The following is a 214,359-nucleotide window of genomic DNA, read 5'->3' as shown; positions in this document are numbered from 1 at the left end:
CCCATTTATCATGCTTCATTTGCTGGCCAACCTCACCACTTCACCGGTACCGCCGGTGATATGCCCTGCCCAACGCTCCATTAGGGAGCGCCGTTGTTCAAGGAAATCCGTCCTTCGATAAGCTCGTTCGACCGATCCGCCGACGACATGGCCAAGGGCGGTCTCAGCAATCTCGCGGGGCGTGTCGGTTGTCTCGGCGCACCAGTCTCGGAAACTGGAGCGGAACCCATGCGGGCGGGCTTCCATTCCTCGGCGCTCCATCAGTCGCGACATTGTGGCATCGCTGATGACGCCCTTGCGTATGCTGGGAAATAGAAAGCCATCGCGGGCGAAGGGCTTGGCTTGCTCGATGATCGCTTGCGCCTCGCTCGACAGTGGAACAGAGAAATCCGGCGTCCGGTCCCGGCGTCCTTTTTGGATCTCTCCTGGTATGGTCCACACGTCTCCGTCAATCTGGTCGAGTTGGAGGAAGCGGAGCGGCTTGGAGCGGACCGCTGTCAGGATCAGCAGACGAAGCGCCAGATGGGTGATCGTTCCATCTCCGAGGCTGTCGTAGAATGCGGGCATTTCCTGCCAGGGCACCGCCGCCACATGTTTGATCTTGTGCTTTTGGCGCCCCAACAGCGCCTTCGCCTTGTCCGTGACCTGCAAGTCCACGTCGAGACCAAGCGCGGCAGCATGCTTTAGGCAGATCCCGAGTCGATCCATGGCTTTTTGGGCTGTCGAAGCCTTTTTGTGCCATATGGGGCGAAGGGTGTCTCGGATATCCTGTTGGTCAATCTGCGAGACCGGAACGCCACCAAGCTTGGGAAGCACATGGAGTTCCAACGGTGTGAACCAGCGCCCGGCCTTCCCATCGTCCTTTAACTCGGCCTTGCGGCTCTCGAAGGCGTCGGTTGCGATATCGCGGAGAAGATACATGTTCCGCTCTGCCTCTCGGGCAAGGCGCTGGCGTTCTTTGACCGGGTCCTTGCCCTGCCGAACGACAGCGCGCCATCGCTCGGCCTCGATGCGAGCTTCCTTGAGCGTACTGCCTATATCCGTCGGGTTGATTTTTGCGCCACCAAGTCCCATCTCCCGGCGCCGTCCGTGGACATGAACCCGAAGGAACCATTGAGCGCCGCCATCTTCGCGCTTGTGAAGCCACAGTCCGCCGCCATCGGAGTATTTGCCCGGCGGAACTGCTTTCATCTTCGATGCGGTAAGCTTGTTCAATGCCCTCATCATACCCACCATTTTATCCACCCACAACATATAGTATATGATGGTGTTCCGTGGAACCCCACAGGGTAGAACAAAAGTAGTAGATAGCAAGTTTTGTTCAGAAATCGATATTCCGTGGTGCATCAAGATATAGGAATTCAATGCCCTCTGGCAGCACCATGACATCCCTTCTATAGATTTGATTGCATGACCTTTGACGGGGAAGCGATGCTTCAACCAGTGAACTGGAGTGGTACGTGATCGGCATGAAAATTGGCGGGTCCGATCATGCTCGGAAATCTGCACTCCACGTCTTTGGTCGCTGGCTTTTTCGGATCGCGGCAACAGGGTGCCTGCCATCACCGGCGCGGGGTCTCGACGGCTCTCCCGTCGATCCCGTCTCACATCGCCGGCAAGGATTTGTCAGGGTCACTTGAGCGTCGCGCTTTGCTGCGATGGAACTCGCGGAAACGACCGTGGAGGTTGGCGAAGGCGCGACTGGCTTTGCGCCGAGTGACGAGGTCTTGGCCTTGCGTGCTGGTCTTGCTGGCCTGGAGAGGGCACTCGCCTCTTGCTCGGCACGGTTCACATGCAAGTTCATTGATCTGTGACAAGGTGGCGCGGAGGGATCTGGGCTAGCGTCGAGACCTGTCTGATATCTCGAGGAGGATTGAGCATTGCGTGTTGGAGAGCTTTTCAAGATCGAACCGGATGAATGGGGGCTGCGGGGCGACCAGATCCTGTGGCGGGAACTGGCCGAGACACTGGCTGATACACCGATGCCCGCAGATCTTCCTCATCTTGAACGCCTGCTCGAGGATGCCTTCTGGGAAGCGACGGGGCAGAGCCTCGCTTTCAGCACAGAGTTCACCGTCCCTCGCTTCGCCGAGGAAGGAAAGACCCGTGGCGGGATTTCGGGTGCGATCTGGCGCTACCGTCTTTTCCCGATGATCATCCGCAAATACGTGGAGATCGCGGCCGACGCGGCGGCCTGAGAGCGGCCTGAGCGACAGATGGCGGCCCTTCGGCGGACGATGCGTAAAGAATAGCCAGGTCCGCTCTCCGGATGGTCTACTTGAGCCCGAGAGCGGGCACTGGAGCTGTCAGTGGCAGACGTGACCGCTCGCAGAGATTGATGGCACTGCCGACATGGAGCCCCCGTTCAAACAACGGCACTCCCAAGAAAAAAGCCGGAGCGGTCACACCGCTCCGGCTTTTTGTCTTTTTCGAAACCACGGCGCGGATCAGAAGCGCATCGACTTGGTTTCCAGGAAGCGCTGATGCCAGGAGAGCGCTTCGCCGGGCATGGCCGGGGTGTGAAGGCCGAGCGCGTTTTTCTTGGCGCGATCGTAATAGTCCTGCAACATCGGGCGATAGCTCGGGTGGGCGCAATTGGCCATGATCGTCTCGGCGCGCTGCTTCGGCGGCATGCCGCGAAGGTCCGCGAGGCCTTGCTCGGTCACGATGACCATCACGTCCTGGGTGATGTGATCGACATGGCAGACCTGCGGCACGATCGTCGAGATATCGCCGCCCTTGGCGATCGAGGGCGAGACAAAGCAGGACAGGTAGGCGTTGCGGGTGAAGTCACCCGAACCGCCGATGCCGTTCATGATCCGCGAGGACATGACATGGGTCGAGTTGATATTGCCGAAGATGTCGGCCTCGATCATGCCGTTCATCGAGATCGTGCCAAGACGGCGGATAACCTCGGGGTGGTTCGAGATCTCCTGCGGGCGCAGGATGATCTTGTCACGGTAGAAGTCCAGGTTCTCACGGAAGCGGATCGCGGCCTGGTCGGACATGCCGAAGGCGGTCGAAGAGGCGCAGAGCATCTTGCCGTCGTCGATCAGGTCCATCATGCCGTCCTGAATGACCTCGGTATAGGCCATCAGGTCATGGAATTCAGTGTCGCGCAGACCGGCGAGCACTGCGTTGGCAACGTTGCCCACGCCCGATTGCAGCGGCAGCAGCTTGTTGGTCAGGCGTCCCTTCTTCACTTCCCACTTGAGGAATTCCATCAGGTGCCCGGCGATGGTCTTGGAGACATCGTCAAGCGGCGGGAAGGGGGCGTTCTTGTCCGGCAGTTCGGTTTCGATGACACCGACGACCTTGTGCGGGTCGCAGCGCAGCGTCTTCTGGCCGATGCGGTCATCGGCATGGGTCATCGGGATTGGCACACGGTTCGGCGGCAGGGCGGTGCCGTAATAGATGTCGTGCATCCCCTCCATGCGTTCGTCATGCCATTTGTTGACCTCGAGGATCACCTTGTCGGCGCGGTCGATCCAGGTCTTGTTGTTGCCGATCGAGGTCGCCGGGATCAGCGAGCCGTCTTCCTTGATGCCGGTGATCTCGATCACGGCAACGTCGAGATTGCCGAAGAAGCCTTCCCAGACCATCGGGGCAACGTGGGAGAGGTGGAGATCGAAGTAATCCATCTCGCCGCGGTTGATCTTTTCGCGCTCGATCGGATCGGAGTTGTAGGGCAGGCGGTACTTGATGGCGTCCGCCTTAGCCAGCGCGCCGTCGAGTTCCGGGCCGGTCGAGGCGCCGGTCCACAGCCCGATCTTGAACGGGTCGCCCGCTTCATGGGCGTCGTGGATCTGGGCGGCCAGTGCCGTCGGCAGCGCCTTGGGATAGCCCGAGCCGGTGAAACCGCTCATGCCGACGGTGTCTCCCGACTTGATCAGGGAGGCGGCGTCTTCGGCGCTCATCACCTTCGAGCGAATTTGGGAGTTCTTGATGCGATCGGTCGCGGCCACGATTGGTCTCTCCTTTACCTGAGCCCACTCCAGCCATCTTATCAGCCCGCAATCGGTGACGAAACGCGCAAAAACGCGCTGTTTCAGCGGTGTTTCGAGTCGGCTGGAGCCGAACTTGACGCCGACGGAATGACCTAAAGCGCGGCCTCGATCAACGCGACCAGTTGGCCCTTGAGGGTGAAAAGGCTTGCAACCGGTTGCTTGGGGCGCAGCTATTTGAAAAATATACGAAATACCCGCATTGCAACTGGTGCAGGCCTGTGAGGCCGCGTGGCGTATCCCGGTATCCCGATCACCCCTTGCTCTCGGCGAGGTCGTGTGGCGTCAGGAAATGCAGTACCCGACCGCTTCCCGAGGCGAGCTTTGACCATTTGCCGATATCGAACTCCGCGACCAGCAACGCGCCGGTGGGATAATCGGCAAAACGCGGGTGGTCCGGTGCCACCGCGACCAACGAATGCGCGAGCTGGGCCGTGCCAGGATTATGCCCGATCACCATCAGCGTCTCCGCCTCGGCAGTGCGGATCGTTTCGAGCATCCGGGCGGCGCTGGCGTGATACAGATCTTCCAGAAGCTCCGGGCTGCTGTCGATATGCAGCCTCTCGAAGGTCTCGCGGGTCCTGCGCGCGGTCGAGCAGAGGACATGATCCGGCAGCCACTCCGTCTGACGCAGCCATTTCCCGAGCGCCTTGGCGCTGCGCTGGCCGCGCTTGTTGAGAGGGCGTTCAAAATCGCCCAGGTCCGGGTTGACCCAGCTGGACTTGGCATGGCGGAGAAGAATAAGGCGTTTCATCGCTTTCCGTGAAATGCGCGCATGTGAAATGCCGATTGCGCCGGATTGCGTCCCGAACGCTGGCTGGCAGGACAGGCGCGGCGCGCCGCGCATCCCGTCCCCATGCAATCGGAGCCGGCGGGCGTGTCAAGATGATTGTGGCAGGCCGTGACGGCATACTGCCCGGTTTCGAAGGCGCCAACAGGACAAGTTGAAAGGCATGGCCGGGTCTCGCAGCCATTGCACGGTGAGGGGACGGGATCCGGGAAATCCAGCGCGAGGGGCAGCGCGAGTGCACCACGCAGCGAGCACATCAACCCATCGCGCGGATGCACCAGCAGCGAGATCGGCGACACGAAGAAGGTGCCGCTTTGCAGGGCCCAGGCGTAGAATGGCGGGTAGGGCGGGCCGTCGGAGGGGAAGATCGCGGTTCCACCGAAAGTTCCCGCGACCGCGCCGAACACGCGTTTGGACCAGCGGTCCAGCGGATCCGGTTGGTTGTCGGCATATTCACGACTGGCGGTGAAATGCGGCCAAAAGCGCGGGTTGTCCGGCCCGACCAGCAGCAGGGAGCGGGTTGCGGGCGGGTGCGGCGGCGTTGGCGCAAGGCCGCCAAGCATGACCAGCCGCTCCGACGCCAGCGCCGCCTCTATTTCGGCAAGCCCGGTCACCCTCTAGTCGGCGCGGATCATCGAACCTGCGCCATGGTCGGTGAACAGCTCCAGCAGGCAGGCATTCGGCGCTCGCCCGTCGAGAATGACGACGGCGCGCACGCCCTCGCGGATGGCGGTGACGGCAGTTTCGGTCTTGGGGATCATGCCGCCGGCAATCACGCCGCTTTCGGTCAGTTCGGCAACGCTGTCGACGGTGAGCGCGGTGATCACCTCGCCTTCGGCATCCTTGACGCCTTCGACATCGGTCAGCAACAGCAGCCGGTCCGCCTTGAGTGCGCCCGCAATGGCGCCGGCGGCGGTATCGCCATTGACGTTGAAGGTCTCGCCCTCGCGGCCGGCACCGAGCGGGGCGACGACGGGGATGATCTGATGGGCATGCATCTGGTGAATCAGGTCGGGCGTGACCTCGACGGGCTGGCCGACCAGGCCGAGTGCGGGGTCGACCGGGTCGCAGACCATCATGTTTGCATCTTTGCCGGAGATGCCCACGGCGCGGCCACCCTGCTGGTTGATCGCGGCAACGATGCGCTTGCCGACGAGGCCGGAGAGGACCATTTCAACGACTTCCATCGTCGCGGCATCCGTCACGCGCTTGCCATTGACGAATTCGCTCTCGATGTCGAGTTTGTCCAGCAAGGCGTTGATCATCGGACCGCCGCCATGGACGATGACCGGATGCACGCCGACCTGGTTCATCAACACGATGTCGCGGGCGAAGCTGGCCATCTGCTCTTCGTCGCCCATCGCGTGGCCGCCGAACTTGATGACCACCGTGGCGCCGGTGTAGCGCTGTAGGTAGGGGAGGGCTTCGGACAGGGTCCGGGCGGTGGCGATCCAGTCGCGATTCATCGTTTGCTTCTTCATTGATCCGGCTCAGGGTGTTCCTGATCCCTGCTGTTACGCGCGGGAAAGCGCGCTGCCAAGGGTCATTGTCCGTTTCCGCCGGCCCGCCCGATGCGGGCAGCCGGACTATTGTGCGGGTTCGGGCAACCTGTCCGGGAAAGGCAGGTCTGCCGCGGCGGCACAGGACCGGATCCGCTCCAGCACCTCGTCGGGCAGGGCGACCCCGGCATCCATGCCTTCTTCGCGCCTCCGCGCCGCGCGATCGCCGGGGATGCGTACGGGGCCTCGGCCGGGGATCGGCTGGCTGGTGCGGCAGGCGCCGTTGACATGATCGACCTGCGCGAGGAAGGCGTCGCGCCCGCCGAATGCCTCCGGGTCGAGCACCTGCAGGAAGACATTGGCACCCCAACGATCCGGCGCCTCGACCCGACCGTGGCCGGCCAACGCCTGTGTCAGCATCTCGACCATCAGCCCCATAGCGAAGCCCTTGTGGCCGTGATCCATGCCGCCGACCGGAAGGATCGAGCCCTTCGGCTCGGCATTGACCACGTTCGGGTCGGTCGTGGCGGTGCCATCGCTGCCGAGCATCCAGGCATGTTCGAATTTGGTGCCGCTGTTGATATGTTCCCGGACCTTCGAGACCGTGGTGATCGAGGCGCAGGTATCGATCAGGACCGGGTGTGTGCTGGACGGATAGCCGATTGCCCAGGGGTTCGGTGTCAGGAGCGGTTCGACGCCGCCAAAGGGCGCGACCCAGCGGCCGGAGGGGTCGGAGGTGGCGATATAGCAGACGAAGCCCTTCAGCGCGGCGATTCGGGTAAGCGTGGAGAGGCAGCCGATATGGTGGCTGCGCCGGATCGCCATCGCGGCCATTCCGGCCTCGGACGCCCGCGCCATGCAGGATTCGATGGCTTGTTGCATCACCCAATGGCCGGGCAGGTAATTTCCGTCCCAGACCTGCGCGATCTTGCCTTCGCTGATCACGTCATGGCTGCCCGAACAGGTCATGCGACCGTTTGCCAGCTCCGGCAGGTAGTAGGAGAGCATCGAGATGCCATGCGTCGTGACCCCGATCTCGTCGGTCTGGGTCAGAAGTTCGGAGACGGTCTCGGCCTTGTCCGGCTCAAGACCGCCCTGCGTCAGCAGCGCGAAGGCAAGCTCGCGGAGCGCGGTGCGGTCGAAATGTTCCATCGCGCCAAGCTATCGCTCCGGTCCGACCAAAGGTCAATGTGTCCCGGTCAGACGTCTGCCAGTGCCGCGATCGTGCTGCGCAGCGTTGCGATCCCGTCGCCCTTCTCCGAGGAGGTCACGATCAACTCGGGATAGGCCGCCGGGTGGGGTTGCAGGCTGGCGCGGACCTGTTCGAGCACTTTGTCGCGCTCGACGGACTTGACCTTGTCAGCCTTGGTCAGAACGGCTTGGAACGGAACGGCGGCCTTGTCGAGCAGCGTCAGGATCTCCTTGTCCACCGCCTTGATGCCGTGACGCGCGTCGATCAGGACGAAGGCCCGGCGCAGCGTCGGGCGGCCGGAGAGGTAGGATTTGAGCAGCCTCTGCCATTTCTCGACCACGGCGACCGGCGCCTTGGCGAAGCCATAGCCGGGCAGGTCCACGAGGTAATGGCTTTCGGCGAGCGCAAAGAAGTTGATCTCCTGGGTCCGGCCGGGCGTGTTGGAGGCGCGGGCGAGGGCCTTGTGGCCGGTCAGCGCGTTGATGAGCGTCGACTTGCCGACATTGGAGCGTCCGGCGAAACAGATCTCGAGACGGTCCGCCGGTGGCAGGCCCGACATGGCGACCACACCTTTGACGAAGTCGCATTGGCCGGCGAACAGTTTGCGCCCCCGTTCAAGAGAGGCTTCGTCGGGCGCTTCGGCAATCGGAAAGGGAAGGGTGGTCATTTGACTCGCTCCAGGGCGGCAAGGTCGGCCTTGCGGATGGTATCAACATTCGTCTGGATCTTGTCCACTGGCCAGTCCCACCAGGCGATTTCCAAGAGGCGGGCGATAGTTTCCGCCTCGAAACGTTGGCGGACGGGCCGCGCGGGGTTTCCGGCGACAATCGTGTAGGGCGCGACATCCTGGCTGACGACGGCCCGGGCGGCGATGATCGCGCCGGCGCCGATGGTGACGCCGGGCAGGATCCAGGCTTCGGCACCGATCCAGACATCGGGTCCGATCGTCGTGTCGCCGCGGGATTGCGACCGGTATCGCTCGAGATCCAGCTCGCCGCGCCAGGCGGGCATGGCGTCGAACGGATAGGTCGAGAAGCCGAGCATGTCGTGATTGGCGCCGTTCATGACGATCTTCGCTCCGGTCGCGATGGCGGTGAAGGCGCCGATCTCAAGGCAATCGCCGAGGAAAGCGTGGTGATGCAGCAGGTTTCGAAGGAAGAAGTCCTCCGCCCCGTTCGGATCGTCGTAATAGGCGAAGGGGCCGATAGAGACGTTCTCAAGGCCCTTTGCGAGAGGGCGCAGGTGCACAACCCGGGGATGGTCGGGCATTGGATACAGGAGATCGGGATCGGGCAGCATCAGGTCAGCTCCACCGGGTCGCCTTTTCCGACGTCTCCGCCCTCGATGACACTGGCATAGACACCGAAATCCCGGTGCCCATAGGCCGCCTCCAGCACACCGAGCGTGTCGGCATCCGGTTGGCCGGTCTCCGGGTTCACCTTGGTTGCGTTGCAGCGGGTGATCGGCTCTTCGATGCGCAACCGAGCTGTGCCGATCCGGATCTCACGGCCGATCCAGTCGAACTCTTCCCAGGGAGCGAAGCCTTCGATCCAGAGATTGCCACGAAACCGGTGGATCGAGAGATCCTTGCCGAGACGCTGGCCGAAGGCGCGGCGGGTGTTGTGGCTGAGAATGGCAACGAAGGGATCGGGGACGTCGGTCATCGCCTGTCCGGGGCTGCGGACGAGTTTCGCAGCGGCGGGCCGGTTCCCGGGCCAGAGCGGGGCAAGCCAGTTGATCAGGGCGGCCGAGGCCCCGGGGGCGTCCGGCGTGATCTTGATTTCAGGGCGCTTTGGATGTGTCAGTCGGATGCGGTCTTCCCCGTCCAACAGCTCAGCGCAAATGGCCATCAGCTCCGGCCCGGCAACGCCACGCACGAAATTCCGCTTCGCGTACCAGCCCGTCGGTGTCGTGCCGAATTCGGCGGCCTCATGGGCAACGGCCCAGTGGCGGTCGAAAGGCAGAACGGCCCCGGCGGTGAGCACCGCCGAGGCCAGTTCTTCCCACCCGATCGACTTTATCGGATGGCGGATGATGTCGGTCAGATGGCCCGTCATTCAGCGTCCGATTTTTTGCGCTTGAAGCTCTTGAGGATGTTGCCGAACACATCCGGTTTGTAGCCGTGGCTGCGCATGATCAGGTATTGCTGCGTGAAGGTGATCACGTTGTTGGTGATCCAGTAGAGCACCAGCCCGCTGGCGAAGCTGCCGAGCATGAACATGAAAATCCACGGCATCCAGGCGAAGATCATCTGCTGCGTCGGGTCGGTGGGCGCCGGGTTCAGCTTCTGCTGCATCCACATCGAAATGCCGAGCAGGATCGGCATGATGCCCAGCGAGAGGATCTGCAGGAAGCCGAGATCCGGAACCGCGTAGGGCAGCAGGCCGAAGAAGTTGAAGATCGAGGACGGGTCAGGCGCGGAGAGGTCCTGAATATAGCCGAACCAGGGCGCGTGACGCAGCTCGATGGTGACGAAGATCACCTTGTAGAGCGAGAAGAAGATCGGAATCTGCATAAGGATCGGCAAACAGCCCGAAGCGGGGTTCACCTTTTCCTTTTTGTAGAGCTCCATCATGTCCTTCTGGAGCTTCTGGCGGTCATCGCCGGCCCGCTCCTTGAGCTTTTCCATTTCCGGCTGAAGTTCCTTCATCTTCGCCATCGACGAATAGGACTTGTAGGCCAGCGGGAAGAGCAGCGCCTTGATCAGCAGCGTCAGGCCGATGATCGACCAGCCCATATTGCCGATTACGCCGTGGAGCCAATGCAGTACCGCGAAGATCGGCTTGGTGAGAAAGAAGAACCAACCCCAGTCGATGGAATCGAGGAAACCCTCGATTCCGCCTTCGTTTTGATAAGCGCGGATCGCTTCCCATTCCTTCGCGCCGGCGAAGAGTTGGGACGTCTGCGTGATTGTCTGGCCTGGCGCGATGTCGACCGTCGGGAAGATGGTCTGCGTCTGGTAAATCTGCGATCCCGCCTGATAGAGCATGACCTGCTTGTGGGTCTGGCCCGGCTCCGGGATCAACGTCGTCATCCAGTATTTGTCGGTGAAGCCGACCCAGCCATTCTGGATACCCTCCACGGTCTCGGCTTGCACGCCGAGGGTGGGGTCAACCTCAAGATCATCAAACTCCTTGTATTCCTTCTCGGTCAGGGAGTTGTCTGCCATGGCGACAACACCTTCGTGAAGGATGAAGAAGCGGGTCAACTCCGGCAGGCCGTGACGAGCGATAATTCCATAGGGCGCGGCGCGGAGCGATACCTCTGTCGGGTTCTCGACCGATTGCGAGATCGAGAACATGTATTCGGTATCGACCGACATGGTGCGACGGAAGATCAGTCCGGAGGGGCTGTCCCAACGCAGAGTGACCGGCGTTTCAGGGGTCAGCGTCTCGCCGGACTCGATGGCCCAGAGCGTGTCCGTTCCAGGAACGTCGCCGACTTCAAGCCCGCCACCGGGGGCCCAGCCAAAGAGCGCGTAGTAGGACATCGGGTTCCCGACCTGCTCCAGGAGGCGCACGTTGGGCGAGCTATCGTCCAGCGTCTCGCGGTAATCGGTCAGCAGCAGGTCGTCGATGCGACCACCCGCGAGCGAAACGCTGCCGGAAAGGCGAGGAGTTTCGATGTTCAGACGCGGGGCGTCGGCGGCCTCGGCTGGCTCGGATGCAGTCGTGGTTGTTTGAGCAGCCACATCGGCAGTTTGCGGAACGGCTGCGATCGTATTGCCCGCAGAGTCCGTAGCCTCAGTGCTAATCGTAGCTTCCGGGACCGGTGCCACGGTTTCCTCAGGGGGAAACAGCAAAAACCAAACGAGGATTACGAGAAAGCTGAGTGCCGTGGCGAGAATGAGGTTCTTGTTCTGGTCGTCCATCAGGGGATCACCGACGTCCTTCCTGTCATCAGGGTTCGCGCAGGTTCAAGCCGCCACGAACAAAAACGTCAAGCAGAATTCCGGCTGACAGGCGATTGTCGGCCCTGCAGTGGCAACAATTCGGCCAATGACCTCATGTTTAAAGTGTCGGTCTGCCGATCTGCGGCGGGTTGCCGACCCGGCTGGTGTGCTTGTCCATCCAGGCCATGGTTTCCTCGAAAGGCAGGGGGGGCGCAATTCCGAAGCCTTGCACGCTGCCGCAGCCAAGCTGTGCCAACATGGCGTGTTCACCATGGGTTTCGATACCTTCGGCGAGGGTCTGCAGATCCAGTTGCTCGGCCATTGCCAGGATCGCCGCAACCATCTGTTGTTGGTCCCTGTCCAGATCCACTCGCGAGACGTAGGACTGGTCGATCTTGATCCGGTTGACCCCGAAGCGGCGGATATTCGTGATCGAAGCATGGCCGGTTCCGAAATCGTCGAGGTCAACATCGCATCCAAGGCTGGCGAGGGCGCTGATATTGGCGGTGACCGTGTCATTGCTTGAATCGGCGACAACAGTTTCCAGAACTTCGACGGTCAGGCGGTCCGGGGTCAAATCGAAGCGGTCCAGTTCCCAGCGAACCTTGTCGACAAGCCGTGGGTTTCGCAGTTCCGCCGCCGAGAAGTTCAAGCCGATTCGCGGCACACGATATCCGGACTTGTCCCAGAGACGGAGCGCCGAGAGACTGTGGAACAGCATCACCTCGCCGAGCCTCTCCAGCATTCCGGCATTCTCGACCGCTTCCATGAAGTCGCAGGGTGGCAGCACGCCCCGGTCGGGATGATCCCAGCGGACAAGCGCTTCGAAACCGGAGACGAGACCGGTATCTGTCGAGATCTGTGGCTGGAACCAGGGACGAATCTGACCCTCGTCGAACGCTTCCTTGATTTCGTCCGACAAGTTCTGTCGCGTTTCGATCGCGTCCCCCATTTCGGCTGAAAAGGAGCGCACAGCCCCCCGGCCGGAACGGCGGGCTTCGTCCATGGCGATCTCGGCGGCCTCGAGCATCGCCTCGGCATCCCGTCGCGGTGCGCGTCGAGCGAGGCAGAAACCGATCGACGCCGTGACATAAACGGTACCGGCATTGAGGCTGATCGGCTCCGAGATCGCCGCCTGCAACCGCTCGGATACGCGCAGGCCGACTTCCATATTGGCCTGGCGGATCGGGCCGAGCACCACGGCATAGCGGTGCTCCACCAGCCGAGCCGCGTGGTCTCCGGGACGGATTGCGCCGAGAATCCGATCCGCCGTCAGGCGCAGGATATCTTCGGTGCCGGAGCTTCCAAGTGCTTCTGCAACTTCGGAAAAATCATCGAGCTGGATAACCAGCGAAATGGTTGACTGGCCCTTGCCCTCGTAGTGATCGAGAAAGCCTGTGAGCGTTTCCATCAGGTGTTCGCGATTGGCGAGGCCGGTGAGGCTGTCCATCCGTTCCTTGTTGCGGTCCCCTTCCAGCAACCCGCCGAGCAAGAGCACCACCGGGAACGTCACGGCCGTGATCATCAGCAGGCCCTCACCGCCGAACCAATATCCCCCGAGCATCAGCGCGGGCAGGAACGCAAGCGTCTGCGGACGGATGAACGCGTGGCTCAGGCGGCGCTTGAACTGGCGAAATCGGGTGGCAGGCCGGGCCATGACTGGAATCCTCGATAGAGCGCAGGGCGCCATTCGGGGAAACGCTACGGGATCGGCCTCAGCAGGTTCTTAACGCGGCAGAAGCAAATTGCGCTCAATTTTCATCATTTCCCTTCGTGCCCAGTGCCAGGCCCGTGAAATCGAAGAGCTCGGGATCGAGAAGATGCGAGGGGCGCGCGTTCATCAGGGCCCGGAACATCTTGTTGCGGCGGCCCGGGTGATTGGCCTCCCAGCCATCGAGGATCTTCTTGACCTGCTGGCGTTGCAGCCCGTCCTGGCTTCCGCAGAGGTCGCAGGGGATGATCGGGTATCCCATCGCCGCGGCGAAGCGTGCGCAATCGGCCTCGGCGACATGGGCGAGGGGACGAAAGAGGAAGAGATCACCATCTTCGTTGACCAGTTTCGGTGGCATGGTCGATAGGCGACTGCCATGAAAGAGGTTCATGAAGAAGGTTTCGAGGATGTCGTCACGGTGATGGCCGAGAACGACGGCGGAGCAGCCCTCCTCCCGGGCGATCCGGTACAGATTGCCCCGTCTGAGCCGCGAGCAGAGGGAGCAGAAAGTGCGGCCCTGGGGGACCTTGTCCATCACGATGGAGTAGGTGTCCTGGTACTCGATCCGATGCGGTACGCCCATCTGTTCGAGGAATTCCGGCAGGACGGTTGCCGGGAAGCCGGGCTGGCCCTGGTCGAGATTGCAGGCCAGGATCTCAACAGGCAGCAGGCCGCGCCATTGCAACTCGTGGAGCGCGGCGAGGAGCGTGTAGCTGTCCTTGCCGCCGGAGAGGCAGACCAGCCAGCGGGCGCCGCGTTCTACCATGCCGTATTGCTCAACCGCCTCGCGAACATTGCGGACAATGCGTTTGCGCAGCTTCTTGAACTCCGTAGTGGAGGGCGCGCCATGGAAGAGCGGGTGGATATCGTCGGAATCATCGAGCATGGGTGCTCCTATGGCAGATTGCTTGGCTGTGGCAAGGCTTCGGAGCGGGGGCGCGCGAGATTCGAGGCCGTGGCGGGGCGATGACCGATTCATCTGGATTGAAGGGCACGGAAGCAGGGCGAAGCCGCCGCGCCAGCCCACGGTCAGGCTCTGACACGGCCGCCGTTGCGGACACAGCGTGCGAGCGCATTGTCCGTTAGAACGAGGAGCCGTCGAGCGTTTTGCGGATCATCGGGGCCGCTCATGTTCCGGATCGGTTCCGGGAACCGGATCATACCCACATGATCCCCAGGGATTGCAACGTCCGATCCGCTTCAACGCCATCCAGCCACCACGAATGGCGCCATGCTCTGCCAGAGCTTCAAGGGCGTAGGCGGAACAGGTCGGCTGGTAGCGGCAATTGAAGCCGACCCAGGGGCTGAAGACGAGACGATAGAGACGGATGGGCAGGGACAGCAGGAGCGCGCCGGGCTTCATGAGCGTGTCTGCCTTGGCGCGTGGGCACGCTCGACTGCGTCGAACAGCTCCCTCTTGAGTTGTTCGAACGGGCGGGAGGCGGTCACTTCGGCTCTGCCGATCAGAACGTAGTCCCAGCCCGGCCGCCCTGCCTCGGGCAGCACGGTTCGGGCAATTTCGCGCAAGCGGCGCTTGGCCCGGTTGCGGGCAACCGCGTTTCCGACCTTTTTTGAACAGGTAAAGCCGACCCGAACGAGCGTCGGATCGGCCTCAATCTCGCGGCGCTCGCGCGCCTGAAGCAGAAATCCCGGCGTCCCGGCCCGCCCCGCACGAGCGGCGGCCAGGAAATCGGACCGCTTGGTCAGGGTGGCCAGAATCGGCTGCACCCCGGCTGCCTTATGCGCTGAGCGACTTCCGACCGCGGGAGCGGCGGGCGTTCAGGATCTTGCGGCCGGCTTTGGTCGCCATGCGCGCACGGAAGCCGTGGCGACGCTTGCGGACCAGATTGGAAGGCTGATAGGTGCGTTTCATCGCTCCGTCTCCGTATTTGTTGTTTTGCAGCCCAAATCCGGCAACGGATTCGAAGGCTCTGATATCTCGAAGCTCGCCGCTTAAGGGAGAATTCCGGGCAAGTCAATTCGCCCGAGGCCGATTCCTGCAACATCGCAGGCTTTGCCCTGCCGAATTGTTTCAGACACCGTCATATAAGGGCGATCCGATCACGAAAAGGCCAGTCTGCCTTCAAGCGCCCGTGAGGCACCTGTCGTTTCGCGCCCAGACCCCGCATCTTGGTCTCGACCCGTGATGACAAGGCCCGATAATGATGAGTGACATGACCCGCCCCTCTCCCTCCTCTCCCGGCAAGGCCCGGCTGCTCCCGCTTGCCGTGATCGGTGTCGCGGCGCTGGCCGGAGCGGTGCTGCTGCGCGACGTGCTGAGTTTCGAATCGCTCGCGGCGAATCGTGAAGCATTGCTTGCCTTCCGTGACAGCCACTACCTTGTCACGCTGTTGGCGTTCCTGGCCGCCTATATTGCCATCGTCGCCTTCAGCCTGCCCGGTGCGACCGTCGCCACGCTGACGGGGGGCTTCCTCTTTGGCACCTTCCCGGGCGTTGTCTTCAATGTCACGGCCGCCACGCTTGGCGCCATCGTCATCTTCCTCGCGGCCCGATGGGGCCTCGGCGAGCGCCTCGCCGCGCGGATGGATGCCTCGGACGGGCAGGTTCGCCGCATCAAGCAGGGGATCGATGCCAATCAATGGGAGATGCTCTTCCTGATCCGCCTCGTGCCTGTCGTCCCCTTCTTCGTCGCCAACCTCGTCCCCGCGCTGGTCGGCGTACCGCTCACCCGTTTCGCGATTTCTACCTTTCTCGGCATCATTCCCGGCGCTCTGGTCTACACCTCTGTCGGTGCGGGGCTGGGCGAGGTGCTGGCGCGTGGGGAGAGCCCGGATCTCGGCGTGATTTTCGAGCCGCATATATTGTGGCCGCTGCTGGGGCTCGCCGCGCTGGCCGCGTTGCCAATGCTGCTGCGGGCGATCCGCGGTCGCAAGGAGGGCTGAGCGATGGATCGGATCGAGACGGATCTCTGCATAATCGGTGCCGGTTCCGGCGGGCTATCGCTGGCCGCCGGCGCGGTGCAGATGGGCGCGCGCGTCGTGCTGATCGAGGGCGGCGAGATGGGGGGAGACTGCCTGAACTATGGCTGCGTTCCCTCCAAGGCGCTTATTTCGGCTGGAAAGCGGGCGCAGGCAATGCGCAGCGGCCACAGGTTTGGTGTCGCGCCGGTTGACCCGCAAGTCGACTTCGAGGCTGCGATAGACCATGTACGCAGCGCTATCGAGACCATCGCGCCGCATGACAGCCAGGAGCGTTTCGAAGGGCTTGGCGTTCACGTCATTCGCGACTGGGCGCGTTTCACCGGACCGGACGAGGTTGTCGCCGGCGATACCCGCATCCGGGCGCGGCGTTTCGTGGTTGCCACTGGCTCGCGTCCCTTCGTGCCCCCCATCGCGGGGCTCGACGAGGTGCCCTTCCTGACCAACGAGACCCTGTTCGAGCAACGCACCCGCCCGGACCATCTGTTGATCCTCGGAGCCGGGCCGATCGGGCTGGAAATGGCGCAGGCGCATCACCGGCTTGGCTGCGAGGTGACGGTCCTCGAGGCGATGAGCGCGCTCGGGACGGAAGATCCGGAGATGGCGGCCGTCGTTCTGGCGCGGCTGCGCGAGGAAGGGATCGAGATCCGCGAGAATTGCGCCGCCGAGGCCGTGCAGGCTGTTGACGGCGGGATCGTGCTGGAGACTGCCTCGGGCCGGATCTCGGGCTCACATCTGCTCGTGGCGACCGGGCGCAGCCCGAACCTGGAGCGTCTGGACCTGGAGAGTGCCGGGGTGGAGTACACCCGTAGGGGCGTCACCGTCGATGACGCGCTACGCAGTTCGAACCGCCGGATCTATGCCATTGGCGACGCGGCGGCGGGGCAGATGAATTTCACCCATGTCGCGGGCTATCATGCCGGCGTTCTGGCGCGCTCCCTGCTCTTCGGTCTGCCGGCCAAGGCTCAGGACGCGCATATTCCGCGCGCGATCTATACGGATCCGGAACTGGCGCAGGTCGGCCTGACCGAAGCGCAGGCGCAGGCGCGGTACGGGGCACGGCTGGAGGTCGTCCGCTTTGCCTATGCCGAGAGCGACCGCGCCATTGCCGAAGGCGCGACCGAGGGCCTGATCAAGGTGATGATCCATCGCGGCCGCCCCGTCGGGGTCTCGATCGCGGGCGCCCAGGCCGGCGAGATGATCGCGCCCTGGGCGTTGATGATCGCCAATGGGCTGAAGATGAAGGCCATGGCGAACACTGTCCTGCCCTATCCGACATTGGCGGAAATCGGCAAACGCGCGGCTGGGGCCTATTTCTCGCCGCAGCTCTTTGGTAGTGAAACAGTCAAGAGACTGGTTCGCTTCGTCCAGCGCCGCATTCCGTAAGGCTTTGATCCGCCATGTTCCGCAACTCTCTTTCCGGCCGGTTCCTGCTGTTGACGGTGGCCTTCGTCATGTTGGCGGAGATCATGATTTTCGTGCCGTCCATCGCCCGGTTCCGGGAGGATTTCCTGCTCTCGCGGCTGGAGCGGGCGCAGATCGCCTCACTGGCGCTTCTTGCGGCCGAGGATATGCTCGATGACGAGCTTGAGGCGGAATTGCTGGAAAACGCCGGTGTGCTCAACGTCGTGCTGCGGCGTGACGAGATGCGCCAACTCATCCTTTCCTCGCCGATACCGGCGCCGATCGACGCAACGTTCGATCTGCGCGACGCCTCTGCCTGGGAGCTGATAAAGGACGCGCTGGCCTGTCTGGTGGACCCTGAGCCGCAGGTGATCCGGGTCATCGGCAATCCGGTTCGCGAGGCGGGGCTGTTGATCGAGGTCACGATGACCTCCGGCAAGCTGCGCATGGAAATGATGGATTACGGGCTGCGCATCCTGCTGCTGTCTGCGGTGATCTCGGTGGTGACGGCGCTGCTGCTCTTCCTGAGTGTGCGCAGCTTCCTTGTCGCGCCGATCAAGCATCTGGTCGCGGTGATGAAAAGCTACGCCGCCGCGCCTGAGGATGCGCGCCGCATCATCGCGCCGGAGGCCAGCGTGCTGGAACTGCGGGAGGCCGAGGAGGCGCTGCAATCAATGCAGACGGACCTCACCGGTGCGCTTCGGCAGAAGGAGCGGCTGGCCCAGCTTGGCGGCGCGGTAGCCAAGATCAGCCATGACCTGCGCAATATCCTGACGACGGCCCAGCTCTTCGCCGACCGGATGGAGACAAGCCAGGACCCGGCCGTGCAGCGCGCGGCGCCGAAACTGGTCAACTCGATCTCCCGCGCGGTCAACCTGTGCGAATCCACGCTCGCCTTCGGCAAGGCGGAGGAACCCGCACCTCGGCTGGAGCTGATCCACCCCGCCTGCGTTGTAACCGACGTGATCGAGAGCGAGCGGCTGGCGGTGGGCGATGCGGAGATCAGTTTTGCCGAGGATGTGCCTGCGGGCATGATCCTGCGCGCCGATCCCGAACAGCTTTACCGGGTCATCTCCAACCTCGTGCGCAACGCTCGCCAGGCCATCCTGGCATCCGGCAAGTCGGGCGAGATCTGCGTGGCCGCCGATGAGGGCGATGCCGGCTGGACCGTTACCGTCACCGATACCGGCCCGGGCCTGCCGCCAAAGGCGCAGGAATATCTGTTCCAGCCGTTTCAGGGCGGGACGCGCAAAGGCGGTTCGGGGCTCGGCCTTGCGATTTCAGCCGATCTCGTGCGCGGCCATGGCGGCAGCCTGGAGCTTCTGCGGACCGGGCCTGAAGGCACGGCCTTCGCGATCTTCCTACCCCGGAGTGTCGCCGATGGTGGTGCCGAACCGGAGTGATTTTTCTGCCTGCGCGCCGGGACAGGAATTGCCTGCTCTTTCGAAGTTTTTTGGCTTTTTCCTCTTGCACCCCTCGCGACCCGCGTTTATCAGGACGCTCCACGCGCTGGTAGCTCAGTTGGATAGAGTACTTGACTACGAATCAAGGGGTCGGGGGTTCGAATCCTCCCCAGCGCGCCACTTCATAGAATTATCCAGCTGAAATAGAGCAGAGTTTCTCTTTGTGATTTCTGCCACTCTCCTATTCGTCCCCCCTCACGTCTCCAGAACACCCCGGAACTCGGCTCCGGTTTGGCGCAGTCTAAGAAGTCAGACCGCAATGAGCAGTTGAGCCGGCTATCGCTGCACGAATGGCCTGCCGCTCTTCCTCGATTGCCCCCGATGCCGTGATTTGCCCACGCGCTGAAACCAGTAGCCGGCATCCCAATTGTCCATCCCCATTTCTATGGGACATTTCTGATTAGAGTTTCGGGAACTGGGGTTCGCATTCCGAGTGCCTGACGCGGGCGGGTGGAAGTGTCTTGTTCGAACCTATTCGGGATCCGTCTGCGGCATGCACCGGAATGCGTCAGGTCCGGAAATGCAGGTTGTCAAATACACCTGCCCGACGGAACGCCCCCCCTCGCATCGGTATGCGAAGGGGGGCGTTCGTGTTGCATCAACCGTCGAGATCACACGAAATCGATGGTCTCCGGCAGTTCGGGCGCTTCGAAGTCGAGGATGTCCGCCACGATCTCGGCTGCACCGTCAACGAGACCGCCCACTCCGGGCAGGCTCGATCCGGCATCCTTGAGGTTGAGCATCCAATCCTGGAAGGCTGCCGCGAAGGCGATATCGGTGTCGCTTTCCAGGGCTGTATCGCCGAGATAGGCTCCGAAGTCGACCTTGCCGCTGTCCGGATCGTCGGTCTTGAACTCGAAGCTGTCGACGGCGTCGAGACCCGTCTGCCCGGCACGATCCGCCCAGGTGGCCGTGAAGAGACCGTCTTCGAAGGCCTGGCCAAGGTCGATTTCCTGGACGCCATCTTCGCCGACAATGCGCAGGGTTTCGACCCGTGTGTCGTCGTCTTGCATGTTCTTGATCCGGACTTCGCCGCCATCGCCTTCGATCACGAGGTCCTTGCCGCCTTCGACGAAGAAGCGCAGGTCGCTGCCGTCGAGCGCGCCGGCCTCGCGCAGTTCCAGGACGTCGTTCTCGCCGCCGCCACCGCCGGAAATCGCGTCGAGCTTGTCGCTGGCGAATTCCAGGAAGTCGCCAAGTTCGCGGGCGGCGTCGAGACCTGCCTCGTCCACATCCATCGCGCCCGTCGAGCCGAAGGTGAAGAGGTAGGTGTCATTGCCCTGACCGCCGACCACGTCGCCGCCTGCATCGGAGACCGACAGGAAATCATCGCCGGTGCCGCCGAAGAACTGGGTGCTGTCATAGTCGAGCAGAGAACTGATGGTGGCATGGACATCCGCGACGGCGTCCTTGGCGTCATCGACCAGATCGCCAATCGCGTCGGTGATCTTTTGCAGCGGGTTCAAGGCGTCGAGCGTCTCCTTCAGGCTCTCGACTTTGCTCGTGATGCCGTTCAGCGCAGTGCCGAGACCGGTGTCGAAGGGGTTTTCGACGGTCCCTGCATCCGTCCCGAGGTCCGGCGCAAGCATCGACCATGCGAGATCCACGAAGGTTCCGCTATCCATCAGCCAGTCCACGCCGTCCTGCCCGAAGGAGAAATTGGCCTTGTCGCCGGTGGTCAGCATCAGGTCGCCGCCGGTGCCGCCAAAGGCGAAGTTGTAGGAGCCGCCGCCGATGAAGATGTCGCTATCCGCGCCACCCATCTGGAAGCCAAGGTCGCCGCCGGTGGAGAAGACATCTGCTCCGTCGCCGCCGAATTGGAGGTTGAGCGAGGGGGCGTTGTCCAGGAGCTTTTCCGTCAGGGATTGCTTCTTGCTCTCGGCATCCGTTTCCGCGTCGGAGCTGGTCTCCACCGCGGAGGTTTCCTCGGTCTCTGTCGTCTCTTCGGTGTCGTCCTTCTGCGAGTCCTCGAATTTCTCTTTCAGATGGTCCCAGAGAGCGCCCAGCGGGTTGGCTTCGCCGTCACCGCCGCGGCTGAGCATGAAGTCGCTGCCGTCATTGCCGATCTGGACCTGGATGCCGGCATCCTCGCCGCGCTCCAGCGCAACCATGACATCGGTGTCGCCGCCGCCCTCCTGCACGTTGATGCGCCCGAGACCCACCATCAGGTCGGTGCCTTCGCCGCCGAACTGTACGGTTGCCGTGCCGCCGCCAAGCATCAGATCCGCGCCGTCACCGCCAACCTGCAGGTTGCCTTTGCCGGCCCCGACGATGATGTCGGTTTCAGAGCCGCCGATCTGGATATTGGCTTCGCCGCCCGCCAGCATCACGTTGAGACCGTCGGGTCCGCTCGAATTCGCATATTCGGCCAGCTTGTCCGCCGCGGCGTCCAGATCGAACTCGCCTAGGCTCACATCTTTCGGAAGGGTGGACCAGATCTCGCCGCCGAATTGCAGGTTGCCCTTGCCGGCGCCGATCAGCCAGTCGCTGCCGGTGCCGCCGATCTGGATATTGGCGACGCCGCCTCCGACCAGGATGTCCGCGCCATTGCCTCCGTACTGTATATTCGCGCCGCCCGCGCCAACCGCGAGGTCGTCGCCGTCGCCACCGAACTGCACATTGGTGCTGCCAAGGGCAAAGAGCTTGTCTTCTCCCGCGCCACCGACCTGGATGTTGGTGTTCCCCGCCGCCAGCAGCATGTCATCGCCGGCATCGCCGAATTGAAGATTGAGATTGCCGACACCGACCATGGCATCATTGCCGTTGCCGCCGGACTGCCAGTTGGCGTTGCTGACGGCGACCATCGTGTCGTTCCCGTCCTGTCCGCTCTGCGTCGTGGCGACGACGGCCGAGGCGACCATCTTGTCGTTGCCGGTGCCGCCGAACATGACGTTGACGCCGCCTGCGCTGATCATCGTGTCGTCGCCGGCATCGCCGAAGACGGTATTGACCCCGCCCACGGCCTTCATGATGTCGTTGCCGTCATCGCCATGCAGCACATTCACGCCGCCGATCCCGGTGATCGTGTCATTGCCGGTGCCGCCATGGGCCTTGTTGACCGCGCCGATCGCTTCGATGCTGTCGTCGCCGCTGTCGCCATACATCTCGTTATAGGCGCCGATGCCCTTCATCGTGTCGTTGCCGGTGCCGCCATGCATCTTGTTCCAGAGCCCGCGCCCTTCCATGTGGTCGTTGCCCGAGCCGCCATACATGAGGTTCTTCGCGCCGTAGCCATAGAGCGCGTCGTTGTAGGAACCGCCGTCCATCTTGTTATAGCCGCCATAACCGTAGAGCTTGTCATAGCCGGAGCCGCCATACATGTTGTTGACCGCGCCGTAGCCGTAGAGCTTGTCTTCGTTATTGCCGCCATGCATGTCGTTCTTGGCGCCGTAGCCGTAGAGCCGGTCGTTATGGTCACCGCCATGAAGATAGTTATAGGCGCCGGTGCCCTTCAGGTAATCATGTCCGCTGCCGCCATAGAGCTTGTTGGTTGCGCCTGAGCCGTAGATGCTGTCATTGCCCGAGCCGCCGCTGAGATAGTTGTAGACACCGTAGCCATAGAGCTTGTCGCTGCCGGAGCCGCCGTAAAGGTAGTTGCTGCCACCCCAGCCTTTGACGATGTCGCTGCCGGAACCGCCTTCGAGCTTGTTCCAGCCGCCATAACCATAGACGAGATCGTTGCCGGAGCCGCCCTTCAGGTGGTTCTTGGCGGCATAGCCGTACATCTTGTCATTGCCGCTGCCGGCATCCTTGTAGACGCTGATTCCATAGAGTTTGTAGGTTTTGTGCGGGGATGTGTAAGAGGTGCTGCCCATGAGAGAATTCCTTTCAGATCAAATTTGGGGAGTTGTAGATCAGGCTGCGGTCGCCGAGCTGGAGGCCCAGTTGCCGTGCGCGTCTTGCCCGGGAAACTGGACGATCTTTGTCAGCCGGCCATCGCTGCTGCGGCGAGCGGCTCGAAACGCCACGCCGGGGAAGATCGTGCGGGTAAGATCGCGCGCCATCTTGAAGCCGTTGCCAAAGGGGGCGACGAAATCCATGACCACGGGGAGCCGCCCGCAATTCCAGGCCTCCGGCGACAGCGGCTGATCTCCATCCACGACGGCCTGCTCGGTTTCGGCATCCAGGTAGGCCCAGGTGGCCATGCCGACGGGCAATCCGCCGGAGCGCCAGATCCGCAACTGACCGAGCGCCAGGGGTGGCAGGATCAGCTGGCTGAAGGCTTCCAGGCTGCGCCCGCCATAAAGGTCGGACTGCGCCATGAGCGCCAAAGCTTCGCCCAAAACTGTGAACTCGGGCGACGGCGTTGCCGTTTGAGTTTTCGGATCAATCATCTCGGGGTCTCCTTCCGGTGAGGCCTTTTCAAAGCGAAAGTTGGTGGCGGGAGCGCCCGGAAGTCCTTTCGTTTCAGGATCTTTCCTTTGGGGGCTGTGGCTTCCGCCGGGGAATGATTTCGCCCTTCCATCCTGCCGCGGACGACCTCGAACATGTGTGATGGTCTGCCGGTCAGGCGGCCCGATCTGATTTGCAGATCGCCAGCCCGCGCCGCGGGCCGTTGGCGTATTCTCCTCCCGACTGTCACCGGAGGAGTCAGAGCCTGCCCATGCCCGCAAAATCTCGCCCAAGGCTTGCAATATCCAACCCTGCGCCTCTAACCTTCCTCGGGACGCAGCGTCCGGATGTTCAGCTGAAGACTGTCAGGAGGTCTTCCTTGGCCGAAGAGCTTGAAAAGACCGATCAACTGCCCTCGCCACAGTTGGTGAACACGCTCCAGGCCGTTTTGCTCGCCGAGGCGCGGTTCCTGTCCTGTCTGCGCGAGAGAACCGCTGAGAAATGCAGGATCCGGGAAGATGTCGAAGCGATCCAGCGGGAACTCAATCATGAGAATGTCGCCCATGTCGCGCGGTTCTTCTTTCTTCTGAAGGCGCTGGATTGCTCGACCCCGGAAACCATCGAGGCACTGATAGAAGCGCATAATCGAAAGGTCAGGAGCCTGATCGAGAACGAGGATTTTCGGGTTCGGACCCGCAGGGAGCTGGAGAAATCCGTTTTCAAGGACGCCCAGCAATATGTCTGCGTCAAGACGGTCAAGGAAAAGGGCCGCGCCGTCTTTGCAAAGACGGAGGTCGCAGCCCTCCTGTTCGATCACATGAGCCGCGACAGCGCCGTGAAAACTTTGGACCTGCTCATTCGGGCCGGTCTGCTCATCGAAGAGGATTCCGACCCGCTCTCCGGAACCAACCGGAAGCTCATCAAGACGGATGGTGTTCTTGAGGATGCCGTGGTGCATTACCTGTCCGAGATTGGAAAAACGGCCCCAAACAGAAGCGAGATTTCACAATGAAGTTCATTCTCCCAATATCCTTGGCTTTCTGCCTTCTGCACGCCCCGGCCTATGCCCTTGGCCCCGACATCTTCGGGTTGGAAGACAAGGAGCAGGCCTGCCTCTTCGTCGCCGAGGCGGAGGAACTCGCGGAACTCGAAGAAAGCGAGCGTTTTCCCTGCGGCCCGAGAACAAGGAGCACGCGGACCTTCGATGGCATCGATTTGCTCAGGGATGCGTATCGGGCCGATCCGGAGGCCACACTCGATCTCATCGAACGGATCCTGAAGGCTGGAAAGACCAACTGACTTGCAGAGCAGGTCGCTACTGGCCCGGCTTCGACAGGCCATCGACGAGGGGTTGCGACGCTACCGAACAGGATCGGCCCGAATTGCCGTGTGGATGAACCGTATCGTTCCAGAGATTGCAACCATGCCTACGGAGTTTCCGTGCGGACTGGCCATCGGGAACGGCTCTGATGCACAAGGCGGTTGCAATGGTTTGCCTCTCGCTTCTGCGGCCCACTCCTCCCTGTTCCGAGAGAGGCTTGACGATCCAGGTATTTCGCCTTCGCGAGCCCTGCCGCAGGCCGAATACCTCAGCCCTGCTGTGACGGATGTAGTGACGAACTCGAATGCGTCGGACAGCACCGCACACGCCCTGTTTCATGGATATCTGGGAAATGAAAAGGCGCTGCGTGTCAATCATGACACGCAGCGCCGCCCCCAAAGAAGAGCCTTTGTCTATTCGTAACTGCTGAAATAAAGGGGGCAAATTCGTTGGTTCCATCCACAGCCCGCGGTGGCGCGGAGTGTCCGGGGAGGAGAGGAGACTGTCACCGCCGGGGCTGTTTCAGGAAATCGCCAAAGGTGGTCGTGTCGATGTCGGCCTGGCACAATCCGGTGTCACGCATCACGGCGACGTCCATCGATTTGAAACGGCGCATGTCCTGATAGGCACGCAGATAGGTCGCCGGATTGGGAAGCGCAGAAAACACTGCACGAAGGGTCGCTTCAAACGTCGGCACTCCGACGGTATGGGCGGGAATACTCTTGCGCATCATCTCGGCGTTTCCTTCTGTTGCATGACCGGCCAGCACCGGCCATGCAACGAGATTGCCATGGTCCGCCAAGGTATTCTGTGAAGAGGATCACAGAGCGTAAAGAAAGACTAAACTTCTTCGGAATCCCTCGTTTCCATGAGGCCGGAACGGTCGAGGACGCGAATGCGCCCGCGCGACAGTTCCACCAATCCGGCGCGGCGCCAGTCGCTCAGGATCCGGGAAACGAGTTCGCGCGTCACCCCGACATAGTCGGCCAGTTGTGCCTGTGACATGGCGATCTCGCTATCGCTTCGGGAAAGGTGAAGGGTCTTGGCGGCAAGCCGGGATTCCGGCGGCAGGAAGACCTGGTCCTCGAGTTGCCGGCTCATCCATCGCATGCGCCGTCCGGCCAGTTGAAGCAAGGCGCTGGCGAGCTTCGGATTTCGGGTCATCCCTTCCAGCAGAGCGGCCTGCCGGGCGAAGCGGAGGCGGCTCGACACCAGTGCCTTGATGCGCGCTGTTCGGCGGCCGGGATCGAAGAACGCGATCTCGCCGAAAACGCTTCCCGGTTGCAGGCGATTCAGGGAGAGCTTCCGTCCCGAAGCAGCCAGAACGCTGACCTCCAACTCACCCGTGTCGAGCACGAAAAGCCTGTCGTCGAAATCGTCCTGTTCGAACAATGTCTCGCCGGCTGATAGCCGCAGCTCTTCAAGATTTTCCGCCAGGAGTGAGAGGAGCGTGTCCGTCTCACCCAGATCCACGTCGTAATGCGATTCCGTCATGCCGGGAGGCTATGAGACAGCGCACCGTTCCCAAAAGGAAAAACTTTCGTTTTGCACTGCCAGATTGCAAGCTTGGCGCAAAAGCCGAGGATCCCGCGTGTCGCTCTTCCGAAAACAGATTTCAGGACCGCGTCCCGAACAGGCGCCAAGCGGAGAACGCCGCCAGCTCACAGTGCTGTTCTATGACATCGTCGGATCGACATTGCTCGCCGAAGCCGAGGACCCCGAGGCGCTGCGGGCAAAGCTCGAACGGGTCCACGAGATGGTCCGTGCTGTCTTGCCCGATCATGGCGGATCGCTGGAACAGGTCATGGGCGATGGCGGCATGGCCTATTTCGGATTTCCCATTGTCCATGAGGATGCGGCGCTCTCGGCCGTTCAGGCGGGGCTGGCGCTGCTCGATGCAAGGCACTCGATTCCCGATGCGCCGGGGATTCGGGTTGGTATAGCGACAAGCATCGTTGTGTTGTCCGAGAGGACGGAGGCAGGGCGTATCGGTGCTGTCGGAACGGCGCCGAACCTTGCGGCCCGGCTTGAGGCGGCCGCCGAGCCGAACGAAATTCTTGTTTCGCCGGCAACCCATGCGCTGACCGGGCGCGGCATCGACTACGAGCCGGTGGACGGGCTGGCCCTCAAGGGGTTCCCGGAGATCCGCCGTGCCTGGCGGGCCGTGGCGCAACGCCCGGCAGAGTCGCGGTTCCGGCGGGATCGTCATGCCGAAACCCGCCTCTCCGGGCGCTCCGCGGAGACGACAGAGTTGCAGGTCGCCTGGGAGCGCGCGCAGCAGGGCGTCGGGGCGGCTTTCCTGATCGAAGGAGAACCCGGGATCGGCAAGTCGCGGGTCCTTTCCGAGGTTGTCGCCAATGTTGATGATGGCCGGGTGATCCTGCTGCAATGCCAGCCGCGAACTCGAAACGAGGCGCTTTTCGCGATCATCCAGATGTATGACCGTGCCTTCGACGATGGGCAGGACAGGGAACTGTCGCAAGCGGCGATCGCCGCGGCCGAGACGCTGGGCGCGCTGGAGGATGATCTGACGCTCTCGCCCGACGCGCGGCGCAATGCAATCGTCTCCGCTGTTGCGGACAGCTTTCTGGGGCTGGCAGGTGGCGCGGGGTTGCTGCTGCTGGCCGAAGACCTGCACTGGGCCGATGAGGTCACCCTGGCCGTGCTCGAACGGATTGCGGTGCAGGCCGGCAAGCACGCTGTCCTGATTGTCGGCACGTCGCGCTCGGACGGGATGCTGGACGACATCCGTGGTCAGTTCAGGCCCTTGCCGCTCAGCCCCATGGTCCCCTCGGAAGCGCGCGGGCTGATTGACTCCACCGCCACGCAAACGCTGTCTCAGGCCACGCAGGACTGGATCGTCGAGAAGGCGGATGGAAATCCGCTTTTCATCGTGGAACTGACCGCCCATGCCTGCGATCACGGCGGGGAAGGGGCGGCCGGAGCGTTCAGCGGCGCTGATATCGGCAGCTTGCGGGACCTGCTCGCAACGCGTCTGGAGCGGGTGGGCCAGGCCAAGCGCACGGCTCAGATCGCAAGCGTTCTGGGCCGGGAATACCCCTATCACCTGCTCGCCCGGCTCGCGCCGCCGCAGGCCGGACGAGATCTCGATGCCGACCTTCAACAGCTGGTTGATCAGGGTTTGAAGACGCCGACGGGCTACGGAAACGGCTTCAGTTTCCGTCACGCTCTGATCCGGGATGTCGCCTATGACAGCCAACTTCGCTCCGTCCGACGTGCGCTGCACGGGCAGATCGTCGATATCGTGGACGCGGATCCGAGCCTGTCCGAAGACGTCCCCGATGTGCTGCTGGCGGAGCATTGCCTTGCCGCCGATCGGATTGAGCGCGGGTTGTCGCTGTTGCTGGATGTGGCGGAGGACGCCATCCGCAGATCGGCGCTGCGCGGCCCGCGTGCGCTGCTCGAACGTGTGCTGAAACTGTCGGAGAGTCTCGACGCCGGACCTGCACGGGACCGCTTGCAGCTTCGCGCCTATGCCTTGCTCGGTCCGCTGATCACGCTCCTCGAGGGGCACCGGGCCGCGGTGCCGCTCTACGAACAGGGGCAGACGCTCTATTTCGCCTTGCCGGAGGCCGATCGCGCCCCGTTCTTCCCGGTGCTCTGGGGCTGGTGGTTCACGGCCGATGATCTTGCCGAGCAAACACGGCGCTCGGAAATTCTGATCCGCGATGTCACGCCCGAGGCGGATGCTGAATCGCGCCTGCAGGCCCTGCATTGTGCCTGGGCAACGCTGTTTGACGGTGGCGCCCATTCCCGATGCCTGTCGGCAATCTCGGACGGGCTCGATCTCTACGATCCGCAGGAAGCGGTGCGGTCCCGGCATCTCTATGGCCATGACGCCCGTGTCTGCGGTCTGGGCGAACGCGCGCTGTGCTGCTGGATGACCGGACGGTTGGAGGAGAGCGCCGAGGCCATTCGGGCCTGCGAGACCTGGGCGGAGGAGACAGCGCATCTCTCGAGCCAGTTGCACGCGCTCGACATCGCCACGCAGGTCGCCTTTTTCAACAAGGACCTCGCTGCGATCGAGCGAATCCTGGGACGCATCGCCCTGATCTCGGGGGCCGAGGCCGCACCGGTGATTACTGCCAAGCGACGGATTTTTGGCGGCTGGATGGCCGCTCGGGCAGGGGACAGGCACCAGGTCGGGCCGGTCACGGACGCGCTTGGTGCCCTGCGGGAGTTCGGGGTGCTGGAGGACACGCCCTTTTACGCCGATATCGCAGCGGAAGTGGCTGCGGCCAGCGGCCAGACCGCGGCAGCGCTCGGGCGGCTGGAGGAGGAGATTCAGACCGCCCGCAGCACCGGGTTGACCTATTGGCTGCCGGAGATGCTGCGCCGCAAGGCGTTGCTCATCGGCGGTGCCGCTGCGCAAGCGGTACTGGATGAGGGGGGCGAGATCGCGCAACAGCAGGATGCCCGCATGCTCTGCCTGCGCAATCTGTCCACCCGCATTGACCTCGGCCTGGCCGTGCCGCCCGAGACCGCGCGCAGGGTCGTCGAGGAAATGGAGCAGGCCACCCAACATGCCTTGCTGAAAAAGGTGCGCAATGCGCTGGAGCGCTGAGCCGCCACCGGCGGAGTTCCTGTCCGCGGCGATTGATGCGGCGCCCGAGCGCTCTCTCGATGCTGGCGCGTTCTGGCAGCGATTGCGGCCCCGGCTCCGGGATTTCGGCATCAGCCGTGTCGCGGATATCACCGGTCTCGACCATGTCGGCTTTCCGGTCGCGCAGGCCGTGCGTCCCGAGGCCCGCTCGAATGCGGTGACGCAGGGAAAGGCGTCGAGCCTTGAGGGAGCCGCGGTCGGCGCGGTTCTGGAATGCCTTGAAATGGCGGCGGGGGAAGATGTGGCGCGCCTTCCTGTGGCAGGTCCGTGCGATCGCATCGACTGGTCCGTGCTCGCGCCTACCGGATACTGGCCAGACGCAGGGAGTGCTTTCGTCGCGGCCTGGGATATAGGACGGGATGCGCCGGGCGCCGTTCCGCAGGATCTCCTGTCGACCGACTTTTCCCGAGGGGCGGAAGCCGAGGCCGCACCGATCCTGCGCCAGTCCATTGGCCTTGGCGCCGGAACGAACTTCGCTGCGGCCATGATGCACGGGCTTCTCGAATGTATCGAAGCGGATGCCCGCGTCCGGGCGGAGGCGGGAGGCAGGTGGAGGCGGGTCGCGCCGGATCGCGGTGATGCCCGGTTTGGCGCGCTGCTGACCCGGTTGGAAGAGCGCGGGATGCGCGTCCTGTTTCACGACATGTCGCGCAGGGACGATGTTGTTTCGGTCGCTGCGTCGGTCATGGAGCCGCCAGGCGCTAGCGCCCTTCCGTTGCCTGCTGCAGGGTATGGCTGCCGCCCGTCCGTGTCCGCCGCCATGGACGCGGCGCTGTCGGAGGCCGTGCAGGCGCGGCTTGCGGTGATCTCTGGCGCACGGGAGGACATCACGCAACGCGCCTATCGCCACAACGTGCCGGCCGAATTGCTCGATGCGGAATGGGCGCGCCACGCGCCGGGACCCGCGCTTGCCGCCGCATCTCCCAAAGCGCCCAATCCGACACTGCGCAGCCTGGCAGCGGGGCGTGGTCCGGTTCTCGCCGTGCCGCTGCGTTGGGACGCGGGGATTCCACTGGCCATCGTGCGTGTCATCGCGCCGGATCTCCTTGCCGATCCCCTCCGGGGCGCCGTGGCATGAGTTTGAGCCCTGCATGTCCCGTCGTCTTTCTCGGGCCGAGCCTGTCGCGCGCGGATGCCGGTCAGATCCTGCGGGCCGATTTTCGTCCCCCGGCCGGTCAGGGCGACATTTTCCGCGCCTGTTCTGCGCGCCCCCCGGCGATCGGTCTGATCGACGGGATATTCCGCGACGCCCCCACCGTTCGCCACCGCGAGATCCTCTGGGCGATGTCGCGGGGCATTCCGGTCTTCGGAGCGGCGAGCATGGGGGCGCTGCGGGCCGCGGAACTCGCTCCGCAGGGGATGATCGGCGTCGGACTCATCTATCGGTGGTATCGGCGCTTCCCCTTGCTGGCCGATGATGCCGTGGCGGTGACCCACGCGCCGGCGGCGCTCGGATCCAAGCCGCTTTCCGATGCCCTTGTCGATATCCGCCGAAGTCTGTCCACCGCAGCGAGACGCGGCCTGTGCAGCGGGGAGACCGCCATGGCCGAGACGCTTCGGATCGCCCGCCAACCCTTCCCGCAACGCAAGTTGCCAGAAGACTTCGTCGCCTCGCGGGTGGATCAGAAATCCAGGGATGCGCGCGCGCTCCTGCAGCTTCTGGCGCGTCACCAGGCCAGCGATGCGTGGCCCCGGGTCGCATGCGAGCCCCCACCGCTCGTGCATGCCTGGCTCGACGACCTTCAGGATAGCAACCTGAGGTTGCCCGACGGGCCGTAAAACAATTTCCGCCTGCAGAGTGTTAACACCTTCACAGAAGCGTTCTTGTCGATATGGTTGATGTCATTGACGAAAGGTAACTTTACCTGGCCTCGGGGGGAAACATGGTGGAGACCAGCGAACCATCCGGTGGCACGCGCTTTCTGCTTTATCCGCAAGCGCCCCATACGCCGGGTTATGACAAGCCGGAACTGGTGTGGATTTCCGATCCGCAAGGTTCGATTCTGGCCGGCCCCGCCAATGACCGGATGTATGTGGTCGCCCCCAACGCCCCCAAGGCTCCTTACCAATACCCCTATCTGCCGCCCTATTCGGGGCCGGCCGCGCCCCGGGTAGACCCGTCGCCTGACGGGCATTTCGATCATGTCGATCCATCGGATCCCGCCTTTCCGGGCGTTCATGTCTTTGGCTGCGTGGCGCGGGTTCTCGATATCTGGGAAAGCTATCTCGGGCACAGGCTGTCCTGGCATTTCACCGACACCTACGAGCGGCTGGAGATCATCCCGCTGATCGACTGGGACAATGCGCAATCCGGATATGGCATGCTGGAATTCGGTTTCGAGCGAAACCCCGATGGCAGCCGCCACCCCTATGCGCTCAATTTCGACGTCATCGCGCATGAGATCGGCCATTCGATCCTGTTTTTCGAGATCGGCCTGCCGCCGACCGACATTCCGCCCGGCCCGGACCTTCATGCCTATCACGAAGTGGTCGCCGATTTCTGCTCGCTCACGGGGATGCTGCATTTCGACACCGCGATGGACCGGCTTCTCCGGCGCGGCTCCGGCAACCTGCTGGCGATGAACGAGCTCAACCGGGTGGCCGAACTGGCCGATGAGCGCCAGATCCGGATCGCCGGCAATGCCCGCAAGATGTCCGACGTTGGACAGGAGGTGCATGACAGGTCCCGCCCCTTCACCGGCGGTATCTTTGACACCATCGTGCAGACCTATCACGACATTGCCGTCAGCGAGGGGCTCGTGGATCTTCCGCCCGGGTCTATCCCGGATGCCCGCGGCATGGGGGCCGATCTCGAAGAGCGTTACGCCCGCGCCTTCCGCGCCGATTACGAACACAAGCATTTCCAGCTCAAGGCGGCGCTCGCCGAGGCGCGCGATCACGTGGCGCGGGCGATGGCCCGATCCTGGGCACGGCTCGACAATGAGAGCCTGACATATGCGAACGCCGCCTACGCGCTCTGCGAGGCGCTTCAGGAGGCGGGCGAGGGCGGCATTGCCGATACGTTGCTTGAGAGTCTCGCCTGGCGCGAGATCCTGACGTCCTACGATATTCACGCGCTCGGCCGCGACCGGTCACGCGCGGCCATCTGGTTCTAAGCGAAAGGGAAACGCACATGGACGTTAATGAATTTTTGCCGCTCATTCCGGACGGTCTCTATGATCCATCGGAAGTCATTCTCATCGGGTCGCATCTGACGCCGGCTCCGGAGGAAAAGCCGGACCTGAGCGCGGATTCCAGTCCCGATGCCATGAGCAAGATGAAGACCTACCTCGAGGCGCTCATGGTTGGCGAGATGCAGTTGCATTCGGATCTCCTGCAAAAGCTCAGGCTGGTCGCCCTACGCGACGAAACCCAGTTTGCATCCGGCGAGAAGCCCGAAGCGAACTGTCCGACCGTCGCCCTGATCTATGCCTACGGATACGAGGGTCATAGCTATCGCCTGACCAAGCCACGGATCATGATCGTCAAGGGCGAAGGCAAGCCTTATCAGGAGGTTGGGTCCTCGGGTGCGGCGGGCGACATGATCGGAAAGCTCTATGTGTGGCACATGTCGAAGCACCAGCAGACGGTCTCCGTCGAGGTCGAGACGGGCGATCTCAAATCCCTCGTGCTCGACGCAAACCAGCCCGGAAACCGCTCTGTGCAGTCCTATTCGGCGCATATGCAGATGGCGCATCGGGGCGGCAAACTGAGCTGATGCGGTGTGACCGGGAGGGCGGTTCTCCTTTTGCCTGACCCGAGAACGGGTCAGGCCCGCAGGATCTGGATCAGCCGTGAATTGGCGCTGACCGGACCAGTCTGATCAGGCTCCCCAGCGGCTTGCGTGACCCTGAAGAAGAGCAACGCATTGCGCGTTCATTGATCGCATATGCAATAGAATTCCCGTTTGTGGCGGGCGTGCGTGAAGCCGAGCCGATTTCGGATATCTGCAACGCCGTTGACGTGCCGCATATCTTTCTCGACTTGCCAGGGCAAAAAGCGCCATCTGTCGCTTCCGATAACTTCGGCGGCGCTCTTGAGTTGATGAGCGCTCTTCTTGCAGGGGGGGGCAAATGTTGACGGTCCCACGCCGCGTGAACGCGCCTACTTTATCGGCGGCGACATGTTCCACGACGCGACAACAAAGCGTATCGGCGCCTTTCGCCATGCGTTGACATTGTCCGGGCATCCTTGCAAGCCGGATCAGATCATTGCCTGTGGCTATACGCCGGACGTAGGTTACCGGGCCATACAGACAGTGCTGAAGGGGGCCGGGGGGGTCCCCTCCCTGATTTTCATCAATTCGCAAACGATCCTCGTGGGCATCATGGAGCATTTGGTCCAGTTTCCCGATGCCGCATTCGCGAATAGCGTCATTGGGTGTTGGGATTATCACCCACTTGCGGCAGCCCTGAAATTTCCGATGCACATGGTTCGACAGAACACACAGGGAATGATCGCGGAAGATTTTGGTTTAATTGACAAAAAGAAGATGGATCCGCAGGTCATCAAGATCAAAACCGAGTTGCTGCGCCCGCGCGAAATCCTTCACAATGTGACCGGCGATCTGGGGTAGCCCGTGCCGGAACCTTGCGCTGTATCGGCCGAAATTCTTGTGGGGCGCGAAGCCGGCCGGCCATCGCCAAGGGCTCCTTCCGTTTGTCTCAGCGAGCAAATGAAGCAATCACACCCTTTTTGATCCTGTCGCCCACAGAGCAATCTCCAGTTTCGGGCGGCCGATTTCCCGCGAACGCGAGCCTTCAGGCCTGTTAACCAGCCCGCCCGCGAGGCGCGACTACCCCGCCGGGAAGGTGACCTGGCTTGGCAGGTTAAAGTGCTGGCGCGCTTCTTCAGGGGAGCCAAACAGACCCACTCCCCAAAATGCCACCATGGCAGCGCCCAACACTGTGACTTCGGGTTCGTCAAGGGTCCGCACCGGGATGCCCAACGCATTGGCTTTCAATTGAGTCCAGAACTGGTTGCGTGTCCCGCCGCCAACCAGGGTCAGTTCCTCGGCATGAAAGTTGCCGGCCGTTTCGAGCGTCGCCAGCCCGGTTTTCAGCCTGCGCACCAAACCTGTGAGTGCGGCGCGATAGATCGTGCCGCGATCCACGTCCAGCGACAGGCCGTTCATCGCTCCCTTCTTGATCAGCAAATCCGGATCAAGAAAGAGACCGTGGCAATCCTCCGGCGCCGCCTCTGCCTCTGCGATCATCGCTTCGTAGCGCGCCGCTCCCTTGAGTTCGGAAAACATCACGCGCCCGACCCATTCGATCACCTCTGAAGCGATTTACTGGTAGCCCGGGTTGAACTTGCCTCGGTGGATGCTCCATTCGCAGGTAAAGGCGTCTGCGAGATTTGCGGTGTCGGGCAGCGTGATCCCGTTGGTCTGCGCCATCAGAATCTCCCAGGTGCCGGACGACAGAACCGGCCCGGCCTCGGTGGCGCCTGCGCCAAAAACCGCAAACTGGGTGTCCCCACCAATGTCGCATCCAGCGCAAAGTGCCCGGTCAGGCGGTGGGCGATCAGCGAAGAGACAAACACGAAGCGCCGGGCTCTGTCGATCAGTTCCGGGTGGTTCTCACGAAACCAGATGAACTTGTTCAGCGAATTGAAGGAAAAATGCCCCACGCCGCTGATCTGAACCACCCTGTCGGGGTCGATGAAGCGCCCCATATGGGCCATCGACTCGAGGGTGCGCGTGCATTTCCGCGAGATCACCGGATAGATGGGCCGGCCCGCGCAACGACCACGCGCTTTGAGTTGACCGCGATCGCCCGCTGGTTGGTGCTGCCGCAATCGAGCACCACCGCCAGATCCCCGCGTCCCGCTTCGGAGTCACATCATTTCCGGCCGTCCTGCTTCCCTCCCTTGCCGGCGACATCGTCGCGCAACTTGCCTGTCTTTCCGGTCTCGGTGATGACGCAGTCGATCCGCCGGGGGGGGTGGGTCAGCGCAAAGGCGGTGCGGTCGAACTTGCTGGTGTCGCACAGCAAAACGTTCGACTTCGCGGATCGCGCCATCGCGATTTTCACGCCGGCATTCAGTTCGCTGTTGTCCCAGGCCCCGCCGTCTTCACTGTAAGCGGCGCAGGAGCAAAAGCAGATATCGGCGTGGAACTCCTGCACCTGGTTCTGGGTCAACACGCCGAGGAACGCGCCGTATTTCTCGTAATACTCGCCACCGACGCCAATCACCCGAATGTTCGGTTTCCTCACCAGGTCAAAGACGATGCGCACCGAGTTGGTGATTACCGTGAGGGGGATATCGGGGAGCGCCTCCGCGAGGTACCAGGCCGACGAAGAGTGGTCGAGCATCAGCACGGTGTCCGGGCGGATCATGGCGACCGCCTGACGGGCGATGGCGCGCTTGGAGTCTGTCTCTTCGAGCTTGCGGCGACCGAAGGAAAGCGACCCGTGATTGTTCTCGATGATGGAGGCAGCGCCGCCATGCGTGCGTCGCAAGTAGCCGTCCTCCTCAAGCGTGCGCAGGTCGCGACGGATCGTCTCTACGGCGACGCCGAATTGCTCGGAAAGGTCGGCTACAGACAGTTCGCCAACATGATCGACCCTGTTGACGATATCGCGCATGCGTCCGACGAGCACCTGCGCGCTCCCTGACTCATTCGGTCTATTTTTCACTTTTTCGGTCATATACGGTCATTTCTTGATGGTTCCGGGCGCATCGATGGATCGCGCTAGAACTCATTTTCGCTCTCACGTGACGGTCTTTCGTAGGGAGGCTGTATCATTTCCTAATGTTTGGCAAGATCGGGCAAATTGCCACCTCAGAGGAATCCACCCGTCGCCTGTCTTGCCACAGCAGTGTCCTTGATCTATATCGGGCATAAACGGGCATGATAGACCCGGCGCTTCTAGCCGTTGCCGTATGTGCCCATAGATTCCTGAACATGGAGACAGACAATGAGCGACACCGCATTGCGCCAAAGCGTGATCCAGGCCTGCAACGACATGAACGCGCATGGTCTGAACCAGGGCACCTCGGGAAATATCAGCGTGCGTCAGCCTGGCGGCATGCTGATCACCCCATCCGGGGTTGCCTATGATCAGATGCAGCCCGAGGATCTGGTCTTCGTCAGTGACGAAGGCGAATATGCGAGCGATGCAGTGCCCTCGAGCGAGTGGCGCTTCCACCTCGCCAGCCTCCGCGCGCGGCCCGAAGCTGGTGCCGTGGTGCACAACCACGCGATGTATTCGGCCATCGTCTCGATCCTGAACAAGTCCATTCCGGCCGTTCACTACATGATCGCCACCGCCGGCGGCACCGATATTCCGGTAGTGCCCTACGCTACCTACGGGACGCAGGAATTGTCAGACTACGTCGAAGCTGGCCTGAAAGACCGCAAGGCAATCCTGCTCCAGCACCATGGCATGATCACCACTGGCACGACCCTGGCGCAGGCAATGTGGCTTGCCGTCGAGGTGGAGGCCTTGGCGAAGATGTATGCGACCCTATTGCAGATCACCGACACGCCGCCGGTCCTGCCCAATATCAAGGTCGAAGAGGTGCTGAGAAAGATTGAAAGCTACGGGTTGCGCGAGAAAAACTGAAGCTCCCACGGAAGTCGCTACAGTAATTTCGGTATTGCCAGGGGTGTTGTTGCACAAAGGTCGTGTAGGATTCGCGGCGGGAATCCAATATGATAGCCGGCGGGTATAAGCTTACTCGACAAGACGATCTGCAATACGACGACCTGGCATGGCTACAATCGAGCGCTGAGGCAGCGGAGATCTTGGACCATCTGGTTCGATCCGGCGATGGTGTGGGAGGCTGCGCCCTCCGGCAAACGTCGTCGCCAGCAGACTGACAGCGCTGCTTCCATCCAGGCGTGCCTCGTGATCAAAGTCCTGTTTGGCATGGCGCCGCGACAAACGACCGGGGTCACTGCGCGCCTGTTGAAACGCGCAGGGCTTGACTGGTCCGTTCCTGATTTCAGCACGCTGAGTCGCCGTCAGAAAATCCTTGCTGTGAACACTCCCTATCGGGGGGGGCTCAGGGGGCGCTACACCTCTTGATTGAGAGCACAGGGATCAAGGTGGAAGGCGAAGGAGGGTGGTGCACGCGCAAGCATGGAGGCCGTTAGCTGCGTGTTTGGCGTAAGGTCCACGTTGGAATTGACGAGGAAACTCTGGAAGTCCGGGCCGATGAAGTCACCACCAGCAACGTTGGCCCTCTCATGGTTTGCAAGGCAAGCCACTTCCAGGCAGTGGATGTGCCGATTTCACAATGTCATCCACTGCCCGGCGGTGCATGTTTGCATGCATGAGGAGGCCCGACCGTGATGCCGCAGCAATCATTTCACCCCGCCGAAACGCCAAGCCGAGGAAGTCAACAACCGCTGGAGCCAGGGCCAGAAATGAAGCGCTGCGAGGCTCGGCGTATCTCGGCAGAGCGCTCTGGAGGCGTTGGAGTGAGTATCCCCGACGAAGTCGTGTTGAAGCGAAAATGCATTGTATGAAGATCCTCGGTCGGTTTCAGATTTGCGCAACAACACCCCAGCGCGACAGCAATTCCGTGTTTTCACGCAAGCTGGAGGCACATGATGCCAAGCCGCCGTGCTGTTTTCTGCATTTCGGGATGTGAGGGGGAGTCAGTACGCTCCCGCGAGAGATGGCCCCGGTTTTCTGGTCCGTTATCCTCCGATGACGCTATAGAATGGGGCCATGTCCGGTCGCGGAGTGCGTACAGTCTAGCGCCGTGATCGCCAAAGACGTCAAAACACTGCCGGCAGCACACGCAGGTGCTGGCTCGGCCTGCGCGAAAAGATAGGTCAGATGACGAACGCCATCACTGAACCAGGACGTGAGACGCCGGTCCTGTTGGAGACAGAGGTTCTTGTCGTGGGCAGCGGTCCAGCCGGCCTGACCGCTGCAATTGCCTCCGCACGGACAGGGGCAAGGACAGTCCTGCTCGAAAGATACGGCTGTTTCGGTGGTGTGCTGACGCAGGTCGGCGTGGAAAGCTTCGCCTGGTATCGGCACGAGGGCACGGTGGATTGCGAGGGGATCGGCCGGGAATACGAGCGTCGCGCCAAGGCGCTGGGCTTTACCCGGCCCGAGCCGCAATCCAGATCCGAGGTGATCGATACCGAGGGGTTCAAATACGTCGCCGACCGAATGATCGTTGAGGCTGGCGTCACGCCGCTGCTGCATTCCCTCGTCGTGGACGTGATCAAGGAGGGCGATGCCCTCAGGGGCGTGATTGTCGAGGGCAAATCCGGCCGGCGCGCCGTACTTGCCCGTCGCATTGTCGATTGTACCGGCGATGCCGATGTCGTCCACAAGGCGGGCGCCCCCTATACCAAGCGCGAGAAGAAGGACCTGATGGGCGTGACGGTCATGTTCACCTGCGCCGGGATCGACGTGGCGCGGTTCAACCGCTTCGTGGAGACCGAACTCAAGCCAACCTATGCCGATTGGGGCAAGAACTGGGATGTCATCACCGACGAGAAGGAAGATGACATGTTCAGCCCCTACATGGAGGAGGTCTTCACCCGCGCCCATGCGGACGGCATCATTCCGGGCAATGCACAATCCATCGCCGGCACTTGGTCGAGCTTCACGGATGCCGGCGAGGCGCTCCAGCTCAACATGGTCTATGCCTTCGGCTTTGACAGTACGAATGTGCGCGACATCACGCGCGCGGAGATCGAGGGGCGCCAGCAGGCGATCTGGGCCATCGACGCGCTGCGCCATTATGTGCCCGGTTTCGAAAACGCGCGCCTGCGGACCTTCGGGATGACGCTTGGTACGCGCGAGTCCCGCCTGATCCAGGGCAAGGTCCGGGTCTCGAAGGAACACGTCCTCAACCAGGGCCGTTGCGCCGATTCCATCGGTATCTTTCCCGAATTCATTGACGGCAGCGGCTACCTGATCCTGCCGACCACCGGGCGCTACTACCAGATCCCCTATGGCTGCCAGCTGCCGCAGCGGGTCGAGAATCTCATCGTCGCCGGGCGCTGCATCTCGGCCGACGTGATCGCGCATACGACGATGCGCAACATGATGTGTTGCGCGGTGACGGGGCAGGGGGCGGGGACGGCGGCTGCGCTGGCGGCAAAGGCCGATGTGGGCTTTGACGCGCTCGACATCGCCTCCCTGCAGGCGACCCTGACGGCGCAGGGCGTGCGCATCGACTGAGCCGGGCGGGTGTTCGGCACCAGCCGTTGCGACCCGCTCAACGTGGCGGGCGCATCAGTTTCCGGACGACCTCTTCGAGGAAGATGAAGAGCACGGTCCTGTTCTTCTCGAAGGGTTGCAACTCGGAGCATTGAACCTGGTCGGTCAGGCAGAAGACCTTGCCGTATCTCTCGATCAGGTCGGGATTGTATTCCTCGACGATGAGGGCCATCTCGCCGCCCTTTTCCACGGTGTCGTGATAGACGTCGTCGAAGGGTTTGAAACTGCCCGTAACGGTCAGGACAAGCAGCAGGGTGTTCTCGTCGGTCATGGACGTGGCCAGCAACTCGTCGGCCACGGCCACGACCATCTTCCCGGTGCAGGTCTTGAGCCTGTATTCGAAATACTCGGCGCAATGGAAGGACGGGCCATAGCCGAGCAACATCAGCTTGTCGTGCGTGCCGATCAGCTCGACCAATGCGTCGACCTTGCTGTTGTCGAAACCCTCGATGAAATGGGCAAGCCGCGCCAGCTCGGATGTCTGCACCACCTCGGGCGCCACCCGGTCATAGAGAAAATCGAGATACTGGCGATAGGAATTGAAGCCGAGTTTCTTGCTGAACTTGGAGATCTTGGAGGGCGAACAGCTGCAGAGCCGCGCCGCTTCGGCGATAGGGATCGCCTCGACGCCTTCGCTTTCCGCTTTGAGAGTTGCGTGGATCTTTCGCTCCAGAGGATTCAGGGCGTCGAAATCTATCCGGATCATCTGCAGGCTCCTCCTCCCGGGGTCGATCCAGATATTGTGGTCTTGTGTCGAGAAATGCAAATGAAATGGAAATCTTTCCAAGTCAAATGTTCAAAAATTTCCGAAAATGCGGAAAGTGATGCCAATAAATGGAAAGTAATCGCTCAAATCTTGACAGAATCATCGATTTACGGCATATGTTTTCCCGAAAGAATGGAAAGTTTTCCATATCTTGCCGGAGGATTTATCTTGGACGCGCACGCAGTCTTGGAACAGCTGGGGGAGATCGTCTCTCCAGATCAGATCAACACCAACGAGGCAGATCTCTACGAGGCGTCTGCCGACCGCTACAAGAAATTCGCCAAGACCCGCAAGGCGCTGGATGTCCCGGCGCCGATCGGGATCGTCTATCCCGCCAACGCGGAAGAGGTCAGCGCGATCCTGCAGTTCTGCAATGAGAACGGGATCAATGTTATCCCCCGTGCGGGCATGACGGCGACGGAAGGCGGGCTTGAGAACTGGAAAGACATCACGCTCGTTGTCGACACGCTCAAACTCGACAAGATTATCAAGATCGACCCCTATAACAGCCAGGCAACGGTCGAGGCCGGCGTGCCTTTGCAGGTGCTCGAAGACGAGCTGCGCAAGATCGGCTACACGACAGGCCACTCGCCGCAATCCAAGCCGGTTGCCAAGTTTGGCGGCCTCGTCGCGACGCGCAGCATCGGCCAGTTCTCGACGCTCTATGGCGGCATCGAGGACATGGTGGTCGGGCTGGAATGTGTTTTCCCCGATGGCCACATCTCGCGGGTGAAGAACGTCTCGCGCCGAGCCGGTGGCCCGGATATCCGCCACATCGTGATCGGCAATGAGGGCGCGCTCTGCTACATCACCGAAGTAACCGTGAAGATCTTCAAATACTTCCCGGAAAACAACAAGTTCTACGGCTATCTCGTGAAGGACGTGGAAAGCGGGTTGAAGGTGCTGCGCGAGGTCATGGTCAATGGCTTCCGGCCCTCCGTCGCGCGGGTCTATTCCGAGGAGGATGCGGCCCAGCATTTCTATCACTTCCATGACGGCAAATGCGTGTTGCTCTTCATGGCCGAGGGGCCAAAGGGCATTGCGGATGCCACCGGGGAGGCGATCGAAGAGGCCGTCAAGACGCATCAGGACGGAATCCTGAGCCAGGTCGACAGCCAGTTCATCAGCGACTGGTTCGACAATCTCAACTGGTCGCAGCAGGACATCGACGACGAGTTCGAAGAGATGCGGACCAGCGATTCCCATGCCGGCTACACGACAGAGATCTCGGCCGACTGGGAGACCATCCCGAAGATCTATGATGCCGTCATGGCGCGGGTGAAGGCCGAGTTCGAGCGGGCCGAGGACCTGACCATGTTGGGGGGGCACTCGTCCCACAGCTATCTCAACGGCACCAATATGTACTTCGTCTACAACTACAAGATCCACTGCGCGCCGGAAGACGAGCTGCTCGTCTATCACCACCCGATCCAGAAGATCATCGTCGAAGAGACGCTGAAACATGGCGGCTCCATGTGCCATCACCACGGTATCGGCAAGTTCCGCAGCGAGTGGACGAAAGATGAGCACGGCACCGCCTTCTACATGCTCGAAAAGCTCAAGGACGCCTTCGATCCGAACGGCATCATGAACCACGGAACCATCTTCCCGGCGGATGAGATCCGCAAATACATCTACCAGGAAGACTAGGCGTCCCGGACGCTCCGGTCGGTCCGAAACGACGGCCCGACCGGAGACGCTCCCTGCCCATCCGGGTGCCCGAAGCGATGGAGGAAAAGCTTCGGACGCCCTTGATACCCCCCCACCAAATGGTCCGGCAGACAATGTCGGGAACCCGGTTTGCCGGCTGGTCCATGCATGCATACGAGTCAGGAGGAGACCTATGTCTAAAGGGAACTATCGGCGTTACTTTCAGTTCTTCCTTGTGGTGATCGCCGCCGGGGCAATTTACCCGGTGATCTATCTGAGGACGAACTACCAGGAGACGATCCTGGAAGTGTTCAACCTTGAGTTGACCAGCCTGAACAATTTCTATTCCGTCCTGGGCCTGGCCTATATCATCGGCTACCTGCCCAGCGGCTTGCTCAGCGACAAGCTCCCCGCCAAATGGCTGATCGGCATCTCGCTTCTGGGCGTGTCGCTCTGCGGCTTCTGGTTCGGCACGGTGCCTGGGGAATCCTCGGTCCGGACGATCTTCTTCCTGTGGGGTTTCTTCTCTGTCTTCACCTTCTGGAGTTCGCATCTGAAGCTGGTGAAGATGCTCTCGCGGGCCTCCGAGGAGGGACGCTTCTTCGGCATTCTCGACGGTGGACGCGGCGTGGTTGAAGCGCTGATGGGCACGATCGGTCTTGCGATCTTCGCTTCGATCCTTGGCTCGAGCGTCGAAATCGCCGACAAGCACGATGCGCTGGTTGCCGTCATCAACCTCTATTCCGCCATCGTCGGCGCCGCCGCGATCCTGATCATACTCTTCGTCGAGAACGACAAGCAGCTGGCCGAACATGCCGAGGAAGGCACCCAGGCGGATGAGGCAACCAAGTTCCGCTTCTCCGATCTCGGCAAGCTCCTGAAGAACAAGTATGTCTACCTGATGGGCAGCATCATCTTCATGGGCTACGCCGTGTTCTGGACCGTCTACTATCTCGGCGGCTTCCTGCAGACCAATATCGGCATGGATGCGGTCACGGTCGGCACGGTTACGGCCATCGTGCTGTGGATGCGCCCGGTGGGCGGCTTCATCGGCGGCTTCCTGGCGGACCGCTATGGGCGGCCCTACACGATCTGTGGCGCCACGCTGGGGGCGGCTGCCTTCCTGGTGTTGATCGCGATCCTGCCCATCACCATGTCGCCGATGTTGTTCTCTGTCTTGATCATCGTCCTTGGCGGCTTTCTCTACGCCATCCGCGGCACCTACTGGTCGCTGCTGGGCTCGGCGGGCATCGACGCCGTGATGATGGGATCGGCCATCGGCTTGATCTCCCTGGTCGGTTACCTGCCGGATATCATCCTGCCGCAGCTCAACTCCTACCTGTGGACCACCTATGGCGATACTGGCGGCTACACGGCCTATTTCCTGGTCAGCGCCATGCTCGGTGTTGTCGGTGCGATCCTCGCACTGGTGTTCAACTGGCTGCACAGTGCCGAGAAGGCGCAATCCGCAGCTGCCGCACAGGTGATCGCGGAATAGGCTGATGAAGCTGGTCTGCATCACTAAACCCGTCCCGGATGGTGTCAGCTCCGATCAGGAGCCCCAAGTCCCCATCCGGGACACACCGGCGGCGCGGTTGCATCCCGACGATGCCAGCGCCATCGGCTTCGCTCTCGAGATCAAGAGACACCGCCCGGAGACACAGGTCGATGTGCTCATCCTGACGGAAAAGCCGGCGACCGCGCTGGCGGAAGATATTGCACGGGTTGGCGCGAACCGCGTCATCCTCATCAAAAACACACTCTATCAAGGAAGCGACAGTTTGACCGAAGCAAGGATCATAGCCAGGGCGCTTGAAGCCCGCGCGTATGACTGCATCCTCGCGGGCAGCCAGACCGTTGAGGGCGGCGCAGCCTGTCTGCCGCCGCAGCTCGCCGAATTGCTGGAGATCAATCACCTGCCCTTCATCCGCAGCGTCGAGGAGGCGGCCTTCTCCGCCACCGGTGCTGTCGTCGAGACCGAGGACGGGGCGTTCGTGCGCCGCTACGCGGTCGATTTTCCGGCCATTCTCGGCCTCTCGGAGCGCAGCGGCTACCGTCTGCCTTATCCGCGCCTGAAGGAACAAAGGCGGGATGTCTCGGAGAGGATCGTCGCACTGGACAACCGGGACCTGAAATTCGCGCCGGAGGAGGTCGGGGCCGCAGCGGCGTCGAGCCGGACCGTGACGCTTCATGCGGCAAACAGGCAAGATCGCGCGCCCGAGATCGTCGATGCCGATGCGATGGGCGTCGAGCGGGTCCATGGCTTTTTGAAGCAAAGAGGGATTCTCTGAGATGCGCCGGGTTCTCGTCATTGCGGAACAGGCAGAGGCCCGGGTGACCCCGGACCTGCTGGAAGCGGCGCGCTGCTTCGCCGGTGACGCACCCTGCGAAAGCTTCGCGCTGGTCGCTAGCGGAGACGCCGCGGCTCTGTCCGGCTGGCTCGATACGGTCGTTTCGGTCCCGGCGCCGGGCACGGGCGTTGAGGCGATCCCGGCCCTTGTGCGGAGCGTTGCGGCGCTGCATCGGGAATTTGGCTTCGCCTGCATCCTAATGCCGGGTAGCCAGTGGGGCAGCATGCTCGCCCCCCGGCTGGCGGCACGGATTGAGGCCGCACTCATTCCCGAGGTGCGGGAGATCACGCGCTCCGAGCAGAGCGTCCGGTTCCTGCGGCGTGTCTCGCGAAACGGAGATCTGGCCGTTATCGAGACCGTCGAGGGCGCCCCGGCCGTGGTGACACTCCAGCCGCGCGTTTTCAGCTCTTCCGGAAAACCCGACAGGACAACCCGCTTCCTCGACCGTGAAGGGCAGGGCGCCGGTAACTCCGGCATCCGCCTTCTCCGGAAAACCGAAAACACCGAGCAGGATATTCGCGACGCCGACGTCCTGGTCTCCGCCGGGGCTGGTGTTGGTCGCAGGATCGACGAATTGAAGCCCCTCGCCGATGCGCTTGGCGGGCAGGTCTCTGCCAGCCGTTCGCTCGTCAACCAGGGGATCGCGCCGCGCCGGATTCAGGTCGGGCAATCCGGCAAGACGGTCGCGCCGCGCCTCTACATGGCCATGGGCATCCATGGCGCCAGCCAGCATGTCGCCGCCCTCGCGGGCGCCGAAACCATCATCTGTGTCAACACGAATGCGAAAGCCCCCCTCTGCAGCCTTGCAGATATGGTTGTGGTGGGAGACGCTGTCGCATTTGCCCAGGATTTGCTTCGTAAGATCAAGGAGGAGCAGGAAAATGCAACCGACTGACTTCAGTTTGGACTTCTTCTCGCTGAAGGGGAAGAACGCGATCGTCACTGGCGGGAATGGTGGCCTTGGGCAGGCTTTCTCGACAGGGCTTGCCAAGGCGGGGGCCAATGTCCTGGTGCCGAGCCTCTTGGATGATGACGGCACGACGCGCCAGATGGTCGAGTCCTGCGGCGCGGCCTACAAGTTCGTAGAGGCCGATATCACCGAAGAGGGCGTCTGCAAGCAGGTTGTCGATGAATGCCTGTCGACCTGGGGCAGTGTGGACATCCTGATCAACTGCGCCGGCATCTCGATCAACGAGAAGGACGTCAGGAAATACTGCCGCGCGCAGTGGGACAAGATGATCTCGGTGAACCTGACCGCTGCCTTCGAGATGATCCACGAGGTCTGTCCGCATATGATCGAGCAGAAGAGCGGCAAGATCATCAATATCGGCTCGCTCTATTCCTTCCTCGGTGGGCAGTGGTCGCCGGCTTATGCCTCGACCAAGCACGGGATTGTCGGCCTGACCAAGGCGATGTGTGACGAGCTTGCGCAGTTCAACATCCAGGTGAACGCCATCGCGCCGGGCTATTACGCGACCCCGCTGACCGAGATGACCCGCAAGGACGAGAAGCGCAACGCGGAGATCCTGTCGCATATTCCGGCCAATCGCTGGGGCGATACGGCGGATCTCATGGGGGCGACGGTGTTCCTGGCCAGCCCGGCGTCGGATTACGTGAATGGCACGGTCCTGACGGTCGATGGCGGTTACTTGATGCGCTGATCGGGAGGAGAGAGGCAGCAAAATGAGTACGGAACGAAAATACATCCTCGCGATCGATGGCGGCACGCAGAGCACCAAGGTCGCCCTGTTCGATCTCGAAGGGCATCAGATCTGTTCGCACACGGTCAAGCTGCGCCCGATGGATCTCTATGGCGACAACCGGGCCGAGCATCCCGATGACGATCTCTGGGACAGCCTGCAGCTGGCCTGCCAGACAGCACTCGGGGAGTTCGAGGGCGACCGGGCGGATATCGTCGGGGTCGGGCTGGGCTCGATCCGCTGTTGCCGCACCCTGATCCGGGAAGACGGGACCCTCGCCGCGCCGGTGCAGAACTGGATGGATCTCCGCCTCTCGCGCCCCTATGAGCACGAGGATGATACCGTCCGCTGGGTGACCACCACGACCGGCTATCTCACCCATCGGCTGACCGGACAGACAAGGGACACGCGGGCCAATTATGTCGGCCCCTGGCCCATCGATCCGGTCACGCTGGACTGGCACGAGGATGCGGAGACATTCGCCTCCTTTACCACCCCGCGGGAGATGCTCTTCGATCTCGTCGATCCCTGCACGATCCTGGGGCAGGTCACGGCCTCCGCCAGTGCGGCGACGGGCATTCCCGAGGGGGTTCCCGTTGTCTCGACAGCGAATGACAAGGCCGTCGAGGGGCTGGGCGCGGGAATTCTCAATGACGGCGCCGTGCTGGTGTCTCTGGGGACCTATATCGCCTCGATGATGGTCGGGGAGGAGAACAGCTTCGACACGCAGTCCTACTTCAGCAATCCCGGCGCCGTGCCCGGTCAGTTCCTCTATGAGAGTGGCGGCATCCGGCGCGGCATGTCCACCGTGACCTGGGTCATGGACCTGATGGGCGGCGATGTTGTCGCGCAAGCGGAAGAGCGCGGCCTGTCGCGCGAAGCCTGGCTGAACCAGCGCGCGGCAAAGGAGGTCGCTCCCGGTTGCGACGGGTTGATCACCATCCTGAACTGGCTGGCCAGTCCCAACAGCCCGCATGAACGCGGCATGATGATCGGCTTCAACGGCGTCCATACCGGCATCCACATGTTCCGATCGACGCTCGAAGGCATCGCCATGACCATGAGGAACCATGTGCAGGCGATGTGCGACGAACGCGAGATCGAGCCGAGCAAGATCGTCGTCAGTGGCGGTGGCTCCAATGGCGAGCTGTTCATGCAGATCTTCGCCGATGTCTTCGGCGTGCCGGCCCATCGCAACGAGGTGAACGGTTCGGCCAGCATGGGCGCGGCCATCTGCACGGCCCTTGCGCTGGGCTTCTACAAGGACCCGGTCGAGGCCATCGAAGCCATGGTCCGGCCGAGGGACATGTTCGCGCCCATTCCCGAAAACGTGGCCCTCTACGGCGAGATCAACGAGAAGGTCTACAAGCGCGCCGTGCCCCAGACCGACGCGATCCTGAAGGCGTCCTACCAGCTCTTCCACGGCTAGGGCATGTCGCGCAGCGGAACCGGACTTCTTCCGCAGCAACAGGCCCGGGTCTCCCGGAGCCTGTTGCCTGTTCCCGGCGAGTACGATCCCGCCTGAACCCGAAAAGCCCTCGCTCACTACGTTGGTCCATGTCCGAAAAGCTGGTAGAATTTACTTGTTCATTCGGTCGTTCTGATCGCGGCGCGGGACGCGCATCCCGAGGCCGATCCGTGCCGTCTTGTCATACTTACGGGAAAGGCGCATTCCTCGGTTTCGAGGAGGATTGGACATGCTGGAAACCATACCCTTTGACCGGGGCGGCTGGCTGAACCCGCCGGCACGGAGCCAGATCGCGCCGGACCGGTTGATGATCGAGACACAAGCTCAGACCGACTTCTGGCGCGAGACCCATTACGGATTCACCCATTCGAACGGCCACGCGTGTCTGTTCGACATGCCGGAGCGGTTTGCGGCCGAGGTCACGTTCACGGGGCGGTTCACGTCGAAATACGAACAGGCCGGGCTGCTGCTTTGGGAAAGCGAGACCCGCTGGATCAAGGCAGGAATCGAGAATGCGGATGGGCGGGCCAATCTCGCGGTTGTGGTGACCGATGGCCGGTCGGACTGGTCGATGGCGCCGGCCGATGGGGCCGTGAGCGACTGGACAATCCGGATGACGGCCACCGATGCCGCGGTGATCGTGCATGCGCGCGGTCTGGGCAATTGGCAGATCCTTCGGGTCGCAAATTTCGTCTCCCGGGGCGCGCGGGTCGGACCGATGGCCTGTTCGCCCCTTGGCGAGGGGCTGCAAGTCGAGTTTGCCGATTTCCGCGCTGGTCCGGTCCCGGAAGAGCCGCTCTACATATCGGGCTGACCGGAGGGACGCGGCTCAGATATCTGCCGCGCCGCTCCGGCGTCGCGCCGTGGTGTAGGCGCGGTCAAGTTCGGGGTTCAGTTCCATGCCAAGGCCGGGGCCGGGCGGAACGGTGATCTTTCCGTTCGAGACCGGGGGCAGGGCGGTGACGAGGTCGCGATACCAGGTCTTGTAGAAGGCGCGCACGCTCTCCTGGAGAAGTGCGTTCGGGGCGTTGAGCGACAGATGTGTGCCGGCGCAAAGCACGACCGGACCGGTGCAGTCATGCGGCGTCACCGGCAGATGCCAGGTCTCTGCCATCGCTGCGATCTTGCGCCCCTCGCTGAGGCCGCCGCACCAGGCCAGATCGACCATGACAACACCCGCCGCGCCGGTTTCCAGCAGGTCGCGGTAGGCCCAACGGCTGCCAAGCGTCTCGCTGGCACAGATCGGCGCCCGGCTGACCTCGGCATAGCGTTTCAGGCTGCCGAGGCTGTCCATGCGGATCGGGTCTTCGTGCCAGAAGGTGTTGAATTGCGACAGTTCGCGCGCGATCTGCTGCGCCGGAAGGAGCTGCCACATGGAGTGGAACTCCACCATGATGTCCATCGCGTCGCCCACCGAACTGCGGATCTTCTCGAAGGGCTCCAGCGCCCGCGCCATGTCGGCGGCGGAGATATATTGCCCGCGCGACGCCTCTGCCGCCATGTCGAAGGGCCAGATCTTCATCGCGGTGATGCCCTCCTCCATCAAGGAGAGCGCCAGCTCGTCGGCGCGATGGAGAAAGCCGTTCAGATCGTCATATTCACCTGCCGCGCCGAGCCCGTAATTCCCGGAGGTCTGGCCCCCGGCCTTCTTGATGTATTCGACCCCGGCGCAGGTATTGTAGGTCCGGATCTCGCGGCGGGAGAAGCCGCCGAGAAGCTGGGCGATGGGCTGTCCGGTTGCCTTGCCGAAAATGTCCCAGAGGGCGATGTCGAAGGCGGAGTTGCCACGCATCTCGACGCCGGAGGAGCGGAAGCCAAGATAGCCCACGAGTTCCGAGGCCAGCAGGTCGATTTCCAGCGGATCGCGCCCGATCACCTTCGGCGCCAGGTCGTCATGCAGATAGGCTTCGACGGCTGTGGCTGAGAAGAAAGTCTCGCCCAGCCCCACCAGCCCCTCGTCTGTCTCCACCTGCAGCCAGAGCAGGTTGGGACGTTCGGCGATGCGGATGGTTTCAATTGCCGTGATCTTCATGTTTGGCCTCAAGGGGTTGTGCGGCCCGTGATGGGGCACGCGTGGGGGGCGATGGTCGCGCGAGCGTTCTGCGTGAAGGCGGGACGTGGGGGCTCGGTGTCCGAGGAAGGTATGCGACGCGACAGCCGTTTCGACCTCGCGGGGGTCTGAAAGGCCCGCTCCCGAACAGTTTTTTCGGACTTTTCTCCACGTGCGCATCCCTTGCGGTCGCCTTGCAACCGACCGTCTCGTCACCCCACTAGCTCTCTTGATCCGACCGGGTCAATCGGACGAAACCTCGCGATTTGACCGAACCGGGTCTCGGGCGGGGCTTGGTGAGAGACAAAAATGTTCCGACGCTGTGCAAAATTGTTTCTATGCCATCTCTGTGACTTATCGCAGTCTCGACCTGCCCCGGGTCGTTTCCGAAAACCGTCAGGGGGATTTCGGTGAATTGGGAACGACCCCGGTGGCAATCGAAGTTTCTCAGGGGGGATGCCAGGGCGGTTTGCGAACAACCGGCGTGGAGTGAACAATGTTTGAAGCCGAGGCGCTGGGTGCGCGGATTTGTGATGAGCTATGCGATCTCGATGCGTCCGAGAAGCGAGAGGCCGTGCGCGCGATCTCCGGGATGCTCATGGAATTTGTCGCGGTGAATGCGGTCCAGCAGCGCAACGCGGAGGAGGCTCGGGAGTTCTTTCGCTTGGCTGACGAGATCGACCGACGCTTCAAGGCCCTCTCCGGCGATCTGGGACCGCCGGCGTCCGGCGGCGCGCTCAAAGTGATCGAGGGTGGGAAACGCTAGCTGTTGGCAGGCTCAGCCGGTCGCCCGCAACGACCGCAAAGGCACCGGTTGGTATCGGGAAAGATCTGCGTGATCCAGGATTTGAGCGCCCGAATGGCCGGATCCGACTTGCGCCGCTCATGAAACAGGAACCAGAGCTCGCGAAGCACGACAGGTATGTCGCGTTCTCCTTCCAGCGGTGTCAGGGTGGGAAAGTGGTCCGCGATGCAGGTCGGCAGGATGCAGGCCAGCCCGCTTTCGGCAGAAGCCGCAGCGACGGCGGGATAGCTGTCAAGCCGATAGTGCGGGGGGTGACCGAAATGGGTTGTCGCCATCCGCATCTCCGGCAAATCGTCCAGCTCTCCCGGCAGTCCGATCCAGTGATCGGGACTGTGACCGTGCGGGGCGAACAGACTCACCGGGCTGGTCGCGATCTTCTGTCGAATGAGCCCGATCTGCTCCGGTTTGCCGAGACGCAGGGCGGCATCGAGCCTGCCACGTTCGACGGCGACATCCTGTTCGCTGGCGTCGATGGTGAGCGGGCTGTCTGGATGGACCTCATGCCAGCGGCGGATATGCGATGCGAGGAAAAACATGTTGATATAGGAGATCGTACTGATCTCGAGCGGTTCGAAGGTGAGGGCTGGACCTGTATTGGTCTTGAGCGCGATCTCGAGATCGGCCCCGAAGCCGGCGGCGAGGCGGGCGATCTGGCGACCGAGATCGGTGGCCTCCCAGCGGTTCTCCCGCAGGACGAAGACCGGTGCGCCGAGCTCGGTTTCAAGCGCCTCGATATGCCGCCCGACCGTCATGCTGGAAAGCCCGGTTTCTTCCGCCGCAGCCCGGTACGAGCCGGTCTTAAAGACGGCGAGTGCCGTGCGCAGGTGATCCCATCGCCTGATGTCCATAGCGCTCATCTTTCTTTTCCATCCGACGGGTCTTGAGGCCGAATCCAGCTGTCGCGGAGCGGGGCATTGCCTGCCGAGACCACCCAGACATGCACCACGGCGCCGCAAAATCACAATCCCTTTCACCAAAATCGCAGCATCTTCGCCCAGAACGCATCATTTTGTCCGTTTTTCAAAGGCGATAGGGCGGCGGAGATACTTTGCTGAGCGCGGGGCTGGCTTTGCCCGATCCGCGCGCCTTACGGAGCGCCGACGGAATTCCGTCGGCGAAACCCTGTGCATAATCACACATCACCCGGCGATTCCTGCAGTCTTTGAAGCACTCGAACACACCCCACATCTCTCTCATCCAAGGCGGGACAGCCCGCCGACAGAGATTAAACGAGCACTTCGAAAGGACCGCATCATGAACCACTTTGCTCTCGCCACCTCCGCCCTCCTGACCCTCGCCATCGCCGCTCCCGCGCTTGCCAGTGACCAGCTGGCCAACACGCTCGGCGTTGAAGGCCAGGGCTTCTCGACCTCCGAGCTGACCCAACTCAAGGCCGCCTATGACGATGGTGACGCCGCCCGCATCAACTTCCTGCTCGAAAGCGGTGGCGCTGCTGCGACCGTCTCGACCAAGGGCGCCTCCGCAAGCTCCGACCAGCTGGCCAAGAGCCTCGGCGTCGACGCCTCCGACTACAGCCGCGCCGAACTGGTGGCGCTGAAGGGGGCGATGGATGAAGATGACGCGACCCGGATCAACGCGATCACCTCGCAGGCGGCCGCCAATAGCGGCGACACCCCGGAATACCGGATCCAGCTCGGCAAATCCGTCGGTCTGGACGCCATGAGCAACAGCCGTGCCGATCTGGTCCACGCGCACGAAAGCTGAGACCGGTTTCCCTGCAACGAGCAAGACGCTCCACGCAGGGCATCCCCATGGCGAACGCGGCCCGGTGCACATGTACCGGGCCGTTTTCTCTTTCGAATAGGGAAGGGTCAGATGTCTTCGGGTTGAAAACCGGCTTCGATGTCGAGCTCGGTTTCATCATGCAGTCCGTGGGTCGTCTTGTCCCAGTAGAAAGGCTTCATCATGATCTCGTGGAACGCCTTGTAGGAGGCGATGGCGGCCAACGGGAAATAGGCGTGCAGCGTCGGAACCCAGGGCATCAGGAAACGCCGCTGCTGGTCGCGAACGGCGAAGAGACCTATGGTGATGCTGATCGCCTCCGAAGAGATGAAGAGCCCCATCAGCGGCCAATAGAGCTGAGGCGGGATCACGCCGGTCAAGGGATGCGGCAGTCCGACGGCTAGCAACCAGAAAGACCACAGGACCGGCGCCAACAGGAATTGTGACAACGTTCCGAGGAACAAGACCTGGAAGCCGGCGAATTGCCAGGCGCCGAGGTCGCGCCAGAGCTGCATCGGGTTGCGCATATGGACGCCCCAGGTCATCGCGTACCCCTTGAGCCAACGCGAGCGCTGCTTGATCCATGGGATGACCCGACAATTGGCCTCTTCGCGCGTCGTCGTGTCCACCATCTCGGTGCGGTAACCCAACCGCACGAGGCGCATGCCAAGATCAGCATCCTCGGTCACATTATGCGCGTCCCAACCCCCGAGCCGTTCCAGCGCCGCGCGACGGAAATAGAGCGTTGTGCCACCCAGCGGCAGCGCCAGTTTCATCTTCTGTAGGCCGGGTAGGATCACCCCGAACCAGCTTGCATATTCGATGGTGAAGCAACGGCTAAGCCAGTTCGTCCTGGCGTTGTAGTAATCGAGCTTGCCCTGAAGGCAGGCCACCTCTGGTCCGCGTTCGTGAAAGCGGCGTACCACCTTGTGGATCTGGTCGGCATCGGGGGCGTCTTCGGCATCCCAGACGCCGATATACTGCCCCTTGCAGAAATCGAGCGAGTAGTTGAGCGCGCGGGGCTTGGTCTGCACGCCGCCGGCCGGCACGACAACAACCCGCATCCAGCGCGGGAGTTCGGTGCGTTCGAGCACCTCCTGTGTCTGCGAATCCGTCTCCTCGACAACAAGCAGGATGTCGAGCAGTTCCTTCGGATAAGCGAGCCGTTCCAGCCGCTTGATCAGCTTGTCGGCGACATGCTCCTCCTTGAAAAGCGGGACCATGACCGACACGGTTGGCAGCCGGGCTATCGTCGGTCCGGTCTGGCGCATGGTGTGGAACATCTCTCGCCGGGTCGCGTAGTAGTCTCGGGCGGAATAGGCCAACGCTGCGGCCTTCAACGCCAATGTGACCGCCAGTGTCACGATCGCCCAGATCGCCAGCAGCGAGAAGGTTGTGACAGGTGCCAGTATTGCCGCTGTCAGGCAAACCAACGCCATCACCGCAACGATCCTTGCCGCCAGCAGGCCATTCCAGCCGCGACAGGACAGCCGGTAGGGCACCCGTTGCTCGGCGCGGTCGGCCAGGAGTGGATTGCGCAGCTGCGTGATGGTCTTGTGCAACTCGGCCTCTGTTGTCAGCGCCATGCTCACATTGCCGAAGAGCTCTTCCAGCGTGTCGCGATAAATGGCGAACCGTTCCGGCCGCGTCGTCGCCACAACGGTTGTCGAGCCGCGTCGTCTCCACGGGATCAGCCCGTCCTTCAGGCAACGGGTCGCGCCATAGGCATCGACAAGGGCGACATCAGGGGGCGTCTGCGCGAAATCCACCACCTCCGTGCGCCACTGATCGCAGAGCACCTTCAGGAGCGCCGTCTCGGAGACCATGCCGTTGGACAGCAGGATGTCGCCCAGCCGTGCGTCCTGTCGCGCCTGGAGTGCCAGTGCCTTGACGAGGTCGCCCGGCGCAACAGCGCCGCTATGAATCAGCCGCTGCCCGACGAGGTTTTTCGCCGGTGCACCGCCCTCGACCACACGCGTGTCGGTCCGCACTGTGCGAAAGCGCGGATGCTCGGAAAGCGGAACCGGTCGGGCCAGTTGGGATATGCGTGTCGGTGCGGTCATCCTGCGAGTCGCTGAACCAAAGGAACTGCGGTGACTCTGCGTGTTCCGTAGTTAACGGAGCATTAACCACACGGGTCGGTGGGCTTACCTATTGTCAGGCTGTGGCAGTTCGCGCCTGCATTGCGGCGGCAAACCGTTCGAACAGGTAGAAACTGTCCTGCGGACCCGGGCTTGCCTCGGGGTGATACTGAACCGAGAAGACCGGCCGATCAGCCATGCGAATCCCGCAATTGGAGCCGTCGAAGAGCGAGACATGCGTCTCCAGAACGCCTTCGGGCAAAGTCTGGCCATCGACGGTGAAACCGTGATTCATCGAGGTGATTTCGACCTTGCCAGTCTCGAGATCCTTGACCGGGTGGTTGGCGCCGTGGTGGCCGTGATTCATCTTGATCGTGTTTGCGCCAAGGGCCAGCGCCAGCATCTGGTGGCCAAGGCAAATCCCGAAGACCGGAAGCTCCGTCGTCGCGAGAACTTCCTTGATCATCGGCACGGCATAGCTACCGGTCGCGGCCGGGTCGCCCGGACCGTTGGACAGGAAGACGCCGTCGGGCGAATGCGCGAGCACCTCTTCCGCCGTGGCCGTTGCCGGCAGCACAGTCACGTCGCAGCCGACCGAGGCAAGGCAGCGCAGGATGTTCCGCTTGGCGCCAAAATCCAGTGCCACGACTTTGAACCTCGGATTTTCCTGTCGTGTGTAGCCCTCGGGCCAGGCCCACCGCTTCTCATCCCAGCGATAGCTCTGCGCGCAGGTCACGTCCTTGGCGAGGTCCAGCCCGACCAGCCCGGGGAAGCCGCGCGCGGCCTCGACCAGGGCCTCGATGTCGAAATTGCCTTCCGGGTCATGCGCCAACGCAACATGCGGCGCGCCTTGCTGGCGGATTGCACGGGTCAGACGCCGCGTGTCGATGCCGCCGATACCGATCCGGCCACGGCGCGCCAGCCAGGGCTTGAGATTTTCCGCCGCACGCCAGTTGGAGGGCTCCGTCGGGTCCCATTTGACGACCATGCCGGCTGCGACCGGATCCGCGGTCTCATCGTCATCGGCATTGACGCCGACATTGCCGACATGGGGGAAGGTGAAGGTCACGATCTGGCCCGCATAGGAGGGGTCGGTCATGATCTCCTGGTAACCGGTCATCGCGGTGTTGAAGCAGAGTTCCGCCTCGGTCTGCCCCTCGGCTCCGAACCCATGGCCGTAAAACAGCGTTCCGTCGGCAAGGGCGAGGCAAGCGGTGGGCTTGGACAGTGGCATCGGTCAACTCCTGCGGGCAAATCGGCGGCAACCTATGGGGCGGGCGCAGGGCCGTCAAGAGAATGGGCACCCGCCAGTTTCGCCTTGACGGGATTTCTGCAAGTTTCGGCGGCTGCGCTTGCGACGTTGGGGTGAAATCGCTATCACCCCCGTCCGAGAGCGTGACAGCGGGAGAGTATCCGACATGACTCAGTTGAGAAACCGGGTGAGCGCCGGTCTGAAAGACGCGATGCGCAACAAGCAGGCGGCCAGGTTGTCGACCCTGCGGCTGATCACGGCTGCGATCAAGGACCGTGACATCGCTACCCGCGCCGAGGGCGTGACCGAGGGCGCAAGCGATGCAGAGGTGCTTCAAATTCTTGGCAAGATGGTCAAGCAGCGCCAGGAAAGTGCGCGCGCCTACGAGGAAGGCGGGCGGCTGGAGCTCGCCGAAAAAGAGCGCGCGGAGATTCTCGTGCTCGAGGAATTCCTGCCGAGGCAGTTGGGCGAGGCGGAAGTCGAGGCAGCGATTGCCACCGCCATCGAAGAGGCCGGTGCCGAGAGTATTCGCGACATGGGAAAAGTCATGGGCGCGCTGAAGTCGAAATATACCGGGCAGATGGATTTTGGAGCCGTCGGGCCGCAGGTCAAGGCCCGTCTGGGCTGATGGGGTCGGCCGATATCCGTGTTCGGGACAGCGAAACCCGGGATCTGCCGGCGATCCAGGCCATCTACGAATACGAGGTACTGCACGGGCTGGCGACCTTTGAGGAAGTGCCGCCCGACGCGGCCGAACTGGGTGCGCGTCGGCAGGCGATTCTCGACATCGGCTTGCCCTATCTCGTCGCCGAGCTGGACGGGCAGGTTCTCGGCTATGCTTATGCGGGCATCTATCGGACCCGCCCGGCCTATCGCAATACAATCGAAGATTCGGTCTATGTGTCCGAAGCGGCGCGCGGGCGCGGCATCGGACGGGCGCTTCTTGAGGCGTTGATTGCCCGATGTGAGACCGGCTGGCGTCGCCAGATGGTCGCGGTGATCGGCAATTCGGCCAATCGCGGCTCGGTTGAACTGCATCGCAGGCTTGGCTTCGAGGAAATCGGCACGCTCAAGGCTGTCGGTTTCAAGCACGGGCAATGGGTGGACACCGTCTATATGCAGCGCCCCCTTGGCCTTGGCAGCGAGACGCCGCAAAGCCCGTCAGGCGATGGCTGAACGGCCTAGCTCGAATAGACCACCAGTTCCGGCAGCGCCGTCAGCGGTGCTTCAAGCACCCGCATTGCCGGCAGGCTGACCCGTGTGCCCGAGCCCGGCGAGCCGCCCGACGGACGCAGCTCGACCTTGACCGAGGTGCCTGCCCCGGGGAATTCCAGCCGCCCTGTCGTGACCTGGTCGACCAGCCCGGTCTCTGCCCAGAATCCCGGATCCGCGGGGTCGCCCAGCGAGGCGACAGTGGTGCCCAGTCGCACCTCGGCGATATCCGCCGGTGCGCTGGCCGCGGCCCTGCGTTCGGCCGAACTGGTCGTGTCGAATTGCTCGACCGTCGTGGCATTCGTTGCCGGAACCACCGTTCCCGCGCCTGTCTCGGTCGGCGCCGTGGCCGAGAGCGGGCCATTGCCCGACTGCGTTCGCGTCATCTCGCTGCATCCGGCAACCGCCAGCACGAGCAGCACGATCAAGATCCGTGGCGTCATGACCGCCTCTCCCGCTTCCCTTTTTTACGCCATCAGCCTGCCGCCCACACGCCGCCCATGCAACCGCCTTTCGGCCACTTGCGCCACATCCCGCCGCAGCGTAGCCTCTTCGCCATGGAAGCGCCCCTGATCGACCCGTTTCAACGCCCCGTGAACTATCTCCGGGTTTCGGTAACCGACCGCTGCGATTTTCGCTGCAGTTATTGCATGTCCGAAGACATGACGTTTCTTCCGAAACGACAGCTTCTGACTCTGGAGGAACTGGACACAGTCTCCTCCGCCTTCATAGGCCTCGGTGTGCGCAAGCTGCGCGTGACCGGGGGGGAGCCGCTGGTTCGGCGCGGGATCATGACCTATTTCGAGGCCATGGCCCGGCATCTTGAGAGCGGCGCGTTGCAGGAACTGACCCTGACGACAAATGGCTCGCAGCTGCACCGGTTCGCACCTGATCTGGCCGCGCTCGGCATGCGTCGAGTCAATATCTCGCTCGACACGCTCAACGAGACGAAGTTCGCCGAAATCACCCGTTGGGGCCGTTTGCCGAATGTGATCCGCGGGATCGATGCGGCGCAGGCGGCCGGGCTGCGGGTCAAGATCAACGCTGTGGCGCTCAAGGGGTTCAACGAGGATGAGCTGTTCGACATGGTCGAATGGTGCGCGTCCCGCGACATGGACCTGACCTTCATCGAGGTCATGCCGATGGGCGATATGGGCGAAGAGGATCGGCTGTCGCAATACTGGCCGCTCAAGGAGCTGCGGGCGCGGCTTGCCGAGCGCTACAGCCTGATCGATCTCGCCGAAAGCACAGGGGGGCCGGCGCGCTATGTCCGGCTGGACGAGACCGGGCAGAAGGTCGGGTTCATCACCCCGCTGACCCACAATTTCTGTGAAAGCTGCAACCGCGTGCGGCTGACCTGCACCGGCGAGCTCTACATGTGCCTCGGCCAGGAAGACCGCGCCGATCTGCGCCCTTCCTTGCGGGAACCCACGGCGCCGCCGTTGGAGGACGCTATCCGCGCCGCCATTGCGCGCAAGCCCAAGGGGCATGATTTCGACTATTCCCGGCAGGAAATCGGCGGACAGATGCCGCGCCACATGAGCCATACCGGGGGCTAGGGCGCCGAGCAAAGCCCGGTGAGGCGCCCGGAGTTTTGATACATGTCATTGACCCAACTCCGAGTTCATCGTCCCCTGTGAACTCAGCCAATGCACAGATCGCGGGAGGGACAGGGCGTCCACGTAATCCGAAAGGAGGCCCGACATGACGACGATCAAGCAGATTCTTGAACAAAAGGGGTATGCGGTGGAATCCGTGGGCCCCGAAGATATGGTGCTGGATGCCTTACGGCTCATGGACGAGGCGGATATCGGCGCGGTGATGGTGATGTCCGGAGAGGCGATCGAAGGAATCTTCACCGAGCGCCAATATGCCAGGAAGGTATTCCTTGTTGGGAGAGCGTCGCCGACCACGCCTGTCGGGGATGTCATGGAGCCGAATGTCATCTGTGTGGCTTCGGATCAGACGGTGAAAGCCTGCATGGCGCTGATGACAGAGAAACGAATCCGCCATCTTCCGGTCGTTGATGACGGCCGGCTGGTTGGCCTGGTTTCCATCGGAGACCTGATGAAGAGCATGATCGACGAGCATCAGTTCAACATCGACCAGCTTGTGCAATATGTTCGCGGGTAGGGCGTTCTCGCGCCCGCCTTGCACGGTGCTTTACGGGGGGCGCTTTCCGGGACCTGGCGGTCAGGCCATCGGAAACTCCGCCTCGATCTGGGACAGGATGCCGGCATCCGTGACCGGGAATCGTTTCACGTAGCGGGTCTTGAACCCGACGCGGCCGCGACGCGTGCCGAAATTTTCACCGTGATTGACCACGTAAAGAACCGCCTCCTGATTCAGGGGGGTCAGTGGCCGGCCCGCAAGCGATGCGAGATAGGGGAACATGCGGTGTTCGTGGCTGGTGATCGCGGCAAGATATTCGCCGTCCTGCTGGTCGTGGCTGAAGTCAAAGCGGAAGGCGGCGCAGGAGCCGCACATCTTCCAGAACGCCTTTCGGCCCGGCGCCAGCAGGGTTTGCGGCGCGCAGAGGCCGACCTCACGGCTTTGTGCGTCCATCACCCAGCCACGCGTGACCAGATAGCCGCCGCGCGCCTTGCGATGGATCATCTCGGCCACGGCGCCGGGGGCGAGCATGTCATCGGCGTCGAAGGGCATGGCGTAGCCGGAGCCCAGGGCGAGTGCGGGCAGAGCCCGGCACAGCTGATCCAGCTTGGCCCATTTGTCATTTCCTTCGAAGGGCTTGGTGAAGGGAAGGAAACGGATCTGGTCGTCGAACTCGATGCTGTCGGGCCGGTCCTGACCGCAGATCACGGCGTGCCAGCGACCAGAGCTCTGTGCGCGCCAGCTTGCGACAGTATCGGCCAGCCGGGCCTCGACATCGTTCCAGTTGCCGACATGATGACGGCCGACCAGCGGGGTGAGAAAGACCACGGAAGGGTCCTGAACAGGGCCCGGGCGGGCATGGGCGCGGCGCTCCAGTGCGGCCTCCTCGGACCACTGGGTTGCCAGTTTCTCATAGGTCCAGCGCGGACCGAGCGTCACCGCCGCGAGCCGGTTGAGCAGCCGGCGCGGTTTCGGTGTGGCGGGAACTTGTGCCATGTCGAGATTACCCCCTGGAAGGCAGGTATCGCGCCAGTTCGTGGTAAAGGTCAACGCGCTCATCGTCGCTGAGGAAGGCGCCGATCTCGACCTCCCGGCCAGCGCCCCGCAGCGTCACGTAATTCGCGATGGGGCCGCCCTTTTCATGGAGCTTGATTTCGACCCAATGCGGGTTGGCCTCCCAGTCCTGCGTCGGGCTGTGGCGGGAATGGCGTTCGAGCCGGACGCGGTCCTCCCAGATGCGAAGCTCCTCGAGAATCTCGCCATCGCGATAACTCTTCTGGATCGCCCAGTAGAGCAAGCCCAGCGTGCCCATCAGAAAGGGGAGCAGGCCCCAGAGCACGGGCGAACCGATGGCAGGATAGAGCGGGAGAAGCAGCAGCAGGAAGGTGCCAGCGATAAATCCGACGAAGCCGCGCTTGGGCAGCGAGCGGTGTGGCCACAGGTGGAGTTCGCGCTCCGGCGCTGCCGGGGTGGTGGGGTCGGGTGGGATCCATTCGTAGGGCAAGGGGACCTCCGCTGATCGCTCAAGTCATTCGGATGACTGCTATGCGCCTGAACTGGCGAGCTTCGGGCAATTGGAAAGGAAAAGGGCCCCGGCGTTTCCGCCAGGGCCCTCGATCTCATCCGAGCGGGATCAGTGGGCCAGCGTCAATGCGCAGCACCCTTGTCCCATTCTTCCTGCTTCGGAAGCGTCTCGAACGTATGCTCCGGCGGCGGGCAGGGCAGGGTCCATTCCAGCGTGTCCGCATGCTCGTTCCAATAGTTCGCCTCGGTGATCTTCTCGCCTTTCCGCAGCGTGACATAGACGATGTAGAAGAAGAGCAGGAAGGAGGCGAAGCCCAGCAGCGCACCGATCGACGACAGGTAGTTCCAGGTGGCGAAGGCCTCCGGATAGTCGATATAGCGGCGCGGCATGCCCTGACGGCCGAGGAAGTGCTGCGGGAAGAAGGTCAGGTTCACGCTGATGAAGAACAGCCAGAAATGGACCTTGCCGAGGAACTCGGGATACTGACGCCCCGACATCTTGCCGATGTAAAAATAGACCCCGGCAAAGATGGTGAACGCCGCGCCCATCGACATGGTGTAGTGGAAGTGAGCGACCACGTAGTAGGTGTCGTGATAGGCGCGGTCGATGCCGGCCTGAGAGAGCACGACGCCCGTCACACCACCGATGGTGAAGAGCAGCAGGAACCCGATGGCGAAGAGCATGGGCGTCTTGAACTCGAGCGAGCCGCCCCACATCGTCGCGATCCAACTGAATATCTTGATGCCTGTTGGCACCGCGATCACCATTGTGGCGAGCATGAAGTAGCTCTGTTGGCTGAGCGACATGCCGACCGTGTACATGTGGTGCGCCCAGACGACGAAGCCCAGAACACCAATCGCCACCATCGCGTAGACCATCGGCAGGTAGCCGAAGATGGGCTTGCGCGAGAAGGTCGCGATGACGTGGCTGGCGATGCCGAAGCCCGGCACGATCACGATGTAGACTTCGGGGTGTCCGAAGAACCACAGGATGTGCTGGTAGAGAATCGGGTCGCCGCCACCGGCGGGATCGAAGAAGGTTGTGCCGAAATTGCGGTCTGTCAGCAGCATGGTGATGGCGCCGGCCAGAACGGGCAAGCTCAGAAGAATCAGCCAGGCGGTGACGAAGATCGACCAGGCGAAGAGCGGCACCTTGTGCAGCGTCATGCCCGGGGCGCGCATGTTCAGGAAGGTGGTGATCATGTTGATCGCACCAAGAATCGAACTCGCGCCCGAGACGTGGACAGCGAAGATCGCCAGATCCATCGAGAAGCCGCCTTCACGCACCGAAAGCGGCGGGTAAAGCACCCATCCGACGCCGGAACCGAGCTGGCCGTTGCCACCGGGGCTGAGCACCGAGCAGACGGCGAGGCAGCAGCCTGCGAAATACAGCCAGAAGCTCAGGTTGTTGAGCCGCGGGAAGGCCATGTCCGGCGCGCCGATCTGCAACGGCATGAAATAGTTGCCAAACCCGCCGAAAAGCGCGGGAATGACGACGAAGAACATCATCAGGATCCCGTGGGCGGTGATCAGCACGTTCCAGATATGACCGTTTGGCGTACAGCCTTCCGTCGAGCTGGCAAAGAGCCGAAAGCCTTCCATGCACATGTGTTGCACGCCCGGCGTCATCAGCTCGATACGCATCAGCACGGTAAAGAAGACGGCAATGAAGCCGACGGCGGCCGAGACGATCAGGTAAAGAATCCCGATGTCTTTATGGTTGGTGGACATGAACCAGCGGGTGAAAAATCCCCGCTCGTCATCATGGTCATGCCCATGAATGGCAGCATCGGCCATGCATTTCCTCCGGTATTTGTCCTGTTTATTGCGGCATACCTCTCCCAAAGAGCATGCCTGCGCGTCCTCGGCACACCCTAGGGGGATAGGATGGGAGCGGCAACATTCAAGTTGCTCGATGCGAAACATTATTACGGATGCGGGATTTGGCCCGCCGGAGGGTGCTGCCTCGCGCATTCGGTGCCGGAAATTGCCCGGTTCAGCGGGGTGACTGGCGCAGAAATGGGGTGGCTTGCACATGAAGGCCCGGTTCGAGGCGGCCCCGCAACAGGTTGGTGGGCGATCTCATGGGCGAAAGCCCGGCGTCACGCCTCGCCCTTGCGCGCCAGCCAGTCGCGCCAGAGATCCGGACGGCGTTCCTGCGTCAGGGCTTCGGCCTGTGCGCGCCGCCATTCGGCGATCTTCGCGTGGTGACCGGACAGGAGCACTTCCGGCACCGCCCGCCCGCGCCACGCATTCGGCCGGGTGAACTGGGGATGTTCCAATAGCCCGTCCGAGAAGCTTTCTTCCTCGGTTGACGCCTGATTTCCCAGAACGCCGGGCAGCAGCCGCACCGTCGCGTCGATCATCGCCTGGGCGGCAATCTCGCCACCGGTCAGGACGAAATCGCCCAGTGACACCTCTTCAATCTCATAGGCATCAAGCACCCGTTGATCGACCCCTTCGAAACGGCCGCAGAGCAGCGTTATCCCGTCTGCGGCGGCCCAGCTGCGTGCCGTCGCCTGATCAAACCGCTTCCCGCGCGGCGAGAGATAGACCAGCGGCCAGCGTTTCCGATCGCGCGGTGTGTCGCGCAACCCTTCGTCCAGCGCCCTCGAGACAACGTCGGGGCGCAGCACCATCCCGGCACCGCCGCCCGTCGGCGTGTCGTCGACATTGCGGTGCCGGCCCGCGCCGAAAGTCCGCAGGTCGATGGTCTCCAGCGACCACAGCCCCTCTTGCAACGCCTTCCCGGTCAGGCTTTCGCCCAGTACGCCCGGAAATGCGCCGGGGAACAAAGTCACGATCCGCGCTTTCCAGGCCTGCGCCAGCGTCGGGCTCTCGCCCATCAGGTCGCGCGGAACGAGGCTGGCACGGATAGAGAGCCTGCCGTGGGATTTCGGACCTTCACTCATGCTCATCTTCCTGTCTGATATCCTCGATCTGCTGCGCCAGCGCGACCAGCTCCTCGGCCAGGTCCGGCTGCTCTCCCTCGATTTGTTCGGAGATGTCGAGAAGTCGTTGAAGCGCAGGCAATTCCGTCTCGCGCGACGGGTCGTCCCTCAGAAGGTCTCTGGCCGCCAACAGGTACTGCGCCAGCGTGATCACATCCGCGGCTTCCACGATCTGCTCGAAGACAGCCGCCATCCGCTTCGTTCCACGTTCTGCCCGGGCGAACCCGGTTTCGCTGGCCAGCAGCAAACCCGCGCGGCGATCTCGTCGGGTGCGTGTCCGTGCGGCCCGGTCGAGCAGGGCATCAAGCAGGATATGCGGGCGCAGCTCGGCTTCCAGCGGCGTCAGGATGCGGCGGATGTCATCCTCCGAGGCGACTTCGGCGGGCAGCGCGTCGAGCGCGCCAAAGGCCTGCGCCAGCGCCGCCGCCTCCGCTTCGGTCGGGTGAAGCAGCGGCAGGTCTGGCGTCTCCTCGAGGAAGACTTCCGCCTCCTCGGCGAAGTCATTGAGCTTTTTCAGGGCTGTCTCGGCAATAGCTTCGATCTCGGCCTCTTTCTTCGGCACCCAGAGGATGCGCCCGAGTGCGATCCCGCCAAGCCCGAGCCCGAGCCAGCCGGCCAGCGGCGCGGTGGCCTCGATGCCGAGCAGGGCGCGCAGCAGGTGCCCGAGGCCGAGACAGGCCGATGCAAGTGCGAAATGGATCATCAGCGTCGGCAGGATCATGGCCGGTCCGTCGCGGAACGGCTCTGACTTCATCACCATGACCCAGAGAAAGAACAGCCCCGCGAAGGCGAGCGCCGCGATATAAGGCGCCCCGGTCAGCCCCGCGCCGATCGGGGCGGCGTAGAACAGCGCCCCGGCAATCGCGAGGCCGCCGAATTTCATTCGAAGAGCCCCTCGGGCGGGTCCGCCACAATGCGGCCCGAGGCGATATCCACCGTTGGGACTGCCTCGCGGGTGAAGGGCAGAAGCACGGTTGTCTTAAGCCCTGGCCCGTGGATCTCCAGCATGTCGCCAGCGCCGAACTCCTGCACCGCGCGGACAGAGCCCAGCAGCGTGCCGCCGGTGTCGCGCACTTCCAGCCCGATCAGGTCGGCATGGTAGAACTCGTCTTCCGGGAGCTCCGGCATCCGCGCGCGCTCGGCCATCAGGCGGACACCCTTGAGCGCGTCCGCCTGTTCCTTTGTCGAAATCCCGGTGAGCCGGACGGCGAGGCCGTTCGTCACCGGGCGGGTGATCTTCACCGCGAAGGCGCGACTGCCGTCCTCGCTGAAAAGGTCCCCGTAGGAAGCGATATCCTCAGGGATGGCGCAGAAGCTCTTCAGCCGAACCTCTCCCTTGACGCCGAACGCACCGGCGATGGCGCCGACACAGACCCGATCATCCATTTTCCATCACTCCCAGGCAGAGCCCACGGGCACCGATCCGGCCGCCATTGTCCCGGCAACGCTCTTCGAGAACGAGGCGATGCGCCTCAATCCCGACATACACGCCCAGACCAAACAAGGTGGCCCAGATGATCAGCCGGATCATGCCCGATTGCCTGCCGCCGATTACTCGGCAGCGGCCTCTTCTTCAGCCGGGGCAGCAGCCTCGGCAGCGGCGGCTTCAGCAGCCTCGGCGGCCTTGGCGGCCTTTTCCTCGGTGCGTTCGACGGCCTTTTTGCCCGGCTTTGCTTTGTTGGGGTTGTTGCGCTCGGTCTTCTCGCGGATACCGGCGGCTTCGAGCATGCGCACGATGCGGTCGGTCGGCTGGGCACCCTGGTCGAGCCAGTACTGCACGCGTTCCATGTTCATCTTGACGCGGTCTTCGCTGTCCTTGGGTAGGAGCGGGTTATAGGTGCCCAGCTTTTCGATGAAGCGGCCATCGCGCGGCATGCGGCTGTCGGCGGCGACGATCGAGTAAAAGGGGCGCTTCTTGGAGCCGCCACGGGCGAGACGGATTTTCATGGCCATTGTTGTGTTCTCCTTTGAATGGCTGTGATTGGGCCGGTGTTCCGGCCGTCATTCCTGGTGTTTCTTGTGGTGTCGGATGACTTCCTGAATGGTGAAGTTCAGGAAAGCCTTGGCAAAATCGGGGTCCAGGTCGGCCCGTTTCGCCAGATCTTCGAGCCGTTCGATCTGCGCGGCTTCGCGCGTGGGATCGGACGGTGGAAGGTTGTGTTCGGCCTTGACCCGCCCCACGGCTTGGGTGTGGGCGAAGCGCTCGGCCAGCGTGTAGACGAGGATCGCATCGAGCCGGTCGATGCTGTCGCGATGCCCCTTGAGGAGCGCCGCAGCCTTTGCAACCGCATCAGTCAATTGCGTATCCTTTCGGCTTGAAGAGCGGGTCGTAATAGGAGCGGATCTCCAGGTCGATCCCGTCCTTGAGTTGGCCGTCGCGCAGCCGCTCCGGGGTCGGGTGGCGATAGACGACATCATGGCCATCGACCGACGCCGCTTCCTTGTCCTTCACCGCGCCAAGCCGTTCGGCGAGGCGGATGGAGTCCAGATCCTTGGGGTCGAGATAGGACACGGCCGTGTCCCAGCCGTCCTGCTCGTAGAAATACTTGCGCGCCAGATGCGCGGCTTCCAGCGCGTAGCCATGGCCGGACGCTTCTGGCCAGATGAACCAGGCGATTTCGCGCTCGGGCCATTTCGGTGGGAACCAGCCGCCGGCCATGCCAAGCGTCTCGTCGGTCTCGCGCAGGTGGATCATCCACATGCCGAAGCCGCGGATCTCCCAATGGCCGATCTCTGCAGCGTAGAGCATCCAGATCTCGTAGGCATTGAGCGGACCGCCCATGAAACGCGACCGGTAGGACGAGAAGGTCGAGCGGAAATTGGGGTAATCCCCGGGCTCGGGGCCCCGCAGGATGAGGCGCTCACTTGTGAGCACCGGAATATCTCTATGTCCCATCAGGCGCCTCCCTTCGCGTGACGATAGACGTGAATCTCATCCGGATCGTCGCCCGGCGGCACAGCGGCGGCGGGGTCGATCACGGCGCCGAGGCGGCGGGCCACGGCGGCGGAGCGGTGATTGTCGGGGTCGATATAGGAGACGGCGGTCTCCCAGCCGAGCTCGCCAAAGACCCAGGCGTGGATGCGGGTCATGGCCTCGGTGATATAGCCCTTGGCCTCGTCTTCGTCGCGCCAGATCGACCAGGCCAGCTCCGGCTCCGGCCAGTGCATCGGCATCCACGGGCCGCAATGGCCGATGGTCACGCCATCGGATTTGCGCTCCATGAAGAGCATGCCGAAACCGCGCAGCACCCATTGGCCGGCGGAATGGCCGAAGACGCGGGAAAGATCCTTGGCGTCGGTGATCGGGCCACCGATGAAATTGGCACGCGGCGAGGCGAGGAAATCGCAGAGCGGCTGGAAATCCTCCAATGTCTGCGACCGCAGGATAAGACGGTCGGTCTCGAAGCGCGGCAAGGTGAGCGTTGTCATGCGGGCACCTCGCCGGGCGAGAGGTGGCGCCAGACCTGCATCAGGCCAAAGATCGGATGGTCGAAATCGCCGTCATGGCGCGCGCCGATCCGTTGCGCGAGCGCGAGAGACCGGGTGTTCTCCGGCGCAACCATGCTGATCACCGTGGTCCAGCCGAGCGTTTCATAAGCATAGGCGCGCGCGGCCGTCGCGGCTTCAAGCGCAACACCGCGCCCCTCGGCAGCGGCAAAGACGGTCCAGGCGATCTCCGGTTCGGGCCAGTCATCGGGGTGGTATAGCCCGACGATGCCCAGCGCGTCATCCGCCGTCCGGTCCGCCACGATCCAACGTCCGAAGCCGCGGATCTGCCAATGTCCGCCAATGGCCAGGAAGCTGCGGAACGAGCTTGGCCGGTCCGATGGCCCTCCGATCGCCGCCGATCGCTCGGAGGCGTAGAAGTCGGCATAGGCATCGAAATCCCGCATCTCGGGTGCGCGCAGGCGCAGCCGGTCTGTCTCGACCGTGGGGATGGTGAAACTACTCATGCATAAGCCTCCGGAGACCCGTCGCCATCGGGCGAGGGGTGGCGGAAGACAAGGCTGTGTTCGAAGGGGCGCGGGGCCGTGTCGTCGCGCACCGCGCCAAGCCGTTCGGCTACGGCGATATAGAGATCATTGTCCGGCGCACAGTAGCTCACGAGCGTTTCCATGCCGGCGCTCTCATAGGCGAACTGACGCAAGGCCTCTGCCGCTTCGGTCGCGTAGCCCTGACCCTGGTTGCCATCATAGAGGAACCAGTTCAGTTCCGGCTCCGGCAAGTGCAGCCCGGAAGTTATGGCGACCTGTCCAACCGTGCGGCCGCGCCGCTCGATCATCAGCCCGCCATAGCCGAAGAGCGACCATTGAGCGATGTCATTGGTGAACCAGGCCCAGGCCTTCTCGCGCGAGATCGGCCCGTGCAGTTGCCGCACCCGGTCGGAGCTGCGATAGGCGGCATAGGGTTCGAAATCCTCGATCCGCGGCGGGCGCAGGGTCAGGCGCGGGGTGTGCAGCGTCGGCGCGGCCGGCTTGCGCGGGCGGGCGATCTTGCGGCGCACGGGGGCGTGAACGCCGTCGCCGTTGAGCTCCTCGGGGGAGGGGTGACGCCACGCGTCATGCCCGTCCAGCGACGCAGGGGCGTGGACATTGGGGTCGACCCGGGCCCCGAGCGCACGCGCCATACGCACGGCATAGGTGTTCTCGGAATGAATATAGGTGACGGCGGTTGTCCAGCCGAGGGTGCCATAGGCATGGGTGCGGGCCGCGCTAACGGCTTCATACCCGTAGCCATTTCCCACCGCGTCCCGGGACCATAGCTGGCCGGTCAGTTCCGGTTCGGGGTAGCTGTCGGGCCAGTGCGGGCCGACGAGGCCAAGCGCGCCGGGCTCGCCCTGTTGCTCGACAACGAAGCGGCCATAGCCAGCCTTTTCCCAATGGCCAAGGATCCGCTGGAAGCGCTGTCGCGCACCGGGGGCCTGCATGACCGGGCCATGCGTGGCCCGCCAGTCGGAGGCGTAATAGGCGATATAGGCGGCGGCGTCCTCGGGCGTCGGACGGCGCAGTGTCAGCCGGTCGGTGGTCAGGCGTTCGATCATGCCGCCCTCCCCGGATGCGGGTGGCGATAGACGAGATCGCCCGGATCGGGTCGCGGCGCCTCATCGTCACGCGTCGCGCCGAGCCGTTCGGCAAGGGCAATGGAGCGCGCATTGGGCGGGTCGACATAGCTGACCAGCGTCGTCAGCCCGCGCGGGCCGAAAGCCCAGTCACGCGCCGCGGCAGCGGCCTCGAACGCATAGCCCTCGCGCAGATGCGCCGTATAGAGCATCCAGCCGATCTCGATCTCGGGGTAGAAATCCGGCTTGTTCACGGCAACCTGCCCGAGCACGGCGCCATCGGTGCGCCGCTCGATGGTCCAGCCGCCGAGATTCATCAGCGGCCAGGCGCCACTATCAGCCGCGAACCAGAGCCAGGCGGTCTTCCGTGTGGTGGGTCCGCCCATATAGACGGAGCGCTCGGAGGCGAGCATCTCGGCGAAAGGCTCGAAATCCTCGGGGCGCTGGGCGCGGAGCATCAGTCGTTCTGTCACGAGCAGAGGCGCATCGGTCATAGCGCGCTCCTTACGCCCGGCTGTTTTAACCGGATCATGCTGCGCGTCTCCAGTTGGAGCTGCGCACCGGATGACAGAAGCTCATCGCGTCCGTCTCCGTGAAGGGGTCGGCAATTGCCCCGGTCGCCCGCAGCAGCGCGGCCGAGCGGCGATCGTCCAGCGCCACATGGCTGACGATCTCGTTCCAGCCGATCACGTTCGCACAAAACCGGCGCGCGCACCGCAACGCCTCGGGCGCCAGCGTGTCGGCATCCGCCGTATCGAAAAAGAGGAAGCCAAGCTCCGGTTGTTCCCAGCCTGTCGCCTTCCACGGACCCGCCAGCCCAATGGGCGCGTCGCAGCCCTTCGGCACGACGGCAAAGAGGCCCAAGCCACAGAGATCCCAGTGGCAGACGATGGCAACCGTCTGTTCCAGGGCCCGCGCCCCCGAGAGCGGCGCCGTCGCGATATGCGCTTCGCCCGCCTTCAGCCGTGCGAAGACCGCGCCGATATCCGACCGGGTCGGACGACGCAGGAACAGGCGCTCTGTTTCGAGGACGGGGGTGCGCATGGGATTACTTCTTCTTGCCGAAGCCGGAGAGGCCGGGGGGCAGGCCCATGCCGCCGCCCAGCCCGGGCATGCCGCCCATGCCGCCGGGCATCTTGCCGAGCGCCTTGGCGGCCTTCGCCATATCGGCCTCGGAGACGCCTTCGAGCTGCTTGGCCATATCCGCCTCGCCGCCCTTGCCTCCGAACAGGCCGCCCATGGCTTGTTTGAGCAGGCCCTTCTTGCCCATCTTCTTCATCATGTCGGCCATCTGCCGGTGCTGTTTCAGCAGCTTGTTCAGCTCGCTGACCTCCAGACCCGCACCGCGCGCGATCCGCTTCTTGCGGCTGGCCTGCAGGATCTGCGGCGCGGCGCGCTCCTTCTTGGTCATCGAATGGATCAGCGCGATCTGGCGGCGCAGGATGCTGTCGTCGAAGCCGGCCTCGGCGACCTGGTTCTTCATCTTGGCCATGCCGGGCATCATGCCCATCACGCCTTCCACGCCGCCCATCTTGAGCATCTGCTCGAGCTGGGAGCGCAGGTCGTTCATGTTGAACTGGCCCTTCTGGAAGCGCTTCATCATGCGCTCGGCCTGTTCGATCTCCAGCGTTTCCTGCGCCTTTTCGACGAGGGAGACGATGTCGCCCATGCCGAGGATCCGGCCGGCGATCCGCTCGGGGTGGAACTCTTCGAGCGCGTCCATCTTCTCGCCGAGACCGACGAACTTGATCGGCTGGCCCGTCACGTAGCGCATCGAAAGGGCGGCACCGCCGCGCCCGTCGCCATCCATTCGCGTCAGCACGACGCCGGAGATGCCGATCCGCTCGTCGAAATTCTCCGCCGTGTGCACGGCATCCTGACCGGTCAGACCGTCCACCACCAGCAGCGTCTCGCGCGGGGTCGTCACGTCGCGCACGGCCTCGACCTCGGCCATCAGCTGGTCGTCGATGGAAAGGCGGCCCGCGGTGTCGAGCATGTAGACGTCATAGCCGCCGAGCGTCGCCTGCTGCTTGGCGCGCGTGGCGATCTCGACCGGGGTCTGGCCCTTGATGATCGGCAGCGTATCGACGCCGACCTGCCTGCCGAGGATCTGAAGTTGCTCCATGGCGGCGGGACGGTTGACGTCCAGCGAGGCCATCAGCACGCGCTTGCCGTTCTTCTCGGTCAGGCGCTTGGCGAGCTTTGCGGTGGTGGTGGTCTTGCCCGAGCCCTGCAGGCCGACCATCAGGATCGGCGCGGGCGGGTTGTCGACCTTCAGCTCGCCGGGTTCTTCATTGTTGCCGGACAGGAAGTGGACCAGCTCGTCATGGACGATCTTGACCACCTGCTGACCCGGTGTGACCGACCTGGTCACGGACTGGCCGGTGGCCTTTCCCTGGATCGACTTGATGAATTGCCGCGCCACGGGCAGCGAGACATCCGCCTCCAGAAGCGCAACGCGGACCTCGCGCAACGCGGTCTTGACGTCATCTTCGGAGAGCGCGCCCTGCTTGGTCAGCCGGTCGAAGACTCCACCGAGGCGTTCTGACAGATTTTCAAACATGCCTCGGCCCTCCTTCGGCCATTTTTACTGCACGTGGCTCCCATGTAGGTAGCCGGTTCCGAAACGACAAACGCACCAGTGGGCGCAACGCGCTGACTGGTGGCGATCCCCCAAGAAAGAGGGACCGGAAGTATGCACTCCCGGGTATCGAGGCGGTCACTATGCCCAACAGCGCGTGGAGTCAAGGAAACCATGGCCAAGCCGCGGATCTGCTTCCCCGATCCGCCAAGCCGGATGGTCTCCGTGCCGATGCCACGACCGGTCAGGCGCCGGCTTGCGGCAGCGAGTGGCGACACTGACCGCCTTGCCGCAACCGGATTGAGAGCCATCGGCGGCTTGCGTGCTGCAACGGGACGCGACCGCATTGATATGGCCGCGCACTTCCCTCCCTCGCGCCGAAAGCGTAGGCTCCCGCCATGCAGCCCACCCTCGACATCGTCTTCGCCGCCCTTTCCGATCCGACACGCCGGCAGATTCTGACGATGCTGCTTGAGGATGACATGGCGGTCACGGACGTGGCCGAGCCCTTTGAAATGTCGCTTGCGGCGATCTCGAAGCACCTGACCATCCTGACCCGCGCCGGTCTCATAAGCCAGGAGAAGCGAGGGCGGGTCAAATGGTGCAAGCTGGAACCGGACGCTCTGCGCGACGCATCGATCTGGATGCAGTGCTTTGGTCAGTTCGAGGCGGTCAATCTCGACGCCTTCGAACGCTTCCTCGAACAGGAACTCTCCGGGGCGGGCGAGGGTTGACGCCGCGCGCGATAATCGACCTTCGGAAGTGACGGCTATTCCGTCGGCGGAAAGGCCGGCGGCGGAGCGGGAAGGAGAAGCGGACGGATCGCGTCTTCGCTGCGGTAATAGCGCTCATGCATGTCGGCGGGGTTCCAGATTGCGCCGCGCGGACTGGACAGCCGCAGCGGCGGCGGAAAGGCGCGCTTTTGCCCCTTGGGAACGGGAACGATACTCGCGACGAGGTCATGCTGAAACACGATGTCGATCCAACTGTTGAGGCGGGTCTCGCTTGTGTAGAACTTGGCGATCTCTGCGCGAACGATCGGTTCCTGGATCGACAGCGCGCCGATCCCGGTGCCCCATGTGAAGAAGGTGGTCCGACGCAGGGCCGAGCCGTATTCGGCGAGCGCGTCCATGGCGACGGGACCGCCAAGTGAATGGGCGACGACGAAGATCTCGTCAAACCCGGCGTCTGGATCCGAGACCTCGTTCAGGACATCCTTCACCCGGCTGCGGGTCTTTGCCCGAAGGCCGCTATCCCCGAGTTTCGTGGGGTCGTCCCGCAGATAGGCCCGCGTATAGGCTGCAAAGTCGGCAAAGGCATTCAGCTTGCCCAGGCCGATCAGCATCACAAGGATCACATAGGGCGCGAAACTGCTCAGGCAGGACAGGCTTGTCGCCGCCATCGCGCGGAATCCCTCGGCATGTGATCCAAGGACGGCGTCGATTTCGGCCGAATTTGTCAGGTTGCTGTTCGCGAAGGCCTCGAGCAGCACGATCAACACACTCAAATACCACAGGAACAGCAGGAAACCCGCGCCTGCGAGCGCGCAGGCCGACAGCCTTGAGATGCCTTTTCCCTTCAGGATGGACAGCAGCAGACCGCCCGGCCAGAGCCAGTAAAACAGCAGCCATGTCGCCCGCCAGAACCGCCGCAGGGGTGCCTCGTTGCTCCAATCCGGCACGAGATCGTTCCAGTAGGCCTCCATGACATGCAGTTCGACTTCGCGTGCGTCCGCGAGGTCCCGAGCCGTCAACACGGTCACTTCGGACTCCTCAGCCACCGCCGCATCGCCGGCATGGCGGACTTCAAACCCCTCGCTGTAATCCTGTATCGCGCCGACAAGTTGATCCCGTGCAGCTCTCTGTTCCATCTTGCGATACCCCGGAACCAGGATAATTGCCCGTTTGACCATCGCGACCTCCCAAGATCTGAGCGTTGGTCATGAGAGTTCAGGCGCACATCCGGCCCCTGGCCAATGACCAACAGATACAGGACGAATATGCCGGCGCCGATGGCGGTTATGCGTTCACCTTGAGCATCGCCCGGGCGGTCTTGGCGGCGGAGCGGTAATGCGAGGCACCGGCGGCTTCGGCCCAGCGGCCCGTGGTCCAGTCATTGCGTGCGCCCTTCATCGGTCCGCCATAGAGTTCCGCCTCGTCGCGGACCTGCAGAAAAGCCAGAAGCTGTGCATGATATTCCGCCAGAAGCGCCCGCGCTTCCAGCCAGCCGAGCCCACGCTGCCGCGAACGGATCACGGCGGAATACGCCGGCAACTGGTTCCACTTGTAGCCGGGCGCTGGAAAATGCACCTCGCGGCCCGACTGCCCATCCACGTACCAGCCCAGAAACAAGCTGATCCAATGGGCCCTGTGTCCGACAATATCCTTTATGGAGATCCCGCTCTCATCGGCAACCAGAGCCTGGGCCGCATCGATCTCGTCCAGCTGTCGCGTCAGCCTTTCAAATTCCCGCATGGTGACAGCGATGAGATCGGTTTTGCAGGTGGCTGCCGGCATGTTCGTCCTCCTGGGATCAGCCTGCGCCTCCTGCCGTAAAGTCACCTTGATACGGATCAAGCCGATACGGTTTGGTCGGTTGTTTTATCCGTCCGACCAGCTCTTTGCCTTTTCCTTGAGGAACTGAACCATGGTCTGCACCTTCGCGGTCCGGTGCAGGTCGATATGGGTCACGATCCAGAGGTGGCTGCGCCATTCCGGTTTTGGCTCCATCACCTGAACCAGATCGGGATGTCGCTGCGCGTCCTGTACCAGCAGGAAGCCGATCCCGGCGCCGGCGAGGATGCCGTCGGTCACCGCGCGGGCCTGCGAGGCGCGATAGGTGATCTGCTCGGCCGGAATAGTCTCGAACATCCAGCGGTAGAACGGCGCGCGTGTGTTCAGGTCGTCGGTATTGACGAAGCGGTGTCCGTCCCACGCGCCTTCGGTGAGCAGGCCGTGGCGTTCGACGTAATCGCGCGTGGCGTAGAGGCCGATCGGCTCCTGCGCCAGCGTCTGGACGATATTGTCCGGCTGGTCTGGCTTGCTGCCGGCCCGGATGGCGACATGCGCCTCGCCATATTCGAGCTTGAAGAGGCGCTGGTCGGTCAGGAAACGCACCCGGATCTCGGGATGTTCCTCCATGAACTCGACAAGGAGCGGCGTCAGCCGTTGCGACAGGGCCGGGATCGACGTCACAATCAATTCGCCGGATACATCGGCGCCGCGCCCGCGGATCCGCCCGACCAGCTGGGTGAACTGATCCTCTGTTGCCGCCGCGACCTGCAAGAGGTCCATCCCGGCCTCCGTGGGCGTGTAGCCACGCGCATGGCGTTGGAAAAGCTTGGTGCCGAGCCGCGCTTCCAACGCGTCGACATGCCGGATCACCGTCGCATGATGCACCCCGAGAGCTTCTGCTGCCCCCGATACGGTCCCCAGCTTGGCGACGTGAAAGGACGTCCGAATTTCGTCCCAGGTATCCACTGTCATGACACTTGAACCTGCTTCTCGCGATTGTGTTGTGCGTAGATGAACAGATTGATGCAATTTTCGAAAGCTGTTTTTTCGCGCCGCCGCTCCCATCTGAAAATCATCCAAGAGGCTCCGGACCGCTCCTCCCTCGGGACGGCGCCGCAGCCCAAGAAAGGCACCACCATGACCAGAACCGCAGTTTTTGCCGGGCTCGTCGCTGTCATCGCGATGCCCGCCTTTGCAAGCCAGGAGCAACTGGCGCGAAATGCCGGTGTCGAACCCGGTCTCTATTCGAATGCCCAGCTGACGCAGTTGGTTTCCCTGCAGCGTGAAGATGGAAACCGGCAGCTGATTTCCCGCATTCTCGCGAATCCACAAGGCGCGCCGCTGGTTTCGCGGCTATCGACCTCCACTCACGGGCCTGACGACAACTAGGCCGGTGGAGCTCCCCCCGGGAGCGGGCGTGCAGGGTTGACCTGCGCGCCCTTTTTTTCTGACACGGTCAGTACGACCCACGCGTACCACCTCATCTTGCCTGGGCCTGGCCGGTCCTGAACGTGTGGCACAGATGATGCTGCGCCATCTTCCTTAGGCGGTGCCTGCATAGGCCTCCGGGCTATGTCCTCAAAATCACGGCAAAGACCCGCTTCGTCCGCAAACCGGACTGTCATGACCGCGCCAGGTCAAATCACCATTGGCGGCTTTTTGCAAAATTGCACATTAGATGGTTATTTTGAGCAGTTGATTGCAGAAAGGAACATGTCCAAGTTTCTTGCAACAGAAATCGCACCCAAGGAACACACCCATGACCGCCCAGACACTCCTTCGTATTGACAGCTCAGCCCGCCTCGAAAACTCCATCAGCCGGGAACTCGTCGACGAGATCGTCCATAAATTCGCCAACGCAACGGTGATCGCCCGTGATCTGGCGCGCGATCCGCTGCCGCAAATCGACGACGGCTTCGTGACCGTAACGAAGGGAGCCACGTCCGATGACCTCACGCAGGGTCAGCGGGACATGCTGGCCCTGTCCGACAGGCTGATCGATGAACTCAAGGCCGCCGACACCATCGTCATTGGCCTGCCGGTCTACAATTTCGGAATACCGTCGGCTCTCAAGGCATGGGTCGATCTCGTCGCTCGGGCCGGCGTCACCTTCAACTACACGGAAGAAGGCCCGAAAGGTGCGCTGAGCGGCAAACGGGTCATCATCGCCATGGCGTCGGGCGGTACGGAGGCCGGATCGCCCATTGATTATGCGACGCCGTATCTGCGTCACGTCCTGGGCTTCCTGGGCATGACGGAGGTCGAACTGGTCCGTGCCGACCGCCTTGCCTTCGATGCCGAAGCCACGGTTGCCTCGGCCCGGGCACAAGTTGCGGCGCTGGCGGCCTGAGGCACTTTGAGACATGGGGCGACGGCGTTGCTTTCCGATCGCCTTCGCCCCGATTTCCTTCCCTGAACGGCCCATGTAACAGGCCCGCATGCAACCGAATGACTCGTTCAGGGGGCTGACGTTCAATCTTGGCCAGGATTCTCTTTTTTCTCCGAAATCCGTGTGATCGATGGGCGACTCCTGGCGGAACGCCGGTTAGTCTGTGACTCGTTTCACCCGCTGCCCGGTCCGGCCATGAAGATCACCCGCCAGACACATAGCCAACTCGTCCTTGATTACAGGCCCTGGCCTCTGACCATCGGTCTTGCGCTGTTCATCCTGTTCTTCGCCGGGGCCGGGATCACGATGCTGATGCGGGGCGATCCGTTCGGGCTGGTCTACATTTTCGGCGGCGGCGGAATCGGGCTGCTCTGCATGCTTGTCTTCGTCGAACGCCTGCAGCTCATCCTCAACCGCCAGTCCGGCAATGTCCGGATGCGCCGCCGGACATTGCGTGGCTACCACGAAGACGTGCAACCGTTGCGCTCGCTGCTTGGCGCTCGTGTCGAGCTGTCTCAAAGCCGTGGGCGGGAGCCCTCAAGCCGGTTGGTCCTCGTCTTCGACTCGCCGACCGGACCCATGGCGCGCCCTTTGGCTGGGGTCTCTGTAACCGGCAGTGGCGTCGGACCGGCGGCACAGGCGGTTAATGACTGGCTTGGAATTGCACCGGAGGATGTGCCTGCCCCGCGCCGGTGATCTGCTGCGGGTGTCAGCGGCCTATGACGGACCTGCCCGCCTTCGCGGCAGGCCGACCACAGGAGAGCGTCCGAAAGCTCGCCAAGGCGTGGGATCAGGCCGCGGGCCAGAGACGGCGCATCGCCGCGAGACGCCGGAACGGGTGCTGCAATGCGGAGCGCAGCAAAAGCTCTGTGGATGAAACGGCCTCGGCGATGCGGGTGTAATGCGCCTGCCGTTTGGACGAATTGCCGGACCGCAGGAGTTGGGATTCTGTCTCCCGGACGATGGCGCGGGATGATTTCGAGACCGTCGCGCGGCTGCCTGACGTGACCGGCCGATAGGTCTTTCGGGCGACCTTGAGCGGCGGCGTTGCCGGGTCGAGATTGGCGGTCACCAGCGCGTCGAGCTTCTTGCCGGCCTGCCCGAGGATCTTCCTGGCGTCACGATAATCCGGCTTGCTGCCATTCAGTCGGGACGCGGTACGGAAGGTCTGGGCAAGGCAATCCGGGCGGTAGACCCAGGTCAGTTCGGAGCAAACCCGCGCGCCTTCGCGGATCCGCTTTTCCATGGCGGCGGTGGCGCTGTTGGTAAAGGCGAGGATGTATGCGCCGTCAGGTGGAGGCGGAGCGGGCCCGGCCAGAGCTAGGCCGGTGGCGCAGAGCAGGGCTGGAAGGGGGACGGAGAGGCACGCGCCCTTGGTGGCGATCGAACGGAGTGTCTTCGGGGTCGGCATGGCAAGACTCCCTTTGTAACATGGAGAGTCTGCAGGCCTCCGGGTGATCTGTCCACGTGGTATGGTGACCTGTCGGACCGCGCGGCGGTGCCGGTGCGGCGACTTGTGGATTGATGCCGAAACAGGCGCGCCGACGGGCTGCGTGGAGCGGGGCGGTCAGTGCACTTCTGGGGGCGTTGCGACGGTTCAAACGACTGGGCCCGAATGGAATGTCAACCGGATGGTTGAATTTGCCGATGCGGGCTTGTTGGGCGCTAACGGGCTGGCAGCGTTTCAGGAGAATTGTAAAAACATATCAAAATCAATGAGTTGTTTGGCAATGCAATTGCAGCATAGCTGATTGACTCAGAGCGCCCCGCCGGACTAGCTTGCAGCGAACTGTTGGAGGGTGGCCCCCAGTGGCGGAGAAAAGCGAGCGCGAGCAGCTCAGGCAGCTCGAAAAGAAGATCGCACGCGCCAAGGGCGAGGAAACGGACACCTCTGCAACGGGAGACCTCTCTCAGGCCAATGTGGCCTGGCAGATGGTGACGGAGCTTGTGGCCGGTATCGTAATCGGTCTTGGCGTCGGCCTTGGGTTGGATGTTCTGCTCGGAACGAAGCCCTTCATGCTGGTGCTGTTCATATTGCTGGGCTTTGTGGCCGGTGTGCGCGTGATGATGCGAACCGCCGCGGATGTTCAGGAGAAGCAGGTGGCCCAAGCCGCCGCGCAAGGTAAGCAAGCGGCGAAAGCCGCCGATGAAAAGAGGGACTGAGACGTTGGCAGACGAAGCACACGGCGGCGGTATCCAGATTCACCCGATGGACCAGTTCAAGGTCGAACCGCTCTTCGGCGGCGACCATATCGGCATGCTCACGCCCACGAACGTGACGCTCTGGCTCGCACTCGCGGTCGGCGCTGTTGTCCTGCTGCTCGTCGTCGGCACCCGTGGCCGCGCCATCATCCCCAGCCGCGCCCAGTCGGTCGCCGAGCTGGCCTATGGCTTTGTCTACAAGATGGTCGAGGATGTGGCCGGCAAGGATGCCGTTCGCTTCTTCCCCTATATCATGACGCTCTTCATGTTCATCGTGACCGCGAACTTCCTCGGCCTGCTGCCGATGTCCTTCGCCACCACCTCGCATATCGCTGTTACGGCGATCCTCGCCATGGCGGTGTTCCTGACGGTGACCGTGCTCGGCTTCGTTCTCAATGGCACCAAGTTCCTCGGCCTGTTCTGGGTCAGCTCGGCGCCGATGGCGCTGCGCCCGATCCTCGCGGTGATCGAGATCATCTCGTATTTCGTTCGCCCGGTGAGCCACTCCATTCGTCTTGCCGGAAACATCATGGCCGGTCACGCGGTGATCAAGGTGTTCGCGGGCTTCGCCGCCGTCGCCACCATCGCGCCCTTCTCGATCCTCGCCATCACGGCGGTCTATGGCCTCGAGGTCCTCGTGGCCTTCATCCAGGCCTATGTCTTCACAATTCTGACCTGCGTCTATCTCAAGGACGCGCTGCACCCGTCCCATTAAAGACGGCGCAAAGGTCCCGAATACCAAAAACATCAACTTCCAATCGCAAGGAGAAATCATCATGGAAGGCGATCTCGCACATATCGGCGCTGGCCTGGCTGCAATCGGTTCTGGCGCTGCTGCTATCGGTGTTGGCCACGTTGCTGGCAACTTCCTCGCCGGCGCTCTGCGCAACCCCACTGCGGCTGCCAGCCAGACCGCAACTCTCTTCATCGGTATCGCATTCGCCGAAGCCCTGGGCATCTTCTCGTTCCTGGTCGCGCTTCTGCTGATGTTCGCCGTCTAAGAGAACTTCTGAGATCCTTGCCGCCAGGGGGGCGGGCCGATCCGCTCGGCCCCCTTGGTGAACTTCCAGATCCAGGAGGACAGCATGGCAGGCGACAGCCACGCAACCACAGCTACGGAACACGCGACCGATGCCGCGCACGGGGCCGCTGACGCTGCACATGCAGCCGAGGGCGCCGGTATGCCGCAGCTCGACTTCGCGACCTTTCCGAACCAGATTTTCTGGCTGATCATCGCGATCTTGGCGATTTACTACATCCTGACCAAGATCGCGCTGCCCCGCATCGCCGGCGTTCTCGCCGAGCGGAAGGGTACGATCACCAACGATATTGCCGCGGCCGAAGAGCTCAAGCTCAAGGCGGTCGAGGCTGAGAAGGCCTATGAGAAGGCCCTGGCCGAGGCGCGCGCCGAAGCGCAGAAGATCGCGGGCGAGACCCGTGCCGCGATCAAGGCCGAGCTGGACGTGGCGACCGCGAAGGCGGATGCCGATATCGCGGCGAAGGCCGCCGAGTCGGCAGCCCATATCGCCGAGATCCGCGACAGCGCGATCATAGCGGTCGATGCCGTGGCCAAGGAAACCGCGTCCGAGATCGTGTCCGCGCTGGGCCGTCCGGTCGATGCGGGGGCCGTGGCTGCCGCGGTCGAAGCCCAGATCAAGGGAGACGCATGATGCGCAAGCTCATCCTGTCCGCCGCCCTGTCGGGCGCTGCCGCACCGGCCTTTGCCGCTTCGGGGCCCTTCTTCTCGCTCGGCAATACGGACTTCGTGGTCCTGATTGCCTTCATCGTCTTCATCGGTGTTCTGGTCTACTTCAAGGTGCCGGGCATGCTCGGCAAGATGCTGGATGACCGGGCCGATACGATCCGCAAGGATCTGGACGAGGCCCGCGCCCTGCGTGAGGAAGCCCAGACGGTTCTGGCCTCCTTCGAGCGCAAGCAGCGGGAAGTCTCCGAGCAGGCAGACCTGATCGTGCAGCAGGCCAAGGCCGATGGTGAAGAGGCTGCCAAACAGGCCAAGATCGACCTCGAGAAGTCGATTGCGCGTCGTCTGCAGGCTGCCGAAGACCAGATCGCCTCTGCCGAGGCGGGCGCGGTCAAGGAAGTCAGGGACACCGCAGTCAACGTGGCCGTTGCCGCCGCCGCAAAGGTCGTGGCCAAGGGCCTGAAGAAGGCCGATGCCGCGGCGCTGATCGACGACAGCATCAAGGTCGTGGACGCCAAGCTCCACTGATCCTGGACATCAGACAAACGGACAAGGGCCGGCATTGCGCCGGCCCTTGTCCGTTTTACAGGTCCCGCTTTCAGCCGTCCTCAGACCGCCCAATCGGCGATGACGTGGTAGGAGCCGCGTTCCGGCGGTCCTTCAAGGTGGTCGGCAAACGCGCCCCAGAGCTTGGTGACCTTGTTCGCAGTCTCGGCATCCATGGTTTCGACCGTCGACAGCGCGACGACATGCCCACTGCCATCATCATTCATTACGTTGATGAACCGCACCATTCCCGGCAATGCCAGGATATCGGCTTGCAAGCCGTGCATGATCTCGGTGGCCGCTGCGCGCGAGCCGGGCTTCATCTTGTAATGTGTCACTCTGGCAAACATGTCTGTCCTCCCTGAAATGATCCGCCCGTTGGCGGTTGGGTGGTTTACCCAAGGAAAAGATAGCATGGATGGGATGAATCGCCGAATGCGCTGGCCGGGACCCCGACAGGATCGCGCGTCAGCTGTCCCTGGTGTGCTGCAGCCGCTGGCGCGCGATAGCCTCGTTATGCTCGGCGCGGCGCAGATCGAGCATCGCTGTCTCGACATAGTCGAGATGCGCCTCGACCGCCATCCGTGCGCCTTCGGGATCGCGGGCGCGGATGGCGTCATGAATGGCGCGGTGTTGCCCCAGCAGGTCGGACCGCGTGACACGTTGGCGGAACATTTCCTGACGGTTGTAGAAGACCCCTTCGCGCAGGAGTTGGTAGGTGGCCCGCATCATGTGCAGCATGACGATGTTATGGCTGGCCTCGACGATGGCGAGGTGAAAATCGGCATCGAGCCGCGCCTCTTCCGCGCCTGAGCGGTTCTCATGCGCTTTCTCCATCTGCGCCATGATCTCGGATATCACCGCGAGATCCGTCTCCGAGCCCAGCCGTGCCGCGCGTTCGGCGGCCAATCCTTCCATGTCGCGGCGAAAGGCGAGATAGTCGAAGACGGCTTCGTCATGGCGCGAGAACAGGTCGATCAATGGCTGCGAAAAGGCGGCCGCCGTGATCTCGGAGACAAAGATGCCCGCGCCAGCCTTGCGCTGGATCAGCCCGCGCGCTTCGAGTTCCGACAAGGCTTCGCGCAGCGAGGGGCGCGATACGCCCAGCCGTTCGGACAGGTCGCGCTCGGAGGGCAGGCGCTCCGAGGGGTGGAGAATGCCCCGCAGGATCAGCGTCTCGATCTGATCGACAACGGCGCTGCTGAGCTTTTCGGAATGGATGGGTGTGAAGGGCATCTGGGAACCGGCTGAATTGGTCAGGTCAGATGACCACTTTTCGCGCCACTTCGCAAGTGCGGGGGGGACGGGCGCGCCTCGACCAGAGGCGCGCCTGAACGGGATCAGACTTCGGTCGACCGGATGAGGATATCGACACGCCGGTTCTGCGCCCGGCCTTCCTCGGTCAGATTGGAGGTAATGGGGCTGTCCTCGCCCCGACCGGTGGCGGCAAGCCGTGTGGCGGCGACGCCGTTATTGACCAACACGCCGCTGACGGCCTGCGCGCGGCGGACCGAGAGGTCGCGGTTGTAGTCGGCATCCCCGGTATTGTCGGTATGGCCGACGATTTCGGCCTGGCTGTTCGGGAACTGGTTCAGGTTATTGGCCAGTGCGGCGAGATCGCCTTGCAGGGTCGGGCTGAGATCCGTGCTGTCCACGGCGAACAGGATGTCCTGCGGCATGGTCACCCGCAGCAGGTCGCCGTCCTGGGTAATCGAGATATTGTCGTTGGAGATCGAGGCGCGCAGCGCTTCGGCCTGAGCGTCCATCCGATTGCCGATCAGCGCACCGGTCCCGGCGCCGACAGCCGCGCCGATCAGCGCACCCTTGGCCGTGCCGCCACTTGCCCCAAGCCCGGCGACAGTGCCAAGCGCGGCGCCGACAAAGGCGGTGTCGCGGGTGTAGTTTGCGTCTGGATTGAGTTGGGCGGGGTCGGTGCAGGCGGCAAGCAGCAGCGCGCTGCCGGCCAGGGCGGTCAGGGGAAATCGGAATGTCATGCTCTGTGCCTCTTGGAGGGTCTTGTTCTGGCTTTGTAATACGCCGTTTTCTACGTCGAGGAACCCCTCGAAATGCGGTTTGGCGAGGTTTTGCCAAGCGTGCGCGCTTCAATCGGCCTCCACTCGGGCCGATTCCCAGGCCAGCAGCGCGCGTTTGACCGGCAGGCCCCAGTGATAGCCGCCAAGCCCGCCGGATTTGCGGATCGCGCGGTGACAGGGGATCAGCCAGCTGACCGGGTTGCGTCCAACGGCGGTGCCGACCGCCCGAACCGCGCGCGGGTTGCCGATGGCATTGGCGATCTCGGAATAGGTCGTGACATGTCCGGTCGGGATCTGTAGCAGCGCTTCCCAGACCTTGATCTGGAAGGGGGCGCCGATGAGATAGAGCCGCGCCTCGCCATCGGTTTCACCAAGCGCTGCCTGCACCCAGGGGCGCATCGCCATCGGATCCTCGGTGAAACGGGCCTTGGGCCAACGGGCCAGCATATCGGCCATCGCCGCCTCCGCCCCGGTCTCGGCGGCAAAGGCGATGCCGCAGATCCCCTTGTCGGTCGCCATGAAAAGCGCCGGCCCGAAGGGACTCTCGAACCAGCCCCAGAAGATCTCCAGCCCGGCCCCCTCGCGCGCATAATCGCCCGGGGTCATCGCCTCCCAGCGGAGGAACATGTCATGCAGTCGGCTCGACCCGGACAGGCCCACGGCATCAGCGGCCTCCAACGTGGTGAAATTCTCCCGGAGGAGCACTTTCGCCTGTTCCAATGTGAGGTATTGCTGGTAGCGCTTGGGCGATACCCCGACCCATTGGCTGAAGAGACGCTGGAAATGTGCGGGGCTCATGTTCATCCGCGCCGCCAGCCCTTCAAGCGACAGCAGTTCTCCAGCCTCTGTCGCGGCATCGATCTCGTCCAGCGCGCGGCGCATGACCTGAAAGTGATAGGAAGATTGGGGAGCGTTCATCTGGGACCTGTCGAGCTGCGTTGCGTCCAGACTAGGCCGGAGCCGTCGCCATCGCGACCCGTTTCCTGCGCCTTTGCGGAGTGGAGGGGCTGGTGCCATGCGAGGAACCGCCGCCCGAATATGAAACTAGAATACATATACCTGCAAAAGTTCAGCTTAATATGTTTAAAATAAATAGTTTTTTGTTGAGGGGAAGGTGTCATGCAGACATGCCTTCCCCGCGGCGCGGTCCCTTGGATGCGAAGCTGCAAATAAGACCAGGCAGACATACAGGCAGTGACATGATCAAGACGCCTCGCGCGCTTGCGCTCGTGCTATGCGCGTTCTCCGGGCCCGCTCTTGCCGGCGGCCTCATCCAGACGTTCCCCGAAGAACCGTTCGTGGAGGGGACGACGCCGGGACCGGTCGGGTTTGCCGGGGCCTATGCCGGGATATCGTTGGGATACGCTTCCGGCAATGACGAAGTTGGCGTTTCCGGTCCGACGATTTCTGGAAAGGACAAGATTGGAGATTTCGATTCCGATGGCACCAGCTTCGGCGTCCAGTTCGGCTATCGCTGGGATCTCGCGTCGATGTTGCTCGGGGTCGAGGCCGCAGCGACGGGCGGCACCATCTCCGCCGATTTCGACAATTCCGACGGGAATGGCGAAACAAGCGTGGATTACGCGCTCTCCCTGCGTGCCTCCGCCGGAACCGAAATTGCCCGCGAAACCCTTGTCTACGGCTTCGCCGGGGCGTCCTATGCCCAGTTCGACTATGACGTTGCCCGCGACGCCGGCGGCGACATCTCCGAAGAGTTCAGCCGTATCGGATATCTCGGCGGGATCGGTCTTGAGCGTGCGATCGGTGAACGTTGGTTGGTGCGGGGTGAGTATCAATACACCAACTACGGCAGCGAAGACCTGACTGACAGCAGCGGCTATGCCACCAAGGCGACGCCGGACTACCACTCTTTCACCGTCGGCCTGAACTATCGCTTCGGGCAGTGAATCGACATCTTCCAGTACTAGGTTTTCAATACAAAGGCACGCCTTGCTGCATCGCTGGCGCGGGCAGTTGCGCTCAAACCCCAATCCTGGGGCCGAGACAGGAGAGCGGCTCGTCGGTCTCGCCCGCATCGTAGAGCTCCGTCTCACCCTCGCGATCCTCGAACAGGGCCCGAAGCCCGTCGCCGCGTGCGAAGAAGCTCCAGCATTGAGGCCCGTGCCCGCCCTCGTAGACGAAGCAGATAAGCTCTTCCTGCGGATACCAGCGCCCTTTCTTGCACTCGCCGTCGAGGAAGGTCCATGTGACCTCCCGGTTCTCTTCGTAGCGCTCGGCGCCATAAGGCCGGCCCTCGGAGTAGAAATGCAGTGTGCGCCCGAGGGTCAGTGCGTCGAATGCCTCCGCTGAAAGCGGGGTATCGGCGAGGGCCTGGGCAGGGAGGGCGAGCAGGGCGAGAGCAAAGAGGCGTTGCATGGTGCGACCATGCCAGATCCCGGCGCGACGCTCCAGCGCCGTGACGGAACGGGTGACAGGGCGGGCGGTAAATTGTTAGCGAGGGCCATGTCTGCGCTGCCCCAGATCCTTGCCGTCCTTGCGGCGCTTGCCTCGGTCGCCTACCTGCTCCGCTTTTGCCATCGGGCGAGCAGTGGCATGAAAACACGCGTCAAGACAGCCTCGACCGCCCTGCTTGCGCTCGCAGCCCTTGCCGCCGGTGCGCCCGTCTGGCTCACGCTTGCCCTCGGGCTCGGCGCGCTTGGCGACCTGATGCTCTCGCGCGACGGAGAGCGCGCCTTTCTTGCCGGCCTGATCGCCTTCGCCGCCGCGCATCTCGCCTATCTCGGCCTCTTTGTTACCAACGGGCAGGCCGCTGCGGCCAATCTGTCGGGCCAGACCTTGCCCATCCTCCTCTTGCTGGGTTTCGGCGCGACCATGGCGCGCCTGCTCTGGCCCGCCACCGGCGCGCTGCGTGGACCGGTCATGGGGTATGTCGCCATAATCCTTGCCATGGGTCTCGGAGCTCTCGCCCTGCCGCCGGGCGCCTCGGCCCTGCCGCTGATTGCAGCGTTCTGTTTCATCGCCTCGGATGCCATCCTCGCCGCCGAGCTGTTTCTCCTGCCGGAGGGGCATCCCGCCCGCCGCGCCACGCCATTTGCCATCTGGCTGCTCTATTGGTCGGCACAGGCGCTGTTTCTCGTGGCCTTCCTTCCTTGATCCGCACGCGATGCGGCAATCCCGGTCTTCCAAATGCACAAGCTTGTGATTAGGTGGGAGCAACTCCTAGCGGAAAGACCACATGGCATTCTTCAAGAAACTCAAGGACCGGCTGTTCAAATCCTCCTCGAAGCTCGATGAGGGGCTGGAGGCGATCGTGCAGGATGGTGGCGAGGAAGAGCGCGTCGAGGCCGCGCCCGAAGCCCTCTCCCAGCCGGAGACGGCTCCTGCGCCCGTACCGAGCCCAGTACCGGACCACGTCCCGAGTCCTGAACCGAGCCGCGATCCGGAACCGGATGCGACGCCCGCCCCCGTCTCGGTCCCTGCGGCCGCCGCCACGCCCGTCCGAGATCCGGTGCCGGAAGCCGCGCCGTCGCGCCCGGGCCTGATCGGACGGCTCATGGGGCGCAGCGAGTCCGGACCGGTGGTCCGCCGCGCGCTGGATGACGATATGCTTGAACAGCTCGAAGAGCTGCTCATCGCCTCCGATATGGGGGTCGACACCGCGTTGCGTGTCACCGCCAACATGGCCGAGGGGCGGTTTGGCAAGAAGCTGTCTTCGGCGGAGATCAAGGCGCTGCTGGCCTCCGAGGTCGCGCGGATCATGGAACCGGTCGCCCGGCCGATGCCGCTCTATCCGAAGAAGCCGCAGGTGGTGCTGGTGGTCGGCGTGAACGGTTCCGGCAAGACCACGACCATCGGCAAGCTCGCCAGCCAGTTTCGCGCAGCCGGCAAGAACGTTGTGATCGCCGCGGGCGACACGTTCCGCGCCGCCGCCGTCGAGCAGCTTCAGGTCTGGGGCGAACGCGCCGGTGTGCCGGTTCTGACCGCGCCGGAGGGGTCGGATCCCGCCAGCCTTGCCTATGACGCGATGGAGCAGGCGCAGCGCGACGGCGCGGATCTCCTTATGATCGACACGGCCGGCCGATTGCAGAACCGCGCCGACCTGATGGAAGAGCTGGCCAAGATCGTCCGCGTGATCCGCAAGAAGGACCCGGACGCGCCGCATAACACGCTGCTGGTTCTGGACGCGACCACGGGCCAGAATGCGTTGAGCCAGGTCGAGACCTTCCAGAAGCTCTCCGATGTCTCCGGTCTCGTGATGACAAAGCTCGATGGTACGGCGCGGGGCGGTGTGCTCGTGGCGCTGGCCGACAAGTTCGGCCTGCCGATCCACGCCATCGGCGTTGGCGAGCAGATCGACGATTTGCAGCCCTTCGACCCGGAGGAGTTCGCCGCCGCCTTGACAGGCGCGGAGGCGTGACAGCCGTCTGGCAGGTGTGCGCGCCGGAGCCGGAGGAACATTGCGTGATGCGAGAGGCATGCGGGCTGGGTGTTCGACCGGATGCGGTGGCGCGGATCGGATTGGCACAATCGCGTCACGCGCTCACTCTGCGACGGGGCGGTCGGTTTCTGGGCGTGGATCGCTCCGTGGGCCGCACGGCATGAGCGAGTGGATCGTCGGATTGGAGGGCACGGAGGCCGGGGCCCGTCTGGCTATGATCCTCGCCCTGAGCGCGGCCTTCCTCCACGCCGTCTTCGGCGCGTTGCAGAAGGGGCGGTTCGACCCCTGGCTCAGCCGCGGCGTCATCGACGCCTGGCTCTTTGTCCTCTCCGCGCCCATCGCGCTCTTCCTTGTTCCCTGGCCGCAGGGATGGGAATGGCTGATCATGGCGGGTGTGATGGTGATCCATTTCGTCTACAAGATCGGCATGGCGCTGGCCTTTTCGCGCGGCGCGTTCACCGTGGTCTACCCGGTGGTGCGCGGCTCCGGACCGCTCTTCACCGTCTTCGGCGCCTGGCTCATCTTCGGTGAGACCTTCACGCCTGTTCAATGGCTGGGTGTGTTCGTGCTCGTGGCCGGAATTTTCGGATTGGCGGTCTACAACCTGATCCATATCGAGATCGACCGCGAAACCCTCGTGCCCGCACTCTGGCTGGCGCTGGGCACCGGCGCCATGGTCGCGTTCTATACCACCTATGACGCCTATGGCATCCGCGCGACGCCGGACCCTTTCACCTTCCTCGCCTGGTTCTTTTTCCTCACGGGGATCGACATGCCCGTGATCGCGGCACTGCGCTGGCGCAACCTGCGGCATCGGCCCGATCCACGCCCGCTCGTCTGGATGGGCCTGTTCGGCGCCGTGATCGCGTGGGGCAGTTTCGGGTCGGTCATGCTGGCGACACGGCTCGACAAGGTCGGCGAAGCGGCGGTGCTGCGCGAGACTTCGACCGTCTTCGCGGCGCTGATCGGCTGGCTCGTTCTCAAGGAAAGCGTCGGTCCGCGACGGCTGGCGTTGATGACGCTTATCGCAGCCGGCGCGGTGATCGTGGAGCTTGGCAGTTGACAGCGGCGCGAAAAACGGGTGCATCCATGCGAAGCCAATCTGGAGTGTCCGCGTGATGGAAGAGAAGAAGATCAACCCGGTGATCAAACAGGTCCTCGAACTCGGACCGACCATCGCCTTCTTCGTCGCCTATATGCGGATGCGAGAGCAGACCTACACGATTGGCGGCATCGAGTATGACGGCTTTATCATCGCCGCCGGGGCTTTCGTGCCGATCCTGCTGGTGGCGATGGCGATCCTTTGGAAGCTTACGGGCAAGCTCTCCCGTATCCAGGTGGTGACGGCGCTCATGGTGATCATCTTCGGCGGGATGACTGTGTGGTTCAACGACGAGACCTTCTTCAAGATGAAGACAACAATCGTCTACGGTCTCTTCGCCATCCTGCTCGGGATCGGGCTGCTGCGCGGGCAGAGCTATCTCTCCTGGGTGCTTGGCGAGGCCATGCCAATGGCCGAGGAAGGCTGGATGAAGCTCACGCGACGGCTGGCCGTCGGCTTTGCGGTGCTTGCCGTGGCAAACGAGTTCGTCTGGCGGACCATGTCCACCGATGCCTGGGTGAAGATCGAGACTTTTGCCTTTCCGCTCGCCCTGTTCGTCTTCCTCATGGCGCAGATATTCAGCTTGCAGAAATACATGGAACTCGAGGACGAACCGGCGGAATGAGCCCCGTCAAAGCGGTTTGCCGCCGTCAGACGCATCGGAGCTTCAGCGCCGCTTGCCCGGGGGCAGGGCGACATGTATCGAGGCCGCGACAGCACAGGCCCAAGCGCGCCGAAGAAAAACTCAGGGACCGGACCGGCGATTGTTCTGACATGCAAACTTGAACAGGAAGTCTCAACGAAATATCGCCCAAACTGCCGGTGGACCCGTCAAGGGACAGGGGCCCCGAAAGGATGTCGCGTTCGGTGAGGCGCTGCGTGCGCTCTCTTTTTATGCGTGGCACGGTCCGGATCTGTCGTCCGATGAGCAGGCCAACGCTCTGCTCGAACGCGCCTATCATGTGCTTGTCGCGCGGGGACGCGCTTTTTCGGCAGAAGATTTCTCTCTTTATGTCCTGTCGCGGCAGCTCGACCGGGTTTCGCCTGCGGATCACGCGGCTTTCCGCAAGGGGGCGGCCCGCTACCTGCTGGAGAATCGTGGACGGGTGTCTGCGGAATTCAAAGCGCTGACGAAAGATGCCAGCGGCCCGTTTGGCGAGCCGGCGCCGCGACCTGTCCTGCCTGAGCCTCCAAAAGACCGGTTGCAGGACGTCGAGAGCCCCGCGCTCGACGAGTTCGTGTTTTCTTTCGGTGCCACGAGGACGTCGGATGTCTATCTGTTGACGCAGCCGTTTTTTGTGCCTGGCGGGCCGCAAGAGACGCCTAACGCTTGAAAAGCACCGACTGGCTCGCCGTATCCTTGCGAAAATCGCCGCGCTTTTCGGCTGCCAGCGCGCGACCGCGCTGCACGCCGGGGCGTGCGGTGAGCGTCTCAAGCCAGCGCGCCATATGCGGCTTGTCGTCCAGCGTCTGCTGCTGGCCCTCCCAGAGCGAAGCCCAGCCCCAGATCGACATATCGGCGATGGAGTAGAACTCACCGGCCACGAATTCATGTTTCGCCAGCTGCCGGTCCAGCACACCATAAAGCCGCCCTGTCTCGGCCCGATAGCGGTCCTTCGCGTAAGGCAGATCATTGGGCGGGTCCATTGCCGGCGCGTATTTGAGGAAGTGATGCGCCTGACCGGCCATCGGCCCGAGCCCGCCCATCTGCCACATCAGCCACTGGTCGACCGTGATCCGGTCGCGCTCGGTCTCGCCGTAGAACCGTCCGGTCTTGCGGGCGAGATATTGCAGAATTGCACCGGATTCGAAGAGCGAAATCGGCGTGCCGCCCGGGCCCTCGGGATCGATGATCGCCGGCATCCGGTTGTTTGGCGCGATCTTGAGGAAGTCCGGATCGAACTGGTCGCCCTTGCCGATATCGACGAGATGCAATGCGTAGGGCAGGTCCATCTCCTCAAGGGCGATGGAGACTTTCCAGCCATTCGGGGTCGGCCAGTAGTAAAGCTCGATCGGGTCCTGGGTCATGCGCGCGCTCCTGTCTGAACAGGGCGCAACAATGCCGGTCAGGAGGCGAAGGGCAAGGGGCGAATGAGGCGGGTGCCGATGCGGAAGAGGGAGGAGGTCGGTCTCGGTGGCTGCTTCAGCGGTCTCAAGGCGACCTCGCGGTGGAGCACGGCGCGGTAGAAGGGAAAGAGACCGGAGCGCAGATAGACCGACCAGTGGCAGATGCGCTTGTCCGAAGCCGGGATCGGGAAGCCTTGTGCGGCCAGCGCGTCGCGGGTTTCGGGCCAGTCGATATTCACGTCGATCCAGTTTCCGACCCGCTCCGAGAGCCCGGTGCCGAGCGCTTGGTCGCCGAAGCGCAGAGGCGCCACGAGCCATTCCAGCAGACGGTCGTAGACTCCGTTCTCGCGGCTGGTGATATTGAGAATCTCGACCCCTCGCCCAGCCTCGGTGTCGAGGCAGCGCAGCGCCACAGAGCGCATCTCTGCAGGCGCCATCAGCACGGCGCGGCCCATGGCGCGGGCCGGAAGGTGCGGCAGCGCGGACAGCGCGACCCGGCAACCCAGCGAATGCGCCAGCACATCAACCGACCGACCGGGACGGATCCGGCGAATGCGCCGGATCAGGCCGGCAAGCGCGCGCCCGGTCGCCTCGGCGCTCCGATACGCCTGCCAGAGCGAGCCGCGCGCCTCCCAACCAAGCGCGATGCAGAGCGGCTCATCCGCGGCCCCGGAGCCGAGCCCCAACGCGCGTGGCCATGACAGCGCTTTCCAGCAGTCGCGTTCGGGCGAGAGCGACAGGATATGTCGATGCGGACTGGTCTGATCGAGTGCGGGCGAGAACGTGTAGCCATGGATCAGGACCACGACCGGCGCCGCCTCGCTGGCCCTGTCCAGCGCGCGATACAGGGCCTGTTCCGCTTCATGAGGCGCGCAGAGCCTGTCGCCGTCGGTATCTACCCGAACCAGGGGCATCGTCATCCTTCCACCACATCTTGTGTGTTGCCTAGAGCGAGTCTGCTACTACAGGGTGACGCGCCGGTTACGGCGCCGTGACGCATGGGTAACGATACGGTAAAGCTTCAGCGGATTGCTTGACGCGACAGGCATGACAGCGCTACTTGGACGGCGCGCACTCGGCGCCCTGGCGATTTGTTCACCGGATTGCGGGCCAGGATAATCATTCCGCTAAAGAGGTCAGGACGGGTCGCCCCGCCGCTGACTGCGGTGGGGCTTTTTGCTGGGAGGTCTCCGCGATGGAAGACTGGAAAACACGCACGAAACTGGTCCATTCCGGCATTCGCCGCAGCCAATATGGTGAGGTGGCCGAAGGGATCTTCATGACCCAGGGCTTCGTCTATGACAGCGCCGAACAGGCCGAGGCGCGTTTCCTCGAAAGCGGTCCCGACGAGTTCATCTATGCCCGTTACGGCAACCCGACCGTGAAGATGTTCGAGGATCGCATCGCAGCGCTGGAAGGGGCGGAGGATGCCTTCGCGACCGCCTCCGGCATGGCCGCCGTCAATGGCGCGCTGACCTCCATGCTCAAGGCGGGCGACCATGTCGTTGCCGCCCGGGCGCTGTTCGGTTCCTGTCTCTATATCCTCGAGGACGTGCTGACCCGGTTCGGCGTCGAGGTCACCTTCGTCGACGGCACAGATCTTGCCCAGTGGAAACAGGCGATCAACAAGGACACCAAGGCCGTCTTCTTCGAGACCATGTCCAATCCGACTCTGGAAGTGGTGGACATTCCGGCCGTGGCCAAGCTCGCCCACCGTGTGGATGCGAAGGTGATCGTTGACAATGTCTTCGCGACCCCGGTCTTCTCCCGAGCGCTGGAGCAGGGCGCCGACGTGGTCGTCTACTCGGCGACCAAGCATATCGATGGGCAAGGGCGGGCGCTTGGTGGTGTGATCCTCAGCACGAAGGAATTCATCCGCAAGACGGTCGAGCCCTATCTCAAGCATACCGGCGGGTCCATGAGCCCGTTTACCGCCTGGATCATGCTCAAGGGGCTGGAGACACTGGACCTGCGGGTGCGCGCACAGGCGGCGACGGCGCAGGCCATGGCAGAGGCGTTGCAGTGGGACAGCCGGCTGGAGCGGGTGATCTATCCCGGGCTCGAGCAGCACCCGCAGCATGTGCTGGCTGGCCACTTGCTGGAAAAGCCCGGCACCGTGCTCTCGCTCGACATCAAGGGCGGGCAACCGGCGGCCTTCCGCTTCCTCAATGCGCTGCGGATCATGACGATCTCCAACAATCTCGGCGATGCGAAATCCATCGTCACCCATCCGGCGACCACGACGCATCAGCGCCTCTCCGAAGAGAGCCGCGACGCGCTCGGGATCACGCCGGGGCTGGTCCGGGTGAGCCTTGGGATCGAGGATTGCGACGACCTGATTGCCGATGTGAAACAGGCGCTGGACGCGATCTGACAGCGTGCCGCAGGCCGTGCCGTCGCGCCATGCGCGGCGGCCGCTTGACAGTTCCCGGTCGAAGCGATTGCTTGTGCCCGACGGCCCAACAGGGGCCGGTCGGGAGACTCGGATATGGGTAATGCGACATCAGGCTGGTTCGACAGCCGAGAGCTTTTCATTGGCGGAAACTGGTCTGAGGCGGCAGATACCCTGCCGCTGGAGAACCCATCGACCGGCGAGGAGATCGGAACCATCGCCCGGGGCGGCGCGGGCGAGATCGATGCGGCCGTGGCGGCGGCACGGGCGGCGCTGGACGGTCCGTGGGGGCGGGCAACGGCGGTTGAACGCGGGCGTGTTCTGGTGCGGATCGGGCAGCTCGTGCAGGAGCGGATCGAGGATCTGGCCCGGCTCGAGGCGCATGATGTCGGCAAGCCTCTGACCCAGGCACGCAACGACGCCATCGCGCTGGCTCGCTACATGGAGTTCTATGGCGGCGCGGCGGACAAGCTGATGGGCGAGACGATCCCCTATCTCGACGGCTATACCGTCTACACCCTGCGCGAGCCACTTGGCGTGACGGCGCATATCATCCCCTGGAACTACCCGATGCAGATCATCGGCCGCTCGGTCGGCGCGGCACTTTGCATGGGCAATGCGCTGGTGCTGAAACCGGCGGAGGAGGCCTGCCTCACGGCGCTTGCCTTCGCGCGGCTCGCCGAGGAAGCCGGGCTGCCGGCCGGAGTGCTGAATGTCGTACCGGGCCTGGGCGAAGAGGCCGGTGCGGCGCTGTCGGCCCATCCGGGCATCGACCATGTCTCCTTCACCGGCTCCCTTTCCGTCGGTCAGGCGGTGCAGAAAGCAGCGGGCGAGAACGTCGTTCCGGTGACGCTGGAGCTTGGCGGCAAGTCGCCCCAGATCCTGTTCGAGGATGCGAATGTCGACGCCGCGCTGCCCTTCCTCGTCAATGCCGGGATCCAGAATGCGGGGCAGACCTGCTCGGCCTCCTCGCGCATCCTCGTGCAACGGGCGTTGTTCGACGAGGTCGCGGGCCGGATGGCGGAACGCTACGGCGCGCTGCGGGTCGGGCCGGCCATGTCGGATCTGGAGGTCGGGCCGCTGATTTCGGCGCGGCAGAAGCAGATCGTTGAGGGCTACCTCCGACTTGGTTCGGATCTTGAGGTGCTGGGCGAAGGGCGGATCGTCGAGGATGCGCCGGCTGGCGGGCATTACGTTGCGCCGCGGCTGCTTTCGGGGGCGACGCCGAGCCACGTGCTGGCGCAGGAAGAGATCTTCGGGCCGGCGCAGGTCCTGCTGCCCTTCGAAGATGAGGAAGAGGCGGTGGCCATTGCCAACGGGACCGGGCTTGGACTCGTCGCCTCGGTCTGGACGGAAAACGGCGCGCGCCAGATGCGGATGGTGAAACGGTTGCGGGCCGGGCAGGTCTTCGTCAACAACTATGGCGCGGGCGGCGGCGTCGAACTGCCCTTTGGCGGTGTCGGCAAGTCCGGGCACGGGCGGGAGAAGGGCTTCGAGGCGCTCTATGCCTTCTCGCAATTGAAAACGGTGGCCTGTCTCCACGGATAGGGACTGAGCACAGACAGGACGGCGATAGCAGGCATCGCCGAGAGGCCGTGCCAGCCCGTCTCGGCGGGCTGGTGCCTTGGTGTCCGCCCGCGCCGCTCCGATCAAACTCGAACGCGGCTGAGATAGCGTGCAGACCTTGACTGTTGCGGCACCAGCCCACGTGCAGGCACAGTCACGGCTTTCTACCGTGCGCGCGGCTCCCCTTCCGGCGGCCGATCCACCAGTGCCTCGATCTCTGCCATCACCTCCTCCGACAGCGGGCCGAACGCCAGCGCGCGGGCATTCTGCTCGGCCTGATCGACAGTCCGGAAGCCGGGGATTGGGCAGGTGTTGGGGCTTTTCGCCCAGAGCCATGCCAGCGCGCCCTGCGCAACGCTCCGTCCGTCCGATTGCAGCAATTCTTTGATTGCGTCGAGCATCTCGAGTACTTCCGGAACGACATTTCCGCCCTGGAAATACTCCATCCAGTCGAAAGAATTCGTTCGGATATCGGAGGGTTGCAGCTTGAAATCCGCGGAATACTTGCCGGAAAATACCCCCATCGCCAGCGGCATCCGGTTCACCGATAGCAACCCGTGATGTTCGATCGTGGACATTACCTGGCTGGCGGGAACCCAAAGATTCATCGTGTGCTGAACCGCCGTGAAGCCCGGCCACTCGGCATAGGCCGCCGCGGAGTCCGGAAAATCGGTGGACCAGCCGAACGCGCCGATCTTGCCCGCCGACCGCGCAGCTTCCAGAGCGTCGAAGATCGGTGCAGCCGCCTCGGGCGACATTTCGTTGAGATGCAGGAAGATCATGTCGATATGATCCCGTCCCAGTCGACGCAGGCAGCCCTCGATCTCGGACACGGCCTCATCGCGGGTCTCCACCGTGCCGGTGACCTGCTTGGATTTCGCGTCGAAGAGATTGCCGATCTTGGTCGAGATCACCACATCATCCCGCCCGTTGAGCGCCGCGCCGAGAACGACTTCCGAATGGCCGGCGCCGTAGACGCTGGCCGTGTCGAAATATCGCGCACCGCTGTCGAGGGCGGCGTGAATCGCCCGGATCGACTCGCTATCGTCCACTTCGCCCCATCCAAGCGGCGTTTCATCGGCCCAAAGCGGACCGCCAATGGCCCAGCATCCCATGCCGAGCCGCGGATTGCTGTTGAGATTCAGCGTCATGAGGTGTCTCCTCCCGAAAACTGTTTGCCAGCATGGGAGGAGTCGCATGCGACTGGAAGGAAAATCCGCAATCGTGACCGGGGGCGGCTCCGGTTTCGGTGCCGGAATCGCGCGCAAATTCGCCGCCGAGGGCGCGCGGGTCATGGTGGCCGATATCAACGCCGATGCGGCCGAGGCGCTGGCCGCAGAGATCGGCGGGGTAGCGCAGGCGGTGGATGTCGCCTCCGGCGAGAGCGTCAAGGCAATGGCGGAGGCCGCGATCAGCGCCTTCGGACAGGTCGATATCCTTGTCAACAATGCCGGCGTGACCCACCTTCCGACGCCTCTGGAAGAGGTCTCGGAAGCCGATTTCGACCGGGTGCTCGCGGTCAACGCGAAGTCGGTCTACCTGACAGCGGTGCATCTGGTGCCGCATATGAAAGCCGTTGGCGGCGCGATCCTCAATGTCGCCTCGACGGCCGGTGTTTCGCCGCGCCCGCGCCTCAACTGGTACAATGCGTCGAAAGGGTGGATGATCACCGCGACCGAGGCGATGGCGGTGGAGCTTGCGCCGTCGGGCATCCGGGTCAACGCCCTGGCGCCTGTTGCGGGCGAGACGCCGCTGCTGAAGAGTTTCATGGGCGAGGACACGCCGGAGATCCGGGCGAAATTCCTTTCCACCATCCCGATTGGACGCTTTTCGACGCCGGAAGACATGGGAAATGCCGCGCTCTATCTCTGCTCCGACGAGTCCAGCATGGTGACCGGCACGATCCTGCGGGTCGATGGCGGCCGCTGTATCTGAGGAGGACGCGATGCGCCCCGGCGAGCGGAACCTGATCACCGATGTGCCCGGCCTGCTGGTCGGCAATGCAAGGGATGCGGGCGTGAAGAGCGGAACGACGGTGCTGCTCGGCGAGCGGCCCTTCACGGCGGCGGTCCATGTCATGGGCGGCGCGCCCGGGACGCGGGAGACGGACCTGCTGGCGCCCGACAAGACGGTGCAGCAGGTCGATGCGCTCGTGCTTTCGGGGGGGTCGGCTTTCGGACTGGATGCGGCTTCGGGCGTGGCCGATGCGCTGCGCGCGCGTGGGCGGGGCTTCGATGTGGGCGGACAGCCTGTGCCTATCGTGCCCGGCGCGATCCTGTTCGACCTGCTCAATGGCGGCGACAAGGATTGGCCGGAAAACCCCTACAAGGGTCTCGGGCGCGCGGCGCTGGATGCTGCGGGCACGGAATTCGCGCTCGGCACGGAAGGTGCGGGCACGGGTGCCACGACGCGCAGCCTCAAAGGGGGGCTGGGCTCGGCCTCGCTGGTGCTTGAGAGCGGGATCACGGTCGGGGCGCTGGTGGCGGTGAACGCGCTCGGCGATGTCGTCGGTGACGGGGCGGAGTTCTGGGCCGGCCCTTGGGAGTTTGGACGGGAATTCGGTGGATTGGGACCGGTGCGGACCTTCGATCCGGGGGCCGAACCACGCTTCAAGGACGGGCAGGCGACAACAATTGCCATCGTGGCGACCGACGCCGCGCTGAGTCAGGCCGAGGCGCAACGCATGGCCACAGCGGCGCATGACGGCATGGCGCGAGCGATTGTCCCATCGCACACGCCTTATGACGGCGATCTGGTTTTTGCCGCAGCGACCGGGGCGATGCCGCTGCCCGACCCCGTCCTGACGCCGATGGCGCTTGGACATGCGGCAGCGACCTGTCTTGCGCGGGCGATCGCGCGGGGAGTGTATGCGGCCCGGCCGGCATCGGGCGACCCGGTTCCTTGCTGGTCCGAGAAATCCACCTGATGTCCTTGCCGAGAATTGAGACAAGGTCGCCAATCGGTTAGCATCTTCCAAGCCTGACGACCCCTGGAGGTTCCATGTTTCGATTTGCCGTGACCATCGTCGCGCTTCTGGGCCTTGCGCCATTTTCGGTCGGAGCCGACGAAGTGCTCGAAACCATTGATGCCGCGCGCGAGGCCTACGAGGCCGGCAACATGCAGGACACGCTGAAGGAGTTGGTCTCTGCACAGCAACTCGTGCAGGAACGCAAGACAGCGGAGCTGACGGCATTCCTGCCCGGCCCGCCTGATGGCTGGAGCCGCGAGATCAACACCGATATGGGCGCGGCGATGGCGATGTTCGGAGGCGGCGTCGGCGCAGAGGCGGTTTATGCCAGCGGCAAGGACAGATTTACCGTGCTGTTGATGGCCGATAACGCCATGGTTCAGGGCTTTGCGGGGATGCTGAGCGGCGCGGGCCTGATGCTTGGAAAACGGATCCGTATTGGCTCGAAGACATTCATGGACCAGGACGGCGAGTTGACCGGGCTGGTCGACAATCGCATCCTGGTGCAGTCGAGCGGCGCGTCGGTCGAGGTTATGAGACCGATCCTGGAACAGTTCGATTTCGACGCTATGGCCGAGTTCGGTCGTTGACCGGTTTCTGGTCCGACCGCGCCGCGTAAGCGGCGCCACGCCCCAAAGGGGAGAGGCGCGTCAGCGTCCGCTCCCCGAGGGGGAGCGTGGTGCAAGCCGGAAGACAGGGCACATATGAGCCTTGGACCGGCGTGACAGGCGCCGGCGACCGCCGGAAAAGGGACCACGCTTTCGATCCGGGCCAGTGGGTGAGCTGAATCACAGGTCGCGCAGATATTTCTGAGGTTGACCGAGGGGCCGTTTGCCTGCGGTTGCAAGAACGTTCAATGACCGCTCAGCCATCACTGCTCTGTGCCAATCCCCGCAATCAGCGCCCGTCACGCCTCACCATGCCATTCGGACCTTGGGTCAATCGTCGGCAGCGATCACCGGCCTGTCAGAAGCGCTAAAAGCATTCGGGCGCCCAAGGGCGCCCGCGCATCCACCAGTCTGGCGGGGTTCAGGGATCAATATGTCCCTTCATAGATCGCCGCGAGGGCCTCGTGATCGAAGAGAGACGAGACGGAGGTGCCGTTCCAGATATTCAGGATTGCCTGGGCAAACATCGGCGCAGTGGGCACGATGCGAATATTCTTGGCTTTCTTCACCTCCTCGGTCGGTTCGATCGAGTCGGTGATCACCAGCGATTTCATCGAGGAATGCGTGATCCGCTCGACGGCCGGACCGCTGAGAACGCCGTGGGTGATATAGGAGTGGACCTCCTTGGCGCCAGCCTCAAGCAGTACATCCGCGGCCTTGCAGAGCGTGCCGGCCGTATCGCAGATATCGTCCACGATGATGCAGGTCTGGCCCGTCACATCCCCGATGACGGTCATCTCGGCCACTTCGCCCGCCTTTTCGCGACGCTTGTCGACGATGGCCAGCGCAGCGCCGATCCGTTTGGCCAGTTCGCGGGCCCGGCCCACGCCGCCAACATCCGGCGAGACCACGGTGATCTTGTCCAGCTTCTTGCCGAACTTGTGTTTGATATCGAGCGAGAAGACCGGCGAGGCGTAAAGGTTGTCCACGGGAATATCGAAGAAACCCTGGATCTGGGTCGCGTGCAGATCCATCGTCAGGACCCGCTCGATGCCGGAAGCGGCGATCATGTTGGCGACCAGCTTGGCCGAGATTGGTGTGCGGGCCTTGGAGCGGCGATCCTGGCGGGCATAGCCGAAATACGGGATCACGGCGGTGATCCGCTGGGCCGAGGACCGGCGCAGCGCATCGGCCATGATCAGCAGTTCCATGAGATTGTCATTGGCCGGGTTCGAGGTCGGCTGGATGACGAACATGTCCTCGCCGCGGACATTCTCGTAAACTTCGACAAAGATTTCCTGATCGTTGAACCGCTCCACGCGGGCATCGACAAGGCCGACGGTCATGCCGCGGCTCATTGAAACGCGACGGGAGATCGCTTGCGACAACGGCGGGTTCGCATTGCCTGCGATCAGTTTCGGCTGGCTCTGGTGGGGTATCATTCGACTGGGCTCCGGAGTGGTCGGAATCATGACAGGGATGTGACGGTTTCCGCCTACCCCAAGGCCGGGCAAATATAAACACTCCGTTTTGGTCGGAAGCGTCGCATCAATATGTTGTTGCTCCGGAGCGCCTCAGCGCGTGCAGATCGTGTCGAGACGTCCCCAATAGGCCAGGTGCCAGTCCCCGAACCCGTGGATGCAGGCCGGTGTCTCCCCTGTCTCGGCGAGAATACCGGCAAGTTTCTCTTCGGAAACGAAAGCAAAAATGTCCTGCCCTTCCGCGCGGGCGCCCGTGAAACGATCGAGGCGCCAGGAGGAAAGCGCCGGTCGGTCCAGTTCCGCACGGCCGAAACGCAGAGGGAAAAGCTCCTTGATCAGCTTGTTTCGGGTGCCGTCCGTCCTCTCATAGAGAATGCGGACCGTCTCCGGTGGTGCAAGCGCGATGATCTCGGCCACCGGGGCAAGTGCCCGGTCTTGCGGGACGCCGGGCTGCGTCGCCTTGAGGAATCCTAAGGTGGCGAAAACGAGCATAAGCGGCGCGATGGCCAGCCAGCTCCAACGCGTGCGGGACCTTGCAGCGGCCATGCCGGTGGCGGCCAGTGCCAGGAGTGCGATCCAGGGTGGCAGGAAGTACCGTGGGACGAGCACGCTGGTCCAGGCGCTGACACAGATCATCAGAAACGTGTAGCCAATCATCAGAAAGGCCAGGGCAAGCAGACCCGGACGGGTGCGGCACGCGGTAAGGCCAATGGCGACAAAGCTGACAAGCAGGATGGAGATTGTCCAGATCAGCGGCGGTGCCAGTTCCGGTGCGATGGAAAGTCGTGTCAGCGCGACGGCCGGGTCGACATCAATGACGGCTGACACCCAGAGATTGCCGAGCCCTTCAAGGCCGAGGGTGTTGTATTTCTCTGCCCAGTAACCGTCGACATTGCGGGCGATATGCGGACCGCTCACGATGAAATAAGCAAGCACCGCGACGATGCCCGGCACTTTCAACGCCTGTTTCCAACGTTGGAGGAACGCCTTGTCGCGCCGGGTGCGGGGCAGGAGAAAGGGCAGGAGGGCGGTGGACAGGAAGGCAAAGATTCCGGCCGTGATGGTCAGGCTGGCCATGGAAAAGCCGAAGGCGAAGAGGCGCCGGGGCCGTTGGGTGGCGTCCGCGCTGTCGCGCCCAAGCGTGGCAAGGAGGCCCATCGCCCCGGTCAGCCCGATCGCAAGGAAGAAGATAAGCAAGCCGTAGGGGCGGGCGTTCTGGGCCCAGTGGACGGCCAGCGGCGACCATGCATAGAAGAACCCGAAAAAGAGCGCTGCGGGGCGGTTGACATGCAATGCCAGCGCAGCAGCGAGAATGGCGGCGCCGGCGGAGTCGAAGATTGCGGAGGCCGTGCGCATGGCGACGATATTCGCACCATCGATGCCGAGCGCCTTCATCAGGGCGAAATACAGGGGCGAGTGGCCGCGCGTGATCCTGTCCTTGGCGAGCCCGAACCAGTCGCGCGAGATCGCGAACTGTGAATAGATCTCGTCGAGCCACGGCTCGCGCAGATCGACACCGAGCAAACGGATCGTCAAGGCGAGGGCGAAGGTGGCTAGCGCCAGAAGGAGAGCGAAACGGGTTGTGGCGGTCATGATCTGAAGTCCGGATTCCTGGCAATTGCGAGGATGGCATGCCCTTGACGTGACGACCGTTCCCTAGGACCCGATGCATCTGCCATTGTCAACCGGCCCCATCCCGCTAGGGTTGCCCCGAAGACAGGGAGACGCCAATGCCACAGATCGACTACTACTTCTCGACGCTTTCGCCATTCACCTATCTGGCCGGAAACCGGCTGGAAGAACTCGCCGAAAAGCACGGCGCGACCATAGCTTACAAGCCAATGGATATCATCGCGCTGTTCCCGCGCACTGGCGGCACGCCGCCGAAGGACCGGCACCCCTCGCGGATGGAATACCGCATGCAGGAGCTCAAGCGGGCGGCGAAGAAGACCGGCCTGCCAATCAACTTCAAGCCAGCCCACTGGCCGACCAATGCCGCGCCGTCCTCCTACGCGATCATCGCGGCTCAGCTTTCGGGCGGCGATGTCGGTCCGCTGGTGCAGGGCTTCCTGCGCGCCTGCTGGGCGGAGGAAAAGGACATCGCCACAGATGAGGTCGTGCGCGAGGTGCTTGGCACTGCGGGCTTCGATCCCAGCCTGGCCGATTCCGGCCTGCTGACCGGGGCCGAGATCTATGCGGCGAATCTGGAGGAAGCTGTGAACCGGGGCGTGTTCGGAGCACCTTTCTATATCACCGACACGGATCAGCGTTTCTGGGGTCATGACCGGCTCGACGATCTCGATGCCCATCTCTCCGGCGCGCTCTGAGGTTCGGAATGAGACGGATCGGGCACGGGCCGGAACAGGCCGTGGCGCTGCATTGCACGCTGGCGCATGGCGGAGCATGGGCGCCAATGGTGGCAAGTCTCGCGGACGAGCTTACCCTGCTGGCGCCCGATCTGCCGGGGCACGGCTCCGCGCCGGACTGGCAGGGCGGCGACTTTCTCGCCGCCTCTCTCGCGGTGCTGGATGCGACGCCTGATGGGCCGCGCCATGTCATTGGCCATTCCTTCGGAGCCGTCGTGGCGCTGGAACATGCGCTGCGGGCGCCGGAGCGGGTCCGTAGCCTGACCCTGATCGAACCGGTTCTCTTCGCGGCGGCCCGTTCGCCGGACGCCCGGGATGCCATCGATACCGAGAAGCAGGAACTGACCCGGCACTTTGACGCGGATGACCGCGAGGGCGCGGCGCGATTCTTCACCGGGGTCTGGGGCACCGGGCTGGACTGGGAATGCCTGCCCCGTCCGGCACGCAACCGGATCGCGGCGCAGATTCATGTCGTGCCGGACCAGACTCCGGCCCTGCATGAGGATTGTGCCGGGATACTTGCGGCGGGCCGGCTCGAAGCACTGGACCTGCCGGTGCTCCTGATCGAGGGGCGGGATAGCCCGCCTGTGGTCGCCGATATTGTCGGGACCCTCGCCGAGCGGATTGCCGGTGCGCGCCGCGTCCGGATCGCGGAGGCCGGCCACATGGTGCCGCTTTCCCATCCGGCCGAGGTCGCCGAAGTGTTTCGGGCGAGCTTTCTCCGAGAGAACCCGGCGAAGCTGAACGCCTAGGCCGGTTTGCGCGCGATGACGAAGACCGCTTTCATCGGGTCCTCGTCGGGTTGCCAGTTTTCCTCGATCTCGTAGCCTGCTGCCTCGAAAGCCGCGATCAGGTTGGTGCGGCTGAAGGCATGGATGCGTGGCAACACCCCGAGGAAATTGCCGATCGGCAGAATGACCTGCCGGAACAACCGTGCCTGCCCTTCGAGGCAGATGGTCGAGCTGATGAAGGCGCCGCCGGGCCGGAGCATGCGAAAGACATTCGCGATCACCGCGTCACGGTCATCCACAAGGTGCAGGATCGACATGCCGAGGACCGCATCGAGCGAGGAGTCCGGTTGGTCCAGCCGGTCAATGGCGGCAAGATCGAAGCTTGCATTGGCGCATCCGGCGGCCGCGGCGCGTTCCCGGCAGATCTCGATCATCTTTGGCGCGGAATCGATGCCTCTGATCTCGGCGACATGGGGAGCGTGTTCCAGGGCCGTCGTCCCGGTGCCGCAGCCGAATTCCAGCACATCCCAATCCGATTGCAGGACGGCCTGTGTGCGGTCGAGTTTCTCGCGATAGGAGGCCTGGTCCCGTATCGGCATGCGGGCATAACGACGGGCGATCCAGTTCCAGAAACGGTGCGATTGGGCCAAGTCTGCCTCCTGTTGCGATCCGGCTCCCGGTCTAACGCGGCCGCGAGGGGCGCGCAAAGCACGGTTTCGAGACCCTCAGGCGGCGAGTTGACCGTCGCGGCAAGCAGCGGCAAAGGCGGCCTGCGCCTGGGCGAGCGGGTCGCGGGCATGTCCGGGGCGGCGCCAGTCGAACTGGTCACGTCTTGCGGCGTCTGCATAAGCCGCGAGCACCGCGCCGGTTCCGGAGTGACGATGGGCCAGCCAGGCCGCGCGCAGGGCCTGACGGGACGGGGAAGGGGCGGTTGCGGAGCGTTTCATGTTTCACCTGATCGTTCTTGTTCCATGACGGACAGATGGGGACGACTCGGCGCGATTCCAGTGGCTTGTGCTGTCACCAAGGCGTGACTCGGCGAAAACCCGCCAGATCCCGCGAAACCTGTCGGAAAGCGCTCAGAGCAGCGAAAGGAAGCGGTCGGTGTCTTCGGCGCGGGCTGACCAGTCGGTGACGAAACGTGCGGCGATGGGGGCCTCCTCCGGCCCGTCTTCGAGCGTTCCGTCCCAGAGGTGGTACTCGGCCCCGGCGTCGAAGAGGCGGCGATGGGTGGCGCGCGGCAGGCGGGCGAAGATGATATTCGCCTCGGGGCGATACATCAGGTTGACACCTGGAGCGTCGCGGAAGCCGTCCGCGAGGCGCTGGCATGCGTCATTGGCCGCGCGGGCCATGTCGAGCCAGAGCGCGTCCGTGAGGTAGGCATCCATCTGGGCGGCGAGGTAGCGATGCTTGGAGAAAAGATGCGCACCGCGCTTGCGCCGGAGCTGGAATTCGCGGTCCTTGGCCGGGTCGAAGAGGATTGCCGCCTCGACGCCCATGAGGCCGTTCTTCGTGCCCCCGAAGCTGAGCAGGTCGATGCCGGCCTTCCAACTCATCTCGGCCGGGCTGCAGCCGATCTGGGACAGCGCATTGGCAAAGCGCGCGCCGTCCATATGGGTTGTGAGGTCGAATTCGCGGGCGACGTCTGTCAAGGCGCGCACCTCGTCGAGGCTGTGGATCGTGCCTTTCTCTGTGGCTTGTGTCAGAGAAACGGGGCCGCGCTGAGGGCCGTGCACATCGCGGGTCTCCTCGGCCTCGATAGCGGCACGAAGACTGGCGGGGGTCATCTTGCCATCCTCGGGGTCCACAAGGGTCAGCTTGGCGCCGCCAGAGAAGAATTCCGGCGCATTGCACTCGTCTTCATGGATATGGGAGCAGCGACTACAGAAGATCGTGTCCCAGGAGGCGCTATGGCTGGCAAGGAGCAGCGAATTTGCCGCTGTACCGGTGGCGACAAGGTGGATGACGGCGTCGGGCGCCTCGAAGATCTCCCGAACCCGCTCTGTGACCTGCTGGGTCAGGGCATCGGAGCCATAGGCGGACGAATAGCCCTCATTGGCGCGGGCAAGCGCTGCCATGACCTTGGGGTGGACGGGGCCGGTATTGTCTGACGCGAAATGCATGAGCGTTGCGTAGCCTTTGGTTGGCAGAAAGGGAAGAGCAGGGAGGTCGCACGCGCGCGCGCATCAGCGGGGAGGCTCCCGCCGGATTTGCCGCATCAAGGATGCGTTCAAAACGGTTGGGGGTGGCGCGCTGCGCGCGCGGCTTCGCGTTTGAAACAGAGGGGCGGTGGCCGGAAGTTGACCTTCGGCACGCCGCCGCGAATGAGAGTGTCGCGTCTTCAATGCGGCGACAGGCAGGCGTTCTTCGGTCTCAGAGGTCCATTTCGATCAGGTGCTCTTCCCACTCTTCCTCGGGGATGTCGAACTCCGAGAGGGTAATGCCGCGCACCGAGATTCCGGCCTCATGGACGCTGTTGGGGTCGCCGCTGAGAAGCGGGTGCCAAGGAGCCAAGGGTTTGCCCTCGGCCAATCGCCGATAGGCGCAGCTTTGCGGCATCCAATAGGCGCTTTGGGCGATGTTCTCGGCGGAGAGTGATACGCAATCGGGCACGAATTGATGCCGGATGTCGTAATGCGCACACCGGCAGGTCGCGTCATCCAGCAGCCGACAGGCGATCCGGGTGAAGACCACTTCGCCGGTCTCGGAATCTTCCAGCTTGTTGAGACAACATTTGCCGCAGCCGTCGCAGAGCGCTTCCCATTCGCGCTTGGTCATCTTGTCCAGCGGCACACGCTCCCAGAAACGGGGGCGCAGTGGAGGATCTTCCTTGCGCTTAGCCATGCGTCTTTGAAGCCTCATGGCCCAGTGGGAAGCCTGCCAGAGGGATGTCGGCGAGGATTTCGCGCGCGCTCTGTTCGTCGCTCCGGATCTGGGCGATCAGCGCGTCGAGCCCATCGAATTTCTGCTCCGGACGCAGATATTGGACGAGACCGACCGAGAGGTGTTCGTCATAGAGGTCGCCTTCGAAATCAAGGAGATAGGTCTCGATATTCGGGGTGTTTTCGCCAAACATCGGGCGGATGCCCATCGAGGCAACGCCCCGGTAGTTGCCCGCATGCGGCCCGGTCACGATCTCGACCAGCACTGCGTAGACGCCGAATTTCGGCGGGTGGATGGCAGAGATATCCATATTCGCGGTCGGATAGCCAAGGCCGCGGCCACGTTTCTCGCCATGCAGCACGGGTCCTTCGATACGGTGCCAGTGCCCCAGCATTGCGCCGGCCCTGCACGGCTGCCCGTCGCGCAGTGCGTTGCGGATCGCGGTGGAGGAGACGCGCTCCCCGCCATTCTCCAACCCCAGGAGCGGGGCGATGGTCACGTCGAACCCGTGGTGCAGGCCCGCCGCGCGCAGGGTCTCCGCATTGCCCTTGCGCCCCTGCCCATAGCAAAAATCGGCGCCGACCGTGACGCCGGTCACGCCGAGTCCCTGCGCGAGGACGGTGTCACAAAAGGCCGTGTCGGTCAGTCCGAACAGTGCGGTGTCAAAGGGGATTTCATAGAGCAGATCGACCCCCAGCTTCTCAAGCCGGTGGGCCTTGGCTTCGGCATTCATCAGCCGGAACGGAGCGGTGTCAGGGCGGAAGACCTCGCGTGGATGCGGCTCGAAGGTCAGCACGGCCAATGGCGCGCCCCTGACCTTGGCGGCATGCCGGGTCAACTCCAGCACGGCCTGGTGGCCGCGATGCACGCCATCGAAATTGCCGATCGCCGTACAGGCGCCGCGATCGGCCTCGGTGACCCGGGAGAGGGAAGTAATCCGCTTCATGCGCTTCCCCTAGCCGCGAGGCAGTCCAAGCGCAAGCCGTGGATCGCCTCCCGGAAGAGCGCTGGGGATCAGTCCAGCTTGCGCGAGGGGGCGAGCACGTTGGCCTCGCCGCGCAGCACGGGCTGGTCGTCTATCTTGGCCTGGGTCCAGAGCTTGACCTTGCGCTTCTTGTGGTCGATCTCCGCCACCTCGACCTCGACTTCCACCATGTCGCCGGGGCGTACTGGCGCCATGAATTTCAGCGTCTGGCCGAGATAGATGGTGCCATGGCCGGGCAGTTGCTCGCCGATCACGGCCGAGATCAGGCCGGCGGTCAGCATGCCATGGGCGATCCTGCCCTTGAACATCGTCTCCTTGGCATATTCCTCGTCGAGATGGACCGGGTTGTGATCCGTCGACACCTCGGCGAATTTCTCGATATCTTCTTCCGTGATCAGTTTGGTCAGGCCACGCTTCATCCCGATTTCCAGATCTTCGAGGAAGATCGTGCCACGGGGATCATTGTCGAGCATCATGACATTCCTTTGCACTATTGGCATCTTCCGTACCGGATATCGCCTTCTGCTGCAATGCAGAAAGAAAGAATGCGCAAAGCTGCTATGCGTGTGGAGAAAGAAAGTTTCTCAACCCTCGGGTGTTTTCGCTATCAGACGTCGATTTGTCATTTGGTTGTCAATTCTGGCGCTAACGTTTCTGCGCTGCGGCGCTAACATGTGGCGGTCGCAGAATATTGTTGCGCGGGTCGGTTCAGCGGAAGAAGCCGATCGCGTAGGTAACCGACATCTGATGCGACGAAAGGTAGTCTTCCAGCGCCTCCGGTTGCGGCTGACTTTGCGTCAAGGTTTCCTTCGCCGCCAACCCGCCGGTGATGAAAAGCACATCGAGACCTTCGCCAACGGCCCCTTTCACGTCGGTGCCGATACCGTCGCCGATGCAAATGATTCGGTCGTCGGGCACCTCGGCCAGCTCCGCGAGCCGACGCCGGGCGAGATCGTAGATCGCCGGCTGCGGCTTGCCGAAGTAGAGGCTTTCCCCGCCCATTTCCGTGTAGAGCTTGGCCAACGCACCGGCGCAGTATTCGCGCTTGTCGCCGCGATCAACGATGAGGTCCGGATTGGCGCAGAGCAGCTTGAGTCCCTGCGTCTTGGCATAGAGAAACTGGGCACGATAATCCTCCGGGTCACCGCCGCGTTCGAACAGGCCGGTGACGACCACGCCCTCGGCTTCTTCCAGCGGAACGCGGGTGATCTCGACCGGGCTGTCGACCATGTTCAACGGTTCGAAAAAAGGCAGGTCGCGCTCTTCGCCAATATGGAAAACCTTGTTGCCGACAGCGCCGGAGAACAGCGCCAATCTGGCGGAGTCGCCGGAGCTTGCAATGCTGTCCCAGCAGTCTTCGGGGACGTTGAAATGCTCGAGTTGGGCGGCGATGGAGGCCCGCGGACGGGGCGCGTTTGTCAGCAGCACGACCTTGCCGCCCTGGGCACGGAAGGCGCGGCAGGCTTCGACAGCCTCCTCATACGCGGAGACGCCATTGTGCATGCAGCCCCAGAGATCGACAAAGGCGGCGTCATACATGGAGGAGATCTCGGCGAAGCTCTCGATGATGCGGGTCATGGTGCCTCCGGGGCCTGTTAGGGCGCTATCAGCGCTTGTCTGCCGCGCTATATCGCAGGCGTTCGGGCGCCGATAGGGGCTCCGGGCGTGGCGCCTCAGCGCAGCAGGAACCGGGCGGCCATGCGGGCGAGTTTTCCGTAGGGCGGGCGCAGCAGGCGGGCGCCGTGGTGAGGTGCGGGCTGGAAGACCCCCTTGGCATGGCTCAGCCGCCGGAAGCCTTCGACGCCGTGATAGGCGCCCATGCCGCTCTCGCCGACACCGCCGAAGGGGAGTGTGTCCACCGCGTAGTGCAGCATTGCGCCATTGACGGTGACATTGCCGGAGATCGTTCCAGTGAGCAGGGCATCGATGTTGGTCCGGTCCTGTCCATAGATGTAGAGCGCCAGCGGGTGTGGGCGGGCATTGACGAAGGCGGCGGCCTCTTCAATGCTCTCGCAGGTCAGGATGGGGAGGAGGGGGCCGAAGATTTCCTCCTGCATGATCTCCATTTCCGGCGTCGCGCCGAGGATCAGCGCCGGGCCGAGGGCACGGGGATGCGCTTCGTTGCTGGCGGCAAGCGGCGCGATGATCTCTGCGCCCTCAGCGCGGGCGTCGTCGAGCAGGGTGTGCAGGCGTGCAAGATGCCGGTCGTTGACGATGGTTGTCAGGGCTGGATCTGCCAGCCCTTTGGGGAAGCTCTTGCGAATGGCGACCGAAAAAGCCTCGGCGAAGGGGGCGACCTGGTCGGGGCGTGCCAGCAAATAGTCGGGCGCGATGCAGGTCTGGCCGGCATTGACCGTCTTGCCGAAGGCGATATCGCCTGCCGCCAGCGCGAGATCGGCATCCTCGTTCAGGATCACAGGAGACTTGCCGCCAAGCTCCAGCGTGACCGGGGTCAGGTTGGCGGCTGCGGCTTTCGCAACGTGGCGACCGGTGGCGGTGGAGCCGGTGAAGAAGAGATGATCGAAGGGCAGGGCGGAAAAAGCGGCGGCGACCTCGGGGCCGCCCTGGATCACGGCGACCTCGTCTTGTGGGAAGCTGTCGGTCAGCAGGGCGGTCAGGGCGTCGGCGGTGGCCGGTGCGAGTTCGGAGGGTTTGAGCATGGCCCGGTTTCCGGCGGCCAGCGCTGTCGCAAGCGGGGTGAGCGCAAGCGCGACGGGGTAGTTCCAGGCGGACATGATGCCGACCACGCCAAGCGGCTGATAGTGGAGCCGGGCTCGGCCGGGCTTCATCAGCATCGGTGTGGAGCGGTATTTCACCGCCATCCAGCGGCGCAGGTTGCTGCGCATATGGGAGATCGCCTGCACGGTCGGACCGAGATCGATGATCGCGGTTTCTTCGGAGGCCCGGTTGCCGAAATCCTCGCGGGCGGCGTCCTGCAGGCGCTTGCGATTGCGTCCGATGGCCTGTTTCAGGCGCTTGAGCGCGGCGCGGCGGGTGGCGAGATCGGGGGGAGGCTCGGCGCGGAAGGCGGCACGCTGCCGGGCGAGGATCTCTTCTCCGGCAATGGAATGTGAAACGGTTCCGTCCGGCATGTCTGGCTCCCAGTCCGTTATGGTCCGAAGATGGGCGCCGCGCCGGGGCGGGTCAATGCGACTGATGCGGGTCCGCCAACAGAAAACGCCCGGCTGAGGGCCGGGCGTTGCTGGTGATTTGTCCGACGGATCAGACCTTCAGGTTCGGGATGATCTGCTTCTTGCGGCTCAGGATGCCCGGCAGAACGACCGCGTCGCCTGTCACCAAGGCGCCGAAGCTCTTCTCGGCAACGCCCTTCACGACATCGTTCGGGATCAGCATCGTGGCTTCTTCCTTGAGGATGTCGATGACGAAGAGCAGGACGTGATCGATCTCGTCTTCGGCGCAGACGGCGGCCATGGACTCCATGATCGAGGCCTTGCGATCCAGCGGGATCTGCGGCGCGGTGGTTTCCAGTACGGAGACGCGGAACTTGAGGCCGTCGATCTCGTTGATCTTGGAATCCATCCGGATCAGCTCGGCATCGGAAAACTCGGACACGTCCGACTTGGCTTCGAACATCTCGGAGGCATAGGCGCCCATGTCGATGCCAAGATCGGCGGCCAGTTTCTCGGCCAGTATCTTGTCGACATCCGTGGTGGTCGGCGAGCGGAATTCCATCGTGTCGGAGAGGATGCAGGAGAGCATCGCGCCTTTGATGGCCTCGGGCATCTTCGCGGCATCGTCGCCCATCAGGTCATACATGATGGTCGCGGTGCAGGCGAGTGGACGCATGGTGATGTCGATCGGCGACTTGGTCTCGATGCCACCGGTCAGCTTGTGGTGGTCGATGATCTGGAGCAGGTCGCAGGCATTGATGTCGGCGGGCAGTTCGGCGGGGTTGTTGGTGTCGACCACGACGCAGGGAGCGCCTTCGCCGGCAAGCTCGATGATCTCCGGCTTGTCGAGCGACCAGCGCTTCAGCATGAAGGCAGCTTCGGTGTTGGGTTCGCCCAGCAGCTTGGCGTCGGCGGGAGTGCCTTTGATCTCGGAGAGATACCAGGCCCAGATGATGGCGGATCCGGTGGTGTCGGTGTCGGGGGCCTTGTGGCCGAAAACCTTGATGGTCATGGGGCAATTTCCGTCGTCAGAGGTACAAATCGTCGCCCTTGTAGCGGGAAGGGGACCCGCTGTCATGGGGCGATTGGGCGCGCTGACGAGAAAATGCTGCGTCGCAGCAAGATCGCTGGATACTCTTTTGTGGCTCTGGCGGCGTGCTGTTCGAGGTCCGGCGCGGATGACGACGCTGCTCCGATGAAATCCCGGCCTGCGGACACGTCCCCGTCTCAGGCACGCAGGCCCGCCTGCGGAAACGACGGGACGTTGTCTGCAAGGGGCAGGCGAAGCTTGTCAGAACAGGGAGTTGTGAGCATTGTTGGCGAAGCGGGGCGCCCCTGCGAGATTTACCGGGCGCGAGGCAAAGGGAGAGAAAATGCTTAGCAAATACCTTAACAAGGGCACGAAGATCATGGGCCTTGCGGAACTGGTGAATTCGGGTCGGCCCGCATTCGATGGCTGCTACCGCGTTGTGCCTGTCGGAGCGTCAATGGTTGTCGAGTTTTTCGAAGCTTCGAAGCGCACGGATCTGGGGTCGATGAAAAAGGTCCGCATCCTTCCTTACCGGCCCGGAATGATCAATCAGGTTGCACTTGGCGGGCAGGAAGCGATCAGCGGTGAATTCACCGGGTGCGTGATGACCCTGTACAAGAAACAGGGTGCCCTTACGGCCGGACATGTGGACACCAATCCCGATACCTCGCAACGTGACGCCTACGCGGATCTGTTGTCCGCCAACGGGAATGAGGCTGTGGCCGAATATGACACGTCCGGAAAGTTGACTGCCTATCCCGGTGTCGATGGTTCGACCCTGCTTTTCTGTGTGGCAACCTCCAGCGCGGTTGACCACTATTTCGTCTCCAAGAGCAGTCTTGGCGTCTCCAAGAACGTCAAGGCGAACCCGATGATGGGGACGAAGGGCGGTTGGCAGATCCGGAGCGAAGCCGTCTACACCGTTCTCTAAGGGCGCTGCGCGTTTGCCCGCATGCATCCCGGGGTCGCGCCCAACTTGGCGCGGCGGGTGATCGGGGGAACGACGGTTGCGGCGCCTCGTTCTCTCAGGGCTTTGGAAATGGTTTCTTATCTGCGGAAACTGCGTGCGGTCCAACGCAGGTCTCCGCCCCGAAAGGTGCCGGGGCGGAGCATTGATATGGTTTACGGCATCGGCATGGTGCGCAGCCAACCGACCCAGCGGGGGAACCAGTCCCGGATCCGGCGCGCGGGGCGTGCCGGTTCAGGGGCAGGACGCTCGGCATTGTCGAGCATGGCCGCGATCTCGGCACGGACGGCCGGGCTTTCGGGCAGGTTGACACTCGCATGCAGCAGGTAGGCGTCGCGCCGGAACCGTTCAGCGTTTATGTCGTTCAGAATGGTGATGTCGGTGATGGGCGGAATCATCGTGAACCTCGTGATTCATAAATTTTTGGTCCTGTTCGGCGAGATGGCCGGAATGGGTCGGCGCCTCTGCGGGGCGTCGGAGGGAATTTCTGGTGCTGGTCATAAAGACACCTCTCTTGTTGGGTTTGTGCATGGGTGGCCCGCCTGTGGCGGGGCCGAAAAGGGAATGGGTCTCCGGTGGGCCGGACTCGTCGCGGATCATTCAAGGGCCGAAGCGGCAGGGAAACGCTTGCGAGGTTTCCGTGGCATCAGGGGCGATTGAGAGAGCTGTCGGGAGGACGGCCTGCGCGTGGCATGGCCGGAGAGCTGAGGCCTGGTCAGCAGGCGTGGGAAAGATTGCTCATCATGTACGGGTCCTCCTCTCGCGACTGGCGAGGTGGGCCGCACCTAGCATGTTCGACCGAGTCTCACTATATGACGTTCCGATCAGGCGCGAATTTGTGACTTTTCTGCCGCGACGCCTGTTGACTCGTTTCCTCACCTTGCCTAAATGCCCTTCGTTAGCACTCGCCTGTAGCGAGTGATAAAAGCGAAACACCTAGAACGTAGGAGCGTTCCGACATGGCATTTACTCCGCTGCATGACCGGGTTCTGGTCGAGCGTGCCGAAAGCGAAGAGAAAACCGCTGGCGGCCTGATCATCCCCGATTCTGCCAAGGACAAGCCTGCTGAGGGCATCATCGTTGCTTGTGGCGAAGGCGCCCGCAAGGACAGCGGTGAGCTGATCCCGATGTCCGTCAAGGAAGGTGACAAGGTTCTGTTCGGCAAGTGGTCCGGCACCGAGGTTACCCTCGACGGCAAAGAGCTGCTGATCATGAAGGAAAGCGACATCATGGGGATCATTTCCTGATCCCTGGCGTCGCGCCATCCCCTTCCACGAAATTCAAGTATTCAGGAGTAGCAACCAATGGCTGCTAAGGACGTCAAGTTCGAATCCGAAGCCCGCAACAAGATGCTTGCTGGCGTCAACATCCTGGCCGACGCGGTCAAGGTGACCCTCGGCCCGAAAGGCCGCAACGTCGTTATCGACAAGTCGTTCGGTGCCCCGCGCATCACCAAGGACGGCGTGACCGTTGCCAAGGAAATCGAACTCGAAGACAAGTTCGAGAACATGGGCGCTCAGATGGTGAAGGAAGTCGCTTCCCGCACCAATGATGAGGCCGGCGACGGCACCACCACGGCCACCGTTCTCGCCCAGGGCCTCATCCGCGAAGGTCTCAAGTCGGTTGCCGCCGGCATGAACCCGATGGATCTCAAGCGCGGCATCGATCTCGCCGTTGCCAAGGTTATCGAGAACATCAAATCCTCCGCTCGCGAAGTCAAAGACTCCGACGAGGTTGCGCAGGTTGGCACCATCTCCGCCAACGGCGAAGCTGAAATCGGCCGTCAGATCGCCGACGCGATGCAGAAGGTTGGCAACGAGGGTGTCATCACCGTCGAGGAGAACAAAGGCCTTGAGACCGAGACCGAGGTCGTCGAAGGCATGCAGTTCGACCGTGGCTACCTGTCGCCCTACTTCGTGACCAACCCGGACAAGATGATTGCAGATCTCGAAGACTGCATGATCCTGCTGCACGAGAAGAAGCTCTCCTCGCTCCAGCCGATGGTTCCGCTGCTCGAGACCGTTATCCAGTCCGGCAAGCCGCTCCTGATCATCGCTGAAGATGTCGAAGGCGAGGCCCTGGCCACGCTCGTCGTCAACAAGCTGCGTGGCGGTCTGAAGATTGCAGCCGTCAAGGCACCGGGCTTCGGCGACCGTCGCAAGGCCATGCTGCAGGACATCGCGATCCTGACCGGCGGCCAGGTGATCTCCGAAGACCTCGGCATGAAGCTCGAGAATGTCACCATCGACATGCTCGGCACCGCCAAGAAGGTCACGATCACCAAGGACGAGACCACGGTTATCGACGGCAACGGTGAAAAGGCCGAGATCGAAGCCCGCGTTTCGCAGATCCGTCAGCAGATCGAGGAAACCTCCTCGGACTACGACCGCGAGAAACTCCAGGAGCGTGTTGCCAAGCTGGCCGGCGGTGTTGCCGTCATCCGCGTCGGTGGCATGACCGAAGTGGAAGTGAAGGAGCGCAAGGACCGCGTCGATGACGCGCTGAATGCGACCCGTGCTGCCGTTCAGGAAGGTGTTGTTGTCGGTGGCGGTGTTGCCCTGATCCACGGCGCCAAGGAACTGGCTGGCATGGAAGGCGAGAACTCCGACCAGAACGCCGGTATCGCCATCGTCCGCAAGGCTCTCGAAGCCCCGCTGCGCCAGATCGCCGAGAACTCCGGTGTCGACGGTTCTGTCGTCGCCGGCAAAATCCGCGAATCCGACGATGCGAGCTTCGGCTTCAACGCCCAGACCGAAGAGTATGGCGACATGCACGCTTTCGGCGTCATCGACCCGGCCAAGGTTGTCCGCACCGCGCTGGAAGACGCTGCTTCTGTCGCTTCGCTGCTGATCACCACCGAAGCCATGGTTGCCGACAAGCCGGAGAAGCCGGGCGCCGGTGGTGCCGGTGGCGGCATGCCGGACATGGGCGGCATGGGCGGCATGATGTAATTGCCCCCATATCGGGAAAGATCGGGAAGGGGTCGCCATTTGGCGGCCCCTTTCTTCGTTCGGCCGTGTGTGCCGGCCGGATCTTGATCATTCCTTAAGATGCCGGACCTAGGCTGAGTGCGGAGGTGTGGTTCATGCGACTATATGATCAGCTGAACAGGTTTCTGCCGGAATCCTACGTCGCCAAATTTGTTGCCATTCTGGCGGTGGCGCTGGCGATGCCGGTCCTCGCTGCTCTTCTGGTGCCAACAGGCACGAATGCGGGCGTCGCAACATTGATATCGGCCGCTGTCGTTGCCGGGATCGTGGCGCAGCGTGCGATTGCAGAGCTGCTGGCGCCGCTTGCAAAAGTATCGGACTCCCTTCAAAGGACGGAAGCAGGGTATCGAGCGCGCGCCTTGCCGGAGTGTTATCGGGACGAGCTTGGCCTGCTGATGGAATGCGCCAACCGGATGGCGGTCCATCTGGACAAGCAGCTTCACATCGCCGCGCAGGAAGCCGAACGGGATCCGCTGACCGGCCTGCTCAACCGACGCGGTCTTGAGCGGCGTATGCCGACGACCCGGCCGGGCGCGATCCTGGTCATCGATCTGGATCGGTTCAAGGACATCAATGACGAGTTCGGTCATGCGGCTGGCGACCGAATCCTGATGAACGTATCCGATCTGCTGGCAACCACCTTTCGAAGCGGCGACGTGTTGGCCCGGATCGGTGGCGAGGAGTTTCTCGCCTGTCTACCGGGCGCGACATTGGAGGATGGGCGCCAGGCTGCGGAGCGTGTCAGGATTGCACTCGAGGACCGCGTGGCGATCGAAGGGCGCGGCGTAACCGCATCCATCGGGGTCGCGTGCGGTCACCGTGGGGTCGCTGGCTGGCAGGTCCTCGAGGCCGCGGACCGGGCCGTGTTCCAGGCAAAATCCACGGGTCGCAATCGCGTCGTATGCGCTAAGGCGTTGTACTCCGACAGTGAGCGCGGTTCCGCCGCAGGCGGTTTGCTGCTGCACCGTCCCGGTGGATAGCTGGTGGACCACCAGACGCTCTCGTTGAAGGCCGTTCGAATGCCGAGCGACCGCTGATCCATCACCACAGTCTTTGCCTTCGAGGCCACGAGAGGAGTCGCATCACGGATCGGGCGACGGCGGCCTCAGAACGCGCCTCTCCAGGCATGTCAAAGACGAAAGGGAACCTTCGGTCTGTAGGGGGGGCTGACGCAGTTGCACTTGGCACGTGAGCGAGGAAAATTGCCGGTGACGGATCATTGAAACCGACCGAATGGACTCCCCGAATTTAAAGACAGGCGCTCGTGAGCGCCTGCCCTGTTCGCAAGGTCGGTAGACGTTCAGTTCGCTGCTTCTCCAAGGAAGATTTCGAGTTCTTCCGCAAGCATGCAGGCAACCGTTCCTCCGGCATCCTGAACGCCTCGGGACTTCTCCTGGAAAGCGGCGGCCTTGCCGTGCTGTGCGACAAGCTCCTTTGTGGCTTCCAGCGCGTTGGAAGCTGCCTGCGCCGCTGCCGCACCGGCCATCTCAAGTGTCGCGCCCGCCTCGGCTTGTGCTTCATAAGCGCGGGCAATCGGATCAAGCACGTCGAGGACGGTCTTGTCCCCGAGCTGCGCCTTGCCGCGCATCGCCACACCATCGGCATAGGCGCGCCAAAAGGCGGCGAGACCGGCCACGTCAAGCACCTCGGCATCCGCCAGGGCCTTGCCGCCGCGCAGGAACCCTGTTGCCATCAGCGTGCCCATGGTCGAGGGCGCGGCTTTTGAAATCGCGCCACCGGCCTGCTTGAACTGGGTCGAGATGTCGGCGTCGGCGAACTCGCCGACCACTTTGTCGCGCGCTGCCATGAAGGCCTTGGACATGGTCAGGCCGAGATCGCTGTCGCCGACCTTGCCATCCAGCGCGATAAGCGCGTCCCGCTCGGCTTCGAACCGCGCGGCGAAACGCTCGAAGAGGCCAGGTAGGGTTTTGGCGTCGAGAGATTGCATCAACGTCTCCTTACTTTGCGAAATAGGAAAAGAAGGGCGTGTCCGCCTCGGTTGCAATCAACGGTTCCAGCTCGTCATCCAGATGCAGGATGGAGATCGAGAAGCCGGTCATTTCCATCGACGTCGCGAATTCACCGAGCCAGACATGGCGTATCGTCACTTTCTTTTCGTCCATGAGTTGGCCGACACGACGGTAGAGGATGTAGAGTTCCTCCTTCGGCGTGCCACCGAGACCGTTCATCAGGATCGCGACCTCGTCGCCTTCCGCATAATCCTGCTCGGCGAAGATGCGTTCCATCATCTCGTCGACCACGTCATTGGCGGGCGCCAGCGTCTTGCGCGAGATGCCGGGCTCGCCATGGATGCCCATGCCGATTTCCATTTCGTCCGCGCCGATCTCGAAGCCAGGCTTGCCGACCTCCGGCACGATGCAGGCAGAAAGTGCAACACCCATGGTGCGGGTGCGGGCTTTGGCCTTCTCGGTGATCCGGGCAACTTCGGCCAGCGGCAACATCTGGGCCGCGGCCGCGCCGGCCGCCTTGTAGAGGAAGAAGATGCCGGCCACACCGCGCCGCTTGTGCTCTTCGCCGACCACGGAAGAGGCAACATCGTCATTGCCTGTGACCGAGACGGTCTCGATATCGTCCAGTTCGACAAGCTCGCCGGCCATGTCGAAATTCATGATATCGCCGGTATAGTTGCCGTAGAGATAGAGCACACCCGCGCCCTGATCGACATAGCGGGTGATCTCGGCGAGCTGATCAGCGGAAGGCGATTGGAAGACGCCACCGACGCCGCAGCCATCCAGCATGTTCTTGCCGACAAAGCCGAGGAAGGTGGGCAGGTGGCCGGAACCGCCACCGGTGACGATGCCGACCTTGCCAGGCACCGGATCGGCGGTCACGTAGCAACGCAGGTCGTCGGCGGTGTAGGTGACGTCCGGGTGGGCGCGGTAGATCCCTTCGAGCATCTCGTCGACGAAATCTTCGGGGTTGTTGAGGAACTTTTTCATCGCAGTCTCTTTCTTGCGCGGGATTATTTTTGCTGACGTTTCACGAAGAAGGCCGCAGCGAGGAGAATGAAGCCGCCGACAACGACTCGCTGCCAAGTCGATGGGATACCCACGAGCACAAGGGAATTATTGACCACCGTGATCAGCAATACACCCGTAATCGTGCCAAATACGGTGCCGGTGCCCCCCGTGATGCGCGCGCCACCGAGGACCACGGCCGCGATCACCTCGATTTCGGTTCCGACCAGGTCGAACGGGTTGGCCATGCGGTTGGCACAGACATGGATGATGCCAGCCAGCCCCGCCAGCGCGCCGGTGAAGGCGAAGACGAACACATGGACGATGCGCTGATCGTAGCCGAGCCGTTCGGCGACATCGGCGTTCCCACCGGTGGCAAAGATGGCGCGTCCCATGAGCGTCTTGTTGAACATGTACCATGTGACGATGGCTGCAGCGGGAAAGATGAGGAAATACATCGGCAACGTGACGATTGCCCCGTTGGCGCTCTCGAATTCCAGAAGTGAGGCCTTGCCGAAAGCGATCATCTGGGGGGGGAGTTCCATCAGCCAGACGGTGCCGATGAAGGCAAGAAGTATGCCACGGAAGAGATATTGCGTGCCGACGGTGACGATCAGCGAAGGCACTTTCAGTGTGTGGACCATCCAGCCATTGAGCGCTCCCAGGCCGGCGCCGCCGATCACCGTCGAGGCGACGATGAGCGCCATGGGGGCGGTCGGCCAGACATTGATGACGAAGAGCGTGGCCGAATACATCGTCAACGCGGCAATCGCGGGGAAGGAGACGTCAATGCCGCCGGCCGCCAGGATGGCGAAGACGCCGAGAGCGAACAGCCCGGTGACCACACTTGCCCGTCCCATGTCGATCAGCGAGGACGCTTGCAGGAACGCGGGATTGATCGCTGCCACGGTGATGCAGAGCACGATCAGGATCGTGAGGCTCACCAGCTCGGGGCGGCGCCGGAACAGCTCACCGATGGAGGGGCGGGGGCTGTTTTCTTCCGGCGTGGGGATCGGGGTGTTGGACATGTCTTGAACCATTGTCATTCGGCGGCCTCCCGGCGACTGGCCAGCATGGAGCGGTAGATCTGCTTCTCATCCGCCGTGTTGGCGTCGAGTTCATCGACCATTTCGCCCCGGTTCATCACCAGGATGCGGTCGCAATTCTGCAGCAGTTCCGGCAGGTCATCGGAGACGATGATCAGCGAGATGCCGCGTTCGGCCATCGCCTGCACGGCGCGGTAGATCGAATCCTTGGAACCGACATCCACGCCCACTGTCGGACCGTGCAATACGAGGATCTTTGGCTCGATGGAGAGCCAGCGGCCAATCAGCACTTTCTGCTGGTTGCCGCCCGAGAGCGCGCCGACGGGGAGGTCGATATCCTTGGTGTTTACGGTCATCAGCTCGGAAATACGTCGCGCCTCGGCGCGCCCCTTGCGGGCGTTGATCATGCCGAACGCGTTGGTGAGTTGGTTGAAAATCAGCGTGATTTCATTTTCGAGGATGGATTTCTGGATAAATAGCCCTTCGGAGAGCCGGTCTTCGGGCACATAGCCGATGCCAAGTTCGATGGCGGCGGCAGGGGATGGGATGCGCGTCGGCTTTCCTTCGATCTCGATGCTGCCCTTGGAGAGCCCGAGATGCCCGGCGAGCGCCATGGCCAGCTCGTTGCGCCCCGAATCCGAAAGCCCGGTGATGCCGAGGATCTCACCCTTGCGGACCGAGAAGCTTATGTCGAAAAACGCCTCGCCCGAGTTGGCATCGCGCACCCGTACCATTTCGCCGTCCATGGGCTTGCCTTGCCGGTAACGCAACGCTTCGATCTCGCGTCCGGTCATCAGCTTGGAGAGATCGGCGCGGGAGTAATCTTCTATCTTGCCCTGGGCAACACATTGCCCGTCGCGGAACACGACCACCTGTCCGCCGATCCGGTAACTCTCTTCCAGCTTGTGGGTGACGAAAAGCACGGCGACATTGCTCGCCCGCAGCTTGGCGACCAGTTCGATCAGCGCGTCGACTTCCTTGCGTGTCAGCGAGGTTGTCGGTTCGTCCATGATCACCAGCCGCGCCTTCGAGGCAATCGCGCGCGCAATGGCCACCCGCTGCCGGATCGCCAGCGGCAGTTCGGCGGTGGGGGATTTCATCAGCTTTCGCGTCGGCTCCAGACCGACATTGCGGATCGCCTCCGCCGCTGTTTCGGCGAGCAGCGTCTTGTTCAGCCCGCGCATCAGGCGCCCCTTGCCAGAGACAAGCTGCTGACCGAGCGCGATATTCTCTTCGACCGTCAGGTTGGGAAGCAGGGAGAGATCCTGATAGACGGTCTCAATCCCCGCCTCCAGCGCCTGAATTGGCGAGAGGTTGTCAAAGGTGGTGCCGTCGAGGATGATGTCGCCCTCGCTCGGCGCATGCACGCCCGAGATCACCTTGATCACGGTGCTCTTGCCGCAGCCATTCTCGCCGAGCAGGTGATAGGCCTCACCTGGGTCGATGGTCATGTCGACGCCGCGTAGCGCATGCACACCGCCGAAACGTTTGTGAATGCCGCGAAGCTCCAGCAAGTGCTTTTCTGTGTCAGGTTGGGACATTGTCTGCCTGTTTCCGCCGCCGATACGAGGTGAAAAGGTGCGCGCCGGCCCTCATTGGGGGAGAACGGGGCCGGCGCAGCGGTCAGGACAATCTCAGAAGAGGTAGTCCTTGTAGGTGTCCTTGTCGGCCAGAACCATGCCGTTGCCGAAGACGAGCAGCCCGTCGCCCGGACCCGGCTTCACGGTGACCTTCTCGTAGCCTTCGACGCCGAGATCCATGCCGTCTGTGATCTCGCCACCTTCAAGCAGGGTTTTGGCAACCGAGTTCATCGCCATGCCAGCCTTCTGGGGGTCCCAGAAACCGATTGCGGTGATGGCGCCCGAGTCGAGATAGGCCGCAGAGGGGTTCGGCAGGCCGGTGCCGACGACGCAGACCTTGCCGGCCAGACCGGCTTCTTCCACGGCGCGACCGATGCCGAGCACGTCATTGCCGGCCGAGCTCTGGAAGCCCTTCAGGTCCGGGTGCTTGCGCAGCAGTTCCTTGGTCTTCTCATAGACGAGGTTGGCGTCGTCGAAGCTCTCATTGTTGGGATCGACAAGCTCCATGCCCGCGTTCTGCGCAGCATTCTCTTCGCCGGCGCCAACCCATTGCATGTGGGTCCGGGAACCGAGCGAGCCGACAAAGGTCGTCCACTTGCCTTCCCCGCCCATGCATTCGACCAGGCGCGCGTTCATCGAGGCGCCGTAATAGGCGTTGTCGAAGGCTTCGACGTCAACCATCGTGTTCTTCTGGTTGTCGGCCTCGTGGGTCACGACGATGGTGCCGCGATCCATTGCGCGCTTCAGGATGCCTTCGATGATCTCCGGATCCATCGGCACGACAGCCAATGCATCGGTGCCCTTGGCGACAAGGTCGTTGATGATCTGGAGCTGCTGTGCGCTGTCGGCGGTCGACGGGCCGACTTGCATGATGGCCATGTCCGGGTTTGCTTCGGCGAATTTCGTCACGCCGGTTTCCATCCGGTCGAACCATGGAATGCCGCTGATCTTGACGACGGTCGTGATCGACTTCGCGTCATCGGCCAGTGCAGCTGTCGAGACCATGCCCATCGCCGATACGACGGCGGCGGCAAAAAGGCTCGTTTTCTTCAGACCCTGTTTCATTCGATCTCCTCCCAAGAGATTTTAAGCGTTTGGGGATTTCCCTCTGGTTCAGGTCTTCGAGGCACGAGGGGGCCGCCCCGAAGAAAGGATGTCCGCGAAATGCTCCACCAGCGCGAAGCGGTTGACGAAGAGGAAGAAGAGCAGCATCGCCCCCCAGGCCAGGTCCCGGACGAAATTGGACAGCCCGATGAAGTTCAGCAGGCTGGAGATGAGCTGCAGCGCGATCGCGGAGAGCACGACATTGACGACGCGCCCGTAACCGCCTTCCGGTTTCACGCCGGCCATGACGGCGATAAGGATGGCGATGAGCAGGTAGGTCGTGCCGTAATCCCACTTCACGTTGACATTGCGAGCGGCAATGATTGCGCCGGAGAGGCCGGCGAGCAGCCCGGACAGCGCATAGGTCGTTGTGATGATCCGCGCGCGAGCGAAGCCGCTGAATTCGGCGGCCTTCTGGTTGGCGCCGGTCATCATCAGCTTGATGCCGTAGGGGGTATACCGCAGCACGATGCCGAGCGCAGTGGCCACAAGAATGAAGAGCAGGAAGCTCCACGGAATACCGAGGAAATAACCGTTGCCCAGTTCGTAGAGCGGTCCCGGAGCGCCGATGCGAACTGCGCGGCCGCTGGACAGCACGACCGTGACGCCGGTGAAGAGCATTTGGGTGCCAAGGGTGCAGAGGATCGGGGTGATCCCCAGCCGCGAGATGATCAGCCCGTTGATCGTCCCACCAATCAGGCCGACGACCGCACAGCCAAGCACGAAGAGGATGGTGAAGGCGACCGGGGCTTCGGAGACCGGGAAGATCTGAAGGGCAACGAGGCCGGAGGCGACGCCGGCAAGGTTCGCCATGGCGATGCCAGAGAGGTCGATGCCGCCATTGCCTGCGCTCATGGCCAGCATGACCCCGATGGCAAGCAAACCAATTTCCGGGACCTGGTTGGCCATGGATTGCAGGTTGAAGAGCGACAGGTAGGTGCCGCCCGACAGGAGCCCGCCTGTGGCGAGAAGGACGACGATCAGCGTGACGAGAAGTACGAAACTTCCATCCAGCTTACGCATGTTCTTCTCCTCCCTTTAGTGAACATTGCATTCTGTTTAGTAAATCGATAGCCTTCTGTTTAGTGACGTTCAACCTATTTTTTAGTGAACCACCGCGTCGAGATGTTGCAGGCTTGGAAACTCTTGCTCGGGCGGTGTACTTAGTTGGGCCAAGGAAGAGAGGTGGCATTCGCAAGCGTATGGAAAGTGACAGGAAAAAGCCGGCCACGCTGCGCCAGGTCGCTGAAAGGGCGGGAGTCTCAGCCGCCACCGCCTCTCTCGTTCTCAACCGAAAGGGAGAGATTTCGGAGGCCACGCGGACCCGTGTCTTGCGAGCTATGGAGGCAATGAACTACGTTCCGCGTGGCGAGAAGGCGCGTGGCGAGGACCTCCCGGCCGATTCGGTTCATACGGTTCGTTTTTTGAAAATCGCGCGGCATGGACAGACCGTGAACCGAAACCACAGCGTCTTCATTTCGGACTATATCGACGGCATGTCGATGGAGGCGACACGGCGCGACTATTCGCTTCAGGTCGTCACCCATGAGGGTGACGATATTTCAAGTATTCTCAGGGGGATGGCGGGCGCCGATCTGCGCGGAATCGTTGCGCTCGGGACCGAGTTGTCGGACGCGGATATCCGTGAAATCCTGGGCTGCGGTATTCCGAATGTCATCATCGACACCCATCGTCCCTTCATGGGCGGAAACTTCGTCGACATGGACAATGACCAGCTTGTCCATCGCGCGCTGGACCACCTGATGAAGCAGGGATTCCGCCGGATCGGCATGGTTTCGAGCTATTCATCGGTGATGAATTTCCGCCTGCGTCACGATGCGTTTCTGCGCGGTATGGCGGCGCATAGGTTGGAAATCGTGCCGGATGACATCCTGTCGGTCGAGTCCACTCTTGAAGGCGCCTATGCTGATTCGGTCGAGCAGATAACGCCCGGCAAGGTGGCCGATGCCTATCTCTGCGCCAACGATATCATCGCTTTCGGTTTCATCCGGGCGCTGCGGGAACGCGGAATCCGGGTTCCGGAAGATGTCTCCGTTATCGGAATCGACAATCTGCCAATGGCTGCGGTCTTCGATCCGCCGCTCACATCACTAAACGTTCCTAAACAAAAGATCGGTGCGATGGCGATTCGGATCCTGGATGATCTAATCATCGCTGCGAGCCCCCAGCCTGCCGTCAAGGTGCTTGTCGCCGGCGACCTCGTTCTTCGCGAGAGCGTCCGCTTGCGGGAAAATGCATCGCGAAAGACAGCCTCGGTCTGAGCGCCGGAGGCCCGGCGACAGATTCGCCCGCCGGACCCTGTCTGCCGAGGCACTTAGCCGATCACGCTCATCTCAATGACCGAGAACGTCGCGATCGCGCCCTCCGTGGCCACTTGGTAGGCCTTCAGATGCGGCGCTTCCATATGGGCCTGCCAAAGCGGGCGCGTTTCCCAGTTTTCGTAGAAGAAGAAATGCGCCGGGTTTTCGTTGTCCTGATGCAGGTCGTAATTGATGCAGCCTTCCTCGGCACGGGTTGGTGAAATGAGCTTGAGCAGTTCGGCTTTCACAAGCTCGATCTTGTCGGGATTGGCGATGATATTGGCCACGATGGTCAGCTTGGACATTGGGTCATTCCTTCTGGAGGTGGAAGGGGTCTATCCGGATGAGCCGGCGGACGGAACGCGACAGTTTCGATTCCGGTCGCGCTCATGCTGGCAGGGAGGCCGCGAAGTGACTCAGCTCAGGAAACGCTCGACGACACGGTCGCGCTGTTTGCACCCGTCCGGATCCAGTCCGGTCTTCAGCTGAGTGAATTCCTCCGACCAGACCGACGTGCGGACGCGCAGCGGTGGTGTTTCGGCCTCGATCGTGGTGAGGACGACGTCCGCCACCTGCTCGGCGTTCTGGTAGATATCCGAGCCGTCCTGCCGACTTTGCGATCCGCCGACATATTTCTGCAAGAGCGGCAGGTAGTCATCTTCCAGCATGCCACCGGTTTCGGCGACTTCCTTGAGGACGGTGTTGGCGAATTCGGTGGCGATGCCGCCGGGTTCGACCGTGGTGAAGTCGATCCCGAAGCCGGGGGTGACATAGCTCGCCAAGGATTCTGTCAACCCCTCGACGGCGAATTTCGCGCCGCAATAGATCTCGTTGAAAGGTTGGCCGACCAACCCGCCAACGGAAGAGATATTGACGACATGACCAGCTCTTGCAGCTCGCATATGTGGGAGTACGGCACGGGTGCAGCGCACGACTCCCATGAAGTTGATATCCATGATCCGTGCGATCTCGGCATCGCTGGCCTGCTCGATATTGCGCACGAATCCCAGGCCGGCATTGTTGACCAGCGTGTCGATCCGGCCGTGCTCGCGGATGATCCGTGCCACGGCCTTGTCGATCGAAGTACCGTCCTGCACGTCCAGTTGCATCAGGTTCAGGGCAACGCCTGCGGCCTCGGCTGCCGTCTCAAGCGCCGCACTCCGGTCGAGATTGCGCATCGTTGCATAGACGATATGGCCCGCCTGCGCGGCCTGGACCGCGATGGCGATACCGAGCCCGGTCGACGTGCCGGTGACGAGAATGACCTTGGTCATCGGGAGTTCCTTTTCAATTAGCGGCGATGGCGCGCCAGACCCGGTCAAAGGTCTGTTCCACCATGTCGCGGGGGATGTCCTTGCCCGACAGCACGGCGCTGCGGGCGAGCTGCATGGCCGGAGCGACCAGCAGCAGTGAGAGGATGCGCGGTTCCAATGGGGCCAGCGTGCCGTCATCGGCGCCACGCTTGAGCAGTGCGGCGATGTCCTCGGCGAAGCCGTCGGCGATGGATTGCTGTTCCGGTGTCAGGATCTTCGCGGCGCTGCCATATTCGAGGAAGAGGAAGTCCCGTGGTTGGGCGGCGACGAAGTCGAACATGTCGAACCACATTTGCCGGATCATCGTCGCGCTTTCGGGGGCGTTGCGGCTGGCGGTTACACGCTCGTGAAACTCGGTCTTCACCTCGAGATAGACCTTCTGGAGCATGTCGTCCTTGCTGTCGAAATGGACATAGATGGTGCCGGCAGAGACTTGCGCCCGTTGGACGACCGCACCGACGGAGACGGCTCCGAAACCCTTCTCGACGGCTTCGGCGATGACAGCGTCGCGCAGTTTGCGGCGCGTCTGGTCCTTGGTGGTGCGTGGCGTCGGGCTGGTCCTTTCGGGAGTTAGGAGTCATTTATGATAATGGATATTCATTATCAAGTGGGGCTGCGCAATTCGGCTGGACGCAGGCTCGAATCCGAAATTGTGGAAGAGCTTGAGGCGGTCAGACGCCGTTGGCGAACGGTGACGAGCAGGACCTCAGGGGCAAGTCTCGCTGTGCTGGGTTTGGTTCGCAGCGAACTGTTCGTATTCTCAGGCGTCCGGCGGCAACAGGCCCAATCCACGCAGATAGATCCCGATCCCGCTTTCCAGCAGGTCCTCCGGCGGGAAAGGCGCCCGCCCGCCCGGAGCGCCGCGCGCGTAGAGCTCGACCACGCCATGCGACATTGCCCAGATATGCGCCGATACCATCTGGGCCGGCGGTCGTTTCTCGGGCGGAATGTGGTCCGACAGCTCTGCTGCTGCGCGTTCCAGCACGGCTTTCGCCCGTTCCGCAGCGGCAGCCAACTCGGCACTTCGATTCATCGACAGCCCGCTTTCGAACATCGCCTGATAGTGACCGGGATATTTGCGGGCAAATGCGAGATAAGCGCGTCCCGTCGCCTCGAAACTGGCAAGGGCCGAGGGGCGTCCGGAGTCGAAGGCAAACTCCATCAGGTCGGCAAAGATGCCGAAGCCCTGGCGGGCGATCTCCGCGATCAGGTCCTCGCGCCCTTCGAAATGGCGATAGACAGCGGCGGGGGTTACCCCGGCTGCCTTGGCTGCTTCGGAGAGCGTGAAGCCCTGCGGCCCCTTCGCCTCGATCAGACCGGTTGCCGCGTCGACAAGAGCCTGGCGCAGATTACCGTGGTGATAGCCACGTTTAGGCATGGATCAGGGCAGGACCCCCGCAGATCTTCGGATCGACCTCGCCGACAACCTTGTCCTTCTTGCCGTCATAGTCGATCTGGCTCAGCACGAGCCGGATGCTCTCGATCCGCGCCCGGCGTTTGTCATCGGCCCGGATCACCGTCCAGGGCGCATAGATCTCGTGCGTCAGGTGGAGGGTTTCGGAAATTGCGTCCGAATACTCCTCCCAATGGCTCAGGCCATCGACATCGATCTGGCTCAGCTTCCACTGCTTGAGCGGGTCATGCTCGCGCGAGAGCATCCGGTTGAGCTGCTCGGCCTGCGAGATGTTGAGCCAGATCTTGAACAGACGGATGCCGTCCTCGGTGATCAGCTTCTCGAAATCGGGAAGCTGCTTGAAGAAAGCCTGCCGCTGGTCGTCGGTGCAGAAGCCGAACACCTTCTCGACAACACCGCGGTTATACCAGGAGCGGTCGAACAGGCAGGTCTCGCCCTTGGCTGGCATCTGCTCGATATAGCGTTGGAAATACCACTGGTTCGCTTCGCGGTTGGTCGGCGTGGAGAGCGCCACGATCCGGGTCGCGCGCGGGTTCATGTGTTCGGAGAAACGCTTGATCGCGCCGCCCTTGCCGGCCGTGTCCCGGCCTTCGAAAACCACGCAGATCCGCTCGCCCTTGTGCTGCGACCAGGCTTGCATTTTCACCAGTTCGATCTGCAGCTTGTTCAGCGTCTCCTCGTACTCCGCCTTCGGCATCCGTCCCTCATAGGGGTAGGGCGCGTTGAGAATCGGTTTCCCATTGGCTTCCTTGACGGATTTGCGGACAGTGTCAGGAGCGTTTCTCTTGTAGAACGCGCTGATCGCACCTTCGAACGGCAGAGTGGACATGGCTTCGCTTGCTTCCCTTGCTTTGCTGGCCACTATGGCGCTCGCGCGCGCTCAGCGCAATCCGGCGCGCGCTACCGCGCGTATAATCGTCGCGACCACCGGATCGGGCGCAACGTGATGAGGCATATGCCCAATTCCCTCCAGTTCGGTCAGGCGTCCCTGAGGCAGCCGCCGCGCCATCTGCCGCGCATGCACCATGACCGAGCCGACAGCATCATGGCTGCCATGGAGTATCTCGACCGGCAGGTCCAGGCCGGCATAGAGCTTTGCCATTTCGGCCACCTGCGGCGCGAGCTTGCTGACCTGCCGCGAATTGGCCCGGAAGCTTGGCCGACGGAATTCAGGCGGCAGCAACAGGTGATCTCCATAGCCCGGCGGCACGGGCTGGGGCGTGAAGATCGCCTCCAGTGTGGAATGGGTGAAGGCGCGGGAATTGACCACCGCGATGACCGACACCAGCGCCGCTCCGTCCTCCTCGCGTGAGGCGAGACGGCGAAAGGCGTCCATGGTCTCGGGCCAGGGCATGACGATGCCGGCCAGCGTGACAATGGCGGCAACGCGAGGGCTGCGGCTCAGTCCCCAGGCCATCGCGACACCGCCTCCGAAGGAATGCCCGACCACGACCGCCCTTTCGATGCCGAGCGCCTCTGCCGCGCGGTCAAGATGCGCGGCCTGCTCGGCCATGCTCTCGCCATCCCTGTGCAACGCTTCGGAGCGGCCCATACCGGGGCGATCGAAGGCCGTGACGCGGAACCCCGCAGCGACAAGCCGATCAACGAAGCCGAAGGTGAAATCCTGCGCATTGACCGAAGCGCCATGGATCAGGATCACATCCGGGCCGTCTCCGTATACATGGGCATGTACACGTTTTCCGTCGACTTCCAGAAACCGGCCGGCGGGGACGAACTGGCTGCTCGGCTGGTCCATGTGGTGCCTCCTACCAGTGGCCCGACCCAATGGCCTCGAGATCGAACGGGGTCGATTGGTAGATGTCGTTGATCCAGTTGCCGTAAAGAAGATGCGCATGGCTGCGCCAGCGATTGGTCGGGATATTCTCCGGATCGTCGTCCGGGTAATAGTTCACCGGCACGTTGATCGCCTTCCCGGCCGCGACATCGCGATCATATTCTTCCTTCAGCGTGAAGCTGTCATATTCGAAATGGTTGAACATGTAGAGCGCACGGTGGGCCGGATCTTCGACCAGCGCAGGTCCGGTCTCGTCGGAGGCGATGAGCGGGATCAGGTCAGGCTGGGCCTCGACTTCGTCCATACGCACCTCCGTCCAGCGGCTCACCGGCATCAACAGGTCATCCGAGAAACCGCGCAGAAAAGGCGAGGCAGGGGCAAGGTTGCGGTGCCGGAAACAGCCGAACGCCTTTGCCGGCAGAATGTGTTTCTGCACGCCGTGGAAGTGGTTGACCATCGCCATCCCGCCCCAGCAGACGCCGAAGGTCGAGTGAATATTAGTCTGTGTCCAGTCGAAGATCTGCGTGAGTTCATCCCAATAGGTCACCTCCTCATAGGGGAGTTGCTCGATCGGAGCGCCGGTGATGATGAGGCCGTCATATTTCTCGTCCCGAACATCCTCCCAGGGGCGGTAGAACTCGGCCATGTGCTCGGCGGCGGTGTTCCGGGTTTCATGGGAGGAAATGCGGATCAGGTGCAAGTCGATCTGCAACGGCGTCGCGCCGATCAGCCGGGCGAATTGCGTCTCCGTCTGGATCTTCTTCGGCATCAGGTTCAGCAGCGCGATCCGGAGCGGCCGGATATCCTGACGTTCGGCGCGTCCCTCGCCCATGACCATGACGCCTTCGTTCTGCAAGACATCATAGGCAGGCAGGGTCGAGGGCATCTTGATCGGCATGGGGTTTCCTTCTCGTGAAGCCGTTCAGATAAGGTTTTGCTAGGCGGTGCTCAAGAGGGCGTGCGGCTGATGGCCCGGCCGATCAGCGCATCGAACGCCTTCGGGCTATCGGCCGACGCGACCTCTTCGGCGGTGATGGTCACGCCCCAGTTGCGCGCCATGGTGGCATAGGCGGGCTGGCGCGCATCCATGGCGCGACGATAGGCGAAGCGGACGAAGCTGTCAGGGTCGACATCTTCTGCCCGAATGTTGTTCTCCCGCAGGAAGGCGTTCCAGCTCTGCTCCGTGAAGGCGGCGCGGTAGCACATCGGCTTTGGCGCTCGCTCGAAGCGGCGGACCAGCTCTTCGCTATGGGCCTCCGAGCCTTCGATCCATACCAGCAGCATCGATCGGGAGAGCTCGGTCAGGATCGGGTCCTGCGGGTCTTCAGGGTCCACGACTTCGCAGATGGAGCCGCCAGAATCGCAGACGAAATGTGGGTAGCTGTAGATATCCCCGGCGCGCTCGATGAAACGCGGCGCGTCGAGCAGGGCGGCGCGTTCGGCGGCGTGGTGTTGCTCCTGGCGCTTGCGGTACTCGTCGATGGAAAGCCCGCCCTTGGCCGGATCGCCCGGCTTGCCGAGATAGGTCGAGAGCGGGGCAAGATTGTTGAAGGTGATATTGGAGGCGATGTAGATCGAATCCGAGAGCAGCAACTCGCGCAGATGCGGCACTTTCATCGCCTCGCGCTTGAATTCGTCGGAGATAAGCTCGCCCATGTAGCGCGTGCCGATGCGGTAATCGACCGAGTAGTGGAACCAGTCGCCACTTCCGCGCAGCATGTTGGAAACATGCGTCTTCCCCAAGCCGGACATGCCGAAGAGCAGAACGCGTTTCTGGGGCGCGGCCTCCCAGGCGGCGGCATCGGGGTAGAGACGGGGCTGGTATGTCATGCAGGTTTGGTAGCGCCCCGTTTGGAGGGATGCCAGTAGCAATTGCGCAAGAGACGCGGATGCCGCTTCGACAGACCGCTGCATTCAGGGGCGAGCCGTGGTGCTTCCGGCGATCGAACGCGCATCTGAAAGGGCTGTGATGGGCGGAATTGCCGCCATGTTTATATTTTGTTCTCATTTTGCGATTGGAGAATCCGCCCTGATCGCTTATCTGGTGGTCCATCCGTCAAGGGGTGAGGCATGGCTGAACAGAAGTTCATCGAGGTGCGCGGCGCGCGCGAGCACAATCTCAAGAATATCGACGTGGATGTTCCGCGTGACGAACTGGTTGTGATCACCGGACTTTCCGGCTCTGGCAAGTCGAGCCTCGCCTTCGACACGATCTATGCCGAGGGGCAGCGGCGCTACGTGGAATCGCTTTCCGCCTATGCGCGGCAGTTTCTCGACATGATGGAGAAACCGGATGTGGACCACATCACCGGCCTCTCCCCGGCGATCTCCATCGAACAGAAGACGACATCGAAGAACCCGCGCTCGACCGTCGGCACGGTGACGGAGATCTACGACTATCTCCGGCTTCTCTTCGCCCGCGTCGGCACGCCCTTCTCGCCCGCCACCGGCCTGCCCATCGAGGCGCAGCAGGTACAGGACATGGTCGACCGCGTGGCGACGCTGGAGGACGGCACGCGTGCCTACCTGCTCGCCCCCATCGTGCGCGACCGGAAAGGGGAATACCGCAAGGAATTCCTGGAGTTGCGCAAGCAGGGCTTCCAGAGGGTCAAGGTGGACGGCGCCTTCTACGATCTCGACGAGCCGCCCAAGCTCGACAAGAAGTTCCGCCATGACATCGATGTCGTGGTTGATCGTATCGTGGTCCGCGAGGGCATAGAGACCCGGCTGGCAGATTCCTTCCGCACCGCTCTGGATCTCGCCGACGGCATCGCCATCCTCGAGACCGCGCCGAAAGCTGAGGACGGTGAACCGGAACGACTCACCTTCTCTGAGAATTTCGCCTGCCCGGTCTCCGGCTTCACCATCCCCGAGATCGAGCCGCGTCTTTTCTCTTTCAACGCCCCTTTTGGAGCCTGTCCCGAATGTGACGGGCTTGGGGTCGAGCTCTTCTTCGATGAGCGCCTCGTGGTGCCCGATGCAACCCTCAAGATCGCGGATGGGGCGCTGGCGCCCTGGCGCAAAGGCAAGTCGCCCTATTTTCTGCAGACCATCGAGGCCATCGCAAAGCATTACGAGTTCGACAAGAATGCCCGCTGGAAGGACGTGCCAAAGAAGGTCCAGCAGGTCTTCCTTCAAGGCTCCGGCGAGGAGGAGATCGAGTTCCGCTATGACGAAGGCGGGCGCGTTTACCAGGTGACCCGAAGCTTCGAGGGCGTGATCCCGAACATGGAGCGGCGTTACCGGGAGACGGATTCCAACTGGATTCGCGAGGAATTCGAGCGGTACCAGAACAACCGCCCCTGCGGCAGCTGCGGCGGCTTCCGGCTACGGCCCGAGGCGCTGGCGGTGAAGATCGGGTCCGCCGAGGGCGGTGAGGGCGGGCTTCTGCATGCCGGTCAGGTTGTGCAGATGTCGATCAAGGAGGCGCTCGACTGGTGCGAGAGCGTTCCGGCCAGCCTGACCGTCCAGAAGAACGAGATTGCCCGGGCGATCCTGAAGGAGATCCGCGAGCGGCTTGGCTTCCTGAACAATGTCGGCCTGGAATACCTCTCGCTGTCGCGCAACTCGGGCACGCTGAGCGGTGGCGAGAGCCAGCGCATCCGGCTGGCCAGCCAGATCGGCTCGGGCCTGACGGGCGTGCTCTACGTGCTCGACGAACCCTCCATCGGGCTGCACCAGCGCGACAATGACCGGCTGCTGGGCACGCTGAAGAACCTGCGCGACCAGGGCAACACGGTGATCGTGGTCGAGCATGACGAAGAGGCGATCCGCGAGGCGGATTACGTCTTCGATATCGGCCCCGGCGCGGGCGTGCATGGCGGCGCGGTCGTGGCCTGCGGCACGCCAGCGGAGATCATGGCGCATGAAGGCTCCGTGACCGGCGAATATCTCAACGGCACGCGCGAGATCCCGATCAGCCAGCTCCGACGCGAGGGCAATGGCAAGAAGGTCTCGGTGGTCAAGGCCACCGGGAACAATCTCAAGCAGGTGACGGCCGATTTCCCGCTAGGGAAATTCGTCTGCGTGACTGGCGTGTCCGGCGGCGGCAAATCCACCCTGACCATCGAGACCCTGTTCAAGACCGCCTCGATGCGGTTGAACGGGGCGCGTCAGACGCCGGCGCCCTGCGAGACGATCAAGGGGCTGGAGCATCTCGACAAGGTGATCGATATCGACCAGCGCCCGATCGGGCGCACGCCGCGCTCAAACCCCGCGACTTATACCGGCGCCTTTACCCCGATTCGGGACTGGTTTGCCGGGCTCCCAGAGGCAAAGGCCCGCGGCTATAAACCAGGGCGCTTCAGTTTCAACGTCAAAGGGGGGCGTTGCGAAGCCTGCCAGGGCGACGGTGTCATCAAGATCGAAATGCACTTCCTGCCGGATGTCTATGTTACGTGTGAAACCTGTCATGGCGCCCGGTATAACCGCGAAACCCTTGAGATTAAGTTCAAGGGAAAGAGCATTGCCGATGTTCTCGACATGACGGTCGAGGATGCGCAGGCCTTCTTCAAGGCGGTGCCCTCGATCCGGGAGAAGATGGATGCGCTGGTCCGCGTGGGGCTGGGCTATATCAAGGTCGGCCAGCAGGCGACGACGCTCTCGGGCGGCGAGGCGCAGCGGGTAAAGCTCTCCAAGGAGTTGGCCAAGCGCTCGACGGGCCGCACGCTCTATATCCTCGATGAACCAACCACGGGGCTGCATTTCGAGGATGTCCGCAAGCTCCTTGAGGTCCTGCATGAACTGGTGGAGCAAGGCAATTCTGTCGTGGTGATCGAGCATAATCTCGATGTCATCAAGACGGCGGACTGGATCATCGATATCGGGCCTGAGGGCGGCGATGGAGGGGGGCGGATCGTGGCGACGGGAACGCCGGAGCAAGTGGCCGAGGAACCGGAGAGCCATACAGGGCGCTATCTCAAGCCGATGCTGGCAGCGGCCGGACGTGTGGCGGCCGAATAGCATTTCAAATCTTCGCCGCATTTTCCGTGCAGGATGCTGTTGCAGCCCTGTCGGAGAGAAAATGCGTCCCCTTATGCTTTGTCTGACCTGTCTTTGCGTCGCCCTCGGGGCGGTCCGCGCCGAAGCGGGCCAGCCGTTCAGCGAGAGCCTCGTCGATTGCGCGGCGCTTTTCACGATCTCGAACCGCGCCTACCCGGAACGCCGCCACGCGGGCAAAGGGCTCGCGCTGGAGCAGCTCGGCGAGACATTTCTTGCAGCGGCCGAGGCGCGGGCGCGGGCAGAAGGGCGAACAGATCCGACCGGTTATATCTGCGACCTCGAGGCCGAGAAGACAGCAGCCTGGGACTCGCGCGGCGCGTTCTTCGTCTTCAGCGAGGAGTTTCGGGACTGGACCAGCTATTGCCGCTCTCTGTCGGATCATCTCGGGATCTCATTGCCCCGGTAGGATGGCGCGTTCCGTCCGTTTTAGTTCAGACCGACGCGGGCCCGGATATCTGCCGGCGTGTCACCTTCGGCTCGGTACTTCGAGATTGCGCGCGCGTCATCCCGCTTGGCGAGGCGCTTGCCGGCCTCGTCGCGGATCAGGCGGTGGTGGTGATAGCGCGGAGTCGGCAGGCCAAGCAGCATTTGCAACAGGACATGGATCGCCGTGGCCTCGAAGAGATCCTGGCCGCGGATGACATGGGTGATGTCCTGAGCCGCATCATCGAGCACGACGGCGAGGTGGTAGGATGTGCCCATGTCGCGGCGGACAAGGACGATATCGCCGATGCCGTCGATCATCTGGTCCCGGTGGATGACCTGCAGGCCGGTCTCGCCATCCGGGCCGGCACCGTCCTCCCGGAACGACACGACATCTGTCTCCCGCAGGGCTTTGTGCATATCGAGCCTGAGCGGCTCGTCCGGCATCGCGGTCGGACGGGCCTTGCCACGGCAGGAGCCCGGATAGACGATGCCATCCGGACCGACCGGTGGTTCCGTCCCTTCCTGCGGCGCGCTGGCGGCTTCGAGAATATCGCGGCGACGGCAGGTGCAGGGATAGAGGAGGCCGCGCGCCCAAAGCGTTTCAAGCGCGGCACGGTAGGCCGGCAGCCGATCGGACTGGCGCAGGACGGGCTCCGGCCAGTCGAGGCCGAGCCAGTGCAGATCGTCGAAAATCTGCGCCTCCCATTCGGGCCGGGCGCGGCTGCGGTCGATATCCTCGATGCGCAGCAGAAACGTGCCGCCTGCCTTTCGCGCCATGTCGGATGCCAGAAGCGCCGAATAGGCGTGGCCGAGATGCAGCGGCCCGGTGGGGGAGGGCGCGAAGCGGGTCCTCATGGCCCCTTGGTCACCACGCCCTGGTGGATCAGGAACCAGGCCAGCAGGATGAACATCGGGTGGGTCAGGCCGCCGGAAAAGATCACCGCAGGCAGCCAGATCACGAAGACGATGATCCCGAGGATCGGCCGTCCTGCGATCATGATCGACAACGGCGGCAGGAGAAGGGCGAGGACATAGTTCATGGGGCAGGCTCCATCGCGGGGGCGGGTGCGGGCAGGCCGAGCCAGTCGCTCCAGGCTGCCTTGGCGCGGTCTGTATAGATCTTGTAGCGGACCTTCCGCCCCTTGCGGCCACCCTTCGCGTCAACCGGGCGGAAGAGGCCGAAATTCACGTTCATCGGTTGGAAAGTCTTTGCCTCGGCGCCGCCGGTGATATGGCTCATGAGCGCGCCCATGGCGGTGTCGACCGGGACGGGCGGGAGGGTTTCGCCGCGCAGCTCGGCGGCGGCCAAGCGTCCGGCGATCAGGCCCATCGCGGCGCTCTCGACATAGCCTTCGACGCCGGTGATCTGGCCGGCAAAGCGGATATGTGGCTTCGACTTCAGGCGCATCTGGTCGTCGAGCAGGGTCGGCGAGTTGATGAAAGTGTTTCGGTGAATGCCGCCGAGCCGGGCGAAACGGGCATTTTCCAGCCCCGGAATCATGCGGAACACCTCCGTCTGGGCGCCGTATTTCATCTTCGTCTGGAAGCCGACGATATTGTAGAGCGTGCCGAGCGCGTTGTCGCGCCGGAGTTGGACGACGGCATAGGCCTTGTCCTCGGGACGATGCGAGTTGGTCAGGCCGACCGGTTTCATCGGCCCGTGGCGCAGGGTCTCGCGGCCACGCTCGGCCATGACTTCGATGGGCAGGCAACCGTCGAAATATTTCGCCGTCTCGCCGGCTTTGAACTCGGTCTTCTCGGCAGCGAGCAGCGCATCGATGAAGGCTTCGTACTGGGCCTTGTCCATCGGGCAGTTGAGATAGGCCTTCTGCTCGGCCTCGGTCTCGCCCTTGTCATAGCGCGACTGCATCCAGGCCGTTTCCATGTCCACGGAGTCGAAATAGACGATAGGGGCGATGGCGTCGAAAAAGGCGAGGCTGTCCTGACCCGTCTCGGCGGCGATGGCTTCGGCCAGTGCGCCGGAGGTCAGCGGGCCGGTGGCGATGATGACGGGACCGTCCCCGGGGCCGGGAAGGGCGGAGATCTCGCCCTCGGCAATCGTAACATTGGGATGGGCGTGGAGTTTGCGCGTGACCTCTTCGGCAAAGGGATCGCGGTCTACGGCCAGTGCGCCGCCAGCGGGGACCGCAAAGGCGTCTGCCGTGGTCATGATCAAGCCGTTCGCCGTGCGCATCTCCCAATGCAGCAGGCCGACGGCGTTGTTCTCGTCATCGTCGGAGCGGAAGGAGTTGGAACAGACCATCTCGGCGAGATTGCCGGTCCGGTGGGCGAAGGTGCCGACGGTCGGGCGCATCTCGTGCAGGACGACAGGCACGCCCAGTTCGGCGGCCTGCCAGGCGGCTTCGGAGCCGGCCATGCCGCCTCCGATGATATGAAGGGATTTTGTCATGGGGCCGATCTAGGGGATCGGCGACCCTTTTGAAAGGCCGCGCGGCGGATCAACCGGTGCGGGCGTGCTCGAAATCTTCCTGAAACAGCTCTTCCATCTCTTCCATGGAGAGCCGGTCTTGAGACGAGTTTAGATTGGGCGCATTCAGCTCGGGCCGGTATGTTTTCTGGAGCAGGATGTTTCCGCGGGAGCGGGAATAGGTCAGCATGAGCGCGCCGATCAACGCCAGGTCGCGCCAGAACACGCCCAGATCGGTACCCATCCCTTGCTCCATCATCCGCAGGTAACTGGCCCAGAAGGTCAGGATCCCGAGCAGGAGCGCGGCGCCGCGCAACCAGATTCCGACCATGATCATGTAAGCGAGCAAGAAGATGGATGTGGCCGAAATTGGCCCGGCAAAGGAGGCTGGCAGAGTTCGTTCGGTGAGTGGTAGCAGATCTATCCCCGGAAACAGCCCAATCGCACCGGCGAGAAAATAGGAGGCGACGAGGCAACGCAGGAGCGTCTGGGCATGATGCCCGAGAGGTGGGTGCGATCCGGTTCTTACTGTCATGCTCGTGTCCCTGTTCGAGGCCGCATCGGGGGCGAGCGGGGGGCTCTTCCTCCGCTGCGGCGACAATCCCTGTCAGCGTTGAGAATTGTTCAGGAAAGGGGCGGGTGCAGGGAAGCTTTGTGGAATTTCCGAAGGAAGATCGTGGTGGAAATTGGAGACGGAATGTTTCCAAATGGGGAATTATGGCCCGGAAAAGCCTTGAATCTTCAGGAAATGGCGTGAATCGGGCGAAGAGTGGGCCCAACTTCGCCACGCTTTGGCCTCATTGCGGCGGGGAGGGGCCAGATGCGTCTGGTTTTGCCCCAATCTTTTAGAGAAGGTTACCGGCTCTTTGTTTCCGACTCGCTGACAGTCGCTGTGGGGGGCTGACATGCCGCGACGGCCCGGATCCGCAAAACCGGCACAAGAAAGCCCCCGCCGGTGTTTCGACGAGGGCCTGGGATCAGAAAATGATAACCGGTCTGACGATCCCGTCAGCTCGCGATTTCCAACTGGTCTTGTGTGCGCAACTCGAAATCGGAGGCGTCATGGCGCTCGTGCAACTGTTCCTCGAGCGGGCCTGATGTGCGATTGACCTTCCGGCCACGCGCAACGGCCGGGCGAGCTGTGATCTCGTCGCTCCAACGGCGCAGGTTTGCATAGCTCTGGACATCGAGGAATTCGCCTGCGTCGTAGAGATTGCCAAGCACGAGATTTCCATACCAGGGCCAGGTCGCAATATCGGCGATCGAGTAGTCCTCGCCACCAAGGAAACGGCTCTCGGCGAGGCGCCGATCAAGGACGTCCATCTGACGCTTGGCTTCCATGGTGAAGCGATCGATCGGGTATTCGAACTTTTCCGGCGCATAGGCGTAGAAATGTCCGAACCCGCCGCCGAGATAGGGCGCGGAGCCCTGCAGCCAGAAGAGCCAGTTCAACGCTTCAGTCCGCGCTGCGGGATCCTTTGGCAGAAAGCGCCCGAATTTCTCTGCCAGATATAGCAGGATCGCACCGGATTCGAATACGCGCGAGCCTGTCTCGGTGTCCAGAAGCGCCGGGATCTTAGAGTTCGGGTTCACCTCGACGAAACCGGACGAGAACTGGTCGCCATTGCCGATCCGGATCAGGTGGGCATCGTATTCCGCACCGCTTTCGCCCGCGGCCAGCAATTCCTCGAGCAGGATCGTAACCTTTTGTCCGTTCGGAGTGGCCAGAGAATAGAGCTGGAGCGGGTGGCGCCCGCGCGGCAGCACCTTGTCATGAGTCGCACCGGCGATGGGGCGGTTGACGCTTGCCCATTCGCCACCGTTTTCGGTGTCCCAGGTCCAGACCTTGGGCGGTTGGTAATTGTTTGACATATGTCGTGTTCCTTTTGTTCGAACGGCAGGGAGGGACCGGCGTGCCTGTGCGCGGACACTCGATGTAATCGTCCCGGCTGCCGGTGCAAGTGCCCAGGCGCACGCGTCCTGTGCGCTCCGTCGAGTTTGACGAGCTCAGCCGCACCTCGGATCGAGACATCTCGCGGTGCGAGCTGTGTCGGGTGGCGCGCAGTTTTTCATGGGCGCTTTGTGTACAGGTTCAGCCGCGTAGTGCCGCCGGCCGAAGGAGTCAGCGCACCAGGCGCTCGAGCGGGTCGTAGAGCAGGCCTTCGCCCCAGGCTGCCTGTGCCAGTGAATCCGGCTTCACGCGCAACGTCCCGATGCTGTCCCTGGTGACCCATTGGCGGTGACTCACGACGCCCTCGGGGTCTTGCCAACTCTCTGACAGGCTGCCAGCGACCAGTTCGCAGCGGAAGAAAACCTCCACTTGGTGGAAGCCGGACCCGGGATCGTGGAACTCGTTGACGAGGCAGGGCGCGCCGACCGCTATCTGCAAGCCGGTCTCCTCCATGACTTCGCGCTGCAGGTTCTCGGGGAGCGACTGCCCGGGTTCCACGCCGCCGCCGGGAGCACACCAGAGGTCGCATGCCGGTCCGGGCCAGGCATTGACCAGCAACAGGCGCCCGCGCTCAAGCACGAGCGCGCGCGCGGCGAGGCGCGGGGAGGACGGGGGGCTTCGATCCATGCGGTATTCGGTTCTTTCGCCAGGGGGCTAGTCGCGCATCTCGCGCAGTTGGTACACGCCCTCCGGCAGGTTCAGCGCCGCGGCAAGGTCCCTCAGCTGCTCCGGCGACAGGGTGATCTTCTGGACCCTGTCAGTCTGCGGTTCCAGTTGCTCGATCGTGATGCATTCCTCGAAGGCATTGATCGTGATGTCTTCATGGATGGGAATATCGCCCTCGTCGACAAGGGTGATCACGGTGGAATCGAATTCATGCTCGATGGTAAACATGCGGAGAGTCTAACGGGGGACCGCCCCGCTGTCAGCCTTTCCGGGACACGAGGCCGGGTGTTTTCGGTGGACCTGCGATGTGAGGCCGGATTCGGGTTTTGCTCGAAAAAGTGGCGATATTTCCGGATCGGAGGTTTTTTTGAGCGCTTTTTGGTGTGGTGCGGCGCTAACATCGGCTGTTTTTGGCCCTTTGGCCGGATCAAGACGTTTGCTTGACCTGTGTCAAAGCGCCAACGAGATCGAGATGTCACCTCTGCCGCCGACATATCGAAGACAGGACTGCCGCAATGAAACCTCTCGGCCCGCAAAGAGACCATTACTGGCTGGCATTGAGCATGGCCAAGGCTGCTGGCGTCGACCTCCAGGCAGCTATCGACGAGGGACGTTTCAGCCAGACGAAATGGGCCGAAACGGTCCATCGCTGTCGAGGCTGCGACTGGGGTGGGGACTGCCCGCATTGGCTGCACGAGAATCCCGAAGCCGAAGCAGCCCCGGAGAATTGCGTGAACGCCAAGCTGTTTGCTGCGCTGAAGGCAACGCAGGAGACGGGGCGGCTATCCGAACAGAAACAGAGCTGAATGACGGAGGGCCACATGTGCATTCCGGGCGATACCGATTTCCACTTCTGGCTGACGCGAAGTGTTGGGCGCTGTATCGGGCTCAACTTCCGTGAGGCGATGGATGAAGGCCGGCTGAGCGCGGAGGGCTATCTTGGCCTCGTGCAATCCTGCCAGAGCTGCTGCAATGTCTCGTCCTGCCAACATTGGCTGGGCGGGCAACGAGGCATGCCGAAGATGACCCGTGCGCCGGATTTCTGTCCCAACGGACGCATGCTGGACTCGTTGCGCCCGCACTGAGCTCGCATTGAGCTCCCCGTCATTCAACGCTAGAGCCTCGGCCATGGAAGTCTTTGACGCAGTTCTCACGGATCGCGGATCGAAATATGCCGTGTCCGGTGGTCCGGTGGCCAGCCGGGAAGAGGCTGTCACCTTCGTCAAGACGCTCTGCCGCAAGAAGAAGTTTGCCAAGGCGACCCATAACACTTGGGCCGTTCTGCTGCCCGGTGGACCGCTCAAGAACGACGACGGCGAGAGCGGCGCGGGGATGGTGATCCTGCGCATGCTCGAACGCGAGGGGCTGGAGGGCCATATCGTCGTGGTGACGCGCTGGTATGGCGGGGTGAAGCTCGGCGGCGACCGCTTTCGCCGGGTGCAGGACGCTGTGCGCTACTATTTCGATCATCGACTCTGAGGAGCGGCCGCGTCCTGTGGTAGTATAGAGCGCGTTTGCAGGAGAGAATTATGCGTGCACTCTATTTTGCTTCCCTGGCCCTGACGCTTGTGACCTGTACCGAGATGGCCGGTGCGACCCTCCCGCTTGGTGCGGGATATCGTGATCCGGCCGATCAATGCGTCCGCGTCGGCGAGAACGAGTTCACCAACCAGTTCCTGGGCGATGCCTCCGATCTCGTCGGATGCCCGGTGGATTACGAGGGAACCGGCGTCTTCATGACCGAGACCGGCGCGGTGCTGGTTGCTGTCGCCGATGGCTACGAACTCTATTCCGTGCCGCAGCGTTAGACCAGCCGGCCCCAGAGGTCGTATTCGCTGGCCTCATCCACCTCGACCGTGACGATCTGGCCGGGTTCCAGCGCCTCGAAACCCTCGTCGATGAAGAGATTGCCGTCGATCTCCGGCGCATCGGCCTTGGTGCGGCAGGTGGCGGCATCTTCCTCGACCAGATCGACGATCACCTCCATCCGCTGCCCGACCTTCGCGGCCAGCTTCTCCTCGGAGATTGCCTGCGCCTTCTCCATGAAGCGTTCCCAGCGGTCCTGCTTGACCTCTGCCGGGACATGATCCGGCAGGTCGTTGGAGCGCGCGCCATCGACATTCTCGTATTGGAAGCAGCCGATCCGATCGAGCCGCGCCTCGTCCATCCAGTCGAGAAGGGTCTGGAACTCCGCCTCCGTTTCGCCGGGATAGCCGACGATGAAGGTCGATCGCAGGGTGAGACCCGGGCAGACCTCGCGCCAGGCGGCGATCTCGTCCAGCGTCTTGGCGGCAGCGGCAGGGCGGGCCATGCGCTTGAGCGTCTCGGGATGGGCGTGCTGGAAGGGGATGTCGAGATAGGGCAGGACCAGCCCGTCGGCCATCAGCGGGATCAGCTGGCGCACATGCGGGTAGGGATAGACGTAATGCAGCCGGGTCCAGGCGCCGAGCTTGCCCAGCTCGCGGGCAAGGTCGGTGATATGGCTGCGGATCTCGCCGCCCTTCCACGGGTGGCTGTCATGCTTGCGGTCGACGCCATAGGCCGAGGTGTCCTGGCTGATGACCAGCAACTCCTTCACGCCGCTCTCGACCAGCTTCTCCGCCTCCCGCAGCACCGCATGGGCGGGGCGGCTGGCAAGGCGGCCGCGCATGTCGGGGATGATGCAGAACTTGCACTTGTGGTTACAGCCCTCGGAGATCTTGAGATAACTGTAATGGCGCGGGGTGAGGCTGACGCCGCTGGCCGGCATCAGGTCCACGAACGGGTCGGGATCGGGTGGCACGGCGGCATGGACGGCGTCCAGCACCTGCTCGTATTGATGCGGGCCTGTGACGGCGAGCACCTTGGGGTGGACGCCAGTGATATAGTCCGGCTCCGCGCCAAGGCAGCCGGTGACCAGCACCTTGCCATTCTCTTTGAGCGCCTCGCCGATGGCTTCCAGGCTCTCGGCCTTGGCGCTGTCGAGAAAGCCGCAGGTGTTGACGATAACCGCGTCCGCGCCCGCGTAATCAGGCGAGATCCCGTAGCCCTCGGCGCGCAGCCGGGTCAGGATCCGTTCGCTGTCGACCAGCGCCTTGGGACAGCCGAGCGAGACCATGCCGATGGTCGGCTGGCCGGGGCGGCTGGACTCGGAGACTTGCGCGCGGGCGAGGTCGGGGCGGAGATCGGGCGGGTTGCTGGACATGGGCGGCGTATAGACGGGAAGGCGCGGCGCGAAAAGCCCGGCTTTGGCTTTCACACGAAATCGCAAATCGACTGCAAGGCGGCGATGTAGTCCGGATCATGGGTCCAGTTGGGAAGCTGCGTCGCCATCATCTCGGGGGTGACCTGCGGATTGGTCTCGCGCCATTTTCTGGCCGCCGCCAGTGCCTCGGCGCGGTTGCCCGCCAGAAAATGGGTTCCAAAGAGCATGCGATAGGCCCAGGTGGCGCCGGACCCTTCCTGCAATCCCCGCTCGATCAGGTCTATGGCCTCGTCATACCGCCCCGCCGCTCGCAATGCCGCGGAACGGCCGAAGAGCAGGTTGAAATGGAACGGATCCAGCGGGCTCAGGCGTTCCATGATGTCGAAATGCGCCAGGGCGGCTTCGACCTGCCCGGAGAACACGTTGTTCCAACCCCGTCGCAGCCAGCCCCAGGCATTGTTTGGATCGAGCACCAGGGCCCGGTCGAGACAGGTTTCCGACAGGCTGTAATCATGCTTGGAGATCGTGATCGCCGCAGCGAGGGCCACGAGCGCGTTGGGGTCGTCTTGGACCATTGGCAACGTGCGGGACACCAGGTCCTCGACGGCGTCACGATCCGCGTCCGGGGTGGTGCTCCAGAGGTAGCATCCCTGCTGCGCGTGGCACCACGCCTTCATCGACCGCGCCAGCGGATAGTCCGGGTCGCAGGCCAGCGCTTCGTCGTAGAGAGCCAGTGCCCGCGAATTGTCCTCGCGGCGATGCGACCAGAACCACGGATAGGCCGTCAGCACGAGGTCATAGGCGGTCCGGTCCCGCGGCGCCTTGGCGCGCGCGCGCTCGATCTCGGCGCTGCGCAGGTTGGGCGAGAGCTGTCCGGCGACATGGGCGGCGATGCGGTCCTGAAGGTCGAACAGGTTGTCCAGCCGCTCGTCCTGGCGGTCGGACCACAGGACATGCCGGCTCCGGGACAGGACCAGCCGCGTGGTGATGCGCACCCGGTCGCCGGCCCGCTGGAGGCTGCCTTCGAGCAGGTAATCTGCGCCGAGCCGCGCACCGGCCTCCTCGGCGGGCACATCCTGTCCGCGCAGGGCAAAGCTCGACTGGCGCGCGATGACGTGGAAATCGCAGCTGCGGCTGAGGGAGGCGGTGATCTCCTCGACAACCCCATCCGCGAACATGTCATTCGGGTCGGAGCCGATCTCGTCGAAGGGGAGGATCGCCAGAACCGGTCGCCCGTCCTTGCCCGTCGCGCAGAGCTCGGGGGCTACGGGCGGTGCCGCAACGGCCGGCGCGCCCTGCCTGAGATCCTCGGCGAGGGCGCAGGTTTCCGGCAGGGGGGACAGGTCGAGCTCTTCGGCGAGGTAGGTCTCGAAGCGTTTCAGCCGGGCGAGCGCCCCCGGCCGGTCGCCGCCGCGCAGGGCCGCCCGCAAGAGCACCTGCATGGCAAGCTCGCTTGCCGGGTCCACGTCCAGCGCGGTCAGGGCGGCGTCCTGCGCGGTCTTGCCATCGCCAGCCTCCAGAGCGGCGCTCGCTTCGGCCAACCAGTTCTCGCGCGCCCGGTCCAGCCGCCGCGCGCGTTCATCCCGCAGCCAGTCCTCGAAGCCACGCGACGCGAGGTCGAACCCGTCGAGCAAGGGGGCGCCCTGTCCCGGCAGGATCCGGAGTGTATCGAGTTGAAGGCGCACGTCGGAGCGGTCTGCTGCCAGCACCGCCTCCGGCAGGATGCGCCGGAGCCGCGACAATTCCTGGCGTAGGGAGGCGCTGGCCTGTTCGCGGCTGCGCTCCGACCAGAGCAGTTCCATCAGCACAACGCGCGACGCCACCATGCCCGGCTGGCAGGCGAGATAGGCCAATAGCGCCTGTCCCCGCTTCGACAGGCCCTCGATGGGCATATCGGCAGGGCCCAGGGCCTCGAAGCTGCCTTCGAGGCGCAAAGTGAGCGCATGTGTCATGGATTTCGAAAGTAGCGGGTTTCACGCTGGCAGATCAAATGCGCTGTCGCTTTTCACGAAGAAATTGCGCTGCGACGCCCGGATTTTGCGCTGCCGATTGCGTTGGCGTTGCGGCGGGCGCGCAGGATGGAGTTGTCAGATCGAACAGGAGAATCCGATGCAACATATTTCCGAGACCCGCATTTCCGCCCCCCAAACCGCCCACAGCTCCATCGGCTCGCGGCTGCTTCACTGGCTTCTTGAAATGGATCGCGGCCACCGCGAGCGCCGCGTGCTGGAACGGCTGAGCGATCACCAGCTCGACGATATCGGTCTGTCGCGCTCCGAGCTTGAAGCCGGGATGACGGCGCGTCGCGACTGCTGACTCCGCGCGGGCTGGCGGTCAGGGCTTGATCCGCCAGCCGGTCCTGAAGATCCACCAGATCGCGGCGAGACAGGCGCTCAGGAAGATCGCGATGGCGAACAGTGATATCCCGACAGGGACGTCCGCCACGCCGAAGAAGGACCAGCGAAAGCCCGAGATCAGGTAAACCACCGGGTTGAACAGACTGACGGTCTGCCAACCGGACGGCAGCATGGAGACCGAGTAGAAGGCCCCGCCGAGAAAGACGAGCGGGGTGACCACGAGAAGCGGAATTAGCTGGAGCTGCTCGAAATTCTTCGCCCAGATGCCGATGATGAACCCCAGCAGCGCGAAGCTGAGAGAGGTCAGTACCAGGAAAGCCACCATCCAGACCGGATGTGCGATTGTGAAATCGACGAAGAAAGTGGACGTGATCAGGATGATCACGGCGATCATCAGCGCCTTGGTGGCGGCCGCGCCAACATAGCCCAGCACAATCTCGAGGACCGAGATGGGGGCCGAGAGCAGCTCATAGAAGGTGCCGATGAACTTGGGCATGTAGATGCCGAAGGAGGCATTGGAGATCGATTGCTGCAGCAGGGTCAGCATAATCAGCCCCGGCACGATGAAGGCGCCATAGGGGATGCCGTCCACCGTGTCGATCCGCTGTCCTATCGCCGTTCCGAAGACGACAAAATAGAGCACGGTCGACAGGACGGGAGAGACGATGCTCTGTGCCAGCGTCCGGAAGGTGCGGTTCATCTCGAACCGGTAGATCGACAAGACAGCCTGCCAGTTCATTGCGCGTTCCTTCCCTTGTCGACCAGCTTGAGGAAGACATCCTCCAGCGAGCTCTGCCGCGTTGTCAGGTCCTTCAGGGACAGACCCGCGCCGGCCACGGCGCCCAGCAGCCGGGTCATGCCGGTGCGCTCGGCATGAGCGTCAAACTCGTAGGTCAGCCGCAACCCGTCGTCGGAGAGCTGCAGGGCAAAATCGCCAAGCGCGTTGGGTACGGTGTCCAGAGGTTCCCCCAGCTCCAGCACCAGCTCCTTGCGGCCGAGCTGGTGGAGCAGCTTTGCCTTCTCCTCGACCAGCAAGAGCCGCCCGTGATCGATCACGCCGATCCGGTCGGCCATCTCCTCGGCCTCTTCGATGTAATGGGTGGTCAGGATGATGGTAACACCGTCGGCGCGCAGCTGGCGCACAAGGTCCCACATCTCCCGGCGCAGGGTGACATCCACGCCCGCTGTCGGCTCGTCGAGAAACAGCACGCGCGGTTCGTGGCTCAGCGCTTTCGCAATCAGCACCCGCCGTTTCATCCCGCCCGAGAGCTGCTGGTTGCGGCTGTCGCGCTTCTCCCAGAGCGAGAGCGCGCGCAGGACGCGTTCCAGGTGGCCGTCATCCCGCGGCTTGCCAAAAAGGCCGCGCGAGAAGCGTACAGTGTTGAGGACCGTCTCGAACGGCTCGATGGTTATCTCCTGCGGGACCAACCCGATCATCGCGCGCGCAGCCCGGAAATCCTGCACGATGTCATGCCCGCCAACCGAGACAGTGCCAGAGCTTGGCGAGACCAGCCCGCAGATCGTCGATATCAGGGTTGTCTTGCCCGCGCCGTTCGGCCCGAGCAAGGCCAGGATCTCGCCCTCCTCGATCTCGAGGCTTACGCCCTTGAGCGCCTCGAAGCCACCTTCGTAGGTCTTCTCCAGATCCCTGACAGAAATGATCGCAGACACCTATGTCTCCCCTTCTCGCTGCCGGTCGGCTTATCTGAAATTGCCCGGTGAGCCAACGCAGCTTCTTCCTGCAGGAATGCAGGTTGTTATGTGCATCCGGTCATTCGCGTCCGCGACCTTCAGCCGACCGCAGTCTCCCACACGAAGCTTGTGAAATGGCCCATTAAGCGGCTACCCTAAGGTCAATTGCAGGGTAAGTCGTTGTTTTTAAGAATGGATTGTTCGAGTCGCAGTGCGCAACCCGGGATCCATGCATTTAATGAACCGATAATGGAGGACGAAAGATGCCCGTAAACTGGACTGATTATTGGAATACCGGCGATAACAACGACGTGAATCCAGCCTTTGACAAGGCGGAGATCCTGTCGATCATCCGATCGGTCTCGCCATCAATCCTGCGCGTGCAACCTCCCGAGGTGCGCGAAGCGGTTCAGGCCGTGATCGATGACAGTTCTGATGTGACGATCGTGAAGGGGCTGCACCATGTCGGCTCCGAGAAGATCGATATCAAGATGCGCCGCGGCTACACGGTCCACCTGTATTGCATGAATTACCGGTTGGTGGATTCGGGACTGCGCCAACCCTTCGACGATGTCGTCCGTGCCGGATCAGGTTGGCGCATCACCGGATCATCCGCGCGTCGAGGTGACGGGAACGAGGGTTATCAGGGGATGGATAAACGAGGGGAAATCGACGCTGAGCGGGGTGACGGGGCCACGAAACGCGAGGCGCATGTCGCGTTTCGCACGAAGTATTACCACAGCGGCGCTGTCATAGAGAAATCGCCTTAAAACCAACCTCCCCGGGCAGGCTGGGAAACGCGCGGCCGGGGAGGGGGCAGCGCCCCCCTCAGGCGCGGATGTCAGCGTTTGCGGTCGCGGCGCGAGGACATCGGCTGGAAAGCCACGCCGACATGCGCCTCGCAATAGGGCTTGCCCTGTTGGACGGGCAGGCCGCAAAACCAGAACTCTTCGGTCGCCGGGTCACCGATCGGCCATTTGCAGGTCCGTTCGGTCAGTTCCATCAGTGTCAGCTTGCGCGCACCTTTTTCGACCTCGCGCACAGATGCCAGCGCCTCGGGGCTGATCTCGTTGGCCGAGGGTTGCGGCGGCAGCGGTTGGCCGGCGGGAATGATCTGGAGACGTGCCGGAGTTGCCGGCGCTTGCGGCTCTTCCTTCGCGGGTTCGGGCTTGGCGGCTGCCTTGGGCGCGGGGGCCGGCGTGTCCTTCGCCGGCTTCGGCGCGGGCTTCTCTGCCTTGGGCGCGGGCTTTTCAGGAGCAGCATCCGCGGCCGGGGCTGCTGTCTTCGCCTTGTCCGAGCCGCCACCGCCATTGCGATTCGACAGACCCAGGCGGTGCACCTTGCCGATCACCGCGTTGCGGGTCACGCCGCCAAGCTCCTTGGCGATCTGGCTGGCACTCTGGCCCTCGCCCCACATCCGCTTCAAGGTCTCGACACGTTCTTCGGTCCAGGACATTCGCCGCTCTCCAAAACAGTCAAAGGCGCCATCGGGAGATTTCCCGACGCCGCCCTCGCCAACAGGTTTCTCCTATTCTATGTCGCTCGCCGGGGGGTTACAAGCAGGGCCGGGGCAAACCCGTCCCGGGAGAGAAAGCGATGAGCGAAATCACGAGCATGGGCGAACGCCGCTTCGGCCGCGTCAACTGGCTGGGCCTTGCGACGCTGACCAAGCGCGAGATCCGCCGCTTCCTCACCGTCTGGATGCAGACCATCATGGCACCGCTGGTCACCGCCGGGCTTTTCCTCGCGATCTTTTCCATCGCAATCGGGCCGGGGCGCGGCGAAGTGATGGGCTTTGCCTATCTGCATTTCATCGCGCCGGGTATCCTGACCATGTCGGTGGTCCAGAACGCCTTTGCCAACACCTCCTCTTCGATCCTGGTCTCGAAGGTTCAGGGCAATATCGTCGACACGTTGATGCCGCCGCTCTCGGCGGGCGAACTGGTCACCGGCTATGTCGCCGGCGGTGTCGCGCGCGGCCTCTTTGTCGCGATCCCGATCGGCCTCGTCATGATGCCCATCATCGGGCTGGAAATCCGCGCGCCCCTTCTGGCGCTGAGCTATATCGTGCTCGGGGCGGCCCTGATGGCCGGGCTTGGCCTCATGGCCGGCATCCATGCGCAGAAATTCGACCAGCTCGCGGCGATCTCGAACTTCATCATCACCCCGCTCTCTTTCCTTTCAGGCACCTTCTACTCTGTCGAGGCAGTGCCGGAGCGCATGCAGCTCCTGCTGCACTGGAATCCGATGTTCTACCTGATCGATGGGGTGCGCTACTCGGTGCTCGGCATTTCTGACTCACCGGCCTTGCTTGGGCTTGCCATCCTCGCGGCGGCCACGGCGGTCATTCTCTTCCTCTGCTGGCGGATGATGCGCGCGGGCAAGCGGCTCAAGCCCTGACCCGACGCCCTTCGCGCCAGGCGAGCACAGCGGCCCCCGAGAGGATCACGCCTGCTCCGAGAAAAGAAACCCAGTCCGGCAGGGTGCCAAAGATCGCCGCATCGTAGAGCGCGGCGAAGACAAGCGTGGAGTAGGCGAACGGGGCGACGAAACTGGCATCCGCGCGCGCCACAGCGTTGATATAGCAGGTCTGCGCGCACGCCATCGCAGCGCCGAGCCCGGCCAATGCGGCCCATTGGGCAGGCGTCGGCGGTGTCCAGACGGGCAGCACCGCGGCGCTGGCGATACAGAGTCCGATGGCGTTGTTGACGAGGAGCACCTGGAACGGGCGTTCCCGCCCCGCGAGCTTCTTGATGAAGATCACCTCCAGCCCCATCACCACTGCCGAGCCCAACGCCAGCAATGCGTCCGGCCGGAAGCTGTCCGGTCCGGGCCTGAGCAGGATCACAGCGCCCATCAGCGCGATGGCGGCCGCGCTCCAGCGCCAGCGTTCGACGGTTTCGCCAAGCAGCGGGATTGCCAGCATCATGGCGAAAACCGGGTTGAGAAAGGTGATTGCCGTCGCATCCGACATCGGGATCCGCGCGACGGCCGCGAACATCAGTGTCACGCCAAGGAAGCCGGCAGAGGTCCGGGCGATGTGCAGGCGCCAATGGGGCCGGTCGATCCGCGGACGAAGCACTGTGGCGGCCAGTGTCAGGCTCAGGAAGGCAAAGAGGAACCGGCCATGCGTGACCTGTATCGGGTGCAGGGCCGGACCGAGCGCATCGGTGCCGAGCGCCTTGGCGAAGAGCGTGGTCACAGCGACGAGCGCCGATGCCGACAGCATAAGCGTCATTGCCAGAGGGCGTGATTGGGTGGGGGCCTCGAACGGGGTGCTCATGGCGTCCGGCTAACGCAGTGCGAGGGCCTCTGCCAGCGAAATCACGGGGGTCGACCTCGGTGCCGTGTCCATCAATGCGCAGCGCATCCAAGCGGCGACATCACGGCAGGCCGCCCTGTTTGGCAGACATACCCCGAAAATGAAGACGGCCCGCCAAAAGGCGGGCCATCTTCATCGCAGGACCGTAAATGTCAGTCGCGCGCATATTCCTCGGCACGAATGGCTTCCGGGCGCGGTTCGCGCGGCGGTCGGCCGATCACGTCCTTGAGTTCGTCCAGCTCGATGAAGTTGTCGGCCTGGCGACGCAGTTCGTCGGCGATCATGGGCGGCTGGCTGCGGATCGTGGAGACGACCGAGACGCGTACACCGGAGCGTTGCAGGCTTTCCACCAGCGGACGGAAATCGCCATCGCCGGAGAACAGCACAACGTGGTCAACATGCGGCGCCAGTTCCATGGCATCGACCGTCAGCTCGATATCCATGTTGCCCTTGACCTTGCGACGGCCCTGACTGTCGATATATTCCTTTGCCGGCTTGGTCACCATCGTGAAGCCGTTATAATGCAGCCAGTCTACCAGCGGCCGGATCGGAGAATAGTCGTCATTCTCAAGCAGCGCAGTATAGTAGAAGGCACGCAGCAGCTTTCCACGACGCATGAATTCCTGACGTAGAAGCTTGTAGTCGATATCAAACCCGAGCGCCTTTGCGGCCGCATAGAGATTTGATCCGTCGATGAAGAGCGCAAGCCGCTCATCTCTGTAGAACATCAAATATCCTTTCGGTATACCGCGCGAACCAGAGTGAGTGGTTGAGTGGTCAGCTCGCGGCGGTCCACAACTAATTAAGGGAAATCTACCGTGTCGCAAGTCATATCAAGTCATAAAAGCGACACAAAGTCCATGATTGCCCTAGGGTCGAATGTCGCACACCTGACGAAAGGTGAAGCGCGGGGCAGTATCGACATAGTCAAGGATGCTTTTTCGGCAATCGCGACCGATATGGTCACCGTTCTCGCGCATAGCAGTCTCTATCGCACCCCTTGCATTCCAGATGGTGCGGGGCCGGACTATGTCAATGCTGTGGCGATGATCGAGACGCGGCTGGGCGCGGGAGAACTGCTGGAACATCTGCATGCGGTCGAGCGCAGGTTCGATCGCGAGCGGGCAAACCGATGGGCCGCGCGGACCCTCGATCTCGACCTGCTCGATCATGGTGGCTCGGTGATGCCCGGACTCGAAACCTGGTGGTATTGGCATGACTTGCCGTTCGAACAGCAGAAGACGCTCTTTCCGGACGAGATCCTGCTGCCGCATCCCCGGATCCAGGACCGCGGTTTCGTGCTCGTGCCGCTGGCGGAGATCGCGCCGGACTGGCGCCATCCGGTCCTGGGGCGCAGCGCCGCGCAGTTGTGCGCGGCATTGACAGACGCGCAGCTGAGCGGCATTTCACGTATTTGAAGATACCGAATCCCTTGCGCTCCGCGGCGAGGGTCTGTATCAGACATGCTCCCACCGATGGCAGGACTGGAGTTCCCTATGGCCCGCGTGACCGTAGAAGATTGCGTTGACAAGGTTCCGAACCGTTTCGAGCTGGTGATGCTCGCCGCGCATCGTGCGCGCGAGATCTCTTCCGGGTCGCAGCTGACCGTGGACCGTGACAATGACAAGAACCCTGTCGTTGCGCTGCGCGAAATCGCGGATGAGACCCAGCTTTCGGGCGATCTGCGTGAACGCATGATCGAAGCGAACCAGACCCAGATCGAAGTCGATGAGCCGGAAGAGGATTCGATGGCGTTGCTGATGGGCGCCGAAGCACCGGACAAGCCCGACTCCGACGACATGGACGAGGAAAAGCTGCTCCGCGCTCTGATGGACGCACAGGAACCTAGGTAAGAAGTCCCGGCATGCGCACGGGCAAGGGGACGAGTTGAGTCGCAGATGATCGACGTCGAAGACCTGATCGCCCTTGTTTCCGCCTACAATCCGCGCAGCGATACGGACAAGATTCGCGAAGCCTACGCTTTCGGGCAGGAGATGCACGAGGGCCAGACGCGGCATTCCGGCGAACCCTATTTCACCCATCCCGTTGCCGTCGCGGCGCTGCTGACCGAGCAGCGGCTGGACGATGCCACGCTCATCACCGCGCTGCTGCACGACACGGTCGAAGACACGCGCGCCTCCTATTCCGACGTCGTGCGGCTGTTTGGAGAAGACGTGGCCGAGCTGGTCGACGGGGTCACCAAGCTGACCAACCTTCAGCTTTCCAGCTCCGAGACCAAGCAGGCGGAGAATTTCCGCAAGCTGCTGATCGCCATGTCGAAAGACCTGCGCGTGATTCTCGTCAAGCTGGCGGATCGCCTGCATAACATGCGGACGATCAAGTATCAGCGCCCGGAAAAGCAGGCCCAGAAGGCGCGCGAAACGATGGACATCTATGCGCCGCTCGCGGGCCGCATGGGGATGCAATCTATGCGCGAGGAGTTGGAGGATCTCTCCTTCCGCGTTTTGAACCCCGAGGGGCGGAGCTCGATCATCCGCCGTTTCATCACGCTGCAACGCGAGACCGGCGACGTGATCCACAAGATCACCCATGACATCCGGCTGGAGCTCGACAAGGTCAGCATCGATGCCGATGTTTTCGGGCGGGCCAAGAAACCCTATTCGATCTGGCGCAAGATGCAGGAAAAGGGGCTCGGGTTCTCGCGGCTCTCGGACATCTACGGCTTTCGGGTCATCACCCATGACGTTCAGGACTGCTACCGCGTTCTCGGCGCGATCCATCAGCGCTGGAAGGCGGTTCCGGGACGGTTCAAGGACTATATCAGCCAACCGAAATCCAACGGCTACCGCTCGATCCACACCACCGTCTCGGGGCGCGACGGCAAGCAGGTCGAAGTGCAGATCCGCACCCGCCAGATGCACGAGGTCGCCGAATCGGGCGTCGCTGCGCATTGGTCCTACCGAGATGGCGTGCGCGCCGAAAACCCTTTCGCGGTTGATCCCGCCGAATGGATCTCGACCCTCTCCGAGCGGTTCAGCGAGAGCGACAGCGTGGATTTCCTCGAGCACATGAAGCTCGAGATGTATTCCGATCAGGTCTTCTGCTTCACGCCCAAGGGAGACGTGGTCAAGCTGCCCAAAGGGGCGACGCCGCTCGACTATGCCTACGGCATCCACACCCGGATCGGCGACAGCTGTGTCGGCGCCAAGATCGACGGGGTGCGCGTGCCGCTCTGGACGCGGCTGAAGAACGGCCAGTCGGTCGAGGTTATCACCGCCGAGGGCCAGCGACCGCAGGCGACCTGGCTTGATATCGTCGTGACCGGTCGGGCCAAGTCGGCGATCCGCCGGAGCCTGCGCGAAGAAAATCGCGAGCGCTATATCAAGCTCGGCGCCGAGCTGGCACGGGTCGCTTTCGAGCATATCGGCAAGAAATCCACCACCAAGGCGCTGAAAACGGCCTCCAAGCAGCTCGGTCTGCAGGATGACAAGGAGCTGCTGGCGCGGCTCGGCTCGGCCGAGCTGACCGCCCGGGACGTGGTCTCGACACTCTATCCCGAGTTGGCCGCCCGCGAAGGCGAGGAGGTCGAACGCGAGCGCGCCGTCCTCGGTCTCGCCGCTGACCAGACCGCGACGCGTGGCAAATGTTGCCAGCCGGTGCCTGGCGAGCGCATTGTCGGGATCACCTATCGTGGCCAGGGGGTCGTGGTGCATGCGATCGACTGCCCGACCCTGGTCGAACTGGAGGACCAGCCGGACCGTTGGGTGGACCTGCATTGGCATTCGGGCCTGCACCCGGCGATCTACTCCGTCACACTGGAGATGACGATCAGCAACGATGCCGGGGTACTGGGGCGAATCTGCACATTGATTGGCGAGCAGAAGGCCAATATCTCCAATCTGCAATTCATGGACAGAAAGCCGGACTATTATCGCCTCGAAATCGACGTTGACCTGCGGGATGTTGAACATCTGCATATGGTTCGGACGGCGCTGGAGGCTGATAATGATGTTGCAGAGGTTGCGCGCCTGCGAGATGCCGATCGCAAGGCGCAGGGCGTCGCGGAAATCGATTGAGAGGTCTTGAGGCGTGGTCTTCAAGAGGCGGGAAAAACGGGGCTGGCTCCGGATCGTGGCCGAAAGCTTCTGGCCACGTGGCGGCTGGGGGCGTGCTGCGATCTATGTGCAGCACCGCATCCGGCGGCTTCCCGACAAGCCGCAACGCATTGCCCGCGGGATTTTCTGCGGTGTGTGCGTGTCCTTCACCCCGCTTTACGGTCTGCATTTCCTTGTCGCCTTCGTGATCGCCAAGATCGTTGGTGGCAATATCCTGGCCGCGCTGCTCGCGACCTTCTTTGGCAACCCGATCACCTTCCCCTTCATCGCCGCAATCTCGCTCAAGCTTGGCTATTGGTTCCTCGGGATCGACGTGCATCCGGAGGTCGCCGAACGGCTGCGCGAAGGCGGGGCAGAGGAGATCAGCGCAGGGTTGATGAAGAAGTTTTCCGGCGCCTTCGCCGATCTCTGGACCAATTTCCAGGCGCTTTTCACCGACGACGTCGCCAATTGGCATCGGCTTGGCGTCTTCTATGACGAGGTGTTCTTCCCCTTCCTTATCGGCGGCATCCTGCCGGGGATGATCGTGGGCCTCATCGCCTATCATGTCTCGCTGCCGCTGATCACGGCCTATCAGAACCGTCGTCAGTTGAAGCTCAAGCGCAAGCTGGAAGAAATCCGCACTGCGGGTCGGTCGAAGGTCTCCGAACCCGGCCATTGAGGCCGTCTGACCCCGGGCGCGGGGAGGTGAAGGCTGCACCGTCCCCTTTGCCGCGCCTGTCAGCCACGGCGATTGGCAGATTTTCCCTACCGGATCAGGTGAACTTGTTGTCCCTCGGGAAGCCATAGGGCGGCTGTTTCCCGACGCCAGCGCGCTTGCCGATATAGGGCGTGAGGTCCTTCTCATGGCGCGTCTGCCCGTTTGGCATCAGCCATTTCAATCCGTCTTCCGCCCGGAATGTCGTGATGTCCGACAGCCCGCCATCCAGCTCCAGCATGCCCTGCCGGCCGCGCGTCTGGTTGTATTTCTGGATCCGGACGCCCTTGCCGCGCGTCATCTCCGGCAGCTCTTCCAGCGGGAAAATCAGGAATTTCCGGTTCTTTGAGATCACCGCGACATGATCGCCCGCGATCGGCTTGCAGATCGCCGCGACGACATCGTCCTTCACGTTCAGCACCTGCTTGCCCGACCGGGTCTGCGCCAGAACCTCATCAGACGGCACGACGAAACCGTCGCCCGCCGAGGAGGCCACAAGCAGCCGGGTTCCCGTCCGGTGGATCGACAGCGACACGATCTCCGCTTCGTTGGGCAGGTCCACCATCAGACGCATCGGCTCGCCCATGCCGCGTCCGCCCGGCAGCGCCGAGGCCGAGAGCGTGTAGAAGCGACCATTCGAGCCAAAGACCAGCAGACGGTCCGTCGTCTCGGCATGGAAGAGGAAGCGACCCTCGTCGCCATCCTTGAACTTGAGCTCCGAATCCAGCGCGATATGACCCTTCATCGCCCGGATCCAGCCCATCTTCGAGCAGACGACGGTGATTGGCTCACGGTCGATCATCGCTTCCAGAGGCACCTCGGCCACCTCGACCGCCTGCGCGAATTGCGTCCGCCGTTCGCCGCCGGGAACCTTCTTGCCGAACTTGGCCCGGACCTCCCTGAGCTCGTCGCTGATCCGGCTCCACTGGATCTCCTCGCTGTCGAGCAGGTCCTGCAGCGTCGCCCGCTCCTCCATCAGCTTTTCCTGCTCGGCGACGAGTTCCAGTTCCTCGAGTTTGCGCAAGCTGCGCAGCCGCATGTTCAGGATCGCCTCGGCCTGCACCTCGGAGAGCGAGCCGTCTTCGCCTTTGGCCAGCGGGGCAGGGGGGATGTAATCGGCCTCGTTCAGCGCCCGAACGAAACTGCCACCCCACCGTTCGCGCATCAGCGCGTCCTTGGGGGCCTCGTCATACCGGATGATGTCGATCACCCGATCGAGATTGAGGAAGGCGATGATGAAGCCTTCCAGCACTTCCAAACGATGGTCGATCTTCTCGACCCGGTGCTGGGCGCGGCGCACCAGAACCTCGCGGCGGTGGTCGAGAAAGGCGCGCAGGACTTCCTTGAGCGAGCAGACCTTGGGCGTGCGCCCGTCGATCAGCACGTTCATGTTCATTGAGAAGCGCGTCTCCAGATCCGAGCTGCGGAACAGCATGTTCATCAACACATCGGCGTCGACATTGCGCGAGCGCGGTTCCAGAACGATGCGGATATCCTCGGCGCTCTCGTCGCGCACATCGGCGAGGATCGGTATCTTCTTGGTCTGGATCAGCTCGGCGATCTTCTCGATCAACTTGGATTTCTGGACCTGGTAGGGGATCTCGGTCACAACGACCTGCCACTGCCCGCGCCCGACCTCCTCGATCTCCCAGCGGCTCCGCAGCCGGAACGCGCCCCGGCCCGTGCGATAGGCTTCTGCGACATTCTCCGGCGGTTCGACGATCACGCCGCCAGTCGGAAAATCCGGACCCGGGATGTAGTTCAGCAGGGTTTCGTCCCGCGCGTCGGGCGTCTTGATAAGATGCAGGCAAGCCTGGACCAGCTCGTCGAGGTTATGCGGCGGGATATTGGTCGCCATGCCGACCGCGATGCCGCTGGAGCCATTGGCCAGCAGGTTCGGAAAGGAGGCGGGCAGCACTTCCGGCTCGGTCAGTGTGCCGTCATAATTCTCGCGGAAATTGACCGAGTTTTCCGCCAGCCCCTCCAGCAACGCTTCCGAGGCGCCGGTCAGGCGGGCTTCGGTGTAGCGGGAGGCGGCCGGGTTGTCGCCGTCGATATTGCCGAAATTGCCCTGGCCGTCGACCAGCGGGTAGCGGATGACAAAATCCTGCGCGAGACGCGCCATCGCGTCATAGATCGCGGCATCGCCATGCGGGTGGTAATTGCCCATCACGTCACCGGAGATCTTTGCCGACTTCCGGTAGGCGCCGGAGGAGGTCAGCTTCAGCTCGCGCATGGCAAAGAGGATGCGCCGGTGCACCGGCTTGAGCCCGTCGCGGGCATCCGGAAGCGCGCGGTGCATGATTGTGGAGAGCGCATAGGTCAGGTAGCGCTCGCCGATCGCCCGGCGCAGGGGTTCAGCTATCTCGTTCGGGGTGATCTCGGGATCATCTGCGTCGTCGCTCATGCCCGCCTGTGTAGCCAACGCGCCCGGGACGAACAAGCGTCTCCGGTGCCGTGAAACGCGAGGGGGCGGGCAGTAGGTGATATTGCCCACCTTTCTTTCTGGGCAAAATGCTATAGTTGCTCTCAAACCGTATTTTGTGTTCGATTCTCATGTGCGTGATTTGGGGGCATTCAGATGCTTGGAAGATATATTGCCGGGACGTTGCTGATCCTTGGTGTGGCGATGATGGTTGCACCCGACGCGCCCGAAAGGCCAGAAAACAAGGACGTTCCGGTCGCCCGGGCGAACACGTCTCCGATCGCGTTGGCGAGCGTCGGCTCCAAGCAGCTGGCCGAAGCTTCCGAGGGGGCCGGCTTCCTGCAGCCGGCCGTGGCAGAGGAAAAGACTGAGGATCTCGTTTCAGCTTCCTTTGCGGGACAGGAGATACAGGCCGGTGTCGAGGCCGCGCTGTTGCAGGCGCTGGCGCTCGATGAAACCGAAGGCGCACAGCTGGAAGTGGCCGATGCCACCGACACTGAAGCCACTGATGCTGATGCCAACGTCTTCGCTGGATTGGACCTGACGCTTGCCGTTACCGACGAGCCGGCCTCGCCGTCTCTTCAGGTTGCGCGTGCGCCGCGCACCATGTTCGTCACCGGAAGCCGCGTAAATGTTCGATCTGGCCCCTCGACACAGTACCGTGTCGTCGGCACGGTCGCCAATGGCGACCCGGTCGAACTCATTTCTTTCGAGGGGGCGAGTTGGGCCCGGATCCGGTTCGAGAATGGTGACACCACCGGCTACATGTCGCGCGAGTTTCTGGCCGGCGAGGACAATAACGGCTGACGGCTTGTGTACTGCCGGAAACGGCGGCAGGAGGGGGCGCGCAACAGCGAGACCCCGTCATGACGAATGAAACGACATCAATGCCGACCCCAAAATCCATCCTGATCACAGGTTGTTCATCCGGAATCGGATATGCGGCGGCCCATGGGCTCAAGGCGCATGGCTGGCGCGTTTTCGCGACTTGCCGAAAGGCGGAAGATGTTGCGCGGCTGGCGGCGGAGGGGCTGGAAAGCCTTCAGCTCGATTACACGGACCCCGCCTCCATGCAGGCCTGCCTCGACGAGATCGTGGCGCGGAATGGCGGTCGGCTCGATGCGCTCTTCAACAATGGCGCCTTCGCCTTGCCCGGGGCGTTGGAAGACCTTCCAACGGATGGGTTGCGCAGTCTCTTCGAGGCGAATTTCTTCGGGTATCATGAACTCACGCATCGCGTGATCCCGATCATGCGGGCGCAGGGCGGCGGACGGATCGTCAATTGCTCCTCGGTGCTCGGGCTGGTGCCGATGAAATGGCGCGGCGCCTATGTCTCTTCGAAATACGCGCTGGAGGGGCTGACCGACGTGCTGCGGCTCGAAATGGAAGATGCCGGCATCAAGGTCGTCCTGATCGAGCCCGGTCCGATCACGTCGAAGATCCGGGTCAATTCGATTCCGCATTTCGAGCATTGGATCGACTGGCGTGCCTCGCCGCGCGCCGAGCAATATGAGCACTCCCTTCTCAACCGGCTCTACGCTGAACGCGGCAAGCCGGACCGGTTCGAACTCGGACCCGAGGCCGTAACCGCCAAGCTGATTCACGCGCTGGAGAGCCGCAATCCGAAGCCGCGCTACTATGTGACCCAGGCAACCTGGATCATGGGGCTGCTCCGCCGCCTCCTGCCGACCCGGGCGCTGGACGCCCTGATCCGCCGGGGCTGATCGGGGCTTCGCTTTCGGTGCGCGAGCCGGTAAGCCTGTCGGAAGGTCCAGGAAGGGGAGGCCCGTATGCTGAACGATCCGTTGTTCATTCTCGTCGCGCTTGCGGTGCTTGCGGTGCTGTTCATCCTGTTGACCGGGATCGGCGGTTTCGCGCGCGGCGGCGAATTCAACCGCAAACACGCGAACCGCATCATGCGCTACCGGATCATCGCGCAATTCGTGGCGATTCTTCTGATCCTTCTCTTTGTCTGGCTGCGCCGCGGAGGCTGAATATGGTTGTCCTGAACAAGATCTACACCCGGACCGGCGACGGTGGCGACACCGCGCTCGGCAATGGCACCCGCGTCGCCAAGCATTCCGCGCGGGTCAACGCCTATGGCACGGTCGATGAATGCAATGCCTGCCTCGGCATGGCCCGGCTGCATGCGGATGGCGAGATGGCCGCACGACTCGCGGCGATCCAGAACGACCTCTTCGATCTTGGAGCCGATCTCTGCCGTCCGGAGATGGAGAAGGACGCCGACGCGGAATACCCACCGCTGCGCATGGTTGCGGCACAGGTCGAGCGGCTGGAAGCTGAGATCGACGCAATGAATGCCGACCTCACCCCGTTGCGCAGCTTTATCCTGCCCGGCGGGAGCGCGCTCGCGGCCCATCTCCACCTGTGCCGGACAGTCTCACGCCGCGCCGAACGTCTCTCGGTCGAGCTTGCTGCCGACGAGAGCGTGAACCCGGCCGCTGTTAAATATCTTAACCGACTGTCGGATTGGTTCTTTGTTGCCGCACGGGTTGCGAACGAGAACGGTACGGCTGATGTGCTCTGGGTTCCCGGCGCAAATCGCTGACGGCGAACCCCGCTAGAGCGCGTGCCGCATCAAGGGGCAGCCCGGCTCGCCTGACCCGCCATTCGGGCAAGTCTCCCGATGGGGCAGGTCGCCCATCTCATCGGTGGCGACCTTCAGCGCTGCCTGTGCCTGATCGACCGTGCCCTGATGTGCGGCCTTCTTGGAGGCAGCACAGGCGGCACAAAGCGTTTCTCCGATATCATTTTTCAGATCTTTCGACATCAGCTCGGCTCCTTCAGCTTTGATCCCAACCGGGAGCCCGGCGTCGGAGAGGCCGCATTCGCCAACATCTCATCAAAGACCTGTTGCATCGCTTCGGCTGTTCGCTCGAAGCCCATCGCACGCGCGCGTGTCATAGCGGCGTGCAACTCGGCAATTTCATTGGCAATGGCGGTCACGGGGCTGGCATCCTGCAAGACGAAAGTGGGGCCTGTGATGCCGTGCCCGGGTTAACGGCTGGTTAACGTCCGGTTCACCGATGGGAGAGCGCGGGGCGTCCGGCGCTAAAAATCACCAGGACACCCTCTGGCGGCACGAGGTGGTGGAAGCCATCTCAACCGCGCAGTCGTGCTGCAGATGCGAAACAATATTTCTCGCCGCGACAAAAAACGCGGCGTCGGCGAGGGCTGCATGGTCGTTTTTTTGCTGTTGCAGCGAAGAAGCCTCCGCTAAGCAGATTGCCGATGGAATGACAAATCAACTGCCGGGCTGGCTGCCCGGCCCAACAGGAGACACGTGAATGAAGGTCCTCGTACCCGTCAAGCGCGTGATCGACTATAACGTGAAGGTCCGCGTCAAGGCGGACGGGAGCGGCGTCGATCTGGCCAATGTCAAAATGTCGATGAACCCCTTCGACGAAATCGCCGTCGAAGAGGCCATTCGCCTCAGGGAAGCCGGCAAGGCGACTGAAATCGTCGCTGTCTCGGTTGGCGTCAAGCAGAGCCAGGAAACCCTGCGCACCGCACTGGCCATGGGGGCCGACCGCGCCATCCTCGTCGAAGCTGCCGATGATGTGCATACCGATATCGAGCCGCTCGCCGTCGCCAAGATCCTCAAAGGGATTGTCGATGAAGAAGAGCCCGGTCTCGTGCTCTGCGGCAAGCAGGCGATCGACAATGACCTGAACGCCACCGGCCAGATGCTCGCAGCCCTGCTCGGCTGGTCCCAGGGAGCCTTCGCCTCCGAGGTGGATGTCGATGGCGACAGCGTGCTCGTGACCCGCGAGGTCGATGGTGGGTTGCAGACCATCAAGGTCAAGACCCCGGCCGTTCTCACGGTCGATTTGCGCCTCAACGAGCCGCGCTACGCCTCTCTGCCGAACATCATGAAGGCGAAGAAGAAGCCGCTTGATGTCAAGACGCCCGCCGATTACGGCGTCGACACCACGCCGCGCCTGGAGATCGTCAAGACCTCCGAGCCCGAGGCTCGCAAGGCGGGTGTCATTGTCGGCTCCGTGGATGAGCTGGTTGCGAAACTCAAAGACGAAGCGGGGGTCCTCTGATGGCTGTTCTCCTCCTTGCCGAAGTGCACGGCGCCGACCTCTCCGTTGACGCCACCGCCAAGGCCGTGACCGCCGCCAAGGCGCTCGGTGACGTGACCGTACTCTGCGCCTCTGCCGGGTGTGGCGGCGCAGCCGAAGCCGCCGCCAAGATCGACGGTGTAGCGAAGGTGCTCTGTGCCGATGATGCCGCCTATGGCAATGGCTTGGCCGAGCCGATTGCGGACCTGGTCGTCTCGCTCGCCGGCGACTATTCCCACATCGTCGGCCCGGCCACGGCCTCGGCCAAGAACATCCTGCCGCGTGTCGCCGCGCTGCTCGACGTTATGGTAATCTCCGACATCACTGCCGTCGTCGATGCCGATACGTTCGAGCGCCCGATCTATGCTGGCAACGCGATCCAGACCGTCAAGTCCGCGGATGCCACGAAGGTTGTCTCGATCCGGACCGCCAATTTCGAGGCCGCGGGCGAGGGTGGTTCTGCCGCCGTCGAAAGCATCGCTGCCGTCGCAAATCCGGGCCTGTCCGAGTGGGTCGAAGACAAGGTCGCCGAATCGGACCGTCCGGAACTGACCTCGGCGGGCGTGGTTGTCTCCGGTGGCCGCGGTGTCGGCTCGGAAGACGATTTCAAGATGATCGAGGCGCTGGCCGACAAGCTCGGCGCCGCTGTCGGGGCATCCCGTGCTGCAGTCGACTCGGGCTATGCCCCGAATGACTGGCAGGTGGGCCAGACCGGCAAGGTCGTCGCGCCGGATCTCTACATCGCCATTGGCATCTCCGGTGCGATTCAGCACCTGGCCGGCATGAAAGACTCCAAGGTCATCGTGGCAATCAACAAGGACGAGGAAGCACCGATCTTCCAGGTCGCCGATTACGGCTTGGTCGCGGATCTCTTCGCCGCTGTTCCCGAACTGACCGACAAAGTCTGACCGAGCCGCCCCTCAGGGGCGCCACCCGGAACAGGAAGGCCCGCCATCCCGGCGGGCCTTCTTCTTTTTCAGAGAAATTTGGCCAGCTCTTCTGACAGCGCGGTACTGGCCGCCTGATGAACGCTCATTCCGGGCGTCTCCATTGCCGCAGGAGCTTCGAGTTCGGAAAAGACCATGCCCTCGGTTCGCGTCGCACGGATCGCCGGATCGTAGACAACCTCGACATAACCATCGATGCTGCTGCGCAGGTCGTCCAGCATCTCGCGATTGATATAGAGCGGGTCCTGCGTGTAGTCGGCCTGGTCGATCCGCGCTTCCTCCGGTGTGTGATCGGCAAGCCAGAGCAGGACCTTGGGCCCTTTGATCTTCTCAAGCAGGCTGTGCATCCGGGCCGTCCAGGCCGCCTTGAGCTCATTCGTCACCATTTCGAAACGTTGCCGACATTGCGCCCGGAGGTTGGTCATCAGATGCCGCGTGAAGGCGAAATCGGTGAAATCCACCTCGCGATACACCGTCTGCATCAACGCGGAGGGGCCGACGAAACGGTCGTTGCGGCGTGGATGCACTGAGTAAAACCGGTTACTCAGGTTGTGCGCCCCCATGACTTGCAGGACCGTGACTTTCGCCTCCGCGGCGATGTCCAGCAGCGTCTGATCCTTGTTGTAGACGTCGATACCGCCATTCACGCAGCCGAGATTGACGCTCGTGAGCCCGAGAGACGTTCCGACCAGGTCCGGAAAGGGCGTTTCAATGAAACGTCCATAGGTCTCCGTTGATCCGAAAAAGGCGACATATGGCACGTCGAGTCGCTTTTTCGGTCCTCTGAAGAGTAATTTCGATTCGCCGTATCTGCACGGCAGATAGTCCAGGGCTCCATTGCCCGGATGCTCGAAAGCCATCCCACCACCTCAGTTCTCATTCACCCGAAACCGAGATTGACCGATCCATATTGCGATTTTCCTAAACGGAAAGGTTGAGACGATTTATAGCAATCGTGGAAGGTGGAGTTGGCTGGAACGTTTTGCAGTTGCAGCATAGACTCCGTGCAAATGCAGCATCCACGAGAAGGTGGGAACGAATGGACATCAAGACAGTCGGCATCGTCGGCGCGGGCCAGATGGGCAACGGGATCGCCCATGTTTTCGCGCTTTCAGGCTACGAAGTAAAACTCAGTGATATCAGTCAGGAAGCGCTCGATCGAGGCATTGCGACCATCCGGAAGAACCTTGACCGGCAGGTTTCCCGGGAGAAAATCTCGGCCGAGGCCCGGGATGACACGCTCGCCCGCATCAGCACGACTCTGACGCTGTCGGATATCGGCCCCTCCGATCTCATCATCGAAGCAGCCTCTGAGCGCGAGACGATCAAGGTCGCGATCTTCGAGGACCTTCTGCCGCATCTGAAGCCGGAGACGATCCTGACCTCGAATACGTCTTCGATCTCGATCACCAGGTTGGCAAGTCGTACCGACCGGCCCGAGCGTTTCATGGGGCTGCATTTCATGAACCCTGTGCCGGTGATGAAGCTGGTCGAACTAATCCGCGGCATCGCCACGGACGACGCGACCTATCAAACGTTGCTGGCCCTGGTCGGCACGCTCGGCAAGACGGCTGCGAGCGCCGAGGATTTCCCGGCCTTCATCGTCAACCGGATCCTGCTGCCGATGATCAACGAGGCCGTTTACACGCTCTACGAGGGCGTCGGCAACGTGCGGTCCATCGACACCGCGCTCAAGCTGGGCGCCGCCCATCCGATGGGCCCTCTGGAGCTGGCGGATTTCATCGGGCTCGACACCTGTCTGGCGATCATGAATGTGCTCTATGACGGGCTCGCGGATACCAAGTATCGTCCTTGCCCGCTGTTGACCAAATATGTCGAGGCCGGCTGGCTTGGCCGCAAATCGGGTCGCGGCTTCTACGACTATCGCGGCGAGACGCCGGTTCCGACGCGCTGACTCTCACGTTTCGCTCCCGGCGGATGTGCTGGTTCGGGGGCGAAACAGATCTCGCGGGGATCGTGAGGGATCAGGCTTTCTGGCCGCGCAGTGCCAGGGTCTGTTCGCGCAGCATTGCAACAAAACCGCGCGGATTTGCGCTCCATTCGTTGATCTCGTCGCGCTCGATGGGCTGGCCGACAACGGGCGCTTGCGGTTTGTTCAGCGCATGCACAACCTCGTAGAGCAGCAAACCCTGCCGGAGCGTGGCCGAGATCCGGTTTGCCATCTGGTACCAGCGCGAGTTGCTGCCCGGGAAAAAGATCGGCAGGACCCGCGCCTGACTGCGCTGGATCATTTTCGCAGTGAACGGATTCCATTCGCTCTCAACGGGCGGGCCGAACATTGTGTCCGAAGAGGCGACGACCCCGGACGGGAAGAGCACAATGCACCCACCCTCCTTGAGATGGTTCATTGCCTTGCGGCGCATATCGAGATTCTGCTGTAGCGCATCCTCCTCATGCGGAAAGGGCACCGGGAGCATGAACTGGTCGATCTCGCCGACGCCGGTCAGCAGAGAGCGCGTCAGGATCTTGTAATCGGTCCGCCGGCGCCCGATCAACTCGGCCAGGACCATGCCGTCGATCAGCCCATGCGGGTGGTTCGCCACGATGACGAGCGGCCCGGTCTCGGGGATCTTGTCGATCTGTACCTGCGGTGTCGTCAGGGCAACGCCCATCACGTCCAGCGCCTGGGCCCAGAACGCCTGACCCTCGGGAACGCCCATCGCCTCGAATTTCCGGATCAGCCGCAACAGGCGCAGTTTGCCGGTGAGCGCTTCCATCAAGTGGATTGTGCCAACCTGGAACGGGTTTTCGAACGTGTTGGCATAAGACAGGCGGCGCTTGTCGTAGGGCTGATCGCTCAGGTTTTCGCCACTGCCCTGACCAATAAGGTTCCTGGTAGGGCGCTTTTGCATCAGCACCGGCCTATGCTGGGTCGAGTCCACCAACTTGCCAGGTCCCCCGCGCTCTTCCTACATTCCTTCGCCGAAACGGCCGGCGACCAACTCCTCTAGCGCCAGCATCAGCTCTTCGGCTTGCGGCCCTCTGGTTTCGACCTCAATAGAGGTTCCCCGGGATGCTGCCAACATCAAAAGCCCCATGATACTGTCGCCTGCGGCGTCAAGACCGTCCTTGCGAACCTCTGCCTCGGCCTCGAATTCTTCGACCGTCTCGACGAATTTCGCCGAGGCGCGGGCATGCAGCCCCTTCTCGTTGATGATCTGGATAATCTTCAAACTGGATTTGCTCATTCAATCGGATATCCCGGCTGCGCCGTCGAAGCTGTTGATGTATTTGCGCCCGGCCACCAGGGCATTGCTGACGGCGTCGCCAACTGACATCTGGCGCGACTTGGCCAGCTTGATAAGCATTGGCAGATTTGCGCCGTAGAGGATCTTGCGATTCTCGTGGTTGCAGGCGCGCAGCGAGAGATTGGAGGGCGAGCCGCCGAACATGTCGGTCACCACGACCACCCCGTCACCGCTATCGACCGCATCGGCCGCCTCGAGAATTTCTGCCTGCTTGAGAACCCGGTCATGCTCCGGCGCGATGGCGATGGCACGCATCCCAACCTGTTTGCCGACGACATGTTCCACCGCGGCAAGATACTCTTTGGCAAGGCCTCCGTGAGCAACGATCACGATGCCAATCAATTCCTTGTCCCCGTCTGAGGCGCTGGTCTGCCAGCGGCGGCTACATTTCGTTCTAGTTCTCTATGTCTAATTGACACCTGCCATCCGGCCTCCGCAAGCGTATTCCCGAGCTTTTCCGCCATGGTAACAGATCGGTGCTGCCCCCCGGTGCAGCCAAACCCGATTGCGAGGTAGGATTTTCCCTCCTCGACATAGGCGGGCAGAAGCAACAGCGCCAAATCGCGGACCTTTTCGAAGAAGCCATCGAAACGGGGATCCTCTGAGACGTAGTCTGCGACCTCCGCGGAGAGTCCATTCAGGCTGCGCAGGCTCGGTTCCCAGTAGGGATTGCGCAGGAAGCGGCAGTCGAAGACCATGTCCAACCCACGCGGCAGGCCGCGCTTGTAGGAAAATGAATGGATGGAGAGCGCGAGGCGGTTGTCCATCTGGTTGCCGAACCAGCGACCGACTTCGGCGCGCAACTCGTGAACGGTCAGTTCAGAGGTGTCGATAACGATATCGGCACGGTGCCGGATCGAGGCCAGAAGGTCGAAATCGCGAGCGATGCCGATTGCGGGGCTTTCGGCAGGCGCCAACGGGTGGCGACGGCGTGTCTCGGAATAACGACGTTGGAGGATCTCGCTGCGGCAATCGAGATAGAGCAGTTCGACGCCGAAAACGTCGAGCCGGTCGAGCATTTCGAGAAAGGCACCGGTGGAGAAATCGCGGTTTCGGGTGTCGACACCGAGCGCGAGGGACGGCCCCTGCCGCGGGCCTTCGAGCAGGCGGGGTACGAGCGAAAGCGGAAGGTTGTCGATGACCTCGTAGCCGAGATCTTCAAGCGCGCGGATCGCGGTGCTGCGTCCGGCGCCGGACGGTCCTGTGACGAGCAGGATGCGGGGCGCGTGGGGTTCGGCCGGCGCGGGACTCGTGTCGGTCATGGCGTCTCTCGCCTTCCTTGCAGGCAGTGAATGATCGCATGTGCTGCATGCCCGTCAGGGGGGGCGTGCAGCAAGATGACCTTTTGACCAAGCAGGTCGAGTCTGCGCGGCGGTGGAAGGCGGTGGGTTTCCGGGATGCCGAGGTCGATGGCGAGGGCGAGCGGGGTGTCGCTTTGGTACGGGAGACGCAGCAGCCCGACATGGCGTGCCTCTATCCGACCAGCGATATTGGGGTGCGGCGATACCAGAATCCGCGCGCCATCCCGGCGAAGCAGTGTCTGGTCATCGGCGACGAGCGTCAGGCCCTGCGAGATCAACTCCAGCGCCAGGGTGGATTTTCCGCTGCCCGACGGGCCGAGGATCAACAGGGCGTGGCCGTCGAGTGCGACGGCGGAGGCGTGCAGGCGGGTTCGGTGCTCAGTGTCCTCTTCGCCGCCGGTCATGCGTCCTTACACCGGCAGGCCGACAACGAAACGCGCGCCCAAAGGCTCGGAGGCGATATCGGCGTCGGTGGGGCGGATATTTTCGGCCCAGATCACGCCACCATGCGCCTCGACAATCTGTTTCGATATCGCCAGGCCGAGCCCGGAGTGATTGCCGAACTGTCCCGGCGGACGTTCGGAATAGAAACGATTGAAGATCTTCGAAAGCGCCTGTTCGGGAATGCCGGGGCCCGTATCTTCGCAGACAACAAGCACGCGGTTGTCGCGCTTGCGCACCCAGACCCGGACGGCATCGCCATCTTCACAGAAGCTTACGGCGTTGCCTATGAGATTGACGAAGACCTGCGCCAACCGCGCCTCCAACCCAAAGACCTCGATCGGTTGCCGGGGAAGGTCAGTAATAAACTCGACCCCTTTGCCCTTGGCTTCCTCGCCCAGGTAGTCGGTCAGGTTGCCGAGCATCTTCACGAGGTCGAACCGTTCTTCGTCTTCCTTGACCAGTTCCGAATCCAGACGCGAGGCGTTGGAGATGTCACTGACCAGCCGGTCCAGGCGGCGCACGTCATGGTCGATCACATCAAGCAGCTTCTCGCGCTGGTCGTCGCGTTTGGCGACCCGCATTGTCCCGACGGCGGAGCGGAGTGACGCGAGCGGATTCTTGATCTCATGCGCGACATCGGCCGCGAATTGCTCGTTGGCGTCAATCCTGTCGTAGAGCGCGGCGACCATGCCGCGCAGGGCACCGGACAGCCGGCCGATCTCGTCCGGGCGACCGGTCAGGTCGGGGATCCGGATCCGTCCCGGGGTCATCTTCCGGGCATTGCGATCACGTCCGATCTCTGCGGCGGCTGCCAGGTCCGAGAGCGGGTTGGCGATGGTCGAGGCGAGCACGAGGCTCAGGCCGATCGAGACCAGAATGGCGATGACGAACATCTGAAGAACCTGTTCGCGCTCCTTGCGCACCAGCCGATCAACCTCGCCCGGCAGCGAGGACATCGCCACGACCCCGAGAATTTCGTCGCCGTATCGGATCGGCGACGCCACTGCGAAAAGCGTCTCGCCTGCCTCGTCTGTCCCGGCGACCACGGCAGGAGTTCCATTCGCGGCCTCTGCCGCAAGCTGGTGCGCGAGGGTTTCGCCATCCGTCCATGACGTCTCTGCCGGAACCGGGGTCAGCAATCGCGAGGTGCCAACCCAGATCGCATTGAGGAAGTCGGTGATGACTGTCGAATTCTGAGGCGGCGTAAGGTTGACCCTGGGGGCGGCTTCCTGCGCCACGAGTTGCCCGTCTCCGTCATAGACGAAGACCTGCACGCCGCGAGTCAGCGTTAGCTCGGCCAAGGTTGTCTGCGGATCCAAGCCGCCAGCGGCAGGGGAGAGAGACACTGGACCCTCGCTGGGAAGCTGCGTCTCGAAGACATTGGCGATCAGCGAGGCCTCGGTTTTCAACCCGGCGATGCGTTGGGCGGCGATGGAATCTCGAAACGGATTGAGATAGAAAACGCCACCGACCAGGATCAACAAGCCTATCAGGTTAAAGGTGATGATCTTGCGCGCCAGCGGTGAGCGGTTCAGCGTGAGGTATCCCCGCCTCTCGCGCTTCTGGCGCATATCCGCATCGCTTGTATCCGGGACGACCCAATCTTCGCCCAGAACAACGTCGGAATCGAACTCGTGACCGGTGTCGCGCACCTTTCCAGTCCCTTCAGCGGCAGCCCGCTTATTCTTCGTTATATCTGTAACCGATGCCATAAAGCGTCTCGATCGCGGAGAATTCGGAGTCCACGCTCCGCATCTTCTTGCGCAGGCGCTTGATGTGGCTGTCGATCGTGCGGTCATCGACATAGACTTGGTCGTCATAGGCCACATCCATCAGCTGATCGCGGCTCTTTACGAAGCCGGGTCGCTGCGCGAGCGCCTGTAACAAAAGGAATTCGGTGACGGTCAGCGAGACATCCAGACCTTTCCAGCTCACCGAATGGCGCAGCGGGTCCATCACGAGCTCGCCGCGCGTGAGCACCTGTGCGGTTTCCGGCTCGCCGGCCTCATCCGCATTGAGCGCTTCCTGCCGACGCAGCAGCGCCCGGATGCGCTCGACGAGCAGCCGTTGCGAGAAGGGCTTCTTGACGTAATCGTCCGCGCCCATGCGCAGGCCGAGCACCTCGTCGATCTCATCATCTTTCGATGTCAGGAAGATCACCGGCATCGAGCTCTTCTGGCGCAGCCGTTGCAACAGGTCCATCCCGTCCATGCGCGGCATCTTTATGTCGAGCACTGCCATATCCGGCAGGCGTCGGTTGAAGGCGTCCAGCGCCGACTGACCGTCATTGTAGGTTTCAACCTCAAATCCTTCAGCTTCCAATGTCATGGAAACCGAGGTGAGGATGTTTCTGTCGTCGTCCACAAGCGCGATGCGCGACATTGGCGTGACCCTCGTACTGCTCATTTATTTATTTTTACCACATTTTCCCGGTTCCGAGCCCCAGAATCAACTGAGAAAGCGAATCGCATGCCTTTATGTCCGTTACAGAAGCGGCATTTCGGAAAGGAATGACTAATTTGCATCACGTTTGCCCCTCCGCCTTGCGAGGGGCGCAACCCGGCAATGCCGTTTTGTATGCATTGGTATGTAGTCGCGGCATTCCGGCTATTCACAGCAAGAAACAGCGACATTGTGGCGCTAACAAACGGCTCTGGCGACGGTAGCAAACGGTTTCGGAGGTGTTATATCAAGCGCGCCGGGCCAAGGTGGCCCTGGCTGCCAGGCCCCCCCCTGCGCAAACAGACTGCAATCCGAGGAGGAAAGCATGGAAGCTCCAACCAAGAACGCCCGGCTGGTCAAGTGGGTCGAAAAGATGGCGGCCCTCGCCAAGCCCGACCAGGTCGTCTGGGCTGATGGTTCCCAGGAACAGTATGACGAGCTCTCCCAGCTGATGGTCGACAGCGGCACCTATATCCGCCTGAACCCTGAGCTGCGCCCGAACAGCTACCTCGCCCGCTCCCACCCGTCCGACGTTGGCCGGGTCGAGAACCGTACCTTCATCTGCTCCAACAGCAAGGGCGACGCCGGCCCGACCAACAACTGGTACGACCCGGCCGAGATGCGCGCGATCCTGAACGAGAAGTTCGACGGCTCCATGAAGGGCCGTACGATGTACGTCATCCCCTTCTCCATGGGTCCGATCGGCTCCCCGATCTCCAAGATCGGCATCGAGATCACCGACAGCCCCTATGTTGTCACCAACATGATGCTGATGACCCGCGTTGGCAACGAAGTGCTGGAATCGCTCGGTGAAGACGGCGACTACATCCCCTGCATGCACTCCGTTGGTGCGCCGCTCGAAGACGGTCAGGCCGACGTGCCGTGGCCCTGCGAAGCCAATATCGACGACAAGTACATCGTCCACTTCCCCGAGACCTACGAGATCTGGTCCTACGGTTCCGGCTACGGCGGTAACGCCCTGCTCGGCAAGAAATGCCTGGCCCTGCGTATCGCCTCGGTCATGGCCCGCGACGAAGGTTGGCTCGCCGAGCACATGCTGATCATGGGTCTGGAATCGCCGGAAGGTGAGAAGACCTATCTCGGCGCGGCCTTCCCGTCGGCTTGCGGCAAGACCAACCTGGCCATGCTGATGCCGCCGAAGGGTTTCGAGGGCTGGAAGGTCTCGACCGTTGGGGACGACATCGCCTGGATCAAGAAGGGTCCGGATGGCGAACTGCGCGCGATCAACCCGGAATCGGGCTTCTTCGGCGTTGCTCCTGGCACCAACTACGCCACCAACCCGATCGCCATGGACACCATCAAGAAGGATGTCATCTATACCAACGTCGCGCTGACCGACGATGGCGACATCTGGTGGGAAGGCATGACGAAAGAGGCGCCCGCGCACCTCATCGACTGGAAAGGCAACGACTGGACTCCCGCAAGCGAGACCCCGGCCGCGCACCCGAACGGCCGTTTCACGGCTCCGGCTGCCAACTGCCCGACCATCGACCCGGCCTGGGAAGACCCGGCAGGTGTTGCGATCGACGGCTTCGTCTTCGGTGGCCGTATGTCCAAGGACATGCCGCTGGTCTACCAGTCCTTCAACTGGTCGCACGGCGTCTACCTTGCCGCTACCATGGGTTCCGAAGCCACCGCTGCTGCCATTGGCGTCTCCGCCATGCGCCGCGACCCGATGGCGATGCTGCCCTTCTGTGGCTACAACATGGCCGACTATTTCAGCCATTGGCTGAACGTTGGTCGTCGCGTGTCCAAGCCGCCTCGGATGTTCCGCGTCAACTGGTTCCGCAAGGACGAAGAAGGCAAGTTCATCTGGCCGGGCTTCGGTGAGAACATGCGCGTGCTGAAGTGGATCGTGGATCGTGTCCACGGCCGCGGCAACGCGGTGGAAAGCCCGATCGGCTGGATGCCGCAGCACGAAGACATCCACTGGGAAGGCCTCGATTTCCCGTCCGATACCTTCTACGAGTTGATGAGTGTCGAGCGCGACGCGGGTACGGCGGAAGCTCGCGCCCATGAGGAACAGTTCGACAAGTTCTTCGATCGCCTGCCGAAAGAGTTCATCTTCGAGCGTGAACTTCTTCGCTCGCGCGTGTGGCGCTCCCCGGATCACTGGGAACTCGCCCACGAGCATGAGCACTAATCGGGCGATAGCCTGAACGAATAGAGAGGGGGGCAGCTTCGGCTGCCCCCTTTTTCTTGCGCATGTCTCATGGGGCGAGTCGCGCCGGTTCTCATCGGGCTGGTTGCGGGTCTGCCTCGTAGGCGCGAAGAGGGGAAAGGGTGCGTTGCGGCCCATTTGCGCTGCACTGCGGCGACGTGTCTCGGCGCTGCAGCATCCGTTAGCGCCAAAAAAGCGACGAAGTGCCCGCGCAACAGACTTGCGCAAAACCGCCCCATTTGCGTAACTCTCGCAAAGTTTTGGAGGGAGAGAACTGATGGGATATTCCGACATCTATGACGCCTGGAAAGATGATCCGGAAGCGTTCTGGATGAAGGCGGCCGAAGCGGTGGACTGGTTCCAGCCGCCGAGCAAGGCCCTCTTCGACGACAAGGGCCCGATGTATGAGTGGTTCTCGGATGCGCTGGTCAACACCTGCTACAACGCCGTGGACCGCCATGTCGAAGCCGGGCGCGGCGACAATCTGGCCATCATGCATGAGAGCCCGATCACCCATTCGAGCAAGGGAATCACCTATACCGAGCTCCGCGACCGCGTGGCCAGCCTTGCCGGTGCGCTGAAGATGCGCGGCGTGGAAAAGGGCGACCGCGTCATCATCTACATGCCGATGGTGCCCGAGGCGATCGAAGCCATGCTGGCCTGTGCCCGGATCGGCGCCGTGCATTCGGTGGTCTTTGGCGGATTCGCCGCCCATGAGCTTGCCGTGCGCATCGACGACGCCAAACCGAAGGCGATCATCGCGGCCTCCTGTGGTCTCGAGCCCGGCCGTGTTGTCCATTACAAGCCGCTGCTCGACGAGGCCATCGAACAGGCCGAGTACAAGCCGGAATTCTGCGTCGTCTTCCAGCGTGAACAGGAAGTCGCCAAGCTCGTCGAGGGCCGCGATTTCGACTGGCACGCCTTCCAGTACGGCGTGAAGCCGGTGGATTGCCTGCCCGTCGAGGGCAACCACCCTGCCTATATCCTCTATACCTCCGGCACCACCGGCCAGCCCAAGGGTGTCGTGCGCTCCACCGCCGGCCATCTCGTGGCGCTGCAATGGTCGATGCAAAACATCTACAATGTAGGTCCCGGCGAGCGTTTCTGGGCTGCCTCCGATGTCGGTTGGGTCGTGGGGCACTCCTATATCTGCTACGGGCCGCTTCTGGCTGGCGCCGAAACGCTGGTCTTCGAGGGCAAGCCGATTGGCACGCCCCATGCCGGGGTCTTCTGGAAGATCATCCAGAACCACCGGGTGAAGAGCTTCTTCACCGCGCCGACCGCGCTGCGGGCCATCAAGCGAGAGGATCCGAACGGGGAATGGATCAAGCGCTACAAGCTGCATGACCTGCAGGCGCTCTTCCTGGCAGGCGAGCGCGCGGATCCGGACACGGTGAAATGGGCGCAGGAGCATCTCGGCGTGCCGGTGGTGGACCACTGGTGGCAGACCGAGACCGGCTGGGCCATCGCCGCCAACCCGATCGGGATCGAGGAACTTCCGACTAAGCTCGGCAGCCCGTCCGTGCCGATGCCCGGTTACGAGGTGCATATCCTCGACGAGGGTGGCCACGAGGTCGAAGGGGCCGACACGATGGGGGCCATTGCAATCAAGTTGCCGTTGCCCCCGGGCACGTTGCAGACCCTCTGGAACGCCGAAGAGCGCTACAAGAAGTCCTATCTCGAGCATTTCCCCGGCTATTACGAGACGGGCGATGCCGGGTATAAGGACGCGGACGGCTATCTCTACATCATGTCGCGCACCGATGACGTCATCAACGTCGCCGGTCACCGTCTTTCGACGGGCGCCATGGAAGAGGTTCTGGCCGAGCATCCGGATGTCGCAGAATGCGCCGTGATCGGCGTGGCCGACCAGTTGAAGGGCCAGCTTCCGCTCGGCTTCCTCTGCCTCAACGCATCCCATGAGCGCTCGCCCGAGGAGGTGATCACCGAATGCGTCGGTCTCGTGCGCCACGAGATCGGTCCGGTCGCTGCCTTCCGCAACGCCATTGTCGTCGACCGGCTGCCCAAGACACGCTCGGGCAAGATCCTGCGTGGCACGATGCAGAAGATCGCCGATAGTGAGGAATTCAAGATGCCGGCAACGATCGACGATCCGGTCATCCTCGACGAGATCACCGTGGCGCTCAAGGGAGCGGGCTACGCCAAGTAGTCCTCGCCCGAGCTTCAGGAAATGAAGGTTTTCCGTCCGGCCCGGTGCCGGACGGAATGTCTCAATCGATTTATTAACACTTGTGGAATTGGTCCGGATCGGGCAATTCTCCGCCCTGCAATGTAGTGTGAGTGGAGTTTGCACGGGTGTCCGAGGCAGGAATGCGTTCCTCCGGCACGATTTTTCGGCAGGTGGAGGCCGCAACCGACCCGAAGGATGGCTTCGGTGGGATCCACATCTTCATTGCCACTGAAAGCGAGAACGACCGCTTCCTGCTTCTCCAGATTCTGAAACATCTCGGCCTTGAGGTCCTTTTGCCGGAGTTGCAGACGGGAATATTCCGCTTCCCACCCCTGCAGCGGAGCGACCTCGTCATTTGCGACATCGACGGTGCCGCCGGGCACGGGGCGTTGCGGGATCTCGCCGTGGCGTCGGAACGCCCCGTGCTGATCGCCCTCGCATCGCGGTTGTCGGAGCAGGAAGAACGCCGTCTTCGCCAGGAAGGTGCGGATGCGGTTCTTGGCAAGCCGGTGATGGATCCTGATGCCCTGGCCGAGACGCTCGCTCGATTGACGGGCCGTCCTCTATCCCAGGCTGAGTCCGTGCGAAATGTGGACGGCAAAAGCGTTGCGACTGAGCCAACGGATGACATTCGCGGCGAACTCGATGGCCTGCTGGAGCTGGCCGGGTCGCAGCATGCGGACGAGTTGATCACACAGATCGGGCTGGATCTCGACCGGACCTGGGAGCTTCTCAGCAGTGCGATCACCTGTGGCAAGCTGGCTGAGATCCGGGCCCAGACACATATCCTGATCGCGCTGGCCGGCACGACCGGCGCGCATGGGCTCAAGCGGGCCGCGGAACGCCTCAACGCGGCGGCGCATCATGCCGACCTGCTGGCGATTTCCGCGCAAGCGCACAGGGTCGAGACCGGGCTGGCCGAGCTGCGTGCCGAGGTCCGCCGGTATGCCGCGCGGACATCCGTCGGGAGCGAGCAATGACGCGGATCCTGCTGGTTGAGGATATTCCGGCGCTGCGCCTGGTCTACGAGGCCGCCTTGCGCGAGGATGGCCATGAGGTCACGGCAGTCGGGACAGCAGCCGAAGGGCTTGCGGCCTTCCGGGAGCTGCGCCCGGAGGTGCTGCTCCTCGACCTGATGCTGCCGGATCGGGGTGGTCTGGAGCTGATGGAGGACTGCCTCGACCTGATGCCGACGGCGAATGTGATCGTGATCACGGCGAACCGCTCTGTTCCGGTCGCGGTCGAGGCGATGCGGGCCGGGGCCTATGATTTCCTCATCAAGCCTTTCGAGCCGCGGCAACTCCAGGATACGGTCCGAAATGCCGCTGCCGGGAGCACCGCAGAGCCCGATCCGGCCGAAACCGGGCCGCTGGAGCGTTTCTGTGGCTTTATCGGCGGGTCAAGCGTGATGCAGAAGGTCTATGGCCGGGTGCAGTCGGCAGCGAGGTCCATGGCCACGGTCTTCGTGACCGGCGAGAATGGCACCGGCAAGGATCTCTGTGCCCGTGCCGTGCATTCCTGCTCGCCGCGCGCCAACGGTCCCTTCCAGCGGTTCAGCTGCTCGGCGGTTCCGGCGGAGCGCCAGGAATCGGAGTTGTTCGGCCACCTGCGGGGGGCCTTTGTCGGCGCGCTCTCAGATAAGGTCGGCGCCGTGGAGGCGGCCGATGGTGGCACGCTCTTTCTGGACGATATCTCGGCCTTGGCGCCGGCAATGCAGCCCGCGTTGCTGCGGCTGTTGCAATCGGGCAAGATCCAACCGGTCGGCGCGGCCGAGCCTCTCGAAGTCAATGTCCGTATTGTCTGTGCCGATAGCAACCCGCCTGTCGAGGTGTTGGGGGCCGGTCGGCTTCGCAAGGACCTGTACTATCAACTCCATGTCATACCGATTCACCTGCCGCCGTTGCGGGACCGGGCTTGCGACGTGATCGAGATTGCCCGCCACACGTTGGATCGCCATGCCCGGGTCGAGGGCAAGCAGCTGACGGCGCTGTCGAACGCGGTACGACAGGAGTTCCTGCGGCATGACTGGCCCGGGAATGTCCGCGAGGTGATCAGCGTCATGCACAATATTGCGGTCCTGCATGACGGATCGGAGGTCACGCCGGAAATGCTGCCGCCGGAATATGGCTTCGGCGCCCCGCGTTGGCCGCGAAGCAATGGCGGCGAGGCACAGGCAGAGGAGGCATTCGAAGGCATGACGCTGGCCGAGATCGAGCGACAGGTGATCGAGGCCTGTATCTTGCGTCATGGCGGCTCTGTTCCGCAGGCCGCCCGGGAGCTCGATGTTGCGCCGTCCACGCTCTATCGCAAGCGTGCCGGCTGGAATGGTGCCGCCGAGCGATAGAGGCTGCGACCAGCATCAACCTGTTAATCCGCTCGCGCCGGGCGCGGGCGCAGGGGCCCCGCGTCGATAGTTGGCAAATGTCGTCCGACGATCCGGCAGAGGGCCAATCCCTTCCGCCATTGCAGAAGGTGCGCCCGGAACCGGCGTCACATTCCTTGTGCCGTTGCGCTCTGTCTGGTATTGCGCCGCTCCTTGCGCTACCAGATCGCCCAGATCATTCCCGGGGGGCTACCTTGACCGAATCCTATGCCAACGCGATTTCTTCCATCGAGGAAATCATCCAAGACGCCCGCAATGGCCGCATGTTCATCCTTGTCGATCACGAAGATCGCGAGAATGAGGGCGACCTCGTCATCCCCGCCCAGATGGCCACGCCGGATGCGATCAACTTCATGGCCACCCATGGTCGCGGGTTGATCTGCCTGACCCTGACCGGCGCGCGGATCGACGCGCTCGGGCTGCCGCTCATGGCGTCCTACAACTCGTCGCGCCATGAGACCGCCTTCACCGTTTCGATCGAAGCGCGCGAGGGCGTTTCCACCGGCATTTCGGCCGCCGACCGCGCCCGCTCCGTTGCCGTGGCCATCGACAGCGCCTCGACCTCGGCCGATATTGCCACGCCCGGACACGTTTTCCCGCTGCGCGCGCGCGATGGCGGTGTGCTCGTCCGCGCTGGCCATACCGAGGCGGCCGTCGATGTCTCCCGCCTGGCCGGCCTCAACCCGTCCGGCGTGATCTGCGAGGTCATGAAGGATGACGGCACCATGGCCCGGCTGCCCGATCTGATTGCCTTCTCCCAGAAGCACGGGCTGAAGATCGGCACCATCTCGGACCTGATCTCCTATCGCCGCCGGCATGACAATCTTGTCCGCGAGACCGAGACCCGCGACGTCACCTCCGCCTTTGGCGGCGACTGGACCATGCGTGTCTTCACCGACGAGACCGAGGGCACCGAGCATGTCGCCCTCGTCAAGGGCGACATCTCCACGCCCGAGCCCGTCCTGCTGCGCACCCACGCGCTCGACCCGCTGGCCGATCTGCTCGGCATCGGTGTCGACCAGCCGGACACGCTCCGACGCTCAATGCAGATCATCGCCGGGGAAGGGCGCGGCGTCGTCTGCCTGTTCCGCGAGCCGCAGCCCAAGCTGCACCGCGAGGAAGAGGAAGGCCCGCGCACGGTCAAGCATACCGGCCTCGGCGCGCAGATCCTCTCCAAGCTCGGCCTGCATGAGCTTGTGCTGCTGACCAACTCTCCCGCCACCCGCTATGTCGGCCTGGACGCCTATGGGCTGACCATCACCGGCACCCGCCCGATCACGGAGTAACCCATGGCCCAGGCCGAAACCCACTACACCCTGCCGCTGCCCAGCTTCGAAAAGCCGGTCAAGCTGCTCATCGTCGTCGCGCCCTATTACAAGGACATCGCCGACGAGCTGGTTGCCGGCGCCAAGGCCGAGATCGAGAAGGCCGGCGGCAGCTGGGAGCTGGTCGAGGTGCCCGGTGCGCTGGAAGTGCCCACCGCGATCCGCATCGCCTACCGTCAGAGCAATTTCGACGGTTTCGTTGCGCTTGGCTGCGTGATCCGCGGCGAGACAACGCATTACGACACGGTCTGCAATGACAGCTCGCGCGCGCTTCAGCTGCTCGGGCTGGACGGGGCCTGCATCGGCAATGGCATCCTGACGGTCGAGACCCGTGCCCAGGCCGAGGCCCGCGCCGAGGCCGCCGGCCAGAACAAGGGTGGCGGCTCGGCGGCGGCGGCGCTGCACCTGATCTCGCTGACACGCCATTTCGGCGACGACAAGAACGAGATCGGCTTCAAGCCGCTGCGCTACGAGATCCAGATGGCTGGCGAAACAGACGGGCGTGAAACGGCATGAGCGACAAGAAGCAGATGCGTTCTGCGGCGCGGCTTTACGCCGTGCAGGCATTGTTCCAGATGGAGAGCTCGGGCCAGACGACCGAGCGGGTCATCCAGGAATTCGAGGATCTGCGTTTCGGCGCGGAATATGAGGATCTCGGCGAGTTCCACGAGGGCGATCGCGAGACCTTCCGTGGGCTGGTCTCGACCGCCGTCAACGAGCAGGCGCGGATCGACCAGATGACCGACCGCGCGCTGGTCGCCAAATGGCCGATCTCGCGGATCGACCCGGTACTGCGCGGGCTCTTCCGCGCGGCAGGGGCCGAGCTGGTCATGGGCAAGACGCCGCCGAAGGTGGTGATCGTCGAGTTTGTCGATGTGGCCAAGGCCTTCTTTCCGGAGGGCCGTGAGCCGAAATTCGTCAATGCCGTGCTCGACCACATGGCACGCGAGTCCCATCCGGAGAAGTTCTGACAGGACCCCCACCGGGCAACGAAGCCGTTTGGCGACAGCCTGTTTGCGTGTATCCCTCGTCGCGTCGCTGTGTTCGGAGGAGATCTGATGGCTGGGGGTGCCGGTCTGCCATGCTGGATCATTCGCGGCCTGATGGTTGCCGGGCTTTGCGTTTTGGCGCAGGCGGCCAAGCCCGATCCGCCCGGCCCCCCGACCGCGTCTCAGCCCGTGGCAGAGCGCCCGCAATCCCGGCCGCGCCCGCGCCCGGCATGGCTCGGCCGCAAGGATCTGCGCTGTACCGCCGACGGGACCCATTGCATCGCGCTTGCCAACTATATCCCGGATGTCTGCCGCACCATCGAGACGGTGGCGCAGGAGGCCGGGCTCGATACCGGGTTCTTTGCCCGATTGATCTGGCGCGAAAGCCTCTATGACGCGACGGCCGTCAGCCATGCCGGCGCACAGGGCATCGCGCAATTCATGCCCGGCACCGCGCAGCGGCGCGGGCTGGCCGATCCGTTCAACCCGGCCGAGGCGCTCAGGGCGTCGGCGGTCTATCTCGCGGAGTTGCGGGATATCTACGGAAATCTGGGCTTCGCTGCCGCGGCCTATAATGCCGGCGAGGCACGGTTGGAGGATTTCCTCCAGCGCGACCGCCGCCTGCCGCCGGAAACCCGCGCCTATGTTCCCGCGATCACCGGCTATTCGGCGATTGAGTGGCGCGACGCCCCGCCTGAAACGCCCGATTTTGGACTGGAAGAGGACCGGCCCTTCCGCCCGTCCTGCGAAGACCTGGCGCGCAACCGGACGCTGAAGGAATTCCGCACCCCGTCCTCGAAGATGCCCTGGGCAGTGATCGTGGCAGCGCATCGCAGCCGTGACATCACGGCCCATCGCTACCAGCGTGCGCGCGGCAAGAGCGCCGATTTGCAGGGGCAGGAGGTCAGCTATATCCGCATGCGCCTGCCGGCCCGGCACGGCACGCAATGGACGGCGCAGATCGGCGCCGAGAGCCGCAAGGCTGCGGACCGGATCTGCTGGCAACTGCGCAAGAGCGGCGTTGGCTGTGTCGTGTTGAGGAATTGACGCCGACCGGCCGAGGAGATCGCTCTGGAGCTTCGCGCAGTCGCCCGTGTCGCGTCACCGGCTGTTGCCGCAGGCCTGCCCCTCCGATAGGTTTCACGACATGATAGTCGAACTCGGCCACTTTGCCCTCGTCCTCGCCGCGCTTGTCGCGATTGTGCAGATGATAGTCCCGCTGGTCGGGGCCTCCCGGCGCTGGCCGGGCTGGATGGGCGTGGCTGAACCCGCCGCAATCCTGCAATTCCTGCTGGTCTCTTTCTCTTTTGGCGCGCTGACCTATGCGTTCGTGACCTCCGATTTCTCGGTCCAGCTGGTCGTGCTGAACTCCAACAAGTTCATGCCGATGCTCTACAAGGTCTCCGGCGTGTGGGGGAATCACGAGGGCTCGATGCTGCTCTGGGTGCTGATCCTCGCGATTTTCGGCGCCTGCGCGGCCGTCTTCGGGTCAAATCTCCGTGACACGCTGCGCGCCCGCGTCCTCGCCGTGCAGGCCTCGATCTCGGTTGCCTTCTACGGCTTTATCCTTTTCACCTCGAACCCGTTCCTGCGCGTTGCCACGCCGCCGATGAATGGCGAGGACCTCAATCCGTTGCTGCAGGACCCGGGCTTGGCATTCCATCCGCCCTTCCTCTATCTCGGCTATGTCGGCCTCTCCATGGCCTTCTCCTTCGCCATCGCCGCGCTGCTCGAAGGCCGGGTCGATGCTGCCTGGGGCCGCTGGGTCCGTCCCTGGACGCTGGCCGCATGGCTCTTCCTGACCATCGGCATCGGGCTTGGCTCCTGGTGGGCCTATTACGAGCTTGGCTGGGGCGGGTTCTGGTTCTGGGATCCGGTCGAGAACGCCTCCTTTATGCCGTGGCTGCTGGCCGCCGCGCTGCTGCACTCGGCCATCGTGGTCGAGAAGCGCGAGGCTTTGAAGAGCTGGACCGTTCTGCTGGCCATCATGGCCTTTGGTTTCTCGCTGATCGGCACCTTCCTCGTGCGGTCCGGCGTCATCACCTCGGTCCATGCCTTCGCCAATGACCCCGAGCGCGGTGTCTTCATCCTGATGATCCTCGCGATCTTCATGGGCGGCGCGCTGACGCTTTATGCCGCCCGCGCCTCCGCAATGGAGGCCAAGGGCGTCTTCGCCATGGTCAGCCGCGAAACGGCACTCCTGACCAACAACATCCTGCTCGCCGTCGCCGCCTTCGTCGTCTTTGTCGGCACGATCTGGCCGCTGGTTGCCGAGATGGTGCTGGGCCGCAAGCTCTCCGTCGGCGCGCCCTTCTTCGACGCCGCCTTTACCCCCTTCATGATCGCGCTCACCGCCATCCTGCCGATCGGCGCCATGCTGCCGTGGAAACGCGGCAACCTGACCCGCACGATGCAGCCGCTCTGGGGCGCGCTGGCGCTTTCGATCGCCGGGGGCGCACTCGTCCTCGTGATGCAGACCGGCACGAGCATGCTGGCACCTGTCGGCTTCACCCTCGCGTCCTGGGTCACTATGGGGACGCTGATCGACCTGTGGACCCGCACCGGTCGGGGCGATGTCTCCAGCAAGCTGCGGCGGCTGCGCAGCCTGCCCGGCGCAGACTGGGGCAAGGCCACGGCCCATACCGGCCTCGCCATCACGCTTTTCGGGATTGCCGGGCTGACGGCCTGGGAATCGGAGGATATTCGCGTCGCCAAGGTCGGCGAGCGGTTCGAACATGCTGGCTACGAGATCGAGCTGCGCGATGTGCGCGAGATCCCGGGGCCGAACTACGTCTCGACGATGGCCTCGATGGCCGTCTACCGGAACGGCAAGGAAGTCGCTGTCCTGCACCCGGAGAAGCGCGTCTACCCTGTCGCGCAGATGCCGACCACGGAGGCCGGGATCGACAATGGTTTCTGGCGCGATGTCTACCTCGTCATCGGCGATGAGCAATCCGATGGCGGCTGGGCCGTGCGGACCTATATCAAGCCCTTCGCCAACTGGATCTGGGCGGGCTGTATCATCATGGGGTTTGGCGGGATCTTTTCGCTCACCGACCGTCGCTATCGTGTCGCGGCAGGCGCCCGCAAGCGCCGCGCCGCCGCTTCCGGAGTTCCCGCCGAATGAAACGCCTCCTTGCTGCCCTGCTGCTCGTCGCCGCGCCTGTTTTCGCGGTCACTCCGGACGAGATCCTCGAAGATCCGGCGCTGGAGGCGCGTGCCCGCGAGATCTCCAAGGAGCTGCGCTGTCTCGTCTGCCGCAACGAGAATATCGACGAATCCAATGCCGAACTGGCTGCGGACCTTCGGGTTCTTGTTCGCGAGCGGCTGGTCGAGGGCGACAGCGACCCGGAAGTGATCGAGTACGTTGTCGGACGCTATGGCGAATATGTCCTGCTCAAGCCGACCACCACCGGGGCGAATCTCCTGCTCTGGATCGCCGGCCCGATCATGCTGCTGATCGCGGGCGGGGTGGGCTTTGCCTATATCCGGGCCCGCAAATCGGCGCCTGACGCCGCCGCCGAGGGGCTGAGTACCGAAGAAGAGGCGCGGTTGAACGATCTCCTGAAGGATTGACGTCCGGTTTCGTCGCGCCGGCCCTTCCCTGCGCCGTGGCTTTGCCTATTCTGCGCCCGAGTTAGTTCAAGGGAGGCACTGGCGTGCAATACGAAACCATCCGCTATGCGGTCCGCGACGACATTGCCATCGTGACGATGAACCGCGCCGAGGTGATGAACGCGCTCAACACGCAGATGCGGGCGGAGCTGGCCGACGCCGTCAAGCGCGCCGCGACCGAGGCGCGGGTCATGGCCCTGACCGGGGCGGGCCGCGCCTTCTGCGCCGGGCAGGATCTCGGCGCTGGTGCCAATCCCGGCGATATCGACCTCGAACGGCTGCTGCGCGACGAGTACACGCCGATGCTGGAAGCGATCTACGAATCCCCCATTCCCACCGTCGCCGCCGTCAACGGCGCGGCCGCTGGCGCGGGCGCCAATCTCGCGCTGGCCTGTGATGTGGTGATCGCCACCGAGAGCGCGACCTTCCTGCAGGCGTTCACCCGGATCGGCTTGATCCCGGATGCGGGCGGCACCTATTGGCTGCCACGCAAGATGGGCTTCGCCAAGGCGATGGGCGCGACACTCTTTGCCGAACCGATGACCGCCAGGGAGGCCGATGCGCTCGGCATGATCTGGGAAGCGGTTCCGGACGCGGAGTTTGCCGATCACTGGTGGGGCCGGGCGTTGCATCTCGCCAAGGGGCCGACCGCCGCCTATGCGCATGTCAAACGCGCCATCCGCGAGTCTCTCAACCACGACCTGACCACCCAGCTCGAACTGGAAGCGCGCCTGCAGGGCGAATGCGGCAAGACCCGGGATTTCAAGGAAGGGATCGTCGCCTTCATCGAGAAACGTCCGGCGCAGTTCGAAGGGCGCTGACTGGCGCCAGATGACGACCGGTCGGATCGCGGATCAGCGCCGGGGCGGCCTTGCACGCAATTCCGTTATCGTCTCGCGAATGAGCCGCGCATCTTGCCGACGTGAGAGCGACGGCGCGTGACCGCAATCTTCGATCTCGGTCTTGCCGGGATGGGGACCGCTGGCTTGCATGCGGGCGGCCGTCGCGGCCGGCAGCAGGTCGGACGCCGCACCGCGTATGAGGTGGGTCGGGATCCGGATACGCTCATACCTGTCCCAGCTCGTCAGCTCTTCTGCCGAGGCCAGGAACTGGATGGTGATGCGGGGATCGAAATGGGTTGTGAACGTGCCATCACTGCGCCGGCGCACGGAACATCGCGCCATACGGGTCCAGAACCCATCATCGGCCGGACCGAAGGGCGTATAAGCCGCGCGGAACCAAGCCTCCGCCTCGCTCAGACAGGCGAATGTCGGCTGCTCGTCGGCATAGGCCAGGATACGGTCGATTGCCGCCTGCGGGATTTCCGGGCCAATATCGTTGAGGATCATCCAGGACAGGCGATCGGCCAGTGCTCCGGACGCCATGCGCATGGCGATAAGCCCGCCCATGGAAGTGCCGATCCAGCCGGTTTGCGCGATCTCGAAATGATCCAGCAGGCCCGCCGCGATTGCGGCGTAAAACTCGATCGAATACTCGGCCTCGGGAGTGTCGGACCAGCTCGACAGCCCGCGCCCGATCGTGTCCGGGCAAAGGATGAAGAACGTGTCCGACAGCGCCGCTGCCAGCTCGTCGAAATCCCGCCCCGTGCGCGCAAGGCCGTGCCACATCACCAGCGGCGGGTTGGAGGGATCTCCCCAGAGCGCCACGTGGATCTCGTGATCCAGGATCGGAACGAAACAGAACCTGGGTGTGCTCATGTCTTCGCGCCCTTCTCGGCAAACGTTCCTGCTATTCCTTTCGGGAAGAAATAGACGAGCAGGATGAAGATGATACCGAGCCAGAACAGCCACCTGTCGGGCTCCAGTATGAATGGGAGCAGCGGGATCCCGGACAGGGCCTCGGCGGCGCTGCCCATCAGGTCACGCAGGTAATATTGCGCGAGCACCAGCAGCGTCGCCCCGATCACCGCACCATACATCGTGCCCATGCCCCCGATCACTACCATCAGAAGGATGTCGATCATGATGGTAAAGCTGAGCGCGGTTTCGGGGCCGGTATATTTCAGCCAGATGGCATAGACGGAACCGGCCAGCGAGGCGATCACGGCGGCAACGCAGAAGATGAAGGTCCGGTAGGCGACGACCCGGTAACCGATTGCCTCGGCGCGGGCTTCGTTTTCGCGGATTGCCTTCAGGACTGTGCCGATGGGCGAACCCACGAGACGGATCATGAAGAGGAAGAGGAGCAGGCTCGTGGCGAAGACGAAGTAATAGGCCGCCAGTTTCCCGTTGAGCTTGACCCCGAGGATCCGGGCGACCTTGCCTTCTTCTGTCACGGCAAGCTTGGTGGCGGTCTTGAAGATCTCGGGCGCCTTGTAAGTGATGCCGTCCTCGCCGCCGGTGACGTGCGAAAGCTGGCTGGCCAGCACCATGGCGACGCTGGCTGCCGCCAGCGTGATCATCGCGAAGAAGATCGCCTTGACCCTGAGCGACAGCAACCCGATGGCGATGGCCATGACCACGGAGACAAGCGCCCCGGCCAGCGCACCGAGGATCACCGCGTCCCAGCCCGGCCCCATCTGTTTCAGCGAGATCGCCGCGCCATAGGCGCCGAAGCCGAAGAACATCGTGTGGGCGAAGCTGACGATGCCGGTATAACCGATCAACAGGTCATAACTCGCCACCAGCACGATGAAGACACAGATCCGGGCTGCGACCTCGAGCGAGCGGATATCCTGGAAGAGGAAGGGGGCGAAGAGCAGCAGCGCCGCGATCAGCAGGACAACGAGCTTCACGAGGCGCGCGCCTTGGGTGTTTTCCTGAGTCATCTGAGCCTCACTTCACAGCCGGCCGGAGCCCGTTGGGGCGCCAGAGCAGGATCACCATCATCAGGATCATGTTCGATGCCAGCGCCAGTTTCGGCGCCAGGAAGCCCACGTAATTTGCCACCAGCCCGACCATGATCGCGCCCAGCAGAGTGCCCTCGATGGAGCCGAGCCCGCCGATGATGACGACGATGAAAACAACGATCATCATCTCCGCGCCGAGGGCGGGCGTGATCAGGGTCTCATAACCGGCCCACATGGCGCCGCCGAGCGCTGCCAGCGCCGAGCCGACCATGAAGACGGCGATGAAGAGCCGGTCGATCCGGAAGCCGAGCGCCTCGACCATTTCGCGGTTTTCGACGCCGGCGCGGATCAACAGCCCGATCCGGGTCCGGTTCAGTGTGAATTTCAGTGCCAGATAGACGACGAGGCCGAGCAGGAAGGCGAAGACGCGATACTTCTCGATCGCGACATCCCCAATCAGCACCGAACCTTCGAGGAAATTGGCCCGTGGCACGGTGATCGGGGTGCCGCCCCAGATCGCAAGGATCATCTGTTCGGCGACGATCAGTGCTCCCATGGTGATCAGGATCTGGCGCAGATGGTCGTGATAAACCGGCTTGATGATGACAGCCTCGAAGAACCAGCCCGCGGCGAGGCCGAAGGCGATGGCGGCGAGGAAGGCGAGGAAGATCGCGGCGGCATTGAGCGCGACGCTTTCCGAGCCGAGCCAGCCGGCCAGCCAGCCCAGCACGCTCGCGGCAACGAAGGCGCCGAAGCTGACAAAGGCGGAATGGCCGAAATTAAGTACGTCCATCAGGCCGAAGACCAGCGAGAGGCCGGAGGCCATCAGGAAGATCATCATCCCCATGGCCAGCCCCGCGACCGTCAGGGTCACCCAGGAGGAGGGCACGCCGATCAGGAAAAAGGCCACGAACGCGACGGCCAGCGGCAGCAGGTTCACCCCTCCGATACGGTCGATTGCTGTCAGAAATCTGTCCATTTGTCCCTCACGCAGACAGGCTCAGCAGGCTTTCCTGCAAGTCCGTATTGGCGGTGAAATCGGCCATGCTGCCGGTATGTGCGATGCGCCCGTCATCGATGACCGCCATGTCGCGACCAAGCGCGCGCGCGAACTCGAAATTCTGCTCGACCAGCAGGATCGTCGTGTTGGTCGCGATCTCGCGGAAGGCCTCCGCCATGGCATCGATGATCGACGGCGCAAGCCCCTTGGTCGGCTCGTCGATCAGGATCAACTCGCGCGGTTCGATGATGGCGCGGGCGACCGAGAGCATCTGCTTCTGCCCGCCCGAGAGCGACCAGGCCGCCTTGGTCCAGAATGTTTCCAGCGCCGGGAAGAGTCGCCAGATCCGTTCCAGCGCCGCCGTGTCGAACCTGCCATTGGCCGTGGCGAGGATGAGATTCTCCTCGACAGTCAGCCCGCCGAAGATCCCCATATCCTCGGGCACGAAGGCAATCCCGAGCCGGGCGATATCGGCGGTGTGCATCTCCGTCAGGTCCGTGCCACGAAAGCGGACCGAGCCGGGGGAGGGCTTCCACAGCCCCATGATCGAGCGCAGAGTCGTGGTCTTGCCGGCGCCGTTGCGCCCCAGCAGGACGAACACACCGCCCTCCGGCACCTCCAGCGTGACATCGTGGAGCACGGCATATTGGCCGATGCTCGTCTGCATGGCGTTCAGCGACAGTAGGCTCATGCGGCCTCCGTGGACTTGCCGAGATAGACATCGCGCACGATCTGGCTCGACATCACCTCCTCGGGCGGCCCGTCGGCCAGCAGCTCGCCATTATGCAGCACGATGATCCGGTCCGCGAGCGCGCGGACCACGTCCATCTTGTGCTCCACCAGCAGAACCGTCTTCGTGTGGTCACGCTTGAGCTCGGCGATCAGGTCGAGCACGTCCGGGGCCTGGTCCAGCGACATCCCAGCGGTCGGCTCGTCGAACATGTAGATATCGGGCTCCATCGCCATCAGCAGCGCCACTTCCAGCTTGCGTTGGTCGCCATGGGGCAGGGCGGCGGCGGGCAGATGGGCGACCGTGTCGAGGCGGGTCGCTTCCAGGTAGCGCTCGGCCCGCGCGGTCAGCTCGGTCAGCGCCTCCACCCGGCGGAACATCTTCCAGCCCTCGCCGGCCCGGGCCTGCACCGCGAGGCGGATATTTTCCAGCACCGAGAGCTGCGGAAACAGGTTGGTGAGCTGGAAAGCGCGGCCGATCCCGTGATGGGCGCGGGACGAGGGCGGCATCCGGGTAATGTCGATGCCGTCCTTGCGGACCCTACCGGCGGTCGGGGTCAACTGGCCGGAAATCAGGTTGAAATAGGTGGTCTTGCCGGCCCCGTTCGGCCCGACGATCACAGTCAGCTCGCCGGGGCGGAACTCACAGGACACGGAATTGACCGCGACATGTCCGCCGAAACGGATCGTGAGATCCTCGGTGACTAGGGATGGATGTGACATCTGGCGCACCTGTTGGTTCTGTCCCGGCCCGATCTCGGGCCGGGAAGGTCGTTCTTGTCGGATCACTCGGTCCGGCCGAGCGGGATATCCATCTCCTCGGGCGTGATCTCGCGCACCAGCTCCGGGATCGCCCAGTCCACGCCTTCGTCGACCCGGATCTTGAAGTGATACATGCTCTGCAGCGCCTGGTGATCTTCCGGGCGGAAAGTCATGGTGCCCTTGGGCGTCTCCCAGCTCATCCCTTCCATCGCTTCGATAAGCGCCTCGGTCTCCCAGTCATCTGCCGTTTCCAGCGCCTTGACCACGGCCAGCGCGGCGGCCATGCCACCGGCGGTGAAGAAGTCCGGCGGGCTGTCGAACCGTTCCTGGTGGGTGGCGACGAGCCAGTCATTCACCTCGTTCTGCGGGCTCTCGTAATAGTAGTAGATCGCCCCTTCCATGCCCGGCACTTGCTTGTAGGTCGGCAGGACAGGCAGGATGTGACCGCCCATCGAGATCTCGATACCGAAGCGTTCCGGCTGCATCGCCTTGATCTTGCCCATCGGGTCGCCGCCACCGGCGATGTAGATCAGGATCACCTTGCGGCCGTCCTTGTCCTTGAGCGCGTTGAAGATCCGTTCGGCGGAGGCGGTGAAATCGGTCGTGCCCTGCGGGATGTATTCCTCTGTGACCAGATTGGCCCCGGTCCCGTCCAGCGCCGCCTTGAAGGCGGTGATGCCGTCCCGGCCGAAGGCATAATCCTCCGCCAGAGTGGCGACATGGAGGTTCTCGTCCGGCTTCAGCGCCAGCGCCTGGGCCTGCATGTCCATCGAGGAATTGCGCGAGGTCTTGAAGATATAACGGTTGCCATCCGGGCCGGTGAGGCTGTCGGCCACTGCCGGCTCCACGATCAGGATCTTCTCATATTCCTCGGCAATCGGCAGCAGCCCCTTGGTGACGCCGGACGAGGTCGCGCCGACAGCCAGCAACACCTCGTCATCGCCATAGGCTTCGGCCAGCACGGCGCGGGCCACGTCCGGTTTGAACTGGGTGTCCTTGTGGATGATCTCGATCGGCTGGCCCTTGACCATGCCGGTCCCGCCGGTGGCATATTCGATGCCCAGCTCGAACCCGGTCTGAGCCTGTTTCGAGAAGACCTCGAAGCTGTGCCCGGAAATCCCGTGAATCAATGCGATCTTGACCGGCTCCTGCGCGAATACCGCGCTCGCCATCGACAGGCCAAGCGCCGCGGCGCCGGCCAGAACTGTCCGTAAGGTCATGTGGTCCTCCCTGATGCGAAAGACGCCCCGCGCATTGCGCCGGGCCCTCCCCTTGGATTAGCTTTCCGCCACAAGGGTCTCAGACGGGGTTGGAGCGCGCAATATCGTGGAAACACGTATCGATGACTGCTATCGCGACGGACGGTTCGCGGAACTGGCCTTCGCCTACGCGCCGGTCGGTCTGGTGGTGACCGAGAACCGGGTGATCCGTGACTGCAACCACGCCTTTTCGGAGATGTTCGGATATCACCCCGACGAGCTGAAAGACTGCGTCTTTTCAATATTATACCCGAGTGACGAAGAGTTCGACAATGTCCGCGACCGCGGCGTCAAACAGTTGCGCGAGACCAATACCTATTGGGACGAGCGGATCATGGCGCGCAAGGATGGCACCCTCTTCTGGTGCCGGGTGCGTGGCCACTCCTTCACACCGGAGCGCCCCTTGCAACGGGCGGTCTGGAGCTTCGCCGACCTTTCCGAGATCCGCCCCTATCGCGATCTGACGCGACGGGAACGCGAGATCGTCTCCTATCTCGCGGACGGTCTCACGAGCAAGGAAATCGCGCTGAAACTGGATCTCTCCTACCGAACCGTCGAGGTCTATCGCGCGAAGTTGCTGAAGAAATTCGGAGCTTCCAATTCCAACGCGCTGTTCCAGGCCCTGGGCGATATCGAAGGCCAGCATGTCGTCCGAAAGACCAAGGCGTAACGCGCGCGCAGGCGGGCGGCCGCCGTTCCCGGTCTCAGCTGGAAGCGCGCTGCTTCGCTTCGGTCGAGAGCTGGTCGCGGACACCATTTGCCCAATGGCGCCCCAGCCCAAGCCGTTTTTCGACGCGCAGCCGGGTGAGGACGCGGTGTAGATAGGGGCGGTATTCCAGGCGTTTGCGGTAGAGGCGGTGGAATGTGCGGGCGTCGAGACGGCCATGCCCGGCCGCGTCGAGAAGGGGGAGCAGGACCCCCATTTTCTCCAGATCGCGTTCAGGCGCCGGGCCGAGCCGGCGGCAGCGCAGCAGGTTTTCCTCCGGCAGGGCAAAGAGCGACGCATGGGTCGCATCCAGTGCAACCTCGGGATCGTAGATCAGGAAGGCCTCCCCGGCGCCTTCCAGCATTTCCGGGGCATAGCCGAAACGGCGGGTGAAATCGGTGCGGCGCAGGGCCGGGTAGCGCCTGTCCCATTCGCTGCGGGCGGGTTCGAGCGTGGCCAGCGGACGGATCAGGACGACCGTCGCGCCGGGGGCCGCGACAGAAAAGGCGGCAGCGGCATAGCCTGCCGGACCGGCGCCGTAGAAGACCACGCGGTCAAACCGGTCGAAGAAGCCCTCGTCAATCAGCGCGTCGAAATAGGCGAAGACGGCGTCGGAGCGGAAAAAGGTGTCGCCCTCGCTATAGAGACAAAGCTGCGACCAGCCCTCTCGGCCCGCAACCTGAAGGGCCGCCGGAAGGCCGGTGGTCGAGTGCCGCATCGCGCCGGCTTCTTCGAAGCTGACCAGGAGGATGTCGTCATCTTCGGTGAAGAGCGCTCCATGGCGGGCGTCCAGATGCCTGTGATGGCCGTGGATCGCGCCATGTTCATCGAGCCGCTCGCGCCAGGTGATCGGGTCGACCGGCTTGATTGCGCGCGGCGGGCGGGACGGGGGGGATGCCATCTGCATCGTCACTTCCATTTCTGGATAATGTGGTTTCGTATTCTTATTGTACCACAAAATGCGCCAAAGGGTGGAGAATGGTCGAGAGTAAAAGCGCCGTCTCGGAAACGATCAGTTCCACTTGCGGAGGAAACAGACAAGGTTTCCGCTCGACTGGCGCGGGAAATAGTACAGCCCCGCGTCCATCAGTTGCGGCAGGACGCGAGAGATGGATGCGAAGTCATCCGGAAGACGGAGCACGGCGCCGCGCAGGTCGGGCTGGAGCGTGTCCTCTGGCAGGGCGCCGCCGGTCAGCGTGAGATCGGCCACGAGGAAACTCGGCTCGAACGGGGGCAGTGCCGTCTCGGAGATCGAGATACGGAACAGCCCGTTGGCTTGCTGAACGCGCCGGAGATAAGCTTGTCGGTTGCGATCCGGTTCGACAATGTGGACATGCCGCAGCCCGATCCGCCCGGCCAGGAATGCCGGTGCCAGCCCGCTGCCCGCGCCGGTGACGATGGCGCGATCCGACGGCTTGGCAAGGCTGGAGAGCTTACGCGCCAGACCATCGTTCCGCGAGGCTTGCTCGAGATCGTTCCGGGCCGGTTCGGTCAGGAATTGCGGGCTGTCCGGGAAGCGCAGGCCCCGAATTTCGATCCATTTTTCCGTCGTCATGCGGCCTCCGTCTTCGTCGGAAGGGATAGGGGGAAGTGACGCCCAGTGCAATCCATGCGGTTTGACCGAGATCAAGGGGAAGTCGAACCGAATAGTTCATATTCACGTTCTGATATACGTAAACCCGAGGGGGTGAACATGGTTCTCAACTGGAAATCGGGAGGGGTCCTGCTTGGGCTGGTCTTCTTCCTGGCCGTTCTGCTGGTCAAGCCGATCGGCGTTTCGACTCAATTCGTGATCCTCGACGGCGTCCTCTGGACTGCGGTGGACAGCTCTGTCGTCACGCAGGCCGATGACGGCGTCTATACATCGACCAACGCGTATCTCGCGAAATCGGATGGGAAATACGCAAAAAGCGTCGCCAACCCACTGAATTACAGCTTCGTTTTCGCGATAGCGATGATGTTGGGCGGGTTTCTCTCGGCGATGGCGCGCGGTGGGCTGAGCCGTGATGAGAAAAAGATGCCAGCGCTTTGGCGTGCCAATTTCGGATCGTCGGTGGGGACACGCTTTCTGGCCACCTTCGCCGGCGGTTTCATTGTGCTCTATGGCGCGCGACTGGCTGGGGGGTGCACCTCCGGACACATGATGTCGGGCATGATGCAGACCTCTCTGTCCGGTTACATCTTTGCCGCCGGCGCCTTCCTCGCTGCCGTGCCGACGGCGATGTTCCTTTATCGTCAGGAGGACTGATCCATGACCAGTATTCTTCTCGCCCTGATCATCGGTGCTGCCTTCGGCGCGGTGCTGGATCGGATCGGCGCGTCAAACCCGAATTTCATCGGCAAGATGCTGAATCTTACGAATCTTCATCTTATGAAGACGATTCTGCTGGCAATTGGGTCCGGATCGGTGTTGATGTTTGCGGGACAGATGGCGGGCCTTGTCGATGTGGGTCACATGTCGGTGAAATCCGCCTATCTTGGTGTCTTTGTGGGTGGTGTGTTGCTCGGGATCGGCTGGGCGCTTTCGGGTTATTGCCCGGGCACCGGACTGGTTGCGGCGGCCACGGGACGTCGGGACGCGCTGGCATTCATTGCCGGTGGACTGCTCGGCGCCGCGGCTTATATGGCAACTTACCCCGCTGTTAAGGACACTGGCCTGCTGGATGCAATCGCCGGGGGCAAGGTTACGCTGGGCTCAGTGCCCGGTGCGAAATACGAGGGGGTGACGACGCTCCCCGGCGACATCCTGGGGATTGCCCTGGGGCTGGCATTCATCGTGGTGGCGTTCTTGCTGCCCGAGCGGATTGCCGGAGAGCCGGATCCCGTCGCCGCCGAGTAGCGAGGTCCAGGGAGGGGACACCCGGCCGGAGAGGCGATCTGCGGATCGACTGTCCGGCCGGTACGCGTTTTGGGCTGTCTCGGCGCGGCCGCCCGCGTGCTCCGTGCTCCCAAAGGCGCCACGGGCCTGCACCCTGCAAGATCGCCGCCGTCAGCACATGTCGTCCTCGCCGTTGGCGCGGCCACGCGACGAAGGGGGGATATCGGGATCTATCCAGACGCCGATCTGCATCTGGAAGGCCTCTCGGGAACTCGAAGAGAGGGTCCGGTCCGCGGGCCATAGGGCGTCGAACCCAGAGCTCCCTGCCATGTTCCATCAGCCCAGCCGTCATGACCGTTTCAGGATTGGCCGGACCGGAGGCGCGATCTCGCATCGAGAAGAGCGCGCCTCGCAGCCTGCTGCTTGTGCCTCTTACTCGGCGGCGTCCAAGTAGTCCTCGACCGGCGGGCAGGTGCAGATGAGGTTGCGGTCGCCGAAGGCGTTGTCGACCCGGCCGACGGGCGGCCAGTATTTGTCGACCCGGAAGCTGCCCGGCGGGAAGCAGCCCTGTTCGCGCGGGTATTTGCGTTCCCAATCGGCGACAAGGTCCTCGACCGTATGAGGCGCATAGCGCAGCGGGCTGTCCTCATAGGCGATCTTGCCGTCCTCGACATCGCCGATTTCGGCACGGATCGAGAGCATGGCGTCGATGAAGCGGTCAAGCTCGGCCTTGGTCTCCGATTCCGTCGGCTCGACCATCAGCGTACCGGCCACGGGCCAGGACATGGTGGGAGCGTGGAAGCCGCTATCCATCAACCGCTTGGCGATGTCGTCGACCTGTACGCCTGCTTCCGCGAAGGGGCGGGTGTCGAGGATGCATTCATGCGCGACGCGGCCCTGCGCGCCCTTGAAGAGCACGTCATAGGCGCCGGCGAGCCGGGCGGCGATGTAATTGGCCGAGAGAATCGCGACCTTGGTGGCTTGCGTGATGCCGGCGCCGCCCATGAGCTGCACATAGGCCCAGGAGATCGGCAGGATCGAGGCGGAGCCATAGGGGGCGGCCGAGACCGGGCCTTCGCTGCCGCCGGTCTCGGGATGGCCGGGCAGGAAGGGCTCTAGATGCGCCTTCACACCGATCGGGCCCATTCCGGGGCCGCCGCCGCCATGGGGGATGCAGAAGGTCTTGTGCAGGTTGAGGTGGCTGACATCCGAGCCAAGATCGCCGGGCCGCGAGAGGCCGACCATGGCGTTCAGGTTCGCGCCGTCGAGATAGACCTGCCCGCCATGCTCATGCGTGATCGCACAGACATCGCGCACAGTGTCCTCGAAGACGCCATGGGTCGAGGGGTAGGTGATCATGCAGGCCGCGAGGCGCGCGCCAGCTGCTTCGGCCTTCTCGCGGAAATCGACCAGGTCGATATCGCCATTCTCGGCCGATTTGACCACGACGACCTTCATCCCGGCCATGGTCGCAGAGGCTGGGTTGGTGCCATGAGCGGAGACAGGGATGAGGCAGATATCGCGGGTCTCGCCACGGGAGCGGTGATAGGCGGCAATGGTCATCAGGCCGGCATATTCGCCCTGCGCGCCGGAATTGGGCTGCATCGACATCGCGTCATAGCCGGTGATCTCGCAAAGCTTGGCAGAGAGATCGGTAAGCATCTCGGCATAGCCCTCGGCCTGATCGACAGGGGCGAAGGGGTGGAGCTGGCCGAATTCGGGCCAGGTGATGGGCATCATCTCCACCGCCGCGTTGAGCTTCATCGTGCAGGAGCCGAGCGGGATCATGGCGCGGTCAAGCGCGAGGTCGCGGTCGGCCAGACGGCGCATATAGCGCATCATCTCGGCTTCGGCGCGGTTGAGGTGGAAGATCGGGTGGGTGAGGTAGTCGCTGTGGCGCAGCAGCGGCTCTGGCAGGGCGACGGCCTCCGGTTCGCCGAAGGCCTCCGTGATGCCGAAGGCGCGCCAGACAGCCTCGATGGTTTCGGGCACGCAGGTCTCGTCGACCGAGATCCCGATCTTCGTCGCGCCGAAGCGGCGCAGGTTCAGGCCCTCGGCGCGGGCAGAGCGCAGGATGGCGCCCTGAAGCGGGCCGACCTCGACGGTGACCGTGTCGAAGATGCCGTCAGGGGCCGTCTCGAAGCCGGCGTCGCGCAGGCCTTCGGCGAGGCGGGCGGCCATGATGTGGATGCGCTCGGCGATGGCGCGCAGCCCGCGCGGGCCGTGGAAAACAGCGTAGAAGCTGGCCATGACGGCGAGCAGCGCCTGCGCGGTACAGACATTGGAGGTCGCCTTTTCGCGGCGGATATGCTGCTCACGGGTGGCGAGGCTGAGGCGGTAGGCCTTGTTGCCGCGGGCATCGATGGAGACACCGACAATGCGGCCGGGCATGGAGCGCTTGTACTTGTCGAGGCAGGACATGTAGGCGGCATGCGGGCCGCCATAGCCCATCGGCACACCGAAGCGCTGGGCGCTGCCGACGGCGATATCAGCGCCCATCGCGCCCGGCTCCTTCAGCAGGAGCAGCGCCATCAGGTCGGCGGCGACGACGCCGATGGCCTTCTCGGCATGAAGCGCGTCCAATTCCGCCGTGTAGTCGCGCAGCGTGCCGTCCGTACCGGGATATTGGAAGATCGCGCCGAAGACGCTTGCCGGGTCCAGCGCGTCGACCGGGGCCTCGATCACCTCGATGCCGAGGGGCAGGGCGCGTGTGCGGATGACGGCGATGGTCTGGGGATGGCAATTGGAATCGACAAAGAACGCCGTCGCCTTCGACTTCGAGACCCGCTGCGCCATGACCATCGCTTCGGCGGCGGCGGTGCCCTCGTCGAGCAGCGAGGCATTGGCGATCTCGAGTCCGGTCAGGTCGGAGACCATGGTCTGGAAGTTGAGCAGCGCCTCGAGCCGACCCTGTGCGATTTCTGGCTGGTAGGGCGTGTAGGCCGTGTACCAGGCGGGGTTTTCGAGGATGTTGCGCTGGATCGCCGGCGGCGTCACGGTGCCGTAATAGCCTTGGCCGATCAGTGATTGCAGCACGTCATTGCGACCGCCGACCTCGCGCATCTTCACCAGCAACTCGCCCTCCGAGAGCGGCGCCCAGTCGAGCGGCGCGTCCTGACGGAAATCGGCTGGGATCGTCTGATCGATCAGCGTGTCCAGGCTGTCCACTCCGATGGCGGAGAGCATGGCCTCCATCTCCTCGGGGGAGGGGCCGATATGGCGACGATTGGCGAAATCATAGGGGTCATAGGCGGTCGGCTTGAACGGCACAGTGTCTCTCCCGAAAGGGCTTCATCTGTCTGCGGTGAGCAGACGGTGAGGGAGCGCCGACCCCGCCCACAAGGAGCGGGGACGGCGCTGCCCGGCATGGGGGCCGGGCGGGGCAAGCTGAGCCCGCGCGCCCGGCAACCACGGATATCAGGCGATCAGGTCCTTATAGGCCGTCTCGTCCATGTACTCGTCGAGCTGGCCGGCATCGTCGATCTTCACCTTGAAGAACCAGGCCGCCCCTTCGGCATCCGCGTTCACCTTGTCCGGCGCATCGATGATCGTCTCGTTGATCTCGACCACTTCGCCGTCGATGGGGGCGGCGATATCGGAGGCGGCCTTGACGGATTCGATCACCACGACCTCGTCATCCTTCGAGACCTGCGTGCCGATCTCGGGCAGCTCGATATAGACGATGTCGCCAAGCTGTTCCTGGGCGTGGTCGGTGATGCCGACGGTGACGACATCGCCGTCGAGGCTCAACCATTCATGGTCTTCGGTGAATTTGATCATCTGTGGTTTCCTCAGCGCTTGTAATTGGAAGGACGGAAGGGAAGGGGGGTGACCTGGACGGGCAGGCGTTTGCCGCGCAGCTCGCCCCAGAGGCGGGTTCCGGGCTCGGCGAGGCGCGCGGGCAGGTAGCCCATGGCGATCGGATGGCCGACCGTGGGGCCGAAGGCACCGGAGGTGATCACGCCAACGGGCTCTGGCGAATTGTCATTTTCGAACAATTGCACGCCCTCTCGCATCGGTGCCCGACCCTCTGGCTTGAGCCCGACGCGGCGGCGGTCCTCTGGATCTGCTGCTCGAGACAGCTTCGGCAAGATCTTGCGGTCGCCGGGAAATCCACCTTCGCGGTCGCCGCCCGAACGGCGGGGCTTCTGGATTGCCCAGGTCAGGTTGGCCTGAACAGGGTCGGTCGATTTGTCGATATCATTGCCATAAAGGCACAATCCGGCCTCAAGGCGCAGGCTGTCGCGCGCGCCGAGTCCGATCGGCTCGACCTCTTCCATCGCCAGCAGGGTTCGGGCGAAATCTTCGGCACGGTCGAACTCGATGGAGATTTCGAACCCGTCCTCGCCAGAGTAACCGGATCGGGAGATCCAGACATTGCCCCAGTCGGAGGGGAACATGTCGCCCTCCATGAAGGCCAGCCGCTCGACGGCGAAGAGCCGCGCGAGGGCCGTCTCGGCAGCCGGACCCTGCAATGCGAGCAGGGCGCGGTCGGTGATCTCGACAATGTCGCTGCTGTGCAGGCCGGCTTTCATCAGCGCAATATCAGCGGCCTTGCAGGCGGCGTTGAGCACGACGAAGAGGTGCCCGTCGCGGCGGGTCACCATGATGTCGTCTTCTATGCCACCGTCCTCATTGGTGAAAAACGCGTAGCGCTGGCGGTTCGGTTTGAGCCCGCAGATCGATTGCGGCACCAACCGTTCCAGATCCAGCGCCGGGTTGTCGCCCTCCAGCAGGATCTGTCCCATATGGCTCACATCGAAAAGGCCGGCTGCCGCGCGCGTGTGCAGGTGCTCCTTCATCACGCCGAGCTTGTATTGCACGGGCATCTCATAGCCGGCAAAGGGCACCATTTTCGCGCCCAGCTCCAGATGCAGCGCATGCAGCGGCGTTTTCAGCAAGTTTTCCCCCAAAGGTCCCTCCGTCGTCTGTTCCGGCCGTCAGGGACTCCTGTCCGGCACCGTTCGCGACCGCAACGCGGTCTGCCCGATGCCCCCTCTGTCCTTTCGCCTGAGATCGTTATCCCTTCGGCGGGGGCGTCAGCCCCTCTCTCCAGAGTTTTTTCACCATGCGGTCCGTGCGCCTGAGAGTTTACCGGGGCGGTTGCTCCTTCGGCACCGGGTTTGAGGCCCGGATTCTCCCGACATGATGTGGAGTGGAGATAGCGAATGAAATTGCTCCCGGCAAGTCTTGCCTTCCGATGTGTCGCAGGCCACATCTCGCAACATGCAAGACAGACAGTTCTTTGGCTATGGTTCGCTGGTCAACCGCGCCACCCATAATTATCCGCGCACACGCCCGGCGCGGCTCGATGGCTGGCGCCGGGTCTGGGTGCATACCAACCTGAGACCCGTTGCCTATCTCTCTGTCGAGAAAGCGGAAAACGTCATCGAGGGGTTGGTTGCCGAAGTGCCGGGTGCGGATTGGGCAGCGCTGGATTCGCGGGAGCGTGCCTATGACCGCCACCCGATCCGCGCGGTATTGCAGGAATGCGGATCCGACGCCCAGGCCCAGGTTTATGCGGTTCCGGACAGCCACGCCGCCGCGCCCGATATCACCCATCCGGTGTTGCTGAGCTATATCGATACGGTGGTGCAGGGGTTTCTCGAGGTTTTTGGCGAGGCAGGGGCAAAGCGCTTTTTTGCCACGACGGCCGGGTGGCATGCGCCGATTCTGAATGATCGGGCCGCACCACGCTACCCGCGGGCGCAGGCCTGCGATGCCTGGGTACTCGCCTTCGTTGACGCCCATCTGAGGGCGCTAGCGGCGCAGGTGCACGAGGCTTAGCTGCCTCGCCTGCCGGGCGAAGGGCTCTTTCTCGGCGCAGGTTTCGCCGCGACCCATGATCCGCAACGCCAGAACGGCGGCGATGAGCGCGAAGGCGACGCCGCCGAGCGCCTGTCCGATCAACACGCCCTGTGCGCCCCAGAGCGCCCCGCCCAGCATGACGAAGGGAATGGTCCCGAGCGTGTTGCGGCCCCAGTTGATCCAGGTTGACCAGAGCGGCTTGCCGAGATTGTTGAAGGCGGCGTTGCTGACGAAGATCGCCCCGTTGAAGAAGAAGAACAGCGCCAGTGGACCGCAGAAGAGGTAGATCAGCTCCCGCGCAACACCTTCCGCCTCGAACAGCGCCACGATCGGGCCGCGCAGGGCGATGAGGATCAGGGTCATGCCGACCACGACAATGGCCGCGAACAGGATTCCGTCCAGCCAGGCGCGTCGGACGCGGTCGTGTTTCTGGGCGCCGAAATTCTGGCCGATGATCGGGCCGATGGCGCCAGAGAGTGCGAAGATCGTGGCGAAGGCGACCGGCGACATCCGGGCGACGATCGCCATGCCGGCCACGGCCGCCTCGCCATAGTCTGCCATGGCGCGGGTGACATAGGCCTGTCCGATGGGCGTCGCCATCTGGGTTGCGATGGCGGGGCCAGCTATGGCGAGAAGAGGCGCGAGCGCCTGTCGCATATGCGGCAGGGTTGGGCGGCAGAGCCCGCCATGGTGGCGGAAGATGGGGTAGAGCGCTGCGGCGGCAATGGCGATCCGGGCGCAGAAGGAGGCCATTGCCGCACCGGTCAGATCGAGATCGAGGCCGAAGATCAGGATAGGGTCGAGCACGGCGTTGACGCCCGCGCCCCAGATTGTCGCCATCATCGAGCGACGCGCATCGCCATGGGCGCGCAGGATCGCGCCACCGACCATGCCGACCAGCAGGATCGGCAGCGAGGGGATGATGATCCGCAGATAATGCACGGACAGATCGAGAGTTTCTCCCGTCGCGCCGACCAGTTCCGCAAGCGTCCGGACATTGAGCCAGACCAATGCGGCGAAGGCGCTGCCGAAGAGCACGCCCCAGACCAGCGCTGTCGAGGCGCGGGCCCGGGCGAGCGTCTCGTCCCCCTCGCCAAGCGCCCGCGCGACAAGCGCTCCGGCGGCGATGGCCATGCCGATTCCGATGGAGGAGGTGAAGAAGAGGATCGCGCCGGCATAGCCGACCGCCGCCGCCAGTTCCGCCTTGCCCAGCATGGAGATGAAGACCATGTCGATGAAGTCGACGAGGAAGACCGCCATCAGCCCGACCGAGGAGGTCAGGGTCATCACGGCGATGTGGCGGAACAGGTTCCCCTTGAGGAATACGGCTTCCTGGCTGGCCATGGCGACTCCTTGTGGCAAACGCCCGTTGGTCAGCAATTACCCACTTTGGCCGAAAATGACAGTCCGCCCCACCGCACAGTTGCGCCGCGCAGCTGTGCATCCCTGTCGGACATTGGTGTTTCTTGACCGGTTCAGTTGTCGGTCGGGCAGGCGTATTTCTCGAAGATCCAACCCTTCGGCCCGGAAAAACTCTGATCCGCCAGCCCGTCAAGCACGATCACTTCGCGCCAGCCGTTCTCAGCATATGGCTCCAGCGTGTGGAGATAGGTGTTGGGGCCAAGCTTGCCCAGACGCGGGCAATTGCTCGCGCCGCAGCTGCGCAGGGCGAGGAAATTGTCACCCTGCGGATCCAGTCCACAGGTCACCAATACTTCGCCGCTATAGGCCTGAAGGCTTGTCGCGCTGCAAAGAAGCGCACCGGCGATCAGATTCGGATATGTCGCGCGTCGTTTCAAGGCGGTCATTGGCTTTTCCCGATCCGGCGCATTTCCCGTGAAGACGGAAGCGCAGGCGGGGAACAGGGTCAATCTGGCGTATTGTCAGGGCGGGTACGCCACGTTCCGGCGCGCCCCTTCCATCAACGTCGATACCGACACGCAAATGTCATGCATTCATGACAAGTCTCGCCCGGAACACCGCGACGGACAGTTGACTCCCGATAAACACTTCAATAATTCATGAAATATGGAAAAGATAAGCGCAACCACGGCCTTTTTCGCCCTCTCCCAGGAGACCCGCCTGGATATTTTCCGCTTGCTGGTGCAGTCGGGAGAGCTGGGGCGGACCGCCGGGGAGATCGCTCAGACGCTCGACGTGCGTCAGAACACGTTGTCCAACAATCTAGCGGTTCTGCTCAAGGCGGGGCTGGTGGCGCGCGCGCGCGAAGGGCGCAACATCCGCTACACCGCCAATACCGAGACGATCCGCGACTTGCTCTCCTTCCTGCTGGAAGGCTGTTGCCAGTCGCGGCCAGACCTTTGTCACCCCCTGATCGAACGATCCGCCAAGCTCACAGAGGCTCCCATGGCTCAGGAAACCTATAACGTCCTCTTTCTCTGCACTGGCAACTCCGCACGCTCGCTGATGGCCGAAGCCATCATGAACCGCGAAGGGCTGGGCAAGTTCCGTGCTGTCTCGGCCGGCTCCATGCCGTCGGAGAACGGCCCGCACCCTTATGCGGTCGAGCTGCTGGAGAACCTCAACCACGACACATCCGGGACCCGCACAAAGTCCTGGGCCGAATTCGCCGGCGCGGAGGCTCCCAAGCTCGATTTCGTCTTCACGGTCTGTGACAAGGCTGCCGCCGAGGTCTGCCCGGTCTGGCCCGGCCAGCCGATGAGCGCGCATTGGGGCGTGCCGGACCCGGTCGCCACGTCCGGCAACGAAGCGGAGAAACGCCTCGCCTTCGCGCAGACCTACGGGATGATGCGCAACCGGATCTCGGCCTTCACGAGCCTGCCGCTCGAGACGCTCGACAAGTTTTCCCTGCAAAAGCAACTCGATGAGATCGGCCAGATCAAGGATCTCGGCACCGATCTCTAATCCTTCTACATGAAAGGCCGAGACCGGCCAAAGGAACCTCCTCATGACGAAAATCGCGATAAACGGCCTCGGTCGGATGGGCAAGCTGGCCATGCGTTCCTTCTTCGATCAGGGCATAGAGGGCGAAATCGTCCTGCTCAACGATGCCGTCGGCGACCCGGAGCAACACGCGCTGCTGCTGGAATTCGACACGGTTCATGGCCGCTGGCTGGCGGACATCTCTCATGACGAGGGTTCCATTGCCATTGACGGGCAAGAGATGCGGTTGACCTGCGAGACGCGCATCGAGGACCTGCCGCTCAAGGAGATGGGCATCGACGTGGTTGTCGACTGCACCGGTGTCTTCAAGACCGGCGAGACAGTGCAGCCCTATTTCGATGCAGGGGTGAAGAAGGTCGTCGTCTCTGCGCCGGTGAAAGACGGCGGTGCGGTGAACCTCGTCTATGGCATCAATCACGACATTTACGACCCGGAGGCGCACAACCTGATCACGGCCGCCTCCTGCACCACCAATTGCCTCGCGCCGGTGGTGAAGGTCATCCACGAAGGGCTTGGCATCAAGCATGGCTCGATGACCACGATCCATGATGTGACCAACACCCAGACCATTGTCGACAAGCCTGCCAAGGACATGCGTCGCGCCCGTTCGGCGCTGAACTCGTTGATCCCGACCACGACCGGCTCGGCCACCGCGATCACGCTGATCTATCCGGAGCTGACGGGTCGGCTGAACGGCCATGCCGTGCGCGTGCCGCTGCTCAATGCTTCGCTGACCGACTGCGTTTTCGAAGTCGAGCGGGAGACGACCGTCGAGGAGGTCAACGCGCTGTTCAAAGCGGCCTCAGAGGGTGAACTCGCAGGCATTCTTGGCTATGAGACCCGGCCGCTGGTCTCCTGCGACTATCTCAACGATGAGCGCAGCGCGATCATTGATGCGCTCTCGACGATGGTCGTGAACGGCACGCAGGTGAAGATCTACGCCTGGTATGACAATGAATATGGCTATGCGTTCCGGCTCGCCGATGTGACCCGCCTCGTCGTGGACAGCCTCTGATGACCGGCCCGGCCCGTTCCGACATCTCGAAACAGGGCCTCCCGGCCTATATCGCCGTGACCGCGGCCTATTGGGCGTTCATGCTTACCGACGGTGCGCTGCGGATGCTGGTGCTGCTGCATTTCCATACGCTCGGCTTCTCGGCCATCCAGCTCGCCTATCTCTTCCTGCTCTATGAGTTCATGGGCATGGTGACCAACCTTTCGGCGGGGTGGATCGCGGCGCGGTTCGGTCTGACATCGACGCTCTATGCCGGGCTGGGCATCCAGATCATCGCATTGCTGGCGCTGGCGGGTTTGAGCCCGGACTGGGCGCTCACAGCCTCGGTCATCTATGTGATGGGGGTGCAGGGGCTCTCGGGTGTGGCCAAAGATCTCGCCAAGATGTCCTCGAAATCGGCCGTAAAGCTGCTTGCGCCAAGCGAGGGCGACGGGCTCTTTCGCTGGGTAGCCACTCTCACCGGCTCCAAGAACGCGGTGAAGGGACTTGGCTTCCTTCTGGGTACGGTGCTGCTGGGCACGGTTGGCTTCACCGGTTCGGTAATTGCCATGGCGGTGGTGTTGGCGGCCATCCTCGCCGCCATTGTCGCCTATATGCCGGCGGGTCTGCCGCAGGGGACGAAAAGCGCCAGGTTCAAGGATGTCTTCTCAAGGAACCGCAATGTGAACCTGCTCTCTCTGGCGCGGGTCTTCCTCTTTGGCGCGCGCGACGTATGGTTCGTCGTTGGCATCCCGATCTATTTCTATGCCGTGCTGTCGGACGGCTCGGAAGCCGGCAACCGCATGGCCTTCTTCCAGATCGGCACCTTCATGGCGCTCTGGATCATCGCCTATGGTGCCGTTCAGGCCTGGGCACCGGGGCTGCTGAAAGCAAAAGACAAGACCACCGACCAGATCGTCGCTTTGGCGGTCCAATGGGTCGGCGTCCTGACCCTGATCCCGGCCGCGCTCGCCCTCTGCGCATTGATCGCCGGGGAGCCGGCGCCCTGGTTTACTCTAACGCTTATTGCCGGTCTTATGGTCTTCGGCTTCGTTTTTGCGATCAATTCCTCGCTCCATTCCTACCTTATCCTCGCCTTCACGCGAGATGACCGGGTAACGATGGATGTGGGCTTCTACTACATGTCCAACGCCGCTGGCCGGCTGCTCGGCACGCTGCTCTCGGGCCTCTCCTACCAGCTTGGCGGCTTGCCGTTGACGCTTGGCACGGCTGCGTTGATGGCTTTGCTCTCCTGGCTTTCAGCGCGGCGTCTGCAATCGATCGCGCCATCTCCCGCTCGACAAGGATAACACCATGAGCCGTTTCGAACGTTACCTCTCCATCTGGGTCGCACTGGCCATGGTCGCGGGCCTCATCCTCGGCAATATCGCGCCCGGCCTCGTCCAGTTCATTGCGCGCGCGGAGGTCGCATCGGTCAATCTCGTCGTCGCGGTGCTGATCTGGGCCATGGTCTACCCGATGATGGTAGGCGTCGACCTCTCTTCAATCAAGGACGTCGCCAAGGCACCGCGCGGGTTGGTCATAACGCTGGTGGTCAACTGGCTGATCAAGCCCTTCACCATGGCTTTCCTCGCGGTGCTCTTCTTCGAGACCATCTTTGCGCCCTGGATCGCGCCGGAAGATGCTTCGCAATACATCGCCGGTCTGATCCTGCTGGGGGCGGCGCCGTGCACGGCCATGGTCTTCGTCTGGTCCAATCTCACCAAGGGTGACCCAAACTACACGCTGGTGCAGGTTACGGTGAACGACCTGATCATGGTCTTCGCCTTCGCCCCGATCGTCGCCTTCCTGCTCGGCGTGACCGACATCACGGTGCCTTGGGAGACACTTTTGCTCTCGGTCGTTCTCTACATCGTTCTGCCGCTGGTGGCCGGCATGCTCACCCGTGCCAAGCTCGGCTCGGAACAGGCGATTGACGCCTTCAAGGCCAAGGTCTCGCCTTTCTCGGCGGTTGCGCTGACGGTGACGGTGGTGATCCTCTTCGCGCTGCAGGCCGAGACCATCGTCTCTCGACCGACGGTGATCGTTCTGATCGCAATTCCGATCATCCTGCAGAGCTATACCATTTTTGCGTTGGCCTATGGCGCGGCCTGGCTCTCGAAAGTGCCACATCGCATCGCCGCGCCTTGCGCGATGATCGGCACGTCGAACTTCTTCGAGCTTGCCGTCGCGGTGGCCATCAGCCTGTTCGGGCTGGGCTCCGGGGCGGCGCTGGCCACAGTGGTCGGCGTGTTGGTCGAGGTGCCGGTGATGCTCTCACTTGTGGCTTTCGCGAATCGGACTCGGGACCGATTCCCGGGCTGAGAAACCGGCGGCTCGAAGTCGGTTGAGAGAGACTGGATCTGAGCGCGTTGCGACCGGACAATCCGTCCGCTGTCCAACCTCAGAAGGGCAAAGGCACCGCAGGCCCGAGATCCAGCCGGTTGATCCAGCCCGCCAGCGCATGGCGCGGGAAGAGATCTCGCACCAGCGGATCATGCCCCGGAATGAGCAGCCCCTGGTGCGACGCCAGGCCCTGAATCGTCTCGAACCCTTTGAGCATCTCCTGGGGATCGGCGACAATGGGGAAGAGCTTCCCCGAAAGGGCATTCTCGTAGTAATGCGCCGCGTCCGAAGCGAGGCAGAGCGCGCCCGCATCCGTCTCCACCCGCACTGCCTGCAACCCGCGCGAATGGCCACCGATCCGGTGAACCGTGACCCCCGGCGCGACTTGTCCGAACCCGTCGTAAAACACCACACGCCCGGCATAGACCCGCTTCACCGCCTCGCAGATATGATCGGCCGTGAACGGATGCCGCATCGCCTCATGGCACATGCAGGCGCCGGTGGCATAGGCCATCTCGACCTCCTGGATGTGCAGCTTTGCATTGGGGAAAAGATGCAGCCCGCCGGCGTGGTCGTAATGCAGATGGGTCACGATCAGCGTATCCACCGCGTCCGGGCGAATATCGAGTGGCGCCAACGCCTCCACCGGATCCATACGGATCGGTCGGTCGCGCCGCGCGCCCTCGGCCGAGTCGTATCCGGTATCGACGAGGATAGTCCGTGTGCCGTCCTGCAGCACCCAGATGAAGTAGTCCATTGCGTGCGGCGCGGTCGGGTCGGCGTCGAAGAGGAAGGAATCGGCGCGGGTCCGTGCATTCCGGTCGGCATATTTGACCGCGTGAACCTGCCAGCTCATCACCACACCTCCCGGAACGCCATGTCGGGGCTTCGTGCCAAATTGGGCGCGCGCATGCCGTCGCGATACAGGCGCTGCTCCGGGGGGCGACGTTGCAGGAACATGTCGAGCCTCGCGATTTGACGTCGAAAACTGTCGGTGTCGGCAAACATGGTCTGGCCTCCTCGGGCGTTCTTGCGACATGCATCCGGTTGGCCTAGGCTATGTATGCATTGGGGGATGCGCAAGCAGGGATGCAAGGGAAAGCAAGGATGTCTTTGACTGCCGCCGTTCTGGGGGCTGGCTACTTCGCCGGTTTCCATCACGAGGCCTGGGACCGGATGGAGGGCGTCACGCTGATCGGTGTCGCCAACCGGACGGTGGACAAGGCGCGCGCGACGGGGTTTCCGGCTTTTGCCAGCCTGGAGGCGCTGTTTGACGCCGTCGGTGTGCCCGATATCGTCGATGTGGCGACGGCGCCCCGGACCCATGTCGCGGCGGTGCAGACGGCGCTTGCGGCGGGCTGCCGGATGATCATCTGCCAGAAGCCCTTCTGCGACGATATCGATCAGGCGCGCCAGTTAACCGAGGACGCCGCTGCCGTAGGGGCCCATCTCGTGATCCACGAGAATTTCCGCTGGCAACCCTGGTACAGGGCGCTCAAGGCAGCGATGGACCGGGGCGATATCGGAACGTTTCACCAGGGCAATTTCCGCATGCGGCCGGGCGACGGACAGGGGCCGGGCGCCTACCTGGATCGGCAACCCTATTTCCAGACCATGCCGAAATTCCTCGTCCATGAGACCGCGGTGCATTGGGTCGACACGTTTCGCTGGCTCTTTGGTCCGGTCCACGCGGTCTATGCCGACCTGCGTCAGATGAACCCGGCCATTGCAGGCGAGGATGCAGGCTATATTCTGTTCGATCACGGGCAGGGGGTTCGTTCCGTCTTTGACGGCAACCGCCTGCTCGACCACAAGACTGAACATCACAGGCTGACCATGGGTGAAGCGTTGATCGAGGGGACCGGGGGAACGCTGCGCCTGAAGGGCGACGGCTCGGTCTGGCTTCGCAAGTTCAAGTCCATGGAGGAAACGGCCGTGTTGGCCCCCTATACGGGCGGGCGCTTCGGCGGCGATTGCGTCTTCCGGCTCTGCGAACATGTCGCGCGGTTCCTGCGGGGCGAGGGCGTACTGGAGAACACGGCGCGCGACTATCTCAAGGTGCTTGAGATGGAAGAAGCGATTTACAAGTCATCCGAGACTGGGTGCCGACAGGAAGTGACCCCATGAGTGCAGCGCCGAAGTCGAAATCGAACACAGTGAAGGCGCAGGACACGCTGCGGGAAATGATCTTCTCGGGAGACCTTTTGCCGGGCTCGACCTATCTGGAGGCGGAGCTGGCGGAACTGCTGGGTATGTCCCGCACCCCGGTCCGCGAAGCGGCGCTGCGGCTGGAGGCGCAGGGGTTGCTTGAAGTGCGGCCGCGTCACGGTGTCCGGATAACGCCCGTCGCGCCGTCCGACATGGAGGAAATTTACGAGATCCTGACCGAGCTGGAGGGGCTCTGCGCGGAAAAGGCAGCCGATGCCGGGCATTCGGAGGAAGAGGTCGCGGCGCTGGAAGAGGCGATCCGGCATATGGACGAGGCGCTGGCCGCGGAGGATCGCGAGGCCTGGGCGGCGGCGGATGAGGAATTCCATTCGGCACTGATCCGGTTGGGTCACAACCGTCGGGTGGAAGTTATCTGTGCGATGTACAACGACCAGGTGCGGCGGGCGCGCGCGGTGACGCTCTGGCTGAGGCCGTTGCCGACGGAATCGAACGAGGCTCATCGGGCTGTCTGCAAGGCGATCCGCAACTGCGACGCGGAAACTGCCGGACGGCTTCATCGTGCGCATCGTCGAGAGGCGCGTGTGCTTCTGACCGAATTGCTGAAGCGACACGGCTTGCGGAACGTTTGATCCGGCACGGGTCAAAGGTCTTCAGCAAAGGCGGCTTGAAGGAGGCGTGGTCTGCCCGGGAGCGGTTTGCCGGTCCGCAATCCTTTTGCAGCGTGCAGCTACACTCGATCGTCCAGACACGACCTTGCGGTTCGGTTTGGTCAGAGCGGGATGCACCTAGGGATACATACGATACAGTTGTGAAACGGGCGTTCACCTTGTTCCGCTGACAGGAGACCGGCCCTAAAAAAACCGCGCGGAGTCCCGCGCGGCATTTTCTCTTCCGGGGGCTTGCGCGTCAGAGCGCGCCAGCGTTGAGCGTCGTGTAAATCGAGTAGACCGAGGGGCCAATGAGGATGATCAACAGAGGCGGAACTGTGAACATCATCGTGCCAAGGGTCAGCTTTGTCGGAAGCACGTTTGCCTTTTCCTCGGCCCGCATGACGCGTTTGTCCCGCATCTCGCTGGCATAGACACGAAGCGCCTCAGCGATCGATGTGCCGAAACTGGCCGACTGGATCAACACAGTTACGAAGGAGGCGACGTCCGGCACGCCACAGCGCTCTGCCATGTCCTTGAGAACCTGGATCTTGTCTTTGCCCGCTTTCATTTCATGAGCAACGATCTCGAACTCATCCGCCAGTGCGGGAAAGCCCGCGCGCAATTCCTTGCTGACGCGAATGATGGATTGCTCCAGCGACTGACCGGCTTCGACGCAGACCAGCATCATGTCGAGCGAGTCCGGGAAACCATTGGTGATCTCCTGTTGCCGTGTTTGCAGACGCCTGCTGACCCAGTATTTCGGGATGTAATAACCGATGGCCCCGGGAATGATGATCGCCAGGATGAGCTGCTGGGTTGAGACTTCGCCGGTTGTCGAACTCACGATCGCGTAGAGGACGCCCAGCAAGAGGAAGCCAACCCCGAGGATGAACTGTGCAGCGTGAAAGGTCCGGACGGCGGACTTAGAGCGGTAACCGGCCTGCAGCATGGTCAGCCGGGCGGTCGACATCTCCTCTTCGTCCTGCGGTTCGAGGAAGTTGGCGTATTTGTCCAGCTTGTTGGAGCCGCGACCATGGCGCAGAGCCTTCTTCTTGTTGCCATCGTCCTCGAGTGCCGACGCGCGGTTCTGTGCCTTGAGCTTGTCGAGTGGATCGACCTGCTTTCTAAGGAAGATCGGCAGGGTCAGCGCGATAAGAAGCATGCCGAGCACACCCACGGCATAAAGCGGGCCCAACTCTCCGAATTCCGCGATCAACCACTCATTTGCTTGGGACAGAAATTCCATGAACCACCTCAGACCTTGATATTGACCATGATCTTCATGAAGACCACGTTGACAAACAGGAACGCCCCCACGGCCAGGCAAGCCGGAATGAAAGCGGCGGTCTCCTTCACGTCGTCATAATAATTCGGCTGAATGACGTTGATCGTCACCAGTGCGAGAATCGGGAAGACTGACAGGAACATCCCCGACCACTTGGCTTCTGCCGTGATCGCTTTCACCCGGCGAAACAGCTTGAACCGTGCGCGGATAACCTTGGCCAACCCGTCCAGAATCTCCGCGAGGTTACCACCCGACTGCTGCTGGATGGTCACGGCAACGGCGAGAAAGCGCAGATCCTGCATGTCCATCCGTTCGGCCAGTGACTTCAGGCTCTCGGAAATCTCACGCCCATAGGCGCTTTCGTCTGCAATGACACCAAATTCGGACCCCAGCGGGTCTGCCACTTCGCGTGCAACGATATTGACCGCCGAGGAGAAGGGGTGGCCGACGCGCAGGCTTCGGACCATCAATTCGACCGCGTCCGGGAGTTGCTCTTCGATCAGGGCAAGGCGCTTCTTGGCCTTGTTGTTAACCCACATGTAGACTGAACCAACCCCCATGGCGATGGCGACGACGATACGAACCGGCAGCCCGGCAGCCGTGCCGATCGTCAGCCCGACAAAAGCGACCGCACCCAGAACCATCATCACCAGGATGAGTTGGCGCGGGGAGAAGGCGATATTGGCCTTTTGCGCCTTGTCGGCGAGGATCGAGTAAAGCGGAATGCCGCGCGCATTCATATGCTGCGTCATCTCCTTGCGGAGCTGTTCGAGCACCTCCTCGCGTGCTCCGCCCTTCTCGAGCAGTTCGAGACGTCGGTTGACCTTGGAGTTGAGGCTGATCGATTTGCCGAAGGCGGTGAGGTAGATACCCTCGACCAGCACAAGGACGGCAACGAAGATCAGGCCATAGATGATCGGTTCGGCAGAAATTGTCATTGGCGACTCCGTCAGTCCACGATCGGTTCATAAATTGCGGCGGGCAGATCGTAGCCCCATTGCTTGAACCGCTCGGAATGGAAGGACCGCACGCCGGTGGCGTTGAAGCGGCCCATGATCTTGCCGTCCGGCAGCAGGCCGAGGCGCTCGTAGCGGAAGACCTCCTGCATAGAGATAACCTCGCCCTCCATGCCCGTGATCTCCGTGATCGACACCATGCGGCGCGAGCCGTCCTGAAGGCGCGAAGCCTGCACAATAAGGTTCACGGCCGACGCGATCTGGGCGCGCACGGCCTTCAGAGGCATCTCGATGCCCGCCATGGCGATCATGTTTTCGAGACGGCTGACTGCGTCGCGGGCCGAGTTGGCGTGGATCGTGGTCATCGAGCCGTCATGGCCGGTGTTCATGGCCTGGAGCATGTCGATGACTTCCTCGCCGCGGGTCTCACCGACGATGATCCTGTCCGGACGCATCCGCAGCGCGTTCTTCAGGCAATCTCGCTGCGAGACCTGGCCCTTGCCTTCCACGTTGGCAGGGCGGCTCTCCATGCGTCCGACATGAGTCTGCTGCAGCTGGAGCTCGGCCGTGTCCTCGATGGTCAGGATACGCTCGGAATTGTCGATGAAGCTCGAGAGTGCGTTGAGCGTTGTCGTTTTGCCCGAGCCCGTGCCGCCGGACACAATGATATTGAGTCGGCAGGCGACGGCGGCCTGCAGATAAGCGGCCATTTCCTCGGTGAAGGCGCCAAACTTGACCAGGTCGTCAATGGCAAGCTTGTCCTTTTTGAACTTACGAATCGAGACCAGCGAACCATCCACGGCGATCGGCGGCACCATGGCGTTGAAACGCGAACCGTCCGCCAGACGGGCGTCGACATAAGGGTTCGACTCGTCTACGCGGCGGCCCACGGCGGAAACGATCTTGTCGATGATCCGCAGCAGGTGCTTTTCGTCCTTGAAGGTGATTTCCGAGACTTCCAGCTTGCCGGAACGCTCGACGAAAATCTGCTGCGGGCCGTTCACGAGAATATCGTTGACCGAGTCGTCCTTCAGGAGCGGCTCGAGCGGACCGAGCCCGGTTACTTCGTCAAAGAGATCCTGGTGCAGGGTCTGGCGTTCGTCCTTGTTGAGAACGACCGACATCTCTTCGAGACTCTCCGCAGTGATCGCGGCGATCTCGGCGCGCAGATCCTGTTCGGACGCTTGTTCCAGCGCTGCAAGGTTCAGGTTGTCGAGAAGCACCTTGTGCATCTCGACCTTGATCTCGCTCAGCCGATCCTTGCGTTTCTTCTCCTTGTCGGCAGGAGCCACACGGGCAGGGGCAGCGGTTTGCTTGGCCGGCGCGGTCTTGCGTGTCGCACGCTGTTGCTCAGCTGCCGGCGGTGCGGCGGTTTCCCCCCGCGCGGCTGGCTGGGCAGCTTGAGCATTTGCCTGTTTTTTGTAGCGTGAGAACATTATCCGGACCTTCGGTTAGGAACTGCGCCGAGCTCAGCCAGCGTCGGCTTCAGCGGCCATCAACTCGTGCAGGGAACCGGCCAGCTTGGCGATTTCCTTGCGCAGCGGGTTCTTGGCAGCGTTCTGCGACAGCGGAACGCCGTGATCGCAGGCCTGTGTGACCTGCCGCTGTCCATCCGGCAGCAGCAACTCGATATCGATATCGAGACTCTCGGCCATGCGCTTGACGCGCGCCTTGCCTTGCAGATCGGTGAAGCGGGGGGCGCGGTTCAGCGCGAAGCGCAGCCGCTCATAGGGCAGATCCTCGCTCTTGAGGAGCCGGATGAAGCGCAGCGCGTTCTGAGCCGAGCGCATGTCCAACTCCATCAAGGCGAAATAGACATGCGCCGCGTTGAGCACCGTTTCGGTCCAGGACACCAGGGTCTTGGGCATGTCGACCAGCACGATGTCGAAGCTTGAACGGGCGAGATTGAGCAGGGTCGTGATGTCATCCGGGCCGACAATGTCGAGCGGCAACATGTCCTTGGGTGCGGTTAGGACCTGGACCTTCTCACCGAAGGGCTGAAGCGAGGCGCGGAAACTGTCGAGATCGGCCGAGGCCGTGTCGGAGATCAGTTCGTAGACGATATCCTTGCGTGGAAGGTCGAGATAGGTCGAAGTCGTCCCCATCTGAAAATCCAGGTCGAGCAGGCAGACCGAGGGACCGTCTTTTTTCTGAACATTGGCCAGTTCCCAGGCGAGATTGACCGCGAATGTCGTCGCTCCGACACCGCCAGCCAGGCCGTGAACGGGAAGAATCACCCCATCGCGATCGCCTGTTGCGACCTGTTGGTGATCACCCTTGCCCGGCGCCGCAGGGGGCGGAGCAACCGGTTCGGGCGCGCGGAGGCGCTCGATGGCTTCGTGCAGCGCACCTTCGGGGAGTGGGTAGGGAAGGAAGCCGTCTGCTCCGAAATTGAGCAACTGGTGCAGAACGACAGGACCGACATCCTGTGCAATCAGCAGTACCTTGACACCCTTGTCCTGCGCCAGATGGATCAGATCGCCAATCATGACGATCTCGCTCTCATCTTCGCTATCAATAGCAATTGCTATGAATTCCAAGGTGTTGGCATCCGGTTGCGCCAGAAATGCCGCCGCATCGGCAAAGCTCAGGTCACCCCAGCTTTCGCCAAGTTCGGCCTCCATATCCTCGATCAGGAGATCGAAATTCTGCACGTCGCGACTGACCGTGCACGCGGCCACGGGTGCGGGCTCTGGTTGCAATGCAGCGCTGCTGTTCATTCGACAATCGTCCTTCTCAGATGACGGGGCCGGTTCAAATCTCGACGCGGCCTCTTAGCCTTTGCCGGTTGCACCCGTCTCTCGTGCACACGTTTTGCACGCACTACTCCTGCACCTTGTTTGCCCGTTAATCCGGGCAAAAGTTGGGCCGGAATGTCGTCATCGTGCGGAAAGTGGCTCCTATTCTTGCCCAAATCAATCTCTGTTTCCAGAGCGAGGATAAACCGGGAGTCGTTAATATCTACGCCTTTGTCGCGGCAGAAACGTTTCTGAATGCGTCAAAATCGTGTTTTTCACGTAAAAATCGACGAAAAACGGCGCCTCCGGAGAGGCGCCGTTCGCAGGAATGTGATCGAGGTGTCGAGGCTTTACTCGTCGGACTCGAGATCCGCGTTGTCGATAGCGCCCGAGGTTCTCTCGGTCGCGCTTTCGACCGTCTCGCCATAGGCGAACATCGCGTATTTGCCGTCCTGAAGGCGTCCCGGGCAGCCCGAGGAGATCGGATTGCCGTATTTCGAGAAATTGGTTGGCGTGAGTTTGCGGCAAGTATGGGCGAGCTGGTTGTTCAGGGTCGCATTGCCGAAATCACCCTGGTCGAGAAAGGCGCCGGCCTCTTCGTTCCAGTAGGCACAGCCGCCCAGCATCAGGCTGGTGGTGAAGGCGGCGAGGGTGAGCGTCATGGATTTCATCTGCCTCACTCCATCACATAGCCATAGGAACCGGTGAAGTCCTGCCGGGCCACTTCGCCCGCACCGCCGGTTACGGGCCGGTTTGTCACGGCGGTGATCCCGCGCATGAAGAGTTGGTTCTCGCTCGGCGGTCGTACCCTGTCAGTGGGCAGCGCAAGCGCGTCGCCTCGGGTCGGCGTGACCAGGTGGGCGGAGACGATGATGACCAGTTCGGATTGGCCGCGCTCGTAATCTGCCGAGCGGAAGAGAGCGCCCAGAACCGGGATATCACCGAGCCAGGGAACCTGTGCCGAGAGATCCTGGAAGTCGTCCTGCAACAGGCCCGCGATGGCAAAGCTCTCGCCGTCGCGCATCTCAACCGTACTCTCGGTCTTGCGGGTCGCGAAACCGGCGATGGAGATACCCGAGTCGGTGTAGCTGATCGACGGGTCGATCTGGCTGACTTCGGCCGACAGCGAGAGGTTGATATTGTCGCCAACAACCCGTGGGGTCATATTCAGCACGATACCGAAAGGCTTGAACTCGACGGTGACGTTGCCGTCATCATCGGTGATCGGTACCGGGTATTCGCCACCCGCCAGGAAGCTCGCCGCTTGTCCCGACAGCGAGGTCAGGTTCGGTTCAGCCAGCGTGCGCACGAAGCCTTTCGACTCGAGCGCCTCGATCAGCACGGCGAATTCGACATCGCCAGCGCCGAAGCCCAGCTGGAACGCGCCTTCGGTTCCTTCACCCAGCGTGATGCCGGTGGAGCTGTCGCCATCGAAGAGGTTGGAGAGGTTGCTATCACTCAGATAAGTGCCGTTGCCGCCATTGAAGCCGATATCGCCACCGCCGGCGATTCCGTTCACGGCCATCGAGAAACCGAGCGATTTGGAAACCGTGCGGCTCATCTCGGCGAAGCGCACTTTCATCATGACCTGCTGCGTGCCGCCGACCATGAGAAGGTTCGAGACACGGTCCGGGGCGTAGCGGTTGGCCAGATCCAGGGCCCGGTCGAGAGCGACGGCGCTGGTGACCGTGCCCGAGAGCACGATGCCGTCATTGGCGGGACGCACCTCGATCGACTCGCCGGGGAGCACCTCGCGCAGCCGTTCCTTGAGTTCGCCCACATCGGCGGTGACCTGCACCTCGACATTGGTGATCAGCGTGCCGTCTGGCGCCAGGAGCGTCAGCGTGGTCCGCCCCGGTGCCTTGCCCAGAACATAGATCGAGCGCTCCGAGAGCGTCGAGATGTCGGCAATTCCGGGATTTGCGATGGATAGTTCGGCGAAAGCTGCATCGCTTTCGACAACGACGGCGCGATTCATGGGCACCTTCAGCGCCCGCTGGATCGTGCCTCCGGAGACGCGCAGCGTTTCGGCATGCGCAAATGAAACGTGAGTGGTGCCGGCAATCGCGAGGCCAAGAAGACCCGCCCGCACAAGCGTCATGACTGTCATGGTGATCCTGCCTCTCGATCACATATGTTCGGCGGGTCTTATCGCCCGCATATTGGGACAGACTGCCCGCAAATGTGATTTATTGCAAGAATCAAGGTGTTGGCAGACGACATTTATGTAGTGAACCCGCAACACCATTTTGGCGCTGCGGGTTCGATTCTGCATAGTGTCTTGATTTGCAACGGCTTCGTTCCCGTCGCCTGAGACCCGTTTATTGCGGGCAGGGGATCTCCTGGACGATAACATCTGCGCCCCGACGGATCTTCGTGGTGCAGACGCGCTTTTCTTCGATCTCCACGGGTGCCTGATCGACAATGCCCAACAGCGAGCGCTGATCGACCTGGCTGACCTCGGCGACGGTGTCGTCTTCCGCGCCCACGAGCGACAGCGACAGTTTGCCGGAGGATTGTGCCTGGGTGAGCTTGGCGACCTGTTGCGGCGACGCTTCGACGGTGACGGTGCGGGCAATGACCGGCGTCGTGCGTGCAGTGTCGGCGATCTGGTCAACCGCGATCAGTTTCATGCTGGATTCGATCAGCTTGGTGATGTTGCCGCGCCGTTCCGCCGCTGCGGTGGCGCCGGTCCAGTAGACATCGACACGGTCCCCGGGCCGCAGGAAGCCGGACACGCCGGAGGAAACATCGACCCGGATCGCGAAGGCACGCATGCCCTTGCTCAGGCGCGATGTCAGCCCGGCATCCTCGCCGGGATCAGTCACCTTCTGCGCCAGCAGCGGTTCGAACTGGGTCATCGAGGTGATCACGAAGCGGTCGGGCATGCCTTCGGGAAAGAGAGCGTCGCTGCCCTGAACCTTGCCCTCGGGAAATCCGGTTGTGTCGCGGACAAAGGCACCCGTCGGCACGCTGTCCTTCTGCCACCGCATCCACTTGACGTCATCCCTGCCGAGAACCTGTCCATAGGCCTTGTCCGTCTGCACGACGACAAGATCAATCATCGGCGGAGACGCGGCCTGCGCGGCACGCAGCCGGTCGCGTTCGGCGCTCATCTCTTCCATGTAGGACTGTGCCATGTAGACGGCAAAGCCCGCCAGACCGATGCCGGCGATCAGGACCAGGGCGAATACCATTCGCATGAACTGTCCTTTCCTCTTACTTTTTCTTGTCGGTGCACAAAACGGGCACTGATCACTTCTGTTTCCAACCTGTTTCAGGAATGCGGCATTTGGATGACCGCAGCAAGGTTGGTGGATGACAAAGTCGCACGATTTAAGCGATTGTTCGAGAGGTGAAGACGGGTTGCCGCGGGTTTATTCGGGCCCGACTGGGCGTTCTGAGATGGTCGTGGAGAGCAGGTCCGATTTCTCTTCCATGCCGCCTGCGAGCAGGGATATCGCGGCGAGAGTCAGGGCGACGGCGCCGGCGGAAATCAGAACCCAGCTGACGGTCGCTTCGCCGGACTCGTCGCGGACGTAGTGATCAATCTTCATTTCAAAATGCACTCTGTTCCTTCCCGAACCAAACTGGCCCCACTCATCCAAACTTTTGGCGTCTCGCCAGTCGACCCTGGCTCAAGGAATCATGCCGCCGGATTATGTCAACCAAATGGTTAATTGTTTCTACTTGGGAAATGAAATGTTTCCACCAATGGAGTCCGTTC

226 protein-coding genes, 1 tRNA gene, 2 pseudogenes and 2 riboswitches are annotated in these 214,359 nt (G+C 62.9%); of the genes and pseudogenes, 98 read left to right on the top strand and 131 right to left on the bottom strand.

Translation table 11 applies throughout. From position 1 onward, the window contains the following. Positions 1 to 15: 15 nt before the first annotated feature. Positions 16 to 1,224: a tyrosine-type recombinase/integrase gene (locus R3X27_RS07815; protein WP_411572473.1), complete on the bottom strand. Its 1,209-nt coding sequence runs from the start codon at positions 1,222 to 1,224 to the stop codon at positions 16 to 18. A 656-nt stretch (positions 1,225 to 1,880) separates the two neighbouring features. Between R3X27_RS07815 and R3X27_RS07810 the strand changes: the two genes are divergently transcribed. Next, positions 1,881 to 2,198 carry a hypothetical protein gene (locus R3X27_RS07810; protein ID WP_317708277.1) on the top strand — a complete coding sequence of 106 codons (318 nt, stop codon included), beginning with the start codon at positions 1,881 to 1,883 and terminating at the stop codon, positions 2,196 to 2,198. A gap of 249 nt (positions 2,199 to 2,447) precedes the next feature. Here the strand turns inward: R3X27_RS07810 and R3X27_RS07805 are convergent, their stop codons facing one another. The 14 genes from R3X27_RS07805 to rpmH all read right to left on the bottom strand — a co-directional run bounded on the left by R3X27_RS07805 (position 2,448) and on the right by rpmH (position 14,961). Continuing rightward, a complete protein-coding gene (locus R3X27_RS07805) occupies positions 2,448 to 3,965 on the bottom strand; it encodes an acetyl-CoA hydrolase/transferase family protein (RefSeq protein WP_317708276.1) in 1,518 nt (505 codons plus the stop codon). A gap of 292 nt (positions 3,966 to 4,257) precedes the next feature. Then, complete coding sequence (locus tag R3X27_RS07800) at positions 4,258 to 4,758, bottom strand: histidine phosphatase family protein (RefSeq protein ID WP_317708275.1); 501 nt, start codon at positions 4,756 to 4,758, stop codon at positions 4,258 to 4,260. Then, positions 4,755 to 5,408, bottom strand: coding sequence for a ferredoxin (locus R3X27_RS07795; RefSeq protein ID WP_317708274.1), 654 nt, complete (start codon positions 5,406 to 5,408; stop codon positions 4,755 to 4,757). The genes R3X27_RS07800 and R3X27_RS07795 overlap by 4 nt, the downstream gene beginning before the upstream one ends. Before the next feature lie 3 nt (positions 5,409 to 5,411). Continuing rightward, positions 5,412 to 6,275, bottom strand: a complete 864-nt coding sequence (gene argB / locus R3X27_RS07790) for an acetylglutamate kinase (protein WP_317708273.1) — start codon at positions 6,273 to 6,275, stop codon at positions 5,412 to 5,414. 105 nt (positions 6,276 to 6,380) lie between these two features. Then, on the bottom strand, positions 6,381 to 7,445 hold the full coding sequence (locus R3X27_RS07785; protein WP_317708272.1) for an Ldh family oxidoreductase: 1,065 nt from the start codon (positions 7,443 to 7,445) through the stop codon (positions 6,381 to 6,383). 47 nt (positions 7,446 to 7,492) lie between these two features. Then, entirely contained in the window at positions 7,493 to 8,152 is a 660-nt protein-coding gene (yihA, locus tag R3X27_RS07780; protein ID WP_317708271.1) for a ribosome biogenesis GTP-binding protein YihA/YsxC, read from the bottom strand. Then, entirely contained in the window at positions 8,149 to 8,784 is a 636-nt protein-coding gene (locus tag R3X27_RS07775; protein WP_317708270.1) for a CatB-related O-acetyltransferase, read from the bottom strand. The genes yihA and R3X27_RS07775 overlap by 4 nt, the downstream gene beginning before the upstream one ends. After that, on the bottom strand, positions 8,784 to 9,542 hold the full coding sequence (locus R3X27_RS07770) for an MOSC domain-containing protein (RefSeq protein ID WP_317708269.1): 759 nt from the start codon (positions 9,540 to 9,542) through the stop codon (positions 8,784 to 8,786). Before R3X27_RS07770 ends, R3X27_RS07775 begins: the two co-directional genes overlap by 1 nt. Next, positions 9,539 to 11,356: a membrane protein insertase YidC gene (gene yidC, locus R3X27_RS07765; protein ID WP_317708268.1), complete on the bottom strand. Its 1,818-nt coding sequence runs from the start codon at positions 11,354 to 11,356 to the stop codon at positions 9,539 to 9,541. Before yidC ends, R3X27_RS07770 begins: the two co-directional genes overlap by 4 nt. Positions 11,357 to 11,495: 139 nt before the next feature. Next, a complete protein-coding gene (locus R3X27_RS07760) occupies positions 11,496 to 13,034 on the bottom strand; it encodes a bifunctional diguanylate cyclase/phosphodiesterase (RefSeq protein ID WP_317708267.1) in 1,539 nt (512 codons plus the stop codon). Between the two features lie 94 nt (positions 13,035 to 13,128). Next, the gene (gene ttcA, locus R3X27_RS07755) at positions 13,129 to 13,974 is read right to left on the bottom strand and encodes a tRNA 2-thiocytidine(32) synthetase TtcA (RefSeq protein WP_317708266.1); all 846 of its coding nucleotides are present in this window, start codon (positions 13,972 to 13,974) and stop codon (positions 13,129 to 13,131) included. Positions 13,975 to 14,202: 228 nt separating this feature from the next. Next, on the bottom strand, positions 14,203 to 14,451 hold the full coding sequence (yidD, locus tag R3X27_RS07750) for a membrane protein insertion efficiency factor YidD (RefSeq protein ID WP_317708265.1): 249 nt from the start codon (positions 14,449 to 14,451) through the stop codon (positions 14,203 to 14,205). Continuing rightward, positions 14,448 to 14,816 carry a ribonuclease P protein component gene (gene rnpA, locus R3X27_RS07745; protein WP_317708264.1) on the bottom strand — a complete coding sequence of 123 codons (369 nt, stop codon included), beginning with the start codon at positions 14,814 to 14,816 and terminating at the stop codon, positions 14,448 to 14,450. Before rnpA ends, yidD begins: the two co-directional genes overlap by 4 nt. A 10-nt stretch (positions 14,817 to 14,826) precedes the next feature. Then, on the bottom strand, positions 14,827 to 14,961 hold the full coding sequence (rpmH, locus tag R3X27_RS07740; protein WP_317708263.1) for a 50S ribosomal protein L34: 135 nt from the start codon (positions 14,959 to 14,961) through the stop codon (positions 14,827 to 14,829). A 301-nt stretch (positions 14,962 to 15,262) separates the two neighbouring features. Between rpmH and R3X27_RS07735 the strand changes: the two genes are divergently transcribed. The 4 genes from R3X27_RS07735 (at position 15,263) to R3X27_RS07720 (ending at position 19,014) form a co-directional block, all read left to right on the top strand. Beyond that, positions 15,263 to 15,991, top strand: a complete 729-nt coding sequence (locus tag R3X27_RS07735; protein ID WP_317708262.1) for a TVP38/TMEM64 family protein — start codon at positions 15,263 to 15,265, stop codon at positions 15,989 to 15,991. 3 nt (positions 15,992 to 15,994) lie between these two features. Further along, positions 15,995 to 17,413 (top strand): dihydrolipoyl dehydrogenase family protein, encoded by a 1,419-nt coding sequence (locus R3X27_RS07730; protein WP_317708261.1) that lies wholly within the window; start codon positions 15,995 to 15,997, stop codon positions 17,411 to 17,413. A 14-nt stretch (positions 17,414 to 17,427) separates the two neighbouring features. Next, on the top strand, positions 17,428 to 18,834 hold the full coding sequence (locus R3X27_RS07725) for a HAMP domain-containing sensor histidine kinase (RefSeq protein WP_317708260.1): 1,407 nt from the start codon (positions 17,428 to 17,430) through the stop codon (positions 18,832 to 18,834). A gap of 103 nt (positions 18,835 to 18,937) precedes the next feature. Further along, positions 18,938 to 19,014: transfer RNA gene (locus R3X27_RS07720), tRNA-Arg, on the top strand. Positions 19,015 to 19,505: 491 nt separating this feature from the next. Here the strand turns inward: R3X27_RS07720 and R3X27_RS07715 are convergent. Together R3X27_RS07715 and R3X27_RS07710 are read right to left on the bottom strand one after the other, a co-directional pair. Beyond that, positions 19,506 to 22,709, bottom strand: a complete 3,204-nt coding sequence (locus tag R3X27_RS07715; protein ID WP_317708259.1) for a calcium-binding protein — start codon at positions 22,707 to 22,709, stop codon at positions 19,506 to 19,508. A gap of 39 nt (positions 22,710 to 22,748) precedes the next feature. After that, positions 22,749 to 23,228 (bottom strand): toxin-activating lysine-acyltransferase, encoded by a 480-nt coding sequence (locus R3X27_RS07710; protein WP_317708258.1) that lies wholly within the window; start codon positions 23,226 to 23,228, stop codon positions 22,749 to 22,751. 377 nt (positions 23,229 to 23,605) lie between these two features. Here R3X27_RS07710 and R3X27_RS07705 point away from each other — a divergent pair, with 377 nt between their 5' ends. Beyond that, entirely contained in the window at positions 23,606 to 24,238 is a 633-nt protein-coding gene (locus tag R3X27_RS07705) for a hypothetical protein (protein WP_317708257.1), read from the top strand. Then, positions 24,235 to 24,525, top strand: coding sequence for a hypothetical protein (locus R3X27_RS07700; protein ID WP_317708256.1), 291 nt, complete (start codon positions 24,235 to 24,237; stop codon positions 24,523 to 24,525). Before R3X27_RS07705 ends, R3X27_RS07700 begins: the two co-directional genes overlap by 4 nt. Before the next feature lie 527 nt (positions 24,526 to 25,052). Here the strand turns inward: R3X27_RS07700 and R3X27_RS07695 are convergent. Further along, positions 25,053 to 25,349, bottom strand: coding sequence for a hypothetical protein (locus R3X27_RS07695; protein WP_317708255.1), 297 nt, complete (start codon positions 25,347 to 25,349; stop codon positions 25,053 to 25,055). A gap of 38 nt (positions 25,350 to 25,387) precedes the next feature. Further along, on the bottom strand, positions 25,388 to 26,041 hold the full coding sequence (locus R3X27_RS07690; protein WP_317708254.1) for a Crp/Fnr family transcriptional regulator: 654 nt from the start codon (positions 26,039 to 26,041) through the stop codon (positions 25,388 to 25,390). 97 nt (positions 26,042 to 26,138) lie between these two features. On the opposite strand from R3X27_RS07690, the gene R3X27_RS07685 reads away from it, so the two are divergent. From R3X27_RS07685 to R3X27_RS07655, 7 genes are all read left to right on the top strand, one after another. Next, positions 26,139 to 29,132, top strand: a complete 2,994-nt coding sequence (locus R3X27_RS07685) for an ATP-binding protein (RefSeq protein WP_317708253.1) — start codon at positions 26,139 to 26,141, stop codon at positions 29,130 to 29,132. Then, on the top strand, positions 29,116 to 30,249 hold the full coding sequence (locus R3X27_RS07680) for a YcaO-like family protein (RefSeq protein WP_317708252.1): 1,134 nt from the start codon (positions 29,116 to 29,118) through the stop codon (positions 30,247 to 30,249). The genes R3X27_RS07685 and R3X27_RS07680 overlap by 17 nt, the downstream gene beginning before the upstream one ends. Then, complete coding sequence (locus tag R3X27_RS07675) at positions 30,246 to 30,950, top strand: TfuA-like protein (protein WP_317708251.1); 705 nt, start codon at positions 30,246 to 30,248, stop codon at positions 30,948 to 30,950. The genes R3X27_RS07680 and R3X27_RS07675 overlap by 4 nt, the downstream gene beginning before the upstream one ends. A 104-nt stretch (positions 30,951 to 31,054) precedes the next feature. Beyond that, positions 31,055 to 32,287, top strand: a complete 1,233-nt coding sequence (locus tag R3X27_RS07670) for a hypothetical protein (protein WP_317708250.1) — start codon at positions 31,055 to 31,057, stop codon at positions 32,285 to 32,287. 17 nt (positions 32,288 to 32,304) lie between these two features. After that, entirely contained in the window at positions 32,305 to 32,889 is a 585-nt protein-coding gene (locus R3X27_RS07665) for a hypothetical protein (RefSeq protein WP_317708249.1), read from the top strand. Positions 32,890 to 33,011: 122 nt separating this feature from the next. After that, positions 33,012 to 33,251, top strand: coding sequence for a hypothetical protein (locus R3X27_RS07660; RefSeq protein ID WP_317708248.1), 240 nt, complete (start codon positions 33,012 to 33,014; stop codon positions 33,249 to 33,251). Beyond that, the gene (locus tag R3X27_RS07655) at positions 33,229 to 33,747 is read left to right on the top strand and encodes a hypothetical protein (protein ID WP_317708247.1); all 519 of its coding nucleotides are present in this window, start codon (positions 33,229 to 33,231) and stop codon (positions 33,745 to 33,747) included. Before R3X27_RS07660 ends, R3X27_RS07655 begins: the two co-directional genes overlap by 23 nt. A gap of 219 nt (positions 33,748 to 33,966) precedes the next feature. Here the strand turns inward: R3X27_RS07655 and R3X27_RS07650 are convergent, their stop codons facing one another. From R3X27_RS07650 to R3X27_RS07640, 3 genes are all read right to left on the bottom strand, one after another. Continuing rightward, positions 33,967 to 34,449, bottom strand: coding sequence for an FGGY-family carbohydrate kinase (locus R3X27_RS07650; protein WP_411572471.1), 483 nt, complete (start codon positions 34,447 to 34,449; stop codon positions 33,967 to 33,969). 119 nt (positions 34,450 to 34,568) lie between these two features. Then, positions 34,569 to 34,970 carry an FGGY family carbohydrate kinase gene (locus tag R3X27_RS07645; protein ID WP_317708245.1) on the bottom strand — a complete coding sequence of 134 codons (402 nt, stop codon included), beginning with the start codon at positions 34,968 to 34,970 and terminating at the stop codon, positions 34,569 to 34,571. 44 nt (positions 34,971 to 35,014) lie between these two features. Beyond that, positions 35,015 to 35,776, bottom strand: a complete 762-nt coding sequence (locus R3X27_RS07640; protein WP_317708244.1) for a DeoR/GlpR family DNA-binding transcription regulator — start codon at positions 35,774 to 35,776, stop codon at positions 35,015 to 35,017. Positions 35,777 to 36,094: 318 nt separating this feature from the next. Here R3X27_RS07640 and R3X27_RS07635 point away from each other — a divergent pair, with 318 nt between their 5' ends. The 3 genes and pseudogenes from R3X27_RS07635 (at position 36,095) to R3X27_RS07625 (ending at position 39,331) form a co-directional block, all read left to right on the top strand. Continuing rightward, positions 36,095 to 36,742: an L-fuculose-phosphate aldolase gene (locus R3X27_RS07635; RefSeq protein WP_317708243.1), complete on the top strand. Its 648-nt coding sequence runs from the start codon at positions 36,095 to 36,097 to the stop codon at positions 36,740 to 36,742. Positions 36,743 to 36,847: 105 nt separating this feature from the next. Then, positions 36,848 to 37,664 (top strand): annotated as a pseudogene (locus tag R3X27_RS07630) (IS5 family transposase); the annotation flags it as partial. A 302-nt stretch (positions 37,665 to 37,966) separates the two neighbouring features. Next, a complete protein-coding gene (locus R3X27_RS07625; RefSeq protein WP_317708242.1) occupies positions 37,967 to 39,331 on the top strand; it encodes an FAD-dependent oxidoreductase in 1,365 nt (454 codons plus the stop codon). 37 nt (positions 39,332 to 39,368) lie between these two features. Here the strand turns inward: R3X27_RS07625 and R3X27_RS07620 are convergent, their stop codons facing one another. After that, entirely contained in the window at positions 39,369 to 40,076 is a 708-nt protein-coding gene (locus R3X27_RS07620; protein WP_317708241.1) for a hypothetical protein, read from the bottom strand. 228 nt (positions 40,077 to 40,304) lie between these two features. Here R3X27_RS07620 and R3X27_RS07615 point away from each other — a divergent pair, with 228 nt between their 5' ends. From R3X27_RS07615 to R3X27_RS07585, 7 genes are all read left to right on the top strand, one after another. Next, positions 40,305 to 41,786: an FAD-binding oxidoreductase gene (locus tag R3X27_RS07615; protein WP_317708240.1), complete on the top strand. Its 1,482-nt coding sequence runs from the start codon at positions 40,305 to 40,307 to the stop codon at positions 41,784 to 41,786. Between the two features lie 193 nt (positions 41,787 to 41,979). Beyond that, complete coding sequence (locus tag R3X27_RS07610) at positions 41,980 to 43,284, top strand: MFS transporter (protein WP_317708239.1); 1,305 nt, start codon at positions 41,980 to 41,982, stop codon at positions 43,282 to 43,284. A gap of 4 nt (positions 43,285 to 43,288) precedes the next feature. Beyond that, positions 43,289 to 44,077, top strand: coding sequence for a hypothetical protein (locus R3X27_RS07605; RefSeq protein WP_317708238.1), 789 nt, complete (start codon positions 43,289 to 43,291; stop codon positions 44,075 to 44,077). Position 44,078: 1 nt separating this feature from the next. Next, positions 44,079 to 45,032: an electron transfer flavoprotein subunit alpha/FixB family protein gene (locus tag R3X27_RS07600; protein WP_317708237.1), complete on the top strand. Its 954-nt coding sequence runs from the start codon at positions 44,079 to 44,081 to the stop codon at positions 45,030 to 45,032. After that, positions 45,019 to 45,798: an SDR family oxidoreductase gene (locus tag R3X27_RS07595; RefSeq protein ID WP_317708236.1), complete on the top strand. Its 780-nt coding sequence runs from the start codon at positions 45,019 to 45,021 to the stop codon at positions 45,796 to 45,798. The genes R3X27_RS07600 and R3X27_RS07595 overlap by 14 nt, the downstream gene beginning before the upstream one ends. A gap of 22 nt (positions 45,799 to 45,820) precedes the next feature. Next, positions 45,821 to 47,266: an FGGY-family carbohydrate kinase gene (locus tag R3X27_RS07590; protein WP_317708235.1), complete on the top strand. Its 1,446-nt coding sequence runs from the start codon at positions 45,821 to 45,823 to the stop codon at positions 47,264 to 47,266. A 268-nt stretch (positions 47,267 to 47,534) separates the two neighbouring features. Then, complete coding sequence (locus tag R3X27_RS07585) at positions 47,535 to 48,119, top strand: DUF1349 domain-containing protein (RefSeq protein WP_317708234.1); 585 nt, start codon at positions 47,535 to 47,537, stop codon at positions 48,117 to 48,119. A gap of 15 nt (positions 48,120 to 48,134) precedes the next feature. Here R3X27_RS07585 and R3X27_RS07580 read toward each other — a convergent pair whose 3' ends face one another. Beyond that, on the bottom strand, positions 48,135 to 49,337 hold the full coding sequence (locus R3X27_RS07580) for a mandelate racemase/muconate lactonizing enzyme family protein (RefSeq protein WP_317708233.1): 1,203 nt from the start codon (positions 49,335 to 49,337) through the stop codon (positions 48,135 to 48,137). 514 nt (positions 49,338 to 49,851) lie between these two features. Between R3X27_RS07580 and R3X27_RS07575 the strand changes: the two genes are divergently transcribed. Then, the gene (locus R3X27_RS07575; RefSeq protein WP_317708232.1) at positions 49,852 to 50,121 is read left to right on the top strand and encodes a hypothetical protein; all 270 of its coding nucleotides are present in this window, start codon (positions 49,852 to 49,854) and stop codon (positions 50,119 to 50,121) included. Here the strand turns inward: R3X27_RS07575 and R3X27_RS07570 are convergent. Next, positions 50,118 to 51,017: a LysR family transcriptional regulator gene (locus tag R3X27_RS07570; RefSeq protein WP_317708231.1), complete on the bottom strand. Its 900-nt coding sequence runs from the start codon at positions 51,015 to 51,017 to the stop codon at positions 50,118 to 50,120. The genes R3X27_RS07575 and R3X27_RS07570 overlap by 4 nt on opposite strands. 397 nt (positions 51,018 to 51,414) lie before the next feature. Here R3X27_RS07570 and R3X27_RS07565 point away from each other — a divergent pair, with 397 nt between their 5' ends. Further along, positions 51,415 to 51,885 (top strand): hypothetical protein, encoded by a 471-nt coding sequence (locus R3X27_RS07565; RefSeq protein ID WP_317708230.1) that lies wholly within the window; start codon positions 51,415 to 51,417, stop codon positions 51,883 to 51,885. Positions 51,886 to 51,992: 107 nt separating this feature from the next. On the opposite strand, the gene R3X27_RS07560 is transcribed toward R3X27_RS07565, so the two are convergent. Both R3X27_RS07560 and carA read right to left on the bottom strand, forming a co-directional pair. Beyond that, positions 51,993 to 53,966, bottom strand: a complete 1,974-nt coding sequence (locus R3X27_RS07560; RefSeq protein ID WP_317708229.1) for a glycosyltransferase — start codon at positions 53,964 to 53,966, stop codon at positions 51,993 to 51,995. Between the two features lie 94 nt (positions 53,967 to 54,060). Continuing rightward, positions 54,061 to 55,218: a glutamine-hydrolyzing carbamoyl-phosphate synthase small subunit gene (gene carA / locus R3X27_RS07555; protein ID WP_317708228.1), complete on the bottom strand. Its 1,158-nt coding sequence runs from the start codon at positions 55,216 to 55,218 to the stop codon at positions 54,061 to 54,063. Positions 55,219 to 55,402: 184 nt separating this feature from the next. Here carA and R3X27_RS07550 point away from each other — a divergent pair, with 184 nt between their 5' ends. Then, complete coding sequence (locus tag R3X27_RS07550; protein WP_317708227.1) at positions 55,403 to 55,864, top strand: GatB/YqeY domain-containing protein; 462 nt, start codon at positions 55,403 to 55,405, stop codon at positions 55,862 to 55,864. Then, positions 55,864 to 56,412, top strand: a complete 549-nt coding sequence (locus R3X27_RS07545) for a GNAT family N-acetyltransferase (RefSeq protein ID WP_317708226.1) — start codon at positions 55,864 to 55,866, stop codon at positions 56,410 to 56,412. The genes R3X27_RS07550 and R3X27_RS07545 overlap by 1 nt, the downstream gene beginning before the upstream one ends. 5 nt (positions 56,413 to 56,417) lie before the next feature. On the opposite strand, the gene R3X27_RS07540 is transcribed toward R3X27_RS07545, so the two are convergent. Continuing rightward, complete coding sequence (locus R3X27_RS07540; protein ID WP_317708225.1) at positions 56,418 to 56,891, bottom strand: D-galactarate dehydratase; 474 nt, start codon at positions 56,889 to 56,891, stop codon at positions 56,418 to 56,420. A 114-nt stretch (positions 56,892 to 57,005) separates the two neighbouring features. Between R3X27_RS07540 and moaA the strand changes: the two genes are divergently transcribed. Further along, entirely contained in the window at positions 57,006 to 58,007 is a 1,002-nt protein-coding gene (moaA, locus tag R3X27_RS07535; RefSeq protein ID WP_317708287.1) for a GTP 3',8-cyclase MoaA, read from the top strand. Between the two features lie 145 nt (positions 58,008 to 58,152). Then, positions 58,153 to 58,581: a CBS domain-containing protein gene (locus R3X27_RS07530; RefSeq protein WP_317708224.1), complete on the top strand. Its 429-nt coding sequence runs from the start codon at positions 58,153 to 58,155 to the stop codon at positions 58,579 to 58,581. A gap of 60 nt (positions 58,582 to 58,641) precedes the next feature. Here R3X27_RS07530 and R3X27_RS07525 read toward each other — a convergent pair whose 3' ends face one another. The 16 genes from R3X27_RS07525 to ffh all read right to left on the bottom strand — a co-directional run bounded on the left by R3X27_RS07525 (position 58,642) and on the right by ffh (position 70,657). Continuing rightward, entirely contained in the window at positions 58,642 to 59,556 is a 915-nt protein-coding gene (locus R3X27_RS07525) for a hypothetical protein (protein ID WP_317708223.1), read from the bottom strand. A 7-nt stretch (positions 59,557 to 59,563) separates the two neighbouring features. Next, the gene (locus tag R3X27_RS07520; protein WP_317708222.1) at positions 59,564 to 60,064 is read right to left on the bottom strand and encodes a DUF2244 domain-containing protein; all 501 of its coding nucleotides are present in this window, start codon (positions 60,062 to 60,064) and stop codon (positions 59,564 to 59,566) included. A 143-nt stretch (positions 60,065 to 60,207) separates the two neighbouring features. Beyond that, complete coding sequence (ctaD, locus tag R3X27_RS07515) at positions 60,208 to 61,881, bottom strand: cytochrome c oxidase subunit I (protein ID WP_317708221.1); 1,674 nt, start codon at positions 61,879 to 61,881, stop codon at positions 60,208 to 60,210. A 305-nt stretch (positions 61,882 to 62,186) separates the two neighbouring features. Further along, positions 62,187 to 62,996 carry a tRNA (guanosine(37)-N1)-methyltransferase TrmD gene (gene trmD / locus R3X27_RS07510; RefSeq protein ID WP_317708220.1) on the bottom strand — a complete coding sequence of 270 codons (810 nt, stop codon included), beginning with the start codon at positions 62,994 to 62,996 and terminating at the stop codon, positions 62,187 to 62,189. Continuing rightward, entirely contained in the window at positions 62,989 to 63,918 is a 930-nt protein-coding gene (locus R3X27_RS07505; protein WP_317708219.1) for a hypothetical protein, read from the bottom strand. The genes trmD and R3X27_RS07505 overlap by 8 nt, the downstream gene beginning before the upstream one ends. Then, positions 63,915 to 64,421, bottom strand: coding sequence for a ribosome maturation factor RimM (gene rimM, locus R3X27_RS07500; RefSeq protein WP_317708218.1), 507 nt, complete (start codon positions 64,419 to 64,421; stop codon positions 63,915 to 63,917). Before rimM ends, R3X27_RS07505 begins: the two co-directional genes overlap by 4 nt. Next, a complete protein-coding gene (locus R3X27_RS07495) occupies positions 64,414 to 64,566 on the bottom strand; it encodes a hypothetical protein (protein ID WP_317708217.1) in 153 nt (50 codons plus the stop codon). Before R3X27_RS07495 ends, rimM begins: the two co-directional genes overlap by 8 nt. Positions 64,567 to 64,586: 20 nt before the next feature. Then, positions 64,587 to 64,988 carry a 30S ribosomal protein S16 gene (gene rpsP, locus R3X27_RS07490; protein ID WP_317708216.1) on the bottom strand — a complete coding sequence of 134 codons (402 nt, stop codon included), beginning with the start codon at positions 64,986 to 64,988 and terminating at the stop codon, positions 64,587 to 64,589. Between the two features lie 48 nt (positions 64,989 to 65,036). Next, the gene (locus tag R3X27_RS07485; RefSeq protein WP_317708215.1) at positions 65,037 to 65,333 is read right to left on the bottom strand and encodes a chorismate mutase; all 297 of its coding nucleotides are present in this window, start codon (positions 65,331 to 65,333) and stop codon (positions 65,037 to 65,039) included. Beyond that, positions 65,326 to 65,931, bottom strand: a complete 606-nt coding sequence (locus R3X27_RS07480) for a GNAT family N-acetyltransferase (RefSeq protein ID WP_317708214.1) — start codon at positions 65,929 to 65,931, stop codon at positions 65,326 to 65,328. The genes R3X27_RS07485 and R3X27_RS07480 overlap by 8 nt, the downstream gene beginning before the upstream one ends. Further along, the gene (locus tag R3X27_RS07475; protein ID WP_317708213.1) at positions 65,931 to 66,464 is read right to left on the bottom strand and encodes a GNAT family N-acetyltransferase; all 534 of its coding nucleotides are present in this window, start codon (positions 66,462 to 66,464) and stop codon (positions 65,931 to 65,933) included. Before R3X27_RS07475 ends, R3X27_RS07480 begins: the two co-directional genes overlap by 1 nt. Next, positions 66,461 to 66,988 (bottom strand): GNAT family protein, encoded by a 528-nt coding sequence (locus R3X27_RS07470; protein WP_317708212.1) that lies wholly within the window; start codon positions 66,986 to 66,988, stop codon positions 66,461 to 66,463. Before R3X27_RS07470 ends, R3X27_RS07475 begins: the two co-directional genes overlap by 4 nt. Further along, complete coding sequence (locus tag R3X27_RS07465) at positions 66,985 to 68,076, bottom strand: GNAT family N-acetyltransferase (protein WP_317708211.1); 1,092 nt, start codon at positions 68,074 to 68,076, stop codon at positions 66,985 to 66,987. The genes R3X27_RS07470 and R3X27_RS07465 overlap by 4 nt, the downstream gene beginning before the upstream one ends. Further along, positions 68,073 to 68,588 carry a GNAT family N-acetyltransferase gene (locus tag R3X27_RS07460; protein ID WP_317708210.1) on the bottom strand — a complete coding sequence of 172 codons (516 nt, stop codon included), beginning with the start codon at positions 68,586 to 68,588 and terminating at the stop codon, positions 68,073 to 68,075. The genes R3X27_RS07465 and R3X27_RS07460 overlap by 4 nt, the downstream gene beginning before the upstream one ends. Positions 68,589 to 68,622: 34 nt before the next feature. Continuing rightward, positions 68,623 to 69,138 (bottom strand): GNAT family N-acetyltransferase, encoded by a 516-nt coding sequence (locus tag R3X27_RS07455; RefSeq protein WP_317708209.1) that lies wholly within the window; start codon positions 69,136 to 69,138, stop codon positions 68,623 to 68,625. Between the two features lie 4 nt (positions 69,139 to 69,142). After that, positions 69,143 to 70,657, bottom strand: coding sequence for a signal recognition particle protein (ffh, locus tag R3X27_RS07450; RefSeq protein ID WP_317708208.1), 1,515 nt, complete (start codon positions 70,655 to 70,657; stop codon positions 69,143 to 69,145). A gap of 416 nt (positions 70,658 to 71,073) precedes the next feature. On the opposite strand from ffh, the gene R3X27_RS07445 reads away from it, so the two are divergent. After that, complete coding sequence (locus tag R3X27_RS07445; RefSeq protein WP_317708207.1) at positions 71,074 to 71,409, top strand: metalloregulator ArsR/SmtB family transcription factor; 336 nt, start codon at positions 71,074 to 71,076, stop codon at positions 71,407 to 71,409. A gap of 35 nt (positions 71,410 to 71,444) precedes the next feature. On the opposite strand, the gene R3X27_RS07440 is transcribed toward R3X27_RS07445, so the two are convergent. The 3 genes from R3X27_RS07440 to R3X27_RS07430 form a co-directional block, all read right to left on the bottom strand. Next, positions 71,445 to 72,587, bottom strand: a complete 1,143-nt coding sequence (locus R3X27_RS07440; protein WP_317708206.1) for an alpha/beta hydrolase — start codon at positions 72,585 to 72,587, stop codon at positions 71,445 to 71,447. A 106-nt stretch (positions 72,588 to 72,693) separates the two neighbouring features. Beyond that, positions 72,694 to 73,191, bottom strand: a complete 498-nt coding sequence (locus R3X27_RS07435; protein ID WP_317708205.1) for a ClbS/DfsB family four-helix bundle protein — start codon at positions 73,189 to 73,191, stop codon at positions 72,694 to 72,696. A gap of 84 nt (positions 73,192 to 73,275) precedes the next feature. Next, positions 73,276 to 74,154 carry a LysR family transcriptional regulator gene (locus R3X27_RS07430; RefSeq protein WP_317708286.1) on the bottom strand — a complete coding sequence of 293 codons (879 nt, stop codon included), beginning with the start codon at positions 74,152 to 74,154 and terminating at the stop codon, positions 73,276 to 73,278. Positions 74,155 to 74,211: 57 nt separating this feature from the next. Here R3X27_RS07430 and R3X27_RS07425 point away from each other — a divergent pair, with 57 nt between their 5' ends. The 3 genes from R3X27_RS07425 to R3X27_RS07415 all read left to right on the top strand — a co-directional run bounded on the left by R3X27_RS07425 (position 74,212) and on the right by R3X27_RS07415 (position 76,273). Continuing rightward, entirely contained in the window at positions 74,212 to 74,577 is a 366-nt protein-coding gene (locus R3X27_RS07425) for a hypothetical protein (protein ID WP_317708204.1), read from the top strand. Positions 74,578 to 74,947: 370 nt separating this feature from the next. Then, positions 74,948 to 75,538 (top strand): FMN-dependent NADH-azoreductase, encoded by a 591-nt coding sequence (locus tag R3X27_RS07420; protein WP_317708203.1) that lies wholly within the window; start codon positions 74,948 to 74,950, stop codon positions 75,536 to 75,538. 234 nt (positions 75,539 to 75,772) lie between these two features. Further along, entirely contained in the window at positions 75,773 to 76,273 is a 501-nt protein-coding gene (locus tag R3X27_RS07415; RefSeq protein ID WP_317708202.1) for a hypothetical protein, read from the top strand. 94 nt (positions 76,274 to 76,367) lie between these two features. On the opposite strand, the gene R3X27_RS07410 is transcribed toward R3X27_RS07415, so the two are convergent. Continuing rightward, entirely contained in the window at positions 76,368 to 76,988 is a 621-nt protein-coding gene (locus tag R3X27_RS07410; protein ID WP_317708201.1) for a hypothetical protein, read from the bottom strand. Between the two features lie 398 nt (positions 76,989 to 77,386). Between R3X27_RS07410 and R3X27_RS07405 the strand changes: the two genes are divergently transcribed. From R3X27_RS07405 to R3X27_RS07385, 5 genes are all read left to right on the top strand, one after another. Then, a complete protein-coding gene (locus R3X27_RS07405; RefSeq protein ID WP_317708200.1) occupies positions 77,387 to 77,740 on the top strand; it encodes an AtpZ/AtpI family protein in 354 nt (117 codons plus the stop codon). Continuing rightward, positions 77,724 to 78,494: a F0F1 ATP synthase subunit A gene (locus R3X27_RS07400; protein ID WP_411572470.1), complete on the top strand. Its 771-nt coding sequence runs from the start codon at positions 77,724 to 77,726 to the stop codon at positions 78,492 to 78,494. The genes R3X27_RS07405 and R3X27_RS07400 overlap by 17 nt, the downstream gene beginning before the upstream one ends. Positions 78,495 to 78,555: 61 nt before the next feature. Beyond that, complete coding sequence (locus R3X27_RS07395) at positions 78,556 to 78,780, top strand: F0F1 ATP synthase subunit C (RefSeq protein ID WP_068314254.1); 225 nt, start codon at positions 78,556 to 78,558, stop codon at positions 78,778 to 78,780. 84 nt (positions 78,781 to 78,864) lie between these two features. Beyond that, complete coding sequence (locus tag R3X27_RS07390) at positions 78,865 to 79,449, top strand: F0F1 ATP synthase subunit B' (protein ID WP_317708198.1); 585 nt, start codon at positions 78,865 to 78,867, stop codon at positions 79,447 to 79,449. After that, complete coding sequence (locus tag R3X27_RS07385; RefSeq protein WP_317708285.1) at positions 79,449 to 80,009, top strand: F0F1 ATP synthase subunit B; 561 nt, start codon at positions 79,449 to 79,451, stop codon at positions 80,007 to 80,009. The genes R3X27_RS07390 and R3X27_RS07385 overlap by 1 nt, the downstream gene beginning before the upstream one ends. 80 nt (positions 80,010 to 80,089) lie before the next feature. On the opposite strand, the gene R3X27_RS07380 is transcribed toward R3X27_RS07385, so the two are convergent. From R3X27_RS07380 to R3X27_RS07365, 4 genes are all read right to left on the bottom strand, one after another. Continuing rightward, positions 80,090 to 80,377, bottom strand: coding sequence for a hypothetical protein (locus R3X27_RS07380; RefSeq protein ID WP_317708197.1), 288 nt, complete (start codon positions 80,375 to 80,377; stop codon positions 80,090 to 80,092). Positions 80,378 to 80,495: 118 nt separating this feature from the next. After that, entirely contained in the window at positions 80,496 to 81,263 is a 768-nt protein-coding gene (locus R3X27_RS07375; RefSeq protein WP_317708196.1) for a FadR/GntR family transcriptional regulator, read from the bottom strand. A gap of 104 nt (positions 81,264 to 81,367) precedes the next feature. After that, positions 81,368 to 82,021, bottom strand: a complete 654-nt coding sequence (locus tag R3X27_RS07370) for an OmpA family protein (protein ID WP_317708195.1) — start codon at positions 82,019 to 82,021, stop codon at positions 81,368 to 81,370. Positions 82,022 to 82,129: 108 nt separating this feature from the next. Beyond that, a complete protein-coding gene (locus R3X27_RS07365; protein WP_317708194.1) occupies positions 82,130 to 82,978 on the bottom strand; it encodes a bifunctional helix-turn-helix domain-containing protein/methylated-DNA--[protein]-cysteine S-methyltransferase in 849 nt (282 codons plus the stop codon). A gap of 281 nt (positions 82,979 to 83,259) precedes the next feature. On the opposite strand from R3X27_RS07365, the gene R3X27_RS07360 reads away from it, so the two are divergent. After that, positions 83,260 to 83,967 carry an outer membrane protein gene (locus R3X27_RS07360; protein ID WP_317708193.1) on the top strand — a complete coding sequence of 236 codons (708 nt, stop codon included), beginning with the start codon at positions 83,260 to 83,262 and terminating at the stop codon, positions 83,965 to 83,967. Between the two features lie 73 nt (positions 83,968 to 84,040). Here R3X27_RS07360 and R3X27_RS07355 read toward each other — a convergent pair whose 3' ends face one another. Next, positions 84,041 to 84,436, bottom strand: coding sequence for a hypothetical protein (locus R3X27_RS07355; protein WP_317708192.1), 396 nt, complete (start codon positions 84,434 to 84,436; stop codon positions 84,041 to 84,043). 177 nt (positions 84,437 to 84,613) lie between these two features. On the opposite strand from R3X27_RS07355, the gene R3X27_RS07350 reads away from it, so the two are divergent. The 5 genes from R3X27_RS07350 to R3X27_RS07330 all read left to right on the top strand — a co-directional run bounded on the left by R3X27_RS07350 (position 84,614) and on the right by R3X27_RS07330 (position 88,895). Beyond that, complete coding sequence (locus R3X27_RS07350; RefSeq protein WP_317708191.1) at positions 84,614 to 85,174, top strand: lysoplasmalogenase; 561 nt, start codon at positions 84,614 to 84,616, stop codon at positions 85,172 to 85,174. An 82-nt stretch (positions 85,175 to 85,256) separates the two neighbouring features. Next, positions 85,257 to 86,438, top strand: coding sequence for a signal recognition particle-docking protein FtsY (ftsY, locus tag R3X27_RS07345; RefSeq protein WP_317708190.1), 1,182 nt, complete (start codon positions 85,257 to 85,259; stop codon positions 86,436 to 86,438). Between the two features lie 181 nt (positions 86,439 to 86,619). Then, on the top strand, positions 86,620 to 87,522 hold the full coding sequence (locus R3X27_RS07340; protein ID WP_317708189.1) for a DMT family transporter: 903 nt from the start codon (positions 86,620 to 86,622) through the stop codon (positions 87,520 to 87,522). Positions 87,523 to 87,577: 55 nt separating this feature from the next. Further along, positions 87,578 to 88,186 (top strand): inner membrane-spanning protein YciB, encoded by a 609-nt coding sequence (locus tag R3X27_RS07335; RefSeq protein ID WP_317708188.1) that lies wholly within the window; start codon positions 87,578 to 87,580, stop codon positions 88,184 to 88,186. Positions 88,187 to 88,523: 337 nt separating this feature from the next. Then, on the top strand, positions 88,524 to 88,895 hold the full coding sequence (locus tag R3X27_RS07330) for a hypothetical protein (RefSeq protein ID WP_317708187.1): 372 nt from the start codon (positions 88,524 to 88,526) through the stop codon (positions 88,893 to 88,895). Here the strand turns inward: R3X27_RS07330 and R3X27_RS07325 are convergent. Together R3X27_RS07325 and R3X27_RS07320 are read right to left on the bottom strand one after the other, a co-directional pair. Beyond that, on the bottom strand, positions 88,885 to 89,589 hold the full coding sequence (locus tag R3X27_RS07325; RefSeq protein ID WP_317708186.1) for a glutathione S-transferase N-terminal domain-containing protein: 705 nt from the start codon (positions 89,587 to 89,589) through the stop codon (positions 88,885 to 88,887). The genes R3X27_RS07330 and R3X27_RS07325 overlap by 11 nt on opposite strands. A 38-nt stretch (positions 89,590 to 89,627) precedes the next feature. After that, positions 89,628 to 90,548, bottom strand: coding sequence for an alpha/beta hydrolase (locus R3X27_RS07320; RefSeq protein ID WP_317708185.1), 921 nt, complete (start codon positions 90,546 to 90,548; stop codon positions 89,628 to 89,630). Positions 90,549 to 90,701: 153 nt separating this feature from the next. After that, positions 90,702 to 90,780, top strand: a riboswitch (SAM riboswitch). Between the two features lie 43 nt (positions 90,781 to 90,823). Between R3X27_RS07320 and metZ the strand changes: the two genes are divergently transcribed. Both metZ and R3X27_RS07310 read left to right on the top strand, forming a co-directional pair. Next, positions 90,824 to 92,002 (top strand): O-succinylhomoserine sulfhydrylase, encoded by a 1,179-nt coding sequence (metZ, locus tag R3X27_RS07315; RefSeq protein WP_317708184.1) that lies wholly within the window; start codon positions 90,824 to 90,826, stop codon positions 92,000 to 92,002. A gap of 114 nt (positions 92,003 to 92,116) precedes the next feature. Continuing rightward, complete coding sequence (locus R3X27_RS07310) at positions 92,117 to 93,568, top strand: aldehyde dehydrogenase family protein (RefSeq protein WP_317708183.1); 1,452 nt, start codon at positions 92,117 to 92,119, stop codon at positions 93,566 to 93,568. A gap of 182 nt (positions 93,569 to 93,750) precedes the next feature. Here R3X27_RS07310 and R3X27_RS07305 read toward each other — a convergent pair whose 3' ends face one another. Continuing rightward, entirely contained in the window at positions 93,751 to 94,737 is a 987-nt protein-coding gene (locus R3X27_RS07305; RefSeq protein ID WP_317708182.1) for an aldo/keto reductase, read from the bottom strand. Between the two features lie 46 nt (positions 94,738 to 94,783). On the opposite strand from R3X27_RS07305, the gene R3X27_RS07300 reads away from it, so the two are divergent. The 3 genes from R3X27_RS07300 (at position 94,784) to R3X27_RS07290 (ending at position 97,144) form a co-directional block, all read left to right on the top strand. Continuing rightward, positions 94,784 to 95,521 (top strand): glucose 1-dehydrogenase, encoded by a 738-nt coding sequence (locus R3X27_RS07300; protein ID WP_317708181.1) that lies wholly within the window; start codon positions 94,784 to 94,786, stop codon positions 95,519 to 95,521. A 10-nt stretch (positions 95,522 to 95,531) separates the two neighbouring features. Continuing rightward, on the top strand, positions 95,532 to 96,512 hold the full coding sequence (locus R3X27_RS07295) for a P1 family peptidase (protein WP_317708180.1): 981 nt from the start codon (positions 95,532 to 95,534) through the stop codon (positions 96,510 to 96,512). Positions 96,513 to 96,586: 74 nt separating this feature from the next. Continuing rightward, positions 96,587 to 97,144, top strand: a complete 558-nt coding sequence (locus tag R3X27_RS07290) for a hypothetical protein (protein ID WP_317708179.1) — start codon at positions 96,587 to 96,589, stop codon at positions 97,142 to 97,144. Between the two features lie 446 nt (positions 97,145 to 97,590). Here the strand turns inward: R3X27_RS07290 and R3X27_RS07285 are convergent, their stop codons facing one another. Next, the gene (locus R3X27_RS07285) at positions 97,591 to 98,604 is read right to left on the bottom strand and encodes a ribose-phosphate pyrophosphokinase (RefSeq protein WP_411572469.1); all 1,014 of its coding nucleotides are present in this window, start codon (positions 98,602 to 98,604) and stop codon (positions 97,591 to 97,593) included. 132 nt (positions 98,605 to 98,736) lie between these two features. Continuing rightward, complete coding sequence (locus R3X27_RS07280) at positions 98,737 to 100,236, bottom strand: hypothetical protein (RefSeq protein WP_317708178.1); 1,500 nt, start codon at positions 100,234 to 100,236, stop codon at positions 98,737 to 98,739. Positions 100,237 to 100,373: 137 nt separating this feature from the next. Here R3X27_RS07280 and R3X27_RS07275 point away from each other — a divergent pair, with 137 nt between their 5' ends. Both R3X27_RS07275 and R3X27_RS07270 read left to right on the top strand, forming a co-directional pair. Further along, positions 100,374 to 100,970 carry a 2-hydroxychromene-2-carboxylate isomerase gene (locus R3X27_RS07275; protein WP_317708177.1) on the top strand — a complete coding sequence of 199 codons (597 nt, stop codon included), beginning with the start codon at positions 100,374 to 100,376 and terminating at the stop codon, positions 100,968 to 100,970. An 8-nt stretch (positions 100,971 to 100,978) separates the two neighbouring features. Next, on the top strand, positions 100,979 to 101,761 hold the full coding sequence (locus R3X27_RS07270; RefSeq protein ID WP_317708176.1) for an alpha/beta fold hydrolase: 783 nt from the start codon (positions 100,979 to 100,981) through the stop codon (positions 101,759 to 101,761). Here R3X27_RS07270 and R3X27_RS07265 read toward each other — a convergent pair. The 9 genes from R3X27_RS07265 to R3X27_RS07225 all read right to left on the bottom strand — a co-directional run bounded on the left by R3X27_RS07265 (position 101,758) and on the right by R3X27_RS07225 (position 109,751). Next, positions 101,758 to 102,390 (bottom strand): class I SAM-dependent methyltransferase, encoded by a 633-nt coding sequence (locus R3X27_RS07265; protein WP_317708175.1) that lies wholly within the window; start codon positions 102,388 to 102,390, stop codon positions 101,758 to 101,760. The two genes, R3X27_RS07270 and R3X27_RS07265, sit on opposite strands and share 4 nt — an antisense overlap. A 75-nt stretch (positions 102,391 to 102,465) precedes the next feature. Continuing rightward, positions 102,466 to 102,687 carry a hypothetical protein gene (locus R3X27_RS07260; protein WP_317708174.1) on the bottom strand — a complete coding sequence of 74 codons (222 nt, stop codon included), beginning with the start codon at positions 102,685 to 102,687 and terminating at the stop codon, positions 102,466 to 102,468. Positions 102,688 to 102,819: 132 nt separating this feature from the next. Next, positions 102,820 to 103,863: a threonine aldolase family protein gene (locus R3X27_RS07255; RefSeq protein WP_317708173.1), complete on the bottom strand. Its 1,044-nt coding sequence runs from the start codon at positions 103,861 to 103,863 to the stop codon at positions 102,820 to 102,822. A 250-nt stretch (positions 103,864 to 104,113) separates the two neighbouring features. Then, entirely contained in the window at positions 104,114 to 104,584 is a 471-nt protein-coding gene (locus tag R3X27_RS07250; RefSeq protein ID WP_317708172.1) for a YcgN family cysteine cluster protein, read from the bottom strand. Continuing rightward, positions 104,577 to 105,569: a bifunctional riboflavin kinase/FAD synthetase gene (locus R3X27_RS07245; RefSeq protein WP_317708171.1), complete on the bottom strand. Its 993-nt coding sequence runs from the start codon at positions 105,567 to 105,569 to the stop codon at positions 104,577 to 104,579. Before R3X27_RS07245 ends, R3X27_RS07250 begins: the two co-directional genes overlap by 8 nt. 68 nt (positions 105,570 to 105,637) lie before the next feature. Beyond that, entirely contained in the window at positions 105,638 to 106,081 is a 444-nt protein-coding gene (locus tag R3X27_RS07240; protein WP_317708170.1) for a MaoC family dehydratase, read from the bottom strand. 235 nt (positions 106,082 to 106,316) lie between these two features. Then, entirely contained in the window at positions 106,317 to 107,186 is an 870-nt protein-coding gene (locus R3X27_RS07235; RefSeq protein ID WP_317708169.1) for a TIGR01459 family HAD-type hydrolase, read from the bottom strand. 95 nt (positions 107,187 to 107,281) lie between these two features. Continuing rightward, positions 107,282 to 108,700: a coniferyl aldehyde dehydrogenase gene (locus R3X27_RS07230; RefSeq protein ID WP_317708168.1), complete on the bottom strand. Its 1,419-nt coding sequence runs from the start codon at positions 108,698 to 108,700 to the stop codon at positions 107,282 to 107,284. Between the two features lie 130 nt (positions 108,701 to 108,830). After that, the gene (locus R3X27_RS07225) at positions 108,831 to 109,751 is read right to left on the bottom strand and encodes a manganese-dependent inorganic pyrophosphatase (protein ID WP_317708167.1); all 921 of its coding nucleotides are present in this window, start codon (positions 109,749 to 109,751) and stop codon (positions 108,831 to 108,833) included. 361 nt (positions 109,752 to 110,112) lie between these two features. Between R3X27_RS07225 and R3X27_RS07220 the strand changes: the two genes are divergently transcribed. After that, positions 110,113 to 110,700 carry a hypothetical protein gene (locus tag R3X27_RS07220; protein ID WP_317708166.1) on the top strand — a complete coding sequence of 196 codons (588 nt, stop codon included), beginning with the start codon at positions 110,113 to 110,115 and terminating at the stop codon, positions 110,698 to 110,700. A gap of 191 nt (positions 110,701 to 110,891) precedes the next feature. On the opposite strand, the gene R3X27_RS07215 is transcribed toward R3X27_RS07220, so the two are convergent. Further along, entirely contained in the window at positions 110,892 to 111,134 is a 243-nt protein-coding gene (locus R3X27_RS07215) for a hypothetical protein (protein WP_317708165.1), read from the bottom strand. Positions 111,135 to 111,695: 561 nt separating this feature from the next. Between R3X27_RS07215 and R3X27_RS07210 the strand changes: the two genes are divergently transcribed. The 3 genes from R3X27_RS07210 (at position 111,696) to R3X27_RS07200 (ending at position 114,706) form a co-directional block, all read left to right on the top strand. Further along, positions 111,696 to 111,983 (top strand): co-chaperone GroES, encoded by a 288-nt coding sequence (locus R3X27_RS07210; RefSeq protein ID WP_317708164.1) that lies wholly within the window; start codon positions 111,696 to 111,698, stop codon positions 111,981 to 111,983. A 57-nt stretch (positions 111,984 to 112,040) separates the two neighbouring features. Then, positions 112,041 to 113,687 (top strand): chaperonin GroEL, encoded by a 1,647-nt coding sequence (groL, locus tag R3X27_RS07205; RefSeq protein ID WP_317708163.1) that lies wholly within the window; start codon positions 112,041 to 112,043, stop codon positions 113,685 to 113,687. Positions 113,688 to 113,821: 134 nt separating this feature from the next. Continuing rightward, positions 113,822 to 114,706: a GGDEF domain-containing protein gene (locus tag R3X27_RS07200; protein WP_317708162.1), complete on the top strand. Its 885-nt coding sequence runs from the start codon at positions 113,822 to 113,824 to the stop codon at positions 114,704 to 114,706. A gap of 320 nt (positions 114,707 to 115,026) precedes the next feature. Here R3X27_RS07200 and R3X27_RS07195 read toward each other — a convergent pair whose 3' ends face one another. From R3X27_RS07195 to R3X27_RS07170, 6 genes are all read right to left on the bottom strand, one after another. Beyond that, on the bottom strand, positions 115,027 to 115,674 hold the full coding sequence (locus R3X27_RS07195) for a dihydroxyacetone kinase subunit L (RefSeq protein WP_317708161.1): 648 nt from the start codon (positions 115,672 to 115,674) through the stop codon (positions 115,027 to 115,029). A 10-nt stretch (positions 115,675 to 115,684) separates the two neighbouring features. Beyond that, the gene (locus R3X27_RS07190) at positions 115,685 to 116,686 is read right to left on the bottom strand and encodes a dihydroxyacetone kinase subunit DhaK (protein WP_317708160.1); all 1,002 of its coding nucleotides are present in this window, start codon (positions 116,684 to 116,686) and stop codon (positions 115,685 to 115,687) included. A 23-nt stretch (positions 116,687 to 116,709) separates the two neighbouring features. Beyond that, positions 116,710 to 117,750: an ABC transporter permease gene (locus R3X27_RS07185; protein WP_317708159.1), complete on the bottom strand. Its 1,041-nt coding sequence runs from the start codon at positions 117,748 to 117,750 to the stop codon at positions 116,710 to 116,712. Then, complete coding sequence (locus R3X27_RS07180; RefSeq protein ID WP_317708158.1) at positions 117,747 to 119,291, bottom strand: sugar ABC transporter ATP-binding protein; 1,545 nt, start codon at positions 119,289 to 119,291, stop codon at positions 117,747 to 117,749. The genes R3X27_RS07185 and R3X27_RS07180 overlap by 4 nt, the downstream gene beginning before the upstream one ends. A 93-nt stretch (positions 119,292 to 119,384) precedes the next feature. Beyond that, entirely contained in the window at positions 119,385 to 120,395 is a 1,011-nt protein-coding gene (locus R3X27_RS07175; protein WP_317708157.1) for a substrate-binding domain-containing protein, read from the bottom strand. 48 nt (positions 120,396 to 120,443) lie between these two features. Further along, positions 120,444 to 121,457: an ABC transporter permease gene (locus tag R3X27_RS07170; RefSeq protein WP_317708156.1), complete on the bottom strand. Its 1,014-nt coding sequence runs from the start codon at positions 121,455 to 121,457 to the stop codon at positions 120,444 to 120,446. Between the two features lie 179 nt (positions 121,458 to 121,636). On the opposite strand from R3X27_RS07170, the gene R3X27_RS07165 reads away from it, so the two are divergent. Beyond that, positions 121,637 to 122,716 (top strand): LacI family DNA-binding transcriptional regulator, encoded by a 1,080-nt coding sequence (locus R3X27_RS07165; protein ID WP_317708155.1) that lies wholly within the window; start codon positions 121,637 to 121,639, stop codon positions 122,714 to 122,716. A gap of 53 nt (positions 122,717 to 122,769) precedes the next feature. Here R3X27_RS07165 and R3X27_RS07160 read toward each other — a convergent pair whose 3' ends face one another. The 9 genes and pseudogenes from R3X27_RS07160 to R3X27_RS07120 form a co-directional block, all read right to left on the bottom strand. Continuing rightward, on the bottom strand, positions 122,770 to 123,060 hold the full coding sequence (locus R3X27_RS07160) for a putative quinol monooxygenase (RefSeq protein ID WP_317708154.1): 291 nt from the start codon (positions 123,058 to 123,060) through the stop codon (positions 122,770 to 122,772). Between the two features lie 111 nt (positions 123,061 to 123,171). After that, on the bottom strand, positions 123,172 to 124,029 hold the full coding sequence (locus tag R3X27_RS07155; protein WP_317708153.1) for an SDR family oxidoreductase: 858 nt from the start codon (positions 124,027 to 124,029) through the stop codon (positions 123,172 to 123,174). 13 nt (positions 124,030 to 124,042) lie between these two features. Then, a complete protein-coding gene (locus R3X27_RS07150; RefSeq protein WP_317708152.1) occupies positions 124,043 to 124,456 on the bottom strand; it encodes a TetR/AcrR family transcriptional regulator in 414 nt (137 codons plus the stop codon). Beyond that, positions 124,457 to 124,567 (bottom strand): annotated as a pseudogene (locus R3X27_RS07145) (helix-turn-helix domain-containing protein); the annotation flags it as partial. Between the two features lie 261 nt (positions 124,568 to 124,828). After that, positions 124,829 to 125,446, bottom strand: coding sequence for a TetR/AcrR family transcriptional regulator (locus tag R3X27_RS07140; RefSeq protein ID WP_317708151.1), 618 nt, complete (start codon positions 125,444 to 125,446; stop codon positions 124,829 to 124,831). Further along, the gene (gene ppk2, locus R3X27_RS07135) at positions 125,439 to 126,311 is read right to left on the bottom strand and encodes a polyphosphate kinase 2 (RefSeq protein ID WP_317708150.1); all 873 of its coding nucleotides are present in this window, start codon (positions 126,309 to 126,311) and stop codon (positions 125,439 to 125,441) included. The genes R3X27_RS07140 and ppk2 overlap by 8 nt, the downstream gene beginning before the upstream one ends. 51 nt (positions 126,312 to 126,362) lie before the next feature. Continuing rightward, the gene (locus tag R3X27_RS07130; RefSeq protein ID WP_317708149.1) at positions 126,363 to 127,238 is read right to left on the bottom strand and encodes an alpha/beta hydrolase; all 876 of its coding nucleotides are present in this window, start codon (positions 127,236 to 127,238) and stop codon (positions 126,363 to 126,365) included. Between the two features lie 10 nt (positions 127,239 to 127,248). Continuing rightward, entirely contained in the window at positions 127,249 to 128,175 is a 927-nt protein-coding gene (metA, locus tag R3X27_RS07125; protein WP_317708148.1) for a homoserine O-acetyltransferase MetA, read from the bottom strand. A gap of 50 nt (positions 128,176 to 128,225) precedes the next feature. After that, positions 128,226 to 129,107, bottom strand: coding sequence for an ATPase (locus R3X27_RS07120; protein ID WP_317708147.1), 882 nt, complete (start codon positions 129,105 to 129,107; stop codon positions 128,226 to 128,228). 240 nt (positions 129,108 to 129,347) lie between these two features. Between R3X27_RS07120 and uvrA the strand changes: the two genes are divergently transcribed. Next, positions 129,348 to 132,239, top strand: a complete 2,892-nt coding sequence (uvrA, locus tag R3X27_RS07115; protein WP_317708146.1) for an excinuclease ABC subunit UvrA — start codon at positions 129,348 to 129,350, stop codon at positions 132,237 to 132,239. Positions 132,240 to 132,300: 61 nt separating this feature from the next. Further along, entirely contained in the window at positions 132,301 to 132,684 is a 384-nt protein-coding gene (locus R3X27_RS07110; protein ID WP_317708145.1) for a hypothetical protein, read from the top strand. A gap of 20 nt (positions 132,685 to 132,704) precedes the next feature. Here the strand turns inward: R3X27_RS07110 and gluQRS are convergent, their stop codons facing one another. From gluQRS to R3X27_RS07075, 7 genes are all read right to left on the bottom strand, one after another. Continuing rightward, entirely contained in the window at positions 132,705 to 133,559 is an 855-nt protein-coding gene (gene gluQRS / locus R3X27_RS07105) for a tRNA glutamyl-Q(34) synthetase GluQRS (protein WP_317708144.1), read from the bottom strand. After that, on the bottom strand, positions 133,556 to 133,744 hold the full coding sequence (locus tag R3X27_RS07100; RefSeq protein ID WP_317708143.1) for a hypothetical protein: 189 nt from the start codon (positions 133,742 to 133,744) through the stop codon (positions 133,556 to 133,558). The genes gluQRS and R3X27_RS07100 overlap by 4 nt, the downstream gene beginning before the upstream one ends. Continuing rightward, positions 133,741 to 135,114 (bottom strand): methylenetetrahydrofolate--tRNA-(uracil(54)-C(5))-methyltransferase (FADH(2)-oxidizing) TrmFO, encoded by a 1,374-nt coding sequence (gene trmFO / locus R3X27_RS07095; RefSeq protein WP_317708142.1) that lies wholly within the window; start codon positions 135,112 to 135,114, stop codon positions 133,741 to 133,743. Before trmFO ends, R3X27_RS07100 begins: the two co-directional genes overlap by 4 nt. A 49-nt stretch (positions 135,115 to 135,163) precedes the next feature. Continuing rightward, a complete protein-coding gene (locus R3X27_RS07090) occupies positions 135,164 to 135,667 on the bottom strand; it encodes a hypothetical protein (RefSeq protein WP_317708141.1) in 504 nt (167 codons plus the stop codon). 473 nt (positions 135,668 to 136,140) lie between these two features. Then, positions 136,141 to 137,004 (bottom strand): glutathione-dependent disulfide-bond oxidoreductase, encoded by an 864-nt coding sequence (gene yghU / locus R3X27_RS07085; protein WP_317708140.1) that lies wholly within the window; start codon positions 137,002 to 137,004, stop codon positions 136,141 to 136,143. 250 nt (positions 137,005 to 137,254) lie between these two features. Continuing rightward, positions 137,255 to 137,710: an NUDIX domain-containing protein gene (locus tag R3X27_RS07080; RefSeq protein ID WP_317708139.1), complete on the bottom strand. Its 456-nt coding sequence runs from the start codon at positions 137,708 to 137,710 to the stop codon at positions 137,255 to 137,257. 27 nt (positions 137,711 to 137,737) lie between these two features. Next, positions 137,738 to 137,977 (bottom strand): hypothetical protein, encoded by a 240-nt coding sequence (locus tag R3X27_RS07075; RefSeq protein WP_317708138.1) that lies wholly within the window; start codon positions 137,975 to 137,977, stop codon positions 137,738 to 137,740. A gap of 287 nt (positions 137,978 to 138,264) precedes the next feature. Here R3X27_RS07075 and R3X27_RS07070 point away from each other — a divergent pair, with 287 nt between their 5' ends. Genes R3X27_RS07070 through R3X27_RS07055 form a run of 4 tightly spaced genes read left to right on the top strand, consistent with a single transcriptional unit; the run spans position 138,265 to position 139,557 of the window. After that, on the top strand, positions 138,265 to 138,555 hold the full coding sequence (locus R3X27_RS07070; RefSeq protein ID WP_317708137.1) for a DUF6455 family protein: 291 nt from the start codon (positions 138,265 to 138,267) through the stop codon (positions 138,553 to 138,555). Continuing rightward, positions 138,556 to 138,834 (top strand): DUF6455 family protein, encoded by a 279-nt coding sequence (locus tag R3X27_RS07065; protein WP_317708136.1) that lies wholly within the window; start codon positions 138,556 to 138,558, stop codon positions 138,832 to 138,834. A 43-nt stretch (positions 138,835 to 138,877) separates the two neighbouring features. Next, positions 138,878 to 139,228: a YigZ family protein gene (locus tag R3X27_RS07060; RefSeq protein WP_317708135.1), complete on the top strand. Its 351-nt coding sequence runs from the start codon at positions 138,878 to 138,880 to the stop codon at positions 139,226 to 139,228. 50 nt (positions 139,229 to 139,278) lie between these two features. Next, positions 139,279 to 139,557, top strand: a complete 279-nt coding sequence (locus tag R3X27_RS07055; RefSeq protein ID WP_317708134.1) for a hypothetical protein — start codon at positions 139,279 to 139,281, stop codon at positions 139,555 to 139,557. On the opposite strand, the gene rimO is transcribed toward R3X27_RS07055, so the two are convergent. After that, positions 139,554 to 140,933, bottom strand: coding sequence for a 30S ribosomal protein S12 methylthiotransferase RimO (gene rimO, locus R3X27_RS07050; protein ID WP_317708283.1), 1,380 nt, complete (start codon positions 140,931 to 140,933; stop codon positions 139,554 to 139,556). The genes R3X27_RS07055 and rimO overlap by 4 nt on opposite strands. 50 nt (positions 140,934 to 140,983) lie before the next feature. Continuing rightward, complete coding sequence (locus R3X27_RS07045; protein ID WP_317708133.1) at positions 140,984 to 142,885, bottom strand: tetratricopeptide repeat protein; 1,902 nt, start codon at positions 142,883 to 142,885, stop codon at positions 140,984 to 140,986. 157 nt (positions 142,886 to 143,042) lie between these two features. On the opposite strand from R3X27_RS07045, the gene R3X27_RS07040 reads away from it, so the two are divergent. Beyond that, the gene (locus R3X27_RS07040; protein ID WP_317708132.1) at positions 143,043 to 143,249 is read left to right on the top strand and encodes a DUF1127 domain-containing protein; all 207 of its coding nucleotides are present in this window, start codon (positions 143,043 to 143,045) and stop codon (positions 143,247 to 143,249) included. A gap of 18 nt (positions 143,250 to 143,267) precedes the next feature. Here the strand turns inward: R3X27_RS07040 and R3X27_RS07035 are convergent, their stop codons facing one another. Next, positions 143,268 to 144,029 (bottom strand): ABC transporter permease, encoded by a 762-nt coding sequence (locus R3X27_RS07035; RefSeq protein WP_317708131.1) that lies wholly within the window; start codon positions 144,027 to 144,029, stop codon positions 143,268 to 143,270. Further along, positions 144,026 to 144,961, bottom strand: a complete 936-nt coding sequence (locus tag R3X27_RS07030; protein ID WP_317708130.1) for an ABC transporter ATP-binding protein — start codon at positions 144,959 to 144,961, stop codon at positions 144,026 to 144,028. The genes R3X27_RS07035 and R3X27_RS07030 overlap by 4 nt, the downstream gene beginning before the upstream one ends. 284 nt (positions 144,962 to 145,245) lie before the next feature. Between R3X27_RS07030 and R3X27_RS07025 the strand changes: the two genes are divergently transcribed. Then, on the top strand, positions 145,246 to 145,752 hold the full coding sequence (locus R3X27_RS07025) for a hypothetical protein (RefSeq protein WP_317708129.1): 507 nt from the start codon (positions 145,246 to 145,248) through the stop codon (positions 145,750 to 145,752). A gap of 71 nt (positions 145,753 to 145,823) precedes the next feature. Here the strand turns inward: R3X27_RS07025 and R3X27_RS07020 are convergent, their stop codons facing one another. After that, a complete protein-coding gene (locus tag R3X27_RS07020; protein WP_317708128.1) occupies positions 145,824 to 146,438 on the bottom strand; it encodes a GcrA family cell cycle regulator in 615 nt (204 codons plus the stop codon). A 140-nt stretch (positions 146,439 to 146,578) separates the two neighbouring features. Between R3X27_RS07020 and R3X27_RS07015 the strand changes: the two genes are divergently transcribed. Next, positions 146,579 to 147,382, top strand: coding sequence for an ABC transporter permease (locus tag R3X27_RS07015; RefSeq protein ID WP_317708127.1), 804 nt, complete (start codon positions 146,579 to 146,581; stop codon positions 147,380 to 147,382). Here R3X27_RS07015 and R3X27_RS07010 read toward each other — a convergent pair. Both R3X27_RS07010 and R3X27_RS07005 read right to left on the bottom strand, forming a co-directional pair. Then, positions 147,372 to 148,265, bottom strand: a complete 894-nt coding sequence (locus tag R3X27_RS07010) for a DMT family transporter (RefSeq protein ID WP_317708126.1) — start codon at positions 148,263 to 148,265, stop codon at positions 147,372 to 147,374. The two genes, R3X27_RS07015 and R3X27_RS07010, sit on opposite strands and share 11 nt — an antisense overlap. A gap of 191 nt (positions 148,266 to 148,456) precedes the next feature. After that, positions 148,457 to 149,032, bottom strand: a complete 576-nt coding sequence (locus R3X27_RS07005; protein ID WP_317708125.1) for an NYN domain-containing protein — start codon at positions 149,030 to 149,032, stop codon at positions 148,457 to 148,459. A gap of 90 nt (positions 149,033 to 149,122) precedes the next feature. Between R3X27_RS07005 and folK the strand changes: the two genes are divergently transcribed. From folK to R3X27_RS06985, 4 genes are all read left to right on the top strand, one after another. Further along, a complete protein-coding gene (gene folK, locus R3X27_RS07000; RefSeq protein WP_317708124.1) occupies positions 149,123 to 149,722 on the top strand; it encodes a 2-amino-4-hydroxy-6-hydroxymethyldihydropteridine diphosphokinase in 600 nt (199 codons plus the stop codon). Positions 149,723 to 149,800: 78 nt separating this feature from the next. After that, positions 149,801 to 150,157, top strand: coding sequence for a DNA-directed RNA polymerase subunit omega (gene rpoZ / locus R3X27_RS06995; RefSeq protein ID WP_317708123.1), 357 nt, complete (start codon positions 149,801 to 149,803; stop codon positions 150,155 to 150,157). Between the two features lie 45 nt (positions 150,158 to 150,202). Beyond that, positions 150,203 to 152,341, top strand: coding sequence for a bifunctional (p)ppGpp synthetase/guanosine-3',5'-bis(diphosphate) 3'-pyrophosphohydrolase (locus R3X27_RS06990; RefSeq protein ID WP_317708122.1), 2,139 nt, complete (start codon positions 150,203 to 150,205; stop codon positions 152,339 to 152,341). 13 nt (positions 152,342 to 152,354) lie between these two features. Next, positions 152,355 to 153,041 carry a DUF2062 domain-containing protein gene (locus R3X27_RS06985; RefSeq protein ID WP_317708121.1) on the top strand — a complete coding sequence of 229 codons (687 nt, stop codon included), beginning with the start codon at positions 152,355 to 152,357 and terminating at the stop codon, positions 153,039 to 153,041. A gap of 94 nt (positions 153,042 to 153,135) precedes the next feature. On the opposite strand, the gene R3X27_RS06980 is transcribed toward R3X27_RS06985, so the two are convergent. Beyond that, on the bottom strand, positions 153,136 to 155,484 hold the full coding sequence (locus tag R3X27_RS06980; RefSeq protein WP_317708120.1) for a DNA topoisomerase IV subunit A: 2,349 nt from the start codon (positions 155,482 to 155,484) through the stop codon (positions 153,136 to 153,138). Positions 155,485 to 155,658: 174 nt separating this feature from the next. Here R3X27_RS06980 and R3X27_RS06975 point away from each other — a divergent pair, with 174 nt between their 5' ends. The 4 genes from R3X27_RS06975 (at position 155,659) to R3X27_RS06960 (ending at position 158,071) form a co-directional block, all read left to right on the top strand. Continuing rightward, the gene (locus R3X27_RS06975) at positions 155,659 to 156,309 is read left to right on the top strand and encodes an SH3 domain-containing protein (RefSeq protein WP_317708119.1); all 651 of its coding nucleotides are present in this window, start codon (positions 155,659 to 155,661) and stop codon (positions 156,307 to 156,309) included. 59 nt (positions 156,310 to 156,368) lie between these two features. Further along, positions 156,369 to 157,226, top strand: coding sequence for an SDR family oxidoreductase (locus R3X27_RS06970; RefSeq protein ID WP_317708118.1), 858 nt, complete (start codon positions 156,369 to 156,371; stop codon positions 157,224 to 157,226). A gap of 66 nt (positions 157,227 to 157,292) precedes the next feature. After that, positions 157,293 to 157,496 carry a twin transmembrane helix small protein gene (locus R3X27_RS06965; RefSeq protein ID WP_317708117.1) on the top strand — a complete coding sequence of 68 codons (204 nt, stop codon included), beginning with the start codon at positions 157,293 to 157,295 and terminating at the stop codon, positions 157,494 to 157,496. A gap of 2 nt (positions 157,497 to 157,498) precedes the next feature. Continuing rightward, positions 157,499 to 158,071 carry a cob(I)yrinic acid a,c-diamide adenosyltransferase gene (locus tag R3X27_RS06960; protein WP_317708116.1) on the top strand — a complete coding sequence of 191 codons (573 nt, stop codon included), beginning with the start codon at positions 157,499 to 157,501 and terminating at the stop codon, positions 158,069 to 158,071. Positions 158,072 to 158,083: 12 nt separating this feature from the next. On the opposite strand, the gene R3X27_RS06955 is transcribed toward R3X27_RS06960, so the two are convergent. Further along, complete coding sequence (locus R3X27_RS06955) at positions 158,084 to 158,293, bottom strand: hypothetical protein (protein ID WP_317708115.1); 210 nt, start codon at positions 158,291 to 158,293, stop codon at positions 158,084 to 158,086. Further along, positions 158,293 to 158,469 (bottom strand): hypothetical protein, encoded by a 177-nt coding sequence (locus tag R3X27_RS06950; protein ID WP_317708114.1) that lies wholly within the window; start codon positions 158,467 to 158,469, stop codon positions 158,293 to 158,295. Before R3X27_RS06950 ends, R3X27_RS06955 begins: the two co-directional genes overlap by 1 nt. Before the next feature lie 341 nt (positions 158,470 to 158,810). Between R3X27_RS06950 and R3X27_RS06945 the strand changes: the two genes are divergently transcribed. Further along, on the top strand, positions 158,811 to 159,572 hold the full coding sequence (locus R3X27_RS06945) for an electron transfer flavoprotein subunit beta/FixA family protein (protein WP_317708113.1): 762 nt from the start codon (positions 158,811 to 158,813) through the stop codon (positions 159,570 to 159,572). After that, positions 159,572 to 160,498, top strand: a complete 927-nt coding sequence (locus R3X27_RS06940; RefSeq protein WP_317708112.1) for an FAD-binding protein — start codon at positions 159,572 to 159,574, stop codon at positions 160,496 to 160,498. The genes R3X27_RS06945 and R3X27_RS06940 overlap by 1 nt, the downstream gene beginning before the upstream one ends. A gap of 68 nt (positions 160,499 to 160,566) precedes the next feature. Here the strand turns inward: R3X27_RS06940 and R3X27_RS06935 are convergent, their stop codons facing one another. Then, the gene (locus tag R3X27_RS06935; protein WP_317708111.1) at positions 160,567 to 161,397 is read right to left on the bottom strand and encodes a DUF6473 family protein; all 831 of its coding nucleotides are present in this window, start codon (positions 161,395 to 161,397) and stop codon (positions 160,567 to 160,569) included. Between the two features lie 179 nt (positions 161,398 to 161,576). Here R3X27_RS06935 and R3X27_RS06930 point away from each other — a divergent pair, with 179 nt between their 5' ends. Next, complete coding sequence (locus tag R3X27_RS06930) at positions 161,577 to 162,452, top strand: 3-hydroxybutyryl-CoA dehydrogenase (protein WP_317708110.1); 876 nt, start codon at positions 161,577 to 161,579, stop codon at positions 162,450 to 162,452. 70 nt (positions 162,453 to 162,522) lie between these two features. Here R3X27_RS06930 and R3X27_RS06925 read toward each other — a convergent pair whose 3' ends face one another. From R3X27_RS06925 to R3X27_RS06895, 7 genes are read right to left on the bottom strand one after another with little or no spacing between them, the layout of a single operon-like run. Continuing rightward, the gene (locus R3X27_RS06925; RefSeq protein ID WP_317708109.1) at positions 162,523 to 163,410 is read right to left on the bottom strand and encodes a lysophospholipid acyltransferase family protein; all 888 of its coding nucleotides are present in this window, start codon (positions 163,408 to 163,410) and stop codon (positions 162,523 to 162,525) included. Between the two features lie 57 nt (positions 163,411 to 163,467). Further along, positions 163,468 to 163,746 (bottom strand): HPr family phosphocarrier protein, encoded by a 279-nt coding sequence (locus tag R3X27_RS06920; RefSeq protein ID WP_317708108.1) that lies wholly within the window; start codon positions 163,744 to 163,746, stop codon positions 163,468 to 163,470. Next, positions 163,747 to 164,148 (bottom strand): PTS fructose transporter subunit IIA, encoded by a 402-nt coding sequence (locus R3X27_RS06915; protein WP_317708107.1) that lies wholly within the window; start codon positions 164,146 to 164,148, stop codon positions 163,747 to 163,749. Next, the gene (gene rapZ / locus R3X27_RS06910) at positions 164,145 to 165,068 is read right to left on the bottom strand and encodes an RNase adapter RapZ (RefSeq protein ID WP_317708106.1); all 924 of its coding nucleotides are present in this window, start codon (positions 165,066 to 165,068) and stop codon (positions 164,145 to 164,147) included. The genes R3X27_RS06915 and rapZ overlap by 4 nt, the downstream gene beginning before the upstream one ends. Beyond that, the gene (locus R3X27_RS06905) at positions 165,065 to 165,511 is read right to left on the bottom strand and encodes an HPr kinase/phosphatase C-terminal domain-containing protein (RefSeq protein WP_317708105.1); all 447 of its coding nucleotides are present in this window, start codon (positions 165,509 to 165,511) and stop codon (positions 165,065 to 165,067) included. Before R3X27_RS06905 ends, rapZ begins: the two co-directional genes overlap by 4 nt. 6 nt (positions 165,512 to 165,517) lie before the next feature. Beyond that, positions 165,518 to 167,263 carry a sensor N-terminal transmembrane domain-containing protein gene (locus R3X27_RS06900; protein WP_411572468.1) on the bottom strand — a complete coding sequence of 582 codons (1,746 nt, stop codon included), beginning with the start codon at positions 167,261 to 167,263 and terminating at the stop codon, positions 165,518 to 165,520. Continuing rightward, on the bottom strand, positions 167,232 to 167,933 hold the full coding sequence (locus R3X27_RS06895; RefSeq protein ID WP_317708281.1) for a response regulator transcription factor: 702 nt from the start codon (positions 167,931 to 167,933) through the stop codon (positions 167,232 to 167,234). The genes R3X27_RS06900 and R3X27_RS06895 overlap by 32 nt, the downstream gene beginning before the upstream one ends. A 364-nt stretch (positions 167,934 to 168,297) precedes the next feature. Here R3X27_RS06895 and R3X27_RS06890 point away from each other — a divergent pair, with 364 nt between their 5' ends. The 11 genes from R3X27_RS06890 (at position 168,298) to R3X27_RS06840 (ending at position 181,499) form a co-directional block, all read left to right on the top strand. Beyond that, complete coding sequence (locus R3X27_RS06890) at positions 168,298 to 170,157, top strand: phosphoenolpyruvate carboxykinase (GTP) (RefSeq protein WP_411572472.1); 1,860 nt, start codon at positions 168,298 to 168,300, stop codon at positions 170,155 to 170,157. A gap of 295 nt (positions 170,158 to 170,452) precedes the next feature. Then, a complete protein-coding gene (locus R3X27_RS06885) occupies positions 170,453 to 172,345 on the top strand; it encodes a propionyl-CoA synthetase (protein ID WP_317708104.1) in 1,893 nt (630 codons plus the stop codon). 161 nt (positions 172,346 to 172,506) lie between these two features. After that, on the top strand, positions 172,507 to 173,346 hold the full coding sequence (locus R3X27_RS06880; protein ID WP_317708103.1) for a response regulator: 840 nt from the start codon (positions 172,507 to 172,509) through the stop codon (positions 173,344 to 173,346). Next, entirely contained in the window at positions 173,343 to 174,710 is a 1,368-nt protein-coding gene (locus tag R3X27_RS06875) for a sigma-54 dependent transcriptional regulator (RefSeq protein WP_317708102.1), read from the top strand. The genes R3X27_RS06880 and R3X27_RS06875 overlap by 4 nt, the downstream gene beginning before the upstream one ends. A 233-nt stretch (positions 174,711 to 174,943) precedes the next feature. Next, on the top strand, positions 174,944 to 176,035 hold the full coding sequence (gene ribB, locus R3X27_RS06870; protein WP_317708101.1) for a 3,4-dihydroxy-2-butanone-4-phosphate synthase: 1,092 nt from the start codon (positions 174,944 to 174,946) through the stop codon (positions 176,033 to 176,035). 3 nt (positions 176,036 to 176,038) lie between these two features. Continuing rightward, positions 176,039 to 176,590: a 6,7-dimethyl-8-ribityllumazine synthase gene (locus tag R3X27_RS06865; RefSeq protein WP_317708100.1), complete on the top strand. Its 552-nt coding sequence runs from the start codon at positions 176,039 to 176,041 to the stop codon at positions 176,588 to 176,590. Beyond that, positions 176,587 to 177,045, top strand: a complete 459-nt coding sequence (gene nusB / locus R3X27_RS06860; RefSeq protein ID WP_317708099.1) for a transcription antitermination factor NusB — start codon at positions 176,587 to 176,589, stop codon at positions 177,043 to 177,045. The genes R3X27_RS06865 and nusB overlap by 4 nt, the downstream gene beginning before the upstream one ends. An 87-nt stretch (positions 177,046 to 177,132) precedes the next feature. After that, a complete protein-coding gene (locus R3X27_RS06855; RefSeq protein ID WP_317708098.1) occupies positions 177,133 to 178,110 on the top strand; it encodes a lytic transglycosylase domain-containing protein in 978 nt (325 codons plus the stop codon). Between the two features lie 100 nt (positions 178,111 to 178,210). Then, positions 178,211 to 180,190, top strand: a complete 1,980-nt coding sequence (locus tag R3X27_RS06850; protein WP_317708097.1) for a heme lyase CcmF/NrfE family subunit — start codon at positions 178,211 to 178,213, stop codon at positions 180,188 to 180,190. Continuing rightward, positions 180,187 to 180,639 carry a cytochrome c-type biogenesis protein gene (locus R3X27_RS06845; protein ID WP_317708096.1) on the top strand — a complete coding sequence of 151 codons (453 nt, stop codon included), beginning with the start codon at positions 180,187 to 180,189 and terminating at the stop codon, positions 180,637 to 180,639. The genes R3X27_RS06850 and R3X27_RS06845 overlap by 4 nt, the downstream gene beginning before the upstream one ends. An 83-nt stretch (positions 180,640 to 180,722) precedes the next feature. Next, positions 180,723 to 181,499 (top strand): enoyl-CoA hydratase-related protein, encoded by a 777-nt coding sequence (locus R3X27_RS06840; RefSeq protein ID WP_317708095.1) that lies wholly within the window; start codon positions 180,723 to 180,725, stop codon positions 181,497 to 181,499. Positions 181,500 to 181,532: 33 nt separating this feature from the next. On the opposite strand, the gene R3X27_RS06835 is transcribed toward R3X27_RS06840, so the two are convergent. From R3X27_RS06835 to R3X27_RS06810, 6 genes are all read right to left on the bottom strand, one after another. Next, positions 181,533 to 182,396, bottom strand: a complete 864-nt coding sequence (locus R3X27_RS06835) for an alpha/beta hydrolase (protein ID WP_317708094.1) — start codon at positions 182,394 to 182,396, stop codon at positions 181,533 to 181,535. Continuing rightward, positions 182,393 to 183,466 carry a branched-chain amino acid ABC transporter permease gene (locus tag R3X27_RS06830; protein ID WP_317708093.1) on the bottom strand — a complete coding sequence of 358 codons (1,074 nt, stop codon included), beginning with the start codon at positions 183,464 to 183,466 and terminating at the stop codon, positions 182,393 to 182,395. The genes R3X27_RS06835 and R3X27_RS06830 overlap by 4 nt, the downstream gene beginning before the upstream one ends. A gap of 7 nt (positions 183,467 to 183,473) precedes the next feature. After that, on the bottom strand, positions 183,474 to 184,466 hold the full coding sequence (locus R3X27_RS06825) for a branched-chain amino acid ABC transporter permease (protein WP_317708092.1): 993 nt from the start codon (positions 184,464 to 184,466) through the stop codon (positions 183,474 to 183,476). A 7-nt stretch (positions 184,467 to 184,473) separates the two neighbouring features. Then, a complete protein-coding gene (locus R3X27_RS06820; protein ID WP_317708091.1) occupies positions 184,474 to 185,178 on the bottom strand; it encodes an ABC transporter ATP-binding protein in 705 nt (234 codons plus the stop codon). Continuing rightward, positions 185,175 to 185,939, bottom strand: a complete 765-nt coding sequence (locus tag R3X27_RS06815) for an ABC transporter ATP-binding protein (RefSeq protein ID WP_317708090.1) — start codon at positions 185,937 to 185,939, stop codon at positions 185,175 to 185,177. Before R3X27_RS06815 ends, R3X27_RS06820 begins: the two co-directional genes overlap by 4 nt. Before the next feature lie 62 nt (positions 185,940 to 186,001). Next, positions 186,002 to 187,198, bottom strand: a complete 1,197-nt coding sequence (locus R3X27_RS06810) for a substrate-binding domain-containing protein (RefSeq protein WP_317708089.1) — start codon at positions 187,196 to 187,198, stop codon at positions 186,002 to 186,004. Between the two features lie 106 nt (positions 187,199 to 187,304). Between R3X27_RS06810 and R3X27_RS06805 the strand changes: the two genes are divergently transcribed. Then, positions 187,305 to 187,907, top strand: coding sequence for a LuxR C-terminal-related transcriptional regulator (locus tag R3X27_RS06805; RefSeq protein ID WP_317708088.1), 603 nt, complete (start codon positions 187,305 to 187,307; stop codon positions 187,905 to 187,907). A gap of 34 nt (positions 187,908 to 187,941) precedes the next feature. Here the strand turns inward: R3X27_RS06805 and R3X27_RS06800 are convergent, their stop codons facing one another. Further along, complete coding sequence (locus tag R3X27_RS06800) at positions 187,942 to 188,850, bottom strand: phosphoadenosine phosphosulfate reductase (RefSeq protein ID WP_317708087.1); 909 nt, start codon at positions 188,848 to 188,850, stop codon at positions 187,942 to 187,944. Between the two features lie 105 nt (positions 188,851 to 188,955). Then, positions 188,956 to 189,498: a hypothetical protein gene (locus tag R3X27_RS06795; protein ID WP_317708086.1), complete on the bottom strand. Its 543-nt coding sequence runs from the start codon at positions 189,496 to 189,498 to the stop codon at positions 188,956 to 188,958. Positions 189,499 to 189,636: 138 nt separating this feature from the next. Here R3X27_RS06795 and R3X27_RS06790 point away from each other — a divergent pair, with 138 nt between their 5' ends. After that, positions 189,637 to 190,191, top strand: coding sequence for a YeeE/YedE thiosulfate transporter family protein (locus tag R3X27_RS06790; RefSeq protein WP_317708085.1), 555 nt, complete (start codon positions 189,637 to 189,639; stop codon positions 190,189 to 190,191). Between the two features lie 3 nt (positions 190,192 to 190,194). Further along, positions 190,195 to 190,782 carry a YeeE/YedE thiosulfate transporter family protein gene (locus tag R3X27_RS06785; RefSeq protein WP_317708084.1) on the top strand — a complete coding sequence of 196 codons (588 nt, stop codon included), beginning with the start codon at positions 190,195 to 190,197 and terminating at the stop codon, positions 190,780 to 190,782. Positions 190,783 to 191,193: 411 nt separating this feature from the next. Here R3X27_RS06785 and gcvP read toward each other — a convergent pair whose 3' ends face one another. From gcvP to gcvT, 3 genes are all read right to left on the bottom strand, one after another. Further along, on the bottom strand, positions 191,194 to 194,031 hold the full coding sequence (gene gcvP / locus R3X27_RS06780) for an aminomethyl-transferring glycine dehydrogenase (RefSeq protein WP_317708083.1): 2,838 nt from the start codon (positions 194,029 to 194,031) through the stop codon (positions 191,194 to 191,196). A gap of 147 nt (positions 194,032 to 194,178) precedes the next feature. Next, positions 194,179 to 194,538: a glycine cleavage system protein GcvH gene (gcvH, locus tag R3X27_RS06775; RefSeq protein ID WP_317708279.1), complete on the bottom strand. Its 360-nt coding sequence runs from the start codon at positions 194,536 to 194,538 to the stop codon at positions 194,179 to 194,181. Positions 194,539 to 194,552: 14 nt separating this feature from the next. After that, positions 194,553 to 195,662, bottom strand: a complete 1,110-nt coding sequence (gcvT, locus tag R3X27_RS06770; RefSeq protein WP_317708082.1) for a glycine cleavage system aminomethyltransferase GcvT — start codon at positions 195,660 to 195,662, stop codon at positions 194,553 to 194,555. Positions 195,663 to 195,822: 160 nt separating this feature from the next. Continuing rightward, positions 195,823 to 195,915: riboswitch (glycine riboswitch) on the bottom strand. 72 nt (positions 195,916 to 195,987) lie between these two features. Between gcvT and R3X27_RS06765 the strand changes: the two genes are divergently transcribed. Beyond that, positions 195,988 to 196,548 (top strand): gamma-glutamylcyclotransferase family protein, encoded by a 561-nt coding sequence (locus R3X27_RS06765; protein ID WP_317708081.1) that lies wholly within the window; start codon positions 195,988 to 195,990, stop codon positions 196,546 to 196,548. On the opposite strand, the gene R3X27_RS06760 is transcribed toward R3X27_RS06765, so the two are convergent. Further along, positions 196,522 to 197,913: an MATE family efflux transporter gene (locus R3X27_RS06760; protein ID WP_317708080.1), complete on the bottom strand. Its 1,392-nt coding sequence runs from the start codon at positions 197,911 to 197,913 to the stop codon at positions 196,522 to 196,524. The two genes, R3X27_RS06765 and R3X27_RS06760, sit on opposite strands and share 27 nt — an antisense overlap. A gap of 131 nt (positions 197,914 to 198,044) precedes the next feature. Then, entirely contained in the window at positions 198,045 to 198,377 is a 333-nt protein-coding gene (locus R3X27_RS06755) for a hypothetical protein (protein WP_317708079.1), read from the bottom strand. Positions 198,378 to 198,597: 220 nt separating this feature from the next. On the opposite strand from R3X27_RS06755, the gene R3X27_RS06750 reads away from it, so the two are divergent. From R3X27_RS06750 to arsB, 4 genes are read left to right on the top strand one after another with little or no spacing between them, the layout of a single operon-like run. Beyond that, positions 198,598 to 199,455 (top strand): metalloregulator ArsR/SmtB family transcription factor, encoded by an 858-nt coding sequence (locus R3X27_RS06750; protein WP_317708078.1) that lies wholly within the window; start codon positions 198,598 to 198,600, stop codon positions 199,453 to 199,455. Between the two features lie 43 nt (positions 199,456 to 199,498). Continuing rightward, positions 199,499 to 200,509 (top strand): ArsJ-associated glyceraldehyde-3-phosphate dehydrogenase, encoded by a 1,011-nt coding sequence (locus R3X27_RS06745; protein WP_317708077.1) that lies wholly within the window; start codon positions 199,499 to 199,501, stop codon positions 200,507 to 200,509. Continuing rightward, positions 200,509 to 201,798: an organoarsenical effux MFS transporter ArsJ gene (gene arsJ, locus R3X27_RS06740; protein ID WP_317708076.1), complete on the top strand. Its 1,290-nt coding sequence runs from the start codon at positions 200,509 to 200,511 to the stop codon at positions 201,796 to 201,798. Before R3X27_RS06745 ends, arsJ begins: the two co-directional genes overlap by 1 nt. Before the next feature lie 4 nt (positions 201,799 to 201,802). Then, positions 201,803 to 202,813, top strand: coding sequence for an ACR3 family arsenite efflux transporter (arsB, locus tag R3X27_RS06735; protein ID WP_317708075.1), 1,011 nt, complete (start codon positions 201,803 to 201,805; stop codon positions 202,811 to 202,813). A 79-nt stretch (positions 202,814 to 202,892) separates the two neighbouring features. Here the strand turns inward: arsB and R3X27_RS06730 are convergent, their stop codons facing one another. Then, entirely contained in the window at positions 202,893 to 203,690 is a 798-nt protein-coding gene (locus tag R3X27_RS06730; protein ID WP_317708074.1) for an N-acyl homoserine lactonase family protein, read from the bottom strand. Further along, positions 203,690 to 203,842: a hypothetical protein gene (locus tag R3X27_RS06725; RefSeq protein ID WP_317708073.1), complete on the bottom strand. Its 153-nt coding sequence runs from the start codon at positions 203,840 to 203,842 to the stop codon at positions 203,690 to 203,692. Before R3X27_RS06725 ends, R3X27_RS06730 begins: the two co-directional genes overlap by 1 nt. A gap of 99 nt (positions 203,843 to 203,941) precedes the next feature. Here R3X27_RS06725 and R3X27_RS06720 point away from each other — a divergent pair, with 99 nt between their 5' ends. Next, positions 203,942 to 204,961: a Gfo/Idh/MocA family oxidoreductase gene (locus tag R3X27_RS06720; protein ID WP_317708072.1), complete on the top strand. Its 1,020-nt coding sequence runs from the start codon at positions 203,942 to 203,944 to the stop codon at positions 204,959 to 204,961. After that, positions 204,958 to 205,632, top strand: a complete 675-nt coding sequence (locus R3X27_RS06715; RefSeq protein WP_317708071.1) for a GntR family transcriptional regulator — start codon at positions 204,958 to 204,960, stop codon at positions 205,630 to 205,632. Before R3X27_RS06720 ends, R3X27_RS06715 begins: the two co-directional genes overlap by 4 nt. Positions 205,633 to 205,909: 277 nt before the next feature. Here the strand turns inward: R3X27_RS06715 and R3X27_RS06710 are convergent, their stop codons facing one another. The 8 genes from R3X27_RS06710 to R3X27_RS06675 form a co-directional block, all read right to left on the bottom strand. Further along, entirely contained in the window at positions 205,910 to 206,899 is a 990-nt protein-coding gene (locus R3X27_RS06710) for a type II secretion system F family protein (RefSeq protein ID WP_317708070.1), read from the bottom strand. A gap of 8 nt (positions 206,900 to 206,907) precedes the next feature. Next, complete coding sequence (locus tag R3X27_RS06705) at positions 206,908 to 207,876, bottom strand: type II secretion system F family protein (RefSeq protein WP_317708069.1); 969 nt, start codon at positions 207,874 to 207,876, stop codon at positions 206,908 to 206,910. 11 nt (positions 207,877 to 207,887) lie between these two features. Next, positions 207,888 to 209,330 carry a CpaF family protein gene (locus R3X27_RS06700; RefSeq protein WP_317708068.1) on the bottom strand — a complete coding sequence of 481 codons (1,443 nt, stop codon included), beginning with the start codon at positions 209,328 to 209,330 and terminating at the stop codon, positions 207,888 to 207,890. Positions 209,331 to 209,363: 33 nt separating this feature from the next. Continuing rightward, positions 209,364 to 210,614, bottom strand: a complete 1,251-nt coding sequence (locus tag R3X27_RS06695; RefSeq protein ID WP_317708067.1) for a CpaE family protein — start codon at positions 210,612 to 210,614, stop codon at positions 209,364 to 209,366. Between the two features lie 368 nt (positions 210,615 to 210,982). After that, positions 210,983 to 211,303 (bottom strand): hypothetical protein, encoded by a 321-nt coding sequence (locus tag R3X27_RS06690; RefSeq protein WP_317708066.1) that lies wholly within the window; start codon positions 211,301 to 211,303, stop codon positions 210,983 to 210,985. Positions 211,304 to 211,308: 5 nt separating this feature from the next. Further along, on the bottom strand, positions 211,309 to 212,742 hold the full coding sequence (locus R3X27_RS06685; RefSeq protein ID WP_317708065.1) for a type II and III secretion system protein family protein: 1,434 nt from the start codon (positions 212,740 to 212,742) through the stop codon (positions 211,309 to 211,311). Positions 212,743 to 212,953: 211 nt separating this feature from the next. Beyond that, a complete protein-coding gene (cpaB, locus tag R3X27_RS06680; RefSeq protein WP_317708064.1) occupies positions 212,954 to 213,835 on the bottom strand; it encodes a Flp pilus assembly protein CpaB in 882 nt (293 codons plus the stop codon). A 174-nt stretch (positions 213,836 to 214,009) separates the two neighbouring features. Then, entirely contained in the window at positions 214,010 to 214,189 is a 180-nt protein-coding gene (locus R3X27_RS06675; protein ID WP_317708063.1) for a hypothetical protein, read from the bottom strand. Positions 214,190 to 214,359 lie beyond the last annotated feature (170 nt).

Source organism: Tropicimonas sp. TH_r6 (genome assembly GCF_033101155.1).
Lineage (GTDB): Bacteria > Pseudomonadota > Alphaproteobacteria > Rhodobacterales > Rhodobacteraceae > Tropicimonas.
The sequence above is the reverse complement of the archived record's forward strand: the minus strand, read 5'-3'. Positions and strand labels throughout refer to the sequence as shown.

Bases quoted from the DNA above. Each gene is read 5' to 3' on its own strand.
- R3X27_RS07735 (WP_317708262.1), top strand. From the start codon at position 15,263: ATGACCCGCCCCTCTCCCTCCTCTCCCGGCAAGGCCCGGCTGCTCCCG.
- R3X27_RS06720 (WP_317708072.1), top strand. From the start codon at position 203,942: ATGTCTTTGACTGCCGCCGTTCTGGGGGCTGGCTACTTCGCCGGTTTC.
- carA (WP_317708228.1), bottom strand. From the start codon at position 55,218: ATGCCACTGTCCAAGCCCACCGCTTGCCTCGCCCTTGCCGACGGAACG.
- R3X27_RS07665 (WP_317708249.1), top strand. From the start codon at position 32,305: ATGGACGTTAATGAATTTTTGCCGCTCATTCCGGACGGTCTCTATGAT.
- ffh (WP_317708208.1), bottom strand. From the start codon at position 70,657: ATGTTTGAAAATCTGTCAGAACGCCTCGGTGGAGTCTTCGACCGGCTG.
- R3X27_RS07215 (WP_317708165.1), bottom strand. From the start codon at position 111,134: ATGATTCCGCCCATCACCGACATCACCATTCTGAACGACATAAACGCT.
- R3X27_RS06880 (WP_317708103.1), top strand. From the start codon at position 172,507: ATGCGTTCCTCCGGCACGATTTTTCGGCAGGTGGAGGCCGCAACCGAC.
- R3X27_RS06945 (WP_317708113.1), top strand. From the start codon at position 158,811: ATGAAGGTCCTCGTACCCGTCAAGCGCGTGATCGACTATAACGTGAAG.
- R3X27_RS07425 (WP_317708204.1), top strand. From the start codon at position 74,212: ATGCAATTTTCGAAAGCTGTTTTTTCGCGCCGCCGCTCCCATCTGAAA.
- R3X27_RS07200 (WP_317708162.1), top strand. From the start codon at position 113,822: ATGCGACTATATGATCAGCTGAACAGGTTTCTGCCGGAATCCTACGTC.
- uvrA (WP_317708146.1), top strand. From the start codon at position 129,348: ATGGCTGAACAGAAGTTCATCGAGGTGCGCGGCGCGCGCGAGCACAAT.
- arsJ (WP_317708076.1), top strand. From the start codon at position 200,509: ATGACCGGCCCGGCCCGTTCCGACATCTCGAAACAGGGCCTCCCGGCC.
- R3X27_RS07140 (WP_317708151.1), bottom strand. From the start codon at position 125,446: ATGCCTAAACGTGGCTATCACCACGGTAATCTGCGCCAGGCTCTTGTC.
- R3X27_RS07495 (WP_317708217.1), bottom strand. From the start codon at position 64,566: ATGATCCGGCTGATCATCTGGGCCACCTTGTTTGGTCTGGGCGTGTAT.
- moaA (WP_317708287.1), top strand. From the start codon at position 57,006: ATGGAAGCGCCCCTGATCGACCCGTTTCAACGCCCCGTGAACTATCTC.
- R3X27_RS07525 (WP_317708223.1), bottom strand. From the start codon at position 59,556: ATGGCACAAGTTCCCGCCACACCGAAACCGCGCCGGCTGCTCAACCGG.
- ppk2 (WP_317708150.1), bottom strand. From the start codon at position 126,311: ATGTCCACTCTGCCGTTCGAAGGTGCGATCAGCGCGTTCTACAAGAGA.
- R3X27_RS06765 (WP_317708081.1), top strand. From the start codon at position 195,988: ATGCAAGACAGACAGTTCTTTGGCTATGGTTCGCTGGTCAACCGCGCC.
- R3X27_RS07575 (WP_317708232.1), top strand. From the start codon at position 49,852: ATGTTTGAAGCCGAGGCGCTGGGTGCGCGGATTTGTGATGAGCTATGC.
- gluQRS (WP_317708144.1), bottom strand. From the start codon at position 133,559: ATGAGGACCCGCTTCGCGCCCTCCCCCACCGGGCCGCTGCATCTCGGC.
- yghU (WP_317708140.1), bottom strand. From the start codon at position 137,004: ATGTCAAACAATTACCAACCGCCCAAGGTCTGGACCTGGGACACCGAA.
- R3X27_RS06700 (WP_317708068.1), bottom strand. From the start codon at position 209,330: ATGTTCTCACGCTACAAAAAACAGGCAAATGCTCAAGCTGCCCAGCCA.
- R3X27_RS07480 (WP_317708214.1), bottom strand. From the start codon at position 65,931: ATGGGACATAGAGATATTCCGGTGCTCACAAGTGAGCGCCTCATCCTG.
- R3X27_RS07590 (WP_317708235.1), top strand. From the start codon at position 45,821: ATGAGTACGGAACGAAAATACATCCTCGCGATCGATGGCGGCACGCAG.
- ttcA (WP_317708266.1), bottom strand. From the start codon at position 13,974: ATGCTCGATGATTCCGACGATATCCACCCGCTCTTCCATGGCGCGCCC.
- R3X27_RS06785 (WP_317708084.1), top strand. From the start codon at position 190,195: ATGACCAGTATTCTTCTCGCCCTGATCATCGGTGCTGCCTTCGGCGCG.
- R3X27_RS07035 (WP_317708131.1), bottom strand. From the start codon at position 144,029: ATGAACTGGCAGGCTGTCTTGTCGATCTACCGGTTCGAGATGAACCGC.
- R3X27_RS06760 (WP_317708080.1), bottom strand. From the start codon at position 197,913: ATGGCCAGCCAGGAAGCCGTATTCCTCAAGGGGAACCTGTTCCGCCAC.
- R3X27_RS07060 (WP_317708135.1), top strand. From the start codon at position 138,878: ATGGAAGTCTTTGACGCAGTTCTCACGGATCGCGGATCGAAATATGCC.
- R3X27_RS07595 (WP_317708236.1), top strand. From the start codon at position 45,019: ATGCAACCGACTGACTTCAGTTTGGACTTCTTCTCGCTGAAGGGGAAG.
- R3X27_RS07545 (WP_317708226.1), top strand. From the start codon at position 55,864: ATGGGGTCGGCCGATATCCGTGTTCGGGACAGCGAAACCCGGGATCTG.
- R3X27_RS07635 (WP_317708243.1), top strand. From the start codon at position 36,095: ATGAGCGACACCGCATTGCGCCAAAGCGTGATCCAGGCCTGCAACGAC.
- R3X27_RS06955 (WP_317708115.1), bottom strand. From the start codon at position 158,293: ATGTCGAAAGATCTGAAAAATGATATCGGAGAAACGCTTTGTGCCGCC.
- R3X27_RS07785 (WP_317708272.1), bottom strand. From the start codon at position 7,445: ATGGAACATTTCGACCGCACCGCGCTCCGCGAGCTTGCCTTCGCGCTG.
- R3X27_RS07300 (WP_317708181.1), top strand. From the start codon at position 94,784: ATGCGACTGGAAGGAAAATCCGCAATCGTGACCGGGGGCGGCTCCGGT.
- R3X27_RS07725 (WP_317708260.1), top strand. From the start codon at position 17,428: ATGTTCCGCAACTCTCTTTCCGGCCGGTTCCTGCTGTTGACGGTGGCC.
- R3X27_RS07260 (WP_317708174.1), bottom strand. From the start codon at position 102,687: ATGAAACGCTCCGCAACCGCCCCTTCCCCGTCCCGTCAGGCCCTGCGC.
- R3X27_RS07230 (WP_317708168.1), bottom strand. From the start codon at position 108,700: ATGCCGGACGGAACCGTTTCACATTCCATTGCCGGAGAAGAGATCCTC.
- R3X27_RS06675 (WP_317708063.1), bottom strand. From the start codon at position 214,189: ATGAAGATTGATCACTACGTCCGCGACGAGTCCGGCGAAGCGACCGTC.
- R3X27_RS06725 (WP_317708073.1), bottom strand. From the start codon at position 203,842: ATGTTTGCCGACACCGACAGTTTTCGACGTCAAATCGCGAGGCTCGAC.
- R3X27_RS06710 (WP_317708070.1), bottom strand. From the start codon at position 206,899: ATGGAATTTCTGTCCCAAGCAAATGAGTGGTTGATCGCGGAATTCGGA.
- R3X27_RS07080 (WP_317708139.1), bottom strand. From the start codon at position 137,710: ATGGATCGAAGCCCCCCGTCCTCCCCGCGCCTCGCCGCGCGCGCGCTC.
- R3X27_RS07435 (WP_317708205.1), bottom strand. From the start codon at position 73,191: ATGCCGGCAGCCACCTGCAAAACCGATCTCATCGCTGTCACCATGCGG.
- R3X27_RS07045 (WP_317708133.1), bottom strand. From the start codon at position 142,885: ATGACACATGCGCTCACTTTGCGCCTCGAAGGCAGCTTCGAGGCCCTG.
- R3X27_RS06815 (WP_317708090.1), bottom strand. From the start codon at position 185,939: ATGTCACATCCATCCCTAGTCACCGAGGATCTCACGATCCGTTTCGGC.
- R3X27_RS06745 (WP_317708077.1), top strand. From the start codon at position 199,499: ATGACGAAAATCGCGATAAACGGCCTCGGTCGGATGGGCAAGCTGGCC.
- R3X27_RS07160 (WP_317708154.1), bottom strand. From the start codon at position 123,060: ATGTCCAAGCTGACCATCGTGGCCAATATCATCGCCAATCCCGACAAG.
- R3X27_RS06965 (WP_317708117.1), top strand. From the start codon at position 157,293: ATGCTGAACGATCCGTTGTTCATTCTCGTCGCGCTTGCGGTGCTTGCG.
- R3X27_RS07570 (WP_317708231.1), bottom strand. From the start codon at position 51,017: ATGAGCGCTATGGACATCAGGCGATGGGATCACCTGCGCACGGCACTC.
- R3X27_RS07020 (WP_317708128.1), bottom strand. From the start codon at position 146,438: ATGTCCTGGACCGAAGAACGTGTCGAGACCTTGAAGCGGATGTGGGGC.
- rapZ (WP_317708106.1), bottom strand. From the start codon at position 165,068: ATGACCGACACGAGTCCCGCGCCGGCCGAACCCCACGCGCCCCGCATC.
- R3X27_RS07700 (WP_317708256.1), top strand. From the start codon at position 24,235: ATGAAGTTCATTCTCCCAATATCCTTGGCTTTCTGCCTTCTGCACGCC.
- R3X27_RS06930 (WP_317708110.1), top strand. From the start codon at position 161,577: ATGGACATCAAGACAGTCGGCATCGTCGGCGCGGGCCAGATGGGCAAC.
- groL (WP_317708163.1), top strand. From the start codon at position 112,041: ATGGCTGCTAAGGACGTCAAGTTCGAATCCGAAGCCCGCAACAAGATG.
- R3X27_RS07220 (WP_317708166.1), top strand. From the start codon at position 110,113: ATGCTTAGCAAATACCTTAACAAGGGCACGAAGATCATGGGCCTTGCG.
- yidC (WP_317708268.1), bottom strand. From the start codon at position 11,356: ATGGACGACCAGAACAAGAACCTCATTCTCGCCACGGCACTCAGCTTT.
- R3X27_RS07760 (WP_317708267.1), bottom strand. From the start codon at position 13,034: ATGGCCCGGCCTGCCACCCGATTTCGCCAGTTCAAGCGCCGCCTGAGC.
- R3X27_RS07130 (WP_317708149.1), bottom strand. From the start codon at position 127,238: ATGGACCAGCCGAGCAGCCAGTTCGTCCCCGCCGGCCGGTTTCTGGAA.
- R3X27_RS07055 (WP_317708134.1), top strand. From the start codon at position 139,279: ATGCGTGCACTCTATTTTGCTTCCCTGGCCCTGACGCTTGTGACCTGT.
- R3X27_RS07505 (WP_317708219.1), bottom strand. From the start codon at position 63,918: ATGAAATTCGGCGGCCTCGCGATTGCCGGGGCGCTGTTCTACGCCGCC.
- R3X27_RS07580 (WP_317708233.1), bottom strand. From the start codon at position 49,337: ATGAAGATCACGGCAATTGAAACCATCCGCATCGCCGAACGTCCCAAC.
- R3X27_RS07170 (WP_317708156.1), bottom strand. From the start codon at position 121,457: ATGCGTAAGCTGGATGGAAGTTTCGTACTTCTCGTCACGCTGATCGTC.
- R3X27_RS06790 (WP_317708085.1), top strand. From the start codon at position 189,637: ATGGTTCTCAACTGGAAATCGGGAGGGGTCCTGCTTGGGCTGGTCTTC.
- R3X27_RS07090 (WP_317708141.1), bottom strand. From the start codon at position 135,667: ATGACAGTAAGAACCGGATCGCACCCACCTCTCGGGCATCATGCCCAG.
- rimO (WP_317708283.1), bottom strand. From the start codon at position 140,933: ATGTCCAGCAACCCGCCCGATCTCCGCCCCGACCTCGCCCGCGCGCAA.
- R3X27_RS07360 (WP_317708193.1), top strand. From the start codon at position 83,260: ATGATCAAGACGCCTCGCGCGCTTGCGCTCGTGCTATGCGCGTTCTCC.
- R3X27_RS07005 (WP_317708125.1), bottom strand. From the start codon at position 149,032: ATGTTCTACAGAGATGAGCGGCTTGCGCTCTTCATCGACGGATCAAAT.
- R3X27_RS07255 (WP_317708173.1), bottom strand. From the start codon at position 103,863: ATGCATTTCGCGTCAGACAATACCGGCCCCGTCCACCCCAAGGTCATG.
- R3X27_RS07475 (WP_317708213.1), bottom strand. From the start codon at position 66,464: ATGACAACGCTCACCTTGCCGCGCTTCGAGACCGACCGTCTTATCCTG.
- R3X27_RS07335 (WP_317708188.1), top strand. From the start codon at position 87,578: ATGGAAGAGAAGAAGATCAACCCGGTGATCAAACAGGTCCTCGAACTC.
- R3X27_RS07175 (WP_317708157.1), bottom strand. From the start codon at position 120,395: ATGAAACAGGGTCTGAAGAAAACGAGCCTTTTTGCCGCCGCCGTCGTA.
- R3X27_RS07190 (WP_317708160.1), bottom strand. From the start codon at position 116,686: ATGAAAAAGTTCCTCAACAACCCCGAAGATTTCGTCGACGAGATGCTC.
- R3X27_RS06960 (WP_317708116.1), top strand. From the start codon at position 157,499: ATGGTTGTCCTGAACAAGATCTACACCCGGACCGGCGACGGTGGCGAC.
- R3X27_RS07320 (WP_317708185.1), bottom strand. From the start codon at position 90,548: ATGACGATGCCCCTGGTTCGGGTAGATACCGACGGCGACAGGCTCTGC.
- R3X27_RS07460 (WP_317708210.1), bottom strand. From the start codon at position 68,588: ATGACCGATGCGCCTCTGCTCGTGACAGAACGACTGATGCTCCGCGCC.
- R3X27_RS07470 (WP_317708212.1), bottom strand. From the start codon at position 66,988: ATGAGTAGTTTCACCATCCCCACGGTCGAGACAGACCGGCTGCGCCTG.
- R3X27_RS06895 (WP_317708281.1), bottom strand. From the start codon at position 167,933: ATGTCGCGCATCGCGCTTGTGGACGACGACAGAAACATCCTCACCTCG.
- R3X27_RS07375 (WP_317708196.1), bottom strand. From the start codon at position 81,263: ATGCCCTTCACACCCATCCATTCCGAAAAGCTCAGCAGCGCCGTTGTC.
- R3X27_RS06730 (WP_317708074.1), bottom strand. From the start codon at position 203,690: ATGAGCTGGCAGGTTCACGCGGTCAAATATGCCGACCGGAATGCACGG.
- R3X27_RS06845 (WP_317708096.1), top strand. From the start codon at position 180,187: ATGAAACGCCTCCTTGCTGCCCTGCTGCTCGTCGCCGCGCCTGTTTTC.
- R3X27_RS06800 (WP_317708087.1), bottom strand. From the start codon at position 188,850: ATGCAGATGGCATCCCCCCCGTCCCGCCCGCCGCGCGCAATCAAGCCG.
- R3X27_RS06920 (WP_317708108.1), bottom strand. From the start codon at position 163,746: ATGAGCAAATCCAGTTTGAAGATTATCCAGATCATCAACGAGAAGGGG.
- R3X27_RS07210 (WP_317708164.1), top strand. From the start codon at position 111,696: ATGGCATTTACTCCGCTGCATGACCGGGTTCTGGTCGAGCGTGCCGAA.
- yidD (WP_317708265.1), bottom strand. From the start codon at position 14,451: ATGAAGCCCGGCGCGCTCCTGCTGTCCCTGCCCATCCGTCTCTATCGT.
- R3X27_RS07340 (WP_317708189.1), top strand. From the start codon at position 86,620: ATGAGCGAGTGGATCGTCGGATTGGAGGGCACGGAGGCCGGGGCCCGT.
- R3X27_RS06900 (WP_411572468.1), bottom strand. From the start codon at position 167,263: ATGGCATCGGTTACAGATATAACGAAGAATAAGCGGGCTGCCGCTGAA.
- R3X27_RS07165 (WP_317708155.1), top strand. From the start codon at position 121,637: ATGGAAAGTGACAGGAAAAAGCCGGCCACGCTGCGCCAGGTCGCTGAA.
- R3X27_RS07440 (WP_317708206.1), bottom strand. From the start codon at position 72,587: ATGGTCAAACGGGCAATTATCCTGGTTCCGGGGTATCGCAAGATGGAA.
- trmD (WP_317708220.1), bottom strand. From the start codon at position 62,996: ATGAGTGAAGGTCCGAAATCCCACGGCAGGCTCTCTATCCGTGCCAGC.
- R3X27_RS06685 (WP_317708065.1), bottom strand. From the start codon at position 212,742: ATGACAGTCATGACGCTTGTGCGGGCGGGTCTTCTTGGCCTCGCGATT.
- R3X27_RS07465 (WP_317708211.1), bottom strand. From the start codon at position 68,076: ATGATCGAACGCCTGACCACCGACCGGCTGACACTGCGCCGTCCGACG.
- R3X27_RS06940 (WP_317708112.1), top strand. From the start codon at position 159,572: ATGGCTGTTCTCCTCCTTGCCGAAGTGCACGGCGCCGACCTCTCCGTT.
- R3X27_RS07605 (WP_317708238.1), top strand. From the start codon at position 43,289: ATGAAGCTGGTCTGCATCACTAAACCCGTCCCGGATGGTGTCAGCTCC.
- R3X27_RS07690 (WP_317708254.1), bottom strand. From the start codon at position 26,041: ATGACGGAATCGCATTACGACGTGGATCTGGGTGAGACGGACACGCTC.
- R3X27_RS07070 (WP_317708137.1), top strand. From the start codon at position 138,265: ATGAAACCTCTCGGCCCGCAAAGAGACCATTACTGGCTGGCATTGAGC.
- R3X27_RS06935 (WP_317708111.1), bottom strand. From the start codon at position 161,397: ATGGCTTTCGAGCATCCGGGCAATGGAGCCCTGGACTATCTGCCGTGC.
- R3X27_RS07410 (WP_317708201.1), bottom strand. From the start codon at position 76,988: ATGCCGACCCCGAAGACACTCCGTTCGATCGCCACCAAGGGCGCGTGC.
- rpmH (WP_317708263.1), bottom strand. From the start codon at position 14,961: ATGAAACGCACCTATCAGCCTTCCAATCTGGTCCGCAAGCGTCGCCAC.
- R3X27_RS07620 (WP_317708241.1), bottom strand. From the start codon at position 40,076: ATGATCCGGATAGATTTCGACGCCCTGAATCCTCTGGAGCGAAAGATC.
- R3X27_RS07680 (WP_317708252.1), top strand. From the start codon at position 29,116: ATGCGCTGGAGCGCTGAGCCGCCACCGGCGGAGTTCCTGTCCGCGGCG.
- R3X27_RS07325 (WP_317708186.1), bottom strand. From the start codon at position 89,589: ATGACCCAGGACCCGATCGAGCTTTACTACTGGCCGACCCCGAATGGC.
- arsB (WP_317708075.1), top strand. From the start codon at position 201,803: ATGAGCCGTTTCGAACGTTACCTCTCCATCTGGGTCGCACTGGCCATG.
- R3X27_RS06990 (WP_317708122.1), top strand. From the start codon at position 150,203: ATGATCGACGTCGAAGACCTGATCGCCCTTGTTTCCGCCTACAATCCG.
- R3X27_RS07295 (WP_317708180.1), top strand. From the start codon at position 95,532: ATGCGCCCCGGCGAGCGGAACCTGATCACCGATGTGCCCGGCCTGCTG.
- metZ (WP_317708184.1), top strand. From the start codon at position 90,824: ATGGAAGACTGGAAAACACGCACGAAACTGGTCCATTCCGGCATTCGC.
- R3X27_RS07110 (WP_317708145.1), top strand. From the start codon at position 132,301: ATGCGTCCCCTTATGCTTTGTCTGACCTGTCTTTGCGTCGCCCTCGGG.
- R3X27_RS07065 (WP_317708136.1), top strand. From the start codon at position 138,556: ATGACGGAGGGCCACATGTGCATTCCGGGCGATACCGATTTCCACTTC.
- R3X27_RS07235 (WP_317708169.1), bottom strand. From the start codon at position 107,186: ATGACCCGCATCATCGAGAGCTTCGCCGAGATCTCCTCCATGTATGAC.
- R3X27_RS07155 (WP_317708153.1), bottom strand. From the start codon at position 124,029: ATGACCAAGGTCATTCTCGTCACCGGCACGTCGACCGGGCTCGGTATC.
- R3X27_RS07225 (WP_317708167.1), bottom strand. From the start codon at position 109,751: ATGACCATCAAGGTTTTCGGCCACAAGGCCCCCGACACCGACACCACC.
- R3X27_RS07390 (WP_317708198.1), top strand. From the start codon at position 78,865: ATGGCAGGCGACAGCCACGCAACCACAGCTACGGAACACGCGACCGAT.
- ctaD (WP_317708221.1), bottom strand. From the start codon at position 61,881: ATGGCCGATGCTGCCATTCATGGGCATGACCATGATGACGAGCGGGGA.
- R3X27_RS07250 (WP_317708172.1), bottom strand. From the start codon at position 104,584: ATGGCTAAGCGCAAGGAAGATCCTCCACTGCGCCCCCGTTTCTGGGAG.
- R3X27_RS07025 (WP_317708129.1), top strand. From the start codon at position 145,246: ATGCCCGTAAACTGGACTGATTATTGGAATACCGGCGATAACAACGAC.
- R3X27_RS07400 (WP_411572470.1), top strand. From the start codon at position 77,724: ATGAAAAGAGGGACTGAGACGTTGGCAGACGAAGCACACGGCGGCGGT.
- R3X27_RS07380 (WP_317708197.1), bottom strand. From the start codon at position 80,377: ATGTTTGCCAGAGTGACACATTACAAGATGAAGCCCGGCTCGCGCGCA.
- R3X27_RS07420 (WP_317708203.1), top strand. From the start codon at position 74,948: ATGACCGCCCAGACACTCCTTCGTATTGACAGCTCAGCCCGCCTCGAA.
- trmFO (WP_317708142.1), bottom strand. From the start codon at position 135,114: ATGACAAAATCCCTTCATATCATCGGAGGCGGCATGGCCGGCTCCGAA.
- R3X27_RS06905 (WP_317708105.1), bottom strand. From the start codon at position 165,511: ATGACCGGCGGCGAAGAGGACACTGAGCACCGAACCCGCCTGCACGCC.
- R3X27_RS07290 (WP_317708179.1), top strand. From the start codon at position 96,587: ATGTTTCGATTTGCCGTGACCATCGTCGCGCTTCTGGGCCTTGCGCCA.
- R3X27_RS07625 (WP_317708242.1), top strand. From the start codon at position 37,967: ATGACGAACGCCATCACTGAACCAGGACGTGAGACGCCGGTCCTGTTG.
- R3X27_RS06810 (WP_317708089.1), bottom strand. From the start codon at position 187,198: ATGACCTTACGGACAGTTCTGGCCGGCGCCGCGGCGCTTGGCCTGTCG.
- rpsP (WP_317708216.1), bottom strand. From the start codon at position 64,988: ATGGCCATGAAAATCCGTCTCGCCCGTGGCGGCTCCAAGAAGCGCCCC.
- R3X27_RS06820 (WP_317708091.1), bottom strand. From the start codon at position 185,178: ATGAGCCTACTGTCGCTGAACGCCATGCAGACGAGCATCGGCCAATAT.
- R3X27_RS07540 (WP_317708225.1), bottom strand. From the start codon at position 56,891: ATGACGCCACGGATCTTGATCGTGCTGCTCGTGCTGGCGGTTGCCGGA.
- R3X27_RS07600 (WP_317708237.1), top strand. From the start codon at position 44,079: ATGCGCCGGGTTCTCGTCATTGCGGAACAGGCAGAGGCCCGGGTGACC.
- R3X27_RS07365 (WP_317708194.1), bottom strand. From the start codon at position 82,978: ATGAACGCTCCCCAATCTTCCTATCACTTTCAGGTCATGCGCCGCGCG.
- cpaB (WP_317708064.1), bottom strand. From the start codon at position 213,835: ATGCGAATGGTATTCGCCCTGGTCCTGATCGCCGGCATCGGTCTGGCG.
- R3X27_RS06830 (WP_317708093.1), bottom strand. From the start codon at position 183,466: ATGACTCAGGAAAACACCCAAGGCGCGCGCCTCGTGAAGCTCGTTGTC.
- R3X27_RS07385 (WP_317708285.1), top strand. From the start codon at position 79,449: ATGCGCAAGCTCATCCTGTCCGCCGCCCTGTCGGGCGCTGCCGCACCG.
- argB (WP_317708273.1), bottom strand. From the start codon at position 6,275: ATGAAGAAGCAAACGATGAATCGCGACTGGATCGCCACCGCCCGGACC.
- R3X27_RS06875 (WP_317708102.1), top strand. From the start codon at position 173,343: ATGACGCGGATCCTGCTGGTTGAGGATATTCCGGCGCTGCGCCTGGTC.
- R3X27_RS06755 (WP_317708079.1), bottom strand. From the start codon at position 198,377: ATGACCGCCTTGAAACGACGCGCGACATATCCGAATCTGATCGCCGGT.
- R3X27_RS07185 (WP_317708159.1), bottom strand. From the start codon at position 117,750: ATGACAATGGTTCAAGACATGTCCAACACCCCGATCCCCACGCCGGAA.
- R3X27_RS07120 (WP_317708147.1), bottom strand. From the start codon at position 129,107: ATGACATACCAGCCCCGTCTCTACCCCGATGCCGCCGCCTGGGAGGCC.
- R3X27_RS06695 (WP_317708067.1), bottom strand. From the start codon at position 210,614: ATGAACAGCAGCGCTGCATTGCAACCAGAGCCCGCACCCGTGGCCGCG.
- R3X27_RS07710 (WP_317708258.1), bottom strand. From the start codon at position 23,228: ATGATTGATCCGAAAACTCAAACGGCAACGCCGTCGCCCGAGTTCACA.
- R3X27_RS07100 (WP_317708143.1), bottom strand. From the start codon at position 133,744: ATGAACTATGTCCTCGCCCTTCTCCTGCCGCCGTTGTCGATCATGATC.
- R3X27_RS07445 (WP_317708207.1), top strand. From the start codon at position 71,074: ATGCAGCCCACCCTCGACATCGTCTTCGCCGCCCTTTCCGATCCGACA.
- R3X27_RS07800 (WP_317708275.1), bottom strand. From the start codon at position 4,758: ATGAAACGCCTTATTCTTCTCCGCCATGCCAAGTCCAGCTGGGTCAAC.
- ftsY (WP_317708190.1), top strand. From the start codon at position 85,257: ATGGCATTCTTCAAGAAACTCAAGGACCGGCTGTTCAAATCCTCCTCG.
- nusB (WP_317708099.1), top strand. From the start codon at position 176,587: ATGAGCGACAAGAAGCAGATGCGTTCTGCGGCGCGGCTTTACGCCGTG.
- R3X27_RS06795 (WP_317708086.1), bottom strand. From the start codon at position 189,498: ATGACGACGGAAAAATGGATCGAAATTCGGGGCCTGCGCTTCCCGGAC.
- R3X27_RS07075 (WP_317708138.1), bottom strand. From the start codon at position 137,977: ATGTTTACCATCGAGCATGAATTCGATTCCACCGTGATCACCCTTGTC.
- R3X27_RS07455 (WP_317708209.1), bottom strand. From the start codon at position 69,138: ATGCGCACCCCCGTCCTCGAAACAGAGCGCCTGTTCCTGCGTCGTCCG.
- R3X27_RS07280 (WP_317708178.1), bottom strand. From the start codon at position 100,236: ATGACCGCCACAACCCGTTTCGCTCTCCTTCTGGCGCTAGCCACCTTC.
- R3X27_RS07395 (WP_068314254.1), top strand. From the start codon at position 78,556: ATGGAAGGCGATCTCGCACATATCGGCGCTGGCCTGGCTGCAATCGGT.
- R3X27_RS07415 (WP_317708202.1), top strand. From the start codon at position 75,773: ATGAAGATCACCCGCCAGACACATAGCCAACTCGTCCTTGATTACAGG.
- R3X27_RS06975 (WP_317708119.1), top strand. From the start codon at position 155,659: ATGCTTGGAAGATATATTGCCGGGACGTTGCTGATCCTTGGTGTGGCG.
- R3X27_RS07350 (WP_317708191.1), top strand. From the start codon at position 84,614: ATGAAAACACGCGTCAAGACAGCCTCGACCGCCCTGCTTGCGCTCGCA.
- R3X27_RS07015 (WP_317708127.1), top strand. From the start codon at position 146,579: ATGAGCGAAATCACGAGCATGGGCGAACGCCGCTTCGGCCGCGTCAAC.
- R3X27_RS07370 (WP_317708195.1), bottom strand. From the start codon at position 82,021: ATGACATTCCGATTTCCCCTGACCGCCCTGGCCGGCAGCGCGCTGCTG.
- R3X27_RS06750 (WP_317708078.1), top strand. From the start codon at position 198,598: ATGGAAAAGATAAGCGCAACCACGGCCTTTTTCGCCCTCTCCCAGGAG.
- R3X27_RS07610 (WP_317708239.1), top strand. From the start codon at position 41,980: ATGTCTAAAGGGAACTATCGGCGTTACTTTCAGTTCTTCCTTGTGGTG.
- R3X27_RS06970 (WP_317708118.1), top strand. From the start codon at position 156,369: ATGACGAATGAAACGACATCAATGCCGACCCCAAAATCCATCCTGATC.
- R3X27_RS07585 (WP_317708234.1), top strand. From the start codon at position 47,535: ATGCTGGAAACCATACCCTTTGACCGGGGCGGCTGGCTGAACCCGCCG.
- R3X27_RS07775 (WP_317708270.1), bottom strand. From the start codon at position 8,784: ATGCTGCCCGATCCCGATCTCCTGTATCCAATGCCCGACCATCCCCGG.
- rpoZ (WP_317708123.1), top strand. From the start codon at position 149,801: ATGGCCCGCGTGACCGTAGAAGATTGCGTTGACAAGGTTCCGAACCGT.
- R3X27_RS06885 (WP_317708104.1), top strand. From the start codon at position 170,453: ATGGGATATTCCGACATCTATGACGCCTGGAAAGATGATCCGGAAGCG.
- R3X27_RS07355 (WP_317708192.1), bottom strand. From the start codon at position 84,436: ATGCAACGCCTCTTTGCTCTCGCCCTGCTCGCCCTCCCTGCCCAGGCC.
- R3X27_RS06825 (WP_317708092.1), bottom strand. From the start codon at position 184,466: ATGGACAGATTTCTGACAGCAATCGACCGTATCGGAGGGGTGAACCTG.
- R3X27_RS07240 (WP_317708170.1), bottom strand. From the start codon at position 106,081: ATGCTCGACAATGATCCCCGTGGCACGATCTTCCTCGAAGATCTGGAA.
- R3X27_RS07150 (WP_317708152.1), bottom strand. From the start codon at position 124,456: ATGCTCCAGAAGGTCTATCTCGAGGTGAAGACCGAGTTTCACGAGCGT.
- R3X27_RS06855 (WP_317708098.1), top strand. From the start codon at position 177,133: ATGGCTGGGGGTGCCGGTCTGCCATGCTGGATCATTCGCGGCCTGATG.
- yihA (WP_317708271.1), bottom strand. From the start codon at position 8,152: ATGACCACCCTTCCCTTTCCGATTGCCGAAGCGCCCGACGAAGCCTCT.
- R3X27_RS06980 (WP_317708120.1), bottom strand. From the start codon at position 155,484: ATGAGCGACGACGCAGATGATCCCGAGATCACCCCGAACGAGATAGCT.
- R3X27_RS06865 (WP_317708100.1), top strand. From the start codon at position 176,039: ATGGCCCAGGCCGAAACCCACTACACCCTGCCGCTGCCCAGCTTCGAA.
- R3X27_RS06715 (WP_317708071.1), top strand. From the start codon at position 204,958: ATGAGTGCAGCGCCGAAGTCGAAATCGAACACAGTGAAGGCGCAGGAC.
- metA (WP_317708148.1), bottom strand. From the start codon at position 128,175: ATGCCGATCAAGATGCCCTCGACCCTGCCTGCCTATGATGTCTTGCAG.
- R3X27_RS06850 (WP_317708097.1), top strand. From the start codon at position 178,211: ATGATAGTCGAACTCGGCCACTTTGCCCTCGTCCTCGCCGCGCTTGTC.
- R3X27_RS07815 (WP_411572473.1), bottom strand. From the start codon at position 1,224: ATGAGGGCATTGAACAAGCTTACCGCATCGAAGATGAAAGCAGTTCCG.
- R3X27_RS07530 (WP_317708224.1), top strand. From the start codon at position 58,153: ATGACGACGATCAAGCAGATTCTTGAACAAAAGGGGTATGCGGTGGAA.
- R3X27_RS06690 (WP_317708066.1), bottom strand. From the start codon at position 211,303: ATGAAATCCATGACGCTCACCCTCGCCGCCTTCACCACCAGCCTGATG.
- R3X27_RS07560 (WP_317708229.1), bottom strand. From the start codon at position 53,966: ATGACCGCACCGACACGCATATCCCAACTGGCCCGACCGGTTCCGCTT.
- R3X27_RS07305 (WP_317708182.1), bottom strand. From the start codon at position 94,737: ATGACGCTGAATCTCAACAGCAATCCGCGGCTCGGCATGGGATGCTGG.
- R3X27_RS07285 (WP_411572469.1), bottom strand. From the start codon at position 98,604: ATGATACCCCACCAGAGCCAGCCGAAACTGATCGCAGGCAATGCGAAC.
- R3X27_RS07565 (WP_317708230.1), top strand. From the start codon at position 51,415: ATGAACCACTTTGCTCTCGCCACCTCCGCCCTCCTGACCCTCGCCATC.
- R3X27_RS06835 (WP_317708094.1), bottom strand. From the start codon at position 182,396: ATGAGCACACCCAGGTTCTGTTTCGTTCCGATCCTGGATCACGAGATC.
- R3X27_RS07770 (WP_317708269.1), bottom strand. From the start codon at position 9,542: ATGACGGGCCATCTGACCGACATCATCCGCCATCCGATAAAGTCGATC.
- R3X27_RS07730 (WP_317708261.1), top strand. From the start codon at position 15,995: ATGGATCGGATCGAGACGGATCTCTGCATAATCGGTGCCGGTTCCGGC.
- R3X27_RS07195 (WP_317708161.1), bottom strand. From the start codon at position 115,674: ATGCAATCTCTCGACGCCAAAACCCTACCTGGCCTCTTCGAGCGTTTC.
- R3X27_RS07275 (WP_317708177.1), top strand. From the start codon at position 100,374: ATGCCACAGATCGACTACTACTTCTCGACGCTTTCGCCATTCACCTAT.
- R3X27_RS07270 (WP_317708176.1), top strand. From the start codon at position 100,979: ATGAGACGGATCGGGCACGGGCCGGAACAGGCCGTGGCGCTGCATTGC.
- R3X27_RS06925 (WP_317708109.1), bottom strand. From the start codon at position 163,410: ATGCAAAAGCGCCCTACCAGGAACCTTATTGGTCAGGGCAGTGGCGAA.
- R3X27_RS07715 (WP_317708259.1), bottom strand. From the start codon at position 22,709: ATGGGCAGCACCTCTTACACATCCCCGCACAAAACCTACAAACTCTAT.
- R3X27_RS07310 (WP_317708183.1), top strand. From the start codon at position 92,117: ATGGGTAATGCGACATCAGGCTGGTTCGACAGCCGAGAGCTTTTCATT.
- R3X27_RS07180 (WP_317708158.1), bottom strand. From the start codon at position 119,291: ATGTCCCAACCTGACACAGAAAAGCACTTGCTGGAGCTTCGCGGCATT.
- rimM (WP_317708218.1), bottom strand. From the start codon at position 64,421: ATGGATGATCGGGTCTGTGTCGGCGCCATCGCCGGTGCGTTCGGCGTC.
- R3X27_RS07245 (WP_317708171.1), bottom strand. From the start codon at position 105,569: ATGAAGCGGATTACTTCCCTCTCCCGGGTCACCGAGGCCGATCGCGGC.
- R3X27_RS07670 (WP_317708250.1), top strand. From the start codon at position 31,055: ATGGTGGAGACCAGCGAACCATCCGGTGGCACGCGCTTTCTGCTTTAT.
- R3X27_RS07550 (WP_317708227.1), top strand. From the start codon at position 55,403: ATGACTCAGTTGAGAAACCGGGTGAGCGCCGGTCTGAAAGACGCGATG.
- R3X27_RS07040 (WP_317708132.1), top strand. From the start codon at position 143,043: ATGCAACATATTTCCGAGACCCGCATTTCCGCCCCCCAAACCGCCCAC.
- R3X27_RS06705 (WP_317708069.1), bottom strand. From the start codon at position 207,876: ATGACAATTTCTGCCGAACCGATCATCTATGGCCTGATCTTCGTTGCC.
- R3X27_RS07010 (WP_317708126.1), bottom strand. From the start codon at position 148,265: ATGAGCACCCCGTTCGAGGCCCCCACCCAATCACGCCCTCTGGCAATG.
- R3X27_RS07675 (WP_317708251.1), top strand. From the start codon at position 30,246: ATGAGTTTGAGCCCTGCATGTCCCGTCGTCTTTCTCGGGCCGAGCCTG.